Source organism: Cryobacterium sp. TMN-39-2, from assembly GCF_004402745.1.
GTDB lineage: Bacteria > Actinomycetota > Actinomycetes > Actinomycetales > Microbacteriaceae > Cryobacterium > Cryobacterium zongtaii.
The window spans coordinates 1-194,107 of sequence record NZ_SOFX01000034.1 but is presented as its reverse complement, the minus strand read 5'-3'; the positions used below and the strand labels follow the sequence as shown (position 1 = coordinate 194,107).

The window sequence follows — 194,107 nt, the reverse complement described above, 5'->3', positions numbered from 1 at the left end:
GGCGCTGAGCGGGCCGGTGCGGCGCGGAGCAGGCCGGGCGCGCTCTGGGCGCGAGGTGCGCACGAGGTGCGCACGAGGTGCGCGCGAGGTGCGCGCGAGGTGCGCGCGAGGTGGGCGCGAGGTGGGCGACTCGAGGTATGCGGGTAAGGCGCCGTTATGCGGGTGGCATGCCACCCGCATAACGGCGCGGCACCCGCATAACGGCGCGGCACCCGCATAACGGCGCGGCACCCGCATGACGGCGCACGCGCCGAGCTCAGGCCGCGGACTTCTCCAGGGCCATCGCGGTGCGAAGCGCCGAGCGGGCGCGGCGGCGGTCGCCCGACGCGTCGTAGGCCAGGCCGAGGCGGAACCAGGCCCGCCAGTCCTGCGGCGCGGCATCCACGGCCTCTTGATACTGCGGGAACTGAGCGTCCGCCGCCTCGCGGTATGGCCGGCCGCTCGGGCGGCTGGGTAGGTCGTTGACCGGCAGGGCGCCCTCGGCGTCGAGCTGCTTGACCAGGCGTTCGCACCGGATGCCGAAGCTGATCTCGCGCACCAGCGCCCACGCGCCGATCAGCGGCAGCACGATGAGCGCAACGCCGATGAGGATGCCGACAGGGTCACCGCTCTGCACGAAGAGCACCGCGCGCCAGCCGACGAGCACCAGGTAGAACACGAGCAGGAGTGCCATCACGACGACGGCGATGCGGCCCTTCATTCGCCGGGCTCCATTTCGGCATCCTCGGGGCCCGGCGGTGGCCCAGCAGTCGGCTCGTCCGGCGACCCGGCAGACGCCGCGGCGGGCTCGAGCACGTCACCGGTGAGCCCCAGGTCGATCAGTTGGTCGAGTCCGACGGTCACCCCGACGCAGTCGCGGGCGGCGGCCAGGGCCACCAGGATGCCGCGCTCGTAGGCCTCGGCGGAGAGCGTGTTGTGCGTGATCGTGAGGGTCTCCCCCGAGCCGCCGAAGATCACGTCCTGGCGGGCCAGCACGCCGGCCAAGCGCAGGCTGTGCACCGGCACCGTGGCGACCTGCTGGCCGCGGGCACGCTGGTCGACGTGCGGCGCGGAGACCGGGCCGAGGCCGGCGCGGGCGGCGGCCATCAGCTCGGCGGTGCGCACGGCGGTTCCCGACGGGGAGTCGACCTTGCCGGCCTGGTGCGCCTCGACGATCTCGATGGAGTCGAAGAATCGGGCGGCGAGGGCCGCGAAGGCCGTGCCGAGCACCGAGCCGAGTGAGAAGTTGGGGATGATCACGGCGCCGACATCCGTGCGGCCCTTGAGTTTGTGGCCGAGCGCGTCGATACGGGGCTGGGACCAGCCCGAGGTGCCGACAAGCACCCGGATGCCGTTGTCGATGGCGAAGTCGACCACGCCCTGGCTGACCGCCGGAACGGTGAGGTCGATCGCCACATCCGCGCCGAGCATCTCGGACAGGGCACTGGTGGAATCAAGCCGGGCGACCACGTCGTACCCCGGCGTACTCTCGACCAGGCCGCCGACCAGGCGGCCCATCTTGCCCGTTGCGCCGACGATGGCCACCCGTGTTGTCATGCTGCCAATCTACCAACCGGGGCGGTTGCCCCCGGCACCGAGGCACGTACCCTAGGGGCATGCCTGAATTCACCGCGGTCTCCGTCACGGATGCGGGGTCCATCACCCTGCTCACCCAGTACTTCAGCGATCGCGCGTCCACGTTCCCCTCCGCCGGCGGCTATCGCACCACGTTCCCGGCTCCCGAACAGTTCGTCCCGCCGCGCGGCCAGTTCCTGCTCGTGAGCGAGACCCAGGGGTCGCGCACCTTCGTGGGCTGCGGCGGCATCCGTCGAATCGATGACGGCGCGGATGGTGCGGTGCGGTTCGAGGCGAAACACCTCTGGTTGCAACCGGAGGTGCGCGGCCGCGGCTGGGGCACCCTGCTGCTCGCCGAACTCGAAACCCGGGCCAGGGCGTTCGGGGCCACGGAGCTGGTGCTCGACACTAACTCGAGCCTCGAGGCGGCCGGGGCGCTGTACCAGCGCTCCGGCTATCAGGATGTGCCGCCATACAACGACAACCCGAACGCCACGAACTGGTACCGAAAGGTGCTCGCCCCGACCCCCTGACCCGTCAGTGCTGGCTACTCTCACAGCAGGCGGCGCGGATGCGCGGCAGGAGGAGGTCGGTCGAGATGACGGTCACACGCGACACGCTGACGGGGTTCCTGGCGGGGTTCAACAACCACGACCTGAACGCGAGCATGGGCTATTTCGCCGAAGATTGCGTCTTCTACCCGCCCAGGGGTGCGAAGCCTCGGGGCGATCGTTTCGTGGGCAGGGCCGAGGTCCGGGCGGGGCTCTCCAGCCGATTCGAGGGCATCCCGGACGTGCACTATGGCGACGACCGGCACTGGGTGTGCGGCGATGATCTCGGAGTCTCCGAGTGGACGCTGAACGGCACGTCAGTGTCCGGCCAGCGACTCGAAGTGTGCGGCGTCGACCTGCTCGAATTCGATGCCGCCGGGAAGATCCGCCGCAAGGATTCCTTTTGGAAGATCCTCGACTGAGGCGGTTACCGCCTCGCCCCTAGAACAACAGCGGGTCCGGCAGGCCGGTTCGCAGCTCTACAGGCAGGTGGCCGAGGTCGTTGTGGGTGACCAGCGACCACGGCCGGCCGGGCTTCTGCTGCAGCACGGTGAGGCCGCAGTTGGCCTGGTTGATGCTGATCCAGCGCCAGTCGGGGGCGCCGAGCACCTCGCGGACGAACCAGGCGATCACGAAGTTGTGGGTGATCAGCAGGTCGTGTCGGGGACCCCGGTGCGGATGCAGGAATTCCGCGACTGCGTCCTCCATCTGAGCGCGGCCGGCCTCGATCTGGTCGTCGCTGACCGAGTTGAAGAACGGCGCGTATGCTTTCGGCATCTCCGGCGCCCGGCCGGAGGGAACGCAGTCGAACAACAGCGGCGACGGCTCCGAGGTGAGCGACGGCAGCCGGTCGGCGATGATGGCCGCCGTCTCCGCGGCACGTTGCAGCGGCGAATGCCAGGCGCCGGTGAACGGCACCCCGCCCAGGCGTTCGGCGATGAGGTGCGCCTGACGCTTGCCCCGCGGTGACAGCGGGCCGTCCGGCAGGCCGTATTCGGCATCCTGCTGTTCACCGTGTCGCACGAGGTAGAGGTACTGGGGCATCATCGCCCTTTCGGTTGATGTCGTAAGAAGTCGAACGGGGCTCGCCGTGAACAGTTCAGTTCGGCGGGAGGGGCGCCGCCCGGCGGGACAGCACGGCGTCGAAGGCGTCCTCCTCGAGGGCGCCGACGGCGGCCACGGAGAACGGCCGGGAGACCATGTCGACCGCCAGCTGCTGCACATCGTCCGCGGTGACCAGCGCGAGGCGCCGCAGGGCCTCGTCGAGGTCGACGAACTCGCCCAGCGTGATCTCGGAGCGGCCGAGCCTGGACATCCGGGTGTCGGAGTCTTCGAGGGCCAGGGCGGATGCGCCGGAGAGCTGACCGGAGGCCCGCTTCATCTCGTCGGCGGTCACACCGTGCTCGGCGAGACGGTGCAGCTCGTCGAGCATGATCTCGGTGACCTGACCGGCCTTGGCCGGGGTGCAGCCGGCGTACATGCCGAAGATGCCGGCGTCAGAGTAGCCGGGCGCGAACGAGTAGACGGAGTAGGCCAGGCCGCGCTTTTCGCGCACCTCCTGGAACAGGCGCGACGACATGCCGCCGCCGAAGATGGAGGTGAGCACATTCATCGCCACGCGGCGGTCGTCGGCGGCCACGAGGCCCGGCACGCCGATCAGCAGGTTGGCCTGCTCGAGCGGACGGTGCACCACGCTGATGGGCTGGCCCTGGCTGATCACGGCGGCGGCGCCGGAGCGGCGTCCCACCGGTGCGGCGTACTCGCCCAGGTCCCAACCGGCCTGCAGCAGCGACCGGGTGACGGCGGCCACGAGCACGTCGTGGTCGACGGCGCCGGCAACGGTCACGACGAGGTCTTGCGGGCGGTAGTTGGCCCGGTAGTGCTCCCAGACGGCGTCTCGGGTCGCGGCGCGGATGGTGTCCGGGCTGCCGCCGATGGGTCGGCCCAGCGGATGCGCGCCCATGACGGCCTGGAAGAAGCGTTCGTTGGCGACGTCGGCCGGGTCGTCGTCGGCCATCGCGAGTTCCTCGAGGATGACGCCGCGCTCGGTTTCGAACTCCGCGGGGTCCAGCAGCGACGAGGTGATCATGTCGGTGAGCACCTCCACGGCCATGTGGAGGTCGCGATCCTGCACCTTGGCGTAGTAGCAGGTGTATTCCTTGGCCGTCATGGCGTTGTGTTCGCCACCGACGGCGTCGAACGCGATGGCGATGTCCAGCGCCGAACGCTCTGCGGTTCCCTTGAACAGCAGGTGCTCGAGGAAATGCGTGGAGCCGAAGTGACCGGGCTGTTCGTCGCGGGACCCCACGGCCACCCAGTAGCCGATGGTGAGGCTGCGGCTGCCCGGCACCTGTTCGGTGACGATGCGCACCCCGCTGGGGAGGACGGTGCGCCTGACGAGGGACTCACCAGCGGCCCGAAACGAGAGTTCGGTCAGGTCAAGGGGAAATTCAACGGCACCGTTCATATCCCCTCAACCTTACGACACCGGCGGGACCGGGCCCCGCTGGACGCGGCGGGCCTGGGCGCCGGTCAGGCCGACACCTTGTCGAGGTCGACCATGTCGGCACGGCCCAGCCGCACGGCGGCCGCGGCGACCAGGGCATCCACCTGTTCCGGCCGGCTCGCGCTGGCGACCGGGGCCACGACACCGTCCTTGGCCAGCAGCCAGGCCAGCGCGATCGTCGACGGTGCCACCCCGTGGTCCTCCGCGATGCGTTCGAGCACGCCCAGCACCTTGAGGCCGGCCCGGTTGAGGTAGGCCGATGCGCGGCCGGCCCTGATGGTGTCGGTGAGGTCGGCTTTGGAGTGGTACTTGCCGGTGAGGAAGCCGTGCGCGAGGGCGAAGTACGGCATCACCGCGACACCCTGCGCCCGGCTGACCAGGGCCAGCGACGATTCGAACGAGACCCGGTTCATCAGGTTGTACGGGGTCTCCAGGGCCACGAACCTGGGCAGGCCGTTGGCGGCGAGTACCCGGGCCTCCATCAGGCGCTCCGCTGTGAAGTTGGACGCCGCGAGGTGCCGCACGGTGCCGTTGGCGATGAGCATCTCCATGGCGCCGAGGCTCTCCTCCAGCGGCACGTCGAGGTCGTCGTAGTGGAAGTGCAGAAGGTCGATGTGGTCGGTGCCGAGCCGCTCGAGGGAGGCGTGCACCGCACCGACGATGCTGCGCGGCGAGAGGCCGGGGTTGTCGCGGTTGCGGCCGATCTTGGTGGAGACGATGGTGTCGTCGCGCAGACCGCGGGTGCGCATCCACGACCCGATCAGCACCTCGCTGCGTCCGGCGGCGTAGCTGTCAGCGGTGTCGAGGAAGTTGCCACCGAGTTCCCAGTGCCGGTCGAGGATCGCCATGGCGGTGTCGCCGTCGGTGGTCCAGCCGAAGACGCTGCAGCCCAGCGCCAGCGGGTGCACGGTGAGGTCGGTGTCGCCGATGGTGCGCCGGATGTCCGGGGCGGCTGGGCGGTCGTGGTCGGGCAGCTGAACCGGAGCGGTGTGCTGGACCTCCACCGGGCGGGTTTGCAGGATGAGATCGGCTGTCGTCAGGCTGTCTGGTGTCACCCGCTCCGTTGCTACATGCTCCGTTGCCACATGCCCCGTTGACACACGCCCCGTCGCCACGCTGCCTCTCATGCCTTCACCGCCCCTCGGACGGACCAGCGCGGCTGCCGCGCGGACCCGTGTAAAGCCGAGAATAACCCGATCCGGCCAATCCGCCGGGGGCGCGCGGCAAGCGTTACACAAATGTGCGGCTTTACCCCCCGTTTAGCCGAAAATAGGTCTTCGGTGAGCTCTCTCGAAGGGTCGGGGAGTAGTGTTTCCGGCATGTCCGACTCACCGCTGTACGGCGTCCCGCTCACCCTCATCGACGGCACCCCGACCACGTTCGGCCGGTTCGCCGGCAAGACCGTACTCGTGGTCAACGTGGCATCGAAGTGCGGCTTCACGCCCCAGTATGCCGGCCTGGAGGCGCTCTACCGCCGTTTCGCTGACGACGGCCTGGTGGTGCTCGGGTTGCCGTGCAACCAGTTCATGGGCGAGGAACCCGGCAGCGAAGAGGACATCCAGCAGTTCTGCGAGCTCAACTTCGGGGTCACCTTCCCGCTCACCGCCAAGGTGGATGTGCGCGGCAAGAATCAGCATCCGCTGTACAGTCAGCTCACCGCGTTCCGGAAGGGCATGCTGCCGGGGCTGATCAAGTGGAACTTCGAGAAGTTCCTGGTGAACGGCGACGGCGTGATCGTCGACAGGTTCGCGTCGACGGTGGAACCTGAATCGGCACAGCTCGTCGCCGCGATCGAGAAGGCCCTGGCGCGCGAAGCGGCCTGAGCCACGCCGGTCAGGCGTCCCAGCTGCACACGCAGAGCTCGTTGCCCTCTGGGTCGGCGAGCACCCACCAGTCCGGGGCGTGTTCGTCGGTGAGCAGCACTCCCCCGACGTCGATGATGTCCTGCACCCGGTCCTCACAGTCGGCGACGGGCACGTACACGTCGAGGTGGATGCGGTTGCGCTCGGTGCGTTGGATCTCCATGTGCTGGAACCACACCTTGGGGCCACCGCCGCGAGGATCACGCAGTTCGATGTCGTCCGCGGGACCGGACTCCACATAACCCAGCCCCACCCGCCAGAATGGGCGCACGGCCTCGGCGTCGGTGCAGTCGATGGCCACGTCGGCGCGGCTGGGCACCAGACGGGTGGCGTGCGCCTCCTGCTCGGCGGCGAGTTCCTGGATGCGCTGGGCGAGCCGCAGATCCCGTTGGGTGATGCCACCCACATCGTGGCTCGTGAGCTCGAACTCCACGGACCCGTAACCCAGTTTCACGTCTGGGTGATGATTCTGGGCGTCGGCGTCGGCAGCGACGGCATCCACCAGGTGCACGGCCGCGGCGAAATCGGCCGTGCGGTAGGTGGCATACAGCGTTCCCTCCAGATGCAGGAAATCACCCCCGGAGAGCACCGATCGGGTTTGAGCGGGAGTCAGGGTCTGGCGGGTGTCGTCCATCCGACCACTCTTCCGTGCGGCGTCGGCCCGGTCAACCCTGGGCGAATCGTCGCCTTGCCGCACCCTGACCGGTGTGGACTTCCCGCCCGCGCAGCGAATGTGGGTCACGGTGTGCACTGTGCCCTGTTCAGGGGCCAGCGCGCATGCTACGGTCAGGCAGTATGCACCACTTGGACAGAGTCGATCTCGAGTTGCTCCGTGCGCTGTGCGCCACCCCCGACAGCACCTATGTGGGGCTCGCCAACACGCTCGGGCTCTCCCGCAACACCGTGCAGGCCCGGATGAGCCGGCTCGAGGAGTCCCGGGTGTTTCTCGACTTCGATCGCCGGGTCAGTCCGGCCGTGCTCGGCTATCCGCTGACCGCGTTCATCGAGGTCCACATCGTGCAAAAGCGCGCCGCCGACATCATCGCCGAGCTCAGCCGCATCCCCGAGATCGTGCAGGCGCACGGCATGAGCGGCGCAGCGGATCTGCTGGTGCGGGTGGCCTGCGCCGACTCCGAAGACCTGTTCAGGATCGACCGCACGATCCTCGCCTGCGAGGGCGTCGAACGCACCGAGACCTCCCTCGCGATGGGCGAGCTCATCCCGTATCGCATCGTTCCCCTGCTGGAGCGGGGCGTGCAGCCCAGGTCGGGCTAGCTGCATTCCGCAGACGCGAAAAGGCCCGCCCTGCCGAAGCAGGACGGGCCTTCCGTCTGACCGGCACACCTGGCGAGAGGTGGCCGGCAGAACTAGTGACTAACCTTCGGCCGGAGCTTCGGGTCCCTCGGATGCAGCGTCACGACCGTGCGTGTCGGCTTCATCGGCGAGGACCGGGGCGAGCGAAAGCTTGCCGCGGTCGTCAATCTTGGTGATCTCGACGAGGACCTTCTGGCCCACGCCGAGGACGTCTTCGACGTTCTCCACGCGCTTGCCGCCGGCGAGCTTGCGCACCTCAGAGATGTGCAGCAGGCCGTCCTTGCCCGGGAGGAGCGAGACGAAGGCGCCGAAAGCGGCGATCTTCACGACAGTTCCGAGGAACTGCTCGCCAACCTCGGGGTTGGTGGGGTTCGCGACGGAGTTGACCATGATGCGAGCGGCCTCGGCCGACGGACCATCGACGGCGCCGATGTACACGGTGCCGTCTTCCTCGATCGAGATGTCGGCTCCGGTCTCGTCCTGGATCGAGTTGATCATCTTGCCCTTCGGGCCGATGAGCTCGCCGATCTTGTCGACGGGGATCTGCACGCTGATCACGCGGGGCGCGGTCGGTGCCATCTCGTCGGGCTTGTCGATCGCGGCGTTCAGCACGGCGAGGATCGTCGTGCGAGCATCCTTCGCCTGCGTCAGCGCGCCGGCCAGGACCGACGCGGGGATGCCGTCGAGCTTGGTGTCGAGCTGGATCGCGGTGACGAACTCAGCCGTGCCGGCAACCTTGAAGTCCATGTCGCCGAGGGCGTCTTCGGCACCGAGGATGTCGGTCAGAGCCGCGTAGCGGGTCTTGCCGTCGACGGTGTCGGAGATGAGGCCCATCGCGATGCCGGCGACCGGGGCGCGCAGCGGCACTCCGGCGTTCAGCATGGACAGGGTGGAGGCGCAGACGGAACCCATCGAGGTGGATCCGTTGGAGCTGAGCGCCTCGGAGACCTGACGGATGGCGTAGGGGAATTCCTCACGGCTGGGCAGCACGGGAACCAGGGCACGCTCAGCGAGCGCTCCGTGGCCGATCTCGCGACGCTTCGGCGTACCGACCCGACCGGTTTCACCGGTGGAGTAGGGCGGGAAGTTGTAGTTGTGCATGTAACGCTTCTTGGTGACCGGGCTCAGGGAGTCGATGGTCTGCTCGAGCTTGAGCATGTTCAGCGTGGTGACACCCAGGATCTGGGTCTCGCCGCGCTGGAAGATAGCGGAACCGTGCACGCGCGGGATGACCGCAACCTCGGCGTCGAGCGGGCGGATGTCGGCCAGGCCGCGTCCGTCCATGCGAACACCCTCGTTGAGCACGCGTGAGCGCACCACGAGCTTGGTGACGGACTTGTACGCCGCGCCGACCTGGTTGTTGGCGGTTGCGGGCAGCTCGCCGGCTTCGACCTTGGCCGCGATGGCGGTCTTGACGGATGCCTTGAGCACGTCGTCGGCATCCTGACGCGCGATCTTGTCGGCGATGACGTAGACGTCCTTGAGTCCCTCGTAGGCCAGGGCTGCGACGGCGTCGTAGGTCTCCGGGGTGTACGGCGGGAACAGCGGGTAGTTGCCGGTGGGCTTGGAGGCCGCGGCGGCCACCTGCTGCTGGGCGACGATGAGCTGCTTGATGAACGGCTTGGACGCCTCGATGCCCTCGGCGATGACCTCTTCGTTCGGCTTGATGGCGCCGCCCTGGATCAAGGTCCAGGCGTTGTCGGTCGCTTCGGCCTCGATCATCATGATCGCGACGTCTTCGCTGCCATCGGCATCCGTCACAACGCGGCCGGCGACGACCATACTGAACACGGCCTCTTCAACCTGCGAGTGCTTCGGGAAGGCGACCCACTGGCCGGAGCCGTTGTCGTCGGGGATGAGGGCGACGCGGACGCCACCGATCGGGCCGGAGAACGGCAGGCCGGCGATCTGGGTCGACATGGACGCGGCGTTGATGGCCAGGACGTCGTAGTACTCGTCGGGCGCGATGGCCAGAACGGTGACGACAACCTGGATCTCGTTGCGCAGTCCGTCGACGAACGACGGGCGCAGCGGCCGGTCGATCAGACGGCAGGTGAGGATCGCTTCGGTCGACGGGCGACCTTCGCGGCGGAAGAAGCTGCCCGGGATGCGGCCGGCGGCGTACATGCGCTCTTCGACATCGATGGTCAGCGGGAAGAAGTCGAAGTTGTCCTTCGGCTGCTTGCTGGCGCTCGTGGCGGAGAGAAGCATGGTCTCTTCGTCGATGTAGGCAGCGGCTGAGCCCTGTGCCTGCTGGGCGAGACGCCCGGTTTCGAAACGGATGGTGCGCTTGCCGTACTTGCCGTTGTCAATAACGGTTTCGGCGAACGTGATTTCTGGACCCTCCATATGGGGGTTCTCTCCTTTGTTTAGACTCGTTTGCCCGTGTGGCGCGCGAGTGGGACATCGGAGCAGGAACAGGCAGGACAAGCTGCCGAACATGTGTTGGGCGCTGACCTTGCTGGCCACCAGTAGAAATTCACCAACACGCTCTGTCTCGAGCTGAGCGTTGGGAAACCACCACCGAGGACCAGCGTCCTGCCAGTCTGCTCCGGGTATAACCGATGGATCCGAAGATCCACCTGAACAAGCGTAGCAGAGCGGGGGTTAAACGACAGGGATGCGGGCGTCGAAGACCGGCCCGTCGGCGCAGACCAGCGGCCCCTCGACGCTCGGGTCGGTGCGTACCGGGGCGGCACAGCCGTGGCAGTAGCCGAGCCCGCACGCCATGTGGGCCTCGAGCGAGGCCTGCACGGGTACCCCCCAGTGCGCGCCGAGTTCCGCGGCGAGCCTGGCGAGGACGCCGGCGCCGCAGACCATGATCACGTCGGGCGCGGTGCGCTTGGGGGTGGCACCGTCGAAGTGTGCGCGGAGGCTGTTCTGCAGTGTGAGCAGGTCGCTGGAGCCGTCGTCGTCGGTGGCCTCGATGATGCGGACGCCCAGCTCGGCGCAGTCGGCGCGGCCGAGCAGCTGCTCGGCGCTGCGTCCGCTGAGCACCATGGTGGTGCGGATGCCCGTTGTGCGGGCGTCCTCCGCGGCGCCCATCACGCCGCAGATGCCCACGCCCCGGCCGATCAGCAAGGCGGAGCGGGTGCCGCTGTCGAATTCGAAGCCGCGACCGAGCGGACCGGTGATCTGCAGGGTCCCGCCGACGGGAACGGCGGCCAGAGCGCGGGTGCCGCGGCCCACGACGCCGTAGATCATTTCCACGGTGCCGGGCCGGTCGGCGGTCGCCGGTCGGCGGCGATGGATGGCCATGGGGCGGGGCAGCAGAATCGTGTCGCCGGCGTGCGGCGGCACCGTGATCATGAGGAACTGTCCGGCCAGCGCGGTGTGGGCGATGGTGCTGCTGGCCACGACAAGGCGGCGATAGCGCTCCCCCACCGGCTCGTGCACGAGCACCTCGGCGTCGTCCCAGACCGGTTGTGGGCGCGGCACGGTCTGGCGCGGCCGCACCGACACCAGGCCGTCGAGCGCCTCGGCATCCGCCTCGGCGAACGCCCGCGCCCGTGCTGCCGCCTCGCGGCTCTGGCGGTACGCCTCCCGCCGGTCGAGCTCGTCGACGCCGTGCTGAGCCTGTCGAAGTAGACCTGGCGACGGGGCGCCTTCCAAGGCCAGGCTCGCGTCAGCGCTCATCAGGACACCTCCAACTCGAGCAACTCGCGAATACTGCCGACCCCGGCGTCCTGACACCGCTGCCGCAACCCCCGCGCCACCTCCACCGCCGCGAACGGCCGGGCGAAGCTGGCGGTGCCCACCTGCACGGCGCTGGCTCCCACCGAGAAGTAGTCCAGGGCGTCGTCAACGGTCTGCACTCCACCGCAGGCGATCACCGGGATCTGCACCGCCCGGGAGGCCAGCCAGACCAGCCGCAGCACGATCGGTTTGATCGACGGCCCGGACAATCCGCCGATGACGTTGCCGAGAATCGGACGGCGGGTGAGGGCATCCAGCGGCATCGCCGGAATGGAGTTGGCCACGCAGACGGCGTCGGCGCCGGCCTCCTCGGCGGCGCGGGCACAGTCGGCGATCGAGGCCACCAGCACCGGCAGCTTCACGATGATCGGCTTGACGGTGACGAGGCGCACGGCGGCGACCACCTCGCGGATGGCCGCCGGATCCGAGCCGATGTCGGTGCCGTCCCGGTCGAGGTTGGGGCACGACACATTCAGTTCGAAGGCGGCGCCGTTCTCGCCCAGGGCCGCGACGACCGGGGCGTACTCGCTCGGCCGGTGGCCTCCGACGCTGATGATGGTGGGCACGTCGAGGGCCGCGTAGCGCGGATGAAGTGAGGCCAGGTAGCCGGCCGGGCCATGGCTGGGGATGCCGACACTGTTGACCATGCCCGCGGGAATCTCGGTGAGCCTGTGCACGGGGTTGCCGCCGCGGGCCGAGCCGAAGACGGTCTTGGTGACGGTGGCGCCGAGTTCGGTGACCGGGATGAGCGCGCCCAGTTCCGGGCCGAAGCAGCCGGAGGCCGGCATCACCGGGGTGCGCAGCGTGAGGCTGCCGATCCGAACGGAGAGGTCCACGGCCGGGGCTCCCGGCATGGCTGCTTCAGCGGGAAGGGCGTTCGCGGTCGTCGCATATGCGGGTGCGGCGGCGAAGAACACGGCGCGGGCATCCGGGAACATGGCGCGGGCATCCGGGACTATGGCGCGGGCAGCCGGGAACATGGCGCGGGCATCCGGGGACGCGGCGCGGGCATCCGGGGACGCGGTGTCTGCACGTACGGCGACCATGGGACGACCTGTCTGCGCGGTTGTCACGGCTTCCGTCTCGCGGAAGCACTCTCTCCGGCGCACCGTGTTCCAGTCTGACCCCCTCGGCACAGGCCTTGTCAGAGCAGAAGGTCCCGGCGCTCTCGCCGCGCACTGTCGCGCTTGCGGCGCAGGTTACTTCTCGCGGCGGCCCGCCTTTGCCGCCGCGGCCCGCCTTCGCCCCGGCGGCCAGGGTTCCTACACTGGCCGTGAAGCAGTACACGTGCCGCGAAGCAGAGCATGTGCCGTCCGGACGGACGGACGACACGCCGCAGCGGCCCCGGGGCCGCCTCGAGTGAGACGACCGCGGGACCGCGGGTGGTGGCGAAAACTGCTAGCGCGGAGGGAACATCCCGGCGGGGTTGAAGTCCGCGGGCAACTCGAAGGGGTCGCGCACCCGGCTGGACCGGTCGGATCGGGCGACGAGAGCCGACAGCTCCCCCGCCGCGCGTTCGATCCGGGCCGGCAGGGTCTGCACCCGACTGTCGACGCGGCCGCCGTCACCGCTGCCCCAGTCCTCCGACGCGGCGAACACCGAGGTGGGCACCACCACGGAGTGCAGGTAGGTGAACATCGGCCGCAGCGCGTAGTCGAGCGCCAGCGAATGCCGCGGCGTTCCCGCGGTCGCGCCGATCAGCACCGGCTGGTCGGTGAGGGAGCGGTTGTCGATCACGTCGAAGAAACTCTTGAACAGTCCGCTGTAGCTGGTGGTGAAGATCGGGGTGACGGCGATCAGGCCGTCGGCCGCAGTGACGGCCTCGATCATCTCTTCCAGGCGCGGGTTGGCGAACCCGGTGAGCATGTTGTTCATGATGTCCTGCGCGTAGTCACGCAGTTCGTAGGTCAGCACCGTGGTGCTCACGCCCTCGTCGGCCAGCCGCGTCACGGTGGCCGTGGCGAGCTTGTCGGCGAGCAGCCGGGTGGACGACGGCTGGCTGAGCCCGGCGGAGATGACCGCCAGGGTGCGCTCGGTCATCGCTGCGCTCCCGTCGTGCCGGCGCCGGCCAAGCCGAAGGCGGCACCGGTCGCCCGGCGGTGCGGAGCGATGGCGGCGGAGGTGTCGAGGTCATTGCGCCCGGCGGATGCTGCGGCAACCGGCGCCCGGGAGGCGGCGAACACCAGGGATTCGTGGGTGGGGCCATCCGGCACGTCGGCCGGGCGGTTCTTGGCGAACTCCTTGCGGAGCACGGGCACAACCTCCTCGCCGAGCAGGTCGAGCTGCTCGAGCACGGTCTTCAGCGGCAGGCCGGCGTGGTCCATCAGCCAGAGCTGGCGCTGGTAGTCGCCGACGTAGTCGCGGAAACCGAGGGTGCGGTCGATGACCTCCTGTGGGCTGCCGACGGTGAGCGGGGTCTGCGAGGTGAACTCCTCCATGCTCGGGCCGTTGCCGTAGACCGGGGCGTTGTCGAAGTACGGCCGGAACTGACGCTTGGCATCCTGTGAGTTCTTGCTCATGAACACCTGGCCGCCGAGCCCAACCATTGCCTGCGCGGCGGTGCCGTGGCCGTAGTGCTCGAACCGGTTGCGGTAGTACTTGACCATCTTCGCGGTGTGCGAGGCCGGCCAGAAGATGTGGTTCGAGAAGAAACCGTCGCCGTAGTACGCGGCCTGCTCGGCGATCTCGGGGCTGCGGATGCTGCCGTGCCAGACGAACGGCGCCACACCGTCGAGCGGGCGCGGGGTGGACTGGAAGCCCTGCAGCGGGGTGCGGAACTGTCCCTCCCAGTCGACGAAATCCTCACGCCAGAGCCGGCGCAGCAGAGCGTAGTTCTCCAGCGCCAGCGGGATGCCCTGGCGGATGTCCTGGCCGAACCAGGGGTAGACCGGGCCGGTGTTGCCGCGGCCCAGGGTGAGGTCCACCCGGCCGTCGGCGATGTGCTGGAGCATCGCGAAGTCCTCGGCGATTTTCACCGGGTCACTGGTGGTGATCAGTGTGGTGGCGGTGGAGAGGATGATGCGCTCGGTTTTGGCCGCGATGTAGCCGAGCATCGTGGTCGGCGACGAGGGTACGAACGGCGGGTTGTGGTGCTCGCCGGTGGCGAAGACGTCCAGCCCCACCTCTTCGACCTTCTGCGCGATGGTGAGCATGGCCTTGATGCGGGCGTGCTCCGTCGGCGTCTGACCCGTGGTGGGATCGGTGGTCAGGTCCCCGACCGTGAAGATTCCGAACTGCATTTCCAGCCTCCAAAACTCAATGCGTCTGCATGTATATAGGTGTCAACGGCGGATGGCCCGATCCTATTCCCGACCCGGCGTCGCGCGTGGAGGAAGGGCTGTCCTGACGGCCCGTCGGGTCAGTCCGCCACGGCGAACCTGGTCAGGGTGTGCTGGATCGCGACGGCCGCCGCTCCCCTGGCCCAGGAGGACGTGCCGCTGTCGTCGACGGTGATCTGCAGCGGCGTCGCCTCGGCATCGCGGTCCCCGTGGGCCGCCGCCACGATCTCGTCCGCCACCACCTTGCACAGTCCGATGCCCTCGCCGGAGAGCACGACGGTGTCGACCATCGCGATGTTGGCGATCAGGGCCACCAGGCGGCCGAGGGCGCGTCCCGAGGCCTGGACGACGGACAGTGCGACGGGCACTCCCGCCGCGGCCAGCGCGAGCGCCTCGTCGTACTCCACCGCCCGGCCCAGGGTGTCGCTCACCTGCGCCCGGATGCTGCCCTGGGTGAGCATGGCGTCCGAGCAGCCCCGGTGTCCGCTGCCGCAGAGCGGCCCGTTCGCATCCAACGGCACGTGTCCGCCGAGGCCGAGGCCGGAGTCCCGGGTGGTGATCACCCGGTCGTCGACCACGAGCCCGTAACCCACGCCGACGCCGATCGTGAGCACGGCGAAGCTGGCGGTGCCCCGGCCCGCACCGAACCACTGTTCGGCGGCGGCCAGCCCCACCACGTCATTCTCGACCAGCACCGGGACGCCGAGGCCGGCTTCCAGCGCGGAGGCCAGGTCCACGTCACGCCAGGCCAGGAACGGCGCCCGGGCGACGACCCGGGAGCCGATGACCTGGCCGCCGACAGTCACCCCGAGTGCCGTGATCGGCGCACCGTTGGCGAGTTCGAGCACCAGAGAGCGCAGCTGCCGCACCACCCCGGCCACGTCAGTGCCGTCGAGCCGGCGGTGGGCCGAGGAGAGCTCGTTCACGCGCAGGTCGGTGAGCACGCCGAAGGCGCTGTCGCCGGTGAGCTTGACCCCGACGTAGCGGCGACCCTCCAGGCGCACATCCAGCGGCTTGGTGGGGCGGCCGACCCCGCTGATCAGGGTGTCGCTGACCTCCACAAGCAGGCCGCTGTCGAACAACGGCTTGCTCAGCCGGGTGAGACTCGCCGGGGACAGTCCGAGGCGGCGCCCCAGGTCGCTGCGCGAGATCGGGCCGTGCATGAGAACGGCACGCGCGAGGCCCATCGAGGAGTCACCGATCGATGGCGCGGCCCCGGTACTGCCGTACATCGCGGTCGCCCTTTCCTGGCCCCCGAATCGGGTTGGCTCTCATCTTGACATAGCCGCCCCGCCGGCGCACCGACTGGCGCACCACCCCACGGCACCCCCGCAGTGGTGCCGCCCGAACACCGGACGCTACATTGGACGGACGACTTTTTTCTGCAGCTAAACCAATTCGCGTGACACCGGATCGCCCGCGCTCGCCCGCGCCGGCCCCGGCCAGGGAGGACCCCGTGACCAATCTGCACAGCCGCACCGCCGGCACTGACCCCGCCGACACCCAGGACGGCCCGCACACCGCGGCGCCGTGGTGGACCACGGCCGTGGTGTACCAGGTCTATCCGCGCAGCTTCGCGGACTCCAACGGCGACGGCGTCGGCGACCTCGGCGGGGTGCGCGGCAAGCTCGGTTACCTCGCCGAGCTCGGCGTGGACGCGATCTGGCTCTCGCCGGTCTACCCGTCCCCGCAGCACGACAACGGCTACGACATCCGCGACTACCAGGACATCGACCCGGTGTTCGGCAGTCTGGCCGAGTTCGACCTGCTGCTGGCCGAGGCCCATGAGCTCGGCATCAAGATCGTGATGGACCTGGTGGTCAACCACACCAGCGACGAGCATCCGTGGTTCGTCGAATCGCGGTCGTCGATCGACAACCCCAAGCGCGACTGGTACTGGTGGCGCCAGCCCGGCGCGGCCGGCGCCGAGCCGAACGGCTGGGGCAGCGCTTTCAGCGGCCCGGCCTGGACCCTGGATGAGACCACCGGTGAGTACTACCTGCACCTGTTCGCCACGCAGCAGCCCGACCTCAACTGGGAGAACCCCGAGGTGCGCCAGGCGGTCTACTCGATGATGAACTGGTGGCTGGACCGCGGCGTGGACGGGTTCCGGATGGACGTGATCAACTTCATCGCCAAGCAGGTGGAGCTGGTGAGCGGGCCGGCCGCGGCGACCGGGGGTGGTTCGCCGATGGGCGCGCAGATCCACGAGTACCTGCAGGAGATGCACCGGGCGGTGTTCGCCGGCCGCACCGGAGAGCACCTGACCGTGGGCGAGATGCCCGGTGTGAGCATTCAGGATGCCGTGCTGTTCACGGATGCGGCCCGCGCCGAGGTCGACATGATCTTCCAGTTCGAGCATGTCTCGCTCGACCAGGGCACGCACAAGTTCGACCCGCTGCCGCGCAGCCTGGTGCCGCTGAAGCAGAGCCTGGCCCGCTGGCAGGTCGGCCTGGCGGAGACCGGCTGGAACAGCCTCTACCTGAACAACCACGACCAGCCGCGGCTGGTGTCGCGATTCGGCAACGACACCGAGTTCCGGTACGAGTCGGCCACCCTGTGGGCGCTGGTGCTGCACCTGCACCGCGGCACGCCCTACATCTACCAGGGCGAAGAGATCGGCATGACGAACGTGACGTTCGACACCATCGACCACTACCGGGACATCGAGTCACTCAACCACTACCGGGAGGCCGTGGAGCAGTTCGACCAGTCGCCGGCGAGTGTGCTGGCCGGGGTGCACGCCATGGGGCGGGACAACGCGCGCACACCGATGCAGTGGGACGACTCGGCCCACGCCGGGTTCAGCACCGAAACGCCGTGGCTCGCGGCCAACCCGAATTTTCCGCGCATCAACGTGGCGACCGACCGGGCAGCCGCGCGCAGCGTGTTCGCGTTCTACCAGCGGCTGATCCAGCTGCGGCACACCGATCCGGTGGTGGCGCTCGGAGCGTTCGAGCTGATCGAACCCGACCACGAGCAGCTGTACGCGTTCACCCGCATCCTGAACGGCGTGACGTTGCTGGTGCTGGCGAACGTGTCGGATGCGCCGCTGACGGTGCAGGGCGAATGGCTGCCGGATGACATCTCCGGTGCCGAGCTGCTGCTGGGCAACTATCCCGGTGACGGTTCTGCGGCGCTCCGGCCGTGGGAGGCCCGCCTGTATCGGCTCTAGCGGCATCCGCTCGCTTCTAGTGCCGAAGGGGACTTCTGCGTCCGGCGTACCGGACGCAGAAGTCCCCTTGGTGAACAGTTGCGCGGCTACTTGCCCTTGAGCGAGCGCTCCTCGCGTTCGATCTCCTCGCGGCGGGTCGCGTCGACGATGAGCTTGGCGTTGATGCCCACCAGGGAGTGGCGGCGACCGTAGGCGAAGTAGACGACGAAGCCGAGGGCCAGCCAGACCGCGAAACGCGCCCAGGTGAGGGTGGTGAGGTTCAGCATCAGCCAGAAGCAGAGCACTGCCGAGAGGATCGGCAGGAACGGCGACAACGGCACCTTGAACGAGCGCTTGAGGTCGGGCCGCTTCTTGCGCAGCACCACGACGGCGATGCTCACGAGCACGAACGCCGACAGGGTGCCGATGTTGATCATCTCTTCGAGCACACCCACGTCGGTGAGTCCGGCGATCAGCGCGACCGCCGCGCCGGTGATGATCTGGATGCGCACCGGCGTGCGGCGCTTTTCCGAGGTGACGCTGAGCCAACGCGGCAGCAGGCCGTCGCGGCTCATGGCGAACAGCACCCGCGAGAGCCCGAGCAGCAGCACCATGATCACCGTGGTGAGGCCGGCCAGGATGCCGATGGAGATGACCTGGGCGGCCCAGCCGGCGCCCACGGCGATGAAGGCGGTGGCCAGCGACGCGTTGGGGTCATCGGCGAGCACGGTGTACGGCACCATGCCGGTGAGTACGAGGCTGACACCGACATAGAGCACGGTGACGATGGCCAGGCCGGCGAAGATGCCGCGCGGCAGGGTCTTCTGCGGGTTCTTGACCTCTTCGGCGCTGGTGGCAACCACGTCAAAGCCGATGAAGGCGAAGAACACCAGGGAGGCGCCGGCGAGCAGGCCGAAGATGCCGTACTGCGCCGGGGCGGCGCCGGTCATGAACGAGAACAGCGACTGGGTCCAGACGTCGCTGCCGACGCCATCCGTGGTGGGCACCGACTCGGGGATGAACGGCGAGTAGTTGGCCGGGTTGATGAAGAACGCGCCGACGACGATGACGAAGAGCACGATCGCCACCTTGATGATGGTGAACACGCTGGCGACGCGGGCGGAGAGCTGGGTGCCCAGCACCAACAGCGTGGTGAAGACGGCAACGATCACGAACGCGCCCCAGCTCACGTCGAGCCCGATCACGTTGATGGTGGCGGGGATGTCCCAGTTCCAGAGGGCGAAGACGTTACTGAGGTAGATGCCCCAGTACTTGGCGATCACTGCCGCGGCGGTGAGCATCTCCAGGATCAGGTCCCAGCCGATGATCCAGGCCAACAACTCGCCCAGGGTGGCGTAGGTGAAGGTGTACGCGGAGCCGGCCACGGGCACGGCGGAGGCGAACTCGGCATAACACATGATCGCGAGGGCGCAGGTGACGGCGGCGAGCACGAAGGCGAGCGTCACGGATGGTCCGGCGTAGCTGCCGGCGGCCTTGGCACCGACCGAGAAGATACCGGCGCCGACGGCGACCGCGACTCCCATGATCATCAGGTCCCAGGTGCCGAGGGTGCGTTTAAGGCTGTGCCCCTTTTCCAGGGAATCCTCGATCGATGACTCGATGCTCTTCGTGCGCCAGAGACTCATGGGGGTGTCCATTCCGTGTAAAGCTCAAGTTTAGGGCGACACGTCCACCAGTGGCAGACCAAAAGTCCCAACCCGGCGCTGCAAAGCCCTGCCGGCCGGGCCGGGCCCGGCAAGCGATACCGATTCGGGTGCCGGTGCAACCTCAATGTTTCGTGAGTTTCCCTGCAGGCGCGCCGGCTCGTGGCTACCGTGGAATGGTCGTCCGGTTCACCCGGCCGGCGAACACGATCGTGAACACCGATGACAGGGAGAGAACCATGACGACCACCGAGCTTTCCGGCAAGCGCATCGCTTTTCTACTCACCGATGGCTACGAAGACAGCGAACTGTCCAGCCCCTGGCAGGCCGTGACGGATGCCGGCGCCACCGCCGTGCTGGTATCCCCCGCCACCGAAAGCGTCACGGGCAAGAAGGGCCACTCGCAGTACGTCGACCTGGCCGTCGCCGAGGCCAAAGCCGACGACTTCGACGCTCTCGTGCTGCCCGGCGGCGTCGTCAATGCCGATCACCTGCGCATGGACGAGGACGCGGTCTCCTTCACCCGGGACTTCTTCGCCGCGCACAAGCCGGTGTCGGCGATCTGCCACGCCGCCTGGATCCTGATCGAGGCCGGCGTGGTGGAGGGGCGCACGCTCACCTCGTATCCGAGCCTGAAGACCGACCTGCAGAACGCCGGGGCCACCTGGGTCGATGAGGCAGTGGTGGTGGACCAGGGCCTGGTCTCCAGCCGCACCCCCGCCGACCTGCCGGCGTTCAACGCCAAGGTGATCGAAGAGGCGCGCGAAGGCACCCACGCGGGGCAGACGCTGTAGCCCTCACCCCGGCCGGTCACTCCGCGGGCGGGCGGGCGGCGGGTAGCTCGAGCACGGCTTCGGCGGCCTGCTCGAGTGCCCGGCCGTACGCCGCGCCGTGTCCGGCCGCGTGCACGGCCAGCGGATGCAGCTGGTGCAGCGGCGTACGCGCCCGCCAGCCCGGCACCAGCCGCGATGCCGACTCGTAGCCCGCGGTGATCTCCTCGAGGTACGGGCAGCCGAACAGGGCGAGCATCGCCAGGTCGGTTTCGCGGTGGCCGCCGTGCGCGGCCGGGTCGATCAGCACGACCCCGTCGGCGGACCACAACACGTTGCCGGTCCACAGGTCGCCGTGTATCCGGGCCGGCGGGGCGCCGTCATCGAAGTCGCCGGCCTCGATGCGCGCGCAGGCCGCGTGCACGGCCTCGGCCTGCCGGGCCGTAATCCCGCCCACGTCGACGGCGATATCCAGGTACGGCAGCACCCGGTAGCGGGCGTAGAACACTCCCCAGTCGCTCTCGTAAGCGCTGGGGAGGCTCCGATTACCGATGAACAACGGGCCGCTCCAGTTGTCGGGTGGGGCACCGAACGCCGCGGCGCCGGCCGAGTGGGTCACCGACAGCTCCGCGCCGAACGCTCGCGCGGCCGACCGGCTGGGTGGCACCTCGTCGATGGTCTCCAGCACGATGTGCCCGGGCTCGAGGTCGAGCACCTGGGCGGTGCGCACTCCCCCGGGTATCGCCAGCCAAGCCAGGCCGGCGGCCTCGGCCTCGAAGAAGCCGGAGGGGGCACCGTGGTGCCGCTTGTCGAAGCCCCGCGGGTCGCCGCCGGGTGAGCTGACGAAGTCATTCATCCCTCCACTCTTACCGCTTGCCCCGTCCGGCGCTACGGGGAGACCGGTGCGTCAAGGAATGCTTGACAGAACTTCGCTGTCAATGCATCCTTGACACATGAACACAAAGAGTTCCCTTTCCCGCCCGCGCTGGTATGCCGCGGCCGTGGTCGGCGGAGTGGTGGCGATCGTCGCACTCTCCACCGCGGCCATCCTCGTCGACCACGACCCGGCCGACTCCGTCTTGGGCTTCCTCACCGGAATGCTCAGCGTTCTGCTGGTCACCGTCATCCTGTGGACCGAGATCGGCCGCCAGAGGGTGGCCAGGCTGCGCGACACCGTGGCACTCGACAACCTGGAACCGCTGCGCGACGCGACCGACGCCGACAGAGCGGGACAGCGGCTTGCCCAACGTCGTGACCAGTGGACGGACGAGCGATGACGGCGCCGACACCCGAACATTCACCGACGTCGCTGACGGCCGCAGAGGCCGCCGCGGTGCGCGACGCGGTCGCCGAAGCGGTGCTCGGCAGCCCGACCGGTCTCCGCGCCGACCTCGAGAGCGACCCGGATGCGTACCTCCGTCTGGTCGGTGCCAGCCGCACCGCCGCGGAGGAAACCAGCCGATTGCTGCGGGACTCGATCAACGGCGCGCGGGCCGCCGGGCACAGCTGGGACGCCCTGGGCCGGGTGCTCGGGGTAAGCCGGCAGGCCGCCCAGCAGCGATTCTCCTCGGCGAGCCAAACAGGCTCCGCCGGCCCGGCCGCGGCCGCACACGACGGCGAGCCCGGGCATCCGCGCCGCAAGGTGCTCAGCCCGGTCACCGCGTTCGACGAGATGGCCATACTGGCGATCGAGGGCCGCCGCGGCTGGCACGTCGTGGATTACGGCACGCTCTACCACGTGCTGGAGGCCTCGGACCGGCAGTGGGAGCACCGCCGGCTGCTGTGGACACCGGGAAACGCGGCTAGACGACACCTCGAGGCCGAGGGCTGGCGTCTGGTGGGCGAGACGACGTTCCCGTGGGGTTATTACACCCGGGCACTGGACTCGGCGGCCGAGCCGGCCTGACAGCGGCGGCCTGACGGCATCCGGGGTACACAAAACGGGCCGCCACCTCAAGGGTGACGGCCCGTTTCGAAGAAGATCGCGTTATCAGCGAACCATTCGGCTACTACCTAGCGGCGCAGGCCGAGACGCTCGATGAGCGAGCGGTAGCGGCTGATGTCCACGTCGGACAGGTAGCCGAGCAGACGGCGACGCTGACCAACCAGGAGGAGCAGGCCACGACGCGAGTGGTGGTCGTGCTTGTGCTCTTTGAGGTGTTCCGTGAGGTCAAGAATGCGCTGCGTGAGCATTGCAATCTGGACTTCGGGGGAACCCGTGTCGCCCGGGTGGGTAGCGTACTTTTCGATGATCGCCTTCTTAGCATTAGCTTCGAGTGCCATAGATGGGATCCCCTTTCTCTCACTGCGCGGTGCTCGGGGCAGAATGCCTGAGCTCTCTTTATCCGCGGCCGTTGAACGGCAACCTCAAGATCTTAGCAGAGTTCGGCCACCCCGTTCGGATCGGGTTCCCCTCCCCGGCGGGAGCGCGGGCGTGACACCGGACACACCGGTTCGTTCGGGCACGGGGTGCACCACGTCGGGCTCACACTCGCCGATGATTGAATGGTCCCCCGCACGGGGGCCGAGTAACACCAGCACCAACCCGCACGACACGAGGAGCACCCATGGATTCGACCGGCCCGGACTCGACCACCCTGGACTCAGCTGCACCAGACTCGACCGCACTGGACTCGACCGCACTGAATACGGGCCGCCCGGCCACGAACGGCGACATCACCATCTCGCTCACCGCGACGCCGGTGCTCAGCTATGCCCTGGCGCACAATCGCATCAACGTGGTCGGCCGGGTGGGCGTCGACAACCGCGGGCCCGCCGTGCGGGAGGCCGTGCTGCGGCTCGAGGTGTTCAGCGCCGGCGACACCCTCGGCACCGCCCGTGATCTGCTCGTGGACCTCGCCGCTGAGCGCACCTTGACCTTTACGGATGTCTCCCTGACCGTCGACCCCGCCGCGATGCTGCTCATCGAGGAGCAGCGCCCGGCCGAGATCCGGGCCAGCCTGCTCGTGGCCGGCGTCGTCGTCGCCGAGGCGGGCGAGCCCATCCAGCTGCTCGCCGCCCAGCAGTGGATCGCCCAGCCGGTGGACCTGGCGCTGGAGATGCTCTCGGCGCACGTGCTGCCCAACCACCCCGAGATAGCCACCCTGCTCGCCGAGGCCGCTGCCGCGCTCGAGGCCCGCACCGGGTCGGCGGCCATGCCCGGCTACCAGTCGGGCCCGGACAGGGTCGACCAGGTGGTCGAGGCGGTGTTCGTGGCCATGCGGGCCCGCACCATCCGCTACGCCACCCCGCCGGCCAGCTGGTCGGACGACGGCCAGAAGGTGCGCACGCCCGGCGAGGTGCTGGGCACCACGACCGGCGAGGGCACGTCGGGTGGCGTCGGCACCTGCCTCGACACCGTCGTGGTGATGGCCGCCGCCCTCGAGCAGGCCGGGTTGCATCCGCTGCTCTGGGTGGTCGCCGGGCACGCATTCCTCGGCTACTGGCGCGAAGAGGAGACCCTCGGCGCGCCCGCGCTCACCGACGTGGCCGAGGTGATCAACCTCATCGATCTCGACCTGATCCGGCTCGTGGAGACCACCCAGGTCACCGACCGTGACACCGGCACTCCGGTCACCTTCGCCCAGGCCCAGCGCTCGCCGTATCTGGACTGGCTCGCGGACCTGGCCACCGTGATCGGAGTGGTCGACGTGGTGCAGTCGCGGCGCACCCACATCCTGCCGCTGCCGGCGCGCACCGTGACCGGCGACGGCACCGTGGTCGTCACCGAATACCGGCCGGCCGGGGCCTCGCCCGGCGGGCCCGTCGCCGTCAATGAAACGGATGCGGCCGCGAAAGATGCGGCCGACGCGGCCACCGCAGGCGCCCCGTCCGGCCACTCCTCGAGCACGCCGCCGCGTATCTCGCAGTGGAAGAACGCCCTGCTCGACCTGAGCTTGCGCAACCGGCTGATCAACTTCACCGAACGCGGCGCCCTGGCCCTGACGGTGCCCGACCAGCACCTGGCCGGCGTCGAAGACCTCGTCACCGATGGTGCCGGGCTGACCCTGCTGCCCGCCGACCGGATGACGACGACCGACCGGGAGCGCGGCATCCGATTCGGCCGGGATCTGCCCGCCGACCAGCTCGCGGCCCTGCTCGCCGACAAGAAGGCCGTGTACGCCGACGTCACCGACGCCGCCTACGCCACCAAGCTGCGGGCACTGGCCTACAAGGCCCGCACCGTGGTGCAGGAGACCGGCGCCAACAATCTCTACCTGGCCTTCGGCTCGCTGGTCTGGACCGCGAACGACCGGGAGCTCCGCAGCCCCCTGGTGCTCGTTCCGGTGGTGCTCGAACCGGCCGGCCGCGGCGGCGACTACCGGGTCCGGCTCGACGAGGCCGGGGCGTCCACGCCCAACTACTGCCTGCTCGAGAAGCTTCGGCAGCTGCACGGCCTCACGATCGACGTCCTGGCGACCCCGGCCGCCGACGCGACCGGAATCGACCTGGCCGCCGCGTTCCGCGCCACCCGCGAGGCGTTGCTGGCGGCCGGTTTGCCCTACCGGGTCGAGGAGACCCTCGACCTGTCGATCCTGCAGTTCGCCAAGTTCCGCCTCTGGAAGGACCTCGACGAGAACTGGCAGACCCTGGCCGAGAACTCCCTGGTGAGCCACCTCGTGCATACCCCCACCCAGCCGTTCGTCGACCCGGTGGCCCTGCCTGCGCCCGCCGACCTCGATGCTCTCGGCGCCGAGTGCCCGGTGCCCGGCGACTCGTCGCAGCTGGCCGCCGTGGCCGAGGCCATCGCCGAGCGCACCTTCGTGCTCGAGGGCCCACCCGGCACCGGCAAGTCGCAGACCATCACCAACCTCCTCACCCGCGCGGTCTATGAGGGAAAGAAGGTGCTGTTCGTCGCGGAAAAACGCGCGGCCCTGCAGGTGGTGCAGGCCCGGCTGAACGAGGTGGGCATGGGCCCGTTCGCGCTCGACCTGCACGACAAGGCCAGCAAGCCCGCCACGGTGCGAGCCCAAATCCGGCAGGCTCTCGAACACGAGGTGACGGTGGACGGCCAGGGGCTGAAGAACGACCTCGACGTGCTCGGCACCGCCCGGCGCAGCTTGGCCAGGTACACCGATAGGTTGCACGAACAGAACGGCGCCGGCCTGTCCTTCTACTCCGCCCGCACCGCACAGCTCACCGCCGACGTCGACGTGCGGGCCCTGCCCGTGCCGGCCGACCTGCCTGCGCGCATCACGGCCGACGAGCTCGACGAGCTGCGGCGGATGCTGCGGGATCTGCCCGATGTGACCGATCCGGCCCGGCCGCGGCCGCAGCATCCGTGGGCGTTCATCACCACGCCTCCCGCCGGCCCCCTCGACCTGGCGACCGTTGCCCGCGCCGCGCTGGAGCTCGACGAAGCCCTGGCCGCGCTCCCCCGCGCCGACGAGACGGCCGGCTCTGGCGCCGCGGCGAGCGTCGTGGCCGCCGCGGCGAGCCCTACCGAATTCGTCACGTTGAGCAGTCTCGCCGCCGCCGACCGGGTGCCGCTGGTCACCCTGGACGGCACCCGCTCCCCGGATTGGGCCACGGCCGCGGCCGCCGCCGAACAGGCCACCGGCACCTTTGTGCAGGCCGAACACCCGGCACTGACCGTGCTCGAACCCGGCGCACTGCGGCTGGACGCCGCGGCCCTGCACCGGGACGCGCAGGCGGCGGATGCCTCGAGCTTCTTCGGCCGTCGCGGCCGACGGAAGGCCGTGCTCGCGCGGCTGGCCGCGGAGATGCGGCCAGGGGCAAAGCTGCCCCTCGGCTCCCTCACCACCGTCACCGGCCAGCTCGCCGACAGCCAGGCCCGGCTGCACGCCCTGCGCGGCCTGGTGCTGGCCGTGGATGGCGTGAGCATCGCGGATGATTGGAACCCCCTGGTCGGCTCCGCGCCGGTTGCTCCGGCGCAGACCGGGCAGACCGGGCAGACTACGCAGACCGGCCCGACCGGCCGCGACGAGCTCGCCGCCCGCCTGGCCTGGCTGCGCTGGGCCGGTGGTGTCGTCGCATCCGAGCACCGCGACCTCAGCGTTGACTTCGTGGCCGCCCTGCGCGGTTACCTCGATGCCAGCACCGAACCGGATGCCGCACTCGCCACCGCACTGAACCGTGCGCTTCTCGCCCTGCAGGCCGTGATGACGGCCACCGGCGCCGGACCGGCCGCCATGGCAGGCTGGGCCGCGGACGGCGGCCTCGTCGCCGTCTGGTCCCGCGGCCGCGAGGAACGGGACGCCCAGGCACCGGGACTGCCCACCCTCACCCGGTGGATCGCCCTGCTCGAGCACCTCGAACCGCTGGCCCGGCTCGGGCTCCCGGCCGCGCACACCGCTGTGCTCCGCGGCGAGGTCGACGCCGACGACGCCGGTCTGGCGTTCGAGAAGGGGCTCGCCACGGCATCCGTCGCCGAACGCGGCTCGGCCACCACCCTGGACCAGTTCGACGCCGCCGCCCAGAACCGTTCGATCACCCGCTTCACCACGTCATCCGGTGCGGTGCGCCGGCACCTGCCCACCTTCATCCCGTACAGCGTCTTGCGGCGGCGCACCATCGGCGCGACCCCGGACGCCGCCGGCGACTCCGGGAACCCGGGCACCGAGACGGCGGCCCGGCTCGGCCTGCTCAAACGGCAGCTGGACCGGCAGCGCGGCGGCATGGGAGTGCGTGAGCTCATGCACGAGTTCGGCGACCTGATCACCGACATCCTGCCGTGCATGCTGATGAGCCCGGAGTCGGTGGCCAGGTTCTTCCCCGCCCAGGCCGGCCTGTTCGACATCGTGGTCTTCGACGAGGCTTCCCAGGTGCGGGTGTCCGACGCCGTCGGCGCCATGGGGAGGGCCCGGTCGGTGGTCGTCGTGGGTGACAGCAAGCAGATGCCGCCCACCTCGTTCGCGGAGTCGACCATCGGCTCCGGCGAGGAGGACGGCGACACCCTCGAGTTCGTGCGCGACGAGGAGTCGATCCTGTCGGAGTGCGTGCAGGCGCAGGTACCCAGCAAGTGGCTGTCCTGGCACTATCGCAGCCAGGACGAGTCGCTGATCGCCTTCAGTAACCGCGCGTACTACCGTGACCGGTTGTCCTCGTTCCCGGCTCCGCACCACGGTGCGGGCACGGATGCCGGCTCCGGCTCCGCGGGCTACGGTGTGAGCCTCCGCCGGGTCGACGGTCAGTTCCTCCGCAGCGGTAAGGGCAAGTCGCTGCGCACCAACCCGGTCGAGGCCCAGGCCATCGTCGCCGAGATCCTGGCCAGGTTCGCCGCCGAGCCCGAAGAGACCCCGTCCATCGGCGTGATCACCTTCAACGTTCAGCAGCGGGCCCTCATCGAGGGCAGCCTCCGCGACAGCGGCGATGAGCGCATCGTGCACGCCCTCGACACCGACACCGACGGCCTGTTCGTCAAGAACCTGGAGAACGTGCAGGGTGACGAGCGCGACACCATCCTGTTCTCCACGGCGTTCAGCGCGGATGCCTCGGGCCGGCTGCCGCTGAACTTCGGTCCGCTCAACCTGCCCGGCGGCGAACGGCGCCTGAACGTGGCGATCACCCGGGCCCGGCGCCAGGTGATCGTGTTCAGCAGCTTCGCGCCCGCCGACCTGCGCGCCGAGGAGACCATCTCGGCCGGGGTGAAAGACCTGCGGGCCTACCTGGACCTGGCCGCCGGCGGCGCCGACGGGCTCGCCACTCCGCTGCGCCAGTCCGGGGCGTTGGACCGGCACCGGGAGGAGATCGCCGAGGCCCTGCGCGAGCGCGGCTTCGCGGTGCAGGCGGACGTGGGGCTGTCCGACTTCCGGGTGGACCTCAGTGTGGCCACGACCGGGGCGCCCGGGCATCCGGTGATGGCCGTGCTGCTCGACGGCCCCACCTGGGCCGCCCGCCGCACGGTCTCGGACCGGGACGGCCTGCCCGTCGAGGTGCTCTCCAGGCTGATGGGCTGGCCGGCCGTGGAGCGGGTGTGGTTGCCCGAGTGGCTGGGCGACCGCGACGCGGTGCTGGATCGTCTCGCCGAGAAACTCGACGCTCTCGACGCCGCCCGCCAGGCGCACGAGGCCGCCGCCCTGGCGTAGCCGAGCCCTGCCCTCCCCCGCGGCACGTCTAAGCTCTCGCGGCACGTCTTTGTGCCGCCGGCACCCGTTCTAACGCGGGCCGCCGAGCACAACACGGGCCGCGGGGAGCAACACGGGCCGCGACAATAGTGCGCTCAGAGCACGGAGAACCCGGCGGGCAGCGGGGCACGGCCGGTGGCGGCGCGCAACAGGGGTGCGGACAGGCCCTTGTGGGCGGCCAGGTCGGCGAGCACGTGCAGGGTCGCGGCGGCGGCGGGCTCGGGCACGGTCTGGTCGGCGGCGGGTACTCCCTGGCTCTGCAGCAGGTCGCTCGTGTGCACGGTGAGTTCCAGGGTGCGCGACGGCAGGTACTCGGCGATGCGGATGCGCCCAGCCGGCGTATCCGCCGGCTCGGAGCCGTCAAGGGTGGCCACCCGGGCCAGCACCCTGGCGGCGAGCTCCGCGACCGCGACCGCGGGCTGGGCGCCGAGGGTGGCGGCGGTCTCCCGACCGCGTTGCGCGATCAGCTCGGGTGTTCCCGCGGCGAGCGCGCGCTCGAAGTAGGCCGCCGGCGTGGTCACCTCGATCGGGGCGGCGACGCCGACGGCATCCTCCTCTGCCGCGAGGTCGAGGTAGGCCTCAATGGTGGACAGGGCCCGGCTGGTGTGCCCGACGAGGTCGCGCACACTCCACTCGCCCAGGCCCAACTCCCCCCAGACCTCGTCATCCCCGGCGGCGCGCTCGGCTATGCCTGCGGTGACCGCCACGAACCACCTCGCGGCCGAATCGAAAGCGAAAACCGTGTCTGACCAGTCCCTGGGAGTCTCACTCATGCCCACAGAGTAGCCGCACCGTGCCCGCTCGTGCAGAACGCGCCGGGCTAGAACACTCGCGCCGCGATCTCGGCCGGCGCCGCCAGCAGCGCCTCGATCTCGTCGTCGAGCCGCACCAGGGTCAGTGACGCCCCAGCCATGTCGAGGGAGGTGCAGTATTCACCCACGTAGCTGCGTCCCACCGTGATGCCCAGCTCGGTGAGCCGCTCGTGCGCCCGCCCGAACAGGATGTAGAGCTCGCTGATCGGGGTTCCACCGAGCCCGTTGATCATCAGGGCCACCCTGTCGCCGGCCACATAGGGCAGGTCCTTCACGACGGCATCCAGCATCTCGTCGGTCATCTCGTTGGCCGTGGTGAGCTTGGCCCGCCGCCGGCCGGGTTCACCGTGAATGCCCACACCCACCTCGATCTCATCGTCGCCGAGCTCGAACAGCGGTGATCCCTTCGCCGGCGGGGTGCAGGAGGTGAGGGCGATCCCCATGGTGCGGGTGACGCTGTCGACCTTCTCCCCGATCCGGACCAGCTCGTCCAGGTCCGCGCCCTGCTCGGCGGCGGCGCCGACGGCTTTCATCACGAAGAAGTTGCCCGCCACCCCGCGCCGGCCCACGGTGTAGGTGGAGTCCTGCACGGCGACGTCATCGTCGATGAACAGGGTCTTCACGTTGACACCGTCGGCGGCGCTGAGCTCCTGCGCCATTTCGAAGGCCATCCGGTCGCCCGTGTAGTTGTTCACCAGCAACAGCACACCCTTAGGAGAGGCCAGCAGCTTGGTGGTCTCGTACACGTAGTCCATCGGCGGTGCAGAGAACACGTCGCCGGGGCAGGCCGCGTCGAGCATGCCCTTGCCGACCGTCATCACGTGCGCCGGTTCGTGCCCGGAGCCCGAGCCCTGGATGATCGACACCCTGTCGGGGTTCGGGCTGTCGGCTCGCATGATCAGGTTGTACGCGGGCACATACTTCAGTGTGTCGGGGTTGGCCAGCGCGATGCCCTTGAGCATCTCCGGAACGTACTGCTTCGGATCATTGACGAATTTCTTCATGGCTCCCTCTCTGGGCGGTGCTCGGTCGGTGCGTGTGCCTTGCGGATACGGGTGCGTGTGCGTGTGCGGTGCGACGCTCAGTCGGTGTGACTGGATGGCAGTTCCGCGTCGTTCGGGGTGCCGGCGGATGAACCCACCCGGGCATCCCACTCGGCGCTCAGCCGCTCGAGGATCACGGCCACCGCCACCGCGCCGGGGTCCGGCGAGCCGATGCTCCGCTCCCCCGTGTAGCTGGCCCGGCCCCGACGGGCCTGCATCATGGCGGTCTGGTCGGAGGCTTGCCGGGCGACCGCGGCCATGCGGTGCAGGGTGGCGGGCGCGTCGGTGCCGGCCGTGACCTCCTCCTCGAGGGCATCCGTCATCGGCACGAGAGCGTCGAGCAGGGTCTTGTCGCCCACGTCGGAATTGCCGCGCGACTTGATGCCGGCGATTGCGCTGCGCAGCATCGCGACGGCGTCGCCGCCGCGCACCTCGTCCCTGCCCTTCACAGCGAGGGACGCCCGCAGGAACGCGGTGCCCCAGAGCGGCCCGGAGGTCCCGCCGATCCGCCCGGAGATGACCATGCCCACCTTCTGCAGGAACGCGCTCGGGCTGCTGCGGTCGTACTCGTCCCAGTCGGCGAGGACGATTTCGAAGCCCCTAGCGAGCGAATAGCCGAAGTCACCGTCGCCGACGACGGCGTCGAGGTCGCCGAACTCCTTCTCGTTGTCGACCGCCGTCTGGGCGATGCTGTGCACGACGAATTCGGTGTCGGCCAGGCTGGTCATGGGGTCTCGCTTCCTGTTCTTGAGGTGCCGGGCAGGGTGAGGATCGTGACGAGGTCCGCCAGCCGCAGATACGGGCCGGGGTGGATGCCGGCCGGGTCGGCCAGGATCTCGGCGGCGGGCCCGGCGGGGTCACCGAGGGACGAGACCACGAGGGCGGCGCCGTCGAAGTCCTCGTCGGCCGTGTAGCTGCTCACGGTCACAACGGTCGCAAGCCCGGCGGCGAGCGCGGCCCGCAGCCCGTTCTCGCTGTCCTCGATCACCAGCGTTTCGCTCGGGTCGACGCCCAGCGCACGCAGGGCATACAGGTAGATGTCGGGCGCGGGCTTTTTTGCCGGAACGATGTCACCCGCGAAGACGTGGAACCCCGCAGCGAGGTCGGGCCCCACCGCGTGGGTGAGCACCGCCCGCACCGACGCCTCGGCCGAGGTCGAGGCCACGGCGAGGGTCCAGCCCGCCGCGGCGGCTTCCTCGGTGAGGCGACGGATGCCGGGCCGGGCCGGCAGCACCCCCGCGGCCACGCGTTCGGTGTAGATCGCGGTCTTGCGATGGTGCCAGGCCAGGATGGTCTCGTCCCAGGCCGCCGGGTCCTCTGGCAGACCCAGCTGCCGGGCGACGTCCGGGGTGAGGATGCTCCGCATCCGTTCCTTTCCCCCGCCGATCCTCACCTTCTCGGCGTAGTCGGCGTCACTCCAGTGCACGGGCACCCCGAACTCGTCGAAGGTCTGGTTGAACGCCGGCAGGTGGCCGTCCCGTTCGGTGTCGGCGAGCACCCCGTCGCAGTCGAAGATCAGTGCCGGCATCTCAGGCCTTCCCCGCGCTGCCGAACTGTTCGGCCAGTCCCCTGGTGAGGTTGACGATGTCGGTGCGCACCTTCGCGAACAGCGACGGTGGGTCCCACTTGTCGCGCGCCTGGGCATCCGTGAGGAAGGAGAGGTTGGATTTCATGTAGGTGATCTTCAGTGCCGTGGAGATATTCACCTTGGCGCAGCCCCGAGCGATGAGGTCGGTGAATTGGGCGTCGGTCATGCCGCTGCCGCCGTGCAGGGCGATCGGGATCGGGTGGGCGGCGACGAGGTCGCTCACCCGCTGGAAGTCGAGCACCGGTTCCCGCTTGTACACCCCGTGCGCGTTGCCGATCGCCGGCGCGAACACGTCCACGCCGGTGGCCTCGAGGAACCTGAGCGACACCGCGAGGCTCTGCCTGGCCGCTTCGGTGTCACTGCCCACACCGTCTTCGACGCCCGTGATGGACTCGATCTCGCCCTCCACGTGAGCGCCGAACGTGCGGGCCTGCCGCACCACCTCGATGGTCTGGCGCTGGTTCTCCTCCACCGGCAGGGTGGAGGCGTCGAACAACACCGAGTTCCAGCCGCGTTCGAGGCACTCGGTGATCACATCCCGGTCCGGGCAGTGGTCCAGGTGCAGCGCGACGGGCACGTCGATGCCGGCGGTCATCGCCGACCACATGGCGAAGAGCACGTCGGATCCGATGGACTTGACGGTCTTCACCGAGGTTTGCACGATCACCGGCGAGCGGGCTTCGACGGCCCCGGCCAGCACCGCCTCCATCGTGAGGTCGTTCACCACGTTGATCGCGGGAACGCCATATTTCTCGGCGAACGCACGATCGACGATCTCCTTGAGAGTGCTCACGGCCATGTGCGCCTCGCTTCCTCGCGTGTTTGCTGGGGATCGTAGGCGTCAACACACCAACGGGCAATGGCGGACGTGACTGGATGCTGCAGCACCCCCTCGCCGCACAGCCCTCCCGCGGCGGCGCGGCGCTCGCGCATAATTGTCGCTATGGACCCCGTCAGCACTATTGTCTGGATCGTCGTGTTCGTCCTGGTCACCGTCACGGTGACCGGCTTCTCCCGGCGGATCGGCTGGTCGGCGCCGTTCGTCCTGGTGGTCGTCGGCGCGGCCGCGTCGTTCCTGCCGTCGGTGCCACGCATCGAGCTCGAGCCGGAGTTGGTGCTCTACGGGCTGCTGCCCCCGCTGCTGTTCGCGGCGGCCATCCGCACGTCGATCGTGGACGTGCGGGCCCGGCGGGACGGCATCCTGCTGCTGTCGGTGGGCCTGGTGGCCTTCACCGTCGTGACGGTGGGGCTGACCGCGTGGCTGGTGGTGCCGGCGATTTCGCTCGCTGCCGCGTTCGCGTTCGGCGCTGTCGTGGCACCGACGGATGCCGTGGCGATCACGGCCATCGCCGGGCGGCTGGGCCTGCCGCGGCGGGTGGTCACGGTGCTCGAGGGTGAGAGCCTGCTCAACGACGCGACCGCGCTGGTGGCCCTCAACGCGGCGATCGCGGCCATCCTGAGCACGGTGAGCCCGCTCTCGGTGACCGGCGACTTCGTCGTCGCTGTCGTCGGCGGTGTGGGCGTCGGGCTCGCCGTCGGGTACGTGCTGGCCGTGATCCGTCGGCAGTTGCACGCGCCGGTGCTGGACACCAGCCTGTCGCTGGTGACGCCGTACCTGGCGTTCATCCTCGGCGAGCTGGTGCACGGTTCTGGGGTACTGGCGGTGGTGATCGCAGGCCTGTTCCTGGGCTACCGCGCGCCGGTGATCCAGTCGGCGGAGGCCCGCATCGCCGAGTCGATCAACTGGCGCACCATCCAGTTCCTGCTGGAGAACGCCGTGTTCCTGTTCATCGGCCTCAACCTGGCGTCGATTCTTGAGGGGGTGCGGCTCACCGGCACGGGGTTCTGGACCACGGTGTGGATCGCTCTGGTGATCCTCGCCGCCTTGCTCGTGTCGCGTTTCGTGTGGATGGCCATCACCACGTCGATCTATCGGTACGGACCGCGGCGGTTGCGGGAGCGCGGCTGGAGCTGGCGCACCGGGGTGGCCGTGTCGTTCGCGGGGATGCGCGGGGTGGTCACTCTCGCGGCGGTCTTCCTACTCCCCCCGGAGACACCCCAGCGCGAACTTCTGCAGCTGCTGGCCTTCGTGGTGGTGGTCGGCACCCTCCTGCAGGGGCTGGCGCTGCCGTGGATCATCCGCCGGTTGCGCCTGCCGCCGCCGGACCGGACCCAGGAGCGGATCGAGGCGCAGATGCTCCTGGCCGAGGCGCAGACCGCCGGGCTGGCCCGGCTCGACACCGAGGTGACCGACGCCGACGAGGACCGGGTGATCGGCCGGTTGCGCACCAACGCCGTGTTCCTCGCGGATGCGCTCGACAACCCGGCGCCGGATGAGGCGGAGCCGCTGCCGGCCGCGTACAACCGGCTGCGGCGGGCCATGATCGAGGCCGAGCGGGAGGCCGTGCTGGCCGCCCGGGCGGACGGCCGCTACCAGGAGCCGGCCATCCGCTCTGCGTTGGCCTTCATCGATGTGGAGGAGTCAGCGCTCAAAGCCGGGTCGCCCAAGCACCAGGAATGAGGTGGCGGCGCGCGGAGCACCATCGTGCTCGCGGCCAAACGGCCCGGGCGAGCGGCTAGGCCAGCTTGGCCTGCCCGGTGAGCGCCGGCGGCTCGTTCCAGGTCTTGACGATGGCCCAGCCGACGGCGGCGATGGGCACGGCGAGGACGGCACCGATGATGCCGGCCACGATGGTGCCGGCGGTCAAGGCGACGAGGATCACCAGCGGGTGCAGCTTGAGGGACTGTGCCATCACCACGGGCTGCAGGAAGTTGCCCTCGAGCTGGTTGACGACGATCACGATGCCCACCACGATCAACGCGATGACCCAGTCGGTGGCAACGAGCGCCACGAGAGCGGCCAGGATACCGGCCACTGTCGCACCGATCAGCGGGATGAAGGCCGTGAGGAACACGATGACCGCCAGCGGCAGTGCCAACGGCACCCCGAGCACGGCGAGGCCGATGCCGATTGCGGCGGCATCGACGAAGGCGATGATCGCCGTGCCGCGCACGTACCCGCCGAGCACCCGCACCGAGGTGGTGCCGATGCGGCGACCGCGCTGCAGGCGCTCGCCGCGGAACGGGCGCAGGAAGAACTTCCAGATGACGTCGCCGTCCTTGAGGAAGAAGAACAGGATCACGACGACGAGCACGGCGCCGGTGATGATCTCGGTCGCCACAGACACCCCGGCGAGGGCCCCGGAGCCGAACTGGCTGCTGGTGAGGAAGTCGATGCCCTGGTCGCGGAAGTCCTCGAGCTGGGCGGAGTCGAGGGCCAACGGCCCCTCGGTGAGGTAGGTGAACAGCTGGTCGATGCCGTCAGAGGCGCTCGTCACCAGCTCGCTCCACTGGTTCTCGACGGCGACGACGATCAGGGTCACGATTCCGCCGAACACGACGATGGCGGTCAGCAGGGTGACCCAGGTGGCCAGGATCGGCGACAACCCCCGGCGGCGCAGCCATCCGATGACCGGGCTCAGAGCGGATGCCAGGATGATCGCGATAAGCAGCGGGATCACCACGAGCTTCACCTGCACGAGGATGAAGATCACCACGGCGACGAGCGCCAGAGCGAGCAGGATCTGCCCGCTGCGGAGGCCCAGCCAGCCCAGCTTGTCGGTCAGCAAGGTGCGCAACGTCGTCGGACCGTCGGTTCGGGGCTCGGCCCTGCGGGCGCCGGTGTTGTCGGGAATTCGCATGTGACCACCCTAAACAAGGTTCCCCGACATAGCCCGGTAAAACGCGCGAGTTTGTGCACAGCCTCAGGCGGATTTTGGGATTCGACACCCACACGATACACACGTTTTGCTCCACCGACACCCTTGAAATTCCCAGTGTGGTGGAGTGCCATGGAGGGTGTTCCGGCGCCCTGTGTTGCTGAGAGCGAACCACCGAGGAACACCACTGAGGATGCCGCGCCACAAGCGCGAACCGACCGGTTCAGGTGTCACGACAGGTATCAAGGAGGATACAAATAATGGCAGGAAACAGAGCAGTTGCTTACGAAGGTCCGGGCAAGGTCGACGTTATCGACATCGACTACCCCACCTTCGAGCTGAAGGACGGACCCGGCGTCAACCCGGCGAACATCGGCCGCCAGGTTCAGCACGGTGTCATCCTGAGAACCATCACCACCAACATCTGTGGCTCCGACCAGCACATGGTGCGCGGACGCACCACGGCTCCGATGGGTCTGGTCCTCGGCCACGAGATCACGGGCGAGGTAGTCGAAGTCGGCCGGGACGTCGAGTTCATCAAGGTCGGCGACATCGTGTCGGTCCCGTTCAATATCTCCTGCGGTCGCTGTCGCAACTGCAAGGAACGCAAGACCGGTGTCTGCCTGAACGTGAACCCGGACCGTCCGGGTAGTGCGTACGGGTATGTCGACATGGGTGGCTGGGTCGGCGGGCAGTCGCAGTACGTGCTGGTCCCGTACGCGGACTGGAACCTGTTGAAGTTCCCCGACCGGGAGCAGGCGCTGGAGAAGATCCTCGACCTCACCATGCTGTCGGACATCTTCCCGACCGGGTTCCACGGTGCCTTCACCGCCGGCATCGGCGTGGGCTCAACGGCCTACATCGCCGGCGCTGGACCGGTAGGACTCGCCGCGGCAGTCTCGGCGCAGCTGCTGGGTGCCGCCGTGGTGATCGTGGGTGACCTCAACCCCGAGCGCCTCGCACAGGCCCGCAGCTTCGGCTGTGAGACCGTTGACCTCACCAAGGGTGAGCCGCAGGATCAGATCGAACAGATCCTGGGGGTGCCGGAGGTGGATGCGGCTGTCGACGCCGTCGGATTCGAAGCACACGGACACGGCAAGGATGCCGGAACTGAGAAGCCGGCAACCGTGCTGAACTCGCTGATGAGCATCACTGCGGCCGGCGGTGCGCTCGGTATTCCGGGGCTTTACGTCACGGGCGACCCGGGAGCTGCGACGGAAGCAGCCAAGGTAGGTTCGTTGTCGCTGAGCCTGGGTACCGGCTGGGCCAAGTCGCTGTCGTTCACCACCGGGCAGTGCCCGGTGATGAAGTACAACCGGCAGCTGATGATGGCGATCCTGCACGACCGCGTTCAGATCGCCAAGGCCGTGCACGCACAGCCGATCAGCCTCGAGGATGCCCCGCGCGGGTATGCCGAGTTCGATGCGGGTGCGGCGACGAAGTACGTGCTCAACCCGAACGGCTATCTCAAGGACTGAGATCTCAGACCTGACTGGCCTGTAGGCAGCATCCGGGACCGGGCCGCAGCACGCGGCCCGGTCCCGGTGTGTTGAGCCAAGCGCGGGTAGCCTGATCGGGTCGCGTACCTGCGGCTCCGAGCGCAAGGACCGCCCCGATGCCCCGCCATGACACCCCCACCACGCCCTCCGAGGCTGAGCGGACGGACGGCTCCGGCCTGGGTTGGGACGCGATCATCGTCGCCGGCGGCAGGGCCAGGCGGCTGGGCGGCATCGACAAGACCGCCCTGGTCTGGCGAGGCCGCAGCCTGCTCGACGGAGTGTTGGCCGCGACCACCGGCTGTCGGCGCACCTGCGTGGTCGGATCAGACGCTGACCTCCCCGCCGATGTGCTGCGCGCCGTCGAGCAGCCGCGCTGGGGCGGTCCGGCCGCCGCGATGGTGGCAGGCCTCGAGGCGCTGGCCCGCGACTCCGGCGGCGCCTCCGCGGGCACCGGTTTTGCGGAGTGGATTGTGGTGCTCGCCGGCGACCTCGTGCACGCTGACGACGCCGTGCCGTACCTGCTGGCCGAACTCGACAGGCTCTTGACCGCCCCGCCGGCCCACGCCGCGCAGACCGACGCCGTGGCGCACCGATCCATCGACGGCCTGATCAGCGTCGATGTCGGCGGCCGGCGCCAACCGCTGCTCGCCGTCTACCGGCGTGCGGCCCTGGCCTCCTCCGCGCTGCTGCGTCCGGCCGACAACCTCTCGGTGATGGGCCTGATCGGCCCACTCAACCTGGTGGAACTGCGCCTTCCCGACGCCCTGTCCGACGACGTCGACACCCCGGCCGACGCAGCCAGGCTCGGCATCGTCCTTCCTGATACTGGCTAGCCTTGACTCAGGCGACACTGTCGTCGACCATCCTCGAGGAGCCCGTCATGCCCATGATCAACACCGGCCGATCGGTCCGACTCGGTTCACGCGACACCGACAACCTGGCCCGCGGCGTGGTCCTCTGATGGAGTGGCTGGAGGCTAGGGCCGCCGTGCACAGGGCCGGCGCGGAGATGCCCCGCGCCACCGAGATGGTGGCGCTCCCGGACGCCGTCGGGCGCACCCTTGCCGGCGCGGTGCACTCGCTGACCGCCCTGCCGAGCTTCGCGTCCTCGGCCATGGACGGCTGGGCCGTCAGCGGCGACGAACCGTGGATTCTGGGCGAACCGATCCTGGCGGGTGACCCTCCGCCGACGACGGTCCTCGCGGCCGGGACCGCGCGGCCCATCGCCACCGGCGCCTGCGTGCCCGCCGGCACCCACGGCATCCTGCGCACGGAAAACGGTGAGCTGGTGCCGGGGTCTGCGGCCGGCGCCGTGCCCACGCTCATCCGCTCGGCGCACACCGGTGCACACGAGCCGGCACGCGGCGAGCATGTGCGCGCCCGCGGTGAGGAATGCGGACTCGACGAACGGATGCTCGAGCCCGGCTGCCTGCTCACGGTTCCCAGGGTCGCTCTCGCGGCGGTGACGGGCCACGACACCCTCACCGTGACCACAGAGCCGACGGTGGAGCTGCTGCTGCTCGGCACCGAGGTGATCGAGTCCGGCATCCCCGGTCCCGGGCAGGTGCGAGACGCGTACTCCCCGGAGTTTCCGGCCCTGCTCAGCGGACTGGGTGTGCGGCTGAGTGCACTGCGGCGGCTGCCCGACGACCTCGAGCTGACCATTGACGCCATCCGGTCGAGCACCGCGGCACTGGTGATCAGCACCGGAGGCAGCGCCCGCGGCCCGGCCGACCACCTGCGCGCGGCACTCAGCGCACTCGGGGCCACAGTGCTCATCGACGGCGTGCGGATGCGCCCCGGCCACCCCGTGATGCTCGCCCGCCTCGCCGACGGCCGCCTGATGCTCTGCCTGCCCGGCAATCCGCTGGCCGCGATGCTCGTGCTGGCCAGCCTGGGCGTACCGCTGATCGACGGGATGCTCGGCCGCCCGCTGGTGCCGCTGGGCCGAGTGACCCTCGCGCACGACATCGCCAACCTCAGCGGGTCGACCCGGCTGGTGGCGTACCGGCTCACGGACGACGGCGCGGTGCCGACGGCGCGTCAGGGTTCCGGCATGTTGCGCGGACTCGCTGAGGCCGACGGTGTGGCCGTGGTGCCGGCCGGCGGTGCGTGCTCCCCCGAGCCCGTCGCCACGATTCCGCTGCCCTGGTAGCCGGAGTGCTGACCCTGTCGGTGACCGGGTCGGAGTGCTAAACCGGAAGGGATCGACAGATATGGAGGCCGTGGGTCCGCTGCGTGAACTTCGGATGCCCTGTCGACAGATTCGGGAAAGAAGTCAGACATGGCGACCTACACAATCGGCTACTTCGTTGGCAGCCTGAGCAGCACGTCCATCAACCGCACCCTGTCCACGGCGCTGATCGCTCTCGCCCCTGAGGAGCTTGAATTCACCGAGATCACGATCGGGAACCTGCCCCTGTACAACCCGGACTTCGACGCAGACTTCCCGCCGGCCGGCCGGACCCTCAAGGCGGCCATCGACTCGTCGGACGGGATCCTCTTCGTCTCCCCGGAATACAATCGCTCGATCCCCGGCGCTCTGAAGAACGCGATCGACTGGGGGTCCAGGCCGTGGGGCACCAATTCCTTCGCACGCAAGCCCACCGGCATCATCGGCGCGTCCCCTGGCGGCATTGGAACCGCGGTCATGCAGTCGTCGATGCGGAGCGTCTTGAGCTTCCTCGATGCGCCTCAGCTGAATTCGCCCGAGGCTTACATCAGCTTCGACGCTGCCGTCTATGGTCCCAACGGCGAGGTCACCGACGAGTCCACCCGGTCATTCCTTCGGCACTATATGGAGGAGTATTCGGCTTTTGTGCAACGGGTGCTCACCGCGAACGCGCCTGGACACATCGGTGACGAGGACCCGAACTCCAGAAAATGACGCAGACGGTCCCGAGGGCAGCCCGATCGATTGCCGCGCCGCCGCTGAGGTGCTATTCCTGAAGCGCACGTTCCGTGCCGTACCCGGCCAGAAGGAGACCACATGAATGCCCCCGAAAACGACACCGGCCGGCTGGACGACCTGAGTCAGCGGCTGACCCAGGCACTGCAGATTCTGGACCTGAAGGTCGACTACCCGCTGCTACTCGACCTGGCCGCCGAGACCACCCGCGCCGTAGGCCCTGCCGGCGGACCGATCAGCACCTTCCTGGTGGGATACGCGGCCGGCATGACGAGCACCTCGAGCAAACAGGCCACCACCGACGCCGTCGAGCGCGCCGTTGGAGTAGCCAGGCAGGCCACCCGGAAGAGCGGTGACGGCGGCATCGACGACGGGTGGGCGAACACCGCCCAGTAGCCGTCAGTCCGGTGGTCCTCAGTCCAGTAGCCGTCAGTCCAGAGCCGTCAGCACAGGCACCCGCCCCTACGTGGTCGGCACCGCCTCAACGGTGCGCGCCGGCTCCACCCGCACGATCACCGCCTTCGACACCGGCGTATTGCTGCCCTCCGCCACATGGTCGAGAGGCACGAGCACGTTCGCCTCCGGGTAGTACGCCGCCGCGCAGCCCCGTGCGGTGGGGTATGACACGGCCCGGAACCCGCGCAGCACCCTCTCGACGCCGTCGTCGTACACGCCATGGACATCCACCATCTGCTCATCGTCGAGGCCGAGTTCGACAAGGTCGTTGGGGTTGATGAACACCACGTGACGGCCCTTCTTGATGCCGCGATACCTGTCGTCGTGCCCGTAGATGGTGGTGTTGAACTGGTCATGCGATCGCAGGCTCTGCAGGATCAGGGTGCCGACGGGCCGGTCCAGGTACTCGAGGTCGTTGACGGTGAGCATGGCCTTGCCGGTGGGGGTGGGGAAGGTGCGGGAATCGCGTGGCCCGTTCGGCAGCAGGAAGCCGCCGTCCTGCCGGATCTTGGCGTTGTAGTCGTCGCAGCCGGCGACGACGTGGGAGATGTGCTCCCGGATGAGGTCGTAGTCACGCTCGAATCCCACCCAGTCCACGCCCACCTTGGTGCCCAGCACCGCCCGGGCCAGGCGGCTCACGATGGCGACCTCCGACAGCAGGTTCGGTGCGACCGGGCGCACCTTGCCCCAGGACGGATGCACGGCGCAGACGGTGTCCTCCACTGACACGAACTGGTCCCCCGTGGCCTGCCGGTCGATCTCGGTGCGCCCCTTGGTCGGCAGGATCAGCGCCTCGTCGCCGACCACGGCATGCGACCGGTTCAGTTTGGTGGAGACCTGCACCGTCATCTCGGCACCGCGCATCGCGGCCTCGGCGGCCCCGGTATCACTGATCGCGCCGACCAGGTTGCCGCCGAGAGCCATGAAGAACTTGACCCGGCCGTCCCGCAGTCCCCTGATGGTCTCGACCGAGTCCATCCCGTGCTCCCGGGGCGGATCGAAGCCGAACTCCCGTTCGACGGCGTCGAGGAACGCCGGCGGCATCTGCTCCCAGATGCCCATGGTGCGGTCGCCCTGCACATTGCTGTGCCCGCGGATCGGCGATGCACCCGCGCCGGGCTTGCCGATGTTGCCGCGCAGCAGCAGCAGGTTGATGATCTCCTTGATCGTGGCGACGCCCTTTTTGTGCTGGGTGAGCCCCATCGCCCAGGTGATGATCACCTTTTCGGCCCGAAGGTACCGGGCGGCGAGCTCGTCGATGTCGGCGGTTTGCAGGCCGGTGGCGGCCAGCACGGCCTTCTCGTCGACCTGGGCGAGGTGCGCGGTGAGTTCTTCCAGCCCCTGGCAGTGCTCGCGCAGGAACTCGTGGTCGAGCACGGTGCCCGGGTTCGCGGCCTCCGCGGCGAGCACCCGCTTGGACACCGCCTGTAACAGGGCCATGTCGCCGCCGAGCCGCACCTGCACAAATTGGTCGGCCATTTCGGTGCCGTGCCCGATGATGCCCTTCACCTTCTGCGGGTTCTTGTACCGTCTGAGCCCGGCCTCCGGCATCGGATTGACCGCGACGATCTCGGCGCCGTTCTCCTTCGCCTCCTCCAGGGCGGTCAGCATCCGGGGATGGTTGGTGCCCGGATTCTGGCCCATCACGATGATCAGGTCGGCCTTGCCGAAGTCGTCATAGGTGATGGTTGCCTTGCCGATGCCGATGGTTTGCCCCATCGCCCAGCCGGACGACTCGTGGCACATGTTGGAGCAGTCGGGCAGGTTGTTGGTGCCGAAGGCGCGCACAAAGAGTTGGTAGGCAAACGCTGCCTCGTTCGAAGTGCGGCCGCTGGTGTAGAAGGCGGCCTGATCCGGCGAGTCCAGCCCGTTGAGCTTCTCGGCGAGCAGCCTGAACGCCTCCGCCCAGCTCAGCGGCCGGTAGTGGTCGTCGCCGGCGGCCTTGTAGACCGGTTCGGTCAGCCGCCCCTGCATGCCCAGCCAGTATTCCGAGCGGTCACGCAGGTCGCTGACCGGATGCTCGGCCCAGAATTCGCTCCCGATGGTGACGGGAGTCGCCTCCCAGGTGACGGCCTTGGCGCCGTTCTCGCAGAACTCGAAGGTCTTGCGGTGGGTGGGGTCAGGCCAGGCGCAGCTCATGCAGTCGAAGCCGTCCTTTTGGTTCATCGCCAGCAGGGTCTTGCGGCTGCGGCTGACTCCCATGCCCTCCAGCGCCGGGATGGTGGAGTGCAGCACTCCGGGCACGCCCGCCGCCCAGGACTTGGGCGAACCGACCTCGAGGGTGGACTCCCCCGCCTCGTCGGCGTCGTCGAGGTGGACCGGGCTCTTCTCGCGCGCCTGGTTGGCCCCAACCGGTGGGTTCGTGGTCACTTTTTTGGGCGTCATCCTGGGCATCCCTTTCGCCGGCCGGGATCAGCCGGCACTGTCGCGCCGGAGCCCGGAAAACACTGGACTTACCCCCTCAGGGCTATCAGCATCCGGCGCTCACGGCAAGGACCCGGCAACGTTCAGGGCACACTCTGGGCGGCGAAGCGCTCGAGCCCGCAACGCTGAGTTCCGCCAAAACACTCCTTCGGGCGCATGGGGCACCCAGCCCACCCGAGTTGCCTTTCCGGCACGTCGGCGCTGCGGGCTCAGCCGACGGTCTGCGCCGCGAAGCGCTCGAGCACCTCGCCGATGCGGCCCTTGCAGCCTCCGCAGCCGGTCCCCGCGCGGGTGGCCGTGCCGATGCAGGCCACGGTGGTGTTGCCGGCCTGCGCCGAGGTGGTGATCGCCTCCACCGTGACACCGTTGCACCAACAGACCGTGGACTCCGGCGCGAAGGCGTCGCCCGCGGTGGCGGGGTCGTAGTCGGGACCGTCGAACCGCAGCAGCACAGACCGATCGGCGGGCAGCTCACTGCCGCGCTCGAACAACAGGGTGAGCTCGGCACCGGTACGGGGCATGCCCACACAGACGAAGCCGGTGAGGATGCCGCCGCGAGTGACCATTTTCACGTAGCGGCCGTGCTCGGGGTCGGCCCACTGCGCGACGGCCAGGGGTGCCGGATCGGACGAGCAGCCGTGCGTGTGCGCGGTGTCGCTGTATCCGGCGTCGTTGTACCTGGCATCGACGTCGAACGGGTCGGCCGCGGTATCACCGGCGGCGACCACGTCGATGCCCTCGGCCTTGAGCATCACGACGGATGCGCCCGGTCCGGCCCCAAGCGCCGGTGCCGGTTCAGCGGTCACGGCGGCAGCTAGCACGGCCGGCCGGCCCGCTGCGACACCCGCCCTGATCTCGGCGCTGAACCGGGCCGCGAGGCTGTCGGCCTGCCGCCAGCCCGGCCCGATCAGACCGGACGGCCCACCGGCCGGTGCCATCCTGGCGCCGTTCCACGCTGCACCGGAGTCGGCATCGGCCGGACGGCCAGCCACATGAGCACAGTCGCCGATGGCGTGGATCGCCGCGTCCGCCCAGCTTCGCAGCGACTCGTCGACCAGGATGCCGGTGGATACGGGCAGCCCGGCCAGGTGGGCTAGTTCGGTGCGGGCACCCACCCCGCAGGAAAGCAGCAGCAGGTCGCCGCTGATCTGCTTGCCGTCGGCGCAGATGAGGGCTTCGAACCGTTCCACGCCGTCGTCGTCGTGGTGAAACAACACGCTCTCGGCGCGGGCATGGTTGACCATGGTGACGCCCGCCCGGCGGGCGCTCCGGGTGAGCACCGAGCCGCCGCCGCGGTCGAGGTTGCGGTTCATCGGAATCTCGCCGTGAAAGACCACGCAGACCTCGGCGCCGGCGGCCGCGGCGGCGAGCGCGATCTCCATGCCGAGCACTCCGGCACCGAGCACCACGATGCGCTGACCGGCCTGCACGGCGGCCAGCACGGTGGCGGCGTCGGCGAGGTCGCGGAGCGCGCTGACACCGCGGGGCAGCGGCGCGCCGGCCCAATCCAGTGCAGTGGCGCCGAGGCCGCCGGCATCCGCACCGGGCTTTATCAGGCCGCGCCGCACCCGCTTGACGCCGTCCAGGGTGGGCACATTCGCGCGCGCCCCGGTGGCCAGCACCAGCCTGTCGTACGGCACTGAGCTGCCGTCGCCGAGCGTGACCGTGCGGATGGTGCGCTTCACTTCGGTCACCGTGGTGCCGGTGAGGATGCGCGCGCCGGCAGCCAGGGCCCGGCTGCCGTCGGTGAGGTCGAGGGTGTCCCGGTCGGTGCGACCCACGGCGTAATCGGCCAGGAGCACCCGGTTGTAGGCGTGCACCTCTTCGGCTCCGACGACGGTGAGCTCGGCCAGACCGGCCTCGACCAGCGGCAGGAGCTCGTCGACGAACCGGGCGCCGACCGGGCCGTAGCCCACGACGACGATGCGTTCGGGGGCGGCCGGGCCGGGGGAACCGGGCAGCTCGGCAGAAGTGTGGTCAGGCATCCGCCATCACCCTCTCATGGTCGGGAGCCGACAGGCCGGGCGCATCGATTGCCCGCACCCGCACGGCGGTGCGTTTGAACTCGGGCATGCCGGAGACCGGGTCGGTGGCGCCGGCGGTGAGCAGGTTGGCGCGCTGGTCGGCGGGAAAGTGGAACGGCAGGAACACAGTGTCAGGCCGGATGTCGGCACTCAGCTGCGCGCGGCACCGCACGATGCCACGCTCGTTGGCCAGCTCGACCCAACCGCCGTCGATCAGACCCAGGCTCGCGGCGGTGGCCGGGTGCACCTGCATCCGGGCCTCGGGCTGGGCCTCCGACAGCTCGGCCACCCGCCGGGTCTGCGCACCGGATTGGTAGTGCTCGAGCAGCCGGCCGGTGATGAGGGTGAGCGCGCCCCGCGTCTGGGCCGGTGCCGCCACGGCGCGCGGGGTCACGGCGACGATGCGCGCGCGGCCGTCGTCGTGAACGAACCGCTCGAGGAAGAGCCGCGGGGTACCGCCGGAGCCGGCCGGGTAGGGCCAGTACGCGGGCTCCCCCGTGTCGAGCAGGGCGTAGCCGAGGCCTGAGTAGTCGGCGATGCCGCCCTCGGTGGCCCGGCAGAGTTCGTCGAAGACCTCGCCGGGTTCGGCGCTGTACACGCCGGGGGCGTCCAGGCGCCGGGCGAGCTCCTGGAAGATCCACAGTTCGCTGCGCACCCCGGCCGGCGGGTCGATCGCACGTTGGCGGCGGAGAACCCGGCCCTCGAGCGAGGTCATGGTGCCCTCCTCCTCGGCCCACTGGGTGACCGGCAGCACCACGTCGGCCAGGGCGGCGGTCTCGGAGAAGAAGAAGTCGCTGACCACCAGGAAGTCGAGATCCGCCAGGCCCTGGCGCACCCTGTCGGCGTCGGGCGCGGAGACCACGACGTTGGCACCGTGCACGAGCAGGGTACGGATGCCGCCTGGTTGGCCGAGCGCGTTCAACAGTTCGACGGCGGGGATGCCCGCACCCGGGATCTGCTCGGGCGTCACACCCCAGACCCCGGCAACGTGGGCGCGGGCGGCGGGGTCGGTGATCTTGCGGTAGCCGGGCAGCTGGTCGCACTTCTGGCCGTGCTCCCGGCCGCCCTGCCCGTTGCCCTGGCCGGTGAGGGTTCCGTAGCCGGAGTGCGTCGTGCCGACGAGGCCGAGCACCAGCGCGAGGTTGATCGCGGCGGTGGCGGTGTCGGTACCGTCGACGTGCTGCTCGACGCCCCGGCCGGTGAGGATGTAGGTGCCCTTACCGGCGGCGAGCCGACGGGCGAGGCCCTGCAGCTGCCAGACCGGAACACCGGTGTGTTCCTGCACCCGCTGCGGGTACCAGCCGGCGACGCTGAAGCGCAACTGGTCGAGGCCGGTGGTTCGCCGGGCGAGGTAGTCGGTGTCGGCGAGACGTTCGGCGAGGACCAGGTGGGTGAGCCCGAGCAGCAGCACCAGGTCGGTGCCGGGGGCCGGCTGCACGTGCATGCCGGCGCCGTCGTCGGTGAGCCGGGCTGTGGCGGTGCGGCGCGGGTCCACGACGATGAGACCGCCGACCTGCCGGGCACCGTCGAGGTGGCCGATGAACGGCGGCATGGTCTGCGCCACATTGGAGCCGAGCATCAGGATGGTGTCGGCCGCGTCGAGGTCCTCCACCCGGAACGGCAGGCCCCGGTCGAGGCCGAAGGCGCGGTTGCCGGCCGCCGCGGCGCTGGACATGCAGAACCGGCCGTTGTAATCGATTCGGGAGGAACCGAGCGCCAGCCGGGTGAACTTGCCCAGCTGGTAGGCCTTCTCGTTGGTCAGGCCCCCGCCGCCGAAGACGCCCACGGAGTCGGCGCCGTGCTCGGCCCGGCTCGTGCGGAGCTTCTCGGCGACAAGGTCGAGCGCCTCGGTCCAGGAGACCGGGGCGAAGCTGCCGTCGGACGCACGGAGCATGGGCTGCCGGATGCGGTCGGCCGAGCCGAGCAGTTCGGCCGCGGTCCAGCCCTTTTTGCACAGACCGCCGCGGTTGGTGGGGAAGGCCCGGCCGGCGATGGTGACCGGCAGTCCGATCGCATCCGCGGGCCGGGCGGGGGTGCTGGCGGGCGAGGGTGTGAGCGTCATCGCGCACTGCAGTGCGCAGTACGGGCAGTGCGTGTCGACGGGGGTCACGGAGGTGCCTTTCGTGTTGGTACGGGTTCGCGAGAGCGGCCGTTCGGTTGCTTCGGCCGTGCTGAAACAACCGAACGACCGCTTTCGCGGATGCTGCGGGAGCTAGATGCGGTGTCCGGCCACGGAGGAGTTGCGGCGGAGGTAGACGAACGCGGTGACGGCCATCATCACCAGATAGGCGCCGGCGAAGGCGTAGATCGCGCTGGAGTAGTCACCCGTGGAGGTCTTCGAGAAGCCGAGCACCTGCGGGATGACGAACCCGCCATAGGCCCCGATCGCGGAGATCAGGCCGAGCGCGGCCGCGGTCTTCCGCTGCGTGCCGACATCGCCGGAGTCCTTGTGCGCATCCGCGACCCCGCTCCTGGCGGCGAAGACGCTGGGGATCATGCGGTAGGTGGAGCCGTTGCCGACCCCGGTGGCCACGAAGATCAGCAGGAAGGTGACCAGGAAGAGCCAGAAGTTACCGAGTGGCAGTACCAGGTTCACCAGCACCGCCCCGGCGGCCATCACGCCGAAGGCGAAGACGGTGACCAGGGCGCCGCCGAACCGGTCCGCGAGGCGGCCGCCGAACGGTCGGGCCAGGGAGCCGGTGAGCGCGCCGAGAAAGGCGAGCGAGAGTGACGCGGAGACGACCTGGAAGGAGGAGTAGTCGGGGAACTGGTCGGCGATCAGCTTGGGGAAGACGCTCGCGAAGCCGATGAACGAGCCGAAGGTGCCGATGTAGAGGAACGCCATGATCCACAGGTGCGGTTCCTTCACCGCGGCGATCGAGCCGGCGAAGTCGGCCTTGGCGTTGGAGAGGTTGTCCATGTACTTCCAGGCGCCGAACATGGCGAGCAGGATGAACGGCACCCAGAAGAACCCCGCCAGCGGCAGGTTGAGCGTGCCGAGGGCGCCGAGGGTGATCACGATCGGAACGACCAACTGAGCCACAGCGGCACCGAGGTTGCCGCCGGCGGCGTTGAGGCCGAGTGCGTAACCCTTCTGGCTCTGCGGGTAGAAGTAGGTGATGTTCGACATCGAGCTGGCGAAGTTGCCGCCGCCGAGCCCGGCGAGCGCTGCGATGAGAAGCATGACCGGGAACGGGGTGTCCGGGTTGCCCACAGCGAAGCCCAGGGCGATCGACGGGATGAGGAGCAGGCCCGCGGAGATGATGGTCCAGTTGCGGCCGCCGAACTTGGGCACCAGGAAGGTGTACGGAAACCGCATGGTGGCCCCCACGAGCGTGGGGATGGAGATGAGCCAGAAGATCTGGCCGGTGTCGAAGGTGAAGCCCGCGTTCGGCAGCTGCACCACCACGATGCTCCAGAGCTGCCAGATGACGAAGCCGAGGAATTCGGCGAAGATCGACCACTTGAGGTTGCGGGAGGCGATGGCCTTGCCCCCATTGGCCCACTGCTGGGGGTTCTCGGCGTTCCAGTTGTCGATCCACCGGCCCGGGCGGTGCACCAGTTCGGCGGATGCGGCGGGGGCGGTGAACGTGGCGGGCGGGGCTGTCGCGGTGCCGGTCGTCGGGGTCATCAGGTTCTCCTCGCGAGAAATGGTGCACTGTGAGTACGTGTCGCCGACGTTACGCAGGCCGTGTTTCCGGCAGCGGATGCCGCAGTTACCGTTCGATCACCGTGTACTCACACCCGCAACGGGCCGCTGATAGGCCTCCGTCACATGACCGACACAAAGCCAGGCGGGACCGCGTATCCCGGTCGGTCCCGGCCTCACATCCTCCTCCGGCGCTCGCCGGAACGCGGGCCTACTCGGAGCCGTCCGCGGCGCGGAGGGCCTGCACTCGGTGCAGCATCTGGCGCATCTCGTTGCTGGGCTGTGACGTGGCCCGATCGGCCTCCGGGAACAAGACCTGAATGTCGGGTCCCACCTCGGTTTGCACCGCAGCGGCAAGGTCGTGCCCGTCGATCAGGTAACCCAGAGTCGGCTCCGTCACCGCGATCCAGCGTTCGTTCCAGTCGGCCAGTCGGCCGACGAGCGGCCCGGACAGGCCCAGCACCGCCGGTTCAAGCCTGTCGTCGACCAGGTCGAGGAGAGGCGACCGGTTCCGCAGCGGGAGGCCGCCGTCCCGCGGCTCGAGGAGAATCCGCGTCGGTGTACGGCCGGGCGTCCACACCCACGCCGCAACATCGACGGTGCGGGTCATAGCTCTGAACTCGGCGTCGGGCATCGCCCACATCTGCTCCACGATTGACGATCGCGGGGGCGCCGGGCTGAACGTCTGACCGTCCCCGCCGACGGCGTGCCAGGCCGCGGCAGGCGGGGTGGCGGTCTGGGAAGCACGGGAGGCCTCGGGAGCACGGGAGCGCTCCGCATCCGCGTCCAGGTAGAGAACGACGACGGCTGATCCGAACTCTTGTTGGAGCTCCGCGGCAAGGAGGTGTCCGTCGACGACAAAAGCGAGGTGCTCGGCCGGCGACGGCCACTCCTGTTGGTTCTGCCCCATCAGCAGCTCGTATCGCGAGTTCCAGCCGACCAGACGGTTCTCCAGGTCGTCGGACAGGCCGAGGACGCCGCGAGGCAATGGACCGCCCCACGCGTCGGGCGACGGGGAGCGGTCCCACAAGGGGAGCCCGGCGCAGTACTCGGCCATCAGAATCACTCTGGTCGGATAGGCATCGAGGTTCATGCCTCGACCCTACTGACAGAGGCGTACTGACACCGGCGTACCGACACCGGCCTACCGGTACCGGCTCGCGTCAGTCGGTGCGGCCGCGGCTGAACGACCAGGGCAGACCGGCCAGGGCCAGCTCGAGTCGAGCGCTGGAGGAGTAGAGGTCGATGACCACGTCCACCAGCTCGCGCGGCGGTGCCTCGCCGTCCACCAGCAGCGGGCGGCTCACCACATCCGCGCCGCACCGTTCGGCCAGGCCGGCGAAGTAGCCGGGGGCCAGCAGGTAGGTGGCCACCACGACCCGCACCGGTGCTGCGGCGCGGGCGGCGAGCACGGCTGCGGCGAGGCGGGGCTGGGCGGCAGAGATGAACCCGACGGTCACCGGGCGGCCGAGCACGGCGGCGAGGCGGTCGCCCATGGCGTGGCAGTCGGCGACCGCGTCGGCATCGGTGGATCCGGCCGCGGCCAGCACCACGGTGTCGTCGGGCCGGAGGCCGACCTCGTGCAAGCGGTCGGCCAGGATGCGGGCCAGCCGCCAGTCGGGGCCGAGTGCCCCGGTGACCCGGACGGGTTGCCCGGCGTCGTCGGCGGCCTCGGCCAGGTCGACGCGCACGTGGTAGCCGGCCGAGAGCAGCAGGGGAACGATCACGACGGGGCGGTCGGCTCCATCGGCGGGGCCTGAGTCGGTAGGGCCGGTGTCGCTGGGGCAGGACTCGGCGGCGATGGCGCGGAGGCAGCTGGGCACATCCGGGCTCTGGACATCGACGTAACCGCCCCGCACGGTGAGGTGCGGCGCCGCGGCGGCCACGGCGTCGACCAGGGCCAGGACGGCCCGCTGACCGGCCGGGTCGCTAGTGCCGTGCGAGGTCGCGAGCAACACCGGGGCGGTCGTCATGCTGCGGCGAATTCCACGGTCTCGGACTGCTCGGTCTCGGCCCGCTCGCCGGCCCGGTCATGCGCGCTGCCCGGCACCTGGATCTGCACGGTGCCGTGATCGACGCGCACCGGGAAGGTGGGCAGGGCGTAGTCGGCAGAGGTGAAGCACTCCCCGGTTTCGAGGTCATAAACCTGCTTGTGCAGTGGGGAGGCCAGGGTGGGCCGGTCCCCGCGCGACCCGACGATGCCGCGGCTCATCACGCAGGAGCCCGTGGCGGGGTCCTGGTTGGATACCGCGAACAGGTGGCCGTCGGGCAGCAGCACCAGGGCCACCTGCACGCCGTCGATCAGCGCTGCCTCGGCCCACAGCGGTTCGAGTCTGTCGAGGTCGCACACGCTGGTCCAGTCCGCGGAGCTTTCGAGGTGGTGGCCAGCAGAGTCGTGGCCAGCAGCGTCGTGGCCAGCAGAGTCGTGCGGGTGGGTGGGCGTTGTGTGCACGGGGTCCTCCAGTGGTTCTGCGGGCGAATGACACGGTCTGAGTCACGGCGACGTCGGTGCGGCCTGGCATCCACGGTAGGCAGACCTCGTGTCGGTCATCGTGCGGGGCCGTGACGATCGCGTAACGAAGACCTCTCACGCTGCCCGAAACGACGTGAGGACCACGTCACACTCCGTTACCCGGGCGACACGGTCGGGAAATCGCCGAAATTTAGGCTGACGGAACAGCTCACCACTCGGAAAGGCACTCCATGGACCACGTCACCCCCGCAGCGGCCGACGCCGCCGCAGACGTCCCCGGCACGCCCCGACGCGTCGTGGTGATCGGCGGCGGCCCCGCCGCGCACCGGTTCACCGAGGCGATGGCCGCCCGCGCCACCGCATCCGGCAACACCGGGACCGTCGAGCACACCGTGACTGTATTCGGCGAGGAACCACACCTGCCCTACGACAGGGTGGCGCTGTCCCGCCGCCTGGTCGACTCCGAAGACCTCACCCTCGGCGACACCGCCCTGTGGGACGCCGCCTTGATCAGCTACCGCGGCGGCAGCAGCGTCGTCGGCCTCGACACCGCGGCAAAGGCGATCACCCTCGCCGACGGTGAACGGGTGCCGTACGACGACCTCGTCTTCGCCACCGGCTCCGCCGCCACCGTGCCGCCCATCCCCGGCGCCGAGGCCGGTCACGTGTACCGCACCATCGAAGACGTCGATTTCCTCGTCGGCGAGATCGGCCGGCTGCGCGAGCGCCTGGGGCGCCCGGCCAATGTCGTCGTCGTCGGCGGCGGACTGCTCGGCCTGGAAGCCGCCGGCGGTCTCGCCAGGCTCGGCGCCGCATCCACCCTGGTGCACTCGGGTGACTGGCTGATGTCGGCGCAACTCGACGAGGGCGCCGGCCAGGCGCTCGGCCGACTGATCGGCGCGCAGGGCATCGCCCTGGCGCTCGGCACCCGGCCCACCGAGATCCTGCGCTCCCCCACCGGCCGGGTCCTCGGTGTCTCGCTCACCAACGGCAGCCAGCTGCACGCCGACCTCGTGGTCTTCTCCATCGGCATCACCCCGCGCGACGAACTCGCCAGGGCCGCGGGTCTGGAGCTCGGCCCGCGCGGCGGCATCGTCATCGGCGACGACTGCCGCACCTCGGTAGCCGGGATCTGGGCCATCGGCGAGGTCGCCAGCATCGACGGCGTCTGCGTGGGACTGGTCGCCCCGGCCAACGCCATGGCCGAGGTCACCGCCGATCGGCTGCACGGCGGCGAAGCCGTCTTCCCCGGCATCGACGATGCCACCAAGCTCAAGCTCTCCGGGGTGGAGGTCGCCAGCTTCGGTGACGCCCTCGGCCGCACCGAACACTGTCTCGAGGTGGTCTACGCCGACCCGGCCCGCGGCCTGTACCAAAAGATCGTGGTCACCGGAGACGCCAAGACCCTGCTCGGCGGCATCTTCGTCGGCGACGCCTCGCCGTACACCTCGCTCCGCCCCCTGTTGGACCGCGAACTGCCCGCGGAGCCCGGCGCCTACCTCTCCGCCGCCGGCGCCGAACCGCCCGCGAACAGCGACCTGCCCGACGATGTGCAGCTCTGCTCCTGCAACAACGTGTCGGTCGGCGCGGTGCGCGAAGCCGTCCGCGGCGACCACGGCGAGGCCTGCACCGAACTAGGCCCGCTCAAGGCCTGCACCCGTGCCGGCACCCAGTGCGGCTCCTGCGTCCCCCTGGTCAAGAAGATCCTCGAGACCGAGCTGCGCAAGGCCGGCGTCGAGGTGTCCAAGGCCCTCTGCGAGCACATCGCGTTCAGCCGCAGCGAACTGTTCGAGAGTGTGCGCATCCTGCAGCTCACCTCGTTCGACGACATCATGGACCGCTTCGGTACCGGCCTCGGCTGCGACATTTGCAAGCCCACCATCGCGTCGATCCTGGCCACCCAGACCAACGGCTATGTGCTGGATGCCGGCCGTGGCGGCCTGCAGGACACCAACGACAGGGCCCTGGCCAACATGCAGAAGGACGGCACATACTCGGTGGTGCCGCGAATCCCGGGCGGGGAGATCACCCCGGCCAAGCTCAAGGTGATCGCCGAGGTCGCCGAGCAGTACAACCTCTATACGAAGATCACCGGCGGGCAGCGCATCGACCTGTTCGGTGCCCGTCTCGAGCAGCTGCCCGAGATCTGGACGATCCTGGTGGACGCCGGTTTCGAATCCGGTCAGGCCTACGGCAAGTCGTTGCGCACCGTGAAGAGCTGCGTGGGCAGCACCTGGTGCCGGTTCGGCGTGCAGGACTCGGTATCGATGGCCATCCAGTTGGAGCTGCGCTACCGGGGGCTGCGGTCGCCGCACAAATTCAAGCTCGGCGTCTCCGGCTGCGCCCGTGAGTGCGCCGAGGCCCGCGGTAAGGACATCGGCATCATCGCCACGGATGTGGGTTGGAACCTGTATGTGGGCGGCAACGGCGGCTTCCAGCCGGCGCACGCACAACTGCTCGCCCAGGACCTCGACGACGACACCCTGATCGCCTACATCGACAGGTACCTGATGTACTACATCCGCACCGGCGACAGGCTGCAGCGCACCGCGCGCTGGCAGGAGGAGTTGCCCGGTGGGCTCGAGCACGTGCGCGATGTTGTCGTGAACGACAGCCTGGGCCTGGCCGCCGAACTGGAACTGGCCATGGCCGCGCACGTGGGCAGCTACGAGGACGAATGGGCGGCGACCCTGAAGGATCCGGAGAGGCTCCGCCGGTTCCGCTCGTTCGTGAACGCGCCCACCACGCCGGACCCGGCGATCGTGCAGGTGCTCGAGCGCGGCCAGCCGCGCCCGGCCTGGCCCGGCGAGCGCGCGGCGCTGGCGGACGCGTCACCGACGGATGCGGCACGGGCGGATGCGGGTCAGACCAGCACTGTACAGACCGGCACGGTGCAGACCGGCGCTGACTTCTTCGGTGTCAGCGTCAACGAGCCCGACGACACCGCCCCGGCCACCGGGCCGGTGCTGCTCTCCGGCGCCCGGATCCCCCTGCGGCCGGCCGATCGGAACGACACCGGCCTGACTGCAACCGGGCGGAACGACTCCGGGCGACACACAACCGCTCACGCCGCTCCACTAGACGGAGAATAGGGCCATGCCGAATCCAACCCTCGACATCGGTCTGAACGTGACCGGTCGCCGCGTGCTCATCGTCGGCGGGAGCCGCCCCGCCCGCCGGGTCATCGCCCGGTACCGCGCTGCGGGCGCCGTGCTCTACCTCGCGGCAGACACCTACGAGGTGCCCAACCCTCTCGTGCGCGCCGTGGCCTGGCCGCATTCGCCGCGCGGCTGGCGCGACCTGGTCTCCGCCGTTGACCTCGTCGTGGCCGTCGACCTGCCCGCGCACGACGAGCCGCTGCTCGTCGCCGCCTGCGCCGAGAAATCGGTCTGGCTCACCCGGGAGGCGGCCGCCCCGGTGTCCAGGCCCGGGCACGTCACCCTCGTCGGCGGCGGTCCCGGCGACGACGACCTGCTCACCGTCGCCGCGCTCACCGCGCTCCGCAGCGCCGACATCGTCTACTACGACAGGCTCGGTCCGCACGACAGGCTCGACGAGTGGGCGCCCGGAGCCGAACTGGTGAACGTGGGCAAACATCCGGGCCACCACGCCGTACCGCAGGCCGAGATCGAGCAGTTGCTCGTGACCAGCGCCCGCGCCGGCCTCACCGTCGTGCGCCTCAAGGGCGGCGACCCTTTCGTGTTCGGCCGTGGCGGTGAAGAAATGGCCGCCTGCCGGGCCGCCGGAGTTCCGGTCACCGTGATCTCCGGGGTCACCAGCGCCATCTCCGTGCCGGCGCTGGCGGGCATCCCGGTCACCCACCGCGACGTCTCCCGCCTGTTCACGGTGCTCAGCGGTCACCTGCCGCTCAGCGAGGAGGAGCTGGCCCACCTGGTGGGCCTGGGCGGCACCATCGTGGTGCTGATGGGCGTGGGCACCCTGCCGCACCTGGCCAGCGGCCTGGCCCGGCACGGCATGCGCGCCGACATGCCCATCGCCATCATCGAGCGCGGCTTCTCCGCGCACCAGCGCACCACCGTGGCCGACATCGAAACCGTGGTGAGGGTCGCCGGCGAGGTCGGCGCCCGCTCCCCCGCCGTGCTCGTGATCGGCGAGGTCGTGCGGCTGGCCCAGTGCGACGACGCCGCGGCCGTTGAAGTGCTCGCAAACGCCGCTACACTCTCAGGCCAGAGGTAACCCTGCCTGACACGTCAGCCACCAGAACCATCGGAGACACAGTTAACGACATCGGAATAGAAGCGGGGCTGCCCGGCTTCCGACCGGACCAGCTCGAGGGCTTCCGCATCGGAGTCACGTCCGACCGCCGGAGCGAGGACCTCATCGCCGCGTTCGAACGACGCGGCGCCGATGTTCTGCATGCCCCGGCGATCCGCATCGCTGCCGCGGCCGACGACTCGCAGATCACCGCCGACACCGCGGCGATCATCGCCGGCCGGCCGGACATCCTGCTGGCGACCACGTCGTACGGCATCCGTCGCTGGCTCGAAGCAGCGGATGCGGCCGGGCTCGGCCACGACCTCACCGAGACCCTCGAGAACAGCCGCATCCTCGTGCGCGGCCCCAAGGCCCGCGGCGCCATCCGCGCCGCCAACCTTGACGACTCCGGCATGAGCGACGAGGAAACCACCAGCTCGCTCGTGGACAAGGTGCTCGGCGAGGGCGCGGCCGGGTTGACGGTGGCCGTGCAGCTGCACGGGTTCACCGACGAGTCCCAGATCCAGCGGCTGCTCGACGCCGGTGCCACGGTGCTCACCGTCGCGCCATACCGGTGGTTGCTGCCCGACGACTCCAGCCGGGTGCTCAAACTCATCGACGCGGTCTGCACCGGGTCGCTTGACGCCGTCACCTTCACCAGCGCACCCGCTGTTGAGGCGCTCTTCGGCGCGGCGGATGGCGTCGGCCGGCTCGAAGCTCTGCAGGAGGCCCTGCGCGGACCTGTCGTGGCCGCCGCGGTCGGGCATGTCACCGCCGCACCCCTGCTCGCGGCCGGCATCACCCCGATCGTGCCGGAACGGTTCCGCATGGGTGCGCTGATCAAGCTGGTCTGCGACTACCTCGCCGACGAGCGGGTTCTGCGCCTGGACAGCCGGCACGGTCCGGTAGAACTGCGCGGACGGCGGGTGTCTGTCGCCGGCGCATCCGCCCTGCTGCCGCCGACGTCGCTCACCCTTCTGCGCGCCCTGCTCGCCGCACGGGGGTCGGTGCTCTCCCGCGCCGATCTGACGGCCGCGCTGCCCGAGATCCAGGACGACCACGCCGTCGATGTGGCGATCAGCCGGCTGCGCCAGTCCCTGCCGGCGCCGGCGCTGGTCGCCACGGTGATCAAACGCGGCTACCGCATCGACGTGTAGCGGACGCTTCGCGCTCGCTCAGCAGGAGGCCAGTCGAGTTGCCAGTGGAGGCCCTTCTGCCAGGGCACCTTGCGGCGATTCGACGAGACGTGCTGCGCCGACGTGCGCCAAAGTGCCCCTTCGCCCGCCCCGAAGCGGCGTAGTGCGGCAACTCGGCGGGCCCGCCCCGCTGCGAGGGGGTGGCGAGTGGGGTATGCCAGCTGCAGCTAGGTGAGGCGGGCGGCGACCTCGTCGAGGACCGACTCCGAGCCGGCGTAGATGCCGTCGGGCCGGGGCCAGTGACTGATCACGTCGGTGAAGCCGAGCTCGCCGGCCCGGCCGACGGCGTCATCGAAGGCACCGACACTCTGCAGCGAGTACGCCCCGCCGCTGTCGAGCGAGAGGTAGCGGTCCAAAGAGCCCGGCGCCCGGTCCGCCGCGGCGAGGGTGTCTTCCAGCCGGTGGACCAGCGCCGCCACTGCGCTCCACCATTCCTCGCCCACGGCACCGTCGGCGCCCGTGGTCACCCAGCCCGCACCGTGTTCGGCGACGAGCTTGAGGCCCTTCGGCCCGTTGGCGGCGATCACGAACGGAACCCGGGGCTGCTGCGCCGGCCGGCCCACCATACGGGCGTGCACCGCGGTGAACCAGTCGCCCGCGAAGTCGAAACCGCCCGCTCCCGGCTTCTCGTGGCGCAGCAGCAGGTCGAGGTCGGTGACGAACTCGGCGAACCTCTCGTGCCGCTGACGCGGGGTGTATGTCGGTTGCCCGAGCACGAAGGCGTCGAAGCCCGTTCCGCCCGATCCCAGCCCGAGCAGCATCCGCCCGCCGGAGATGTCGTCGACCGTGGCGACCTCCTTGGCGAACGGCACCGGATGCCGAAAGTTCGGTGAGGCGACGAAGGTGCCCAACCGGATCCGGTCGGTGACCGCCGCCGCGGCCGCCAGGGTGGGGATGGTGGCCTGCCACGGCTGATCGGCGAGGCTACGCCAGGACAGGTGGTCGTAGGTCCAGGCGTGATCGAAACCGTACTGCTCGGCGCCCTGCCATTTCCGGCGGGCCTTGGGCCAGTCGAACTGGGGCAGGATGACGATTCCGTGGCGCATACCGGCAGTCTACAAACCGACCGGGCAGCCGGGCGGCCGGAGTCCCCGCATCCGCCTGCCCCGCGCCGGGGCGACCAGACGGTGCTATGACTGGTGCGTCGGCGCCGCGCCGCACTCGAGGAAGATCTGCAAAGGAGCACCCCGATGGACCCGATTGTGACCCCGGGCCGGTTCGCCGGCCAGACCGCCATCGTCACCGGAGCCGGCTCCGGGATCGGAAAAGCGACAGCCGTGCGACTGGCCAGGGAGGGCGCCAGGGTGATTGCCGGCGACGTGGTTCCCGCCCGTCTGCAGGAGCTCCTCGACCAGTTCGGCGACCTCGACATCGTGACCGTCGACGGCGACATCAGCCACCAGGACACCACCACACGGCTGGTCGCCGCGGCGAACGGCCGCATCGACGTCGTCGCCAACGTCGCCGGTGTCATGGACGGCTTCCTCCCGATCGCCGAGGTCGACGACGCCACCTGGGAGCGGGTCTTCGGCATCAACGTGACCGGCATGATGCGCCTGATCCGCGGGGCGCTGCCGATCATGGTGGCCGGCGGCGGCGGGTCGATCGTCAACGTCACGTCCGAGGCCGGCCTCCGCGGCGGCGCGGCCGGGGTCGCCTACACGGCGTCCAAACACGCCGTGATCGGTCTGACCCGCAACACCTCCGTGATGTACTCGGCCCAGGGCATCCGCTGCAACGCGGTCGCGCCAGGCGGGGTGCAGACGAACATCGAGGCTCCGATGCGGTCTCCCCTGGCCGGGTCGGTGCTCGGCCCGGTGTTCCAGCACGTGTTGCCTCCGGTGGCCACCTCGGAGCAACTCGCCGCCACCATCACCTGGCTCGCCAGCCCGGACTCGGCCAACGTGACCGGCATCGTCCTGGCGTCGGACGGCGGCTGGTCGGCAATATGAGAACCGGTCTCCCTGTCGTCGCATGAGAGGGGTGCGGATGTCGGACGGTGCTGCCAGACTCACCGCATGACAGGCACAGACCAGACTCAGAGCCCCGTCCCGTTCCCCGGCCGTCCGCACGGCCATGGCCGATCCGCCCCGCCGTTTCGGTGCGGCGTCGTGCCGCCCTACCTCCTCGAGCACCTGGCCGCGGTCGAGGACCCGCGCTTCGAGGCCGCAGCCGAGGCCGCCCGGCGATCGTTGCGCGTCGACGACCCCATCCGCAGCCTGCGCTTCGAGCGCCGCACCAGCGCGCTGCCCGCGCTACCCGTCGAGGCCGTACCGGGCGTCAGCACCCGCACCATCAGCGACGCCGGCCAGCTGCAGCGGCTGCCCGGCCGCACCGTGCGCACCGAAGGTCAGCCCCCGGTCGCCGACGTGGCGGTCAACGAGGCATACACCGGCCTCGGCGACACTCATGGCCTCTATTGGAGCCAGTACCAGCGCGACTCCATCGACGGGCGCGGCCTTCCGCTTGACGCCACGGTGCACTACGGACGGGACTATGACAACGCCTTCTGGGACGGCGAACGGATGGTGTTCGGCGATGGCGACGGCGAGGTCTTCAACAGGTTCACGATCTCGTTGAGCGTGATCGCGCACGAGCTCACCCACGGTGTCACCCAGTACAGCGCCAACCTCGCCTACCAGGGCCAGTCCGGTGCGCTCAACGAATCGGTGTCGGATGTCTTCGGCGCCCTCGTGGAGCAGTTCGCAGCCGGCCAGGACACCCGGTCGGCGAGCTGGTTGATCGGCGCAGGGCTCTTCACCGAGCAGGTGCAGGGCCAGGCGCTGCGTTCGATGAAGGCGCCGGGCACCGCCTATGACGACGATGTTCTCGGCACCGATCCGCAGCCGGCCTCGATGGACGGCTACATCGACACCGAAGAAGATTACGGCGGAGTGCACCTCAATTCGGGCATCCCGAACCGGGCGTTCTATCTGGTCGCCGAGGCCCTCGGCGGCAACGCGTGGGAGGCGCCGGGGCAGATCTGGTACGACACGCTCACCGGCCCCACCCTCACCGTGAACGCCGACTTCGCCGCTTTCGCGACGGCGACGGCGACGGCCGCGATCACCCGCTATGGCGCGGGCTCCGCCGAGCACGACGCGGTTCTGGCGGGATGGACCGGAGTGGGTGTGGTCGTCGATCCGCTGCGAGCGGCCTCCTGACGCGGCAGCGACGGTTCAGCGTTCGCTGGCAAGCCGCCTTCGATCATGCCGACATCCCCGATCGTGGCCCCGGCCGGACGTACCATGGGGCCATGAAGGTCGTCGTCTCACGCAGCGGAGGCATCGCTGGGCTCCGGGTCACCTGGGACGTGCAGGTTGACGAGCAACCGGATGCTGCCGCGTGGATGCGTTTCCTCGAGGAACTGCCCTGGGACGAGGCCGAGGACAGCGCACCGATGCCGGACCGTTATGTGTACCGCATCCGGTGTGCCCCGCACGAGGTGGTGCTCGCCGAACCGCAGGTGCACGGCGCCTGGAAAGACCTGATCGACAGGGTGCGCGCGGCGAGCGAACGCTGACGCAGACCACCGAACATCGTGTCGTTAGCACCCTGTGATAACGCACGCCCGGCGATACTGATAACGTGACTCGAAAGGGGGTCACGGGGCCCCATCAAGGGGGGCCATCATGGCAACGGCACATTCGTCTGCATCATCACTTCCTGACGTCGGCGGCACCGCCGATGCACGGACGGCCGCTGGACGACCTGGCGCCCTCCTGCGGCGTGGCCTCGCCGTCACGTTCGGCCTGGTGGTTGCCACCGCCGCGATCCTCGGAACCACGCAGGCACCCGCCTCCGCGGCTCCGGTGCCCGGCACGGTCAACCAGTGCAACTACATCCAGGACGGCGGCGGCAACGAGATCGCCTGTGACGTCACCATCACGAACTACCTCGACCTCGACACGGGCCTGTCCCGATCGGACATCACCGTGCGCACTTGTGAAGGCGCGGTCGGCGAACTGGTGTGCACCACCATCCCAGTGAGCTTCCCCACGGCCACCACCGTCGTCGACCAGTGCAACAACTCCGCCAACGGCGGCGGGTCGATCGCCACCTGCAACGTGTCGGTGGAGAACGTCATCGTCGGCGATGCCACAACCTCTCCCGCGACCGTGAATCAGTGCAACGGTTCAGGAGCCGAAGGACCCGAACCCACGCTCAACTGCACTCCGGTGTCCTCCACCACCTCGGCCGCCATCACCCAGTGCAATGCGTCCGTCAACGGCGGCGGGGCCGCCCGCCGCGTCACCTGCACGGTCGATTCGTCGACGGTCAGCGCTGCGCTGCCGGTGACCATCCGTCAGTGCAACGATTCAGTGAACGGCGGCGGCTCCACGCTGACCTGCACCGCCTCCCTCACACACCGGATCCTGCCTGCCGGAACCGTCACACCCACCCCGTCTCCCACCCCCTCAGCAACCCCGCCGGCGGTCACCCCCTCGGCTACCCCGCCGGCCGTCACCCCCTCGGCAACCCCGCCGGCCGTCGAGGCAGGACAGACTCCCACACCGTCGGCGAACCCCTTGATCCCCATCGCCGGCGGTGGTGGCGGCGGCGCCGGTTATGGCACGGACCTGGCCGAGACCGGCACCGAACTGGCTGAGACCGGTACGGATGCCCTGCCGGTGTTCCTCATTGCGGCCGGAGCGCTGCTGATCGGTGGAATCCTCCTCACCGTGATGCTGGTGCGTCGCCGTTCCACCCAGCTGTAGGGCAACACGCCGCGGTCCGCTCGGCATACTCGCCGAGTGGACCGCAAAGTGGGACTATGAGGTATGGACAACAACGACCTTGATCCCGTTCGCATTCTCAGCGAGGACGAGTGCTGGGAGTTGTTGCTGTCCTCAAGCTTCGGCCGTCTCGCCGCCGCTGTCGCGGATGACATCGAGATCTTTCCACTCAACTTCGTCGTGGCCGACAAACGGCTTCTGTTCCGCACGGCCGAGGGAACCAAGCTTCTCGCCCTCACCGTGAACAACAAGGTGGCTCTTGAGACCGACGCCATCGGGCGCGGCGACGCGTGGAGCGTTGTCGTGAAGGGTCTCGCCCGAGTCCTCGACACCCAGGCCGAGATCGAAGCCGCCAACGCGCTCCCGCTCCGTCCGCTGGTGCCCACACTCAAGTACATCTGGGTTGAGATCACCCCGACCGAGCTGAGCGGGCGCCGGTTCGCCCTGGAACCGGAACCGGAGCGGTACTAGCCGTTAGTCGCTGGCCGCCGCCGGAGCGACCCGGCCCTCGCCAGAGAGCCCGATGAGCATCAGCACCGCAGTGCCGTAGGCATCCGCCGCGGTGGCCGCCTCGAACACCTCGTCGACGCCGCGCACGTGCACGCTTACCCGGTACCGGTCGTCGCTGAGCCTGTGCAGGGAGCGAAACGTGCCGCGCAGGAGCGCACGCATCTGGTCTTCCCTCGGCAGCCACAGGGCATCCTCGAGCGCGAGCGAATCCAGCGCCCACTCCGTCGTGCCGTTGAAACCGAGGATGGTGCCGGTGTCGAACTCGTGCGCCTCGATGGTCATCTCGCTGACCGTGAAGACCTCGGAGTCGAAGCCCGGTCGTTCGATGCGGAACGAGTCACCGGATACCGGATGCCAGGACAATCCGGCCTGCTGCAGGGCACGGGCACAGTCGATTGAGATCATGTCCCATTATCGGCGCGGGATACCGTCGAGCGCGAGGGCGTTTTTCGCACTCACACCAGGCCGTCAGGCACAGAAGATTGGCACGCAGGTGCGCCTGCGTGCCACATATTTCGGGGTGCCCCGGAGCGCCGTCAGCATTCTCCGGGGCCACCACTCACCCATCAGGCGGGTGCGGATCGAACGGTCTAGCTGACGCCGTTCAGGTCGATCACGAAGATCAGGGTCTTGCCGGACAGCCGGTGACCGGATCCGGCCGGGCCGTAGGCCAGGTGCGGCGGCACGGTGAGCTTGCGACGGCCGCCCACCTTCATTCCGGGGATACCCTGCTGCCAGCCGGCGATGAGGGAGCCCAGCGGGAAGTTGATCGACTGGCCGCGGTTCCAGGACGAGTCGAATTCTTCGCCGGTGTCGTATTCGACGCCGAGGTAGTGCACGTCGACGGTGGCGCCGGCGGTGGCCTCGGCCCCGTCACCTACCACGATGTCGACGATGTCGAGCTGTTCGGGCGCGGGGCCCTCCGGGAAGTCGAGTTCGGGCTTGGAGTTCAAATCAGTCATGAGACCATCCAATCGGATTCCGGCTCCGGACGCACACCTGGAAATTCCCCCTTGCGCGAACGCCGTGGCCAGGTGCAGTCTTAGTGCATAGAAACTCGCCGCACCGGGAGAGTTGTCGGCAGTGCCACACCACCGGGCGGCGAGTTTTCTCGTGGGCCCGTGTAACCGGGCGGCACGTCAGCCGATGACCTGGGCTCGGTCGTCCATCAGCAGGCCCAGCAGCCGGGCCTCCTCGACCTGGTCGGGGGTACTTCCCGGCCGTGCCGCTGCGCCGCTGCGACGGGAGGGGCGCAGCTGGGCGCTGACCAGTCGTTGCCGCACCGATGCCAGCCGGGTGGCATCCGTGATGAAGCGGTTCATCGCGAGGCGACGCGCCTGCGGCTGGCCGTGTGCCCATGCCCGTGCCTGGCGTCGGCCGCGGGGAGTCGCCAGCATCGCCACCTCGGCCGGGGTGAACCAGCCCACGGCGGCATAGTCGCTGAGCCGTTGCACCGTCAGCGCCTCCTCCTTGCGCCGCAGCATGACCACGACCAGGATCGCGCCGAGGAACATCGGCACCTGTACGAGGAAGTAGTAGCCCACCAGGGATGCGTCGTCGGTGAGTAGAAAGAACGCCCCGTTCCACACCGCGTGCAGCAGAACCGCAGCGGCCAGGCCGATGAACACGGCGCCGAGGTAACTTGAACCGCTCGCACGCCGGGCGGCGAAGCCGATGGCCAGGCCGGTGCAGGCCGTGAACAGCACGTGCGCGAACGGGGAGATCACCCCGCGCAACAGGAAGGTCACGCCGAGGTCGGCGATCCCGCCGTCGAGCATCGCCACACCGAAGTACTGGATGTTCTCCGAGAACGCGAAGCCGGCGGCGATCATGGCCGCGTAGACGACTCCGTCGATCGGACCGTTGAACTGGCCGCGGATCACCCAGAACAGCAGCAGGATGCCGAATCCCTTCGCCGACTCCTCCACGAGCGGCGCCTGAATGACGGCGGCCGTGAAGTCGCCCGCCGGTCGGGCCACGCCGCTGGTCGCGACGACGATCTGCACACCGAGGTCGAACACCAGCGCCGTCACGATAGAGACGCCGGCGCCCCAGAGGAAGGCAAACCAGAGCGCCGGCCGGGGTTCCGGCTCCCACCGGTCGATCCAACGCACCGCCAGCACCACCAGGGTGAGCGGCACCAGCGCCAGCAGCAGACAGACCAGCACCGCGCCCGGACCGAGGAAGGTCGAGAGGTAGACCAGGACCAGCAACAGCGCGAGCGCGGCGACCACGATGCCGATGCTCGCCCATACGACAGTGCTCAGGTTTGTGCGCCGCACCGGCGAACTCCACACCGGCGTCTGGATGGGGGTGTCCTGCTGGGGCACGGCGAGCGGTCGGCCGGTCGGGTCGAGGGTCATGCCCGCCAGTTTACGGGGACCGGACCGGTTCGAACCGGGCAGATTCCGCCCGAGCGATGGCCCTGAACGGCGATGTCTGATTCCCGCTACCGGTCGTGCGGTGCGCGTGTCAGTCTTGGGGGGTGACACCAGCGCCCAGCTCCCCCGACGACCCGGTCTTCGCCGAACGATACCGGGCCATGTCCTCCCGCGACGCCCGCTTCGACGGCCAGTTCATCACCGGCGTGCACTCCACGGGCATCTACTGCCGACCGAGCTGCCCGGCCGTGACCCCCAAGCCCGGCAATGTGTCGTTCTACCTCACTGCTGCTGCGGCTCATGAGGCGGGACTGCGGGCGTGCAAACGCTGCCTGCCCGATGCCGTGCCGGGGTCGCCGGCGTGGAACATCCGTGACGACCTGGCCGCCAGGGCGATGCGGCTGATCGGCGACGGCACCGTTGAACGAGAGGGCGTGCCCGGACTGGCAAACCGGCTCGGCTACACCCCGCGACACCTCACCAGGGTGCTGGTCGCCGAGGTCGGCGCCGGCCCTCTGGCGCTGGCTCGCGCCCACCGCGCGCAGACCGCTCGCGTGCTGCTCATGAGCACCGACCTGCCGGTCACCGACATCGCATTCGCCGCCGGTTTCGGCAGCGTGCGGCAGTTCAACGACACCATCGCCGCGGTGTACGAGCGCACACCGTCGGCCCTGCGGGCCGGCGCCCGGGTGCGGGCCGGCAGCCGCGACCGGGACACCGAAACCGGCACCGGCACCGGCACCGGCACGAGGATCAGCCTGCTGCTGCCCGCCCGTGCACCGTTCGACGGCACGGGCCTGCTCGGCTTCCTGGGTGTGCGGGCCATCGACGGTGTCGAACGGTCCACCTCCGCCGGGTACGAACGCACCCTACGGCTCCCGCACGGCTGGGCCACCCTGCAGCTGGCCGTCGCGGGCACCCTCGACGCGCCCGCGATCGCCTGCACCGCCCGGCTGAGCAGCCTCGCCGACCTCGCTCCTCTCGTGAGCCGGGTACGCCGCCTGTGCGACCTCGACGCGGATGCTCAGGCCATCGATCGCGCCCTGGCCGACGACCCGGCCCTGGCCGGCTCCGTGCACGGCACCCCCGGCATCCGGGTGCCGGGCAGCCTCGACCCCGAGGAGACCCTGTTCCGGGCCCTGCTGGGCCAGCAGGTGTCTGTGGCCGCCGCCCGCACCGCCCTCGGCCGGCTCAGTGCGGCCCTCGGCGAGCCGGTGCCCGGCGCCACCGCCCCAGACACAGACACAGACACCACCACCGCCACCCCACAGCTGCTCTTCCCCACAGCCGCCCGCATCGCCGAACATGGCCGCGAGGTGCTGCGCGGCCCTGCGGCCCGCATCGACACGATCATCCGCGTCGCCGCGGCGTTGGCCGCCGGCGACCTCGTGCTCGACGTCGGGGAAACCCGCGACGATCTGCAGGCCCGGCTGACCGCCCTGCCCGGCATCGGACCGTGGACTGCCGGGTACGTGGCCATGCGGGTTCTCGGCAGCCCCGACATCCTGCTCACCAGCGACCTCGCCCTGCGCCAGGGCGCCGATCGGCTCGGCCTGCCCGCAACGGCCAGAGACCTCGCCGCCCACGGCAGCGTCTGGGCGCCATGGCGCAGTTACGCCGGCATGCACCTCTGGCGGGCGGCGGGAGCCCCACGACCGGCCGGGCCGGCAGTTCACGGCAAGAACGGTTCTGGCCGGTTACGCTGAAGAAGTGAAGTTTGCGCATCTCAGAGTTGAAGGCCAATCCACCCCCCGTCTAGCCATCGTGGTGGACGACGCGGCACTCTTCCTCGACGAGGTGATCGATGACGCCCCGCGCGACCTCCAGGACCTCCTCGAGAAGGGCGCCCCGGAATACGACAGGGTGCGGGCGCTCACCGCGAACGCGCTGACCCACGGTGCCAGCCTCACCCCCATCGACGATCTGCGGCACTCGTCTGCGGTGTTGCGCCCCCCGCAGATCATCGCGATCGGCGCCAACTACGCGGCCCACTCCTCCGAGCTCAAGCTGCGCAGCGAGACCGCCGCGACGGTGTTCTCGTTGTGGCCGAACTCGCTCACCGGCCACGAGTCGATCATCTCTTGGCCGAGCGACCTCACCGGCCAGGTCGACTACGAGGCCGAACTCGGCGTGATCATCGGCCGGCCCGCCCGCAACGTGTCGGTTCGCGACGCCCTCGATTACGTCTTCGGGTACACCGTCGTGAACGACATCACCGCCCGCGACCTGCAGTTTTCCGAGGCGCAGTGGTCCAGGTGCAAGTCGTTCGACGGGTTCACCCCCACCGGCCCGTTGGTGGTCACCGCAGACGAGATCGCCGACCCGCAGAACCTCTGGCTGACCACCCACGTCGACGGGCGCATCCTGCAGGACGCCTCCAGCGGCGACATGGTGCGCACGGTTGCCGAGATCATCGCCTACCTGTCGCTGACGTCCACGCTGCTGCCCGGCACGCTGATCTCCACCGGCAGTCCCGGCGGCGCCGGCTACAGCCGCAAGCCGCAGGTGTTCCTCAAGGACGGCTCGACCGTCACCGTCTCCATCGACCGGATCGGGCTCCTCACGACCCACTGCCGTGAAATCTGAGCCTGGCCGGCCACCGGTCACCATCTCGGTGGTCATCCCGGTCTACAACGACGCCGACTTCCTGCGCACCTGTCTGCGCGCACTGTCTCAGCAGCGCCGGCCGGCCGATGAGATCATTGTGGTCGACAACGCCAGCACGGATGCGACGGCCGCCGTGGCCACCGCCGCCGGTGTGCGCCTGGTCCGCGAACCGCTGCGGGGAATCTGGCCGGCCACCGCGGCCGGCTACGACGCGGCCACCGGCGACGTGATCGCCCGGCTCGACTCCGACTCGGTGCCCCCGGTGGACTGGCTGGAGCGGATCGAGGCCCGATTCACGACCCATCCCGACACCGCCGTGTACACCGGTCCCGGCGACTTCTACAACTGCGGCCCCGTCACAGCCTGGTTGGGTGGCCGGATCTACATCGGCGGCTACTTCCGCTGGATGGGGTTCTGGTTGGGCCACCCGCCGCTGTTCGGATCGAATTTCGCGATGCGCCGACAGGTCTGGGCCGCCAACCGCGACAGGGTTCGCCGCACCCGCAACGATGTGCACGACGACCTCGACTTCAGCATGCACCTGGGCCCCGACGAACCGGTCACTCTCGACCGCTCCCTCAGAGTAGCGATCTCCGCCCGCCCGTTCGAGACCCCGCGCGGGCTCGGCCGCCGGGTGGCGTGGGCCGGCCGCACTCTCTTCTCGGGCTGGCCGGACTACTCGCCCTGGCGCATCCGCCGGCGCGCGGCGAGTCGCCGCAAAAGACCGCTTCGCGCGCTCTGACAGGTCGTTTTGCGGCAACTCACAACCAGGAATCCTGCCGTCAGCGACCGCTCGCGTAGAGAGCGAGCAGGTCGCGGGCCAGCTGGTGCGGGGTGGTCTCGCAGGGGCTGTGCCCGGCCGGGTAGACGCGCAGGTCCGCGCCGATCCGGTGGGCGAAGCGCCGGTGCTGCGCCACCTTCCACAGGTCGCGGTCGCCCACGGCGATGAGCTTGGGCACCCGGCTGCGGGCCAGTTCCCTGCGCACATCGGGGGTGTGCTTCATCAGAGCCATGATCTGGTCGAGGCTGGCGCGCCGGGTGTAACCGAACCGCCTGCGCGCCAGGTCGAGACGGCCGGGCCGGGTGTGGTTGCGGTTGGTGACGATGCCCCAGATCATCAGGGACGCGATGGTGTGCGCGGGCACCAGGCCGCTGATCGAGCCGAGCCAGCGCACGCCGCGAAAGGTCTGGCCGGGCCCCGGCGGCGTGGTCAGCAACACCAGCGAGGCGAACAGCTCCGGCCGCCGCGCCAGGGTCAGCTCGGCGACGAGGCCGGCGAACGAGTAGCCGAGCACGTGCACCGGCCTCTCCCCCGATTCCAGCACCGCGACCAGGTCGGCAACGAAGAGGTCGTAATCGAAACGCCGGCCCTGCACCGGCCCGGCCGCGGCGGACTCGTACTGGCCGGCGAGGTCGAAGCTCTCCACCCTGTAGCCGGCGTCGGCGATCAGCGGCGCCAGAAGCACGAAGTCCTCCTTCGACCCGGTGGCCCCCGGCACGAGAAGTACCCGCGGGTCGCCCCGCCGGCCGAGCCCGATGGCGGCCAGCCGGCCGCTGGGCGCGTGGAACCTGAACCGCTCGGTGCCCGGCGGCAGGATCGTCCAGTCGAGGTCGGGCAGGGCGGCGTCGAGCATCGCGAGTCGATCGGGCCGGATCGGCTCGTTCCTGTGGAGCGGTTGCCTCACACGCAGGGACACGGCACCAGAGTAGCGCCGCCCGCCTTTCCTCGGCGGGCCTACTCGATGATGGGGATCGAGGAAGTTCCGGTGTCGGGCCGCATCCCGGACAACCGGGCCGGTTCGAGCTCGCGCATCACGTCTTCCCTGGTCATCAGGTTGGCCTCGACCACCAGGTCGGACACGTTGCGCCCGGTGAGCAGCGCCGTCTGAGCGAGCGCCGCGGCGGCCGCGTAGCCGATGTGCGGGATGAGCGCGGTGATCACGCCGACACTCGAGCCGACCATAACGGCGAGCCGGTCCTCGTTGGCGGTGATGCCGTCGATGCAGTTCACCCGCAGGGTCCACATCGCCTGGGTCATCCAGGTGAGGCTCTGGAACAGGTAGTGCGCGATGACGGGTTCGAAAGCGTTGAGCTGCAGCTGCCCGCCCTCTGCGGCCATCGTCACCGTCACATCCGCCCCGGCGACGGCGAAGGCCACCTGGTTGACGACCTCGGGGATGACCGGGTTGACCTTGCCGGGCATGATGCTCGAACCGGCCTGGCGGGGCGGCAGGTTGATCTCGCCGAACCCGGCCTGCGGGCCGGAGGAGAGCAGGCGCAGGTCATTGCAGATCTTGGAGAGCTTGATGGCGCTGCGCTTGAGGTTGCCGCTGAACGACATGAAGCTGCCGGCATCGCTGGTCGACTCGATCAGGTCCGGCGCCGCCTCCAGCTTGAGCCCGGTGATCAGATTGAGGTGGCGGATGGCCGCGGCCGCGTACCCGGGATCGGCCGTGATGCCGGTGCCGATCGCGGTGGCGCCCAGGTTGACCTCGGCGAGAAGCCAGATCGTCTCGGTGAGCCTGTCGTAGTCCTCGCCGAGGGTGGTGGCGAAGCCGTGGAACTCCTGGCCGAGGGTCATCGGCACCGCGTCCTGCATCTGGGTGCGCCCCACCTTGAGGATCTGCTCGAACTCGTCGGCCTTGACCGAGAAGGAGCCCTGCAGCGCTTTCAATTCGCGGAGCAGGTGCTTGAGGAAGAACGCCAGGGCGATCTTGATCGCGGTGGGATAGGTGTCGTTGGTGGACTGGCTGCGGTTGACGTGGTCGATCGGGCTGAGAATGTCGTAGCGGCCGCGCCCGTAGCCCGCGTTTTCCAGCGCGAGGTTGCAGATGACCTCGTTGGCGTTCATGTTGGTGGAGGTGCCGGCGCCGCCCTGCATGACTCCCACCACGAACTGGTCGTGGTGCTTGCCCTCGATGATCTCCTGGCACGCGGCGTCGATCCAGTCGGCCCGCTTTTGGGAGAGCGCACCCACCTCGGCGTTCGCGCGGGCGCAGGCCTGCTTCACCGAGGCGAGGGCCACGACGAAGTCGGGGTAGACCGAGATCGGACGCTTGGCGATGGGAAAGTTCTCCAGCGCCCGCTTGGTGTGCACACCCCAGTAGGCGTCCGCGGGGACCTCGACGCGGCCGAGCGAGTCGCGCTCGATGCGGAAGCCGGGGGTGACGGCGGGGATGTCGGCGCTGAGATCCTGTGGGCTGGTCGTGTCTTCTATGGTCAATTCGGCGTTCGTCGTTTCGGTTCTTGCGCACATGCTGCTGGTGGGGTGCACGTGGGCTCCATTGCCGTCGGTGAAGAGCTTGTGGCTCATGACCGACCCACTCTATCGCGAGGCCCCGGCCCGGCACCGGAGCCGCACGTTTCGCCTGCGTTACGCAGGGAACCGTCGTCTCCGGGCAGGGTCTGTGCAAGAAAACGCAGGTGCGACCCCACAAGTTACGCGGCGGCGGGCTCCTCGGGAAAGACGTCGTGTTCCATGGCGTCGTAGCCTTCAGCGGAGCTACGCGGCTTACTGGAGTAGCGCACCCTCGCACGGCGCACGCACCAGAAGCCAGTTGAGGCCCCCTGGAACGCATCCAGGAGGCCTCAACTGTCATGTCACAGCCGGCCAGTCGCGGTGGCGGGCGGCGCGCATCCGTTAGACGCCGAACAGGACCTCGACGGGACCGCGCACGAAGAAGACCAGGAAGCCGACCGCGACGACCCAGAGCAGCGGGCTGATCTCACGCGCCTTGCCGGAGAGCGAGCGCACGATGACCCAGCTGATGAAGCCGGCGCCGATGCCGTTGGCGATCGAGTAACTCAGCGGCATCACGATGATGGTGAGGAACACCGGCAGCACGATGGAGAAGTCGCTGAAGTCGATAAACCGGATCTGCGACACCATCATGGCGCCCACGATCACGAGGGCCGCTGCGGCCACCTCGAGCGGAACGATCTGGGTGAGCGGGGTGAAGAACATTGCGGCCAGGAACAAGAGCCCGGTGACGACGTTCGCGAAGCCCGTTCGGGCGCCCTCACCGATTCCGGCGCCGGACTCGATGAAGACAGTGTTCGACGAGGATGAGGTGGCGCCACCGACGACGGCACCGACGCCCTCGACGATCAGCGCCGACTTGAGCCGGGGGAAGTTGCCGTCCTTGTCGGCGACACCGGCCTCGTTGGAGAGCCCGGTCATGGTGCCCATGGCGTCGAAGAAGTTCGTGAAGACCAGCGTGAAGACCAACATCACTGCCGCAAGAACACCGATGCGCTCGAACGCGCCGAAGCTCACCTCGCCCACGAGGGACAGATCGGGCAGTGCGACGAAGCTGGTCGGCAGCACCGGGGCGTTGAGGTTCCAACCGGCCGGGTTGGTACCGAGCGAAGGACCGACCTTGAAGATGGCCTCCAGGATCACGGCGAGCACCGTGGTGCCGACGATACCGATGAGCAAGGCCCCCTTGACCTTGCGGGCCACGAGCACACCGATCAGCAAAAGCCCGATCACGAACACCGCGGTGGGCAGGCTGGCGACCGAACCGGACTCGCCCAGCTGCACGGGCGGGGAAGCGACGCCGCTGGAGCGCACAAAACCGGAGTCGACCAGGCCGATGAACGCGATGAAGAGGCCGATCCCCACGGTGATGGCGATCTTGAGCTGACGGGGCACGGCGGTGAAGATCATTTCGCGCAGGCCCGTGGATGCCAGCAGCACGATGATGAGGCCGTTGATGACGACCAGGCCCATGGCCTCCGGCCAGGTGACCTGGCCCACGACGCTCACGGCCAGGAACGAGTTGATACCGAGCCCGGCGGCGAAACCGAACGGCAGTCGGGCGATGACACCGAACAGGATGGTCATCACCCCGGCCGTCAGCGCGGTCACCGCGGCGACCTGGCCGTTGGGCAGCCAGTTGCCGGCGACATCCACCGCGGCCTGGTCGGCACTGAAGCCGCCGAGGATCAGCGGGTTGAGGATGACGATGTAGGCCATCGTGACGAAGGTGACCAGGCCGCCACGCACCTCGCGGCTCCAGGTGGAGCCGCGGCGAGTGATCTCGAAATACCGGTCGAGCACGGACTTGGTACCGCGCCCCGTGGGCTCGGATGGACCGGACGCCAATGGGGTTCCGGTCGAGGTGCCTGTCGTGGCGGTTGGGGCTGCTGCGGTGGACTCGTGCTCTGATGCGGAAATGATGCTCTCCCGGTCGGTGTGCGGCGGCGTGCCAAACGCCTTATTCTACGACGCGTCCCGCGGCCGTGATAATCGGCCCAACCTGGCTGGCTAAACGTGCGGCACGAATTTGCCCCAGGCGACCCGCCGTTCGGCCTGCGGATCGGCCTCGATCCGGTCGCGGCTGTCGATGACCAGCGTCAACCTGTCCGCCTCGGTATATGGCGGCCAGGCGGCATCCGGAACGCCCGTGCCGGCAAAACCCAGCCACCAACCCTGCATGCGCGCGCCGATGGCCTTGAACTCCCGCCGGCCGCCGAGCACCGTCATGCCCCGGCCGAACCAGCCGTCCAGCCTGTCGAAGAGCGGGAACAGTTCGAGGCCGTGCGTGGCATCCAGGCCCATCCGACGCAGCAGCCGGGGCGCGGCGTCGAACCTGTAAAAGTACACCGGGGCGTATCTGGAGTGCCGCTCGCCCACCTTCACACTCGGATACCAGAACGAGTAGTCGCCGCCGAAGTCGAGCGCGGCCCGCGCCGCGGGGATGCCCGGGTACTGCGCTTTGAGGGCCTTCTTGGCCTTCTTCTTGGTGTTGGCGAAGACCGCCCGCATGCGCGGCGGCGTTGACGCGAGAATGTCGATGCGGCCGCTGAACAGCGAACCCTCGCGCTGGTTGGTGCCGATGAGCAGCGGGATGCGGTGCGCCCGGCCGTCGCGGAACGCGTCCAGCGGCCGTTCGGGCAAGAAATCACCGTCGATGACCGGGCAGAGCGGGATGGTGCCTGGGTACTGGTCGGGCGAGCGCACGGTGAGGGTGGTGGTGGCCTGGGCGAGGCGGGCGGGGTCGGCGTCCAGCAGCAGACGAACGGCCTCGGCGTCGGTCAGGCCCGAACTCACCGGCGGTTCGGACTGGTGCCCTGCGCCGGCGGTCGGCGATGCCGGGGCAGCCGGGGCCTGCTCGGCGAGGATGCGCACGAATGTCGCCGCCCACTCGGCGGTCAGCGCCGGCGGGTACACGGCGTTCGGCGGGGCGCTCTGGGCGATGGCCCGCTGGAACAGCCCCGCGGCCGCCGGCACGGTCATCAGGGTGGTCACCGCATTGCCGCCGGCCGATTCGCCGAACAGGGTCACCGCCTCCGGGTCGCCGCCGAACGCACGGATGTTGGCGCGCACCCAGGCAAGCGCCGCGACCTGGTCGCGGAGACCCAGGTTGCTCTCGAACGGCCGCTCGGGCGTGGAGTAGCGACTGAAGTCGAGGTAGCCGAGCGCGCCCAGCCTGTAGTTCATGCTCACGTACAGGATCCCGGCGCGGCGGACCAGTCCCTCACCCTGGCGGGGATTCTCGCGCGACGACCCGACGCTGTACGCGCCGCCGTGCACGAACACCATCACGGGGCGAAGCGCCCCGTCGTCGATCGGCGCATCTGGGGCGATCACGTTGAGGGCCAGGCAATCTTCGCTCTGCGGGATGCGCGGGTGCGCGCCGAGGAACTGGCCCTTATGGCTCTGGGTGGCGACCGGTCCGAACTCCGTCGCGTCGCGCACGCCCGGCCAGGGCGGAGCCGCGGCGGGGGCGCGGAAACGCAGAGGGCCCACCGGAGCAGCCGCATACGGGATGCCTCGCCACGCGCGGATTCCGCGCTCGCTGACGCCGCGCACCAGCCCGCCGGACACCCGGATCTCGAGCGGATCGAGCGCGCGCGCGCCGGTATGCGAAGTCATGGGGTGATCCTAATCCGGTCCGCTGACCCCGGGGCAAACTCGGTGGCCCGGCCGGCGGAGCACTACGCTCAGCTAGGGCCGCGCGAGGTATGCGTGCGGCCGGATCCCAGAGAAACGAGACACCAATGGCACTGCCCTGGACCCTGCACGGCGACGGCAAGACCGTCGGCCCGACCGACGTCGTGGCCCCCGGCGAACGCCTGAATTGGCCGATTACGATCGGCATCGGAGCCCAGCACGTGGTCGCGATGTTCGGCGCCACCTTCCTGGTCCCGTTGATCACCGGTTTCCCGCCGAGCACCACCATCCTCTTCTCCGGCATCGGCACGATCCTGTTCCTGCTGATCACGCGCAACAAACTGCCGTCCTACCTCGGGTCGTCGTTCGCGTTCATCGCCCCGATCACCGCCGCCGTCGCTACCGCGGGCATGGGCAGCGCGCTGTTCGGCATCCTGGCCGTCGGAGTGCTGCTGGCACTGGTCGGCGCCATCGTGCAGTTCACCGGGGCCGGCTGGATCGACGCCCTGATGCCGCCGGTCGTGTCCGGTGCGATCGTCGCGCTGATCGGCTTCAACCTGGCACCGGTGGCGAAGGCCAACTTCACCCTGGCGCCGCTCACCGCCCTGATCACCCTCGCCGCCGTCATCCTCTCCACGGTGCTGTTCCGCGGCATCCTCGGCAGGCTGTCGATCTTCCTGGGCGTCATCGTCGGTTACATCGCCGCGGTCATCCAGGGCGAGGTCGACTTCAGCGCCGTCGGTGACGCCGCCTGGGTCGGCCTGCCGCCGCTGACCCTGCCGACGAACCCGTTCGAGAACCCCGCGGTGTGGGCGATCCTGCCGGCGTTCCTGCCCGTGGTGCTGGTGCTGATCGCCGAGAACGTGGGCCACATCCGCGGTGTCGCGCAGATGACCGACAGCTCGGTCAACAAGCTCACCGGCCGTGCGCTGCTCGCCGACGGCCTCGCCACGGTTCTGGCCGGTTTCGGCGGCGGCTCCGGCACCACCACCTACGGCGAGAACATCGGCGTGATGGCCGCCACCCGGATCTACTCGACGGCCGCGTACTGGGTGGCCGGCATCACCGCGGTGCTGCTGGGCCTCTCCCCCAAGATCGGCGCCGTCATCAGCACCATCCCGGCGGGCGTGCTCGGCGGCGTCACGACGGCCTTGTACGGGCTCATCGGCATCATCGGCGTGAAGATCTGGCTCGACAACAAGGTGGACTTCAGCAAGCCGGTCAACCAGTTCACCGCCGCCACCGCCCTGATCATCGGCATCGCCGACTACACCTTCAGCGCCGGCACCCTCACGTTCAACGGCATCGCGTTGGGCACCGTGGCCGCCATCGTGATCTACCACCTGATGACCTGGGTGGCCCGGGTGCGCCGCACCGCCTAGCCCCCGCCGGCCCGCGAACTGTGAGCTAAGCACCTTCCCGAGCGGTTTTCCGGGGCTTTTCTCGCGGTTCGCGGGGCTGGTCGCTACTGGTGCAGCGCGGGGACGATCAGGTAGACGCCGTAGAGCACGATCAGGCCGCACAATGCGAAGCAGAGGTAGCCGCCGTACTGGGCGACCGACTTCTGGATGTCGGTCAGCGGGTTGGCCTTGAGGGCCTTACGGGCGCGTTTGGCGTCCTTAGCGGCCCGCGCCGGGCTGAGCACGGTGATCGCGCCGGTGAACTCGGCGGGTTCCACCGTCGGGATGCGCCCGGCCGTGGTGAGCAGGCGCAGGCCCAGCGAGTAGAGCGAGACGACGACGGCCGAGGACACCAGCGCGGCTGCCGCGACAACGAGGAAAGCGGCCCAGTCGATCACAGTGCAACCTTCTGTCGGTCCTTGCGGGACGGTTTGCGGGGCGTTTTCTTGATCTTCACGACGTGGCCCGCGTCATCGATGTCGTGCAGGTTGTCGTGTGAGATCCGGTCGCGCTTGGACCATTGGAAGAGCACGTAGACCACGGCCGTGCCGATGACGACGTCGAGCACGATGCCGATCGGGCCGAGCAGGGCCAGACCGGCGGCGAACGCGCCCATGATGGCGGAAGCCGGCAGGGTGAGCAGCCAGCCCAGCGCGATCTGGCCGGCCATACCCCAGCGCACCGTGGAGCCGCGTCGGCCCAGGCCGGAGCCGATGACCGACCCGGAGGCGACCTGGGTGGTGGAGAGAGCGAAGCCGAGGTGGCTGGACGCGAGGATGGTCGCGGCGGTGCTGGTCTCGGCAGCGAAGCCCTGGGCGGGCTTGATCTCGGTGAGCCCACGGCCCATGGTGAGGATGATGCGCCAGCCGCCGGTGTAGGTACCGATCGCGATCGCGAGGGCGCAGCACGCCACCACCCAGAACTGCGGCCCCGAACCCACGGCCTGGTAACCGCCGGCGATGAGGGTCAGGGTGATGACGCCCATGGTCTTCTGCGCGTCGTTGGTGCCGTGCGAGAGTGCTACCAGCGACGAGGAGAAGATCTGCGCGTAGCGGAAGCCGCCGCGGCCATCAGGCTTGCCGGCGTCGCGGCGGGTGATGGCGTAGGCGAGGCGGGTGGCGAGGTAAGCGACGATGCCGACGGTGATCGGAGCGATCAGCGCGGGCAGGATCACCTTGGCCAGGACGACGTCGAAGGCCACGGCCTGCGCCCCCACACCGATGATGGTGGCGCCGATGAGGCCGCCGAACAGGGCGTGACTTGAACTGGACGGCAGGCCGCGCAGCCAGGTGATCAGGTTCCAGACGATCGCGCCGATCAGTCCGGCGAAGATCATTTCCGGGCTGATCTGGATCCCTCCGTCACCCTCCTTGATGATGCCGCCGGACACCGTCTTAGCGACCTCGGTGGACAGGAACGCTCCGACGAGGTTGAGAACTGCCGCGACACCGACCGCGACCTTGGGCTTCATGGCCCCGGTAGCGATCGGGGTGGCCATGGCGTTGGCCGTGTCGTGGAATCCGTTGGTGAAGTCGAAGATGAGTGCCAGTGCGATGACCAGCGCGACGATAAGGGTGAAATCCACCGGCGTCTTTCCTTGTATTACCCGAACCGTGGTCGGGTACATACATAACCGGCACGCAAGAGAGATGGCTGGCTCGAAACCGGGCCTCGTTGATCCTGACAGCCGGAGGCGGGCAGGTCAATTCAGGGTGCGTTCATTCGCCGTTCACCCGGAGTTCAGGTGGCAGGGCGTCAGTCGCGGGCCACGACGGTGGCGAGGTCCGCACCGAAGGTGAACGTGGCCTCGACCCGCTGTCCGGCCAACACACCGGGCAGCCAGTGCTTGGCGTCGTCCCACATCTCGTCGACGGGCAACTGGGCGATCGTGAACCATTCAGGGTTCAGCTCGTCCGATTCGCGCGGAATGCCGCTGAACCGGTCGGTGACGAAGACGTTCGACCGCTGGCTCCAGGCGGGTTTGTGCGGGAACAGGTAGGTGAGCACCCCCATCGGGGTGAGCGCGTCGGCTCCCACGGTCAGGCCCGACTCCTCCCCGATCTCCCGCACCGCGGCATCCAGGGCGGATTCACCGGGTTCGAGCTTGCCGCCGAGCCCGACGATGTTGCCCAGACCCAGGCCCTTCTTCTTGCGGCCGAGCAGAACCTGGGGCTCGCCGGTCTCGGAGAGGCGGGTGAGGTAGCACACGCACACCTGGGGCAGTTCGGTCATGGTGTCATAGTAGCGAGCGCCCCGCGGGGCCCCAGAATCCTCGGTTACGCTGTACCCATGGATTTTGTGCCTGAGACCGGAACTATCACGATGTTCACCACCACCTGGTGCGGCTACTGCTCGCGCCTGAAGAGCCAGCTCGACAAGGTCGGCATCGGCTACACCGAGGTGAACGTCGAAGAGGTCGACGGCACGTCAGAGCTCGTCATGAGCCTCAACGGCGGCAACCGCACCGTGCCGACAGTGCTGTTCCCGGATGGCTCGGCCGCGACGAACCCGTCGCTCGCGCAGGTGCAGGCCAAGCTCGCACCCGCCGCCTGACTTTTCGTCAGACAGAAACTGCCCGGCCGACCTGAGTCGTCCGGGCAGTTCTGTCATGAGTACGGGTTTAGCCGAAGAGCACGGCCGCTTCGTCGTAACGCTCCTGGGTGACCCGGTTGAGGTCCATGGTGGCGTCGGCGATGCTGACGTTACGGATGTCGGTGCCCTTGAGGGAAACCATCGAACCCCACTTGCCCTCGATGACGGCGTCGACCGCTGACATGCCGAGGCGGGTGGCCAGCACCCGGTCGTAGGCCGACGGGGCGCCACCACGCTGGGTGTGGCCGAGTACGGTCGCCCGTGCTTCGATGCCGGTGCGCTCTTCGATCATCGGGGCGATGAGCTCGCTGATGCCGCCGAGGCGCGGACGGTTGAACGCGTCCAGGCCCTTGTGCGAGTGCGCCTCGCCCATTTCGGCGAGCAGGAATCCTTCGGAAACCACGAGGACCGGCGCGCGCCCGCGGTCGCGAACGCTCTCGACCCACTCGCAGATCTGCTCGATGGTCTGCGGCTGCTCGGGGATGAGGATGGCGTGCGCTCCGCCGGCCATGCCGGAGTGCAGGGCGATCCAGCCCACGTGGCGGCCCATGACCTCGACGACCATGCAGCGGCCGTGGGAGTCAGCGGTGGTGCGGAGACGGTCGATGGCTTCGGTGGCGATCTCGACAGCGGTGTTGAAGCCGAAGGAGTAGTCGGTGGCGGCGAGGTCGTTGTCGATGGTCTTGGGCACGCCGACGATCTTGATACCGGCATCCGTGAGGCGGCGGGCCGCCGTGAGGGTGCCCTCTCCGCCGATGGCGATGATGGCGTCGATACCCTCGGCGTCCATAGTCTTCTGGATGTTCTCCGGACCCGCGTTCTCGCCCTCGTAAGGGTTGGTGCGCGAGCTACCCAGGATGGTGCCGCCCTGGCGGGACAGGCCACGAACGCTGTGCCGGTCGAGCTTCATGAACTCGCCCTGTACCAGCCCGCGCCAGCCGTTGCGGATGCCCACGAACTCTGAGTCGTATGCGCGTCCTCCCTTGAGGACGGCACCCCGAATCACTGCGTTGAGGCCCGGGCAGTCTCCGCCGCTGGTGAGGATACCGATCTTCATTTCTTGGCTACTCCTTATTACATGCATGTGTGTTTCGGCGGATCGCCCGTCCACCATCATGGCGGCGAGCATTGGCCTGGATCAAGTCAACACCGGCGGCGCTGCTCTGAGGTAGGGACTTCCGGCCCGGTGTTACAGCTCACCGTCCAGCGCCTGCGTGAGTACGTATACCAACGCGCTGGCCTGCACTGAATCTGCCGCGGAGACGTCTTCGTCTGCCCCGTCGAGCGCGCGGGCCGCGCGGCCCTGCTTGCTGCCGATGAGTTCGGCGATGCGCGCGTCAATAGTGTGTGCGGCGATGATCCGCCAGGCCGTGACAGGCTCGGCCTGGCCGATCCGGTGCACCCGGTCGATGGCCTGGGTCTGCTCGGCCGCCGTCCAGCTCAGTTCCGCGAGCACCACGTTGGATGCGGCCTGCAGGTTCACGCCGACTCCGGCCGCGGTCAGCGAGCACACCACGACGGCGACCTCGGGGTCGGTGTTGAACGAGTCGATCGCGGCCTGGCGGGCCAGGGCACTCTGATCGCCCCGCAGCGACACCGTGCGCAGGCCGCGTTTGGCGAAGATCTCCTCCGCGGCATCCATCACGTCGATGTGCTTGGCGAAGAAGACGACCTTGCCCACCGAGTGGGCCAGCTGGGCCGCGTAGTCCGCGGCGAGCCCGGCCTTGGCCTGACCGATCTTGCGCACCATGGTGAACACGTTCTCACCGGTGCTGGTGCCCTTGGATTCCTCGAGATCGGCGTGGGCGACGGCGCGGATGTACGCGGCGCGCTGCTCGTCGTCGATCTCCGGGTTGCGCACGCCGGGGTGGCGCGCGGCGACGAGGGCCTTGTACCGCTGCACCAGGCGGGCGCCGAGCTCACGTTCGGCCTTCTGGATGGAACGGCCCAGTTCGCTGTCGAGCTCCACCGGAAGGTCGGCGATGCGCTTGGCGGGCAGGTCGGCGGCGACGTCGACCTTGCGGCGGCGCACGATGCCCATGTCGATGACCGCGGCGCGGGCCGCGGTGTAGAAGCCGGCATCGGCGGGGGTGAGCCCGGTTTCCTCCAGGCGTGCCATGAGCTTGGCGGTCGGCTTGTCGCCGTCGATCCAGCCGAGGAATTGCCAGATGGCGCGGAAGTCGTCGACGTCGTTGATCAGCGGGGTTCCGGTCAGCGCCATCAGCAGCGGGTTGTTGCCCGGGGTGCGGCGGCGGATCTGCTCGGCGAGGCTGAGCACGTGCTTGGACCGCTGCGACTGCAGGTTCTTGATGAAGTGGGCCTCGTCGACGACCATGCCCTTGAAGCCCAGGGTGCCGAGCCAGGCCAGGTGCCGGTCGAGAACGTCGTAGTTGACCACGACGACATCGGCGAAGGCGTCGAGGGTGTCGCCGTCACCGTGGATGACCGTGGCGCGACGGTGCGGCGTCCACAGTTCGACCTCGCGCACCCAGTTCATCTTCACGACGTTGGGCACGATCGCCAGCAGCGGGTAGGCACCGGCGACGGAGGCGGCGAGCAGGCTCTGCGCGGTCTTGCCGAGGCCGGGCTCGTCGGCGAGCAGGTAGCTGCGGTGGCCGAGGCGGGCGCTTTCCACGAACCGTGCCTGGTGGCGCATAAGCTCCATGCCGCGCGGAGAGAACCTGTCGACGTTGGGCGCTTCGGGCAGGTCCATACTGGCGGCCTGGCCGCCGGAACCGAACTCGAAGGCCTTGAACAGCGGGCCGAGCAGCTCCCAGTTGGCCAGGCGACGGGCGGCAGAGACCGGCGCGGCCTTCACGGCGCTGAAGTCGGGGGCCAGGAACGGATTGGCCATCTGGCGGGCACGCACGGACTGCGGGATGACCTGGTTCTGAGGCACCTCGGGCTTGGCCTCGGGTTCGCGGGTGATGATGAGTTCGTCCGGGCTGAGTTCCGCGCCCGATTCCAACAGCCAGTCGCGGCGGAACCGCTGCGCGACGGTGGAGACGCCGGCATCCGGTTCGAGCAGGGTGATCAGACTGGTGTCGCGGGCGGCGGTCTTCGCGAGGATCTGGGCGATACCGTCGAGGCGTTTGAGAAGTTCGGCGCGGTTCGCGTCGGTCAGTTCGGGGTCGGTCTTCACGCGGGCGCGTTCTTCGCGCATCAGCAGCGCGATGACCTGGTACTTGGTGCGGTTGGTGGGGCCGAGCTTGGTGCCGCTCTGAGCCTTGGCTTCGACCTCGCGCACCTTGCGGGCGAGGATCGGGATGATCGGGGCGTCGTCGTCGCGCGAGCGCGGTCGTTGACGTGTTCGACCGCTGCCGGCTCCAGCGCGGCCCGCTCCGTTGGGGCGGGTGTGTGCCATTTTTCTCCACTTCACACCAGCGCATCACTCAATGCGCGCTGGTCGTGTTGCGCATCCGCAGGATGCCTGTGCGATCGATACGCCGAACCCCATGATCGAGCAGCGGGACGCCGCAGCTTTCAGTCACTTGTGCACTGATGGCCGCGGGGCCACGGTCGAGCCCGGCTCCAGACGCATCCTTAGTCTATGCCCGCCCCCGGATTTAGCGGTGCACAGCGGTCGGGACCTTGGTCCGGATTCCGACGATGATGAAGACCAGAGCGGCGATGAACTGAGCGGACACCCAGCCCTGCCCGTGCAGTTCGATCACGACGATCGGATTCCACAGCACCGCGATCGGCACCAGCCCGATGAGCCACCACCATGCCTTGGCCTGAATGACGAAGACGCAGATGATGAGGGCCAGGATGCTGACGATGTACCGGATGATCACAAAGCTGTCGACATCGAGCAGGGCCAGTCCGGCCAGCAGCGCGATCGCGCCGAGCAGGCCGGGTGCCAGGGCCGAGCGGGTATAGGTAGGTTCTGCCGGGGTGCCCATCAGACGCCCCCTCCCCCGCCGCCGCCTCCGCCGCCGCCGACGGAGCCACCACCGCTCGAACCGGAACCGGCCGAGCTGGCTGCGATACCCGTCGATGCTGACGTGGCGAACGCTGAGACGCCGGTGGCGAAGTACGCGGCGCTGAACGGCGCGGTACCGACGTACCAGTCCGGCTGCTGGTGGGCACCGGCATAGTAGTCGCCCAGCACCGTGGACCACTCCTTCTCCTGACCGGTCAGCACGGCGAACGGCAGCAGTCGCTCGTAGAGCTTGAGCACCTGCACGGGGTCGGTCGCCACCGCACCGGGAGTCTCATCCGGCCGGGACGGCGTGCGCAGGGCGCCGGCGGGGCTCTGCAGCACCCGAAGTCGGTCCGCTTCGGCCAGTGAGATGTACACGGAAACGCCCTTCAGGTAGTCGCGCAGTTCGGCGCCGCGGGCCGTGAGCGGGCGCACGTCGGCCGTCACGGAAATCGTAACTATCGCGGCGACCAGGCCAACGACCAGGAGCAGCGCGGGCCACGCGCCGGCGACCTCGGTGGCGAACGACACTATGCTCGCGATCATCGCGACGAGGCCGGCGACGATGGCCACACCGAACAGCCAACCGCTGAGGGCGCCGCCCTTCTTCTCTCGGAGCCCGTCGGTGAGCAACTGCTTGCGGGCGTCACTCTTGGCGGCGGTCAGGGCGGTGCCCAGTTTCGCATCCGTCTTCTTGAAGTCCCGAATGGTGCCGATGGGCCGGTGGGCGGGGAACAGGGCGTCGAGGACGGCACGCTCGGTGGGGTCAATGCCCGCCCGGCTGCGCAACTCGAGGAGGTAGTGGTTCTTGCCGTCGCCCTCGAGGACCCGCACGTTGCCGTTCACGGCGAACTGCAGGAACTGGGCGGTGAGGGACTTGCCGCTGGCCTTGGCGCCGAGAACACCGCCGGCCTGCAGCAGGTTCACGCCCGTCGGCGGCAGGTATTCGGCGATGATGGTGGGCCGGCCGGGCCGGTTGCGCCAGCGGGAGTTGCGCAGGGCGACGCCGATCACGGCCGTGGTCAGCGCGGCCAGAGCCGCGAGCAACGCGATCGTCGGAAACACGTTCGCGGTGAACGAATCGTCCCTGGGGACGAAAGTACCCTCGTCGAAGCCCACAGCGAGGGCGAGGCCCTCGTGCGGGCCCAAGTCGCGTGCGGTGGCCTCAATGACCCATTCGTCGCCGTCGGCGGCGCTGTCGAGCGTGTCGCAGGTCGCGCCGGATGTCGACACGCCCTGGTAGCAGGCGGTCCGACCGGTGAGGGCGGGAACCAGGTCGGCTGCCACGTGCACCGTGGCGGAGACGGTGCCGAACGGCTGGGCCCATCCGGTGCCGTTCACCTCCCAGAAGAACTCCTCATCCGTCGTGTCGTCGGGGAAGTGGGCGACGTTCTTCTGGGTATAGCTGATGACGTAGGTCTGTTCGCCGTGGACGAAGTCGTCGTCGGCGATGGTGATGATGAGGAACTCGTCATCGGAGTCGTCGCTGTCGGTGTCGGTTTCGTAGTCCCGCTCGGTGCCGTTCTCGTCGGTGACCCTGACGTTGGTCGGGTTGGTGGGCTCACCCCGGTAGTGGGTGGGGATCTGCCGCCGGATGCCCTTGTTCTGGTCGGTCTCGGGGAACTGGGCGACGAGGGTCTCGGTGGTGGCCAGGGTGGAATGGCCCTCCTCGTCACGGTCGAGCCTGTAGTCGGCGTGCAGGGACGCGAAACTGAAATCGTCGACGCCGGCCGAAACCGACTGGGGCGCGAATGTCCCGCCGGCAGCGCCGGCCGGGGCGGCCAGAGCCGACGCAGGGCTCGCGCCGAGGAGGGTGAGCCCGGCGAGAATCGTCGCGGCCAACGACAGTCGGAGGCGGAAACTGACGGGTCGGTGCATGCTCTCATGGTAGCGAGGGAGGTCAGACACCGGTCACCGGCGTTCCTCTCCGGTGCCGCGACGGGTGCGTCAGGCGGGGTGCCGGCTGACGGACAGCGTTTCCGGCGGGTGTTCAAGCAGGTCGACGAGTGCGGGCCGAAGCTCGGTGAACCAGACGACGTAGCCGGCTTCGATGAGGTGCAGGTGATCGGCCGACCATTCGGCGCTGAGAGTGCCGTCCTCGGCGGCCAACACCGGCCAGAGATCCAGGTAGCGAGCCTTGACGGTCGGCGCGAACTGGCGCAGGTGTCGGTTGACGGACCGGATCACGTGCACGAATTCCTTCTCCCTCGGGGGCACGGACTGGATGAGCAGCCGGGTGCCGGGCAGCTGCTTGCGCAGGGTGCACAGGATGGTCTCAATGTTGCGCACGATGTACTCGTCCGAACGGTTCCAGCCCACATCGTTGGTACCCACCTGCAGGACGACGGCATCAGGGTCGGCATCAACAACCTGATCGAGCCGACCCAGGACCTCATCTGTCGTGTCCCCGTTCACGCCGAGGTTCTGCACCTCAAGGTCGGGGAACCGTTCCTCCCATCGAGCGCCCGCGCTGAGACCATCGCCGACGAACACCACCGCACCGGACATCTGGACTCCTCACCGCTTGCTTCCATGATGCGCTCCGCGGTGCACGGTGGCTAGGGTCGAAACTGGCAAGGTCCCGTCAGCCGGCTCTCCGTCGAGCTCGCCGGACGGATGAGCGGTCAGCGGGGGGGGGGCGGGTCAGGAGCCGACGGCGGCCTCCGCGGTCGTGGCCGCCGGCGGGGCACCGACCGGGGTCCCCGGCTGGGTGTCGAGGGTGGCGCCTTCGGTTTCGGCAGCTTCGGTTTCGGCGGCGGCGGTGATGCGGTTGGCCATGCCGCTGAAGATCACGCCGTGGAACGGCAGGATCGAGAACCAGTACAGCCGGCCGCCGAGTCCGCGCGGGAAGAACACCGCACGCTGGCGGTAAATCGAGCCACCGTCATCCGTGGGCTCGGCACGCATCTCGAGCCAGGCCCGGCCGGGCACCCGCATCTCGGCGCGCAACCGCAGAAAGCTGCCTCGATCGATGCGTTCGACGCGCCAGAAGTCGAGCACGTCGCCGGTCTGCAGCCGGTCGGGATGCCGGCGGCCGCGGCGCAGGCCCACTCCCCCGACGACCTTGTCCATCCAACCGCGCACCGCCCAGGCCAGCGGGAACGAGTACCAACCGTTCTCCCCGCCGATGCTCTCGATGACCCGCCACAGGTCCGCCGGCTTGGCGGAGGTGCGCTTCTCCTGGAGGTCGGTGTACACGAGGTGACCGGCCCAGTCGGGGTCGCTGGGCAGCGGGTTGCTCGATGCCCCTTCCGTCGCGGCGTTCTGCCAGCTGGTTTCCACGTCGCCGTCGCGCACCCGGCCCAGGGCCAGGCGCACGGCCCGGCGATAAGTGGTGAGGCCGCCGGCCGGCGGTGGGATCACTGCGTCGATGTCGTGTTCGTGCATGACGCAGTCGTATTGCAGCGACGCGATTATCGGCACGGCCAGGCTGCGCGGGATGGGCGTGACGAGGTTGACCCACTGCGACGCGAGCCACGGGGTGAGCACCGGCAGTGGCGCGATCGGGCGCTGGTGCAGGCCCGCTTCGACGGCGTAGCCGTTCATCATCTGGCCGTACCGCAGCACGTCCGGACCGCCGATGTCGAAGGTGCGGTTGACGTCCGCGGGCACATCGGCGGCGGCGACCAGGTAGTGCAAAACGTCGCGCACCGCGATGGGCTGGATGAAGTTGCGCACCCACCGTGGCGCCGGCATGTACGGCAGCACATCGGTCAGGTGCCGGATCATCTCGAACGACGTCGACCCGGAGCCGATGACGACCCCGGCCTGGAAGGCGACAGTGGGCACGCCGGAGTCCAGCAGGATGCGGCCGACCTCGGCGCGAGAACGCAGGTGCGGCGAGAGGGTCGGGCTGTCGGGGTGCAGGCCGCCGAGATAGACGATGCGCGAAACCTTCGCCTCGGCCGCAGCGCCGGCCACGTTCCGGGCCGCGGTGCGTTCGGTCTGCTCGAAGTCGCCCCTGGCTCCCATCGAGTGCACCAGGTAGTAGAGCACGTCGATGCCGGCGCTGGCGCTGGCCACCGAGGCCCGGTCGCCGAGGTCGCCCTCGACGATCTCGACGTCGTCGGCCCACGGCACGTCGGTCAGTTTCTGGGGCGAGCGCACGAGCACCCGCACGGTATGACCGGCCTCGAGGAGCTTGGGAACCAGTCGGCCCCCGATGTAGCCGGTGGCTCCGGTGACCAGTACGCGGCGTGCGGTCTTCTCAATCATTGCGTCAGCCTAGGGGTGGAGTCTGGGCTGGACCTGCATATTCCCAGGCGGCAATCCGGGCCTGTGGATGGATCCGACGGCGCCGGCCGGTCTGAGGGAAGATCGCCGGATGATCCTTCGACTCGACCCGCGGTATCCGCTCGTCTGGCGCACGCCGGACACCATCCAGCTGGGCATCGACCGGCCGTTGGCGATCGTACCGGGGGTGACGGCTCCGCTGGAGAGCGTCATCGCCGCGCTCCGGGTGGGGATTCCCCGGTCGGGTGCGCTGATGCTCGGGCGACAGTCCGGTGCGACGGATGCGGCGACCGTCGCCCTGCTCTCCGCCCTGGCCCCCGCGCTGGTCGGCCTCGACACTCCACCGGCGGAGCCCGGTGCCGACACCGCCCCGCTCACAGCCACCTGGTTCGGCAGCAGGAGGGCCGCCCCGGTGCACCGCGGCGACCGTCCGGTGGTCTGCGTGGACGGCACCGGGGCCACTGCCGACCGCATCCGGCACCTGCTGGTCGACCTGGGCATCACCGTTGCGACGCCAGGGCAGCTCCCTGACCTGGCCGTGATCGTGGACCATTTCGTGCTCGCCCCGGAGCGGCACGGTCACTGGTTGCGGCGGGATGTGCCGCACCTGCCGGTGCTGTTCAGCGACGCCGAGGTGCGGGTCGGCCCGCTCGTGGAACCCGGGGCCGGCCCGTGCCTGACCTGCCTGGACCTCGAGCACGTCGACCTCGACCCGGCCTGGCCCGCGATCGCCAGCCAGTTGCTGCACCGCACGGCAACCACCGAAACGACCCGGCTGGGCATCGAGGTGGCCTCGACGGCGGCCGGCATCGTGCACGAGCGGGTGTTCGCGTCCTCGAACGAATTCGCGGCCGCGTCACTGGCGATCGACGCTGAATCGCTGACGGTCAGACGCCGCGCGCACCGGCCGCACGAGCGGTGCGGATGCCGATTTCTGCCAGAAAGCGTGATCGTTCTCGCGGGGAACGCTGCTGGCTTCCGGCCGCGGACCAGCTGAGCGAGAGGCGTTTCCGCGCCCGGGTGACACCCACGTAGAGCAACCGGCGTTCCTCGTCGACCTGCTCGAAGGTGCCGGCGTAGCTGATCGGCACCAGACCCTCGGAGAGCCCCACCACGAACACGGCGTCCCATTCCAGGCCCTTGGCCGAGTGCAGGGTGGCCAGGGTCACCGCGGCGACGGTCGGTTCGTGCTGGCCGGCCTGGCGTTCCATCAGCTCGTCGGTGAACTGACGGAAGGTAGTGCCGGGGGCGGCCTGGTCGACGAGCCCCATGATCGCGTTCAACGCCTCCCAGCGGTCGCGCACCGCGCCGCGGGTTTCCGGCGCGGTCTGGCTCCAGCCCAGGCCCCGCAGCACGTCGCTGACCGATTTGAACAGCGGTTCGCCCATGATCGACACGGATGCCGCGCGCAGCGACATCACCGCCTGCTTCACCTCGGGCAGGTCGAAGAACCGCTTCGATCCGCGGATCTGGAAGCTCACGCCGACATCACCGAGCGCGGTCTCGAGCAGCGCGGCCTGCACGTTGACCCTGTACAACACCGCGATGTTCTCCGGTGGCACCCCGGCTTCGACGAGTTCGAAGATGCTTTGGGCCACCCCGCGGGCCTCGGCCATGTCGTTGGGGTATTCCCGTACGGCGGGCTCCACCCCGGTCTCGGCGACGGCGGCGTGCAGCGACAGCGCGCCGGGCCGGCCGCGCATCAGCTGGTTGGCGGTAGCGACGATGGCGGCCGTTGACCGGTAGTTCTGTTCCAGGCGCACCACTGTGGCGTCCTCGTAGTGCTTGGGAAAGTCGAGCAGGTAGTCGCTCCGGGCCCCGGCGAAGGAGTAGATGGTCTGACTGGCATCGCCGACCACGCACAGGTCCCGCCGGTCGCCGAGCCACAGTTTGAGCAGGTCGTACTGCAGCGGGGAGACGTCCTGGAACTCGTCGACGACGAAGAACCGGTACTGCTCACGCACCTGCAGCGCCACGGAGGGTTCGGCTTCGATCATGCCGGCCATGGCCAGCAGCACGTCCTCGAAGTCGATCTGCTTGCGGTCGTCCTTGAGCCGTTCGTAGCCGGCCTGCATGTCCAGGGTCTGGTCGATGTCGAGCCGGCCGGGCAGGGCACGGCCGGCGGTGGCGTACTGGTCCAGGCTGAGGCCGCTGGTTTTGCGCCACTCGATCTCGCCGGCCAGGTCGCGCAGGGTGGCGGTGTCCAGCTTGAGTTTGAGGACCTCGGCGGCGTGACCGAGCAGCCGGCCCTTGCCCTCGAGGATGCGGGGCGCTTGGCCGCCGACGACGTGCGGCCAGAAGTAGTTCAGCTGGCTCAGCGCGGCCGCGTGGAAGGTGCGCGCGGCGACGCCGCCGGCGCCGAGCTGGCGGAGCCGGCCGCGGAGCTCCGCGGCGGAGCGGGCGGTGAAGGTGAGCGCCATCACCCGGTTCGGCGAGTAGGCGCCGCTCATCACGCCGTAGGCGATGCGGTGGGTGATGGCGCGGGTCTTGCCGGTGCCGGCGCCGGCGAGCATGCAGACCGGTCCGATCAGGGCTTCGGCGGCGATGCGCTGTTGCTCGTCGAGTCCGGTGAGCAAGGACTCGGCGGTGGGGGTCAACCGGTCAGACACCGGGCTGCTCCGGCTGAGCCAGCCAGTCGTCGAGGAGCGCGCGGGCGATCGACGATGGGCCGGGCAGCATGATGCCGTTTTCGGGGTCGGCGAGCTCGGCGCGGCTGAACCAGCGCAGATCCAGGATCTCGGTGCCGTCGGGCACCAGAGAGCCGGCCTGCTGGTCATCGGCCAGGCGGGCGGTGAAGCCGACCATGATCGACGCCGGAAACGGCCACGGCTGCGACCCGCGGTAGACCGGGTCGGTGACCCGCATGCCGGATTCCTCGAACACCTCACGCACCACGGCGGACTCGAACGATTCGCCGGGTTCGACGAAGCCGGCCAGCAGCGAATACCGGTTCGCCTCCCACATGGCGTTGGAGCCCAGCAGCACCCTGTCGCGGTCGTCGGTGATCAGCACGATCACGGCCGCGTCGGTGCGGGGGAAAATCTGGCTGCCGTCCTCGGGGCAGTGTCGCACCCAACCGGCTGTGGTCACGTCGGTCGCCGCGCCGCAGCGCGGGCAGTGCGGGTGCGAATCGTGCCAGTGCAGGATGCCGAGGGATTCGGTGAGGATGCCGGTGTCCCGGTCCGAGAGGAGGGTGGCGTAGTCGCGCAGGCCCACCCACCTCGACGCGTCGGGTTCCAGCGCGGCGGCCTGGTCATCGTTCAGCGGCACGGCCACGAGCGGGGTGCCGACGGGTTCGGCGGCGTCGGCGTCCAGCGACAGGCCGAGGTAGACCCGCAGGGCGGCCGCCGGGTCGATGGTGAGATCGGCCGGCTCGAGCAACAACAACCGGGGCCGGTCGTTCCCGGCGGCGGCGGCGAGCAGCACGGTACCGCGCCAGAGCGGCAGAACCCGGGTGCCGGCATCCGCCCAGAGCCGCTCGAACAAATCGGGTTGGGCGCGGGCGTCGTTGTCGCGATCAACGGCGTGCCTGGACAGTGGCAGCGTGGCCGTGAACCTGAACGACATGAGACCCCTCAAAAATCGGGCAACACGTGCCGAAGTTGTCTGCAGGCGTGGCGAATGGCCTCACCGGGAGGAACTCGACCTAACCTAGTAGGCATGGCCAGATCCCACCTCACTCTAGCCGCGTTGGCCACCAATGCAGTGCCGGAGCTCGACGTCGCCCACGCCCGAAACCACAGTCTCGGCGGCGGCGGGTTGTTCGACTCTGCCTTGCTGATCACCCGCGATGAGAAGGAACTGATCATCAGGGTTCCCACGTCGCAGGCGGCCGAAACCGAGCAGTCAGCCGACCTCGTGGCGTTGCGCGCCCTGACGACGGGCAACCGCAGCAGGCTGCCGTTCGACGTGCCGGTGTTCGTGGGCCAGGCGCCGTTCGAAGGCACCAGGGCCGTGGTCTACGAGCGTCTGCCCGGCGCCTCGTACGATGCGGATGCGCTCACCGGGCATGAGGGGGTGTCCGGGTCGATCGGCCGCGCGATCGCCGCCATCCACGGGCTGCCGTCGGCATTCATCGGCGACGCCGGCCTCGTGCAGCAGAGCGCCCAGGATTGCCGCACCGCCACCATCGACCTGATCGACCGGGCCGCGAACACCGGCAAGCTGCCCGCAGCGCTGCTGCGGCGCTGGGAACTCGCCACCGACGACAACGCTCTCTGGCAGTTCGCGCCGACGGTGATCCACGGGTCACTCACCGCGGAGTCCTTCCTGATCAGCGACGACGCCGTGTGTGGGGTGCTCGGCTGGTCTGGACTCTGTGTCGGCGACCCGGCCCGCGACCTCAACTGGTTGCTCGCCGCGCGCGGTGACGCCGCCGAGACGGCCGTGGCCACCTACACCGCGGCGCGGCAGGGCAACGACCCACTGATCACCCAGCGGGCGATGCTCTACGCCGAGCTGGAACTGGCCCGCTGGCTGCTGCACGGCGTCGACACCCACGACGAGGCCATCGTCGACGACGCGGTGTCGATGCTGGACGGTCTGGTCGACAACGTGCACAGCCACACCATGAACTCGCTCTCCCCCGATACCGGACCCATCCTCAGCGTCTCCGACGTCGAGTCGATGCTCAAGGACACCCCGCGCACCCAGGCCACCGGGTCCGCCGGTCGCAACAGCGACGACAACTCCGAGTACGGCACCAGCGAGTTCGCGGACACCGGGTCGTTCAGCAGGGTGACCAGCTTCGACGGCACCGGTTTCGACGGTGCCGGGTTCGATACCGGTTACGGCGACGACTCGACGGGGCCGATCCCCACGGGCGACGGCACGGCAGACGGCCGCGCGGACGACCCGGCCACCGACGACCACGCCGCCAGAAGGTCCTCCTCCGAGTAGAGCCGCTCGGGGGCGACGATGCGGTCGTCCGCGACGAAGTAGAAGACAGCGTCGACGCTGGCCGGGTCGATGCCCTTCCAGCGGGCGTAAGCGAGCCGGTACAGGGCCAGCTGGGTCTGCTTGAGTTCGAGGTCGGCGGCGTCCTTGGGCGCCTTGCCGGTCTTCCAGTCCACCACCTGATAGCCGGTGGGGGTCTTGTAGACGGCGTCGAGTTTGCAGATGAAGACCTGATCGCCCAGCACGTGGTGGATCTCGATCTCCACCTCCTCGGGTGCCAACGTCGCCCAGGGTGACCTCTCGAAGGTGGCCTTGAACCGGTCCAGCTGTTCCAGCTCGAGCGGCATCCCGTCACCGGTGTCGATGTCGGCGTCGGGGTCCACGTCGAGTTCGTCCGGCCCGACGTCGATGAGGTCGCCGGCCGACGCCCCGGTGGAGCGCTGTTCGACCCAGGAATGGAACAGGGTGCCCAGGCGGGTGGCCCGGTATGGGCGCTCCGGCATCGGCCGGCGCAGCCTGGCGAGCACCGCGGCGGGGTCGTCGACGTAGTCCTTGAACCTGGAGGCCGGGATGCGGGTGGGCACGCCGAGGACGCCGGGTCCGGCCAGGCGTTGGGCGCGTTCGGCCAGCAGCAGGGTCACCTCCCTTGACCAGGGCGTTTCGATGCGGGCGCCGTCGTCTTCGGCATCCGTGCCCGTGTCATCGTGCGCGCGCACCAGGGCAGCGGCGGCCTCGACGACGGGGCGGCGGGTGCCGAGCGGGTCGAACGGCCACACCTCGGTGGCGTCTTGGTCCGTCTGCGGCTTCTCGTCGAACTCGCTGCCCTCCGGCAGGGAGTCGATGAGACCCGCCTCGGCCAGTTCGAGCAGGTACCGGCTGGCCTTCCGCACGGTCGTGCCGCCGCCCCAGAACGCCCCGGTGAGCAGCAACTGCTGCTGGGCGCGGGTGGTGGCCACGTAGATCAGCCGGCGTTCCTCGGCGTCGTGCCGGTCGGCGAGCTGCTCTTTGTACAGCTCGAAATCGATGTCGAACGACATCTGGGTCTCATGGCCGAGGCGTTTGAGTTCCGGCAGCTCCGCCCGGTCGCCCCGGCAGTGGTAGGGCAGCTCACCGAAGCGCAACCAGCCGGAGACCTCGCGGGACGGGGCGGGCAGGTTCTTCTCGGTGAGGCCGGGGATGGCCACATAGTCCCACTCCAGTCCCTTGGAGCCGTGGATGGTGAGGAGCTGCACCGTGCCCGGTTCGGCGGCCTCGCCGCGCGGGCCGAGGTCGTCCTGGCGTTCGGCGCGGGCCAGCCAGCGCAGGAAGCTGGCCAGGGTGCCCTGCTCGTCGCTGTCCAGGAACGCCGAAACGGCATCGTGGAAGGCATACAGGTTGGCCAGGGCCCGGCCGTGGCTCTCGTTGGCGACCAGTTCCAGGTCGAGCAGGGTTTCCTGTTCGATCAAACGCACGAAGTCGAGCAGGCCCAGGCCCGAACGGCTGCGGAGCCAGGCCAGCTGCCGGCCGGCCTGGCGCAGGCGCTGCCGGCCGTCGTCGCTGAAGGCGGCCAGCTGGCCGTGCGATTCGGGTGCGGAGGCCACAAAATCCAGCGCGTCCACGAGCGACCGGCTCTCCTCGGTGGCCACGGAGGCGCGCAGCTTGGCCTTGAGTTCGTCGGTCACGGCCTTCTGCGCCCAGTCGTGCGTGGCCAGCCAGCCCGCCACACCGGAGAGGGCCTGCAGGTCGCGCACGCCGATCCGCCAGCGGCCGCCGGTGAGCAGCCGGATCAGGTCGCTGCCGGCGGACGGGTCGTGCACCACGCGTAGCACGGCGAGTACGTCGGCCACTTCCGGGGTCGACAGCAGGCCGCCGAGGCCGAGCACGTGCGCGGGCACACCGTGTTCGCGCAGCACCTCGGCGTAGAACTCCATGTCGCGGCGGGCGCGGAACAGCATCGCGCCGGACTCGGGCTCAGCATCCACGCCGGCCGGCGCCGTGCCGAGCCTGGCGGCGAACCAGCGGGCGATCGCGGCGGCCTCGTCGGCGATGCTCTCGTACATTGCCGCGTCTACCCGGCCGGCGGCCTTGCCCGGCGGCACCTTGAGGGTCTCCACCTGGATGCCGTTGGGCCGGGCGCGCAGCTGCGCGCTCAGGGGCGCGACCAGGGCGTTGGCGGTCTCGAGCACGGTGACCGGGTTGCGCCAGGTGAACGAGAGCGACATCGACGGCGCCTCGGTGTTGGCCAGAGCAGCGAAGTCGGTGGAGAAGCCGAGCAGGTTCGCGGAGCTCGCGCCCCGCCAACCGTAGATGGACTGGTGCGGGTCGCCGACGGCCATCACCGGGTGGTGGGCGAACAGGGTGCGCAACAGCTCGGTCTGCAGCACCGAGGTGTCCTGGTACTCGTCGAGCAACACGATGCGGTACTGCTCGCGGTAGCGGGCCACCACGGCCGGCACCTTGCGGCAGACCTGCAGGGCCAGGGCCACCTGATCGGAGAATTCGATCAGGCCCTGGCGGCGTTTCTCGGCCCCGTAGGCATCCGCCAGCTCGGCCAGCACCGGCAACGGAGCGACGGCGCTGATGGCCTCCAGCACCGAGTCGTAGGCCTTCTTCTTACGCGGGTTGCCGTAGGGCAGGTCGGCGAGGTAGCCGAAGCTGTTCGCCAGGCGCGCGAGGTCGTGCGGCACCGGCTCCTCGCCGGGCACGAACGGGGGCGGGTTCTCGGCCAGGGCGCGGCTGAGCGAGAGCACAGCGTCGGTGACGGCGTCGACGCCCTTGCCGTACTGCACGAGCCGGCCGTCGCCGTTGGCCACGACCACCCGGCGGGCGAGCAGCCAGGCGCTGGTTTCGCTGAGCAGCACCGATTCGGGTTCGCGGCCGAGCAGCAGCGCGTTGTCGGTGAACAGCCGGCTGGCGAACGAATTGTAGGTGGAGACCGCGGGGGCGTTGAACAGGTCGGCGGAGTCGAGGCTATGCATGGAGCCGGGTGCCGGCGGTGCGGTATCCGCATCGGCGCTCGTGGGCATCAGCCCGGCCTCGCTGAGCTGGCGGATGCGATCGTTGATGCGTTCAGCGAGCTCGCCGGCGGCCTTGCGGGTGAAGGTGAGCCCGAGGATCTGGTCCGGCCTGGCATGCCCGTTGGCCAGCAGCCAGAGCACCCGGTTGGCCATGGTCTCGGTCTTGCCGCTGCCGGCACCGGCCACCACCAGGGTGGGCGTGAGGGGTGCCTCGATCACGGCCTGCTGCTCGCTTGTGGGCGGGAACATCTTCAGCGCCGCGGCGATGTCGAGGGCGGAGACCGCCCTGTTCTGAGAAGACGGGGTACTCATGAGCTGACCTGCTTGATGACGTGGATCCGGCACGAGCCGTAGGAGCGGGGGTTGAGGCAGTGGTCGGCGATCTCGGCCACGAAGGTGGCGCCGCCCATGCCGGCGGCGTCGTCGGTGACCCTCGTGGTGAAGGCCGCGAGTTCGTCCGGACTGAAGGCCGGCTGGGTGGGATTGCGGTAGTTCTGCTTCTGGGTGCCGGAGGACACGATCACCAGGCGCGCGCCGGCCAGCTCCATGCCGGGTTCGAGGCCGTCGATGACACCGGCCGAGAAGGCCAACTGGTAGGCACCGAGCTGCGGGTGCTCGGCCACCCCGGTATCGCTGGTCGGGTCGCCCTTGCCGGTCTTGAGGTCCACGATCACGGCGCGGCCGTCCGGCAGCCTCTCCACCCTGTCGATGGTGCCGGAGAGCACGGCGCCGTCCAGCTCAAGGGCGAACCGGCCCTCGGCACTGAGCAGTCGGGTGCCGTCGCGGGCACCGTCGCCGAGGTACGCGGCGAGCCTGTCGGTGAGTTCGCGGGCCTGGGTCTTCTGCACCCTGGACTGCCAGTCGGCGTCGAAGACGAGTTCGTCCCAGCGGGCCTCGACGCCGGCCCAGAGCGCGTCGGCGGTGATCCCTGCCGGGTCCGGCGTGCGGGCCGGGTCGGTGGCGTCCTCCATCACCTTGTGGATGATGGTGCCGAGGTTGGCCGCGGTGCTGGAGTCGCCGCCGCCGATCTGGCCGATCAGCCAGTGCAGCGGGCAGGTTTCAAACGCGCTCATCCGCGACGGCGACACGCGCACGGGTCCGTCGCCGGCCTCGGGATCGTTGAGCGGCCGGACCGTGCTGGCCGGGCGGAGGCCGTACCAGTCGTCGGGTGACGCGCCGGGCACCTTCTCGCCGGCCAGGCGGGCGAGCGTGGCGGCGGCATCCGTGGCCCTGGCCGGCAACACGGCGGGCAGCGCGGCGACGGGGTCGGCCTCGGACCCGACGGCGGGCTGCAGCCTGGGTCGCAGGGTCTGGGTGAGGTCCCGGCGGAGGCGCCCGACCAACCCGCGCAGCGACAGCGGGTACCGGGCCAGCGGGGCGGGGTCGGGCTGCGGCAGCAGACGCAGGAACGCGGAGGGTTGGTTCTCGTCGTTGTCGACGGCGGTCACCAGCAGCTCGGTGGTGCTGCGGGAGGCGCCCTGGGCGAACATCCGCAGCTCGTCGTGCAGCACACTCGTGCGGGCGCCGGCCGGGTCGGGGTTCTGCCCCGCTGCCAGCAGGGCCAGGTCGCCGGCGCCGAGCAGCGAACCGCGGATGCGCAGGTCGGGCCAGACGTTCTCCTGCACTCCGGCGAGCACGACCAGGTCGAAGTCGCGGCCGATGGTGCCACTGGGGGTGGACACGAGCACGGACTCGGCCAGGGCGCGGGGGGCGAGGGTGTCTTCGGGCACATCGGTGTCGACGAGGTGTTCGACGAAGAGCACGGGCGGGGCCGCCGGGGTGCGTTCGACGAAGCGCTGCGCGGCGGAGAACAGGGCCACGACGGCGTCGAGGTTGTGGTTGGCCTCGTCGGCGTCGATGCCGGTGCCGGTGGACTGCTCGGCCCAGGCCGGGGCGAGGCCGCTGCGCTGCCAGAGGCCCCAGAGCAGTTCCTCGATGGTGGCGCCGGCGGCGTAGGCGGTGCGGGTCTGCCGGAGGTTCTTGGCGCAGGATGCGGCGCGCCGGGCGGTGCGGTTGTCGATGCGCTCGAGCAGGGCCGGGCTGTGGAAGACCTCCACGAGCAGGTCGTCCGCGCTGCGGGCGCCGTCGGCGGTGAGTTCCTCGTGGCTGAGTTCCTGTTGGCGCAGCGCCGCGCGCAGCCGTCGCAGGGTGATCGGGTCGAGGCCACCGAGCGGGCCGCGGAGCAGGTCCACCGCCGCGTCGGCGTCGAGCGGGCGGCGGCCCAGGGTGATGTCGAGTGCGAGGACGAAGGCGCGCACGGCCGGTTCGTCGCGGAGGGCGGTCTGCGCGGCGGCCACCTGGGTGGGCACCTCGAGCGCGGCCAGCCCCTTGGACAGCACCGGCACGAGCGCGCCGGTGCGCACGATCACGGCCATCCGCCCCCAGGGCAGGCCGTCGAGCACGTGGCGTTCGCGCAGGCGCCGGGCGATCACGGCGAGCTGGTCGGCGGGGCTGGCGGTGACGACAGTCTGCACGGCGGTCGGCGCTGCGGCGGTTTCCGCAGTGGTCGGCGCTAGCCCGGCGCTGCCGGCCGCGCGCTGGGTGCCGGCGGCGGCGGCGCCGATCCGCCCGGTGAACTCGCGGATGACCGCGCGCAGCTCGGTGCCGTGCCGGTACACGGTGTCGAGGGTGAGGGTGGCCACGTCGGGCAGCCGCAGGTAGTGGCCGAGTCGGCCGAGGGCATCCGGGTGGGCGCCGCGGAACGACCCTGTGCTCAGGTCGGGGTCGCCGAACGCCACGATCGTGACGCCACGGGCGGCGAACTGGGCCAGCAGCGCCAGCGTGGACTCGGTGGCCTCCTGGGCGTCGTCGAGCACGATGAGTTTGAGCGCACCGAGCGGGCCGAGCGGGTTGTTCGGCGTCACTGCGGCCAGGGTCGTGGGTCCGGCCGTGCCCGCCAGCCTGGCGGGCAGGCGCGGGGCATCCTGCACGATCGCCGCGGCGAACTGCACGAGCTCGGTGGAGTCGAACTGGCCGGGCCGGCTCTGGTCCTTGATGTCCTGGTAGTCGTCGATGAACGCGGCCGCCGCGGCCCACTCCGGGCGGTCGTTGCCGGCGGCGAGGGCGGCCAGCCGGGCGGGGGTGACGCCGTACTCCACGGCGCGCATCATCAGGTCGCGCAGTTCGGTGCGGAAGCCGCGCAGGCTGCGCACCTCGGCGTCGAGCGGGCTCGGCCAGGACGGTCCGGTGCCGGAGGCGATGTCGCCGGCCAGAATCTCCGCGATGATCTGGTCCTGCTCGCCGCCGGTGAGCAGGGTCGGGCTGGTGCGGCCGGCCGCCACCTCGGCGTCCCGCACGATCTGGAAGGCCACGGAGTTCATGGTGCGAGCCAGCGGGCCGTTGGTGGGCACCCTGAGGCGCAGGGCCAGCCTGTCTCGAAGCACGGTGGCGCCGGTGCGGGTGGGCACCAGCACCAGCACTTCGCTGGGCGAGATTCCGTGGGTCAGCACCCTGTCGGCGACGAACTCGACGAGGGTGTGGGTCTTGCCAGAGCCCGGGGCGCCGATCACGGCGGCCGACCTGTCCAGGCCCAGGCGCAGGACGGCCTCCTGGGAGGCATCCAGGCCGAGGGTACGGCCTGGCACATCCGGTTCGGCCGACCACGCCGGTGTCTCAGCAGCGTCGGAGACGGCGGGATCGTCGAGCAGTTCGGACACCGGGTTCATCACGGTCCAACGGTAACGGGTTGCGCCGACAGTGAACGTGGCGGGCCGAGCATGGGGCATGTCGTAATCTGAGCGGGTAGGCAACCGAAAGGCGCATCCGTGGACATTCGCATTGGCATTTTCAACTCCCCCCGGGAGATCAGCTTCGAGACGGCGCAGCCCGCCAACGAGATCGAGGAGACCGTCGCGGCCGCCCTCGCGGGGCAGACCGGGTACCTCAAGCTCAGTGACAAGAAGGGGCACGTGTACATCGTCCCCACCATCGGCCTCGCCTACGTCGAGCTGGGCTCTGAGTCCTCCCGCCGCGTCGGCTTCGTAGCCTAAACCTGCGATGGAGCTCCTGTTCGTCGCCCTCGGCGGCGCGCTGCTCGGGCTGGCGGCTCGGTACGCCCTGCCCCGTCGCCTCACGCACGGTTCCGTGTTGGTGCCGGCGGTGGGTACCGGTGTCGCGTCGCTGGTCTGGGTCGTGCTGACCTGGCTCGGCTGGGCGTGGGACGGCGGCTGGATCTGGTGGGTGTCCTTCGTGGTCGCTGCCATCGCCGCCGTCGTGGTGGATGTGGTTCTGGGCCGTCGCCGCGAGGCCGCGGACCTGGCGATGCTGCACAGGATCAGCAGGACCGGGCTGCCGGCGTAACGTCAGCTGACGAAAAGACCCTCATCGATCTCGATGAGGGTCTTTTCGCATGGCCGCGAGCGGATGTCACGCGGTGAGGCCGAGGCCGTCCATCCGGCGGGTATGCGCGGCGATCAGCTCGGTGAAGACAGGTTCGATGCGGGAGTCCTGCGTCACCGCCATGGCCGATCGTGCCACGAGCAGGGTGTCGCCGACCAGGCGTCGACCCCACAGTGCCAGGCGGGATTCGAGCGCCGGCTGCGCGGCGATGGCCGCGGCCAGCTCGTGCACCAGGACGTCGGCACCGCCGTGCTCGCCGAGCAAGTGGGCGATGCGCGGGCCGACATCGCCGGGCAACGCGTCGGAGAGCCTGATGAAGAAGTCGTCGAGCAGGCCACCGGTCAGGTAGCAGCTGAGCAGCAGCTCCTGCCAGTCCTCGCCCGCGGTGATCGCGCGAAAGTTATCCAGTGCGGGAACGAACGGGCCCATCACACTGGCCGGTTCACCATCACGACGGCGGATCTCCTCGATGAGTCCGTGGTGCTTCGACAGCGCACGCCCGGCGGCCAGGCTCAGGCCCTCCTTGGCGGCGAGGGTGGGCGCCGTGATGACCGCCGTCGACAGGCTCTCGAACATGCCCAGTTCGAAATAGGCGGCCTGCCCGAGGTAGGTGAGCAGGTCCGGCACCAGTTCGGTGATGTCCACCTTCGTGGTGGCGCGCCGGTCGCCCCGGGCCGACAGCCGCGGCGTCTCTGCCCGTTTCGGGCGTTCACCTAACCAGGAGATCACTTGCCAAGCATAGGTCCACGTCCCCGGCTTCGTTGCGAATAACGTGCCTGGTGCGGTGCGCCCACGGGCTGTTGCCCAGGGCCGCACTATAGTCTGGTGTCATTCACCGGCGCAGGATCGGTGGACTTGCGCCTGAGGCAAAGACGGGCGCATCCCGCTTCGAGCTAGACAGGCAACCATAACGTGACCTTTTCCGAACTCAATATCGACCAGGACATGGTCGAGGCTCTCGCCGCCAAGGGCATCCTCGAACCGTTCCCCATCCAGACCCAGACGATCCCCCTCGCCCTCAGCGGCCAGGACATCATCGGCCAGGCCAAGACCGGCACCGGCAAGACCCTGGGCTTCGGTCTGCCGCTGATCCAGCGTCTCGGCCTCAACCCCGAGCCCGGTGTGCAGGCGCTCGTCGTCGTGCCCACCCGCGAGCTGTGCGTCCAGGTCAGTGAAGACCTCGAACTCGCCGCGAGCAACCGTGGCACCACCATCGTCTCCATTTACGGCGGCAAGGCCTACGAGGGCCAGATCGAGCAGCTCAAGGCCGGAGCGCAGATCGTCGTCGGCACCCCCGGGCGTCTGCTCGACCTCGCCAGCCAGCGCCTGCTCAGTCTCGCCAACGTGCGCGAGATGGTGCTCGACGAGGCCGACAAGATGCTCGACCTCGGCTTCCTCGCCGACATCGAGAAGCTGTTCTCGCAGACGCCGTCCACCCGCCACACGATGCTGTTCTCGGCCACCATGCCGGGCCCGATCGTGGCGCTGGCCCGCCGGTTCATGACCAAGCCCATCCACATCCGCGCGAGCGACCCCGACGAGGGCCTCATGCAGGCCAACATCGAGCACCTCGTGTACCGCGCGCACAACATGGACAAGGACGAGGTCATCGGCCGCATCCTGATGGCAGAGGGCCGCGGCAAGACCGTGATCTTCACCCGCACCAAGCGTGCCGCCGCCAAGCTCGTCGAAGAACTCGGCGACCGTGGCTTCAACGCCACCGCCGTGCACGGCGACCTCAACCAGGAGCAGCGCGAGCGCGCCATGGCGTCGTTCAAGGCCGGCAAGAAAGACATCCTGATCGCCACGGATGTCGCCGCGCGCGGCATCGACGTCGACGATGTCACCCACGTGATCAACCACACGATCCCCGAGGACGAGAAGGCCTACCTGCACCGCGTGGGTCGCACCGGCCGCGCCGGCAAGACCGGCATCGCCGTCACCTTCGTGGACTGGGACGACATGCCCAAGTGGACCCTGATCAACAAGGCCCTCGACTTCGGCACCCCGGAGCCGCAGGAAACCTACTCCTCGTCGCCGCACCTCTACACCGACCTGAAGATCCCCGCCGGGTCGAAGGGCCGCCTGCGTGCGACCCCGATCAAGGAGGCCGTCGCCGGCGCACCCGCCGGACGCGACTCCGGTCGTGGCGGCCGCAGCGACAGCCGTTCCGGTGGTCGCTCTGACGGTCGCTCCGCCGATCGCTCCGGTTCGGGTCGCTCCGCGGACCAGGCTCCCCGCACCCGCGTGCGCGTGAGCTCGACCACCAACCCGGATGCCCCCGCCGCCACCCCGGCGGCCGGCACCCACGACGGTGGCGGCTCAGAGCACCACGACGGCAACAGTGCGCCGCGTCGCCGCAGCCGCACCCGCCGCCGCTCCCCGCAGGCGCCCACCGCATAGCGGGCTCTGCACACCGACTTGCCGCTAACGGCCCCTTGACATCCCGTCAAGGGGCCGTTTGCTTCATCTCGGCGACGGATGCGGTGCCGACTGGCCAGTTGAGGCCTCCTGGGCGTCGCGGACGGGGCGCGAACTGGCATGTCACCAGATCGCCGACGTGATGGGCCGGGCGGGCGAGGTCAGGCGGGGAACACCGGCTCGGAGCCGCGGCCCTCGGCGATGAGGCGCTCGAGCACCTCGGGAGTGGTGGTGTTCTCGCCGAGCCGGTTGGGCTTGCCCTCACCGTGGTAATCGCTGGAGCCGGTGACGGCCAGGCCGTACTTCACGGCGAGCATGGTCAGCCGGGCGGTGGCCTCCGGCTTGTTCTCGCGGTGCCGAAGCTCCAGACCGAACAGGCCGGCATCCACCAGGGCCGCCAGCCGGCTCTCTGCCATCACGTCGGCGACGCCGCGGGTGGCCGGATGCGCGATCACGGGCACTCCCCCGGCCGCACGCACCAGGGCCACCGCACGCAACGGATCCGGGGCGTAGTGCGGCTGGAAGTAGCCCGCCTCCCAGTGCAGGATCCCGGCGAACGCCTCACTGCGGGTGAGAGCGAGCCCGTTGGCGACCAGGGCGTCGGCGATGTGCGGACGGCCAACGGTGCCGCCCGTGGTGGTCTGGGCGAGAACGTCGTCCCAGGTCAGCTCGTAGTCGGCGCCGATGCGGGCCACCATCTGCTCGGCACGGGTGAGCCGGGCCTTACGGATGTGCGCCGTCTCGGCGACGATCCCGGCATCGGACGGGTCGAAGAGATAGGCCAGCAGGTGGATGCTGGTGTGGCCGACGCGGGTGCTGAACTCCATCCCGGGGATCAGGGTGATGCCTGCGGTCCGAGCGGCGATCGAGGCCTCCGACCAACCCGCCGTGGAGTCGTGGTCGGTGATCGCCACGGTGCCCAGGCCCGCGGCCGCGGCGGCGCGCACGAGCTGTGAAGGCGTCTCGGTGCCGTCGGAGACGCTGGAGTGGGTATGTAGGTCGATCGGACCCGTGGAACGCCGTTCGACTGCCATTCCCCCATGCTAGTTGGCGCGGGAATACAGCTTGGTCGCCTACAGTGACTCATCTATGCTCTCCACGCTCATTCGCACCATCGTCGTGCTCGCAACCCTGGCCTTCCTCACCGTGCTGGCCTGGCCCGCGATCGCCGGGCTGCAGAACTCCTGGGTCATCGCGCACGCCGTGTCCTTCCGCGGCCTCGCCGTGGCGGTGGCCATCGCCCTGCTGGCACTGCTGGCAATCCTGCTGCTCCTTGTACGGCCGCTGCGCGCCACCACGGCTCTGTTGATGGTGCTGCTGGTAACTTTCGGCGCCGTCAACTCCGGCATCCTGCTGCACCGCGGTCTGGGCTCGGATGCGGCGGCGGCCGTTGCGGCGGAGCCCGCCGACGCCGCGGTCACGGTGCTGAGCTGGAACACCCTCGGCGACGCCCCCGGCGCCGCGGCCATCGCCGACCTCGCCCTCGCCGAGGAGGCCGACGTGCTCACCCTCCCCGAGACGACCGAGGAAACCGGTGTGCTCATCGCCGAGGCCATGCGTGCCGCCGGCCGGCCGATGTGGGTGCACACCGTCTCCTTCGACCTCATTTCCAAGGCACGGTCGACGACCCTGCTGATCAGCCCGGACCTCGGCGACTACACGGTCACCTCGGCCGCGGGCTCCGGCCCGCCCGGCAACACCAACGTGCTTCCCACCGTCATCGCGGAGCCCGTGGACGGCGCCGGCCCGACGATCATCGCCGTGCACGCCGTCGCCCCGATCCGTTGGGAAATGGCCAACTGGAGATCCGACCTGGACTGGTTGGCCGAGCAGTGCAGCGGCGGGTCCTCCGGCGACGACGGCGTGATCATGGCCGGCGACTTCAACGCCACGATCGACCACTTCGCCGGGCGGGCCACCTCCGACGGCGCCGTTCTCGGCGACTGCCGGGATGCCGCAGCAGCCACCGGTTCCGGCGGGGTGGGCACCTGGCCGGCCTGGGCGCCCGCCCTGCTCGGGGCCCCCATCGACCACGTCCTGGCCACGCCAGACTGGCAGGTCGAGCGGATGCGCGTGATCGGTACCGAGGACACCGCCGGCAGCGACCACCGTCCCGTCGTGGCCACGCTGTCCCCCGCCACCGAATAGGCAACCGGCGGGCTCCAAGCCGACGAGTGGGACAATGGAGGAATGGCTGACTCCACCGACACCGCACCCGCACCCACCCCGGCCGCTCCTGCCGCCCGCTCGAACGAGAACCGCTCGACCACCCCGGGCTCCGCGGGGTTCAAGGAGTACATCTCCAGCGGCTGGGCAGACCGCGCCGAAACCGTGCCGCCCGCCCGCGAGCAGGCCCCCTTCGCGGCCGCCCGGCGGGAACGCATCTCCCAGCAGTACCGCGGACACCGCCTGATCGTGCCCGCCGGGCGCCTCAAGCAGCGCGCCAACGACACCGACTACCCGTTCCGCGCGCACTCAGCGTTCGCGCACCTCACCGGTTGGGGCAGCGACTCCGAGCCCGGCGCCGTGCTCGTGTTCGAACCGACCGCCACCGGCCATGACACCACCGTGTACTTCCGGGAGCGCGCCGGCCGCGACTCCGATGAGTTCTACGCCAACTCCGAGATCGGCGAGTTCTGGATCGGCCCGCGGCCCTCCATCGCCCAGGTCGCCGGCGACCTCGGCATCACCGTTCGCGGCATCGACGGCTTCGCCGACGTGCTCCGCCGCGTCGACAGCGAAACCCTGCTCGTACGCGAGGCCGACCCGTTCCTCACCGGCCAGGTCGACGACGCACGCCTGCGCAACGCCGCCGAGAAAATGATCACCGGAAACGGCTCTGACGCCCCGTTCAGCATCGAGATCAACCACGAACACGACGCGGATGCCGGTCTCGCCCGCGACCTGTCCGAGCTGCGGCTCGTGAAGGACGCCTACGAAATCGGCCAGATGCGCCTGGCCGTGGCGGCCACCGCCCGCGGTTTTGAGGACGTCATCCGCGACCTGCCCCGCTCCAGCACGCACCAGCGTGGTGAGCGTCTGGTCGAGGGTGTCTTCAACACCCGCGCCAGGGCCGACGGCAACACCGTCGGCTACGACACCATCGCGGCTTCCGGCCCGCACGCCTGCATCCTGCACTGGACCCGCAACGACGGCCCGGTTCTGGCCGGCGACGTCATGCTGCTGGATGCCGGTGTCGAGGTGGACAGCTACTACACCGCCGACATCACCCGCACCCTGCCGATCGATGGTTCCTTCACCGATGTGCAACGCCGGGTGTACGACGCCGTCCGCGAGGCCGCCGATGCCGCGTTCCTCGTGGCCCGTCCCGGCGCGATCTTCCGGGAGGTGCACGCGGCCGCGATGGCCGTGATCGCCCGGCACACCGCCGACTGGGGCATGCTGCCCGTCACCGCCGAGGAGGCGCTGCAGCCGGAGAACGGCCAGCACCGCCGCTACATGGTGCACGGCACCAGCCACCACCTCGGCCTCGACGTGCACGACTGCGCGCAGGCCCGCCGCGACATGTACATGGACGGCGTGATCGAGGCCGGCATGGTCTTCACGATCGAGCCCGGCCTGTACTTCCAGCCCGACGACCTCACCGTGCCCGCCGAGTACCGGGGCATCGGCGTGCGCATCGAAGACGACATCCTGATCACCGAGACCGGCGCCGAGAACCTCTCCGCCGGCATCCCCCGCGACTCCGCTGCGGTCGAAGCCTGGATGGCGGAGCTGCAGGCCTAGCCGGAGATCGGCGGCTGCGGGTCCGACGGCCCGGCCGCGGGCGGCGCCGATACCGGCGGGGCCGGCTGACCGTACGCGGGCGGCGCCGTCGGCTGGTCGCCCGCGGGGTCACGTGGTGCGTCCACCGGCGGCAGGGGCGCGGACCTCGGCGGGTCGGACGGGTGCGGAGCGGCAGCACCGTCGGGCTCCACGTGTCCGGCCAGCAGGTTGCGGGCCTTGTTCAGCAGCTCCACGTTCACGATCACCTGGTAGTTGCCGGCGATCACCTGCATTGTCGAGGTGAAGTCTTTGCGCCGACGGTTGACGGCGTAGCTGACCAGGCCGAAGAGCATGCCGAAGCCGGCACCCATCAGCACGGCGGCGAACACGAACGGCAGGCCGGCCGCGTCAGGGGAGAAGATGAAGAAGAGCAGGCCGAAGAAGACCCCGAGCCAGGCCCCCGATGCCGCGCCGGCCAGCGCCACCCGGCCCCAGGTGAGCTTGCCGGTGACACGCTCAACGGTCTTGAGGTCGTTGCCCAGGATCGAGAGCTGCTTCACCGGGAAGTCGGCCTTGGCGAGGACGTCCACGGCCAGCTGGGCCTCGTTGTAGGTCTCGTACGTCGCCACGACCTCGCCCTTGGGCAGAACGGGGTACAGCGCGGCGGCGGCACGACCGCCGAAGGGGCTCTGATTGGTCATGCAGCTATTCTTCCACGCCCACCGGGAATCCCCGATGAGCTGGCTGTGCATCCGTTGGGAGAATGGCTCGATGATCAGCCAAACGGTTGCGCCGCCCGCCCGGGCCCGCACCGTACCGGAGGTGCTGCTCCGCGCATCCGGCACGGCGGTTGTGGAGCCTGCACAAGCTAAGTTATAGGTGTGGCAAACACCAGAGTCTTCGTCGCCCGCCTGGCCGGGTGCAACGTCTTCGACCCCGCGGGCGACCGTGTGGGCAAGGTTCGCGATGTGCTCGTGGTCTACCGAAAAGACGACCCGCCCCGCGTGGTCGGCCTCATCGTCGAAATTCCCGGCAAGCGCCGGGTGTTCGTCTCCATCGGCAGGGTCACCAGCATCGGCAGCGGCCAGATCATCACCACCGGGCTGATCAATGTGCGCCGGTTCGAGCAGCGCGGCGGCGAGGTGCGCGTGATCGCCGAGATGCTCGGCCGCCGGGTCGCGTTCAACGACGGTTCAGGCGAAGCCTCCATCGAGGACGTGGCCATCGAGGAGTCCGCCCAGGGCGACTGGGCCATCAGCCAGCTCTTCGTGCGCCGCCCCAAGACCAGTTCATCGCCCTTCACCAAGGGGGCCACGGCGTTCGCCAACTGGGCCGAGGTCTACGAGAAGGTCACGGCCGGTGAGGCCCAGTCCGCCGAGCAGCTCATCGCGACCTACTCGGACATGAAGCCCGCCGACCTCGCGAACACCCTGCTCGACCTGCCGCGCCAGCGCATGTTCGAGGTGGCAGAGGAACTGCCCGACGGCCGTCTGGCGGACGTGCTCGAGGAGATGCCCGAAAGCGAGCAGGTGGGCATCCTCACCCGGCTCGGCGACTCACGCGCCGCAGAGGTGCTCGACCACATGCAGCCAGACGACGCGGCCGACCTCATCGCACAGCTGCCAGAGGAGCGCGGCGAGCACCTGCTCGACCTGATGGAGCCCGAAGAAGCCGACGACGTCAGGTTCCTGCTCTCCTACGCTCCAGACACCGCCGGTGGCCTGATGACCACCGAGCCGATCATCGTCTCCGCCGACGCCACCGTCGCCGAGGGGCTGGCCCTCATCCGCCGGCACGACCTCGCGCCGGCGCTCGGTGCGGCGATCTGCGTCACCCTGCCGCCCTACGAACCGCCCACCGGCCGGTTCCTGGGCATGGTGCACTTCCAGCGGATGCTGCGCTACCCGCCGCACGAGCGCCTCGGCACGCTGCTGGACCTCGGTCTGGACCCGGTCACCGCGGACACCTCGGCGGCCGAAGTCAGCCGCATCCTCGCCAGCTACGACCTGGTCTCCGTTCCCGTGGTCGACGAAAACCACCGACTCGTCGGGGTGGTGACGATTGATGACGTGCTCGACTACCTGCTGCCGGACGACTGGCGAAGTCACGACGACGGCGACGAGGTACGCAAACGTGCCACGGCCAGAACCCAGCTGGTAACAGGAAGCATCCCGCTGCCGGGAGTACGGAGGCACGGCAATGGCACGCGCTAACAAGAGCGAACTACGCCTCGACACGCCCAAGGGCCTGCGCACCACTAACCTCGTCGGTCGTAAGCGCAACGGGCGCAGCAACGACAGGTTCGGCCGGTTCACCGAGGCGATCGCCCGCGGCATGGGCACGCCCTGGTTCCTGCTGGGGCTGAGCGCCCTCGTGGTCTTCTGGGTCGGCTGGAACACTCTCTCCCCCGAGGGCCTCCGTTTCGACTCCATCGAGCTGGGCTTCATCGCGCTCACCCTGGTGCTGTCGCTGCAGGCGTCCTACGCGGCACCGCTGATCCTGCTCGCACAGAACCGGCAGGATGACCGTGACCGGGTGCAGTTCGAACAGGACCGTCAGCGCGCCGAACGCAACCTCGCCGACACCGAGTACCTCGCCCGTGAGGTCGTGGCGCTGCGCTTGGGCATGAAGGACCTCGCCTCGAAGGACTTCCTGCGCGCCGAACTGCGCGCCCTGCTCGACAACCTCGACCAGCGCGACGAACAGGAACGCCGCGAACGCGAGGCCGCCAGGGACCGGGACAGCCGGGAGCTGGAAAGCCGGGAACGTGAGGCCAGTCCCCGCGACAGCCGCGGCACCATCGAGCGATCCGCCCCGCACGAGGCGCACCCGTTTGACTGACCACCACTCGGCCGACGACAGGGTGCGCGCCGCTCTGACCCGCGTCATCGACCCGGAGATCCGCAAACCCATCACCGAACTCGACATGGTCTCCGACGTCACGATCGACGCCGACGGCGGCGCGACGGTGAGCATCCGCCTCACCATCGCCGGCTGCCCCGCGGCGACCCGGATCGAAACGGATGTGCGCGAAGCCACCGAGTCGGTCGTCGGCGCGGGCCTGGCCCGGGTGCTGGTCTCGGTGATGACGCCGGAGCAGCGCCGGACCATGACCGAGAAGCTGCGCGGCGGTCAGGGCGCGCGCAGCCTGCAGTTCTCCCCTGACTCGCTCACCCAGATCTACGCCATCACCAGCGGCAAGGGCGGCGTGGGCAAGTCCACCGTCACCGCCAACCTCGCGGTGGCCCTCGCCGCGCGGGGCCTGCGGGTGGGTATCGTCGACGCCGATGTGTACGGCTTCTCGATCCCCGGGCTGCTCGGCTTGGTCACCCCGCCGGCGACCCCCGGCGGTCAGCCCGGCATGGTCAAGCCCACCCAGGTCGGTGACATGATCCTGCCGCCGATCGGCTTCGACGTGAAGGTCATCTCCATCGGCATGTTCGTCGACGACACCTCGGTGGCCGTCGCCTGGCGCGGACCGATGCTGCACCGAACCATCACCCAGTTCCTCACCGAGGTGTACTTCGGCGATCTCGACATCCTGTTGCTCGACCTGCCGCCGGGCACCGGCGACATCGCCATCTCGGTGGGCCAGCTGCTTCCGCACGCCGAGGTCATCGTGGTCACCACGCCGCAACCGGCCGCGTCCGACATCTCCGAACGAAGCGGCGCCGTCGCCAGGCAGACCGGCCAGAAGATCTACGGAGTGATCGAGAATATGTCGGGGCTGATGCAGCCGGACGGCACCCTGCTGGAAATCTTCGGCGCCGGCGGCGGCGCCGACGTGGCCGCCCGGCTCTCGGCGGGCCAGGACAGCCCGGTGCCGCTGCTCGGCCAGGTGCCGCTCAGCGTGGCCCTCCGTAGCGGCGGCGACACCGGACTGCCCGTGGTACTCGGTGACCCCGCCGACCCGGCCGCCGAGGCCATCCAGGCCATCGCCGCCACGCTGGCCACCAGGGGCCGCGGCCTGGCCGGGCTGAGCCTGGGCATCAGCCCGCGCTGAGCGCCCCCCGCCGCTTGTCGGTAAGCCTGTCTAAACTGGCCAGCATGACTGCGCCAACGCTGACCGCAACCGCCCCGGTACTCCCGTTCACCGTCGAATTGGCCCGCGACATCTGCTCGACCACGGGTGAGACCGTGGGCGTCATCGGCCCGTTCACCGGCACAGAGCTGCACACCCTGCCGGTGAGCAGCACCGTAGATGTGGCGGATGCGTACGCTCGCGCCCGCCTCGCCCAGATCGGTTGGGCCCGCGCGGGTTTCGCGCACCGCCGGGCGGTGCTCCTGCGCGCCCACGACCTGCTGCTCGCCCGCCGGGAGAGCCTCCTGGACACCCTGCAGACCGAGACCGGCAAGACCAGGGGGCAGGCGTTCGAGGAGGTCTTCCAGGCCGCCGGCGTCACCCGGTACAACGCCCTGGCCGCCCGCCGGGTGTTGGGCGGGGAAACGCGCCGCTCCGGCCTGCCGGTCCTGGTCACCACCCGGGTGCGCTACCGACCCAAGGGCGTCGCCGGGGTCATCACGCCGTGGAACTTTCCGCTGAGCCTGGCCGCGATGGACGTGGTGCCCGCGCTGGCCGCCGGCTGCGGGGTCGTGCAGAAGGCCGACAACCAGGGGGCGCTGAGCATCCTGCTGCTGCGCCGCGCGTTCATCGACGCGGGCGTGCCCGCCGACCTGTGGGCCGTGGTGACCGGCGACGGCGCCGAGATCGGCGGGGCCGTCACGGCCGGCGCTGACTACGTCTGCTTCACCGGGTCGACCGCCACCGGGCTTCGGGTAGGCGCCCAGGCGGCGAGCACCCTCACCGGGGCGTCGCTGGAACTGGGCGGCAAGAACCCGATGATCGTGCTCGACGACGTCGACCCGCACCGCGCCGCCGCGCAGGCCGCCTACGCCTGTTTCTCCTCGATGGGTCAGCTGTGCGTGTCGATCGAGCGCATCTACGTGCAGCGCGCGGTGTCCGATCAGTTCCTGCGCGAGTTCGTCACGGTCACCCGCGCCCTGATCCTCGGTTCGGCGCTGGATTACAGCACGGATGTGGGGTCGCTCACCTCGCAGGCGCAGCTCGAGCGGGTCACCGAACACGTCGCCGACGCTCTCGCCCACGGCGCCACCGTGCAGGCCGGCGGACGGGCCCGGCCCGACCTCGGCCCGTATTTCTACGAACCGACCATCCTCACCGGGGTCACCCCCGGCATGCTCTGCCACGCCGGCGAGACTTTCGGCCCGGTGGTGGCGGTGTCGGTCGTCGACTCGGAGCAGGAGGCCATCCTGGCCGCCAACGACAGCGACTACGGGCTCAACGCGTCGGTGCTCAGCGGCTCGGCCCGGCGTGGTCTGCGGGTCGCCGAGGCGCTGGAGGCCGGCAGTGTGAACGTCAACGAGGGCTACCGAGGGTCGTTCTCCGCCGTGGACGCCCCAATGGGCGGGGTGAAGGACTCCGGTCTGGGCCGTCGCAATGGACCGGAAGGCTTGCTGCGCTTCGTGAACCCGGTCACCATCTCCCGGGCCACGGGCGCGCTCACCCTGCCCGTCAACGGGCAGCAGTTCGGCCGCATGGTCGGCCCGATGCTCCTCCTGGCGCGCACCCTCAAAGCGGCGAGGCGTCGCTAGCCGCCGCCTCCGCGGTGAGTTGCGTACGAGGGTGCTAGTTGTTGCCGTCGTTGCCGGTGACGTGCACGGCATTGCCCCAGCAGCCGGCATCCGCCCAGTGGTAGTAGTCGCCGGCACCCGTGTCGCCGTACAGGGCCAGGGTGAACCCGGCCTGCGATCCGGGTTCGACGTCTCCGAGCGAGGTCATGTCCACACCCGCGAACTCACTGTCGATACCCAGCCAGACGCCGTGCCAGTCGAACCCGGCCTCCGCCATGCACTCCGTGATCAATCCGTAGAAGTGCTCGTACTCCGCGGGCGTATCGGGAACAGCATCCGGGTTGGGCGTGCGCACCTCGACGACGTTGCCGTCGCCCTCGACACCGGAGGGGTCCTCGCCGCTCGGGCCGTCGCCGTTCTCGCTGTCGGTATTCGTGGTGTCGTCTGCCACGACAACCTCGTCGGGCGCATCGCTGTCAGCCGGCGCGACAGCGGTCGGTGTCTCAATCACCGGTGCGGGGACGGTCGACGGCGTGGCCAATGGTGTTGCCCTGGCCGTCGGAACCGATTCCGCCGCCACCACGTTGGACGCGGGCCGCGAATCCTGCCCTGCCGCGAAGGCCGTCGCACCCACCGACAGAACGGCGACCCCCGCGACGACTCCCACCATCATGAGGCGGCTACGTGTGTTGCGCATGATGCGACCTTCCCCCCGGGGCCTACAGCGTCACAGCGCCAGCCCACTCTCTCTGGCAAGGCTACGCCCGGTCCACGCCGGCGAGCGTTCCACGGTTCCCCCCTTCCGGGGCGACCTCGCGCTGCAACTCGCCGGTTAGGTGGCCTCGGAGTCGAACGGCGCGGGCCCGATCAAGGCGCCTTCCCTGGCACGCTTCCGCTGCAGGTAGGCACTGTCGGGGTTCGGCCCGGTGCGGCCGACCACGGCGGACTTGCCCTTCACGGGCTCGTCCTCGATGAGGGCTTCACGGATGATCCGGCGCGGGTCATACTGCCTGGGGTCGAGTTTCTTCCAGTCGACGTCGTCGAATTCCGGACCCATCTCGTCTTTCATCCGGTCCTTGGCGCCATTGGCCATGTCGCGAAGCTGGCGCACCAGCCGGCCGAGTTGGGCCGCATAGTGCGGCAACTTCTCGGGTCCGAGCAGGAAGACGGCGATGATCCCGATGAGCAGGAGTTTCTCGAACGTCAGACCGAACATGCCCTCAGAATATCCCCCCGGCGAGGCATCCCCGAACCACGGGCCGCACAGCCGTAGTCTTGACCTAATCATCTACTGGAGTTGCGGAATGTCTGACAAAGATCTGAATTGGAAATTCGCCGACGACTCGGTGGTGGAGAGCGACGCCCTGGCACGAGCCCGGCAGCAGTCCCTCGAGCTCGGCATCGACGCCATCGCGCCCTCGGTGGGCGCGCAGTCGGCCGTCATCGCCGCGGCCACCGGAGCCCGCAGCATCCTCGAGGTCGGCACGGGTGCCGGCGTGTCGGGCATCTGGCTGCTCACCGGTGCTCCCGGTGCCACCCTCACCTCGATCGACATCGAGGTTGATCACCTGCAGCACGCCAAGGCCAATTTCCACGAGGCCGGCATCCCCACCAACCGGGTACGACTCATCACCGGACGCGCCGCCGAGGTCCTGCCGCGCATGAACGAGAACTCCTACGACATCGTGTTCGTGGATGCCGACCCGCAGTCGGTCATCGAGTACGTCGAGCACGGCCTGCGCCTGGCCCGGCCGGGCGGCACCGTCCTGGTGGCGCACGCGCTCTGGCGTGGCCGGGTGGCCGACCCTGTGCAGCGCGACGACGTCGCCACGGGCTTCCGCACCCTGCTCAACGAGATCGCCTCGTCCAAGGCCGTGATCAGCGCGCTCTCCCCCGTCGGCGACGGCCTGCTCCAGATCACGAAGCTGCGCGCGTAGCCTCGCTACGGATACAGCAATCGGCTGTGCGGAGAACCGCACAGCCGATCAGCTGAAAACCTGTCTTACAGAATTACTACACGGCCGGGGCAACTACGCCCGCGAGCGCATCGTGAAGCTCCTTGGCTTCTGCGTCGTTCACAGAGACGACGAGCCGACCCCCACCTTCGAGCGGTACACGCACGATGATCAGGCGCCCCTCCTTTACAGCCTCCATTGGTCCGTCTCCGGTCCGTGGCTTCATGGCCGCCATGAACTCCCCTTCCATTCGTAGTCTGTACTCCTATTATCGACCATTCGGCCGTCAGACAGTAATTAGGGCGGGGTCCAATCCGCACCGTCCACGCCCCAACAGAGCAAAAGCCAGCCCCACTGGGCGCAGATCAACGCCAGTGTGACCACAACGCGGTACACGGCGTTTCGCGGCGTGGCGAGCGCTCCGAGCAGCGGGAACATCGGCATCAGCAGCCTGAACACACTCGATTGCGGAAAGAACACCGCGAGCAGGTAGAGCGCGTACGAGGCTACCCAGAGCCGCAGGTCCACACCCAGGCTCTTCACCGCCGGCGAGAACATCACCAGTGTGAAGGCGACGATCAGCGCGACAACGGCGATGATGCCCAGAGGTGCCCCCAGCCACCACACCCCGCTCTGGAACCAGGCCGCAAACGGCACCAGCTCCTGGTAGCCGATGTACGCCGACCGCCAGGCCAGTTCAGTGTCGGTGTACGCGGTGACGGACCCCGTCACCAGCCAGGCGATCCCCGGCCAGGCCAGGCCCATCACCCCACTGAAAACGGCCACGAATGAGGCGGTGACAGCCTCCTGCACCGGGAACGGATCGCGGGCGCGGCTGTACCAGCGGTAGCCGACGTGCAGGGCCAGGAACAGGGCGAAAGCCAGCCCGCTGGGCCGGGTCAGGGCCATCACGGCGATCACGGGCACCAGCACCAGGTAACGCCGCTCCAGCAGGAGCAGCAGGGCCAGGGTGAGCAGCAGCAGGTGCATCGACTCGGCGTAGCCGAACTGCAGCAGCGGCGAGAGCGGGGCGACGCAGAAAAGCAGGACCGAGAACAGCGCCGTTGACGGCGTCTGCACCCGCCGCATCAGCCTGTAGAACAGCAGCGCGGTGCCGAGGCTGCAGACCACCGACACGAACACCGCCACCGGCGCCCACGGGGCCCCGGTGACCAGCATCAGCACCCGCACCACCGCCGGGTAGCCCGGCATGAACGCCCAGGCGTTCTCGCCGACGTGACCGTCCGCGGTAACCGGCAGCACCGTCGGGTAACCGCCGACACCGACGATGTTGTACCAAAGGCCGTCCCACATGGTGGCGAACGCCGTATAGCCGGGCCTGGCTGTCGTCCAGGCGTTCTGCCCCTGCACACTCGCCAGCACAAGCACCAGCGATGTCGTAACCACCCGGGAGGCCAGCCAGATCGCCAGAACCTTTTGCCACCAGGGCACCAGCCGGTACCGGGCCCGCCACCGGGCCGGGAGGGCGCCGGGAAGACCCCGGCGGACCGGGCGGACCGGCGAACGGGTCGGGGTCACGGTCAGCCGATGGGCGCGGTCAGCCAGGCGCGCAGGGCGTCCTCGCAGTCGGTGATCTGGGTCAGCGCCACCCGCTCGTCATCGGCGTGCGCCTTGAGCGGGTCACCGGGGCCGTAGTTGACGGCCGGGATGCCCAGGGCGGAGAACCTGGCGACATCGGTCCAGCCGTACTTGGGGCGCGGCTCCGCGCCGACGGCCTCGAGGAACTTCAGCGCGAGCGGGGCGTCCAGGCCGGGGCGGGCGCCCTCGGCGAGGTCGACCACGGTGATGTCGAAGCCGGCGAAGAGGTCTTCCAGGTGCGCCACGGCCTCCGCGGCCGTGCGGCTGGGCGCGAACCTGTAGTTCACGTGCACCATGCACTCGTCGGGGATGACGTTGCCGGCGATGCCGCCGCTGATCCCCACGGCGTTCAGGCCCTCCCGGTAGACCAGGCCCTCCACCTCCACCTCACGCGGGGTGTAGCCGGCGAGGATGTCCAGGATCGGGGCGGCCTTGTGGATGGCGTTCTCGCCCACCCAGGCACGGGCGGAGTGCGCCCGCTTGCCGAAGGTGCGCACCTCGATCCGCACGTTGCCGTTGCAGCCGCCCTCGACCTGGCTGTTGCTCGGTTCGCCGAGGATCGCGAAGTCGCCCTCGAACAGGTCGGGACGGTTGGCGGCCAGCCGGCCGAGCCCGTTGAGATCGGCGTTGACCTCCTCGTGGTCGTACCACATCCAGGTCACGTCGACGCTGGTGTCGGCGAGCTCGGCGGCGAGCTTGAGTTGCACGGCAACGCCGGCCTTCATGTCCACGGTGCCGCGACCCCAGAGGTAGTCGACGTCGCCGTCGGTCTCGAACCGGGTGGGCAGGTTCTCGTTCAGCGGCACGGTGTCGATGTGCCCGGCGATCACCACGCGCTGAGCACGGCCCAGATTGGTGCGGGCCACGATGGTGTCGCCGTCGCGGATCACTTCCAGGTGCGCGGAGCCGGCCAGGGCGGCCTCGATCGCGTCGGCGAGCGGCGTTTCGTTGCCGGACACCGACTCCACATCGCAGAGGGCGCGGGTCAGCTCGATCGACGAGGCAGACAGGTCGAGGGCGGGAACGGACGGGTCTATCGTTCGGTCGGAAGGCACTGTACCAATCTACGGCTACTAATCTAGAGCCATGGTCACCGCCCCTCCCCCCGCAGAACAGACAGCCGCCACTCACGCCTGGGGGTATGGCCTGGCCACGATCGCCGGTGACGGCACCGTGCTGGACACCTGGTTCCCGGCGCCGAAGCTGGGTGCGCTGCCCGCCGACCGCGACCGGTGGATCGTGCCCACAGAGCTGGAAGAGGCCGCCGGCCCCGACGCCCGCCGCAACGTGCGTCTCGAGGCCGTCACCGTCGAGATCGACCTGCAGTCGCCCCCCGCGAGCACATCGGATGCCTACCTCCGCCTGCACCTGCTCTCACACCTGCTGGTCAAGCCGAACACTCTCAACCTCGACGGCATCTTCGGCCACCTGCCCAACGTCGTCTGGACCAACGCCGGCCCGGTACTGCCCGCCGACTTCGATCGCCTGCGGCCGTCGCTCATGCGCCACGGCATCGCCGCCACGGGCCTGGACAAGTTCCCGCCGCTGCTCAACTACGTCTCCCCGGACCGGGTGCGCATCGCCGACGCCTCCAGGGTGCGCCTGGGTGCCTACCTGTCCCCCGGCACCACCGTCATGCACGAGGGCTTCGTGAACTTCAACGCCGGCACCCTGGGCGTCTCGATGGTCGAGGGCCGCGTGTCCCAGGGTGTCGTGGTCGGTGACGGCGCCGACATCGGCGGCGGCGCATCCATCATGGGCACGCTCTCCGGCGGTGGCACCCAGCGGGTCACCATCGGGGAGCGCGCGCTGCTCGGCGCCAACTCGGGCATCGGCATCTCGATCGGTGATGACTCCGTGGTGGAGGCGGGCCTGTACGTCACCGCCGGCACCAAGGTGGTGCTGCTGGATGCCGCGCGCACGGCCGATGGCGCCCCGCGCACGGCCAAGGCCAAGGACCTCTCCGGTGTGCCGAACCTGCTCTTCCGCCGCAACTCCCTCACCGGCGCGGTCGAGGTGCTCCCCCGCTCGGCCGGCATCGTGCTGAACGCCGCCCTGCACGCCTAACGACCTGCCCAAGAAAAAGCCCCTTCCCGATGGGAAGGGGCTTTTTCGCATCCGCCGGCTTAGCGCTGCGGGTAGTCGCGGGCGACCGAACCCGTGTACAGCTGCTGCGGGCGGCCGATCTTGGTGGTCGTGTCCAGGTTCATCTCGCGCCAGTGCGCGATCCAGCCGGGCAGCCGGCCGATCGCGAACAGCACCGTGAACATGCGCGGCGGGAAGCCCATCGCCTTATAGATCACGCCGGTGTAGAAGTCGACGTTGGGGTAGAGCTTGCGCTCCTTGAAGTAGTCGTCGTTCAGTGCGATGAACTCGAGCTCCTTGGCGATGTCGAGCAGGTCGTCCTTGACGCCGAGGGCCTCGAGTACCGCGTCGGCGCTCTCCTTGACCAGCTTGGCGCGCGGGTCGTAGTTCTTGTAGACCCGGTGGCCGAAGCCCATCAGACGCACGCCGGCTTCCTTGTTCTTGACCCGCTCGACGTACTTCTGCACGCCTTCGCCGGAGGCCTTGATCTCGTGGAGCATGGTCAGCACGGCCTCGTTGGCGCCGCCGTGCAGCGGGCCGGAGAGAGCGTTGATGCCGCCGGAGACCGACGCGAACAGGTTGGCCTCGGTGGAACCGACCAGGCGCACGGCCGAGGTGGACGCGTTCTGCTCGTGGTCTTCGTGCAGCATCAGCAGACGTTCGAGCGCCTTGCTCACGACGGGGTTCACCACGTACGGCTCGGCGAGGGTGCCGAAGTTGAGCTTGATGAAGTTGTCCACGAAGCTCAGCGAGTTGTCCGGGTACAGGAACGCGTGGCCGATGCTCTTTTTGTGCGCGTATGCGGCCATCACGGGCAGCTTGGCGAGCAGCCGGATCATCGACAGTTCGACCTGTTCGGGATCCTTGGGGTCCAGGGAGTCCTGGTAGTAGGTCGACAGCGCGGAGACGCCGGCCGAGAGCACCGACATCGGGTGCGCGTTGTGCGGCAGGGCGTCGTAGAAGCGGCGCAGGTCTTCGTGCAGCAGGGTGTGCCGACGGATGCGGGTGTCGAACGCGCTCAGTTCGCTTGCGCTGGGCAGTTCGCCGTAGATCAGGAGCCACGCGGTCTCGAGAAAGCTGGAATTCTGGGCGATCTGTTCGATCGGGTAGCCGCGGTATCGCAGGATCCCGTGTTCGCCGTCGATGTAGGTGATGGCTGACTTCGTTGCCGCCGTGTTCACGAATCCGGAGTCGAACGTGGTGTAGCCGGTCTGCTTGGTCAGCGTCGCGATGTCGATGCTGGACGGGCCGTCGGTGCTGCCCAGGATCGGGAACTGCGCCGTGCCCCCCGGGTAGGTCAGAGTGGCCACCTGCGGACCCGGTACGGGCCGATCGATGAACTGCGGCTCATTGGATGGTGTTCGCTGCGCGACGTCGCTCACGGCGCCTCCCTGGATTTCAAAGCCTTGCGGCTGTTGGTCTGTGGTGGTCCGCCGCAGCACGCTCGTGGTGCTTGGCAACGATAACCCGCTTACAGCCTATTCCGCCGAGGGGCATACTGTTGCATCCGCCAAGATCGACCAGAGTCCATTGGCCCTAGGTCACAGCCGATTTCTGACGGGCGCGCCGAGCTTTCCGGCCCGCAGCCGCCCGCCGACCAGACCTCGTGGCTCAGCGGGTCGGGCGGGTCAGGCCGAAGTGATAGGCCTCGTCGAGCACCTCGATCCAGGCGCCCACCCCGGCCTCGGCCGGCAACCGCACCCATTCGCGCATGGTGCGCCGTCCCATCACAACAGGCCGCCCGGTGTGCTGGGAGACCAGCTGGCGCACCCGGGATTCCGGAACCTTGGCGACGAGGTCGCCGTTGCGGCCGATGAACGCGAACACCTTCTCCTGCACCTTCACACCGTCGCCGTTGAAGATCTTTCCCCGCGTCACGGGCGGATGCGCCGGCAGCTCGGACACGAGCGCGTACAGCGCCCCGACGCTCACGCCGTAGCTGTCCTGGGGAGCGCTGTCGTCGACCGGATGCGCGGTGTCAGCCATGCCCTCAGCCTAGGCAGGCCGCCGCTGGTGTCCAGCCCCGGCAATGGAGCCGGGTCAGGACGTGACGAAAGCCCGCAGCCGGGCGGCGGCGGCGTTGATGCGCTCGTCGTCGGCGGTGAGCGAGAACCGTACGTGCCGGGGATAGAAGTCGCCGTAGAACGGGCCGGGACCGGCCAGGATACCGAGCTCGGCGAGCTGCCGGATCGAGTCCCAGGCGTCGACACCGGCGGTCGCCCAGAGGTACAGGCCGGCCTCGCTGTTCTCGATGCGGAATCCCGCGGCGACCAGCGCCGGCAGCAGCACCTCGCGGCGGGCACGGTAGCGCTCGCGCTGCACCCTCACGTGCTCGTCGTCGCCCAGCGCGGCGACCATGGCGGCCTGCAACGGGGCGGGCAGCATCAGGCCGGCGTGCTTGCGCACGGTGAGCAGACGGCCGAGCACATCGCTGCTGCCGGCGGCGAAGGCGCCCCGGTAGCCGGCCATGTTGGACTGCTTGCTCAGCGAGTAGATCGCCACGATGTTACGCGTGTCCCCGTCGGTGACGCGGGGGTCGAGGATGCTCGGGATCGGCTCCGCGTCCCACGGGGCGGCCCAGCCGAGTTCGGCGTAGCACTCGTCATTGACGATCACGGCGCCGAGTTCGCGGGCGCGGGCCACGGCGGCGCGAAGCACCTCGACGGGGAGCACCCGCCCGTCCGGGTTGCCCGGGCTGTTCAGCCAGATCAGCCGCGTCGTCTCCGGCCACTCGGCGGGATCATCGGAGGGGAACGCATCCGCCCCGGCCATGGCCGCGCCGATCGCGTAGGTGGGGTAGGCGGCGCGCGGGTGCACGACGGTGTCGCCCTCGCCGACGCCGATCATGAACGGCAGAAGCGCCACCAGTTCCTTCGAGCCGATGGTGGGCAGCACGTTCTCCTCCGCCAGCCCGGTCACACCGCGGCGACGGGCGTACCAGTCGATGATGGCGTGCTGGAGCGCCGGGGTGCCGGTGGTCTGCGGGTAGGCGTGCGCATCCGTCGCGGAGGCCAGGGCGGCCTGCACGACGGGCGGGGTGGGGTCGACCGGAGACCCGATGGAGAGATCGACGATGCCGTCGGCGTGGGCCCTGGCCAGCTGCGCGAACGGCAGCATCGCATCCCACGGGTACTCGGGAAGTGGTTTGAGCACCTTTAGTGCTGGACCTGGGGCGGGAGCACCGAGATCACCGGGTGGTCCTTGGCGATGACGCCGACCTTGGCGGCGCCGCCGGGCGAGCCGATGTCGTCGAAGAACTCGACGTTGGCCTTGTAGTAGTCGGCCCACTGTTCGGGCAGGTCGTCTTCGTAGTAGATGGCCTCGACCGGGCAGACCGGTTCGCAGGCTCCACAGTCGACACACTCGTCGGGGTGGATATAGAGGGAGCGTTCACCCTCGTAGATGCAGTCGACGGGGCATTCGTCGACGCAGGCGCGATCCTTGACGTCCACGCAGGGCAAGGCGATGACATACGTCACAGTGGCAGGATTCCCTTCACGAACAGAGTGATCAGTCTACGCCGTCGGCCGACGGGCGGGAATTCGGGGCCACGCGATGACGAGGGCGGCGAACAGCGCGGGCGCCATCGACCAGACCGTGCCTGGCACCCCGGCTGGCACCAGCACCGAGCCGCCGGTGCTGCGCAGCGACAGCAGGAACACCGTGGCGACCAGGCCGATCGCCGCGGCGAGGACCACGAGCCTGTCGTGCACAACCAGGCGTAACCCGAGCAGGAGGGTGCCGCTGGCCAGTAGTGCCAGGGTCAGGCCGACAGGGATCGTCAGGGAGCCCAGTTCGATCGTGGTCTGGTGCGCCACGGTGCCGAGAACACCGAAGAGCGCGCCGGCGAAGAGAGCCATCAGGACGGCCAGCAGCCTGGATCCGACCGTTGGCGCCTCGAGCTCGGCCGGCTGGGCTGGGCCGCTACCGCTGGCATAGGTTTCGGTGCCGGTGACGAGGGCCTCGGTGCCGTCGAAAAGACGCACCACCCGGCCGTCCAGCCGCCACCGGCCGGGATACGCGGCCAGGGCCGCCAGTTTCTTGTCAATGTGGTCGCTGACGTCGATCGCGGTGAGCCGCACGCCGGGCACCGCCGAGACCCGGCTGCTGAGGAACACCGGCACACCCTGCTCGCCTGCCGCGTCGACGGCGGCCTGGCGCAGGGCCGGGTCCACGGCGGCGGCCACGACGGCGGTGGCGTGCGCTTGGGCGAAGGCCTCGCCCAGCACCGCACGGCGCTGCGCACCCTGCGGCTCGCCGGCCAGGACCCGCCACTGGGCAGGGTCGGTCTCACCGAGTGCCGCCCGGGCGGCTGCCACATCCGCTGCACCGGCGGATGCGGTCGTCGGTGCGGATGCGTCGCTGTCGTACGGCGCCGCCGACCCGAAGAGCACGGTGACGTCGGCGCCGTCATCCAGGAGCCGGGCGATGGTGCCGCCGGTGTGCAACGATTCATCGCCGGGTGCGTCGAGCACGAAGACCACCCGTTCGCCGTTCCCGGACATAAGCATGGGTGACTCCTGAACAACGTGGACGAGCGCGGTTGGCAAGACGTGCTGCGGCACCGGGGCCGCTGACAAATCTTAGCTGGACACATCCGGCGTTCCTACGTAGAGTGGGTGGGTAAGGTAAGCCTTACCAATTGTTGGCCCCATCACCCCACCCACAACAACCGGGAAGCACTGTGCTCGCAAACTACCTGATCGGCCTGCGCGAAGGACTCGAAGCCGCGCTGATCGTGACGATCCTGATCGCCTATGTGGTCAAGATCGGCCGCCGCGACGTTCTCCCCCGGATCTGGGCGGGCGTCGGCCTCGCCGTGCTTCTCGCCCTCCTGTTGGGCGCCATCCTCACCTTCGGCACCTACGGCCTGAGCTTCGCCGCGCAGGAGACCATCGGCGGGCTGCTCTCCATCATCGCGACGGGGCTGGTGACCTGGATGGTGTTCTGGATGCTGCGCACCGCCCGCGACCTCAAGGGGCACCTGCACGGCAACATCGACAAGCACCTCACCGGCACCGGAATGGGCCTGGTTCTCGTCGCGTTCCTCGCCGTCGGCCGCGAGGGCATCGAAACGGCCCTGTTCATCTGGGCGGCCGTGCAGGCCACCGGAGCGACCACGCTTCCGCTGGTCGGGGCGAGCCTGGGCATCCTCACCGCAGTCGGCCTGGGCTGGCTGATCTACTCCGGCATGCTCAAGATCAACCTGAGCCGGTTCTTCACCTGGACCGGTGCCATCCTCATCATCGTCGCCGCCGGAGTGCTTTCCTACGGGGTGCACGACCTGCAGGAGGCCGGCATCCTGCCCGGACTCAACGCCCTCGCGTTCAACGTCTCCGCCGTGATCCCCCCGGACAGCTGGTACGGCACCCTGCTCAAGGGCACCCTCAACTTCTCGCCGGCCACCACCTGGCTGGAGATGTTCGCCTGGATCGCCTACGTGGTGCCCACCCTGACCCTCTTCATTGTGAAGAGCCGGCAAGCGAAGCCGACGCCGACACCGTCCGCCGTACTCCCCCAGACCGCACCCGCGGTTGTCACCCACTGACCCCACGCCCCGCACCGCCTCCCTTCTAAGGACCCCCATGCGAGCCCGCCTCCTCCCCCTCGTAGCCGCCTCAGCCGTCGGCCTGCTTGCCCTCACCGGTTGCGTCGCCAACGCCACCGGCAGCGACTCGGCCCAGGCCGCCCTCACCGTCGACAGCAGCGCGGATGCCTGCACGGTGTCGGCCGCCGAGGCGCCGTCCGGCAACCTCAGCTTCACGGTCACCAACTCGGGCGACCAGGTCACCGAGTTCTACCTGCTCGCCGAAGACGGCCTGCGCATCGTCGGCGAGGTCGAGAACATCGGCCCCGGCCTCAGCCGCGACCTGGTCGTGCAGCTCATGCCCGGCCGCTACGTGACCACCTGCAAGCCCGGCATGATCGGTGCGGGCATCGACCAGAAGGCCTTCACCGTCACCGACTCCGGCACTGACGTCACGGTGGATGCCGACCTGGACGCCCGCATCGAGGTCGCCAACGCCAACTACGCCGCCTACGTGCGCGATCAGGTAGCTCAGCTCCTCACCGGCACCCAGGCCTTCGCCGACGCCTACCTGGCCGGCGACGATGACACCGCCCGCGCCCTATACGCCCCCACCCGCGCCCACTGGGAACGCGTGGAGACCGTGGCGGAATCTTTCGGCGACCTCGACCCGCAGCTGGACCTCCGTGAGGCCGACCTCGAGGAAGGCCAGGACTGGACCGGCTGGCACGCGATCGAGAAGGACCTCTGGCCCGCCGACGCGGAGGCCGGCTTCGCCGCGTACACGCCTGAACAGCGCCAGAACCTGGCTACCTTGCTCGTAGCCGACACCACGACGCTGAACGAGAAGGTGCAGGATCTGGACTTCACCCTGTCCCAGCAGACCAACGGCGCGATCGGTCTGCTCGACGAGGTCGCCACGGGCAAGGTCACCGGCGAGGAAGAGTTCTGGTCGCACACCGACCTGTGGGACTTCCAGGCCAACATCGACGGTGCCAAGGTGCTCTACGCCGGGGTGCGCGACATCCTGCTCGAGGAAGACGCCGACCTGGCCGCCGACCTCGACAGCGAGTTCGCCGAGCTGCAGGAGCTGCTCGATGCCCAGCGTGTCGGCGAGGACTTCACCCTCTACACCGACCTCACGCCCGCCGAGATCAAGGCCTTCGCCGACCAGGTGAACGCCCTCGGCGAGCCGCTGAACCAGCTGACCGCAACGCTCGTGCTCTAACATGACCGACGCCACCAGCTCCGACTCCCCCACCGCAGACGGCCCAGACACCGGCGCGGGTCCGCAGGCACCCCGCGGCCTGTCCAGGCGCGGTTTATTCGGCCTGGCCGGCGTCGGGGTGGCCGGCCTCGGGCTGGGCGTCGCCGGCGACAGGGCCGCGCTGGCCGTCGCGGCGTCCTCAGCACAGAGCAACGCCAGCACCGTCTACCCGTTCTATCAGGAGCACCAGGCCGGTATCGTCACGCCTGCCCAGGACCGGCTGCACTTTGCCGCGTTCGACGTGGCCGACGGCACCACCCGCGCCGACCTCATCGAACTGCTGCAGGACTGGAGCGTCGCGGCCGCCGCGATGACCGCTGGCCGTGATGTCGGCGACTACGGTTCGGTCAGCGGCCCGTACGACGCCCCACCGGAAGACACCGGCGAGGCCCTCGGCCTGCCGCCGGCCGGCCTGACCATCACGTTCGGGTTCGGGCCCACCCTCTTCCAGACCGCGGCCGGCGTGGATCGCTTCGGCCTGGCCGCCCGTCGACCGGCCGAGCTGGTCGATGTACCGCACTTCCCCGGCGACATGCTCGAGGAGACCAGGAGCGGCGGAGACCTCTGCATCCAGGCCTGCGCTGACGACCCCCAGGTCGCCGTGCACGCCATCCGCAACCTGTCCCGCATCGCGTTCGGGCGTGCGGCGATCCGCTGGTCCCAGCTCGGCTTCGGCCGCACCTCTTCCACGAGCACCAGCCAGGCCACCCCGCGCAACCTGTTCGGGTTCAAGGACGGCACCGCCAACATCAAGGCCGAGGAGCCGGCCGCGGTGACTGAACACCTCTGGGTGGGAGCCTCCGACGGGCCCGCGTGGCTGGCGGGCGGGTCCTATCTCGTGGCGCGGCGCATCCGGATGACCATCGAAACCTGGGACCGCACCAGCCTGCGCGAGCAGGAGACCGTGATCGGCCGCAACAAGGGCGAGGGTGCGCCGCTATCCGGCGGCACCGAGTTCACCGAACCTGATTTTGAGCTCGCCGGGCGCGCCGACCAGCCGTTGATCGACACCGCGGCGCACGTGCGGCTGGCTCATCCCAGCCAGAACGACGGCATCCGGATGCTGCGCCGCGGCTACAATTTCGTGGACGGCAACGACGACCTCGGCCGCCTTGACGCCGGGCTGTTTTTCATCAGTTTCCAGCGCACCCCCGCCAGCTTCACGGCCGTGCAGCTGAATTTGGCCCGCCACGACGCCCTCAACGAGTACATCCGCCACGTCGGCTCCGCACTCTTCGCCGTCCCGCCCGGAGCAGCCAAGGGCTCCTACGTGGGCGCGCCCCTCTTCGCCTGACACCTCCGTCGGTCGAGCCTGTCGACGCCGTGCTGAGCCTGTCGAAGTGGACCCGTAGACCGAGCGGCCGGGTCTCGACAAGCTCGACCAACGACGGAGCGCGTTATCAGGCCGGGGCGACCGTGTAGAGCACGCCGTCGGGAGTGCCGGCGATGGTCACGATGTGGGTGGCGTTTTTCAAGGCGACCACGCCGACGTCGCCCACGTTGGCCGAGGCGCTGGTGTCCGGTACGAAGCCGGCATCGACGAGCTTCTGCTCGGCGTCGGCCAGCGGGTCCGCTTCGCCGGAGGCGACCGTGACGACCCAGCCCTGGTCGCCGTTGGTGGTGTTGCCGGCGCCGAACTTGATCTCGCCGTCGATCACGGGGATCTCCGCCGGCCAGCCGTCGGGCAGCGCGCCGCCGAGGCTCACGTCGCCGTCGGTGGCTCCCTGCACGGCGCCGTTCACGGCATCCTGCACCTGCGCGTCGGAGCAGCCGGCCAGCGCCGGCGCTACGGCCAGCACCGCCGCCAGGGCCAGGCCCATCCGCAGCGGCGACATCTTCGTCTTCAATCCAGGGGTCATGGGGTCCTCACGGTGCGGGGCTCCCGCTTGAGCGGGAACGATTGACAAAAAACCGCAGGCACCCCGCGCCGGAAAACCGGAACAGGATGCCTGCGGTCAGATCAAGCTGCGAACTAGTTCGCGTCCTGCTTCTTCAGACGCGACACGTTGCGCTGACGAGCGGATGCGGCGAGCTCCACCTTGCGGATACGAACGACGGCGGGGGTGACCTCGACGCACTCGTCTTCGCGGGCGAATTCCAGGCACTGCTCGAGGGTGAGCTGCTTGGACGGCGTCATCGACTCGAAGGTGTCTGACGTGGACTGACGCATGTTGGTCAGTTTCTTTTCCTTGGTGATGTTGACGTCCATGTCGTCGCCGCGCGAGTTCTCGCCGATGACCATGCCCTCGTAGACCTCTTCGGTCGGGTTGACGAAGAACTGCATGCGCTCCTGCAGTGCGATGATGGCGAACGGCGTCACAACACCGGCACGGTCGGCGACGATCGAGCCGTTGGTGCGGGTGTTGATGGTGCCGGCCCAGGCCTCGTAGCCGTGGAAGATCGCGTTGGCGATACCGGTACCGCGGGTGTCCGTCAGGAACTCGGTGCGGAAACCGATCAGGCCGCGCGACGGAACGATGAATTCCATGCGGACCCAGCCGGTGCCGTGGTTCGCCATGTTCTCCATGCGACCCTTACGGGCGGCGAGGAGCTGGGTGATCGCACCGAGGTACTCTTCGGGCGAGTCGATGGTGAGGTGCTCGTACGGCTCGTGGATCTTGCCGTCGACGCGCTTGACGACCACCTGCGGCTTGCCGACGGTGAGCTCAAAGCCTTCACGACGCATCTGCTCGACCAGGATGGCGAGAGCGAGCTCGCCACGGCCCTGGACTTCCCAGGCGTCCGGACGGCCGATGTCGAGAACTCGGAGCGAGACGTTACCGACGAGCTCCTTGTCGAGACGGTCCTTGACCATGCGGGCGGTGAGCTTGTGGCCCTTGACCTTGCCGATGAGCGGCGACGTGTTGGTGCCGATGGTCATCGAGATGGCGGGGTCGTCGACCGTGATGGTCGGCAGCGGGCGCACGTCATCGGGGTCGGCGAGGGTCTCACCGATGGTGATGTCGGGGAAACCGGCGACGGCGACGATGTCACCGGGGCCGGCGCTCTCGGCCGGGTACCGGTCAAGTGCCTTGGTGATCATGAGCTCGGTCACGCGCACGTTGGAAACGGTGCCGTCGTGCTTGACCCAGGCCACGGTCTGGCCCTTCTTGATGGTGCCCTGGAAAACGCGCAGCAGCGCGAGGCGGCCGAGGAACGGCGAGGAGTCGAGGTTGGTGACCCAGGCCTGCAGCGGGTGCTCGTCGTCGTAGACGGGAGCGGGGATGTGCTGGAGGATCGCTTCGAAGAGCGGCTCGAGGTCGTCGTTGTCGGGCAGTGAGCCGTTCTCCGGCTTGGTGAGGCTGGCGGCACCGGCACGGCCGGACGCGTAGACGACGGGAACGTTGAGGACCAGGTCGAGGTCCAGGTCGGGCACGTCGTCGGCCATGTCGGAAGCGAGGCCGAGGAGCAGGTCCTGGCTCTCTTCGACGACCTCATCGATACGGGCGTCGGGACGGTCGGTCTTGTTGACCAGGAGGATCACGGGCAGGTGCGCCTCAAGTGCCTTCCGGAGCACGAAGCGGGTCTGCGGCAGCGGGCCCTCGGAAGCGTCGACGAGGAGCACAACACCGTCGACCATGGACAGGCCGCGCTCGACCTCTCCACCGAAGTCGGCGTGGCCGGGGGTGTCGATGACGTTGATGGTGATGGGGCCGTCAGTGGCGTGGATGCCCTTGTACGAGATCGCCGTGTTCTTGGCGAGGATGGTGATGCCCTTTTCGCGCTCGAGCTCGTTGGAGTCCATCGCACGCTCTTCGGTGTGCGAGTGCTCGGCGAACGAGTTCGTCTGCTGCAGCATCGCGTCGACCAGCGTCGTCTTGCCGTGGTCAACGTGGGCAACGATTGCAACATTCCGGAGGTTATTGCGGGTAGCAATCGCCATAAAAATAGATCCTTACGAAGAATGGATGCCGCGTAAAATCACGTGCGGCGCAGAGTGGATGAGTGGGATCTCTATGGACCCAAGGGTCTATCCTACCGTATTCGGCCCGTCTCGCGTCGGGCGAGTATCGATCGCTCCTATATACAGTGCGTTCCCGGCACCTGAACAGCCGGCAAACGCTCCCCGCCCCCAGACGACGACTGCCCCCCGGCGCAGGCCGGGGGGCAGTCATTTCACACGCGGACCTAGCGGCCGAACTGGAAGTTACCGCCGGGAATGGCGGCCAAAAGCTCCTGCGTGTATGCCTGCTGCGGGTTGTCGAACACGTCGTCAGTCGACGCGGCCTCCACGATCCGGCCCTTCTGCATCACGCACACGTTGTCGGCGACGAGGCGCACCACGGCGAGGTCGTGGGTGATGAACAGGTAGGTCAGGCCCAACTCGGTCTGCAGCTCGGTGAGCAGGTTCAGCACCTGCCCCTGCACGAGAACGTCGAGTGCCGACACGGCCTCGTCGAGCACGAGCACGTCGGGCTTGAGCGCGAGCGCTCGCGCAATGGCGATTCGCTGGCGCTGACCGCCGGAGAGTTCACTCGGGTACCGGAATCGCGACGACCACGGCAGCGAGACCTGGTCGAGGAGTTCCTTGACCCGCTCCTGTCGTTCCTTCGCAGTCCCGACGCCGTGCGCTAGCAGCGGCTCCGCGATGGTGTTGCCCACGCTGTACTGCGGGTCGAGGGAACCGTACGGGTCCTGGAAGACCGGCTGCACGCGGCGGCGGAACTTGAGCAGTTCCTTGCCCTTGAGCCCGGCGACGTCCTGACCGTCGAACTCGATCGAGCCGCTGGTGATGCTCTCCAGCTGCAGCACGAGCTTGGCGACTGTGGACTTGCCCGAGCCGGACTCGCCGACGAGGGCCGTGGTGGTGCCCTTCTGAATGCCGAAGGTGACGCCGTCGACGGCCTTGAGTTCCTCGCTGCGCAGACCCTTCTTGCGGATCCGGTACACCTTGGAGATGTTGTCGATCGAGATCAGGTCCTTCACGGGAGCGAGGCTCTCGCGCTCGGCAGCCCTGGCGACCAGGGTGTCGTCCAGGGAACCGCCGCCGTAGATCCCGGAGTCGCCGACGGACGCGTGCTTGGCCGACTGGATACGCCGAGAAGCCAGGCTCGGTGCCGCAGACACGAGCCGCTGCGTGTACGGGTGCTGCGGGTTCGCCAGGATCTCCTGCGAGGGACCGGACTCGACGATCTTTCCCTTGTACATCACCACGAGCTGTTCGGCGCGCTCCGCGGCCAGGCCCAGGTCGTGCGTGATGAACAACACGCTGGTGCCGTAGTCGCGGGTCAGAGTTCCCAGGTGGTCCAGGATCTGACGCTGCACGGTGACGTCGAGCGCCGAGGTGGGCTCGTCGGCGATGAGCAGCTTCGGCCGGGCGGACAGGCCGATGCCGATCAACACGCGCTGGCGCATGCCGCCGGAGAACTGATGCGGGTACTGCTTGAGTCGGTCCGCAGCGTCGCTGAGTCCGGCTTCCTGCAGCACCTGGATGGTGCGGGCGCGCGCTTCCTTGCCCTGAGCGAGTCCGTTGGCCTTGATGGCCTCCTCAACCTGGAAACCGATGTTCCAGACCGGGTTGAGGTTGGACATCGGGTCCTGGGGCACGTAACCGATCAGGTTTCCGCGCACCGCCTGGATGTCTTTGGGGCTGAGCTTGGTGAGGTCACGGCCCTCGAAGAGCACCTGGCCGCCGGTGATCTTGCCCGCGCCGGGGAGCAGGTCGATGATCGCCTGCGCCGTGGTGGTCTTGCCGGAGCCCGACTCCCCGACGATGGCGAGCGTCTGGCCGGAGTACAGGGTGATGTCCACGCCGCGCACGGCAGGAACGAGGCCGCGCTGGGTCTGGAAACCAACCTCGAGGTTGCGAATCTGCAGCAGGGGCTGCTCGTCGCTCTCGACGCCCCCTGGGTTGGTGTCTGTCAGTGTCTGGCTCATCGAAGCGCCCTCGCCTTCGGGTCAAGCGCGTCGCGCAGAATGTCGCCGAGCATCAGGAACGCGAGCACCGTGATGGACAGGGCGGCCGCGGGGTACAGGAGCACCTGCGGGTTGGTAACAAGGGATGTCTGGGCCTGGCTGATGTCATTACCCCAAGACATAACGCTGGTCGGCAGGCCGATGCCCAGGAACGACAGGGTGGATTCGGCGACGATGAACGTGCCGAGTGACACCGTGGCGATCACGATGACCGGGGCGATCGAGTTGGGGATCACGTGGCGCAGCAGAATCCGGAACTTCGACACACCGAGAGCTGTCGAGGCCATCACGTAGTCGGAGTTCGTGGCCGACAGCACCGCACCGCGCATGATGCGGGCGATCTGGGGCCAGGCGAAGATCGACAGCACGAAGGCCACCGAGGTGGGCGTCGCGGCCGGAAGCACCGACATCAGCACGATGGCGCCGAGGATGGTGGGGATGGCGAAGAAGATGTCGCCGACGCGGGAGACGATTGCGTCGAGCCAGCCGCCGTAGTATCCCGCGAGGGAGCCGAGGATGACTCCCATGAGGGTGACGAGTCCGGTGGCCAGGAGGCCGACGGTGACCGAGGCCCGGGTGCCGAAGATGGTGCGCGCGTACACGTCGCAGCCTTGCCGGGTGAACCCGAACGGGTGACCGGCTTCTGGTCCGCCGTTGCTGTTCGCCAGCTGGCAGTCGAGGTTTGGCGACACCGAGGTGAACAGTCCGGGGAACAGTGCGACAAGGGCGATGATCAGGATCAGCACTGAGGAGATCCAGAACATCGGCCGGCGGCGCATCGAGTCCCAGGCATCCGCCCAGGTGCTGCGAGCCTTCTGCGACTCGTCGAGACGGTCAATCGGGGCTACCGGGGTGTCTTCCAGCTCCGCGACGAAGTGGGCCTGGCCACTCTTATTTGGCATAACGAATCCTTGGGTCCAGAGCTGCGTACAGCAGGTCGACGAGCAGGTTGGCGAGCACGAAGATGACCACCATGACGGCGATGAACGACACCACTGTGGTGCTCTCGCCGAGGACGATCGCCTTGTACACGGTGCCACCGACGCCGTTGATGTTGAAGATTCCCTCGGTGATGATCGCGCCGACCATGAGCGAACCGAGGTCGACACCCAGGAACGTCACGACGGGAACGAGGGAGTTGCGCAGCACGTGCACCGTGACCACGCGGCGCCTGGAGAGGCCCTTCGCGGTGGCGGTGCGAACGAAGTCGGCGTTGAGGTTGTCGGCGACGCTGGCGCGGGTGAGGCGCACGATATAGGCGAAGGACACACTGGCCAGAACCAGGGCGGGGAGGATGAGTTCGCCCCACGGAGCCTCACTGCTCACTGTGGTTCTGAACCAACCTAATTGCACGCCGAAAATGAGCCTGAACAGGAAGCCGAGTACGAAGGTCGGCACGCTGATCAGGAGCAGGCTCACCACGAGGGCGCTGGCGTCGAACCACTTGCCCTTGCGCAGGCCCGCGACGAGTCCGACGAGGATCCCGGCGAAGGCTTCGAAGACGAGGGCCAACATGGCCAGGCGGAAGGTGATCGGGAATGCCCCGGCCATCACATCGCTGACCGGTCGCCCGGAGTAGGTGGTGCCCAGGTCGCCCTGGAAGAAGTTGCCGATGTAGATCAGGTACTGCTGCAGCAGCGGCTTGTCCAGGTTGTACTGGGCCCGGATCTGTTCGATCACGCCGGGTGCCGGCGGACGGTCGCCGTACAGCGCAGCGATCGGGTCACCCGGTAGGGAGAAGACCATGAAATAGATCAAGAATGTCGCCCCGAAGAAGACGGGGATCATTTGGAGGACGCGCCTGCCTGTGTACCACAGCATCAGGTGAGCTCCGAGAATCTTTTATGCATGAGGATCGCAATCACTGAATGAGTCTAGTCAGTGCAATGTCCGGGGCTTGACGCCCCGGACATTGCACTGCGGGTGGAACTAGGAATTAACCCTTGGTGATCTGGTAGTAAAGCGGGACGGAATCCCAGCCGAACACCACGTCGCTGACGGTGTCAGCCCAAACGCCGTTGACGTTGGAGTACCACAGCGGGATGGACGGCAGGTCCTTCAGCAGAACCTCCTGTGCAGCCTGGTACTTGGCGGTGGCGTCCTCGACGGTTTCTGCCGCGGCGCCTTCCTTGAGGAGACCGTCGAACTCTTCGCTCGAGTAGTCCTCGTAGTTCGAGCCGGCACCGGTCTGGTACAGCGGAGCGAGGAAGTTGTACATCGACGGGTAGTCGCCCTGCCAGCCGGCACGGGTTCCACCGGTCAGTGCGTCGTTCGAGCGGTCTTCGAGTGCTGCGGCGAACGTCGGGTACGGCTTGCCGGTCGCGGAGATCCCCAGCGTGTTGACGACGCTGTTGATCACGGCGTCGACCCAGGCCTGGTGGCCACCGTCAGAGTTGTACGCGATGTCGAACGTGGAGTCGCCGAACGGTGCGATGGCGTCAGCCTTGGCCCACAGCTTGACGGCCTCTTCCGGGTTGTATTCGAGAACTTCGGCGCCTTCGAGCTGGTCGGAGTAGCCGTCGATGACGGGAGAGGTGAAGTCGGTTGCCGGGGTACGGGTGCCCTGGAAGATGACGTCGGTGATTTCCTCGCGGTTGATCGACATCGAGATCGCTGCACGACGCAGCTTGCCCTCTTCGCCGCTCCAGTGCTCGAGGTAGTACGGCATGTTGAAGCCCTGGAAGATGGCTGCAGCCTGGTTCACCGAACGCTCGCCGAATTCGGCCTCGTAGGTTTCGAACGCGGAGTCCGGAACAGCGTCCAGCACGTCGAGGTTGCCGCCCTGTACGTCCGCGTACGCGGCGTCCTGGGTGGAGTAGAACTTGATCTCGAGTCCACCGTTGACGGGCTTGCGCACGCCTTCGTAACCGGGGTTGGTCACGAGGCTGATCTTCTCCTCGTGAACCCAGGCACCCTCGCCATCGAGCATGTACGGGCCGTTGCCGATCGGGTTTTCACCGAAGGCGGCCATGTCGTCGTACGCGGCGGACGGCAGCGGCATGAAGGCCGTGTAGCCGAGGCGCAGCGGCCAGTCGGCCTCGGGCGAAGCGAGCTCAACCGTGAAGGTCGTGTCGTCGACGACCTTCAGGCCGGTCAGTTCGGAGTCAACCTCGTAGTCGAAGCCCACGATGTCGTCGAAGAAGTAGGAGGCGCTCTGGGCGTTGCTGAAGAGCGCGCCGTAGTTCCAGGCATCCACGAAGGACGAAGCCGTGACGGGTTCGTCGTTGGTGAAGGTCCAGCCCTCTTCCAGCGTGACGGTCCAGTTGGTAGCGTCGTCAGACTCGATCGACTTGGCGACCTCGTTCTCGATCTCGCCGTCAGCGTTGTACGAGACCAGGCCCGCGAAGATCGACGTGGCGATCTTGCCGCCGCCGGTCTCGGTGGTGTTGGTCGGGATCAACGGGTTCTGCGGCTCGCTGCCATTGGTGCTGACAACTGCGGACGCGTCGCCGGCCGAAGTGGCCTCTTCGTCGTTGGATGTCGCGCAACCCGAAAGCGCCAGAGCGCTCACCGAAATGAGCGCGAGGGCGCTGAGGCCCATGCGGGATCTCTTCAAAATTCCTCCTGTGCAAAGGTGAAGGCGCCGCCGTGGCCGAAGCCCGTAGCAGCGCGCTAGTTATCAAAACCCTAGGTACGTCAGGCGCCGGGAGCAAAACCTCACGGTAAACGTTACACAGCAGTAATGAAAGACGCACGATTCTTGCGCTTCACGCCGATTTCGCGGTTTTTTCTGCGAATCCCGCGAGGATCTCTCACGAAGCTTGGGACCAAGGTCCCCCCGACGCATGCAAGCGTTTTCAAATCCCACCGCGTAAGGATCAATTGGCCCGAAAACACGCGCGCGAGCACCGAGGGCGCAAAATAGAGGAATGCCGACCACCCCGCCCGAACAGCCCGCCACGCTCATCTTCGACGGCGACTGTGGGTTCTGCACCACCGCGGTGCTGTGGCTCCAGCGCACGCTGCCCCGGGTGCCGGCCACCGCGCCGTTCCAGTGGACCGACCTCGCTGCCTTCGGTCTCACCGAGCAGCAGGCCAGGAGCCGAGTGTGGTTCGTCGCGGGGGGCCGGCACTACGGCGGCGCTGCCGCGGTGGCAGCGTTGTTGCGTGGCCAGCCGGTTGCCGCACTGCGGGTGCTCGGTTGGCTCGCCACGGTGCCGCCGTGGTCGTGGGCGGCCGCGGCCGGTTACAGCCTCGTGGCCCGCTACCGCTATCGGTTGCCGGGAGGCACCCCGGCGTGCCGGATGCCGAGCGCGACATGAGCGACTACCCCTCCGACCCGGCTGATCCCCCGGCCCCCTCCGCGCAAACCCGCTCCCCCTCGGCGGCCGCCGATACTCCGGCGTTATCGAGGGTGCAGCTGAAGTGGGAGATCGCGATCGTGCTCGGGCTCTCGCTCGGTGCCTCCGCCGTGTACTCGATAGTGTCGATCATTTCCCGGCTCACGGCCGAGGTCGCGCTCAGCGATCAGTCGGCGACCATCAACGGGTCGCAGTCGACGCGCGAGTGGCTGGACTTCACCTACCAATTCCTCGGCATCGTCTTCACGTTGTTCCCGGTGGCCCTGGTGCTCTACCTGCTCTGGCGGCCCGGGCAGAGTGGGTTCCGTCGGCTCGGGGTGGATTTCACCGAGCCGCGCCGGGATCTGCTCCGCGGCGGCGGCCTTCTGCTGCTGATCGGCATCCCGGGACTCGGGCTCTACCTGGCCGGCCGCGCGCTGGGTTTCACGGTGGCCGTGGTGCCCTCACCGCTGGACACCTTCTGGTGGACGATCCCGATCCTGATCTTCTCGGCGATACGGAGCGCACTGAGCGAAGAGCTCATTGTGGTGGGCTACCTATTCACCCGGCTGCGCGAGCTGGGTTGGAGCGCCTGGACCATCATCATGTCGGCAGCTCTGCTGCGCGGCAGCTACCACCTCTATCAGGGCATCGGGCCGTTCGTTGGCAATGCCCTGATGGGAGTGGTATTCGGTTGGTGCTACCTGCGCTGGGGCCGGGTGATGCCCCTGGTGATCGCGCACTGGGTGCTCGACATCGTCTCCTTCGTCGGCTACCCACTCGCCCTGCTCTGGTGGCCTGCGCTCCTCGCCCCCACCTCCTAGTCCCGCGGCCGGGGTTACTCGAACGCCTCGGGCGGCGGGCAGGCGCAGACCAGGTTGCGGTCGCCGTAAGCGTTGTCGATGCGACGCACCGGCGCCCAGTACTTGTTGCGGATCAGGGTGCGCACCGGGTAGACCGCGGTTTCGCGGTCGTACGGATGCGTCCACTCCCCTTCGATCACCGACTGGGCGGTGTGCGGGGCGTTCCGCAGCGGGTTGTCGTCGGCCGGCCAGGTGCCGGCGGCGACGGCATCCGCCTCGGCCTTGATGCCGATCATGGCCTCGATGAACCTGTCGATCTCGCCGAGGTCCTCGCTCTCGGTGGGCTCCACCATCAGGGTGCCCGCGACCGGGAAGCTCATCGTGGGCGCGTGGAAACCGTAGTCGACGAGGCGCTTGGCCACGTCGTCGACGGTGACCCCGGTGGCCGCGGTGAGCGGGCGGAGGTCCAGGATGCACTCGTGCGCGACCAAACCGTTGTCGCCGGCGTAGAGCACCGGGTAGTGGCCGCTGAGCTGCTTGGCCACGTAATTCGCGGCGAGCACCGCGGCACCGGTGGCCTGCTTGAGCCCGTCGGCGCCCATCATCCGCACGTAGGCCCACGAGATGGGCAGGATGCTCGGGCTGCCGTAGGGCGCGGCCGAGACGGGTCCGCCACCGTGGACGACGGTTTCGGTACCGGTGCTGCCGAGCAGGTAGTGCTCATCGTCCTGCGCGAGCGGGTGCCCGGGCAGGAACGGGGCCAGGTGCGCCTTGGCCGCGACAGGTCCGACGCCGGGTCCTCCCCCGCCGTGCGGGATGCAAAAGGTCTTGTGCAGGTTCAGGTGCGACACATCGCCGCCGAAGTCGCCGAAGCGAGCGAAGCCGAGCAGCGCGTTGAGGTTGGCGCCGTCCACATAGACCTGGCCGCCGGCGGCGTGCACGGCGGCGCAGATCGTGCCGACCTCGTGCTCGTACACGCCGTGAGTGGAGGGGTAGGTGATCATCAGCGCGGCGAGGGTCTCGGCGTGCAGGGCGATCTTGGCATTCAGGTCGTCGAGGTCCACGTTGCCAAGCTCGTCGCAGGCCACGACGACGACGCGCATGCCGGCGAGGACCGCGGAGGCGGCGTTGGTGCCGTGGGCACTGGACGGGATCAAGCAGACCGTGCGGTCCACGTCGCCGTTGGCGAGGTGAAAACCGCGGATGGCGAGGAGTCCTGCGAGTTCGCCCTGGCTGCCGGCGTTCGGCTGCAGCGACACGGTGTCGTAGCCGGTGACGTCGGTGAGCCAGGTTTCGAGCTGGCGGATGAGTTCGAGGTAGCCCTCGACGTCGGCGCGCGGAGCGAACGGGTGCAGTCCGCCGAACTCGGGCCAGGTGACGGCCTCCATCTCGGTGGCGGCGTTGAGCTTCATAGTGCAGGAGCCCAGCGGGATCATGCCGCGGTCCAGTGCGTAGTCGTAGTCGGCGAGGCGCTTGAGGTAACGCATCATGCTCGTCTCCGAGCGGTGCGTGTTGAACACGGCGTGGGTGAGGTAGTCGCTGGTGCGGGCCAGGTCGTCGCGCAGCCGGCTGTTGGAGTTCGCGACGAAGGCGAAGTTGCGCGATTCCGGGCCCCCGAAGGCCTGGGCGACCCGGTGGATGTCGGTGTGTGTGGTGGTCTCGTCGACGGAGACGCCGACGGTGTCCTGGTCCACCAGCCACAGGTTGACGCCGAGGTCCCGCGCGTTGTCCACCACGGCCTGGGCCCAGCCGGGCACGCGGGCCTGCAGGGTGTCGAAGAAGTCGGCGTGAACCAGCTCGATGTCGAGGTCCTCGAGGTAGCCGGCGAGCCGGTCCGCGTGCCAGGCCACGGCGCCTGCGATCTTTTTGAGGCCATCCGGCCCGTGGTACACCGCGTACATACCGGCCATGACGGCCAGCAGCACCTGAGCGGTGCAGATGTTCGAGGTGGCCTTGTCACGACGGATGTGCTGCTCGCGCACCTGCAGCGACAGCCTGTAAGCGGGGTGGCCGGCGGCGTCGACGCTCACGCCCACGAGGCGACCGGGCATCTGGCGCTCCAGGCCCTTGCGCACGGCGAGGTAGCCGGCGTGCGGTCCGCCGAAGCCCATCGGCACGCCGAAGCGCTGGCTGGTGCCCACGGCCACGTCGGCGCCGAGTTCGCCGGGTGAAACGATCAGAGCGAGCGCGAGCAGGTCGGCGGCGACAATGGCCAGGGCCTTGTTCTCGTGCGCGAGTGCGATCACGCCGGCGGGGTTCCAGACGCGGCCGGAGGCTCCCGGGTACTGCACGAAGATGCCGAAGTAGTCGCCGAGGTCCTCGGCGGTGGTGTTCTCGTCCAGGGGTAGCACGGTCAGTTCGATGCCGAGCGCGTGCGCGCGGTTGCCGAGCAGCGCGTGGGTCTGGGGCAGCGCATCCGCGTCGACGATGAACCGGTTCGACGGCGACTTGGAGGCGCGGCGGGCCAGCAGCATGCCCTCGACCACGGCGGTGGATTCGTCGAGCATCGACCCGTTGGCGGTGGCCATGCCGGTGAGATCGGCGACCATGGTCTGGAAGTTGATGATGGCCTCTAGGCGGCCCTGGCTGATTTCCGGCTGGTATGGCGTGTACGCGGTGTACCAGCTCGGGTTCTCCAGCACGTTGCGCTTGATCACGGCGGGCGTGATCGTGTCGTAATAGCCAAGCCCGATCATCGAGCGCTTCACGGTGTTCTTGTCGGCCAAGCCGCGCAGCTCCTGGATGGCCTCTCGCTCGGTCGCAGCCGGCGGCAGGGTGCTGTCGCCGCGGGTGCGGAACTGCTCGACCTGGATGGAGGCCGGAACGGCCGCGTTGACGAGCGATTCGACGCTGTCGTGGCCGAGGACGGCCAGCATGCGGGACTGCGCGTCGGCATCCGTGCCGATGTGACGCTGGGTGAAGGGCTGCGACATGTGGGGAAGGCTCTTTCCGGGGTCTGGTTCGGTGGTGCCTATTCGCCGGTGATGGCGGTGTATTCGGCGTAGCTGAGCAGCGCCGGGAGGGTCTCGAAGGTGATCTTGATGAGCCAGCCCTCGCCGAGCGGGTCGCTGTTGACGAGTTCGGGGCTGTCGACGACGGCGTCGTTGATCTCGGCGACGGTGCCGTCGATGGGGGCGAAGAGTTCACCCACCGACTTGGTCGACTCGATCTCGCCGACGACGGTGCCCGCGGCGAGGGCGCTGCCCACCTCGGGGAGTTCCACGAAGACCACGTCACCGAGCTTGTCGGCGGCGTAGGCGGTGATGCCGACGGTGGCGGTGTCGCCGTCGACGAGCACCCACTCGTGCTCGGCGGTGTACTGCAGTTCGGTCTTGTCTGCCATGGGGTTCCTCTCAAGGGGATGATCACGGGGTTGATCAGTACGGGGTTGATCAGTGCGGGGCGATGCGCGCTGTGGCGACATCGGGTGAGCGGATGCCCGAAGCCGGGCCATCCGCGTGGAGTGCGCTACTTGCGGCGCTTGTAGAACGGCAGAGCGATGACCGTGGCCGGCGCGCGGGTGCCGCGGACGTCGATGAACACCTCGGTGTCTAGTCGGGCCAGCGTCGGCGGCAGGTAGGCCATGGCGATCGGGTAGCCGAGCGTGGGCGACAGCGCGCCACTCGTGATGACACCCTCCGCTTCGGTGGCGTCGGTGCTGCGGAAGATCCGGTAGCCGGCGCGGCCGGCACGCTTGCCGGCCGAGACCAGGCCGACGAGTACGGGCGCATCGCCGGACGGACCCTCTTCGCTGGCGGTGCGACCCACGAAGTCGGTCGGCTTGGCGAGGTTGACGACCCGGCCCAGGCCCGCCTGGGCGGGGTACGTCGAAGTGGTCAGCTCGTGGCCGTAGAGCGGCATGCCGGCTTCGAGGCGCAGGGTGTCGCGGCTGGCGAGCCCGGCCGGAACCAGGTCGTGCGGCACGCCGGCGACGACGATGGCGTCCCAGAGGGCGAGGGCGGCGACGCCCGGCAGGTAGATCTCGAAGCCGTCCTCGCCGGTGTAGCCGGTGCGGGCGATGAGCACCGGCGTGCCCGCGAACGTGGCCGTGAGGGCGCGATAGTAGCGGAGGCCCGTGAGGTCGCCGTCGATGGTGAGCCCGGCGGTGGACTGCACGATGGCGAGGGCGTTGGGGCCCTGCACGGCGATGAGGGCGGTGTCGTCGCTCTCATCCGTGACGGCGACGTCAAAACGCGCGGCACGCGCGGTGAGTGCGTCCAAGGCCTGGTCGTGGTTGCCGGCGTTGGCGACCACGAGGAAGTCGGTCTCGCCGGTGCGGTAGAGGACGAGGTCGTCGATGATACCGCCGCGTGAGTTGAGGAGCAGGCTGTATTTGGCCTGCATAAGGTCGATGACCGAGAGCTGACCGGCCAGGGCGTGGTCGAGGAACTCGCCGGCCTGCGGGCCGCTGACCCGGATCTCGGCCATGTGCGACAGGTCGAAGAGTCCGGCGGTCTTGCGTACTGCGTGGTGCTCGGCGAGGTCGCTGGAGTAGCGCACGGGCATCTGCCAGCCGGCGAAGTCGGTGAAGCTGGCGCCGGCGGCGACGTGGGCGGCGTGCAGTGGCGAGAAGCGTTCGGTCGCGGCGGCGGCGTTCGAGGAGGGCTCGTTCGAGGAGGAGGTGGGGTCAGGGCTGGCCGAGGTCATGAGTTCTCCGGTTCGTCGCCGGGCAGATGCCGGACGAGTTGCTCCGGGGCTCGTTCGAACCCCGTTGGGAACTCCCCCTCTGTCGTCTGGCCTGAGAGCTTCACCGGCGCGTGCGCCGGCTTTCACCGTGGGCGGGACTTGGCAGTTCTGACCGGATCCCGCTGACGCGAGGCCCGGACGCGCTGTGCTCGTCCGCTTTTCAGAGTGGCCCGTTCGATGCGGTACGAGTACCTGAGAGATTGTCGGGGAGGATTGCTCCTTCGGTGTTCGCTCGTCTCTACGACGTCGAACTCTCCCGCATCGACCGTGTGGCCCGATTTTCAGTTGATTGTCCTGCGGATGAAGTCTATCCGACCAGCGCGCCCCGCGAACTGTGAGCTTTGCCCCAGAATTCGGCGGAGTCTGGGGCTTTTCTCACGGTTCGCGGAGCCCGTCGGCCGGGTGCGTGGCGCACTCGGTGCGGTGTCGGTGGTAGGTGAGACGATCTCAGTATGAGTATCGCTGACGAGGTACTACCGCCCGCTCCGGACGATGACGACTACTCTCCGGAGCCCACCCTGGACGACCGTGTCCAGGCCGATCTGGTCCGGCACACCGAACGGATCGCGGCCGATGACCGCGTCATCGCCCGGGCCCAGGCCCGCCGGATCGAGCACCTGCTGGACCTGCAGGACTGGAGCGAATAACCCCAGGTCGCCTCCCGGTTGCACGGCAACCCGGCGAACATCCGCCTCGCCGACGACAATGCGACCCGCCTGACCGAGGACCAGGCCCGCGCCGCCGCGTACAACCGGTGGGACGACCGGGAGGTCGCCCGGCGCACCATCGTGAGCGAGACGGCGTGCCTGACCCGGGTGGCCGAGCGCACCATCGACCGGCAACTGGACGAAGCCCGGTTCCTCAGCTCCTACGCACCGGCGACGTTCGCGACGTTCTCGAGAGGGGAGATCAGCTACCGACACGCCACCACCCTGCTCGGCCAGCTGCTCACCCTGCCCGACGGGGGCCAGGCGGCGTTCGAAGAGAAGGTGCTGCCCGAGGCGAAACGCCTGCCGGTGGGCCGGTTCCGTGACAAGGCGCGCCGATTGCGGGAGCGACTGCACCCGGAATCGATCGTGACCCGGCACCGGAACGCGCTGGCCGACCGGCGTTCGTACTGGGAGGCCGCCCCGGACGGGATGGCCTGGTTGCACTGGTACGGCACCGCCCACGACACCAAGGCCGCCTACGACCGCATCAACGGCATGGCCGTGCAACTCACGCACCTCGGCGACCCGACCCCGTCCGACCAGACCGATGGCGCCAGCAGCAGCGGCGGCAGCGCAGTAACGGGTCACAGCGGCGCAGCCTTCGGCCGCGCACAGGACACGGCCGAGGACTCCCCGACTCGCACCCTCGACCAGCTCCGCGCCGATATCACCGCCGCCCTGCTGCTGGACGGCATCACGCCCGACGGGATGGGCGCCGGCATCCGCGGCACGGTCATGGTCACCGTGCCCGTGCTCACCCTGCTGGGCTTGGACGAGGAACCCGGCACCCTCGAAGGGTACGGGCCCATCTCCCCCGAGGTCGCAAGGGAGATCGCCGGGCACGCACCGAGCTTCACCCGGCTGCTGACCCACCCGGAAACCGGGGTGGTGCTCTCACTGGGCAAAACCCAGCACAAGAACACCAAGGCCATGAAAAAGTACCTGCGGGTCCGCGACGAAACCTGCCGGTTCCCGGGCTGCTCCCGCCCCGCGGTGACCAGCGACGTCGACCACACCGCCCCCTGGGCCGGCGGCGGCAACACCGACTGCGACAACCTCGCCCACCTCTGCGAACCCCACCACCGACTCAAACACCTCAGCCAGTGGCGAGTCACCCAGGAACCCGGCGGGATCCTGCACTGGACTTCCCCCGGGAAACGCAGCTACCGCACCGACCCGGCCAACCCGATCGGCCCACCCCGACCACAGCCGCCGGTCGTGGGGCCCGAAACCCGGAAGCGGCCCGCCGACGACACCTACCTGATGCCCCGGCAGCGGCCGAGTCGGAAGCCGACCCCGCCGGTGCCCGAGAACCCGCCGTTCTAGAAGCTGGAGGAGCAGCCAACGAGGCTACAGGAGCAGCTTGAAACCCACGTGGGAGGAGGCGAAGCCGAGGCGCTCGTAGAAGCGGTGAGCGTCGAGACGGGAGGCGTCGGAGGTGAGCTGTACCAGCCGACATCCGCGTCCGCGCCCGTACTCAACCGCCCAGGTCAGCATCTCGCTGCCGAGGCCGTTGCCGCGCAGGGCGGCGCTCACGCGCACCGCCTCGATCTGCAACCGAGTCGCCCCGGACCGGGCGAGCCCGGGCAGCACCGTGAGCTGTTGAGTGGCCACCACCTTCCCGGCGGGATCGTCGACGACAACGAGCAGTTGGTCTGCCGCTTCGTCGATCGCGGTGAAGGCAGCCAGGTAGGGCGCCAGATCCTGCGCCGCGGTGGATTCCTCAGCGGATCGCAGGTGGTCGTCGGCGAGCAGGCCGATGATCGCGGGCACGTCCTCAGCGAGCGCCCGTCGCAGGGTGAATGGTCCGCCGGGTAGGTCGAAAACTGCCTCAGTCATCCATCCAGCATGCCAGTGCACGTTTGTCTGCGCGGGCCCGAAATGCCGCACGCCCGGACCGCCGCCGCCCACGACAGGTGGGCGGTGGCGATCCGGGCGTGTGTGCCGATGCCTTGGCCGGTTAGTAGCTGTTCGAGAAGACCGGAGCGCCGTCGACCATCTTCACGGTCCCATTGACCGAGAAATTCATGGTTGCCGTTTCCGGCGACGCCTGGCCCCGATAGTCAGTGTTCGTGTAGGTCACGGTCGCCGAGCCGCGATCTTCCGTGGCGAGGTACCACTCGTTCTTGTACGAGCTGCCCAACGACGTCACGGCCGGCTCGTCGATGGTCCAGACGACATCGGTGATAGTGCCGTAATCGAACACATAAATCGGGCAGTCGTCGGCATTCAGCACCTTCTGCGCCACGCAGCCGGCGAGATATTCCGCCACCTGCTCATCAATGGACGAGGTAAACTTCGCCGTCGGTTCGAGCTTCAACTGCGCACTACCTGATGAAACAACCATTCCGACCTGGACCGTCTGCGGCTCGGCTGCAAGCCACTCGGCGTCCCCTGCGCTGCCGATGACATAATCTCCGGCGAAAGCGAGAACCTCCAGATAACCGGACTCCTGGACTTCACTGGTCAGCTCGATGACGGTGCCGTTGACATCGACCGATTCGATACCCGGCGCGACGGAGACCGACACCGTCGGCAGCCAGACCGGGTCCAGGGTCCAGTTATCGAAGAACAGGGCCGTCTTCCCGGACTTCGTCAACGTGTAGCTCGCATCCTCCTTGACCCCGTCCAGATCGACGTCGGCAGTCACCGTGGCGGTATCGCCTGTGGTGCTGACATCGGTGATCGTGAATCCGCTGATCCGGCCCTCGGTCGCCTTGAGCACCTTGTCGGTGAGCAGCACCCCCTGCTCCCCGGAGCCGTCGACATCACCGATCGCCACGGCAGCCGATGCGTCACCGGCCACGAGCGCGTCGAGGTAGCTTTCCACCTGGTTCTGCGGGCTGTAGACCATCTGATTGACGATCGAAACGGCGATGGATGCGCCGAGCACGACGACGACACCGGCCCCGACGGCGCCGAGCACAATCCGCACCCGACGCTTCTTCTCCGGGGTCATCGGCACGGTCGCGGCAACACCATCATGCTGGGGCAGGACCACGGCGGGCTCCCCAGAGCCGACGGGCTCTCCGGTTGCGCCGGGAGCGGCGCTGGCGACGGGAACCTTGGTCGGCTCCGGCAGCACATACGTACCGGGCACCGCGAACGGCACGCCGACCAGTCCGGTGATCCTGGCCGACCGGGTGAGGACGGTGGCGGGGAGGAGCTGCACCAGGGTCGGGGCCGCGAAGACCGCGACGACCTCGACGAGGGCACCCAGCGCGGCGAAGACGATGAATGTCCACGCGGCCAGCCCGACGACGCCGGAGGCAGCAGCAGCCCCTTCGATCAGGGAACCGGCACCCGCGAGAAGGCCGTCGAGGCTCTCGCCTGCGCTGGCCGTGTCGACGCTCGTCCAGCCGGCGATGGCACCCACAATCGAGATGACGATGCCCGCGACAGCGAACGACACCACCGTGGTCACCCACGACATGGCCGCAGACAACCTCAGCTGCCCGCGACGAAGACGCAGCACGGTACCCGTGACCAGGATGAGCAGAAGGTTGGCCACCAGGATCAGCACAGTGGCCCAGGCGGGCAGCTCAGCGGGCATCCAGAAGCTGTTCGACGAACCGGTCAGCCCACCCAGGGCGGCCAAAGAACCACCGAACGTGAGCGGTGCTAAGTTCACGAAGCCGAGGCCGTCGACCACAGCGGTCGGAAGCCAGAAGAACGCCGTCAGGAGAGCGTTGACGCCGCCGTTGACCACGGACCAGACCAGCAGTCCTGCGGTGACCAGAACGGCGAGCACACCGAGGTGCAGCCCGACGACCGGCAGCGTCGACCGCACGGATGCGAACACGGTGGTGGCGGCCGGTGCCACGATGGCAGGCGTGATGCCGGCGGCCCCGCGGGCCACCCGGGCCCGGGCGACATACGAGGCGAGGGTGCCCAGAACCACAGCGCCCAGGAATGCCGTGAATGACGCCGACGTCGCGGTCCCGGTTGCGGTCGTGAATCCCAAGTAGCTTTCGGAACCGTCACCGAGCACATAGGTCAGCGGTGTGACGGCCGCGACGATGACGACAAGAATCGCCAGCACCACACCGCTGAGCGCCGACAGCAACCAGCGGATGCCGCGCGTCCGGCTCGGCGCGATCCGTTCGTCCCTGCGGGCCACGAATGCGGTGGCGATGATCAGGAAGGCGGTGACCAGCAGCGGAAGCCAGAGCACGGAGACGGCGGCCGAGATCCCCATCACCGTGGCGCCGATGGTGAGCGTGCCGGCAACGGCCAGGCCAACGATCTGAGCGGGCGCCTGGAAGGCCAGTCCCCAATCGAGGGATGCGTCAGCGGCGGCGACGAACACCAGCAGGGTGAACACCAGCGCCAACAGCCAGGTGGCGGCGTAGACGACTACCGGGGCGATCGCGGCGGCGATGAACCGTTCGGCCGGGATGCCCCGCACCATCGAGGCGACGCGGGTGCCGACGGTCGGTCCGGTCGGCGCCGGTATGGTCGGCAGCGTGGCACCCGGAGTACCGTACGGAGCCGCGACCGGCTCAGCCGGCGCGGGCGGCGCAGCGGCCGGATCTGCAGTCGGTTCTGCTGCCGGTTCTGCAGTCGGTTCTGCTGCCGGTTCTGCTGCCGGTTCTGCTGCAGCGGCCGGCTCAGTTGCCACCGCGCTTTGGTCTGTATTGTCTGTGCCCGTTCCGGAATCGTCTCCGGAATCGGGATTCCCACCCAATTGTGAATTATTCATGCTTCCCCCAGTTATCGTTTCGAAGCGTATCGCAAACAAACAGCTGGCCAGCGGCCAAGTCCGTTCCCCGTGTAACGATCGGAACACCACTCGGCACCGGCACAATGGACCAATGCACATCACGGACGTCACCCCCGCCGATCTCGAGGCCGTGACCACCCTCTGGGAGGAAGCCGGCCTCACCCGCCCGTGGAATCCGCCCGCCACCGACCTCCATCGCGCGCTGGACGGATCGACATCGACTGTGCTCGGTGCCTTTCGCGACGGCAGACTGGTCGGCACCGTGATGGTCGGCCACAATGGCCACCGCGGCTGGGTCTACTACCTGGCCGTCGCCGTGCCCGAGCGCGGCATGGGCCTCGGTCGCCGGCTGATGCAGGCCGCCGAAGCCTGGCTGGTGGAACGCGGCGCCGTCAAGCTGCAGCTCATGGTGCGAGAGAGCAACACCGCCGTCACCGGTTTCTACGACCGGCTCGGCTATGCGGATGCCCACGTGCGCGTTGTCGCGAAACGGCTCGACTGATCTCACTCCCCGGCAGCCGGGGTGCTTGGTTTTCCACCGGGAGCGTGATTCGCTGGGGTCATGTCGAATCAGGGGAGCTCACCCGACGAGCCCGTCGGCGCCACCGGCCTGCCGATGTTCCCGCTCGGTTCGGTGCTCTTCCCCTACATGCCGTTGCAGTTGAGGGTGTTCGAGGAGCGCTACCTCATGATGCTGGCGAGCATCCTCGAATCGGAGCCCGCGGAGTTCGGTGTGGTCCTCATCGAACGCGGCCAGGAAGTGGGCGGTGGCGAGCACCCGTTCAGTACCGGGACAGTGGCGCAGGTGCTCGAGCTGGTGGCGCCGGAGGGGTTCGTCGGCCTCGTCGCGCAGGGAGACCGGCGCATCGAGGTGATCGAGTGGCGCCAGGACGCCCCCTACCCGCAGGCCGTGGTGCGGGAGCTGCCCGCCCTGGTCTGGGACGACGCCCTCACCCCGCTGCGGGTGCTCGCCGAGCAGACCGTGCGTCGTACCCTGTCGCTGGCCAGCGAGTTCACCGACGATGCTTGGTCGGCCAACGTCGCCCTGTCCGAGGACCCCGTCGAGGCCGCCTGGCAGCTGGCCGGCATCGCCCCGGTGGGTCCGCTCGACCAGGTCGCCATGTTGCGGTCCACCAGCATGGCCGGCCTGCTTCGGGCGATTTTCGACCACACCGAAGCGGCCGCCGACGCGTACAGGGTGCCCGGCCCCGGTGAGCTGGACGCGGATGACTTGAACACGGATGACCTGGACCCTGACGACCCGAACGCCTGACCCTCGCGAGCGACCGCGGCCGGCTCGTCATCAGTGCGGGCGGTGTACCGTCGCGCGCCGTTGAGCGCTGGAGCATTCCGGGGCAGCATGGGGGCATGCCCTCTCAATCGTCCTCCCCCTCGTTCTCACGGTCCGTCGGCTTCCCGATCCCCCGCCACGACCGCTTCCCCGATGGGTCGGTCAAGGCCAGCGGCTTTGAACTCGACGGCAAACTCCACGGACACTGGGAGTGGTTCCGTCTCGACGGTTCGCTGATGCGTTCCGGGGAGTTCGACCTGGGTCACCAGGTGGGCTTGTGGCGCACCTGGGACCGCACCGGGCGCCTCGTGAAGGAGACCTCGTTCGACCGGTCGACCCCGGGCACCAGCCCCGCGGACCCTGCCACCCGGTGATGACATGGCCGGAAACCGGATCGGCACCGGCACCGGCACCGGCACAATATTCGACGCCGATGTCCTGATCGTGGGCGCCGGGCCCACCGGGCTCGTCCTCGCCCGAGAGCTGCACACCCACGGGGTCACCGCGATGATCGTCGACAGGGCAGCGGATGCAGCGCACGAGTCCCGCGCGCTGGCTATCCAGGCACGCACCCTCGAGGTCCTCGCCCGCAACGGCCTCGCGGACGACCTCGTTAGCGCCGGCAACCCGACCGGGACGCTCCTGCTGCACGGGCGCGGACGCCGCCGCCGCCGCGGCAGCCCGAGCGCTGCGCCCGCTCACGCCGTGTCCCTGTTCGACGAGGCCCTGTGCGACGAGGCACTCGGTGACACGCGCTTCCCGTTCCTGCTGTTCCTCTCTCAGGCCGGCACCGAACGAGTGCTCGTCGACCGCCTGGCCAGCGCGGGCGTCGGCATCCGCCGGGGTCTCACCCTGACGGGCCTGAGCCAGGACGATCACGGGGTCACCTGCACCCTCGACTCCCCCGGCGTGCCGCCTAGGACGGTACGCACCCGCTATGTGGTGGGCTGTGACGGCGCGCACAGCGCGACCCGGCACCTGGCCGGCATCGGTTTCTCCGGTCGAGCCTTCCCGCAGCGCTTCCTCCTCGCCGATCTGGAGGCCGACGGTCTGGAACCCGGCCGGGTGCACGTCTACCTGTCCGGAGCCGGTCCGCTGTTCCTGTTTCCTCTCGGCTCGCCGGCCGGCTGGCGGCTGCTGGTGATGCTACCGCCGGGCAGCCGCACCGGCCCCGTCACCCTGGCCCTCGCGCAGGCGGCCGTCACCCGGTACACCCGGGACACCATCGTGCTGCACCACCCGGTTTGGCTCACCGAATTCACCATCAGCAGTCGGCTCGCCGATACGTTCGCGCGCGGCAGGGTGTTCCTGGCCGGCGATGCGGCTCACATCCACAGCCCGGCCGGCGCCCAGGGCATGAACACCGGCATCCAGGATGCCGTGAACCTCGGCTGGAAACTCGCCCTGGTCTGCCGGGGCGCCGCCGACCCGGCGCTGCTCGGGAGCTACGAGCAGGAACGACTGCCGGTGGCCCGCTCGGTGCTGGCCGGCACCAACCGTGCCTTCACGGTGGCGACCAGCCAGCACCCCGTGCTGCGTGGCCTGCGGGCCGGCCCGGCCGTGCCGGTGGCCGCATTGCTGCTGCGCAGCCGGATGGCACGCCGCACCGGCTTTCGGCTGATCTCCGAACTGGGCATCCACTACCGGCGCAGCTCGCTATCGGTGGACGGGGTCCCCAGCCTCGACCGGGGGCCGCGGCCGGGCGAGAGATTCCCCCAGCCCGGGATGGGCGCGGTGCCGGTGACTTCCGTCAGGACCGCAGCCGCCGGTCACGGCGCGGCACCGGGCCCGCCGGTGTTCCGGATGCTGCTCTGCGGGCCGGCCACTGAGTGGCCCGATGCAAGGGTGCGGGAGTTTCAGGCCCGCTGGGCGCACCTGCTCACCGTGGAACTGACCCCGTCCGCACCGCGATCCCGCTGGTCGGCCGCTCCACGCGCCGCCGCCGTCTCGCGCCGACGATCCGGCCTGGCCCAGTATCTGGTGCGTTGGGACGGCTACGTCGGCTACCGCGCTGACGGCTCCGACCTTGACGGCGCCGAGGCCTACCTCCTGGGGTTCGGTGCTCGACCGCTCCCGCCCTGACCGGGGGCGGGCTCGGCGGGGTCTGCTCCTCGACCGATGAACCAGTAGTAGCCATCGGCGTCCCGCCGCACCAGGTCGCCCGTGAGGTACCAGCCTCCGACGAAGCGTCGCCGGTACCGGGCGTCATCCCGCAGGTAGCCGCGGAACATCGAAGGCCAGTCGGCGCGAAAGGCGAGCTCGCCGATGGCACCCGGTTCGGTGACCAACACCACCCCGCCGTCGTCCCCGCGCACGAACCGCCCGTCGGCGTCGGTGAGCAGCACGGCGGCCTGCACCCCGGGTAGCGGCCGGCCGAGCGCGCCGGGCCGAATCGGACTGCCCGGGAAATTCGCGAGCATGATGCCACCGGTCTCGGTCTGCCGCCAGGTATCGTGCACCGGCCGCCCGAACGTCTCCTGGGCCCAGGCGAAGACCTCGGCATCGAGCGGTTCACCACCGCTGGCCACGTGGCGCAACGCCCTGAGATCATGGGCGGCCGCGAGCGCGGGGCCGGCCGCCATGAGCATCCGGAGCACTGACGGTGTGGTGTACCAGACCGTCACCCGCTGGTCGGCGAGCACACTGTAGGTGCGCTCGGCGTCGGGCTCTCCCTCCACGATCAAGACTGTCGCCCCGTGGACCAACGGCGTGATCACGCCATGCGAATTGCCGCTGACCCAGCCGGGGTCCGCAGTGCTCCAATAGACGTCCTTCGGGTGCAGGCCGAGGGCGTAGAGCCCGGCGACATAGAGCGAGGCGACGGCATCATGCACGTGCACCACACCTTTGGGCGGACCCGTCGTGCCGCTGGTGAAGTGGAGCATGGCCATGTCCTCCGACTGCATCGCCATGATGTCGCCGTACGGCGGGGCATCGCGCATCAGCGCGACCAGGTCGACGGTGCCGGGGTCCGGTTCTCCGTCGGCATCGATGAGGAGGACCTGCACCAGCTCGGGCAGTTCTGCCCGCACCGGCGCGACGGTTTCTCGGTACAGCTCGCGGGTGGTCACGAGCGCCCGCCCAGAGCCGCGCTTGAGTCGTTGCCGCCCCTGCTCGGGGTCGAAGCCGGAGAACATCGGGCAGAACACGCTGCCGTTCTTGAGGGTGCCCAAAGCGGCCACGAAGAGTTCGGGTATGCGTCCGCAGAGGGAGAAGACCCTGTCCGCCCGCTCGATTCCCAACCGCTGCAGCACACTGGCGAAGCGTCCGGTTTGTTCGGCGAGCTCGGCGTAGCTGAGCGGGTGAGTGGTGCCGTCGGTGCGCACGAACCGCAGCGCATCGTGTCCGGCGAGCGCTCCGGCAGCGTGGCGGTCCACGGCTTCGTGGGCGATGTTGACACCCCGGCCGTCCGGCAGCCCCGACAGCACCTGTCGCACCCGGTCCCAGCTGAACTCCGCATAGACCTGCCCGTAGTCGACCAGAGTCGACCGCACCACGAAGGACGCGGAGTCTGTGTCAAGCGGGGGCCGCGCCGGCGCGGGGTCTGAGGCGTTTGATCCTGCCGTCATGCCCCCATAGAACTCCTGCTCGGTCGCCCGGCATAGGGGCCGGCCACAGCAACAGGGCGGTCACAGAACCAGGGCGGTCAGCGCAGCAGGGCGAGGACGATCCGCAGCGCCACGACAGCGAGCGTCGCTCCGGCCAGCGCCAGCGCCGCCACGGTGAGGCCCCGACCTCTGGCTCCCGCGGGAATGACCCTGTAGGCCTGCATGGTGAAGTAGAGGCCGACGGCGCCGATGACCAAGGCCGGGACCGGGTACACCACGGCGACGACGAGCCCGAGCAGGGCAACCCAGAAGCCGGGTACCCGGCCGGGCGCCTTCGTCCAGTCCGCCTGGGGGGCGCCCATGGCGAGGAGGCGGTTGCCGTCCATCTTGGCGCGGGGATCGTTCACTGTGGAGCTCCTTCGAGGGTCCGTTGGACCGGTTCGGCCGCGACCACTCATCGCTCCCATTCTCGTGCATCCGATGCGCCGGTGGGCGACAATCAGCCGCGGCGTCGTCCGGCGGCCGCCTCCAGCTCCAGGGGGGTGGCACTCGCCAGCGGAATGTTGAGAAAATCAACCAGGGGCGCCAGCACCCTGAACCGTTCGACGACGGTATCGACGAAGCCGTCCGTGAGGGCAGACTCCCCGGGCAGCTGTGCGAACAGTGCCCAGCTGCGCACGCGAAGCAGGTCGGCGGCCGGATGCTCGGCGGGAAAACCCTTGGGGCCGCGAATGAGCGGCCGGCCGGCCAACGGCTCCGCCAGCCTGGCCAGCGACGCGTCGGCGAGCAGGCTGCGCATCTGGTCATGGTGGTCGAGCAGGTACTCGCGGATCGCGTGCAACTGGGGCGAGCCCGGAGAGTAGGCGCCGGCGGCCACCATCACGCCGTGCACCCCCACCTGCAGGAAGAATCCGGCGCCGCCGGCCTTCTCCAGGCCCTGCCGGGGCCAGTTCGCCGCCAGATGGGTCTTGTACGGGGTCTTGTCGTTTGAGAACCGCACATCGCGGTAGATCCGCAGCATCGCCTTCGGCGCCGGCCGCAGATAGTCGGGCGCGAACCCCGCCAACTGCAGGTTGATCGCCTCGATCACCTCGAGCATCCGGGCCTTCAGCTCAAACTCGTAAACGCCCTTGTGCTCCTCGAACCACTCACGGTTGTTGCGGTGTTCGAGCTCCTCGAGAAAGTCGAACGCCTGCTCGCTGAAATGGGGACCCACCTGCACGCTCCTTCGATCACGTCAGTCCATTGTCTCGCGGCCATCTCCGAGCCCGTTCTTGCGCGGGCCGCCTTGAACGCCCCGGCACACCGGACTAGATTCACTCCATCTACGCCATCTGGCACCTCCGGCCCCACCTCAATCGGCTCCCGAAGGGACAATCATGACCAGCGAACCGGCATCCCCCGACACCATCGTGCTCATCCACGGGCTCTGGATGACGCCCCGAAGCTGGGAACTCTGGGTTCCTTACTACGAGGCCAAGGGCTATCGGGTGATCACCCCCACCTATCCGGGCTTCGAGATCGAGGTCGAGGCCCTGCGCGAGAACCCCGAGATCATCGCGGACCTGACCGTGCCCGAGACCGTCGATCACCTCGCTGCAGTCATCGGCGCGCTCGAGACTCCCCCGATACTCATGGGCCACTCCTTTGGTGGCACCCTCACCCAGCTCCTCACCGCCCGGGGGTTGGGCGCGGCATCCGTCGCCATCAACTCGGCGCCGACGGAGGGAGTGCGGGTCACCCCGCCGTCGCAGATCCGGTCGTTCTTCCCGATCCTCAACAACCCGGCCAACTACCACCGGGCTGTCGGGTACACGGCAGAGCAGTTCCACTACGTCTTCGCCAACACGCTGAGCCGAGAAGACTCCGACGCCGTGTACGAGCGTTACCACATCCCCGCACCGGGCAACTGGGTGTGGGCATATGGGTTGATCGCCAACTTCAAGCCGGGCAAGCAAGAAACCTGGGTGGATTACGCGTTCGACGACCGGGCCCCGCTGCTGTTCATCGCCGGCGGCGCGGACCACATCATGCCCGCGTCGGTGAACAAGTCCAACGCCGACCACTACCGCAAGTCCGCGGCGCTGACCCAGTTCCACGAGTTTCCCGGTCGGTCGCACTGGACCTGCGGGGAACCCGGCTGGGAGGTCGTCGCCGACTACGCGCTGGACTGGGCGGTGACGCACGCCAGCACCGCACACATCCGTCGTGCGGAGCTGGCCTGACGGCTGGCCCTGTTACCTGCCCGCGGATTCCTTCGCGGCGGCCTTCGCGGCCCGTTTGCTCTCGCGCACCCTGGCGAGCGATTCCGGGTCGACGATGTCGGCCACCGACCGCAGCGAGCCGTCCTCGCCGTACGGGGCGGATGCTTCGCGCCAGCCGGCTGCGGTGACGCCGAGCCGTTTGCCGAGCAGCGCCAGGAAAATCTTGGCCTTCTGCTCACCGAAGCCGGGCAGTGCCTTGAGGCGGCGCAGCACCTCGGTGCCGTCGGGGGCGGCCCCGTCGGAACCGGGGGCGGTCCAGATGGCGGCGGCGTCACCGTTCCAGTCTTGGGCGACGACCTCCGCTATCGTCTGCACCCGGGTGGCCATGGAGCCCGGGAAACGGTGCACGGCCGGGGTCTGCTTGAAGATCGCGGCGAATTCATCGGGGTTGTATCCGGCGATCACCGACGGGTCGAGGGTGCCGATCCGGTCCCGGATCTTCGCCGGTCCCGCAAAGGCTGCCTCCATGGCGATCTGCTGATCGAGCAACATGCCGAGCAGGAGCGCGAACGGGTCGTCACTGAGTAGGGCGTCTGCGGCGGTATCGCCGGTGATGTGCAGCGTCATCAGAGCATTCTCGCACCGTCGACACAGATTCGCTGGACGGCCGACTCGGGTTGGCAGCGGCAGATCGCGCTGCCAGCATGGCGAGAGCCGGCGCGAATCCGGCGGACAGGAGCCGTCATGTTCGATATCCCCGCTGGCAGCGTGATGCGCAGTTGGACCGGGTGGATCAGACCGTCCGACCGCGCCTCATACACGGCCTACATGGAACGCACCGGGCTCGCCGATTACAGGTCCACCCGGGGCAATCTCGGCGCCGCGATGGTGTTCCGCGACCTGCGCGACGGTCGGTGCGAGGTGCGCACGATCTCGTTCTGGCGCGCTTACGCCGATATCGTCGCCTTCGCCGGCGAGGACATCGAGCTGGCGGTCTTCTATCCGCAGGACGACTCCTTCCTCATCGATCGCGAACTCACGGTGGCCCACTTCGACGTGGTCTGACTCCGGTTTCGTCGCCGGGCGGGCTCCCGTTTCTGCCGGTTCGGGCCGATCATGGCTGCATGGATGCCGTGGATGCCCTCAGCGAGATCGCCTTCTGGCTGGAACGAGGCCTCGCCCCGACCTTCAAGGTGCAGGCATTCCGACGAGCCGCCTCGCTCATCAGCGACCTCGACCCGGTGGAGCTCGCCGATCGGGTGCACGACGGCCGGCTGCGGGCGATGAAGGGTATCGGCGGCCGCACGGCCGAGGTGATCTCCCAGTCGCTGTACGGCCTGCCCGACTACCTGGACAACCTGCGACGGAGCGGCACAGACCCTGTGGCCACCGGCGGCCGCGAGCTGCTCGCGGTGGTTCGCGGCGACCTGCACACGCACAGTGACTGGTCGGACGGCACCACGTCCATCGAACTCATGGTAATCACGGCGCGGATGCTGGGCCGGGAGTACCTGACGCTGACCGACCATTCGCCGAGCCTCACGGTCGCGCACGGCCTGACCGCGGACCGGCTGATGCAGCAGCTCGGTGTGGTCGCCGACATCAACGCAGACGCGGGATCCTCGCCCGACCCGGTCAGGCTGCTCAGCGGCATCGAGGTCGACATCCTCGAGAACGGCGAGCTCGACCAGGACCCGGCGCTGCTGGCCCGGCTGGATGTCGTCGTCGCCAGCGTGCACTCCAAGCTGCGCGCCGACTCGCTGAGCATGACCCCGCGGATGCTCGCCGGCATCCGCAACCCGCACACCACCGTGCTCGGCCACTGCACCGGTCGTCTCGTGACAGGGTCGCGCGGCACCCGGCCGCCGTCGAGCTTCGACGCCGAGCGGGTGTTCGCCGCGTGCGCCGAGAACGCCGTGGCGGTCGAGATCAACTCCCGGCCGGAACGCCAGGACCCGCCGGACGACCTCATGGCTCAGGCCCTCGCGGCCGGCTGTCTGTTCAGCATCGACAGCGACGCCCATGCCCCCGGGCACCTGGACTTCCTGGCCTACGGCGCCGAACGCGCCGCGGCGAACGGGGTGCCCGCCGAGCGGATCGTCAACACCTGGCCGGTCGAGAAACTGCTGGACTGGTCGCGAGCCACCCGCTGAGCGACCCGCCGGCCAGCGCCCGGTCAGGATGCTTCGCTAGGTTGGAGGTCTGCCACATCGGCTGCCCCGGCAACTCACGAGGAGCTCCATGCCCATCACCGTTCAAGGCGCGATCGCCCGTTCGAAGGGGGCTCCCGTGGAGCTCACCGACATCGTCATCCCCGACCCCGGACCCGGTGAGGTCGTCGTCGACATCGATACCTGCGGAGTCTGTCACACCGACTTCCACTACAAGGAGGGCGGCATCAGCGACGACTTCCCGTTCCTGCTCGGCCACGAGGCCGCCGGCCGGGTGAGCATCATCGGCGCCGGCGTCACCCACGTGGCCGTCGGCGACTTCGTGGTGCTCAACTGGCGGGCCGTCTGCGGCGACTGCCGGGCCTGCAAGCGCGCCGAACCCTGGTACTGCTTCAACACCTTCAACGCCAGCCAGAAGATGACCCTGATCGATGGCACCGAGCTCAGCCCGGCACTGGGTATCGGCGCGTTCGCCGAGAAGACCCTCGTGCACGAACGTCAGTGCACCAAGGTCAACCCGGAGGCCGACCCCGCCGCGGTCGGGCTGCTGGGCTGCGGCATCATGGCCGGCATCGGCGCCGCCATGAACACCGGCAACGTCGCCGCCGGCGATTCCGTGGCCGTGATCGGTTGCGGTGGTGTCGGCGACGCCGCTGTGGTCGGCGCGAAGCTGGCCGGCGCGAGCACCATCATCGCGATCGACCGTGACACCAAGAAGCTGGCCAAGGCCACCGAGTTCGGCGCCACCCACACCATCGACTCCGCCGGGCTCGACGAAGACGGCGTGGTCGCAGCCGTGCAGGCGCTCACCGGCGGCTTCGGCGCCGATGTCGTCATCGACGCCGTCGGTCGCCCGGAGACCTGGCGGCAGGCGTTCTACGCCCGCGACCTTGCCGGCACCGTGGTGTTGGTCGGCGTGCCGACACCGGAGATGATGCTCGAGATCCCCCTTGCCGATGTGTTCGGCCGCGGTGGCTCGCTGAAGTCCTCCTGGTACGGCGATTGCCTGCCGGAGCGGGACTTCCCGATGCTCACCGAGCTCTACCTGCAGGGACGTCTGCCGCTGGCGGAGTTCGTCAGCGAACGCATCCGCATCGATCAGATCGAGGCGGCGTTCGCCAAGATGGCGTCCGGCGACGTGCTGCGTTCGGTGGTGGTGCTCTGATGGGCGCGCGCATCGAGCACCTCGTCACCGAGGGCACCTTCGACCTGGACGGCGGCAGCTGGGCGTTGGAGAACAACGTCTGGATCGTCGGCGATGACACCGAGTGTGTCGTCATCGACGCCGCCCATGACGCCGAGGCGATCCTCGCGGCGGTCGGCGAGCGCCGACTGCTCGGCATCCTGTGCACCCACGCGCACAACGACCACATCGGCGCGGCCGGTGCAGTGGCTGCAGCCACGGACGCACCGGTCTACCTGAATCCGGACGACCGCATGCTCTGGGACGTCGTCTACCCGGATGCCGCGCCGCAGCGAGACCTCGCCGACGGCGACAGCGTGAGCGTGGCCGGCATCGAGCTGCAGGTCATCCACACGCCGGGTCACTCCCCCGGCTCGGTGTGCTTCTACGCGCCCGCGTTCGACACGCTGTTCAGCGGGGACACCCTCTTCCACGGCGGGCCGGGCGCGACCGGACGGTCGTACAGCGACTTCCCGACCATCATCGAGTCGATCACGACGAAGCTGCTGACCCTGCCCGCCCAGACCGTCGTGAACACCGGCCACGGCGAGTCGACCTCGATCGGCGCCGAGGCCCCCGACCTGCCCGACTGGATCGCGCGCGGCCACTGACGGCCCGCGAGTTGCCGCGAAATGCCCCTTGGATGCCTCCTCAGGGGCATTTTTCGGCATCTCGCGGCGAGCAAGCTACTCCGGCCGGTGGGGGTCGGCGCGGCCGCCCTCCGACTCCCGAGCCCGGTGCCCGAAGTACTCGCCTGCGGTCACCGCGCGATACGACGTCGTGACCATCTGCTCGAGCACGTCCAGGTCGACCTTGTCGAGGTTGGTGACATACAGGCAGCTCAGTGCGGCCTTGTGCGGTCCGAGCCGAGCGAGCTCGTCGGTGTAGGCGCCCAGTCCGTCGGGAAAGTAGATCGACATCGACGCCTTGCGTGGTGAGAAGCCCGCCGCGCCCGCGTCGCCCTCCCGCCCGCTCTCGTACTTGTAGTGGTACTGACCGAAGCCGATGATCGACGAGTACCACAGCCGTGCCGGCTCCCCCGTGATGCGCCCGAACATCGTCAGGAGGATCTCGGCATCCCGCCGCCGGGTGGCGCCGGGGACGGCGTCGACGAAGGCGCGCACCTCGTCGTCGGCGGCCTGGTGGTCGGTGCGGTCGGCGGGGGTTCCTGTTGCCATGCCCCTACGGTAGCGCCGGGCCACCGACAGGGACAGGTGCCAGGGAGCAGCCTGCAAAGCTGTCTACGCGGGTTCGATTCCCGCCACCGCGTCGCCTGCGCCGGGGCCTCTGGAGCGACCCCGGCGGGCGCCGCGACGCGCGAGTCAGGCGTGCTGCTCGGTCTTGGCCAGCTGCCGGGCGAGGTCGTCCGGCGACAGGTTGGCGTCGCGGAACGCGTCCGTCAGCGGCAGCTGCAGGCGCAGGTCGGTGCCCAGGCAGAGCGCCGCGCTGCCGCTCTTGAGCTTGAAGTCGAGCACGTGGCCACCGCCGGTGCGGTCGTCGGTGATGAAATGGGTGTGGCAGCCGGGCACGCCGATGCCCTGCTCGTAGAGCGGGGTGCGGAAGCCGACCAGGGAGCCGGACACGTTGTGCAGCTCGACGATGGCATCTTCGTCGGTCGCCTCCACCATCGGCCGGTACGGCTTCTGCTGCTTCACGACGGTGCGCATCCGGATCCACTCGAAGTCGCCGTCGATACGCAGCGCGTACATGTAGTTCTCGGATGCCGTCATGTGGTCGATGAACGCGGATGCCTCGGCGCGCACGATATTGTCGGGCAGCCGGCTCTCGATGTGCGGCACGAAGTTCGTCACCACGGCGTACGGGGTGTACGCGCCCAGGTCGGGCTTGGTCACCCCGCCGTCGGCGCGCAGCTGATAGCACTTGCCGTCGACGATGAGCATCTCCCCGTCGAGGCCGTTGAACGTGCCGATGCCGAAGCTGCCGTGGCCGAGCAGGTCGCGCACCGTCATCTCACCCTCGTAGACACCGTCGAGCAGCGCGCTCATCAGGCTGGTCTGGAAGATCTCGTGCCTGGACACGGTGATGTTGGTCACAGCAGCACGTCACTTTCCAGGTCGGCCATCAGTTCATCGCGATTGTTGCGGTAGTCCACCCGCACGTCGATGATGCTCGGGCCGTCGTCGTTCATGGCCTGCTCGAGCACCGCGGCGAAGTCGTCGAGGTGGGTGACCCGGTAACCGTGGGCGCCGAACGACTCGGCGTACTTCACGGCGTCGTAGTCGCCGAGCTGCACGCCGGAGGTGCGGCCGTACTTGCCCTGCTGCTGGAAGGCGACCATGTCGTAGGTGCCGTCGTTGAAGATGATGTGGGTGAATTTGGAGCCGAGCCGCACCGCGGTCTCCAGCTCCATGGCGGAGTAGAGGAACCCGCCGTCACCGGACACCGAGACCACCGGGGTGCCGGGGCGCACCAGCGTCGCGGCGATCGCCCAGGGCAGTGCCACACCAAGAGTTTGCTGGCCGTTCGAGAACAGCAGGGTGCGCGGGTGGTAGGTGCGGAAGTGCCGGGCCATGTAGATGTAGTGCGAACCCACATCGCAGAGCACCGTGGTGTCGTCGGGCAGCAGGGCCCGCATCGCCAGGGTCAGCTCGGCGGGGTGCACGCCCTCCGACTCGTCGTCACGATGGACGGGCTGGTCGGCCTCGGCCAGGCGGGCGCGCTCGGTGGCGACGACCGCCGAGGCGGATGCCGACAGGGTGAGGCCATCGATCTGGCTGGCGAGCGCATCCATCGTCTCGGCCACGTCACCGCGCAGTTCGACGGTGGGCCGGTAATAGTCGTCAAGGTCGGCCGACAGCTCGTCCAGGTGGATGATGCGGCGCAGGTGATCCTTGTTCCACTTGGCGGGTTCGTATTCGACGAAGTCGTAGCCGATGGCCAGGATCAGGTCGGCCTTGTGCAGCAGAACGTCCCCGGGCTGGTTGCGGAACAGGCCGACCCGGCCGAGGTAGTGCTCCTCCAGGTCGTGGGAGATCACGCCGGCGGCCTGGAAGGTCTCCACGACGGGCAGCGCGGCAGCGCCGAGCAGGCGGTGCAGCGCGGCGACGGCCCGGTCGGAGCCGGCGCGGGCACCGGCGAGGATCACCGGGAACTGGGCGTCCTTGAGCAGCTGGGCGGCCTGGCTGATGCTGGCGGCCGGGGCCGCGCCGAGCTGAGGGACCCAGTGCGGGGTGGTCATCGACACAGTGGTGGAGTCGGTGAGAACGTCGTAGGGCAACACCACGGCCGCGGCGCCCTTGGGCTCCTGGGTGGCTTGGCGGAACGCGTTGGCGATGGCCTCCGGCACGTTGTCGGCGACGCTCACCTCGCCGGCGGACTTGGTGACGGCGGAAAGCATGCCGACGGCATCCATCGACTGGTGGGTGCGCTTGAGCCTGTCTCCGCGGGAAACCGCGCCGCAGATCGCGACCAGGGGGTCACCCTCGGTGGTGGCGGTGAGCAGGCCCGTGGCGAGGTTGGCGGTGCCGGGTCCGCTGGTGACCAGCACGACGCCGGGTTCGCCGGTGAGCCGGCCGACGGCGGCGGCCATGAAGGCGGCGTTCTGTTCGTGGCGCACCACGATCAGCTGCGGACCGCTGTCGAGGAGGGCGTCGTAGACGGGGTCGATCTTCGCGCCGGGGACGCCGAAGATCCACTTGACGCCGTAGGCCTCGAGGCATTCGACGACGCGGTCGCCGGCCCGGCGGGGCGAGCCGAGTGCTGCGGAGCCGAAGGCGGTGCCGTCGACCGACTCGTCCGGGACCGTTGAATTCTGAGCCATGCCGTGCCTCCTGTAGTGCGGGTGACGCCGTGGTGTGAACCGGCGTCTCGTTCTAGCCTGCCCGATCGACCGATATAGAACAACGCCGATACCGGATGCCAATCATCTGCTTCTCAGATGAGACGTGGGAGGATGGGTGGCATGGATCTCAGGCAGCTTGAATTCTTCAGCGCCGTCGCCGGCGAGCTCAACTTCACCCGGGCGGCCGAGCGGCTCACCATCGCGCAGTCCGCGGTGTCGGCCGGGGTGCGTTCGCTCGAGAGCGAGCTCGGCGTGGAACTGTTCGACCGCAGCCGCCGGCAGATCCGGCTCACCTCTACCGGTGAACTGCTGCTGCCCAAGGTGCGCGGCGCCCTCGACGCCGTCAACGAGGTGCGGGATGTCGCCCAGCAGTCCACCCAGGCCATCACCGGCTCCATCGTGATCGGCCTGATGACGTCGGTGACGCTCGTGAACGTGCCCCGGCTGCTCGGGCTCTTCCGCACCGGGCACCCGGGTGTGGGGGTGCGGCTGCGCGCGGCGCGGCGCGGCTCGGCCGATCTCGTCGACGAGCTGGCCAGCGGCGAGCTGGACCTGGCCTTCCTGGCGCTCAGCGGAGCGGTGCCAGCGACGCTGTCGGCGGTGCCGATCGCGTCCTCCCCGATGGTCCTCGTGGTGCCCGCGGGGCATCCGCTGGCCGGAGCCGCCGGCGTGGACCTGGCCGACGTCGGCGACGAGGAGTTCATCGATCTGCCGCCGGGTTACGCGAGCCGGCAGATCGTGGACGATGCCTTTGTCGCCGCCGGGGTGGAGCGGCGGGTGATGATCGAGGTCTCCGACATCGGCACCGCCGCCGAGTACGTGACCAACGGCCTCGGTGTGGCGCTGCTGCCCGAGTTCGCCGCACACGATGCGCTCAATGTGCGCCGCATCCCAGTGGCGCACGTGCCCGACTTCACCGTCTACCTCGCTGCCTCCCGCAAGCGCCGGGCCTCCGCGGCCGTGCGCGCGTTCGTCAACCTGGCCCTCTCCGGCGAGTAGCCCCGCCGATGCCCGCCCGGCCCACCCCGCCCGCTTCCGCCCACCGATGCCCGCCCCACCCGGCCCACCAACTGTTCCCGAAGCGGACATCTGCGCCCGGCGCACCGGGCGCAGATGTCCGCACGGGCAACAGTTGCGCCGCGCTCGCCCACTCGTGGTGACCTGTGTGATGCGGTGTGCCCGTGGACTGGCACGACCTGCCGGCCGGCTGACCGCCCCTGCCGCGCACCCTCGCTAGACTTCGCGTAAGGGGGAACAACGATGAAAACTTTTCGCCATCTGACCGGGGACAACGCGTACCAGCAGAATTCCGATGTGCTGAGGGTGGGCGCCCCTCGCGCTCAGTACCGAGCGGCCGCGGGCGCGCTCCTCGTCTCGGCGGTCCTGGTCCTCACCGGCTGCGCCGGTTCGGCGCCCGCCGCGGAGGCTCCGTCCAGTGCCGCCCCGGCCCCCGCCACACCGGTACCCACCGCCGTCGGCGCCTGCCCGGAGTCCGACGGACAGGGGCCCTGGGGCGACGTCATCGCTAAGGAACAGGTCACGGACGCCGCCGGCAGCTACTGCCACACGACACTCGACCCGGCGTCAGTCGGCGCCCAGTTCGACCCCGCGGTCGTCGATCTCGACTCGCTGGCGACGTACGGCTTCACCATTGAAGACGCCGAGACCGCACAGCGAGCGGCGCTCATCTACGTGACCGAAGCAGGGCTGGACTCTGCCCTCCTGGACGACTCCGCGACCGCCGACGCAGCCTGGTTCGAGAGCGCCTCGCCGTGGTTCACGCCTGCGGGTCACACCGCCCTGACACCCCAGGTGGCAAGCTTTGGGCTCAGTGAGGCCGGGGTCATCGTTTCCCAGAGTCTGCCGTCGCCGCTCACCAGGGACGGCGGTCCGCGTGCCACCAACACGGCCGTCGGCGTCGACAAGATCTTCGGCACCCTGAGCGTGGACCAACAGACTCCCCTGCTCCTGGTCCGCACGACCGTCACCGTCGACTATGCCGCCACCGATGCGGCCATCGTGGAAGCGGCCATCCGTGACGAGCGCGGGACCACGAGCCTGAGCGAGGACAGCCTGCGGGCGAGCGCACCCACCCTGTTCGACGGTTCAGACGACGAAGGACTCGTGCTAGTCGGCGGCTTCAACGTGGGCTTCGCCTCCGGCGACCTGACGGCGATAGAGTACATCAGCGCCGCATGGACCCTGTCCACCGGCGACGGAGCACTGCAGATCGACGCCATCGAGCCCGAGCTGGACCCGAGCCTGCGCTAGAGCTGAGTCCGCCCGGAGTCGCCACGCGGTGGGCGCCCGCCCGTTCCGCCCCTAATTGCCGCCGGTGCGGACAAATGCGCCCGGCACACCGGGACCAGTTGTCCGCAGCGGCAACAGTTGCCGCCCCTCGCACGCTCTTCCCGGCCGCCGTGGCCGGTGCCACGATGAGTCCACGCTGAGCCTCCACATTGAGCATCAAACGAGGAGCGAGGAACGAGGGGACGATGACGATCGACGTGAGCCCGGCCCACGACTTCGACGAGATGGCGACCATGTTCGCGCCGAAGAAGCCCGAATCCTCGGTCTGCTGGTGCCTCTCCTGGCGGCTGGACTCGAAGCAGAACCGCGCGCTCACTGGCGCCGCCAGAGCAGACAAGGTGCGGGAGCTCTGCGCGCGGAAGCTCGCCCCCGGTGTGCTCGCCCACCTCGACGGTGAGGTAGCCGGCTGGGCCGGCATCGCCCCGCGATCCGAGCTGCACCCGTTCGCCACCTCACGCAAGATCCCGCACCTGGACGACCTGCCGGTGTGGTCGCTGAGGTGCCTCCGAGTGCGCCCGGGGTACCGCAAACAGGGCGTCACGCCGGCGCTGATCACCGGCGCCGTCGACTACGCACGAGCATCCGGCGCACCCTGCGTCGAGAGTTACCCCGTAGACAACGACGGACAGCGGATGGACCTCACCATGGCCTACGTCGGCACCAGAACCATGTTCGAGCGCGCCGGCTTCACAAAGGCGGCCGACACCGACTCCATAGCCGGCGGGTTCCCCCGCATCCTCATGCGGCTGATGCTCGACTGACGCCCCGGCGACCTGCTCCGGCTAGCCGCAGTACTCGCTGTCCATTTGAGCAGTGTCGCGCACGACGATAGTGTCCACCAGCCCGGCGGAGCTCAACCCGAAGTTGATCCAGTGTCCGCTGCCGTCGGGCAGGGAGTAATACGGGGCGTACGTGCCGTCGTTTTGCTCGATATCAGGGTAGGCGGCCGTGACCTGGTCCAGGGTGGCACCGATTCCGATTCCCGCGCTGGTCTGCGGCGAATTGGCGGCGACCGTGGCCTCAGACCCCCAGGCCTGCAGCACGATCTGGTCCGTGACACCGGTGCCCGCAGGGTCGGGGAGCCAGATGCTCGGGAAGTCGGTCTTGTCGAGGGCGGTCACCCACGGGCAGCCATCCTGGATCGTGGTGGTGAACGCGGTCGTCGAGGCGGCCTGGTCGGCCAGCTGCCCATGCAGGGTCAGCGGTCCGATGGCTGTGTAGTCGATGAGCCATGAGCTCGGATCATCCAGGTTCGGCTCGGCCGGCGCCGGCGTGGCAGACGGCACCGGCGTCTCGGTGGGAGCGGTGAATGCCGCCCCGGCTGCCGGCTTCTCGCCGCCTGGTTGTTCGCCGGCGGACTCGCCGGCACATCCCGCTACGAGCAGCACGCCAACGGCGAGTGCCGCAATCGTGCCATGCCTGTGGAGCGCCGATGCTCTGCTATTCATGTCTATCCCCCCGGATGTCGATGCCCCGTAGCGTACTCCCAGGACCCTATGAAATACCAGATCGCAGGGAACTTCTCCGCGCCCTCATTCCGAAGCTGTGACGGCATAGCGCTCAGCGAGGTGGCCGAAGGCGGCGGAAAGCTCGGGCGGGCCCACGACCTCGATGGTGGTGTCGAACCGGCCCAACGATGCGGCCAGCGCCACCCACGACCAGGAGCCGACCTCGTAGCGGCAGCGGTCGGGTCCGAGGTCTTTGACGATGCCGTCGCCGGCGAACGGCAGCACCGCGGTGGCGGGCAGCCCCAGGATCACAGTGCCCCGGCAGGGCCAACTGTTCGCCCGTTCCGATCCCGTGAATCGGGCCGAAACGTAGTCGCGCACGTTTCTCCCGGGAACCTCACGCGGGGTGAACCGGGGCCCGGTGGGTGTGCGCGGCGCAACCCGGTCGGCGCGGAAGATCCGCCAGTCTCCCCGGTCGAGGTCCCAGGCGACGAGATACCAGCGCCCGCGGGAGGTGACGAGGTGATGGGGTTCGACCCGGCGCGGCGGCGTCGGCGTCGGCCCTGTGTCTCCGGGTTGCCGGCTCGCGTAGTCGAAACGGAGCGCCTCACGGGCGCGGATGGCGGTGGACAGTGCGATGAGCACAGCCGGGGAGACCGGGTCGGTGACGGCGTCCCCGGCGCGGGTCGGGATGGTCGTGAAGGTGAGGGCGTCCAGACGGTGACGCAGGCGGGCGGGCATCACCTGCCGCATGGTGGTCAGCGCTCGCACGGCGGCCTCTTCGATGCCGGCCCCGGTCACGGTGGCGGCCTGCAGCGCCACGGTCAGGGCGATGACCTGGTCGTCGTCGAACAGGAGCGGTGGCAGGTCGGTGCCGGCGTCCAGCCTGTAGCCGCCGTCCGGTCCCTTCATGGCGTGGATGCTGTAGCCCATCTCGCGCAGGCGGTCGACGTCCCGGCGCACCGTGCGGTGGCTGACCTCGAGCCGATCGGCGAGGAGGGCACCAGGCCAGTCCCGCCGGGTTTGGAGAAGCGAGAGCAACAGCAGCAGCCGTGAAGTAGTCGACGTCATGTTTTTCACTCTAGGCGCAGTAGAGGACCGAATCTGTCCTCTACTGGTGTGACCATGACAGGTATCCGGGACGAGCCCGGCGAACCCCCTCGAATCTAGGAGCAGGCATGACCATTCACACGACTACTCACCTCAACTTTCGCGGCGACGCCCGAGCCGCTCTGGAGTTCTACCAGAGTGTCTTCGGAGGCCGGCTGGTCGCCATCAGTCACGCGGATGCCCACCGGGCGACAGACCCCGCCGAGGCCGACCAGATCCTCTTCGGCTCGGTCACCTCCCACGACGGCTTCCGCATCATGGCGTACGACGTGCCGTCCGCCAAGGCCTACGCGCCGGGCACGATCCCCGTGTTCGTCTCCGTTCGCGGCACGGATGCGGCGGCGATCACCGGCTACTGGGAGAAGCTGGCCGAAGGCGCCACCGTCGTCGAGCCCCTCGCGACGTCACCGTGGTCACCGCTGTACGGGATGCTCACCGATCGCTTCGGGGTCACCTGGGTGCTGGATGTGGAGGTGGCGTGGGACGCGGCCTGATCTGACCGACCGGTGGGGCGGGTGGATGCGCTCGCCTCGCCCCTACCGGGACGTCCCTCCGACGATCGCCTTCAGCAACGCCGTGTTGTGCTCGAGGCCCAGCAGCGCCTGAGCGCGGCGCCGATGGCTGTCCCAGGTGCCCGGGTCCATGTTGCCCAGCAGGGAGACGACCATTCGCGTGCGCGGGTTCGCTGCAAAGACCTCGCGATGGTCGTCGATGAACGTCCAGTACAACCCGTCCCAATCGGCCATCCACTCGCCGGCGGGCAGGTCTGACATTTTTCGCAGGTAGTTGCTGCCCGACACATAGGGCTTGGTGGTGATCTCGTCGCCCGCGGCGAATTGGCTCATCGCGTAGACGTTGGGCACCATCACCCAGTCGTAGGCGTCGATGAACATCTCCATGAACCATTCGTAGACCGCATCGGGGTGGATGCGCAGCAGCGACATCGCGTTGCCGAGCACCATCAGCCGCTCGATGTGGTGGGCATACCCGGTGTCGAGCACCCGCGAGATGACCAGATCCACGGGAGCGAGACCGGTGGTCGCATCCCACCACCCGTCGCCAAGGGCCCTCCGGTGGTCGAGCCGGTTCGAGGTCCGCATTTCGCGACCGCGGGTTCGGTAGGTGGCGCGCATGTACTCCCGCCAGCCGATCACTTGCCGCACGAACCCCTCCAGGGACGCGAGCGGAGTGCCGTGATCGGCGCCCTCGAGCACCGCGTCAACGACGTCTCGCGGGTCCAGCAGCCCGACATTCAACGCGCCGGTCAGCAGGCCGTGATTGATGAACGGATGCGTTGCGGAGATCGCGTCCTCGTACGGGCCGAAGTCGTTCAGGCGGTCACGGACGAACTCCTGCAGGTGCTCCCGGGCTTCGTCTGCGCTGGTCGGCCAGGCGAACAGGTGCGGGTCACCCGGGGCATCCGGGAATTCGGCGCGGACCCAGGCGATCGCTGCGTCGACCTCGGCCGGCACCTCGTCCTTGTCCGGGTCGTCCACCAACGCGTCGAAGTCGAAGGCGCCCTCCCGCCGAAGCACGGGATGGCCGGCGAAACGGCCGACAGGGTGGGGCGTGTACCCGCGCGGCAGCTTCTTGCGGTTGTCGACGTCGAAGGACCACTTCCCGCCGACCGGCTTGCCGTTGTCGAGCAGGATGTCCAGTCGGCGGCGTTGCCACACGTAGAAGTCCTGCATGCGAGTGCCGTTGTGGGAGAACCAGTCATCGATCTGCACCCGATCGGTGAGGAAGTTCGGCGTCTCCAGCACGTCGCCCTGGCGCATGCGGTAGCCGCCGTCGGCGAGGCCGGCGAACAGATCCTGCTCGAGCCAGTCATCGACAACGTCGAACCAGGTCACCTGCGCCGGCTCGCGCGTCCGAATGAACTCCGCGAGTTGGTCGTGGGAGCTCCGATCGGCAGCGCTTGGAAGAACGACAACTTCGTACCCGTGCTCGCGCAGTCGGGCTGCGAAGCGGGCCAGCGACGCACGATGCAGGACCAGCTTGTGGGAATGGAACCGGTACTGGCGAAAGAGTAGGTCATGCTCGATGAGCACGAACAGGGTCCCTCCGGCCGCCTCGAAGTGCTGGTCGAAGAGCTGGTGCGGCAGGACGAGGCGCACAGGCGGGCCGGAACTCATATCCCAACGATAGAGCGGCGGGCGGCAGGATTTAGTGCTAGCCACGGAATCCTGGGATTCCTCAACGCTGGACGTCGACGAAGTTTGGCCAGAGGCTTCTGCGGTCGCCCATAGAATTGGTACGTGACCTGAGGAGTCCCCCCACCCCGATGGTCACGGTGCGTCCCGCCGCGTCCCCCCACGCGGCGGGACGTTTTCGGATGGAAGGTGATCCACCTCAAACCCGTCACAAGCGCGCCGGCCCCCCAAAACCCCGTCCCCTGGCTCCCGGCGTACCTCTGCCCTTGTCCCCCCTTGGACATGTCTAACCCTACCTCTATCGGAGCGGTGCTGGTGCTACTCGGCTGTCAGGTCAGAGCCGCCGGACAACCCGTCCTCAAGAAGCTTCGTTATCTCGCGAAGTGCTTCTGGTGACGTGTCCCCGAGGGTTCGGGCCGCGAAGTTGATTACTCGCTTGACTCGGATCATGCGGACCAACTCCAACTGAGAGTCGATACGCTCCGGCAGGTCATCGTCGGACCCGAGCAGGTACTCGGGTGCAATCCCGAAGAAATTTGCGATCTCGGTGAGAAGCAGGACGTCACTGACCAGTGGGCCTTCCCCCCTGACCATGTACTGCCATCGGGCCCTCGAGAGGGAAACCTTATTGGCTTTGAGACCCGCGGCGATCTCGCGGTAGGTATACGGGGTGTTTCCTTCGGCCACCACTACGTCGAGCAGCAGGTTCAGCTTGCGTGCAAGCTCCAGTTGTGGAGTGGGCAGTGGGGTCCCTGTCCCACCCGCTTCACTAGGCGTTTTGGTACTCATCGGTCCTCGAGTCGTTTGTGGTCCCGCGAGATGCATCTGACGCCTGCCGAATATGCTGTTCGATCCTCTGGATGAGTTTGACTTCGCGAGCTGAGAGTGACTGGTCGGGGTGGAGAAGGAGACAGTCCCGAACCTCGACGTAGCGGCGGTGGAGGTGCAAGGCGTGGCTCCCCCGAAAACAGAGCGCTAGCCGTGACGTCGGTGCTTCGATGCTGAGCTCAGGTCGGTCAGCCAGCAGCCGCTCCCACAGCGGGGTGACCTTCCACAGCAGCCGACGGCTTCTGCCTGCGTCGCTCAGGCTCCTGGAAACTCCGACCAGGAGACGGAGACCGAGACCGACCGAGAGCAGAACGGGCGCAAGGAGCGGGCAAGCCACCGATATGGAATCAACTATCACGCTGACGTGGGTGCCACCTGACGCCCTGTTGATCGCCACACCCATCTGTATGACGACGTAGAGCGATACGACCGCGCACCCGGCAAAGATGATCACCAGTGCCGTCTTGAGCGTTGTGTCCGACTGGCGTTTGTAGTCCGTGGAGCACGCGACCATTGTCGAAATCGCAAGAACGATCAGCGCAATCCAGGTCGTGAAGCTGTAGACCAGCTGACTCCAGTTGCCAGGGCCGATGAATTGGATGTTGTCAATCTCCCAGCCGCTGGTGAAGAAGAGGGCAGCCTGAATGAGGATGAGGCCGGTCACTCCCCACAACGCAAAGCGCTTTCGGGTTGAGGTGAGTCCGTCCTTTGAGACAGCTGTCTGGATGAGGCAGTCGAACAGGGCCACACAGATGATCGCAGTCGCGTGGAAGATGAAATAGGTCAGGTCGACTCCGCCCAAGAGTCCGTCGACGAATGCATACGGGCCGTCGGTGATCAGCGACATGGTGACGGCGAAGGCCACCATGAACCAGAAAAGCAGACGCCGTTTGCCGCGGAGCGCGCTCGGCACGAGGAGCAGGGTCGTGCCCCAGAGTGCCGCGAGCACCGCGTATTCGATCAGAGCGAACATCAGAGAACCTGCCCGAATCCGGTCTCGGCTCCGCGCCTGCTTTGTGAGGCGTCCTTCCGAAGGATCATCGCAAGCTCGTCCCCGATAGCCTCCGCCATTGCCTCTTCCTCATCGGTGAAGCTGTTTCGGGACAGCGCCGCGACAATGGCGTTCATCGGGATGAGGGGTGCGAGAAGCGCGACCCTGTCGGCCGGCATGATCATCTTCTTGTGGTTGAGGATCATGTGACCGAATTCATGATTCACGAACTGCTGCCGGTGGACGGCCGAGTCTGTTGGCGCGCAGTAGATCCGCTCGAATTCTTCACCGGCCACCTCGAGCCAGAGCGCGCAGATTCCACTGTCAAGCATTCCCTGAGGCGCCTGCACGACGACGATCTTCTTCGTGCGGATCTGCTCCATATGGTGGTGCAGGATTTCCGAATTCAGGGGGCGTGGGAGGTCTATCTCCTGCACCAGTTGTTGAGCGCGTAGTTGCCGTGCTGCGTAGTTCACTATGGATCCGATTCTCGTGTCGATCCGCTGCGTCTCCCCTAGCCGGATCCAGCGCATCTGAGACATGGATGACTGCCGTCAGCATGGGATTACTCAAGGTCTCCATGATAGCCACGAGCCAGCGCCAGTGGCTCCCGCAGGACTCAGGCGGGTCACCCGATCAGCCGATAATCCCGCGCCGACTGAATTCCGTTCTTGAAGAACGTGCGGCTGAACCAGCCGATGTCGAACTCATAGGTCGCCCCGGGTATGAAGCTGGCTGCGATCTCGTCCTGATTATCGCTGGTCACGCCCCAGTGAATTGCCAGCGGACCGCAGTCCTGTGTCTTCACCAGAACGGACACGGTCGTCACTGACCCTCTCGATCCGCTTGAGGTCGTTCTCGGCTCGGCGGACATCACCTCGCACCGAATGGACTGGACAACCCTCGTGTCCAACCACGGACTGGCAAAGATGACGGCCGCGACGACGAACATGAGAAGGAACAGCACAACCGACAATCGGCTCATTATGGTCGGTTTCTTGGGCGGCGGAGGCGTCCACGGAGTGGGGGGCGGAACCGGGCGGAGCCCGAGTTTGCGTAGACGGGCATTAAGCATCCGCGTGTGCTCCACACCCGACCGGCGAGCGTCATCGGCCCTGCACTGCGCCGTCGTCCAACCGGCCTCCCGGTGTGCTGCCCACCGCCGACGGGCAGGCGCCGAGCGCACGTAGAGGGTTACAGCCACGGCGAAGGCAATTACCTGGCCCAGGGCTCCGAACGTGAAGCCGGTGACGGCCATGTCGACGACCATGGCCTGATCGGTATATGCGGGGTTGCCGGCGCCTCCCACAATCCCCCAGTACGTTCCCCAGCCACCGATCAGAACGACAAAAAGCAGAGAATACCGCCACAGGTAGGACCAAAACAGCCAGTGGGACGGAGGCCCGCCGGCCACGACCGGAAGGGTACTTCCCGCCACGGTCCCCGCAGCGGCCCCGCCAGTCTCGGAATCTTGGTGCTGCTGACCCTCCTCTGTGGGCTGGGGGGTCGAGTCGCGGGTCATAGCTTCGCCTCGGCGACGGCGAGAGGAACGACGCTCTGGACGTCACGGCTCATCAACGTCTCTTGCTTCTTGATCCCGTGTCCGAAGGGTTGTGCAGCGCAATGCAGTCTCATTCGGACCACCCCCAATCCCACGCACGCCGGACGGCCCGAGCAACCCCAATGCTAGCTTGCCGTCACCTCACCTGATGTCGCCCTGAACAGGCGTTATTGTGACCAAGCGGTGGCCACAAAAGCGCACAGCCGCCAAGAACACGTGTTCTAAGCGGCTATCGCCTTGGGCAGGCAGGTCGACGCTGCAGACCGTGGAATCTGGCCCGTAGGAGATCGGCTTAACCGTGCGCTACGTGCGCACGCTTGCGCGCATAGGCGCGGGCTGCGCGCACTCGGTCACCGCACCTTGTTGAGCACCATTGCCGTCGCGCATGCGTGCGGAGGAAGAACCGCCAGCACCCATCCGCTTCGCAGGACGCGAGCATCGACGCGTCCTCGCTGGCGAGCAACGTGGCCGCGTCCTCGGCGATGAGGGCCATGACGTGCTCGACCACCTGGGTCGTCGGGTGATCGGCGCTTCGGGTATACCCCTTCGTCGGCTCGAACCGCAAGAGCAGGGCCCCTGGGGCACTGGTCAGTGTGCGATTGAGGGCCTCAATCGCATCTGGCGGAGGGACCTCTCCCGCGGTGTGCGCAGCGAAGACGCCGCGCAGGCTTTCGCGCAGCGCCACTATCCTTCCCCGGCAGTACTCGTGCAGCAGGGCCTCCGGGACGATCAGGTCGCGGGCGAGCAGCCAAGCCCGCACAGCCTCAGGGTCGGCCAAATCGTCATGGCGCTTGCCTCTGGGAAGGATGCTCACACTGTTGACCAGAGCGAGACAAGGGTGCTCGTCGGCACCCGGCACGGCAATCTGCGTTGTCTCCTTCACATTACTCATGGTATCAGCCACATTCTCCCGTGAGGTCTCTGTTAGGCTTCGATCACGTCAAAAAATATACTTTCCCATGAGAATTGAGGTAATTGCATGCAGCTCGGGCCCCCATCAGGCACCGCACCATTTGCACTGTCTGTGCTCGCCAGCGGCGGAACCGGCGTCGGGACGACCGCCGAGGAAGGGCTCACGGGGACTATCGCACTGGCCCGTACGGCGGACCGGCGGGGGTTTCATCGGTTCTGGATGTCGGAGCATCATGCCATGGGAGCGCCGTCTGTGTCCTCGCCGCCGCTGATGATCGCCCGGCTTATCGCCGAGACGGCACGCATACGCCTCGGCGCGGGAGGGGTGATGCTCCCGAACCATGCACCGTTGTTGATCGCGGAGCAGTTCGGGATGCTCGACGCGATGGCCCCGGGCCGGATCGATCTCGGACTGGGGCGTGCTCCCGGCACCGACGGGGCTACAGCTGAAGCGCTGCGCCGGGGCGCGGACGGCAACGACCGCTTCCCACAGCAGGTGCTCGAGCTGCTCGGATTCCTCGGCGACGAGTTCCCGCCCGGGCATCAGTATCGGGCGGTCCACGCAGTGCCTGGACCGTGGCAGGCAGCTCAGAACCGGGTGCCCGCACCCTCGACCAGGCCGGAGGTCTGGGTGCTGGGCTCCTCGCCGTACTCCGCGCGTCTGGCCGCGCAGCTCGGCCGACCCTATGCGTTCGCGCTGCAGTTCGGCGATGCCGACATCGACACGGCCTTGCGTCTCTACCGCGACGAGTTCCAGCCCTCCGACCTGCTCGCCGAGCCTCGCACCCTCGTGAGCGTTCCCGTCGCGATCAGCGACGACGCTGCCGAGGCGAAGCGCCAGGCCGCGACGTCAGCGATGGCGATGCTGCGCATGTTCAAACGCGAAGGATACCTGTTGCTGCCGCCGGACGAAGTCGAGGCGTACCCGGCCACGACGCAGGAGCGGCAGGTCCTCGACGCCTACACCAACCGCAGCTTCCACGGCACCCCCACCAGGGTGGCCGACCGGCTCGAAGCTCTGCAGGAGCGCACCGGCGTCGACGAGGTCACGCTCGTCGTCAGCGGCCACTCGGCCGAACTGGATCGGCGCGGGCTTGAACTCATCGCCGATCACTACGACCTTTCACGCGTTTAGATCTAATCACCCCCTCATCCCCACCCTATGAAACGGAGAATGACATGACAGCACTACGCCGCGCCCTGATCGTCATCGACACCCAGAAGGAGTACTTCGAAGGACTCCTCCCTATCCAGTACCCCGACCGTACTGAGTCCATCGCGCGCATCCGCGCGGCGATGGAGGCGGCCGAGCAGGCCGGCACTCCGGTCGTACTCGTCCAGCACGAGCTCCCCACGGAGGCTCCGGTCTTCGCCGCCGGATCGGCGACCTTCCAGAACCACCCCGAGGTGGCAGCCTTTGAGGACCGGGCTTCCAAGCACATCAGCAAGCAGTTCTCCAGCGTCTTCGCGGGCACCGATCTCGAAGCATGGCTGCGTGACCAGGGCATCGACACGATCACCCTCGTCGGATACATGTCTAACAACTGCGTCCTTGCCTCCGCAGCGGCCGCTGAACCGCTTGGCTTCGTCGTCGAAGTCCTCTCGGATGCGACCGGCGCGATCGGTCTCGGGAATGAGGCGGGCAACGCGCCCGCCCGACAGGTTCACGAGACGCTGATGACGCTGCTTCAATCGAACTGGGCGGCCGTCGCCGACACCGACGCTTGGACTGCTGCACTGCGGGCCGGCAAGCCTTTGGAAAAGAGTGACCTGGTCACCTCGGCGGCACGGGGCCGTTAGGCACCCTGAGGAACGTTACAAAGCCATCCGAGCGCAATGCCGGGCCGCGACCCAACGGTCTCGGGCCGGCAAGCCCTGACGTCGTCTGAAGACACTAAAAGCTGACATCCACTAGACGTTGAAGCGGAACTCCACGACGTCGCCATCCTGCATGACGTATTCCTTGCCCTCGATGCGGGCCTTGCCCTTGGCGCGGGCTTCCACCACGGAGCCGGCGTCGATCAGGTCCTGGAACGCGAAGACCTCAGCCTTGATGAAGCCCTTCTGGAAGTCGGTGTGGATGACACCAGCGGCCTGCGGGGCGGTCCAGCCCTTGTGGATGGTCCAGGCCCGCGTTTCCTTGGGGCCGGCGGTGAGGTAGGTCTGCAGGCCCAGAGTGTCGAAGCCGATGCGGGCGAGCTGGTTGAGCCCGCTCTCCTCCTGTCCGGTGGAGGCCAGCATCTCGGCGGCATCCTCTTCGTCGAGTTCGGCGAGCTCGGATTCGAGCTTGGCGTCGAGGAACACGGCGTTGGCCGGAGCGACGAGGGCGGCCAGCGTGGCCAGCTTCTCGGCATCCTGCAACACGGCCTCGTCGACGTTGAAGACGTAGATGAACGGCTTGGTGGTGAGCAGGCCGAGTTCGCGGATGGGCTCAACGTCGATCTTCGACGCCGACAGCGGCTTGCCGGTGTCGAGGAAGGTCTGCGCCTCGAGCGCGGTCTTGAGAACGCTCGGGTCGAGCTTGCGACCCTTGGTCTCCTTCTCGTACCGGACGATCGCCTTTTCGAGGGTCTGCAGGTCGGCGAGAACGAGCTCGGTGTTGATGGTCTCCATGTCACCGGCCGGGTTGACCGCACCATCGACGTGCACCACGTCGGGGTCGGCGAAGCCACGGATGACCTGCGCGATGGCGTCGGCTTCGCGGATGTTGGCGAGGAATTTGTTGCCCAGCCCCTCACCCTCGCTCGCGCCGCGCACGATGCCGGCGATGTCGACGAACGACACCGGGGCCGGCAGCAGACGCTCGCTGCCGAACACCTTGGCCAGCTTCGCCAGGCGGTGGTCGGGCAGGTTGACGATGCCAACGTTGGGCTCGATGGTGGCGAACGGGTAGTTCGCCGCGAGCACGTTGTTCTTGGTCAACGCGTTGAAGAGGGTGGACTTGCCGACATTGGGCAGTCCGACGATTGCAATAGTAAGAGCCACGAGAGTCCATGGTACCGGCTCAGCCTGTTCGGACGCGCCCCTCCACACCAAGCCCCGGCCGGCGGATGCCCGCGGCACGGCAGCGTCGGTGGCGCGTGAGACCATGAGGCGTGCCCGTCAACTTCACCGCCATCGATTTCGAAACCGCCAACTCCTCGGCCGCCTCGGCCTGCTCGGTGGGGTTGGTGAAGGTGCGCGCCGGCGTCGTCGTCGACAAGATCGGCTGGTTCATCAAGCCCCCGCTGGGCCACGACCTGTTCCAGGAGTGGAACATCAAAATCCATGGCATCCGGCCCGAGCACGTGGCCGCGGCGCTGAGCTGGTCGCAGCAGCTGCCCAACCTCGTCGACTTCGCCGACGGCGACGTGCTCGTGGCACACAACGCCGGCTTCGACCTGGGTGTCATCAAGACCGCATCCGCGATCACGGGCATGACGGTGCCCGATTTCCGCTACGTGTGCAGCCTGCAGGTGGCCCGCAAGACCTACCATCTCGACTCCTACCGGCTGCCGGTCGCGGCGATGGCCGCCGGCTTCGAGGACTTCTCGCACCACAACGCCCTCGCCGACTCCGAGGCCTGCGCCGCGATCATGATCCACGCCGCCGACCGGCACGGCGTCGACACCATCGAAGACCTGGCCCGCATCTGCGGCGTCAACGTCGGCGTGATCGGCCCGGTCGCCACCCTGGAACACCGCGCCACGCACGGCCCGATGGCTCTGAACTAGCCGGCACCGAGCCAGCCGGCACCGAGCTAGCCGGCACCGACTGCTCTGGGCAGCTCCGGCCGTACGACGCGCGTCCCGGCTCCCGGCGGTGTCGGTGGCCGCTGTCAGACTGGCCGCATGGATCTCCTCGCGCTTCTCCTCGGCCTGCTTCTCGGTGTGCTGCTCGGTGCCCTCGTGAGCGCCGTGTTCCTCCAGCGTCGCCGGTCGCCCGGCCCTGCACTCGATGATCCGGCCGTGCTCGAGGCCCGGCATCAGGTGGTGCTCGCCGACACCCGCGCCAGGGAGGCCGGTGTGCAGTCGCTACTGCGGGAGGAGCTCGCCTCGATGCAGGCCACCGCCGACGGCCTACGCGACCAGATCGCCGACCAGCGACGGCAGTACCGCGAGATCGTTGACCGGCAGCGCGACGACCAGGCTGCACGCACCGAACGGGACCGACAGGAGAGCCAGGTGCTGCAGGCCCTGGCCCCCGTGAAAGACAGCCTGGCGAACATGCAGCAGAAGGTAGCCGAGCTCGAGCAGCAGCGCAGCCTGCAGCACGGCGAGCTCACCGAACAGCTGCGCTCGGCCACCGAGTCCGAGGAGCGCCTGCGCAGCACCGCCGAATCCCTGGCCTCGGCCCTGCGCGCCAACAACACCCGTGGAGTCTGGGGCGAGACCCAACTGCGCAGCGTGGTCGAGGCCGCCGGGCTCATCGAACGGGTCGACTTCGACGTGCAGTCCAGCATCACGTCGGATGCCGGCGCCGGCCGGCCCGACATGGTCGTGCACCTGCCCGGCGGCAAGAACATCGCCGTGGACGCCAAGGTGCCCTTCACCGCGTTCCTCGAGGCCAGCCAGATTCCGGCGACGGCGACCGGTGCGGATGGCGCCCAACGCGCCATGTTCATGAAGGCGCACGTGAAGGCCGTGCGCGACCACGTCACCGCGCTGGGCAGCAAGGCCTACTGGCAGGGCCTGGCGGCCTCCCCCGAGCTCGTGATCGCGTTCATCCCCAGCGAATCGCTGGTTTCGTCGGCGCTGGAGGCCGACCCGTCCCTGATGGAGTTCGCGTTCAGCAAGCGCGTCGCACTGGCCTCCCCCGTCACCCTGTGGTCGGTGCTGAAGACGGTGGCGTTCAGCTGGCAGCAGGATGTGCTCACCCACGATGCCCAGGTGCTCTTCGACCTCAGCCGTGAGCTGTATTCCCGGCTGGCCACCACCGCCACCCACATCGAGAAGCTCGGCAGGGCGATCGAGCGCACCGTGAAGGACTACAACGGCTTCGTCGGCTCGATGGAGCGCCAGGTGTTGCCCACCGCCCGCAAGCTCAACGCCCTCGACGAGTCGAAGGTGTTGGCCCCGCTGATGGGCATCGAAGAGACCCCCCGCGAGCTGGTGGCCTACGAGTTCGTGGCCGCGCTCGAGACCGATGCCCTGGAAGCGATCCCCACCCGCGACTGAGCTCGCAGACACGTTCAGAGTGCGCGAAGGGCACATTTGCGGCTCGTCGGCGGGGGTGTCGCTTCGAAAAGGCGTGCGCGGATGGCGCCGACGGCACCGCTACGGGATGGCGCGGGCGGTGCGCTCGAGGTCGGACACCGGCTGTTCGCGCTGGGTGGCGATCGCCGCGCCGGCCGCGGCGCAGACTACGACGATGGCGACCTGCTGCTGCAGAAGCAGGGTCTCTCCGAGCACCAGCACGCCGAAGACCGCCGCGACGACCGGACCGAAGCTCGTGATGATCGCGTAAAGCCGCGGGGTGATCCGGCGCAGGATGAAGGTGTCGAGCGTGTACGGGAACGCCGAGGACAGCACGCCCACGGCGACGAGAAGGCCGATCACGCACCAGTTCAGCTTCGAGTAATCCACGGTGACCAGCGCCAGCGGAACGAGCAGCACCAGGCTGACCAGGCTGGCGATGGTGATGCCCTCCAGGCCAGGCAGCTGGGTGGCCACCCGGCGGGTGAGCAGAATGTAGGCGGCCCAGGCGGCCGCGGCGGTGAGCGCCAAGGCGATGCCGAACGGGTCGAGTGTGCCATCCGACCAGGTGAGCAGGAACACCCCGCCGGCGGCAGCGGCCGCGCAGACGAAGTCGAGTGCTCGGCGGGACGCGGCCAGCGCCACGGCGAACGGGCCGAGGAACTCGATGGTCGCGGCCACGCCCAGGCCGAGCCGGTCGACCGACTCGTAGAAGGTGAGGTTCATCACCGCGAGCACAACGCCCAGCATCAGTGCCGGCCACAGCCTTGCCCAGGTGAAGGTGACGAACTTGGGCCGGTAGAACGGCAGCACAGTGATCGCCATCACGAGCTGGCGCACCGCCACGACGACGGGCGAACCGACCACGGGGATGAGCAGCCCGGCCAACGACGAGCCGTAGTTGATCGTCACCTCGGTGACGAGTTGGGCTCCGGCGCCGGTGAGGCGGTCACGCTTGGCTGTCACTGTTCTCCCCCGCCGACCGGATGCGGCACTCCGACGACACTACCGGCCAGCCACCGCAGCATGGCCACGCGGTGCGCCGGGTCAGCTGCGCCGGTAGCCCAACCGGCCAACGGCGGCCGGGTCGTCCTCGATCTCGGCGACCCCGTCGAAGACCGCATCGGCCGGGTAGACCAACAGCGGCACGCCCGCCACCACCTGGATGGTGACGTCAACCGTCTGACCGGGGTCGGTGGTGTAGCAGCGCATCTCGAAGAACTCCCCCAACGGCTTGCCCGAGGTCACGGCGTCGTTGAGGTAGCTCACGAGAGCGTCAGCGAAGCGGTCCGAGACGGTAAAGCTTCTGCCGTAGTAGTCAATGCGTTTCATGTCTGGAACTCTACCGAGCCTCGCTGCCAACGGTGAAGGCCGCCCCGACAGGAGCGGCCGTCACCGGCATTTCAGGCAGCCGGCCCGAACGGTCTACGGCTGGAGGAGGCCGTTACGGCGGCGACGAACCGCCAGGAGCACCCCGCCCGCAGCCAGCAGCAGCGCGGCTGCGCCCACCAGCGGGCCGACCTGTGCGCCGGTGGCTGCGAGGACGCCGCCGATGGCCGAGGCGACGCCTGCCGCCACAGGTGTTTTCGTGGGGCCCGCGCCTGAGACCGCTCCGGCCGGCGGATCAACAGTCGGCGCCGGGGTCACACCGGCCGCGGCGACGGTGAGCGTGGCCGACACCGAGACGCCGGTCTGGGCACCGGTGAGGGTGACGGTGTACCGGCCCGGGGCGGTCGGCGCAGTGCCGGTGAACACGGCTTGACCATCGATCACGTCGGCGACGCCCAGCGGGTCAACCGAAGCGGCGGTGCTCACCTCGCTGGTGGCGCGCCAGTCGGCGGCCAGCCCCGCGCCCGTCGCGGTGAAGTCCGCGCCGGGGGTCACCGTGGCCTTGTCGAGAGTGAGCGTGGCGGCGGCGCTGAGGGACCTGAGGTCAGTGTTCAGGGCGAGAGCGCTGGACGAGGTGAAGAACAGGTCGGTCTGGTCGGTGAGCCCGAGCACGTTGGCCGCGCCGGGGCCGTAACCGGCGATACGCACCTGGGATCCGGTGTGCTGCTGTGACTCGCCGGCTTCGGCGGTGCCGTAGCTCACGAGCATGGGCGAGCCCTCCTCGGTGGTCAGCGCGACGCTGAGCCCGGGCGGGGTGGATCCGACGATCTGGCTGGTGTGGGCGTGGTCGGCGGTCACCACGACGAGGGTGTTGCCGTCGGCTTTGGCGAAGGCGAGTGCAGACTGCACGGCCTCATCGAGGTCGATGGTCTCGCCGATCTGGCCGCAGGCATCTGCGGCGTGGTCGCGCTTGTCGATGCTGGCACCCTCGACCTGCAGGAAGAAGCCCTGCTTGCTGTCTGCGGACAACAAGTCGATGGCCTTGTCGGTCAGAGAGGCCAGGGACAGGCCGGTGTCCAGGCGCGCAGGGTTCGCTGTGCAGGAGACCGGGGCGAGGTCGGCACCGCCGACGGTGGCGTCCGGGCCGATCCAGCGGGTGGGGAAGTTGCCCGGGGTGAAGAGTCCGAGCACCGGGGCGCTCTGGTCGGCCGCGGCGACCGAGGCCAGGCCCGCTGCGTCGTTCACCAGCTGGTAGCCGCGGTCGGTGGCCTGCTCGAAGAGAGTCTGCCCGGCCCAGTCGCCGGCGACGGCCCTCTCGTTGAAGGTGGCCGAACCGCCGCCGAGCACCACATCGGGGCGCAGGGTGAGCAGTTGCTCGGAGATGGAGCCCAACCCACCGTTCTCGAGAGCCTCCGAGGCGCAGTTCGCCGTGGTCTTCACCGGTCCGTAGCAGCCGCGAGCGGAGATGTGGGCGATCTGCGCGCCCGGGGTGGCATCCTGGATTTCGGCAGTCGACACGTTGCCGGTGCGCAGCCCGTTGGCCTTGGCCAGTTCAAGCAGCGTCGACTGGGGGGTGCCTGCGATGTCGACCGAGAGCGCACCGTTGTTGGTCTTGGTGCCGGTTGACCAGCCGCTGGCGGTGGAGGCTGACTCCGACGCGTAGTTCGGGGTGCCGTCCTTGTTGAGCGCGTAGGTCGTGTACTGGCCGGTCAGCGGCAGCGCATCGATTCCGGCGAACGCGCCGGCGGCGCCCTCAGCGTAGTTGCGGGCCACCGTGATCTCGCTGTCGCCCATGCCGTCACCGATAAGGAGAATGACGTTCTTGGCCGGCCCGTCGACGATCGATTCGCGGATGGCAGCGGTCTTGTCGCCGGTGTTGCGGGCAGCCCCGCCGTGGTCGTCGGTGGCAGCGTATGCGCCGAGCGGAGCGAGGATGCTGGCGCCGGCGATGAGGCCGGTCGCTGCGACCATGAGCGCGCTGCGCCCTGGCCGTCGAATGGATGACTTGGACGCACGGTACACGGTGTTCCCCCTGGAATTGGTGTGTGGGTTGGCCCTGGACCCGGACCGACGCGACGAGGCTAACCGGGCAGCGCAGAGCGGTGGTGAACCTCCGGTGAACTGCAGGGGACCCGTGGCACCGGTCAGTGGAACACCGACCGGGCCACCGCCGTGACCTCCACGGGCAGGCCATCGGGCACGAACAGGGTGAACACGGGCGGACGCCACCAGGCCTGCAGGGTGATCGTGGCGCTCTGGCCGTCCGCCGTGTCGGCGCGGGCCAGCACCAAGTTGTCGATCCCCGGCTGTTCCGCGGCGGCCAGGTAAGCCGTCGCCGCGGCACGGATCTCGCCGGTCGTCAGGGCCGCATGCAGTTCACCGGCCTCTATCGCGACCGAGTCGAGGGTGAACGATTCCGCCGCGGCGAGCGCCGCCCCATCCGCCAGCGTGAACAGCTTTTTGCGCTCGAGGTAGAGGCTCGTAGCGGCGACCACGATCAGCACCACCAGCAGCGCCAGAAAGCCGTAGAAGACGGTGATCAGCAGGGTTGAACCGTCCTCGCCCCGGGTGCTGCGGCCGGTGCCGACGCCGGCCCTGTGCGCCATCGGGGTCACCCCTCGTGCCAGAATCTGGACACCGTCTGGGTGGCCGACGCTTGCAGCGGGATGCTGCCGCCGTGCGACTGGGTGATGACGGCGGGCACAAAGGGCAGATCAACGAGCACCCGCACCGTCACCGTCACCACGCTGCGACGTGACAGACACACGGCGGACCCCGGGCAGGTGATGCTCACCTCGGCGGCGGCCGCGTCGATGCCGTAGTCGGCCAGCCCCACCAGCACGGCACGCTCGGCGCGGGCCTCAGCGGCGCCGGCGGTGGGCGCCTGAACGTACACCCGGGCCGCCTGCCGGGCCGCACCCTCCACCGCGAACGCACCGCCCTGCACCACGGACATCGTCAGGACCAGGTAGACCAGCGGCACCAGCAAAATCAGCCCGGCGGTGATGAACTCGAGCGAGGCTGACCCGCGCTCGCCGGTCGGCAGCCACCATCGGTCACTCGGTTTCCAACCCCTCCACGGCCGCATGTCCCCTCACCTCCAGGCCACGGTCCACACCCAACAGACCGAACATCGGCAGCGGGGCCACCACCCGCACCTGCACGCCGGTCTGCCCGGCGACATCGGCGTACCTGGCCGTGACATCGGCGGCGTAGACCGGTCCGAGCGCCGCCGTGATCAGGTCGCGGCTGCGTTCGGCGCCCTGCTCGAGGCCACTGTCGGCCAGCGCGGCGTATCGGGCGCCTTCCGCTGCCGCATCCAGCACGGTGTTGCGGATGTGCAGGGCGAGCGCGAGCTGCAGGACCGCCAACGTGAGAGCGGTGAGCAGCGCCGACACCATGACGAATTCGGCCACCGCCGTGCCACGCTCGGCGTCGCCGTGCGCACACCGCCACCTGCGGATCATGTCGGTATCAGGGCATCCGCTAGATGCCGCTGACCCGCTCGATGGCCTGCTCGAAGATGCCGCTGAGCGCGGGCCCGGCCAGACCCCAGATGATCATGACCAGCCCGGCTGTCATCAGGGTGATCAACACCCAGCCCGGTACGTCACCCCTCTCGTCGTGCAGCCCAATGCGGATACGGTTCTGAAACTGGGTGGTGAGGCTCACGGTGTCCTGCTTTCTCTCGGTGGTGCACGGATGGAGCGGGGCGATGCAGCTGGAACGGTGTCGGTCGGAGACGTCTAGAAACCGGCCTGCAGCACGAACAAGCCGGGAAAAATCGCAAAAAGTATGGTCATCGGCAGGATCAGGAACACCAGCGGCACCATCATCGCCACCTCTTTTTTGCCCGCCGCCTCGAGCAGATGCCGTTTGGATTCCTCCCGGCCGTCCTGAGCCTGGGCCCGCAGCACGTCGGCGAGCGGAGAGCCGCGGTCGATCGCTCCGACGACCTGGTCCACGAACCGGGTCAGTGACATGAGACGCATCCGGGTGGACAGCTCGGTCAGCGCCGTGCTGAGCGAAACTCCGGCGTGAACGTCACCGATCACCCCGGCGAACTCGCGGGACAACTCCCCCGAGGTACTGCGGGAAACGCGGCGCAGAGCATCGAGGATGCCCTCACCGGCCGCGAGGGACAGGGTGAGGAACTCCAAGATGGTGGGCAGCTCGCTGTCGATCCGGGCCAGGCGTGCCGTCGCCGCCCGTTTCAACAGGGTGTCCCGCAGCAGCACCCCCGCTCCGGCCGCGACGACGGGCGCCGCGACCTGCACGATCAGCGGCCAGCTGCGGCCCGGCGGCGTGCCGAGTGCGAACAGCAGTGCGCCGGCGGCGCCGATCAGCGCCCACGCCAGTTGCTCGGACCGGAAGGCGTCGACGGTTCGGGAGGAGCCCGACTGCGCAAGACGACGCTCGATGATGTCGGCGCCGCCGAGCGCATTGGCAAGGGCCTGCGCGAGGGTCTCGAACACCGGCGAGAACAGGGTGCCCAGCACCGGGATCGGGTCGACAGAGCGGCGGCCCACGAAGACCCGTGCCTCGGCCGACACGTCGAGCAGGTAGGGCGCCAACCGGTTCGCGAGCCGGGGCCGGCTCAGCCGCGGGGTGAGGCTCACCAGCGACCAGAGTCCGATACCGAGCACCGACCCGAAGAAGGCACCCCAGGCGAGCGCCGTCATTGGAACCACCGGCGTTCTTCGGGCAGCCGCCCCACGATGAGCATCACCCGGTAGGCCAGCACCGAGACGGTGAGACCGCCCAGGATGACGACGGTTCCGGCCGGGGTGTTGAAGGCCTGGGCCGCCTCCGGTCGGCTGCTGATCAGCACTAGAACAATCCACGGTGCGGCCACGCCCAGCCGGGCGGCGTTCACCACCCAGGATTGTTTGGCCTCGACCTCGGCGCGCACCGCGGCATCCTGCCGCAACCAGCTCGACAGGCTCCGAAGCACCACGGTGAGGTCGCTGCCGCCCACGTCCCGTGCCATCCGCAACGTCTCGATTAATCGGTCGGCGAACGGGTCGGCGAGGGAGGCCTTGAGGGTGTCGGCGCTGTAGCCGAAGTTGCCGGTGGCCCGGTACTCCCGCTCGAACTCGGCGAACGCCGTGCGGGTGACCACCGGCCCGGCCTGCGCCAGGCTGCTCACGGCATCGGGTAGGGCCAGCCCCGACCGCACGGCAGAGACCAGGTGGTCGACCACATCGGGCCAGACCGTGCGGTTCAGCCGCCGCCTGGCCCTGGCCCGCCACAGCACGATGAGGGAGGGCAACACCAGCCAGACCACACCGACGACCAGGGTGAGCGCTCGCACACCAAGCACCGCCTCGGCGAGCGCGGCGGAAGCCACCGCGAGCACCGCAGACAGCGCGGCGAACACCGGCACCGGCACCGACCCGAAGCCGGCCTGCGCGAGCCGGGCCCGCCAGCCCGACACCAGCCGGCCGCTGCGGGACGCACCATCGGTGGCCGGCCAGAGCAGCGGTGAGCTCAGCAGAAGCAGCCCGGCCCCGAGCAGGCTGCCCAGAACCAGGGTCATGCCGCTCCCCTCCGCAGCACCTCGGCCGGGTCGAGACCGGCGGCCCGGAACTTGGCGAGCTTGGTGGGGAATCCGCCGGTGTGTTCCAGCACCCCGTTCTTCATGAGGAACAGCGGGCTTGCTTCGATGGCCGAGCCGGTCAGCTGACCGCTCGGTGCGATGATCTCGGTTACCCGGCGGCGCCCGTGCCGGTCCATCTCACAGTGCAGCACGATGTCGATACAGCCTGCCACGGTGGGCAGCACAAACGAGGAGTCGATGTTGCGCCCGGCCAGCAATGGCAGGGTCGACAGCTTCGCGAGGGCGTCCCTGGCGCTGTTGGCGTGGATCGAGCACATGCCGGGTAACCCGCTGTTCAGCGCGATGAGCAGGTCCAGGCTCTCCGCCTCACGCACCTCACCCACAACGAGCCTGTCCGGCCGCATCCGCAGTGATTCCTTGATCAGCCGGCGCAGGGTGATCTCGCCCGCGCCCTCCAGACTGGGCTGCCGGCACTGCATGGCCACGACATCACGCGCGCCGACGCTCAGTTCAAAGGTCTCCTCCACCGTGATGATGCGTTCGGTGCGACGCGTGGCCGACAGAAGCGCGTTGAGCATGGTGGTCTTTCCGGTCTGGGTGGCCCCGGAGACGAGGATGTTCTGCCCGCCACGCACGCACACCCGCATGAACTCCGCGGCCGGCTGGGTGAGCGCGCCCAGCGCCACGAGCTGGGTGAGGTCCCGGATGCGCCGGGTGAACTTGCGGATGTTGACCGACCAGTATCGCTGGGTGATGTCAGGGATCACCACGTGCAGTCTGGAGCCGTCGGGCAAGGACGCATCCACGAACGGCGAGGACAGGTCGACCCGTCGGCCGGACGCCTGCAACATCCGCTCGACCAGGTCGCGCACCTCCCGCTCGGTGAGCACCATCGGGGTCAGCTCTGGCACACCGTCACGGGCGACGAAAACCCGGCTGGGCGAGTTGATCCAGATCTCTTCGATGTCGGGGTCGTCGAGGAACGGTTGCAGGGCACCGAACCCGGTGAGCGCGGCGACCACCTCTCTGCTGGCCTGGAACTCATCGGTGAGCAAAGGCAGTGATCCGCCGAGGGCCCGTTCGCTGTACCGGCGCACCTCGTCGCGCACGTATTGGTCGGCGAGGGCGTCGTCGGCGGCCAGGTCGACGCCGTCGCGGCGCACGCGCAGCCGCACCTGCTCGGTGATGATGCGCACGGCCTCGGTCATGAAGGAATCCTGCTTTACAACCGGGCACGCGCGTGCGAGTTATCCACAGCCTGACCGGACGGGTGACCGTTCCACCACTCCGGCGCAGAACCAGGGCACTCTAGACTGGAGCCTCACTCGCGGGAGTGGTGAAATTGGTATACACGCAGGTTTTAGGTACCTGTGCTTTCGAGCGTGAGGGTTCAAGTCCCTTCTCCCGCACCGACGGGCTCCGGCTGTCGGCACTCAGATGCCGTCCGGCTCCGCTGTAACCGAGAATTCTCTTCGATGCTGGCCACCCTGAATTCGCTGTGGTTAGGATTGCCTTACTCGTCTCCCAGCAGATCGGTTCTCATGACCGCGACCCCCAGCTCTCCACAGCGCCCCCAGGACCAGCAGCAGAATCTGGCCGACTACCTTCGCGCCAGCTCGAGCACTCAGCACCGCGATACCGAAACGCGGTCCTTCATCACCGAACTGATGAGCGGTGCGCTCTCGCTCGCGGACTACACCCGGTACCTCGGGCAGTACGCCTGGGTCTATGAGGCTCTCGAGCAGCTCGTCGACCGGGTGTCCCAGGTCGACCGCATCGACGTCTTCGACCCCGCCCTCGACCGGCTGCCCGCCATCGAAAGCGACCTCGCCGCGCTGGGCGTCGACGACTGGCGCCGCGAGCATCCGCCGCTGCCGGCGACGACCGAGTACATCGCCCACTTGCAGTCCCTCACCAGTGCCGACAGGGTGCGCTGCCTGGCCCACCATTACACCCGCTACCTCGGTGACCTGTCGGGCGGCCAGGCCATCGCGGCTCTGGTGGCCCGGTACTACGGTGCCGCGCCCGAACAGCTGGGCTTCTACAGGTTCGATGCGATCAACAACATCGTGCAATACAAGCGTGCCTACCGCGATCGGCTGAATGCCATGTCGCTTGCACCGGCCGAGGTGAACGCCCTCGTCGCGGAGGTCGATGCCGCGTTCACCTACAACGGCGCCGTTTTCGACGGGTTGGCGCGCTAGCCGATGGTCCGCGCCGCGGCCCTGGACGGCCAGCTCAGCGACTTCCTCTCCAGCGCGGGAGTCGTGGTGTTCTACCTGCTCGTCTGGGCCCTCGTGTTCGCTGGCACTGCCCTGTTCCTGGGGGTGTTCATCCCGTTCGTCACCGGTGACTCGCTCCTGTTCGGCGCCGGCCTGGTGGCAGCGTCCACGACCAACCTGAACATCGTGGTGCTCGCCGTCGGCGTCGGGATCGCCGCGTTCCTCGGCGACCAGGTGGGCTTCCTGCTCGGTCGACGATACGGTCGCGGCTACCTCGACAAACGCGGTGGCCGGCGCACCCAATTGGCAATTGTGAAGACCGAGTCCTTCTACCTCAAGTACGGCTGGTGGGCGGTGGTCGTGGCCCGTTTCATGCCGTGGGCACGGGTTTTCGTTCCCGTCGTTGCCGGAGTCGGCCGCATGAACTACTACAAATTCCTCTCCAGCAACATCGTCGGAGCCCTGGCTTGGGGTGTGGGCATCACCCTGACGGGCTATTACGCCGCAGCGATCCCCGGAGTGAAGAGCGCGGCCTACATCATCGCGGGCTTCTTCATCACGGCGTCGATAGTTTTCGGCCTGCGCACCTGGTTCGCCGATCGTGCCCAGATGCGCCTCGACGCCCGCACGAGCACCGGATCTCACAACACATTGGGGGGTTAGCCCACCCCTTCATCAGGCCTTCAGATGCCAGAACGCGCTAACCTGTAGCGACGCAAGCGATCACCGCCGACTGGCCGATCTAGCCGCCGACGACTGGAGTTTTCTTCGTGATTAACACAGCACTCATCCCCTGGCTCGACCCCGAGATCCTCATCAACGGATTCGGACCCTGGGCGCTGCTTGGTGTGTGCGCGATCGTCTTCGCCGAGACCGGCCTGCTGATCGGGTTCCTGCTCCCCGGTGACACCCTGCTCGTTATCACCGGCCTGTTCGTCTTCTTCGACATCATCACCATCGACATCTGGTGGGTGGCCCTGGCCATCGGTGCTGCCGCCTTCGTCGGCGGCGAGGTGGGCTACCTGATCGGCCACAGGCTCGGCCCGCGGGTGTTCGAGCGCAAGGAATCGGGCCTGTTCAGCGTCAAGAACGTGCAACGCACGAACGCCTTCTTCGTGCGCTTCGGCGGTTTCGCCGTGATCGCCGCCCGCTTCGTGCCGATCGTGCGCACCTTCGCCCCGGTCGCCGCGGGCGTCGGACACATGGACTACCGCAAGTACAGCCTGTACAACTTCATCGGCGCCATGATCTGGGGCGCCGGCCTCACCTTCTTCGGCTATTTCCTGGGCTACATCCCGCCGCTGGCCGACTTCGTGCGCAACTACATCGACCTGATCCTGCTGGGCGCCGTTGTGCTCACCCTGCTCCCCACGATCTACCACTACGTGCAGTCCACCGTGAAAGCCCGCCGCGAGGCCCGCTCCGGCGTGACCGTTGACCCGAAGAACCTGGTGCTCGATCCCGAGACCTTCAAGACCGACAACGACGGCAAGCACGAGGCCTGACCCCCTCCTCAGCGCGTGACGCTCAGAACGTCAGCGGTGCGAGTGGTGCTCGTGTTCGGCATCCGCCGCATGATCGGCCGGCTCGAGCTGAAACGTGGAGTGCTCGACGTCGAAGTGGTCGGACAGGCATCCGGACAGCTCGCGAAGCAGCGCGCCAGACCGTCCGGCCGCGAGCAGCTCGGGTTCGACGACGATGTGGGCGCTGAACACGTGTGACCCCGACGTGATCGCCCACACGTGCACGTCGTGCACGGCCACGACGCCGGCGGTGCCCTCGAGATGCTCCCGGATCGCCCGCACATCGGTATCCGCCGGCACCGACTCGCTGAACACCCGCACCACGTCGCGCAGCAGACCGAAGGCCCGCGGAATGATCATCGCGGCGATCACCAGTGAGGCGATGGCGTCCGCCTGCGCGAAACCGGTCAGCAGGATGACGACGGCCGCCGCGATCACGGCTACCGATCCCAGCGCATCGCCGAGCACCTCGAGGTAGGCGCCGCGCATGTTGATCGACCCGGCCGCGGCCGGACGCAACAGCAGGATCCCGACGATGTTGGCCAGCAGGCCGACCACGGCCACCACGAGCATCGGGCCGGCCAGAACCTCGGCGGTGGCGCCGGAGGTCAGCCGGTTGATGGCACCGACGACCACGAAGCCCGCCACCACGATCAGGATCAGGCCGTTGAGCAGCGCACCGAACACCTCGGCCCGCTGGTAGCCGAAGGTCTGCCGATCGGTGGCGGGGCGGGCCGCGACGACGGTAGCGGTGAGAGCGATGATCAGACCGGCCAGGTCGGAGAACATGTGGCCGGCATCGGCGAGCAACGCCAGCGAGCCGGTGAACCAGGCGCCGACGATTTCGACGACGAGGACCGCAGCGACCAGGCCGATCACGATCGACAGGCGTGAACGATTGCTCGTCGAAGCGGATGCGTGATCGTGGCCCATGCGTCAACGCTACGAGCCCGCCCGAGCGAAAGCCAGCCCGGCGGCTAGTTGGGAATGAGTGCCGTTCTCAGCTGGCCAGAAGCTCGGTGAGTACCGGCCCGAGGGCCGCGAAGGCGACTGCCCGGTGGCTCTCGGCGTTCTTCGCGTCGGCGGGCAGTTCGGCGGCCGATACGTCGTGTCCGTCCGGCTGGAAGATCGGGTCGTAGCCGAAGCCGCCGGCACCGGCCGGCTCCCGCAAGATACGACCCGGCCACTCCCCCGAGACAGCCCGTTCCACGCCGTTCGGCAGCGCCAGCGCGGCCACGCAGGTGAAGTGACCGGCCCGGTGTTCGTCGGTCATGTCGCTGAGCTGCCAGAGCAGCAGACGCAGATTCTCCTCGGAGTCCCGCGCCGGCCCGCCCCAGCGGGCAGAGAAGATGCCGGGTGCGCCGCCCAGCACATCGACGCAGATGCCGGAGTCATCCGCGATGGCGGGCAGGCCGGTGTGCGCGGCGGCGGCACGCGCCTTGATCAGCGCGTTCTCGGTGAACGTCGCGCCGTTCTCGACAGGCTCCGGCCCGTCGTAGGCCAGCACCTCCAGGTCCGGCAGCATGGGCGCGAGGATGCGGCGCAGCTCCTCGACCTTGTGGGCGTTGTGGGTGGCGAGAACGACGCGCATGTCAGCGGCCCAGCGTGGTCTTCTGCAGCTCGGTGAGCGTGATCGCCCCGCCGAGGGCCAGGTCGAGCAGGGAGTCGAGCTCGCTGCGGTCGAAGGGGGCGCCCTCGGCCGTGCCCTGCACCTCGATGAACTTGCCGCGACCGGTGACGACGACGTTCATGTCGGTCTCGGCGCGCACGTCCTCGGTGTAGGCGAGGTCGAGCATCGGCACGCCGGCGATGATGCCCACCGAGACGGCCGCGACACTGTCGGTGAGCGGCTGGGCCTTCTGGGCGATGAACTTCTTCTCACGGCCCCATTCAAGGGCGTCGGCCAGCGCCACGTAGGCGCCTGTGATGGCGGCGGTGCGGGTGCCGCCGTCGGCCTGCAGCACGTCACAGTCGATGACGATGGTGTTCTCGCCCAGCGCCTTCATGTCGACGACGGCGCGCAGGCTCCGACCGATCAGCCGGCTGATCTCGTGGGTGCGGCCACCGATACGGCCCTTGACCGACTCGCGGTCCATGCGGGAGTTCGTCGAGCGCGGCAGCATCGAGTATTCGGCGGTGACCCAGCCCTTGCCCTTGCCGGCCATCCAACGCGGCACGCCGTTGGTGAACGACGCGGTGGCGAGCACCTTGGTTCGACCGAAGGAGATCAGCGCGGATCCCTCGGCCTGGTCGCTCCAGCCGCGCTCGATGGTGACGGGGCGCAGCTGGTCGTTGGTGCGGCCATCGGCGCGCAGGATGTCGGTCACGGGTTCTCCTTGGAATGACGGGGGGTGAAGAGGCGGGATGGAGCGGTCGAGGCGGCCAGTCTGGTCACCTCGCTGAGACTGATGGTGCCGGTCGCGACGAGGTCCACGTGGGAGATCTCCGGGCCGAGTAGGCGGTGGGCGAGACGGAGGAAGTCGTCGGCGCTATCGCCGGTGGCCTCGTAGCGGTAGCTGGGCGGGGCGGCATCCACCCGTTCGAGGCCTTGGCCCACCAGCACCCTGTAAACGTCGTTGGCCGTCTCAGTGTGGCTGGAGACCAGCGTCACCGCGTCACCCATGACGTAGGAGATGACCCCGCGCAGGAACGGGTAGTGGGTGCAGCCGAGCACGAGCGTGTCCACGTCGGCGGCCTTGAGCGGTGCGAGGTATTCCTCGGCGACGCGCAACACTTCCGCGCCGGTGGTGACTCCGGATTCGACGAACTCCACGAAGCGCGGGCAGGCCTGCGAGAACAGCTGGATGTCGGTGGCCGCGGCGAACGCGTCGTTGTAGGCCCGAGAGTTCACGGTGCCCGCCGTACCGACCACGCCGACCCTCTTGTTGCGGGTGGTGCCCACCGCACGGCGCACCGCGGGCTGGATCACCTCGATCACCGGGACGCTGTAACGTTCCCTGGCATCCCGCAACACGGCCGCAGAAGCGGTGTTGCAGGCAATTACCAGCAACTTCACATCTTGGGACACCAGGTCGTCGAGAACCTCGAGTGCGTACTCGCGGACATCGGCGATCTTCTTCGGCCCGTAGGGCGAATGCGCGGTGTCGCCGATATACAGGATCGACTCGTTGGGCAGTTGGTCCTTGATGGCCCGGGCGACGGTAAGCCCGCCGACCCCGGAGTCGAAAATCCCAATCGGTGCATCAGTCACGTCGATCAAGCCTAGCCGGGTTCGGCCTTCGGCCACGCGGGACACCGCTATATGCCCAGAACCGCCCAACGTACGTGGGCCGGAATATAGCCGTAACTACACTCGGCATATGGGCCAGGCCAACCAGGCAGAGCCCGCACCGGAGACGTCCCTCGCGCCGTCTGAGGAGATGATCGTCATGAATGATCGAGTCGTAATCACCGGACTGGGCGCACTGACGCCCCTCGGTAATTCGTGGACCGAAACCTGGGACGGCCTGACCAACGGCCGCAGCGGTGTCGCCCGCATCACGCAGTTCGACGCCACCGACCTGCCCACCCAGATCGCCGGTGAGGTGAAGGACTTCGACCCGGCCACGCGGATGTCGATCAAGCAGGTCAAGCGGGCCTCGCGCGCCTCCCAGCTGGCGATCGCCGCGGCCCGCGAGGCAGTCGCGGACGCCGGCTTCGGGCCGTCGATGGAGGGTATCCACACCGGCGTCATCGTCAATAGCGCCGTGTCCGGCTACGCCGAGATCCAGGATGCCACCGAGCACGTCAACGCCGGTAGTGCCCGCCGCATCTCGCCCCGCTTCGTTCCGCAGTCGCTGATGAACATGGCCGCCTGCGAGATCGCCATCGACCTGGGCGTGCACGGCCCGGTGAACGCCAGCGCCCTGGCCTGCGCGAGTGGTGCCTATGCCCTCCTCGAGGCGCGCACCATGCTCGTCACCGGCGACGCCGACGTCGTGATCGCCGGCGGTGTCGAGGCCGCCATCACCCCGGTGATGTTCGCCGGGCTGAACGCCATGCACGCCGCATCCACCCACAACGACGAACCCACCGAGGCCAGCCGCCCGTTCGACGCCAACCGCAACGGCCTGGTCTTCGGCGAGGGCGCCGTGGTGTTCGTCATGGAGCTGCTCTCCCACGCCCGCGCCCGGGGTGCCCGCGTCTACGCCGAGGTGCTCGGTGGGGCGCTCACCAGCGACGGCTTCAGCATCGTGGCCCCCGACCCGTCGGGCACGTACGCCAGCCAGGCGATCACCCGCGCCCTGGACAAGAGCCGGCTCAACCCGGCCGACATCGACATGATCGTGGCCCACGGCACCTCCACCCAGGCCAACGACAAGGCGGAGACCCTCGCGATCCGAAATTCACTGCGCCACTTCGCGGACAAGATCTCGATCACCGCGCCGAAGTCGATGACCGGGCACATGATCGGCGCTGCCGGAGCCCTGTCCGCCCTGGTCGGCGCCCTGTCGATCAAGAACGGCATCGTTCCGCCCACGATCAACCTGCGCACCCCCGACCCGGACTGCACCCTGGATTACACGCCGCTCACCGCGCGCATCCAGCCCATCAAACACGCCCTCGTGAACGCGTTCGGCTTCGGCGGCCAGAACTGCATCGTCGCCTTCGGCGCCCTGTAGGCCCCAGCCGGGATCCGCGAGTTGCCGCAGACGGCCCCTTCAGTGCATCTGACGGGGCCGTTTGACGTATCTCGGCGAACGGGCGGCGGGAGGGTGTGCACCGGGCGTCCAGTCCGGGCAGTGCGGTGACGGCTAGGCTTCTCGCGTGACCGAGACTTCTGCCTTTCGAACCGACCGCTACGAACTCACCATGGTGGATGCCGCGATCCAGAGCGGCACCGCGAACCGGGAGTGCATGTTCGAGGCCTTCGCCCGGCGGCTGCCCGCGGGCCGACGCTACGGGATCGTGGCCGGCACCGGCCGTCTGCTCGACCTGATCCGTGATTTCAGGTTCGACGACGCTGAACTCGACTGGCTGCGCGCCAACAACGTGGTGCGCCCGCCCACCCTCGACTGGCTGGCGGACTACTCCTTCAGCGGCAACATCTGGGGATACCGCGAAGGCGACGCGTACTTCCCGGGCTCGCCACAGATACAGGTCGACGGCACCTTCGCCGAGTGCGTCGTGCTCGAGACCCTGATCCTCAGCGTGCTCAACTACGACAGCGCCGTGGCCAGCGCCGCCGCCCGCATGGTGTCGGTGAGCCTGGGCCGGCCGCTGGCCGAGATGGGATCCCGCCGCACGGGCGAACACTCCGCCGTGGCCGCGGCCCGCGCCGCGTACATCGCCGGGTTCGCCTCCACCAGCAACCTCGAAGCCGGCCGGAGCTGGGGCATCCCCACCATGGGCACCGCCGCGCATTCCTTCACCCTGCTGCACGACACCGAAGAGGACGCCTTTCGCGCCCAAGTGGATGCGTTCGGCGCGTCGACCACGCTGCTGGTTGACACCTACAACATCGAGCGCGGCATCGAACTGGCCGTCTCCGTGGCCGGCACCGGGCTGGGTTCGATCCGCATCGACTCCGGCGACCTTCCCACCGTCGCCGCCGCCGCGCGCGCCCAGCTGGACTCGCTCGGCGCCGTGAACACCCAGATCACCGTCACCAGCGATCTGGACGAGTACTCGATCGCGGCGCTGTCCGCGTCGCCGGTGGATGCGTTCGGGGTGGGTACCTCACTCGTGACAGGGTCCGGCGCACCGGCCGCCGGCATGGTCTACAAGCTGGTGGCACACAGGAACACCGCAGACGAGTGGGTTTCGGTGGCGAAAACCTCGGCCTCGAAGGCCTCGGTCGGCGGGCGCAAGAGCGCCGTACGACTCCTTGACGCGACAGGCACGGCGCGCGAAGAGGTCGTCATGGTGGCGGCGAATGGCCCGAAGGACGCACCGGTTGACGCCCACGAACCCCGCGCCGCCGGAGCCACGGAGCGGTCGTTGCTGGTGCCGCTCATGGAGGCCGGGGTTGTCGACGAACGCTACGTGGGCGCAGCCGGCACCCGGCTGGCCCGCGAGCAGAACGCCGCGGCCATGCGTGAGCTGCCGATCGATGCGTTCAGGCTCGGCCGCGGCGACGTCGTCATCCCGACGGTGTTCCGCTAGCGGGGTGTCGACAAGCTCTACCAACTAGCGGGTCAGTCCTGCTTCATCTTTTCGTAGATTGACTTGCAGGTCGGGCAGACCGGGAACTTCTCCGGGTCGCGGCCCGGCAGCCACTTCTTGCCACACAGCGCCTTGACCGGCTTGCCGGTCATCGCCGACTCGAGGATCTTGTCCTTCGGCACATAGTGCGAAAAGCGTTCGTGGTCACCGGGCTCGATCTGCTCCTGGTTGAGCAGTTCCTCGAGTTCACGATCGAGGGTGGATGTTCCGCCACCAATATCTGGGCCGCGGCCAGGCTCTGCGATGCTCGCGCGAATGTCGTGTGTCATGGAATCAAGTGTATGCAGCTACGCGCGCAATGCGGAGGAGAGCATTTCGGGACCACGGCGTTCGAAGGTCCGCGAACCCAGCCAGACCCCGCCGATCAGCATGACGAAGCCGATGCCGAGCCCCCAGTAGAGCGCCGGCAGGTTCCACAGCGGATCCACGAAGACACCCAGAACGGCGCACACGATGGCCGGCAGGGCCACCACGATGGACCCGACGAAGGTGAACGACTGGATGATCGCGGCGGCGGTATCCGACGATTGCGGCTGCGCGAACGGGCTGTCCCCCGGCTTGGTCGCCGGGTAGGGGAACCGGGCCGACGTGAAGCTGGAAAAGCCCAGCCCGGCGAGCAGGATGCAGGTGCTCACGCCGAGCAGACCGGGCAGCACCGCCCAGTCCCCGTGCACGCTGACGCTGACGGCCGAGCCCAGCCCGATCAACGGGATGCCCACGAAGAGCGCCGGAACGAGCCGGCCGACGCGGTCGGCCACTCCGCGCGGTCCGGAGACCACGTGCAGCCAGATGGCGGTGTGGTCATACGCGACGTCGTTGTGCAGCGTCCAGCCGAGGAAGACGCACATCAGAGGCACCGGAACGAGGACGAGGTATTCGAAGGGCATCCCCGCAAAGACGAGAGGCAGGATCACCAGGACCGGGACGATGGGGATCATGATCAGCGAGACCCAGTAGCGCGGGTCGCGGCCCCAGTAGGTGATGCTGCGCGCGGCGATCGCACCGATCGGGTTGTGCGGCATCCGGTCGAACCAGCCCAGGCCGACGTAGGCCTTGGCCTGAGCCTCGCGACCCGGCGTGATGAGCATCCGGGCCACCAGACCCTGCCAGGCGAGCCAGAGCAGGTACACGGTCGCGGCGGCGATGAGGAGCTTGAGGAAGGCGATCCCCCAGTCGCCGACAGCGGCGTCTCCCGGCACGGCCCACGCTGCGCCCAGCGGCGTCCAGCCGAGGATGCTCGCGAAACCGCCGAGCACGTCGAGCCCGTATTTGCTCCAGTCCACATTGACCAGCAGGACCACCACGGGGGTGATCATGACGATCAGCAGGATGCCGATGATGCCGGTGAACTCGCGGGCGCGGCGGGTGGACAGCAGGAATGCCGAGATGGACGTGCTCACCCGGGAGGCGAGCATGCAGGTCGCCAGAAGCAGCGCGGCCGCCAGGATGGCGAACAGGGTCTCCCCCACACCCCTGGACCAGGTCACGATGGTGCCCAGCAGCACCAGCGCGAGGGTGGTCGCCGGTACGCCGACGAGTGCGGATACGGCGAGGCCGAACGACAGCTGCTTGTTCGGGATGCCCAGGGTGGAGAATTTGCGCGGGTCCATGCTGTCGTCCACGCCGAAGACGAGCGGCACGAGGAAGAAGCCGAGCACCACCAGCGAGCCGGCCACGATGAGGCCCTCCCGAATGGCGCCGACGTCGTCGACGAACCGGAACGTGATGAGCATGGCCACCAGGGCCGCGGCGACGAGCAGCCCGTAGAGCAGGCCGAGCACCACTCCCACGACCTGCCAGGGGCTACGCCGGAACAGATTGGCGAGCAGCCTCAGTTTCAGTCCGAGAAATTGTGCAACCACTCCAGGCCCTCCGCAACCTTTCGTCCGCCGGCGAGGTCGACGAAGCGTTCTTCGAGTGACACGTTGCCGCGCACCTCGTCGATCGTTCCCGCGGCCAGCACCGAACCCTGCACAATGATCGCCACGTGGTCGCAGACCCTCTGGATGAGGTCCATACCGTGGCTGGAGAGAATCACCGTTCCGCCGGCAGCGACGTAGCGCTGCAGAATCTCGGTGACGTTCACGGCCGACACCGGGTCGACCGATTCGAACGGTTCGTCGAGCACCAGCACGCGCGGCGAGTGGATCATCGCGCAGGCCAGGGCGATCTTCTTGGTCATGCCCGCCGAGTAGTCGGCGACCAGACGGTTGAGAGCATCCTCAAGGCCGAACGCCGCGGCCAGGTCGGCGGACCGGGCCCGCACGGTTTCGCTCTCGAGGCCCCGCAGCACGCCGGAATAGTAGAGAAGCTGTGCACCGGTGAGCCTGTCGAACAGCCGCAGCCGGTCCGGGAGGACTCCAATGGTGCGCTTGGCGGCGATCGGGTCGGCCCACACGTCCACGCCGTGTACCTGGATCGAACCGGAGTCCGGCCGCAGCAGCCCGGTGATCATCGACAGCGTGGTGGTCTTACCCGCGCCGTTAGGGCCGACGATGCCGTAGAACGACCCGGCCCGAACTTCGAGGTTGACGTCGGCGACGGCCACGTTCTGGCCAAAGCTCTTGTTCAGCCCGCTGACCGCGATCTCCACGCGAGGGGACGCCCCGATGACGGCGGATGCGCCGGTGCGCGGGGCCATCGGCTTGCGCACTACCGGCGGGATGCGCTGCGCCGTGGCACCGACAACGGGTTCGGGGACCGCGGTGGCCTGGCCGGTGCGATCCGCGGCCGAGACGACGGGCACCGTAGTCCGAGCGGGTGCAACAGGGGCTTCGGGGCTCGCTGGTACCCCGGCTGCCACGGCATCCGTGCGCTCGGCAGCGCCGAGGTCGGTCGGAGACACGGCCTCGGTCTGCTTCGGAGCAAACCTGGGCAGCCGCCAGAACGGCCGCTTCGCGGGCTGGGCCGGCTCGGAGGCAGGGGCGCTCGTCGCAGGGATCACGGTGAGCACAACGGTGTCGTCGGACTCCGGGGAGGCCGGCATCGTCAAGACGACGGTCTCGTCGTCGGCGGAGAGCGCGGGGGCGACCGGCACGACCGGCAGCACCATGGTGGCGTCGGGCTCGGGTGCAGCGGGCGCGGCCGTGTCGGGCACTGAGGCGACGGGCGCTTTCGTTACGGGCTCTATAGTGACGGATTCCGCAGCGGCTGGTGCGTCCTCAACGGCAGCCGATCGTGCCGCAGCGGCGGCGGCAGCCGCGGTGGCGGCACGTGCAGACGCTGTGGCGGCGGTCCTGGCGGCGGCAGACTTCGCCGCGGCGGACTTGGTCGCTGCGGCGCGGGCCGCGCCGGCCTTGGTGGCCGATTCGGTCTTGGCGGCAGCGGCCTTGGCGGCAGCGGCCTTCGAAGCCGCGGTCCGGGCGCTGCTCGAGCGGGC

177 protein-coding genes, 1 tRNA gene and 1 riboswitch are annotated in these 194,107 nt (G+C 68.7%); of the genes, 72 read left to right on the top strand and 106 right to left on the bottom strand.

Annotation, left to right across the window (positions count from 1 at the left end; genetic code table 11):
- Positions 1 to 256: 256 nt before the first annotated feature.
- Together E3O57_RS13280 and dapB are read right to left on the bottom strand one after the other, a co-directional pair.
- Positions 257 to 700, bottom strand: a complete 444-nt coding sequence (locus tag E3O57_RS13280) for a tetratricopeptide repeat protein (RefSeq protein WP_088455710.1) — start codon at positions 698 to 700, stop codon at positions 257 to 259.
- Positions 697 to 1,536, bottom strand: coding sequence for a 4-hydroxy-tetrahydrodipicolinate reductase (gene dapB, locus E3O57_RS13275; RefSeq protein ID WP_103480094.1), 840 nt, complete (start codon positions 1,534 to 1,536; stop codon positions 697 to 699). The genes E3O57_RS13280 and dapB overlap by 4 nt, the downstream gene beginning before the upstream one ends.
- 59 nt (positions 1,537 to 1,595) lie before the next feature.
- Here dapB and E3O57_RS13270 point away from each other — a divergent pair, with 59 nt between their 5' ends.
- On the top strand, positions 1,596 to 2,087 hold the full coding sequence (locus E3O57_RS13270) for a GNAT family N-acetyltransferase (protein WP_103459440.1): 492 nt from the start codon (positions 1,596 to 1,598) through the stop codon (positions 2,085 to 2,087).
- Between the two features lie 65 nt (positions 2,088 to 2,152).
- A complete protein-coding gene (locus E3O57_RS13265) occupies positions 2,153 to 2,527 on the top strand; it encodes a nuclear transport factor 2 family protein (RefSeq protein ID WP_103480095.1) in 375 nt (124 codons plus the stop codon).
- Positions 2,528 to 2,546: 19 nt separating this feature from the next.
- On the opposite strand, the gene E3O57_RS13260 is transcribed toward E3O57_RS13265, so the two are convergent.
- The 3 genes from E3O57_RS13260 to E3O57_RS13250 form a co-directional block, all read right to left on the bottom strand.
- Positions 2,547 to 3,149, bottom strand: coding sequence for a histidine phosphatase family protein (locus tag E3O57_RS13260; RefSeq protein WP_088457927.1), 603 nt, complete (start codon positions 3,147 to 3,149; stop codon positions 2,547 to 2,549).
- 55 nt (positions 3,150 to 3,204) lie between these two features.
- Entirely contained in the window at positions 3,205 to 4,572 is a 1,368-nt protein-coding gene (locus E3O57_RS13255; protein ID WP_103459442.1) for a pitrilysin family protein, read from the bottom strand.
- A 65-nt stretch (positions 4,573 to 4,637) separates the two neighbouring features.
- Positions 4,638 to 5,666, bottom strand: a complete 1,029-nt coding sequence (locus tag E3O57_RS13250; protein WP_241983673.1) for an aldo/keto reductase — start codon at positions 5,664 to 5,666, stop codon at positions 4,638 to 4,640.
- A gap of 264 nt (positions 5,667 to 5,930) precedes the next feature.
- Here E3O57_RS13250 and E3O57_RS13245 point away from each other — a divergent pair, with 264 nt between their 5' ends.
- Positions 5,931 to 6,434 carry a glutathione peroxidase gene (locus E3O57_RS13245; protein WP_088455704.1) on the top strand — a complete coding sequence of 168 codons (504 nt, stop codon included), beginning with the start codon at positions 5,931 to 5,933 and terminating at the stop codon, positions 6,432 to 6,434.
- A gap of 10 nt (positions 6,435 to 6,444) precedes the next feature.
- On the opposite strand, the gene E3O57_RS13240 is transcribed toward E3O57_RS13245, so the two are convergent.
- Positions 6,445 to 7,107 carry a VOC family protein gene (locus E3O57_RS13240; protein ID WP_103459444.1) on the bottom strand — a complete coding sequence of 221 codons (663 nt, stop codon included), beginning with the start codon at positions 7,105 to 7,107 and terminating at the stop codon, positions 6,445 to 6,447.
- A gap of 161 nt (positions 7,108 to 7,268) precedes the next feature.
- Here E3O57_RS13240 and E3O57_RS13235 point away from each other — a divergent pair, with 161 nt between their 5' ends.
- Positions 7,269 to 7,748, top strand: coding sequence for an Lrp/AsnC family transcriptional regulator (locus E3O57_RS13235; protein WP_088455702.1), 480 nt, complete (start codon positions 7,269 to 7,271; stop codon positions 7,746 to 7,748).
- Between the two features lie 99 nt (positions 7,749 to 7,847).
- Here the strand turns inward: E3O57_RS13235 and E3O57_RS13230 are convergent, their stop codons facing one another.
- The 6 genes from E3O57_RS13230 to E3O57_RS13205 all read right to left on the bottom strand — a co-directional run bounded on the left by E3O57_RS13230 (position 7,848) and on the right by E3O57_RS13205 (position 15,993).
- Positions 7,848 to 10,136 (bottom strand): polyribonucleotide nucleotidyltransferase, encoded by a 2,289-nt coding sequence (locus tag E3O57_RS13230; RefSeq protein ID WP_088455701.1) that lies wholly within the window; start codon positions 10,134 to 10,136, stop codon positions 7,848 to 7,850.
- Between the two features lie 258 nt (positions 10,137 to 10,394).
- Entirely contained in the window at positions 10,395 to 11,423 is a 1,029-nt protein-coding gene (locus tag E3O57_RS13225) for a dihydroorotate oxidase electron transfer subunit (RefSeq protein WP_103480096.1), read from the bottom strand.
- On the bottom strand, positions 11,423 to 12,529 hold the full coding sequence (locus E3O57_RS13220; RefSeq protein ID WP_198416833.1) for a dihydroorotate dehydrogenase: 1,107 nt from the start codon (positions 12,527 to 12,529) through the stop codon (positions 11,423 to 11,425). Before E3O57_RS13220 ends, E3O57_RS13225 begins: the two co-directional genes overlap by 1 nt.
- A 352-nt stretch (positions 12,530 to 12,881) precedes the next feature.
- Complete coding sequence (locus tag E3O57_RS13215; protein WP_088455698.1) at positions 12,882 to 13,523, bottom strand: FMN reductase; 642 nt, start codon at positions 13,521 to 13,523, stop codon at positions 12,882 to 12,884.
- Positions 13,520 to 14,722, bottom strand: a complete 1,203-nt coding sequence (locus E3O57_RS13210) for an LLM class flavin-dependent oxidoreductase (protein WP_103459447.1) — start codon at positions 14,720 to 14,722, stop codon at positions 13,520 to 13,522. Before E3O57_RS13210 ends, E3O57_RS13215 begins: the two co-directional genes overlap by 4 nt.
- A 119-nt stretch (positions 14,723 to 14,841) precedes the next feature.
- The gene (locus E3O57_RS13205) at positions 14,842 to 15,993 is read right to left on the bottom strand and encodes an ROK family transcriptional regulator (protein ID WP_103480097.1); all 1,152 of its coding nucleotides are present in this window, start codon (positions 15,991 to 15,993) and stop codon (positions 14,842 to 14,844) included.
- A 233-nt stretch (positions 15,994 to 16,226) separates the two neighbouring features.
- On the opposite strand from E3O57_RS13205, the gene E3O57_RS13200 reads away from it, so the two are divergent.
- The gene (locus E3O57_RS13200; protein ID WP_103480190.1) at positions 16,227 to 17,936 is read left to right on the top strand and encodes an alpha-glucosidase; all 1,710 of its coding nucleotides are present in this window, start codon (positions 16,227 to 16,229) and stop codon (positions 17,934 to 17,936) included.
- A gap of 86 nt (positions 17,937 to 18,022) precedes the next feature.
- Here E3O57_RS13200 and E3O57_RS13195 read toward each other — a convergent pair whose 3' ends face one another.
- Positions 18,023 to 19,561: an amino acid permease gene (locus tag E3O57_RS13195; protein WP_088455695.1), complete on the bottom strand. Its 1,539-nt coding sequence runs from the start codon at positions 19,559 to 19,561 to the stop codon at positions 18,023 to 18,025.
- Between the two features lie 257 nt (positions 19,562 to 19,818).
- Between E3O57_RS13195 and E3O57_RS13190 the strand changes: the two genes are divergently transcribed.
- Positions 19,819 to 20,373 carry a type 1 glutamine amidotransferase domain-containing protein gene (locus tag E3O57_RS13190; RefSeq protein WP_103480191.1) on the top strand — a complete coding sequence of 185 codons (555 nt, stop codon included), beginning with the start codon at positions 19,819 to 19,821 and terminating at the stop codon, positions 20,371 to 20,373.
- Positions 20,374 to 20,389: 16 nt separating this feature from the next.
- Here E3O57_RS13190 and E3O57_RS13185 read toward each other — a convergent pair whose 3' ends face one another.
- Entirely contained in the window at positions 20,390 to 21,205 is an 816-nt protein-coding gene (locus E3O57_RS13185; RefSeq protein ID WP_103480098.1) for a fructosamine kinase family protein, read from the bottom strand.
- Between the two features lie 97 nt (positions 21,206 to 21,302).
- Between E3O57_RS13185 and E3O57_RS13180 the strand changes: the two genes are divergently transcribed.
- Both E3O57_RS13180 and E3O57_RS13175 read left to right on the top strand, forming a co-directional pair.
- Complete coding sequence (locus tag E3O57_RS13180) at positions 21,303 to 21,626, top strand: hypothetical protein (RefSeq protein WP_103480099.1); 324 nt, start codon at positions 21,303 to 21,305, stop codon at positions 21,624 to 21,626.
- Entirely contained in the window at positions 21,623 to 22,255 is a 633-nt protein-coding gene (locus E3O57_RS13175; protein WP_088455692.1) for a hypothetical protein, read from the top strand. Before E3O57_RS13180 ends, E3O57_RS13175 begins: the two co-directional genes overlap by 4 nt.
- Positions 22,256 to 22,362: 107 nt before the next feature.
- On the opposite strand, the gene rpsO is transcribed toward E3O57_RS13175, so the two are convergent.
- Positions 22,363 to 22,632 (bottom strand): 30S ribosomal protein S15, encoded by a 270-nt coding sequence (gene rpsO, locus E3O57_RS13170; protein ID WP_088455691.1) that lies wholly within the window; start codon positions 22,630 to 22,632, stop codon positions 22,363 to 22,365.
- Between the two features lie 284 nt (positions 22,633 to 22,916).
- Between rpsO and E3O57_RS13165 the strand changes: the two genes are divergently transcribed.
- The gene (locus E3O57_RS13165) at positions 22,917 to 28,397 is read left to right on the top strand and encodes a DUF4011 domain-containing protein (protein WP_103480100.1); all 5,481 of its coding nucleotides are present in this window, start codon (positions 22,917 to 22,919) and stop codon (positions 28,395 to 28,397) included.
- Between the two features lie 134 nt (positions 28,398 to 28,531).
- Here E3O57_RS13165 and E3O57_RS13160 read toward each other — a convergent pair whose 3' ends face one another.
- The 5 genes from E3O57_RS13160 to E3O57_RS13140 all read right to left on the bottom strand — a co-directional run bounded on the left by E3O57_RS13160 (position 28,532) and on the right by E3O57_RS13140 (position 32,678).
- On the bottom strand, positions 28,532 to 29,209 hold the full coding sequence (locus E3O57_RS13160; protein ID WP_103480101.1) for a maleylpyruvate isomerase N-terminal domain-containing protein: 678 nt from the start codon (positions 29,207 to 29,209) through the stop codon (positions 28,532 to 28,534).
- Between the two features lie 47 nt (positions 29,210 to 29,256).
- On the bottom strand, positions 29,257 to 30,252 hold the full coding sequence (gene dhaK / locus E3O57_RS13155; protein WP_088455688.1) for a dihydroxyacetone kinase subunit DhaK: 996 nt from the start codon (positions 30,250 to 30,252) through the stop codon (positions 29,257 to 29,259).
- A gap of 77 nt (positions 30,253 to 30,329) precedes the next feature.
- Positions 30,330 to 31,019: a dihydroxyacetone kinase subunit DhaL gene (gene dhaL / locus E3O57_RS13150; protein ID WP_103480102.1), complete on the bottom strand. Its 690-nt coding sequence runs from the start codon at positions 31,017 to 31,019 to the stop codon at positions 30,330 to 30,332.
- The gene (locus E3O57_RS13145) at positions 31,016 to 31,819 is read right to left on the bottom strand and encodes an HAD-IA family hydrolase (protein WP_103459454.1); all 804 of its coding nucleotides are present in this window, start codon (positions 31,817 to 31,819) and stop codon (positions 31,016 to 31,018) included. Before E3O57_RS13145 ends, dhaL begins: the two co-directional genes overlap by 4 nt.
- Position 31,820: 1 nt before the next feature.
- Positions 31,821 to 32,678, bottom strand: coding sequence for a class II fructose-bisphosphate aldolase (locus E3O57_RS13140; protein ID WP_088455685.1), 858 nt, complete (start codon positions 32,676 to 32,678; stop codon positions 31,821 to 31,823).
- A 144-nt stretch (positions 32,679 to 32,822) separates the two neighbouring features.
- On the opposite strand from E3O57_RS13140, the gene E3O57_RS13135 reads away from it, so the two are divergent.
- Positions 32,823 to 34,400, top strand: coding sequence for a Na+/H+ antiporter (locus tag E3O57_RS13135; protein ID WP_241990413.1), 1,578 nt, complete (start codon positions 32,823 to 32,825; stop codon positions 34,398 to 34,400).
- A gap of 55 nt (positions 34,401 to 34,455) precedes the next feature.
- On the opposite strand, the gene E3O57_RS13130 is transcribed toward E3O57_RS13135, so the two are convergent.
- The gene (locus tag E3O57_RS13130) at positions 34,456 to 35,580 is read right to left on the bottom strand and encodes an AI-2E family transporter (protein WP_088455684.1); all 1,125 of its coding nucleotides are present in this window, start codon (positions 35,578 to 35,580) and stop codon (positions 34,456 to 34,458) included.
- A gap of 278 nt (positions 35,581 to 35,858) precedes the next feature.
- Between E3O57_RS13130 and fdhA the strand changes: the two genes are divergently transcribed.
- From fdhA to E3O57_RS13105, 6 genes are all read left to right on the top strand, one after another.
- On the top strand, positions 35,859 to 37,076 hold the full coding sequence (gene fdhA, locus E3O57_RS13125) for a formaldehyde dehydrogenase, glutathione-independent (protein WP_088455683.1): 1,218 nt from the start codon (positions 35,859 to 35,861) through the stop codon (positions 37,074 to 37,076).
- 137 nt (positions 37,077 to 37,213) lie between these two features.
- Complete coding sequence (locus E3O57_RS13120) at positions 37,214 to 37,930, top strand: molybdenum cofactor guanylyltransferase (protein ID WP_103459455.1); 717 nt, start codon at positions 37,214 to 37,216, stop codon at positions 37,928 to 37,930.
- Positions 37,931 to 37,932: 2 nt separating this feature from the next.
- Complete coding sequence (locus E3O57_RS19160; protein ID WP_255455751.1) at positions 37,933 to 38,058, top strand: hypothetical protein; 126 nt, start codon at positions 37,933 to 37,935, stop codon at positions 38,056 to 38,058.
- Positions 38,058 to 39,251: a molybdopterin molybdotransferase MoeA gene (locus E3O57_RS13115; protein ID WP_103480103.1), complete on the top strand. Its 1,194-nt coding sequence runs from the start codon at positions 38,058 to 38,060 to the stop codon at positions 39,249 to 39,251. The genes E3O57_RS19160 and E3O57_RS13115 overlap by 1 nt, the downstream gene beginning before the upstream one ends.
- Before the next feature lie 129 nt (positions 39,252 to 39,380).
- Positions 39,381 to 39,983, top strand: coding sequence for an NADPH-dependent FMN reductase (locus E3O57_RS13110; protein WP_088455680.1), 603 nt, complete (start codon positions 39,381 to 39,383; stop codon positions 39,981 to 39,983).
- A gap of 102 nt (positions 39,984 to 40,085) precedes the next feature.
- Positions 40,086 to 40,400 carry a DUF6457 domain-containing protein gene (locus E3O57_RS13105; protein ID WP_088455679.1) on the top strand — a complete coding sequence of 105 codons (315 nt, stop codon included), beginning with the start codon at positions 40,086 to 40,088 and terminating at the stop codon, positions 40,398 to 40,400.
- 66 nt (positions 40,401 to 40,466) lie between these two features.
- Here the strand turns inward: E3O57_RS13105 and E3O57_RS13100 are convergent, their stop codons facing one another.
- The 7 genes from E3O57_RS13100 to nirD all read right to left on the bottom strand — a co-directional run bounded on the left by E3O57_RS13100 (position 40,467) and on the right by nirD (position 51,009).
- The gene (locus tag E3O57_RS13100; protein ID WP_103480104.1) at positions 40,467 to 42,845 is read right to left on the bottom strand and encodes an FdhF/YdeP family oxidoreductase; all 2,379 of its coding nucleotides are present in this window, start codon (positions 42,843 to 42,845) and stop codon (positions 40,467 to 40,469) included.
- Between the two features lie 248 nt (positions 42,846 to 43,093).
- A complete protein-coding gene (locus tag E3O57_RS13095) occupies positions 43,094 to 44,869 on the bottom strand; it encodes an FAD-dependent oxidoreductase (RefSeq protein ID WP_103480105.1) in 1,776 nt (591 codons plus the stop codon).
- The gene (locus tag E3O57_RS13090) at positions 44,862 to 47,018 is read right to left on the bottom strand and encodes a molybdopterin oxidoreductase family protein (RefSeq protein ID WP_103480106.1); all 2,157 of its coding nucleotides are present in this window, start codon (positions 47,016 to 47,018) and stop codon (positions 44,862 to 44,864) included. The genes E3O57_RS13095 and E3O57_RS13090 overlap by 8 nt, the downstream gene beginning before the upstream one ends.
- Positions 47,019 to 47,120: 102 nt before the next feature.
- Positions 47,121 to 48,539 (bottom strand): MFS transporter, encoded by a 1,419-nt coding sequence (locus tag E3O57_RS13085; protein ID WP_103480107.1) that lies wholly within the window; start codon positions 48,537 to 48,539, stop codon positions 47,121 to 47,123.
- A 229-nt stretch (positions 48,540 to 48,768) separates the two neighbouring features.
- Positions 48,769 to 49,650: a hypothetical protein gene (locus tag E3O57_RS13080; RefSeq protein WP_103480108.1), complete on the bottom strand. Its 882-nt coding sequence runs from the start codon at positions 49,648 to 49,650 to the stop codon at positions 48,769 to 48,771.
- Between the two features lie 70 nt (positions 49,651 to 49,720).
- On the bottom strand, positions 49,721 to 50,530 hold the full coding sequence (locus E3O57_RS13075) for a sirohydrochlorin chelatase (protein WP_103480109.1): 810 nt from the start codon (positions 50,528 to 50,530) through the stop codon (positions 49,721 to 49,723).
- Positions 50,527 to 51,009, bottom strand: coding sequence for a nitrite reductase small subunit NirD (gene nirD, locus E3O57_RS13070; RefSeq protein ID WP_103480110.1), 483 nt, complete (start codon positions 51,007 to 51,009; stop codon positions 50,527 to 50,529). Before nirD ends, E3O57_RS13075 begins: the two co-directional genes overlap by 4 nt.
- 251 nt (positions 51,010 to 51,260) lie before the next feature.
- Here nirD and nirB point away from each other — a divergent pair, with 251 nt between their 5' ends.
- The 3 genes from nirB to E3O57_RS13055 are packed head-to-tail and all read left to right on the top strand — an operon-like array spanning position 51,261 to position 56,402.
- A complete protein-coding gene (gene nirB, locus E3O57_RS13065; protein WP_103480111.1) occupies positions 51,261 to 54,122 on the top strand; it encodes a nitrite reductase large subunit NirB in 2,862 nt (953 codons plus the stop codon).
- A 4-nt stretch (positions 54,123 to 54,126) separates the two neighbouring features.
- Complete coding sequence (gene cobA / locus E3O57_RS13060) at positions 54,127 to 55,227, top strand: uroporphyrinogen-III C-methyltransferase (RefSeq protein WP_103480112.1); 1,101 nt, start codon at positions 54,127 to 54,129, stop codon at positions 55,225 to 55,227.
- A 2-nt stretch (positions 55,228 to 55,229) separates the two neighbouring features.
- A complete protein-coding gene (locus E3O57_RS13055; protein ID WP_370290085.1) occupies positions 55,230 to 56,402 on the top strand; it encodes a uroporphyrinogen-III synthase in 1,173 nt (390 codons plus the stop codon).
- 206 nt (positions 56,403 to 56,608) lie between these two features.
- Here the strand turns inward: E3O57_RS13055 and E3O57_RS13050 are convergent, their stop codons facing one another.
- Positions 56,609 to 57,487 carry an LLM class flavin-dependent oxidoreductase gene (locus tag E3O57_RS13050; protein ID WP_103480113.1) on the bottom strand — a complete coding sequence of 293 codons (879 nt, stop codon included), beginning with the start codon at positions 57,485 to 57,487 and terminating at the stop codon, positions 56,609 to 56,611.
- A 144-nt stretch (positions 57,488 to 57,631) separates the two neighbouring features.
- Between E3O57_RS13050 and E3O57_RS13045 the strand changes: the two genes are divergently transcribed.
- The 5 genes from E3O57_RS13045 (at position 57,632) to E3O57_RS13025 (ending at position 61,648) form a co-directional block, all read left to right on the top strand.
- Positions 57,632 to 58,393 carry an SDR family NAD(P)-dependent oxidoreductase gene (locus E3O57_RS13045; protein ID WP_103431243.1) on the top strand — a complete coding sequence of 254 codons (762 nt, stop codon included), beginning with the start codon at positions 57,632 to 57,634 and terminating at the stop codon, positions 58,391 to 58,393.
- A 66-nt stretch (positions 58,394 to 58,459) separates the two neighbouring features.
- On the top strand, positions 58,460 to 59,605 hold the full coding sequence (locus E3O57_RS13040; RefSeq protein ID WP_103459468.1) for a M4 family metallopeptidase: 1,146 nt from the start codon (positions 58,460 to 58,462) through the stop codon (positions 59,603 to 59,605).
- Between the two features lie 92 nt (positions 59,606 to 59,697).
- A complete protein-coding gene (locus tag E3O57_RS13035; protein ID WP_103459469.1) occupies positions 59,698 to 59,964 on the top strand; it encodes a protealysin inhibitor emfourin in 267 nt (88 codons plus the stop codon).
- Between the two features lie 109 nt (positions 59,965 to 60,073).
- A complete protein-coding gene (locus E3O57_RS13030) occupies positions 60,074 to 61,159 on the top strand; it encodes a hypothetical protein (protein WP_133159852.1) in 1,086 nt (361 codons plus the stop codon).
- A 63-nt stretch (positions 61,160 to 61,222) separates the two neighbouring features.
- The gene (locus E3O57_RS13025; protein ID WP_103459471.1) at positions 61,223 to 61,648 is read left to right on the top strand and encodes a pyridoxamine 5'-phosphate oxidase family protein; all 426 of its coding nucleotides are present in this window, start codon (positions 61,223 to 61,225) and stop codon (positions 61,646 to 61,648) included.
- A 3-nt stretch (positions 61,649 to 61,651) separates the two neighbouring features.
- Here the strand turns inward: E3O57_RS13025 and E3O57_RS13020 are convergent, their stop codons facing one another.
- From E3O57_RS13020 to E3O57_RS13010, 3 genes are all read right to left on the bottom strand, one after another.
- Positions 61,652 to 62,092, bottom strand: coding sequence for a hypothetical protein (locus E3O57_RS13020; protein WP_088455662.1), 441 nt, complete (start codon positions 62,090 to 62,092; stop codon positions 61,652 to 61,654).
- Between the two features lie 185 nt (positions 62,093 to 62,277).
- Positions 62,278 to 62,649 carry an FKBP-type peptidyl-prolyl cis-trans isomerase gene (locus E3O57_RS13015; protein WP_103431237.1) on the bottom strand — a complete coding sequence of 124 codons (372 nt, stop codon included), beginning with the start codon at positions 62,647 to 62,649 and terminating at the stop codon, positions 62,278 to 62,280.
- A 177-nt stretch (positions 62,650 to 62,826) separates the two neighbouring features.
- The gene (locus tag E3O57_RS13010) at positions 62,827 to 64,050 is read right to left on the bottom strand and encodes a PrsW family intramembrane metalloprotease (RefSeq protein ID WP_103480115.1); all 1,224 of its coding nucleotides are present in this window, start codon (positions 64,048 to 64,050) and stop codon (positions 62,827 to 62,829) included.
- A gap of 122 nt (positions 64,051 to 64,172) precedes the next feature.
- On the opposite strand from E3O57_RS13010, the gene E3O57_RS13005 reads away from it, so the two are divergent.
- Genes E3O57_RS13005 through E3O57_RS12995 form a run of 3 tightly spaced genes read left to right on the top strand, consistent with a single transcriptional unit; the run spans position 64,173 to position 67,417 of the window.
- Positions 64,173 to 65,774 (top strand): DNA-3-methyladenine glycosylase 2 family protein, encoded by a 1,602-nt coding sequence (locus E3O57_RS13005; RefSeq protein ID WP_255455750.1) that lies wholly within the window; start codon positions 64,173 to 64,175, stop codon positions 65,772 to 65,774.
- Between the two features lie 4 nt (positions 65,775 to 65,778).
- Complete coding sequence (locus E3O57_RS13000; protein WP_088455658.1) at positions 65,779 to 66,654, top strand: fumarylacetoacetate hydrolase family protein; 876 nt, start codon at positions 65,779 to 65,781, stop codon at positions 66,652 to 66,654.
- Positions 66,644 to 67,417 (top strand): glycosyltransferase family 2 protein, encoded by a 774-nt coding sequence (locus E3O57_RS12995; protein ID WP_103480117.1) that lies wholly within the window; start codon positions 66,644 to 66,646, stop codon positions 67,415 to 67,417. The genes E3O57_RS13000 and E3O57_RS12995 overlap by 11 nt, the downstream gene beginning before the upstream one ends.
- Before the next feature lie 40 nt (positions 67,418 to 67,457).
- Here the strand turns inward: E3O57_RS12995 and E3O57_RS12990 are convergent, their stop codons facing one another.
- The 4 genes from E3O57_RS12990 to E3O57_RS12975 form a co-directional block, all read right to left on the bottom strand.
- Positions 67,458 to 68,309 (bottom strand): alpha/beta fold hydrolase, encoded by an 852-nt coding sequence (locus E3O57_RS12990; protein ID WP_103480118.1) that lies wholly within the window; start codon positions 68,307 to 68,309, stop codon positions 67,458 to 67,460.
- A gap of 101 nt (positions 68,310 to 68,410) precedes the next feature.
- Positions 68,411 to 69,931: an aspartate ammonia-lyase gene (locus E3O57_RS12985; RefSeq protein ID WP_103480193.1), complete on the bottom strand. Its 1,521-nt coding sequence runs from the start codon at positions 69,929 to 69,931 to the stop codon at positions 68,411 to 68,413.
- A gap of 384 nt (positions 69,932 to 70,315) precedes the next feature.
- Positions 70,316 to 71,782, bottom strand: coding sequence for an NCS2 family permease (locus E3O57_RS12980; protein ID WP_241990411.1), 1,467 nt, complete (start codon positions 71,780 to 71,782; stop codon positions 70,316 to 70,318).
- 162 nt (positions 71,783 to 71,944) lie between these two features.
- Positions 71,945 to 73,555 (bottom strand): carboxylesterase/lipase family protein, encoded by a 1,611-nt coding sequence (locus tag E3O57_RS12975; RefSeq protein ID WP_103480120.1) that lies wholly within the window; start codon positions 73,553 to 73,555, stop codon positions 71,945 to 71,947.
- 125 nt (positions 73,556 to 73,680) lie between these two features.
- Here E3O57_RS12975 and E3O57_RS12970 point away from each other — a divergent pair, with 125 nt between their 5' ends.
- The gene (locus E3O57_RS12970) at positions 73,681 to 74,955 is read left to right on the top strand and encodes a uracil-xanthine permease family protein (RefSeq protein ID WP_088455653.1); all 1,275 of its coding nucleotides are present in this window, start codon (positions 73,681 to 73,683) and stop codon (positions 74,953 to 74,955) included.
- Between the two features lie 83 nt (positions 74,956 to 75,038).
- Here E3O57_RS12970 and E3O57_RS12965 read toward each other — a convergent pair whose 3' ends face one another.
- The 3 genes from E3O57_RS12965 to E3O57_RS12955 form a co-directional block, all read right to left on the bottom strand.
- Entirely contained in the window at positions 75,039 to 75,371 is a 333-nt protein-coding gene (locus E3O57_RS12965) for a peptidase (protein WP_103459478.1), read from the bottom strand.
- Positions 75,368 to 76,558, bottom strand: coding sequence for an inorganic phosphate transporter (locus E3O57_RS12960; protein ID WP_103431228.1), 1,191 nt, complete (start codon positions 76,556 to 76,558; stop codon positions 75,368 to 75,370). The genes E3O57_RS12965 and E3O57_RS12960 overlap by 4 nt, the downstream gene beginning before the upstream one ends.
- A 170-nt stretch (positions 76,559 to 76,728) precedes the next feature.
- A complete protein-coding gene (locus E3O57_RS12955; RefSeq protein ID WP_103480121.1) occupies positions 76,729 to 77,205 on the bottom strand; it encodes an 8-oxo-dGTP diphosphatase in 477 nt (158 codons plus the stop codon).
- A 57-nt stretch (positions 77,206 to 77,262) separates the two neighbouring features.
- On the opposite strand from E3O57_RS12955, the gene E3O57_RS12950 reads away from it, so the two are divergent.
- Positions 77,263 to 77,526 (top strand): mycoredoxin, encoded by a 264-nt coding sequence (locus E3O57_RS12950; protein ID WP_088455649.1) that lies wholly within the window; start codon positions 77,263 to 77,265, stop codon positions 77,524 to 77,526.
- A 67-nt stretch (positions 77,527 to 77,593) separates the two neighbouring features.
- Here E3O57_RS12950 and E3O57_RS12945 read toward each other — a convergent pair whose 3' ends face one another.
- From E3O57_RS12945 to E3O57_RS12920, 6 genes are all read right to left on the bottom strand, one after another.
- Complete coding sequence (locus tag E3O57_RS12945; RefSeq protein WP_088455648.1) at positions 77,594 to 78,622, bottom strand: 6-phosphofructokinase; 1,029 nt, start codon at positions 78,620 to 78,622, stop codon at positions 77,594 to 77,596.
- A gap of 132 nt (positions 78,623 to 78,754) precedes the next feature.
- Entirely contained in the window at positions 78,755 to 80,929 is a 2,175-nt protein-coding gene (locus E3O57_RS12940; protein ID WP_103480122.1) for a DEAD/DEAH box helicase, read from the bottom strand.
- A gap of 202 nt (positions 80,930 to 81,131) precedes the next feature.
- A complete protein-coding gene (locus E3O57_RS12935; RefSeq protein WP_241990410.1) occupies positions 81,132 to 81,470 on the bottom strand; it encodes a DUF6804 family protein in 339 nt (112 codons plus the stop codon).
- Positions 81,470 to 83,368, bottom strand: a complete 1,899-nt coding sequence (locus E3O57_RS12930) for a DUF2207 domain-containing protein (RefSeq protein ID WP_103480123.1) — start codon at positions 83,366 to 83,368, stop codon at positions 81,470 to 81,472. The genes E3O57_RS12935 and E3O57_RS12930 overlap by 1 nt, the downstream gene beginning before the upstream one ends.
- A gap of 69 nt (positions 83,369 to 83,437) precedes the next feature.
- On the bottom strand, positions 83,438 to 83,998 hold the full coding sequence (locus E3O57_RS12925; protein ID WP_103459481.1) for a GDSL-type esterase/lipase family protein: 561 nt from the start codon (positions 83,996 to 83,998) through the stop codon (positions 83,438 to 83,440).
- Positions 83,999 to 84,133: 135 nt separating this feature from the next.
- Positions 84,134 to 85,705 carry an SDR family oxidoreductase gene (locus E3O57_RS12920; protein WP_103480124.1) on the bottom strand — a complete coding sequence of 524 codons (1,572 nt, stop codon included), beginning with the start codon at positions 85,703 to 85,705 and terminating at the stop codon, positions 84,134 to 84,136.
- A 109-nt stretch (positions 85,706 to 85,814) separates the two neighbouring features.
- Between E3O57_RS12920 and E3O57_RS12915 the strand changes: the two genes are divergently transcribed.
- Positions 85,815 to 86,720: a TOMM precursor leader peptide-binding protein gene (locus tag E3O57_RS12915; RefSeq protein WP_103480125.1), complete on the top strand. Its 906-nt coding sequence runs from the start codon at positions 85,815 to 85,817 to the stop codon at positions 86,718 to 86,720.
- Here E3O57_RS12915 and E3O57_RS12910 read toward each other — a convergent pair.
- Both E3O57_RS12910 and nudC read right to left on the bottom strand, forming a co-directional pair.
- On the bottom strand, positions 86,611 to 88,332 hold the full coding sequence (locus E3O57_RS12910; protein WP_241980347.1) for an ATP-dependent helicase: 1,722 nt from the start codon (positions 88,330 to 88,332) through the stop codon (positions 86,611 to 86,613). The two genes, E3O57_RS12915 and E3O57_RS12910, sit on opposite strands and share 110 nt — an antisense overlap.
- Positions 88,325 to 89,290, bottom strand: coding sequence for an NAD(+) diphosphatase (gene nudC / locus E3O57_RS12905; protein WP_103480126.1), 966 nt, complete (start codon positions 89,288 to 89,290; stop codon positions 88,325 to 88,327). The genes E3O57_RS12910 and nudC overlap by 8 nt, the downstream gene beginning before the upstream one ends.
- 93 nt (positions 89,291 to 89,383) lie before the next feature.
- Here nudC and E3O57_RS12900 point away from each other — a divergent pair, with 93 nt between their 5' ends.
- Positions 89,384 to 90,622 carry a phosphotransferase gene (locus E3O57_RS12900; protein WP_103459485.1) on the top strand — a complete coding sequence of 413 codons (1,239 nt, stop codon included), beginning with the start codon at positions 89,384 to 89,386 and terminating at the stop codon, positions 90,620 to 90,622.
- On the opposite strand, the gene E3O57_RS12895 is transcribed toward E3O57_RS12900, so the two are convergent.
- Together E3O57_RS12895 and E3O57_RS12890 are read right to left on the bottom strand one after the other, a co-directional pair.
- Positions 90,511 to 93,927, bottom strand: coding sequence for an ATP-dependent DNA helicase (locus E3O57_RS12895; protein WP_103480127.1), 3,417 nt, complete (start codon positions 93,925 to 93,927; stop codon positions 90,511 to 90,513). The genes E3O57_RS12900 and E3O57_RS12895 overlap by 112 nt on opposite strands.
- Entirely contained in the window at positions 93,924 to 97,340 is a 3,417-nt protein-coding gene (locus E3O57_RS12890) for an ATP-dependent DNA helicase (protein WP_241990409.1), read from the bottom strand. Before E3O57_RS12890 ends, E3O57_RS12895 begins: the two co-directional genes overlap by 4 nt.
- Positions 97,341 to 97,379: 39 nt before the next feature.
- Here E3O57_RS12890 and E3O57_RS12885 point away from each other — a divergent pair, with 39 nt between their 5' ends.
- Both E3O57_RS12885 and E3O57_RS12880 read left to right on the top strand, forming a co-directional pair.
- The gene (locus E3O57_RS12885) at positions 97,380 to 97,604 is read left to right on the top strand and encodes a DUF3107 domain-containing protein (RefSeq protein ID WP_088455638.1); all 225 of its coding nucleotides are present in this window, start codon (positions 97,380 to 97,382) and stop codon (positions 97,602 to 97,604) included.
- Positions 97,605 to 97,611: 7 nt separating this feature from the next.
- Positions 97,612 to 97,914 (top strand): hypothetical protein, encoded by a 303-nt coding sequence (locus tag E3O57_RS12880; protein ID WP_088455637.1) that lies wholly within the window; start codon positions 97,612 to 97,614, stop codon positions 97,912 to 97,914.
- Positions 97,915 to 97,980: 66 nt separating this feature from the next.
- Here E3O57_RS12880 and E3O57_RS12875 read toward each other — a convergent pair whose 3' ends face one another.
- Positions 97,981 to 98,682, bottom strand: a complete 702-nt coding sequence (locus tag E3O57_RS12875; protein ID WP_240632414.1) for a ferritin-like fold-containing protein — start codon at positions 98,680 to 98,682, stop codon at positions 97,981 to 97,983.
- Positions 98,683 to 98,865: 183 nt separating this feature from the next.
- Here E3O57_RS12875 and E3O57_RS12870 point away from each other — a divergent pair, with 183 nt between their 5' ends.
- Positions 98,866 to 100,356, top strand: coding sequence for a DEAD/DEAH box helicase (locus E3O57_RS12870; RefSeq protein ID WP_088455636.1), 1,491 nt, complete (start codon positions 98,866 to 98,868; stop codon positions 100,354 to 100,356).
- A gap of 179 nt (positions 100,357 to 100,535) precedes the next feature.
- Here E3O57_RS12870 and E3O57_RS12865 read toward each other — a convergent pair whose 3' ends face one another.
- Positions 100,536 to 101,408: a PHP domain-containing protein gene (locus tag E3O57_RS12865; protein WP_103459487.1), complete on the bottom strand. Its 873-nt coding sequence runs from the start codon at positions 101,406 to 101,408 to the stop codon at positions 100,536 to 100,538.
- A 55-nt stretch (positions 101,409 to 101,463) separates the two neighbouring features.
- Between E3O57_RS12865 and E3O57_RS12860 the strand changes: the two genes are divergently transcribed.
- A complete protein-coding gene (locus E3O57_RS12860; RefSeq protein WP_103480128.1) occupies positions 101,464 to 102,522 on the top strand; it encodes an endonuclease/exonuclease/phosphatase family protein in 1,059 nt (352 codons plus the stop codon).
- 42 nt (positions 102,523 to 102,564) lie between these two features.
- Positions 102,565 to 104,121 carry an aminopeptidase P family protein gene (locus E3O57_RS12855; protein ID WP_103480129.1) on the top strand — a complete coding sequence of 519 codons (1,557 nt, stop codon included), beginning with the start codon at positions 102,565 to 102,567 and terminating at the stop codon, positions 104,119 to 104,121.
- On the opposite strand, the gene E3O57_RS12850 is transcribed toward E3O57_RS12855, so the two are convergent.
- A complete protein-coding gene (locus tag E3O57_RS12850; RefSeq protein ID WP_241990408.1) occupies positions 104,118 to 104,801 on the bottom strand; it encodes a general stress protein in 684 nt (227 codons plus the stop codon). The genes E3O57_RS12855 and E3O57_RS12850 overlap by 4 nt on opposite strands.
- Before the next feature lie 180 nt (positions 104,802 to 104,981).
- Between E3O57_RS12850 and E3O57_RS12845 the strand changes: the two genes are divergently transcribed.
- Genes E3O57_RS12845 through E3O57_RS12830 form a run of 4 tightly spaced genes read left to right on the top strand, consistent with a single transcriptional unit; the run spans position 104,982 to position 109,713 of the window.
- Complete coding sequence (locus E3O57_RS12845; RefSeq protein WP_088455632.1) at positions 104,982 to 106,313, top strand: magnesium transporter MgtE N-terminal domain-containing protein; 1,332 nt, start codon at positions 104,982 to 104,984, stop codon at positions 106,311 to 106,313.
- The gene (locus E3O57_RS12840; RefSeq protein WP_088455631.1) at positions 106,300 to 106,941 is read left to right on the top strand and encodes a DUF1003 domain-containing protein; all 642 of its coding nucleotides are present in this window, start codon (positions 106,300 to 106,302) and stop codon (positions 106,939 to 106,941) included. The genes E3O57_RS12845 and E3O57_RS12840 overlap by 14 nt, the downstream gene beginning before the upstream one ends.
- Positions 106,934 to 108,103 carry a P-loop NTPase gene (locus tag E3O57_RS12835; RefSeq protein WP_241990407.1) on the top strand — a complete coding sequence of 390 codons (1,170 nt, stop codon included), beginning with the start codon at positions 106,934 to 106,936 and terminating at the stop codon, positions 108,101 to 108,103. The genes E3O57_RS12840 and E3O57_RS12835 overlap by 8 nt, the downstream gene beginning before the upstream one ends.
- A gap of 44 nt (positions 108,104 to 108,147) precedes the next feature.
- Positions 108,148 to 109,713 (top strand): succinic semialdehyde dehydrogenase, encoded by a 1,566-nt coding sequence (locus E3O57_RS12830; protein ID WP_103480131.1) that lies wholly within the window; start codon positions 108,148 to 108,150, stop codon positions 109,711 to 109,713.
- Positions 109,714 to 109,747: 34 nt separating this feature from the next.
- Here E3O57_RS12830 and E3O57_RS12825 read toward each other — a convergent pair whose 3' ends face one another.
- Together E3O57_RS12825 and E3O57_RS12820 are read right to left on the bottom strand one after the other, a co-directional pair.
- On the bottom strand, positions 109,748 to 110,389 hold the full coding sequence (locus E3O57_RS12825; RefSeq protein ID WP_133159853.1) for a hypothetical protein: 642 nt from the start codon (positions 110,387 to 110,389) through the stop codon (positions 109,748 to 109,750).
- A gap of 135 nt (positions 110,390 to 110,524) precedes the next feature.
- A complete protein-coding gene (locus E3O57_RS12820; RefSeq protein ID WP_103459492.1) occupies positions 110,525 to 110,908 on the bottom strand; it encodes a twin-arginine translocase TatA/TatE family subunit in 384 nt (127 codons plus the stop codon).
- 88 nt (positions 110,909 to 110,996) lie between these two features.
- Between E3O57_RS12820 and E3O57_RS12815 the strand changes: the two genes are divergently transcribed.
- Positions 110,997 to 111,629: an O-methyltransferase gene (locus E3O57_RS12815; protein ID WP_088455626.1), complete on the top strand. Its 633-nt coding sequence runs from the start codon at positions 110,997 to 110,999 to the stop codon at positions 111,627 to 111,629.
- Between the two features lie 76 nt (positions 111,630 to 111,705).
- Here E3O57_RS12815 and E3O57_RS12810 read toward each other — a convergent pair whose 3' ends face one another.
- The 3 genes from E3O57_RS12810 to dapE all read right to left on the bottom strand — a co-directional run bounded on the left by E3O57_RS12810 (position 111,706) and on the right by dapE (position 114,301).
- The gene (locus tag E3O57_RS12810; RefSeq protein ID WP_088457918.1) at positions 111,706 to 111,882 is read right to left on the bottom strand and encodes a DUF3117 domain-containing protein; all 177 of its coding nucleotides are present in this window, start codon (positions 111,880 to 111,882) and stop codon (positions 111,706 to 111,708) included.
- A 62-nt stretch (positions 111,883 to 111,944) separates the two neighbouring features.
- A complete protein-coding gene (locus tag E3O57_RS12805; protein ID WP_241990406.1) occupies positions 111,945 to 113,186 on the bottom strand; it encodes a hypothetical protein in 1,242 nt (413 codons plus the stop codon).
- 2 nt (positions 113,187 to 113,188) lie between these two features.
- Positions 113,189 to 114,301, bottom strand: coding sequence for a succinyl-diaminopimelate desuccinylase (dapE, locus tag E3O57_RS12800; RefSeq protein ID WP_103459493.1), 1,113 nt, complete (start codon positions 114,299 to 114,301; stop codon positions 113,189 to 113,191).
- A gap of 31 nt (positions 114,302 to 114,332) precedes the next feature.
- On the opposite strand from dapE, the gene dapD reads away from it, so the two are divergent.
- Positions 114,333 to 115,313: a 2,3,4,5-tetrahydropyridine-2,6-dicarboxylate N-succinyltransferase gene (gene dapD, locus E3O57_RS12795; RefSeq protein WP_103480132.1), complete on the top strand. Its 981-nt coding sequence runs from the start codon at positions 114,333 to 114,335 to the stop codon at positions 115,311 to 115,313.
- 59 nt (positions 115,314 to 115,372) lie between these two features.
- On the opposite strand, the gene E3O57_RS12790 is transcribed toward dapD, so the two are convergent.
- The 5 genes from E3O57_RS12790 to E3O57_RS12770 all read right to left on the bottom strand — a co-directional run bounded on the left by E3O57_RS12790 (position 115,373) and on the right by E3O57_RS12770 (position 119,842).
- Positions 115,373 to 116,668, bottom strand: coding sequence for a citrate synthase (locus tag E3O57_RS12790; protein WP_198416834.1), 1,296 nt, complete (start codon positions 116,666 to 116,668; stop codon positions 115,373 to 115,375).
- Positions 116,669 to 116,942: 274 nt separating this feature from the next.
- Entirely contained in the window at positions 116,943 to 117,317 is a 375-nt protein-coding gene (locus E3O57_RS12785; RefSeq protein ID WP_088455623.1) for a hypothetical protein, read from the bottom strand.
- Positions 117,318 to 117,371: 54 nt separating this feature from the next.
- Positions 117,372 to 118,484, bottom strand: coding sequence for a succinyldiaminopimelate transaminase (gene dapC, locus E3O57_RS12780; protein WP_088455622.1), 1,113 nt, complete (start codon positions 118,482 to 118,484; stop codon positions 117,372 to 117,374).
- A 2-nt stretch (positions 118,485 to 118,486) separates the two neighbouring features.
- Entirely contained in the window at positions 118,487 to 118,810 is a 324-nt protein-coding gene (fdxA, locus tag E3O57_RS18925) for a ferredoxin (RefSeq protein ID WP_066594116.1), read from the bottom strand.
- Positions 118,811 to 118,846: 36 nt separating this feature from the next.
- Positions 118,847 to 119,842, bottom strand: coding sequence for a hypothetical protein (locus tag E3O57_RS12770; protein WP_133159854.1), 996 nt, complete (start codon positions 119,840 to 119,842; stop codon positions 118,847 to 118,849).
- A gap of 173 nt (positions 119,843 to 120,015) precedes the next feature.
- On the opposite strand from E3O57_RS12770, the gene efeU reads away from it, so the two are divergent.
- The 3 genes from efeU to efeB are packed head-to-tail and all read left to right on the top strand — an operon-like array spanning position 120,016 to position 123,419.
- Positions 120,016 to 120,879, top strand: coding sequence for an iron uptake transporter permease EfeU (gene efeU / locus E3O57_RS12765; protein ID WP_103459497.1), 864 nt, complete (start codon positions 120,016 to 120,018; stop codon positions 120,877 to 120,879).
- A 37-nt stretch (positions 120,880 to 120,916) separates the two neighbouring features.
- A complete protein-coding gene (gene efeO / locus E3O57_RS12760; protein ID WP_103459498.1) occupies positions 120,917 to 122,086 on the top strand; it encodes an iron uptake system protein EfeO in 1,170 nt (389 codons plus the stop codon).
- A 1-nt stretch (position 122,087) separates the two neighbouring features.
- On the top strand, positions 122,088 to 123,419 hold the full coding sequence (gene efeB / locus E3O57_RS12755) for an iron uptake transporter deferrochelatase/peroxidase subunit (RefSeq protein ID WP_103480134.1): 1,332 nt from the start codon (positions 122,088 to 122,090) through the stop codon (positions 123,417 to 123,419).
- A 106-nt stretch (positions 123,420 to 123,525) separates the two neighbouring features.
- Here efeB and E3O57_RS12750 read toward each other — a convergent pair whose 3' ends face one another.
- From E3O57_RS12750 to E3O57_RS12725, 6 genes are all read right to left on the bottom strand, one after another.
- Complete coding sequence (locus tag E3O57_RS12750; protein ID WP_133159855.1) at positions 123,526 to 123,984, bottom strand: hypothetical protein; 459 nt, start codon at positions 123,982 to 123,984, stop codon at positions 123,526 to 123,528.
- A gap of 113 nt (positions 123,985 to 124,097) precedes the next feature.
- Positions 124,098 to 126,008 (bottom strand): translational GTPase TypA, encoded by a 1,911-nt coding sequence (typA, locus tag E3O57_RS12745; RefSeq protein WP_088455616.1) that lies wholly within the window; start codon positions 126,006 to 126,008, stop codon positions 124,098 to 124,100.
- Between the two features lie 245 nt (positions 126,009 to 126,253).
- The gene (locus E3O57_RS12740; protein ID WP_088455615.1) at positions 126,254 to 128,002 is read right to left on the bottom strand and encodes an ABC transporter ATP-binding protein; all 1,749 of its coding nucleotides are present in this window, start codon (positions 128,000 to 128,002) and stop codon (positions 126,254 to 126,256) included.
- Positions 127,999 to 128,943: an ABC transporter permease gene (locus tag E3O57_RS12735; RefSeq protein ID WP_088455614.1), complete on the bottom strand. Its 945-nt coding sequence runs from the start codon at positions 128,941 to 128,943 to the stop codon at positions 127,999 to 128,001. Before E3O57_RS12735 ends, E3O57_RS12740 begins: the two co-directional genes overlap by 4 nt.
- Positions 128,933 to 129,862 (bottom strand): ABC transporter permease, encoded by a 930-nt coding sequence (locus E3O57_RS12730; protein WP_088455613.1) that lies wholly within the window; start codon positions 129,860 to 129,862, stop codon positions 128,933 to 128,935. Before E3O57_RS12730 ends, E3O57_RS12735 begins: the two co-directional genes overlap by 11 nt.
- Positions 129,863 to 129,977: 115 nt before the next feature.
- On the bottom strand, positions 129,978 to 131,597 hold the full coding sequence (locus E3O57_RS12725; RefSeq protein WP_103459500.1) for an ABC transporter substrate-binding protein: 1,620 nt from the start codon (positions 131,595 to 131,597) through the stop codon (positions 129,978 to 129,980).
- Positions 131,598 to 131,910: 313 nt separating this feature from the next.
- Here E3O57_RS12725 and E3O57_RS12720 point away from each other — a divergent pair, with 313 nt between their 5' ends.
- Complete coding sequence (locus tag E3O57_RS12720) at positions 131,911 to 132,303, top strand: thiol-disulfide oxidoreductase DCC family protein (protein ID WP_103459501.1); 393 nt, start codon at positions 131,911 to 131,913, stop codon at positions 132,301 to 132,303.
- Positions 132,300 to 133,145: a CPBP family intramembrane glutamic endopeptidase gene (locus E3O57_RS12715; protein WP_103480136.1), complete on the top strand. Its 846-nt coding sequence runs from the start codon at positions 132,300 to 132,302 to the stop codon at positions 133,143 to 133,145. The genes E3O57_RS12720 and E3O57_RS12715 overlap by 4 nt, the downstream gene beginning before the upstream one ends.
- A gap of 14 nt (positions 133,146 to 133,159) precedes the next feature.
- On the opposite strand, the gene gcvP is transcribed toward E3O57_RS12715, so the two are convergent.
- From gcvP to gcvT, 3 genes are all read right to left on the bottom strand, one after another.
- Positions 133,160 to 136,057, bottom strand: a complete 2,898-nt coding sequence (gene gcvP / locus E3O57_RS12710; RefSeq protein WP_103480137.1) for an aminomethyl-transferring glycine dehydrogenase — start codon at positions 136,055 to 136,057, stop codon at positions 133,160 to 133,162.
- A gap of 38 nt (positions 136,058 to 136,095) precedes the next feature.
- Positions 136,096 to 136,467 carry a glycine cleavage system protein GcvH gene (gene gcvH, locus E3O57_RS12705; RefSeq protein WP_088455608.1) on the bottom strand — a complete coding sequence of 124 codons (372 nt, stop codon included), beginning with the start codon at positions 136,465 to 136,467 and terminating at the stop codon, positions 136,096 to 136,098.
- Positions 136,468 to 136,592: 125 nt separating this feature from the next.
- Positions 136,593 to 137,771: a glycine cleavage system aminomethyltransferase GcvT gene (gene gcvT, locus E3O57_RS12700; RefSeq protein WP_103480138.1), complete on the bottom strand. Its 1,179-nt coding sequence runs from the start codon at positions 137,769 to 137,771 to the stop codon at positions 136,593 to 136,595.
- Between the two features lie 209 nt (positions 137,772 to 137,980).
- Positions 137,981 to 138,079: riboswitch (glycine riboswitch) on the bottom strand.
- A gap of 183 nt (positions 138,080 to 138,262) precedes the next feature.
- Between gcvT and E3O57_RS12695 the strand changes: the two genes are divergently transcribed.
- Together E3O57_RS12695 and E3O57_RS12690 are read left to right on the top strand one after the other, a co-directional pair.
- Positions 138,263 to 138,457 carry a hypothetical protein gene (locus E3O57_RS12695; protein WP_103480139.1) on the top strand — a complete coding sequence of 65 codons (195 nt, stop codon included), beginning with the start codon at positions 138,263 to 138,265 and terminating at the stop codon, positions 138,455 to 138,457.
- A gap of 18 nt (positions 138,458 to 138,475) precedes the next feature.
- Positions 138,476 to 139,846: an HNH endonuclease signature motif containing protein gene (locus tag E3O57_RS12690; RefSeq protein WP_103480140.1), complete on the top strand. Its 1,371-nt coding sequence runs from the start codon at positions 138,476 to 138,478 to the stop codon at positions 139,844 to 139,846.
- A gap of 24 nt (positions 139,847 to 139,870) precedes the next feature.
- Here E3O57_RS12690 and E3O57_RS12685 read toward each other — a convergent pair whose 3' ends face one another.
- Positions 139,871 to 140,359, bottom strand: a complete 489-nt coding sequence (locus E3O57_RS12685; protein ID WP_103480141.1) for a GNAT family N-acetyltransferase — start codon at positions 140,357 to 140,359, stop codon at positions 139,871 to 139,873.
- 121 nt (positions 140,360 to 140,480) lie between these two features.
- Complete coding sequence (locus E3O57_RS12680; RefSeq protein WP_133159856.1) at positions 140,481 to 143,141, bottom strand: hypothetical protein; 2,661 nt, start codon at positions 143,139 to 143,141, stop codon at positions 140,481 to 140,483.
- Between the two features lie 193 nt (positions 143,142 to 143,334).
- Between E3O57_RS12680 and E3O57_RS12675 the strand changes: the two genes are divergently transcribed.
- From E3O57_RS12675 to E3O57_RS12660, 4 genes are all read left to right on the top strand, one after another.
- Complete coding sequence (locus E3O57_RS12675) at positions 143,335 to 143,745, top strand: GNAT family acetyltransferase (RefSeq protein WP_103480143.1); 411 nt, start codon at positions 143,335 to 143,337, stop codon at positions 143,743 to 143,745.
- 60 nt (positions 143,746 to 143,805) lie between these two features.
- Positions 143,806 to 144,516 carry an LON peptidase substrate-binding domain-containing protein gene (locus tag E3O57_RS12670; protein WP_240632407.1) on the top strand — a complete coding sequence of 237 codons (711 nt, stop codon included), beginning with the start codon at positions 143,806 to 143,808 and terminating at the stop codon, positions 144,514 to 144,516.
- 95 nt (positions 144,517 to 144,611) lie between these two features.
- A complete protein-coding gene (locus E3O57_RS12665) occupies positions 144,612 to 144,908 on the top strand; it encodes a toxin-antitoxin system YwqK family antitoxin (RefSeq protein ID WP_103459510.1) in 297 nt (98 codons plus the stop codon).
- A 4-nt stretch (positions 144,909 to 144,912) separates the two neighbouring features.
- On the top strand, positions 144,913 to 146,616 hold the full coding sequence (locus tag E3O57_RS12660; RefSeq protein WP_103480144.1) for an FAD-dependent monooxygenase: 1,704 nt from the start codon (positions 144,913 to 144,915) through the stop codon (positions 146,614 to 146,616).
- Here the strand turns inward: E3O57_RS12660 and E3O57_RS12655 are convergent.
- From E3O57_RS12655 to E3O57_RS12645, 3 genes are all read right to left on the bottom strand, one after another.
- A complete protein-coding gene (locus tag E3O57_RS12655) occupies positions 146,577 to 148,103 on the bottom strand; it encodes an AMP-binding protein (protein WP_103459512.1) in 1,527 nt (508 codons plus the stop codon). The two genes, E3O57_RS12660 and E3O57_RS12655, sit on opposite strands and share 40 nt — an antisense overlap.
- A 77-nt stretch (positions 148,104 to 148,180) precedes the next feature.
- Positions 148,181 to 148,489, bottom strand: coding sequence for a hypothetical protein (locus tag E3O57_RS12650; protein WP_088455599.1), 309 nt, complete (start codon positions 148,487 to 148,489; stop codon positions 148,181 to 148,183).
- A 92-nt stretch (positions 148,490 to 148,581) separates the two neighbouring features.
- Positions 148,582 to 149,298 (bottom strand): DUF2461 domain-containing protein, encoded by a 717-nt coding sequence (locus E3O57_RS12645; protein WP_088455598.1) that lies wholly within the window; start codon positions 149,296 to 149,298, stop codon positions 148,582 to 148,584.
- A 163-nt stretch (positions 149,299 to 149,461) separates the two neighbouring features.
- Here E3O57_RS12645 and E3O57_RS12640 point away from each other — a divergent pair, with 163 nt between their 5' ends.
- Positions 149,462 to 150,307 carry an alpha/beta hydrolase gene (locus tag E3O57_RS12640; protein WP_103480145.1) on the top strand — a complete coding sequence of 282 codons (846 nt, stop codon included), beginning with the start codon at positions 149,462 to 149,464 and terminating at the stop codon, positions 150,305 to 150,307.
- Between the two features lie 12 nt (positions 150,308 to 150,319).
- Here E3O57_RS12640 and E3O57_RS12635 read toward each other — a convergent pair whose 3' ends face one another.
- The gene (locus E3O57_RS12635) at positions 150,320 to 150,913 is read right to left on the bottom strand and encodes an HhH-GPD-type base excision DNA repair protein (protein ID WP_088455596.1); all 594 of its coding nucleotides are present in this window, start codon (positions 150,911 to 150,913) and stop codon (positions 150,320 to 150,322) included.
- A 117-nt stretch (positions 150,914 to 151,030) separates the two neighbouring features.
- On the opposite strand from E3O57_RS12635, the gene E3O57_RS12630 reads away from it, so the two are divergent.
- The 4 genes from E3O57_RS12630 to E3O57_RS12615 all read left to right on the top strand — a co-directional run bounded on the left by E3O57_RS12630 (position 151,031) and on the right by E3O57_RS12615 (position 154,251).
- Positions 151,031 to 151,351, top strand: a complete 321-nt coding sequence (locus E3O57_RS12630) for a hypothetical protein (RefSeq protein ID WP_240632406.1) — start codon at positions 151,031 to 151,033, stop codon at positions 151,349 to 151,351.
- A 59-nt stretch (positions 151,352 to 151,410) separates the two neighbouring features.
- Positions 151,411 to 152,439: a PHP domain-containing protein gene (locus E3O57_RS12625; protein WP_103480146.1), complete on the top strand. Its 1,029-nt coding sequence runs from the start codon at positions 151,411 to 151,413 to the stop codon at positions 152,437 to 152,439.
- An 88-nt stretch (positions 152,440 to 152,527) separates the two neighbouring features.
- Positions 152,528 to 153,622, top strand: coding sequence for an S-(hydroxymethyl)mycothiol dehydrogenase (locus E3O57_RS12620; RefSeq protein WP_103480147.1), 1,095 nt, complete (start codon positions 152,528 to 152,530; stop codon positions 153,620 to 153,622).
- Positions 153,622 to 154,251: an MBL fold metallo-hydrolase gene (locus E3O57_RS12615; RefSeq protein WP_174776343.1), complete on the top strand. Its 630-nt coding sequence runs from the start codon at positions 153,622 to 153,624 to the stop codon at positions 154,249 to 154,251. Before E3O57_RS12620 ends, E3O57_RS12615 begins: the two co-directional genes overlap by 1 nt.
- Positions 154,252 to 154,326: 75 nt before the next feature.
- On the opposite strand, the gene E3O57_RS12610 is transcribed toward E3O57_RS12615, so the two are convergent.
- The 3 genes from E3O57_RS12610 to alsS form a co-directional block, all read right to left on the bottom strand.
- Positions 154,327 to 154,818 (bottom strand): DUF1801 domain-containing protein, encoded by a 492-nt coding sequence (locus E3O57_RS12610; RefSeq protein WP_103480148.1) that lies wholly within the window; start codon positions 154,816 to 154,818, stop codon positions 154,327 to 154,329.
- Between the two features lie 144 nt (positions 154,819 to 154,962).
- A complete protein-coding gene (gene budA, locus E3O57_RS12605; protein ID WP_240632405.1) occupies positions 154,963 to 155,694 on the bottom strand; it encodes an acetolactate decarboxylase in 732 nt (243 codons plus the stop codon).
- Positions 155,691 to 157,421, bottom strand: a complete 1,731-nt coding sequence (alsS, locus tag E3O57_RS12600) for an acetolactate synthase AlsS (RefSeq protein ID WP_103480149.1) — start codon at positions 157,419 to 157,421, stop codon at positions 155,691 to 155,693. The genes budA and alsS overlap by 4 nt, the downstream gene beginning before the upstream one ends.
- Before the next feature lie 141 nt (positions 157,422 to 157,562).
- Here alsS and E3O57_RS12595 point away from each other — a divergent pair, with 141 nt between their 5' ends.
- From E3O57_RS12595 to E3O57_RS12585, 3 genes are all read left to right on the top strand, one after another.
- The gene (locus tag E3O57_RS12595) at positions 157,563 to 158,441 is read left to right on the top strand and encodes a LysR family transcriptional regulator (protein ID WP_088455591.1); all 879 of its coding nucleotides are present in this window, start codon (positions 157,563 to 157,565) and stop codon (positions 158,439 to 158,441) included.
- 261 nt (positions 158,442 to 158,702) lie between these two features.
- The gene (locus E3O57_RS12590; RefSeq protein WP_133159857.1) at positions 158,703 to 159,713 is read left to right on the top strand and encodes a hypothetical protein; all 1,011 of its coding nucleotides are present in this window, start codon (positions 158,703 to 158,705) and stop codon (positions 159,711 to 159,713) included.
- Positions 159,714 to 159,937: 224 nt separating this feature from the next.
- Complete coding sequence (locus E3O57_RS12585; protein WP_103480151.1) at positions 159,938 to 160,513, top strand: GNAT family N-acetyltransferase; 576 nt, start codon at positions 159,938 to 159,940, stop codon at positions 160,511 to 160,513.
- A gap of 21 nt (positions 160,514 to 160,534) precedes the next feature.
- On the opposite strand, the gene E3O57_RS12580 is transcribed toward E3O57_RS12585, so the two are convergent.
- Together E3O57_RS12580 and E3O57_RS12575 are read right to left on the bottom strand one after the other, a co-directional pair.
- Positions 160,535 to 161,200, bottom strand: coding sequence for a hypothetical protein (locus tag E3O57_RS12580; protein ID WP_133159858.1), 666 nt, complete (start codon positions 161,198 to 161,200; stop codon positions 160,535 to 160,537).
- A gap of 84 nt (positions 161,201 to 161,284) precedes the next feature.
- Complete coding sequence (locus E3O57_RS12575; protein ID WP_103480153.1) at positions 161,285 to 162,271, bottom strand: YafY family protein; 987 nt, start codon at positions 162,269 to 162,271, stop codon at positions 161,285 to 161,287.
- Positions 162,272 to 162,378: 107 nt separating this feature from the next.
- On the opposite strand from E3O57_RS12575, the gene E3O57_RS12570 reads away from it, so the two are divergent.
- Entirely contained in the window at positions 162,379 to 162,804 is a 426-nt protein-coding gene (locus tag E3O57_RS12570) for a VOC family protein (RefSeq protein WP_103480154.1), read from the top strand.
- Positions 162,805 to 162,846: 42 nt separating this feature from the next.
- On the opposite strand, the gene E3O57_RS12565 is transcribed toward E3O57_RS12570, so the two are convergent.
- The 6 genes from E3O57_RS12565 to E3O57_RS12540 form a co-directional block, all read right to left on the bottom strand.
- The gene (locus E3O57_RS12565; protein WP_103480155.1) at positions 162,847 to 164,445 is read right to left on the bottom strand and encodes a cryptochrome/photolyase family protein; all 1,599 of its coding nucleotides are present in this window, start codon (positions 164,443 to 164,445) and stop codon (positions 162,847 to 162,849) included.
- Positions 164,446 to 164,781: 336 nt separating this feature from the next.
- On the bottom strand, positions 164,782 to 165,252 hold the full coding sequence (locus tag E3O57_RS12560) for a hypothetical protein (protein ID WP_103480156.1): 471 nt from the start codon (positions 165,250 to 165,252) through the stop codon (positions 164,782 to 164,784).
- Positions 165,233 to 166,264 (bottom strand): DUF6545 domain-containing protein, encoded by a 1,032-nt coding sequence (locus tag E3O57_RS12555; protein ID WP_103480157.1) that lies wholly within the window; start codon positions 166,262 to 166,264, stop codon positions 165,233 to 165,235. The genes E3O57_RS12560 and E3O57_RS12555 overlap by 20 nt, the downstream gene beginning before the upstream one ends.
- Positions 166,264 to 166,758: a hypothetical protein gene (locus tag E3O57_RS12550; RefSeq protein ID WP_133159859.1), complete on the bottom strand. Its 495-nt coding sequence runs from the start codon at positions 166,756 to 166,758 to the stop codon at positions 166,264 to 166,266. The genes E3O57_RS12555 and E3O57_RS12550 overlap by 1 nt, the downstream gene beginning before the upstream one ends.
- A 152-nt stretch (positions 166,759 to 166,910) precedes the next feature.
- Complete coding sequence (locus tag E3O57_RS12545; RefSeq protein WP_241990405.1) at positions 166,911 to 167,552, bottom strand: hypothetical protein; 642 nt, start codon at positions 167,550 to 167,552, stop codon at positions 166,911 to 166,913.
- Between the two features lie 583 nt (positions 167,553 to 168,135).
- On the bottom strand, positions 168,136 to 168,726 hold the full coding sequence (locus E3O57_RS12540; RefSeq protein ID WP_241990404.1) for an ABATE domain-containing protein: 591 nt from the start codon (positions 168,724 to 168,726) through the stop codon (positions 168,136 to 168,138).
- A gap of 96 nt (positions 168,727 to 168,822) precedes the next feature.
- Between E3O57_RS12540 and E3O57_RS12535 the strand changes: the two genes are divergently transcribed.
- Both E3O57_RS12535 and E3O57_RS12530 read left to right on the top strand, forming a co-directional pair.
- Positions 168,823 to 169,890, top strand: coding sequence for an LLM class flavin-dependent oxidoreductase (locus E3O57_RS12535; RefSeq protein ID WP_103480158.1), 1,068 nt, complete (start codon positions 168,823 to 168,825; stop codon positions 169,888 to 169,890).
- Positions 169,891 to 169,934: 44 nt separating this feature from the next.
- A complete protein-coding gene (locus E3O57_RS12530) occupies positions 169,935 to 170,555 on the top strand; it encodes an isochorismatase family protein (protein ID WP_103480159.1) in 621 nt (206 codons plus the stop codon).
- Positions 170,556 to 170,666: 111 nt separating this feature from the next.
- Here E3O57_RS12530 and ychF read toward each other — a convergent pair whose 3' ends face one another.
- Positions 170,667 to 171,740, bottom strand: coding sequence for a redox-regulated ATPase YchF (ychF, locus tag E3O57_RS12525; RefSeq protein WP_088455577.1), 1,074 nt, complete (start codon positions 171,738 to 171,740; stop codon positions 170,667 to 170,669).
- Positions 171,741 to 171,850: 110 nt separating this feature from the next.
- Here ychF and E3O57_RS12520 point away from each other — a divergent pair, with 110 nt between their 5' ends.
- Positions 171,851 to 172,468: an exonuclease domain-containing protein gene (locus E3O57_RS12520; RefSeq protein ID WP_103480160.1), complete on the top strand. Its 618-nt coding sequence runs from the start codon at positions 171,851 to 171,853 to the stop codon at positions 172,466 to 172,468.
- 117 nt (positions 172,469 to 172,585) lie between these two features.
- Positions 172,586 to 173,911: a DNA recombination protein RmuC gene (rmuC, locus tag E3O57_RS12515; RefSeq protein WP_103480161.1), complete on the top strand. Its 1,326-nt coding sequence runs from the start codon at positions 172,586 to 172,588 to the stop codon at positions 173,909 to 173,911.
- 99 nt (positions 173,912 to 174,010) lie between these two features.
- On the opposite strand, the gene E3O57_RS12510 is transcribed toward rmuC, so the two are convergent.
- The 10 genes from E3O57_RS12510 to E3O57_RS12465 form a co-directional block, all read right to left on the bottom strand.
- Positions 174,011 to 174,895, bottom strand: a complete 885-nt coding sequence (locus E3O57_RS12510; protein WP_103480162.1) for a DMT family transporter — start codon at positions 174,893 to 174,895, stop codon at positions 174,011 to 174,013.
- An 81-nt stretch (positions 174,896 to 174,976) separates the two neighbouring features.
- Positions 174,977 to 175,261: a hypothetical protein gene (locus E3O57_RS12505; RefSeq protein WP_103480163.1), complete on the bottom strand. Its 285-nt coding sequence runs from the start codon at positions 175,259 to 175,261 to the stop codon at positions 174,977 to 174,979.
- A gap of 93 nt (positions 175,262 to 175,354) precedes the next feature.
- Positions 175,355 to 177,229 carry an alkaline phosphatase gene (gene phoA / locus E3O57_RS12500; protein ID WP_103480164.1) on the bottom strand — a complete coding sequence of 625 codons (1,875 nt, stop codon included), beginning with the start codon at positions 177,227 to 177,229 and terminating at the stop codon, positions 175,355 to 175,357.
- Positions 177,230 to 177,402: 173 nt separating this feature from the next.
- A complete protein-coding gene (locus E3O57_RS12495) occupies positions 177,403 to 177,864 on the bottom strand; it encodes a pilus assembly protein TadG-related protein (RefSeq protein WP_103480165.1) in 462 nt (153 codons plus the stop codon).
- Positions 177,865 to 177,869: 5 nt separating this feature from the next.
- On the bottom strand, positions 177,870 to 178,346 hold the full coding sequence (locus E3O57_RS12490; protein WP_103480166.1) for a hypothetical protein: 477 nt from the start codon (positions 178,344 to 178,346) through the stop codon (positions 177,870 to 177,872).
- Positions 178,315 to 178,674, bottom strand: coding sequence for a TadE/TadG family type IV pilus assembly protein (locus E3O57_RS12485; protein ID WP_370028230.1), 360 nt, complete (start codon positions 178,672 to 178,674; stop codon positions 178,315 to 178,317). The genes E3O57_RS12490 and E3O57_RS12485 overlap by 32 nt, the downstream gene beginning before the upstream one ends.
- Positions 178,675 to 178,744: 70 nt before the next feature.
- A complete protein-coding gene (locus tag E3O57_RS12480) occupies positions 178,745 to 178,930 on the bottom strand; it encodes a hypothetical protein (protein WP_088455569.1) in 186 nt (61 codons plus the stop codon).
- A 74-nt stretch (positions 178,931 to 179,004) separates the two neighbouring features.
- Positions 179,005 to 179,940 (bottom strand): type II secretion system F family protein, encoded by a 936-nt coding sequence (locus E3O57_RS12475; protein WP_103480168.1) that lies wholly within the window; start codon positions 179,938 to 179,940, stop codon positions 179,005 to 179,007.
- Positions 179,937 to 180,797, bottom strand: coding sequence for a type II secretion system F family protein (locus E3O57_RS12470; protein ID WP_088455567.1), 861 nt, complete (start codon positions 180,795 to 180,797; stop codon positions 179,937 to 179,939). Before E3O57_RS12470 ends, E3O57_RS12475 begins: the two co-directional genes overlap by 4 nt.
- Positions 180,794 to 182,026, bottom strand: a complete 1,233-nt coding sequence (locus tag E3O57_RS12465) for a CpaF family protein (RefSeq protein WP_103480169.1) — start codon at positions 182,024 to 182,026, stop codon at positions 180,794 to 180,796. The genes E3O57_RS12470 and E3O57_RS12465 overlap by 4 nt, the downstream gene beginning before the upstream one ends.
- 119 nt (positions 182,027 to 182,145) lie before the next feature.
- Between E3O57_RS12465 and E3O57_RS12460 the strand changes: the two genes are divergently transcribed.
- The 4 genes from E3O57_RS12460 to E3O57_RS12445 all read left to right on the top strand — a co-directional run bounded on the left by E3O57_RS12460 (position 182,146) and on the right by E3O57_RS12445 (position 184,545).
- Positions 182,146 to 182,227 (top strand) — tRNA-Leu (locus E3O57_RS12460).
- Positions 182,228 to 182,359: 132 nt separating this feature from the next.
- Complete coding sequence (locus E3O57_RS12455; protein ID WP_165788009.1) at positions 182,360 to 183,022, top strand: heme oxygenase (biliverdin-producing); 663 nt, start codon at positions 182,360 to 182,362, stop codon at positions 183,020 to 183,022.
- Between the two features lie 3 nt (positions 183,023 to 183,025).
- On the top strand, positions 183,026 to 183,703 hold the full coding sequence (locus E3O57_RS12450) for a DedA family protein (protein ID WP_174776258.1): 678 nt from the start codon (positions 183,026 to 183,028) through the stop codon (positions 183,701 to 183,703).
- 107 nt (positions 183,704 to 183,810) lie between these two features.
- Entirely contained in the window at positions 183,811 to 184,545 is a 735-nt protein-coding gene (locus E3O57_RS12445; RefSeq protein WP_088455550.1) for a DedA family protein, read from the top strand.
- Positions 184,546 to 184,575: 30 nt separating this feature from the next.
- On the opposite strand, the gene E3O57_RS12440 is transcribed toward E3O57_RS12445, so the two are convergent.
- From E3O57_RS12440 to murI, 4 genes are all read right to left on the bottom strand, one after another.
- Positions 184,576 to 185,496 (bottom strand): cation diffusion facilitator family transporter, encoded by a 921-nt coding sequence (locus E3O57_RS12440; RefSeq protein WP_103459567.1) that lies wholly within the window; start codon positions 185,494 to 185,496, stop codon positions 184,576 to 184,578.
- Between the two features lie 67 nt (positions 185,497 to 185,563).
- Entirely contained in the window at positions 185,564 to 186,154 is a 591-nt protein-coding gene (gene rdgB / locus E3O57_RS12435) for an RdgB/HAM1 family non-canonical purine NTP pyrophosphatase (protein ID WP_103459568.1), read from the bottom strand.
- Between the two features lies 1 nt (position 186,155).
- Positions 186,156 to 186,890, bottom strand: a complete 735-nt coding sequence (gene rph / locus E3O57_RS12430) for a ribonuclease PH (protein ID WP_088455547.1) — start codon at positions 186,888 to 186,890, stop codon at positions 186,156 to 186,158.
- Complete coding sequence (murI, locus tag E3O57_RS12425; RefSeq protein ID WP_103432628.1) at positions 186,887 to 187,774, bottom strand: glutamate racemase; 888 nt, start codon at positions 187,772 to 187,774, stop codon at positions 186,887 to 186,889. Before murI ends, rph begins: the two co-directional genes overlap by 4 nt.
- Before the next feature lie 109 nt (positions 187,775 to 187,883).
- On the opposite strand from murI, the gene E3O57_RS12420 reads away from it, so the two are divergent.
- Both E3O57_RS12420 and E3O57_RS12415 read left to right on the top strand, forming a co-directional pair.
- Positions 187,884 to 189,185 carry a beta-ketoacyl synthase gene (locus tag E3O57_RS12420; protein ID WP_198414981.1) on the top strand — a complete coding sequence of 434 codons (1,302 nt, stop codon included), beginning with the start codon at positions 187,884 to 187,886 and terminating at the stop codon, positions 189,183 to 189,185.
- 145 nt (positions 189,186 to 189,330) lie between these two features.
- Positions 189,331 to 190,668: a nicotinate phosphoribosyltransferase gene (locus E3O57_RS12415; RefSeq protein WP_103480171.1), complete on the top strand. Its 1,338-nt coding sequence runs from the start codon at positions 189,331 to 189,333 to the stop codon at positions 190,666 to 190,668.
- A gap of 32 nt (positions 190,669 to 190,700) precedes the next feature.
- Here the strand turns inward: E3O57_RS12415 and E3O57_RS12410 are convergent, their stop codons facing one another.
- The 3 genes from E3O57_RS12410 to E3O57_RS12400 are packed head-to-tail and all read right to left on the bottom strand — an operon-like array spanning position 190,701 to position 193,369.
- On the bottom strand, positions 190,701 to 190,997 hold the full coding sequence (locus E3O57_RS12410; protein ID WP_088455545.1) for a DUF3039 domain-containing protein: 297 nt from the start codon (positions 190,995 to 190,997) through the stop codon (positions 190,701 to 190,703).
- Between the two features lie 18 nt (positions 190,998 to 191,015).
- The gene (locus E3O57_RS12405; RefSeq protein WP_174776342.1) at positions 191,016 to 192,590 is read right to left on the bottom strand and encodes a hypothetical protein; all 1,575 of its coding nucleotides are present in this window, start codon (positions 192,588 to 192,590) and stop codon (positions 191,016 to 191,018) included.
- Entirely contained in the window at positions 192,566 to 193,369 is an 804-nt protein-coding gene (locus E3O57_RS12400) for an ABC transporter ATP-binding protein (protein ID WP_134480754.1), read from the bottom strand. The genes E3O57_RS12405 and E3O57_RS12400 overlap by 25 nt, the downstream gene beginning before the upstream one ends.
- Positions 193,370 to 194,107 lie beyond the last annotated feature (738 nt).

Excerpts from the sequence above, each read along its gene's own strand:
- E3O57_RS13280 (WP_088455710.1), bottom strand. The coding sequence starts at position 700 with ATGAAGGGCCGCATCGCCGTCGTCGTGATGGCACTCCTGCTCGTGTTC.
- dapB (WP_103480094.1), bottom strand. The coding sequence starts at position 1,536 with ATGACAACACGGGTGGCCATCGTCGGCGCAACGGGCAAGATGGGCCGC.
- E3O57_RS13270 (WP_103459440.1), top strand. The coding sequence starts at position 1,596 with ATGCCTGAATTCACCGCGGTCTCCGTCACGGATGCGGGGTCCATCACC.
- E3O57_RS13265 (WP_103480095.1), top strand. The coding sequence starts at position 2,153 with ATGACGGTCACACGCGACACGCTGACGGGGTTCCTGGCGGGGTTCAAC.
- E3O57_RS13260 (WP_088457927.1), bottom strand. The coding sequence starts at position 3,149 with ATGCCCCAGTACCTCTACCTCGTGCGACACGGTGAACAGCAGGATGCC.
- E3O57_RS13255 (WP_103459442.1), bottom strand. The coding sequence starts at position 4,572 with ATGAACGGTGCCGTTGAATTTCCCCTTGACCTGACCGAACTCTCGTTT.
- E3O57_RS13245 (WP_088455704.1), top strand. The coding sequence starts at position 5,931 with ATGTCCGACTCACCGCTGTACGGCGTCCCGCTCACCCTCATCGACGGC.
- E3O57_RS13240 (WP_103459444.1), bottom strand. The coding sequence starts at position 7,107 with ATGGACGACACCCGCCAGACCCTGACTCCCGCTCAAACCCGATCGGTG.
- E3O57_RS13235 (WP_088455702.1), top strand. The coding sequence starts at position 7,269 with ATGCACCACTTGGACAGAGTCGATCTCGAGTTGCTCCGTGCGCTGTGC.
- E3O57_RS13230 (WP_088455701.1), bottom strand. The coding sequence starts at position 10,136 with ATGGAGGGTCCAGAAATCACGTTCGCCGAAACCGTTATTGACAACGGC.
- E3O57_RS13225 (WP_103480096.1), bottom strand. The coding sequence starts at position 11,423 with ATGAGCGCTGACGCGAGCCTGGCCTTGGAAGGCGCCCCGTCGCCAGGT.
- E3O57_RS13220 (WP_198416833.1), bottom strand. The coding sequence starts at position 12,529 with ATGGTCGCCGTACGTGCAGACACCGCGTCCCCGGATGCCCGCGCCGCG.
- E3O57_RS13215 (WP_088455698.1), bottom strand. The coding sequence starts at position 13,523 with ATGACCGAGCGCACCCTGGCGGTCATCTCCGCCGGGCTCAGCCAGCCG.
- E3O57_RS13210 (WP_103459447.1), bottom strand. The coding sequence starts at position 14,722 with ATGCAGTTCGGAATCTTCACGGTCGGGGACCTGACCACCGATCCCACC.
- E3O57_RS13205 (WP_103480097.1), bottom strand. The coding sequence starts at position 15,993 with ATGTACGGCAGTACCGGGGCCGCGCCATCGATCGGTGACTCCTCGATG.
- E3O57_RS13195 (WP_088455695.1), bottom strand. The coding sequence starts at position 19,561 with ATGAGTCTCTGGCGCACGAAGAGCATCGAGTCATCGATCGAGGATTCC.
- E3O57_RS13190 (WP_103480191.1), top strand. The coding sequence starts at position 19,819 with ATGACGACCACCGAGCTTTCCGGCAAGCGCATCGCTTTTCTACTCACC.
- E3O57_RS13185 (WP_103480098.1), bottom strand. The coding sequence starts at position 21,205 with ATGAATGACTTCGTCAGCTCACCCGGCGGCGACCCGCGGGGCTTCGAC.
- E3O57_RS13180 (WP_103480099.1), top strand. The coding sequence starts at position 21,303 with ATGAACACAAAGAGTTCCCTTTCCCGCCCGCGCTGGTATGCCGCGGCC.
- E3O57_RS13175 (WP_088455692.1), top strand. The coding sequence starts at position 21,623 with ATGACGGCGCCGACACCCGAACATTCACCGACGTCGCTGACGGCCGCA.
- rpsO (WP_088455691.1), bottom strand. The coding sequence starts at position 22,632 with ATGGCACTCGAAGCTAATGCTAAGAAGGCGATCATCGAAAAGTACGCT.
- E3O57_RS13165 (WP_103480100.1), top strand. The coding sequence starts at position 22,917 with ATGGATTCGACCGGCCCGGACTCGACCACCCTGGACTCAGCTGCACCA.
- E3O57_RS13160 (WP_103480101.1), bottom strand. The coding sequence starts at position 29,209 with ATGAGTGAGACTCCCAGGGACTGGTCAGACACGGTTTTCGCTTTCGAT.
- dhaK (WP_088455688.1), bottom strand. The coding sequence starts at position 30,252 with ATGAAGAAATTCGTCAATGATCCGAAGCAGTACGTTCCGGAGATGCTC.
- dhaL (WP_103480102.1), bottom strand. The coding sequence starts at position 31,019 with ATGACCAGCCTGGCCGACACCGAATTCGTCGTGCACAGCATCGCCCAG.
- E3O57_RS13145 (WP_103459454.1), bottom strand. The coding sequence starts at position 31,819 with ATGCCGGCACTGATCTTCGACTGCGACGGGGTGCTCGCCGACACCGAA.
- E3O57_RS13140 (WP_088455685.1), bottom strand. The coding sequence starts at position 32,678 with ATGGCCGTGAGCACTCTCAAGGAGATCGTCGATCGTGCGTTCGCCGAG.
- E3O57_RS13135 (WP_241990413.1), top strand. The coding sequence starts at position 32,823 with ATGGACCCCGTCAGCACTATTGTCTGGATCGTCGTGTTCGTCCTGGTC.
- E3O57_RS13130 (WP_088455684.1), bottom strand. The coding sequence starts at position 35,580 with ATGCGAATTCCCGACAACACCGGCGCCCGCAGGGCCGAGCCCCGAACC.
- fdhA (WP_088455683.1), top strand. The coding sequence starts at position 35,859 with ATGGCAGGAAACAGAGCAGTTGCTTACGAAGGTCCGGGCAAGGTCGAC.
- E3O57_RS13120 (WP_103459455.1), top strand. The coding sequence starts at position 37,214 with ATGCCCCGCCATGACACCCCCACCACGCCCTCCGAGGCTGAGCGGACG.
- E3O57_RS13115 (WP_103480103.1), top strand. The coding sequence starts at position 38,058 with ATGGAGTGGCTGGAGGCTAGGGCCGCCGTGCACAGGGCCGGCGCGGAG.
- E3O57_RS13110 (WP_088455680.1), top strand. The coding sequence starts at position 39,381 with ATGGCGACCTACACAATCGGCTACTTCGTTGGCAGCCTGAGCAGCACG.
- E3O57_RS13105 (WP_088455679.1), top strand. The coding sequence starts at position 40,086 with ATGAATGCCCCCGAAAACGACACCGGCCGGCTGGACGACCTGAGTCAG.
- E3O57_RS13100 (WP_103480104.1), bottom strand. The coding sequence starts at position 42,845 with ATGACGCCCAAAAAAGTGACCACGAACCCACCGGTTGGGGCCAACCAG.
- E3O57_RS13095 (WP_103480105.1), bottom strand. The coding sequence starts at position 44,869 with ATGCCTGACCACACTTCTGCCGAGCTGCCCGGTTCCCCCGGCCCGGCC.
- E3O57_RS13085 (WP_103480107.1), bottom strand. The coding sequence starts at position 48,539 with ATGACCCCGACGACCGGCACCGCGACAGCCCCGCCCGCCACGTTCACC.
- E3O57_RS13080 (WP_103480108.1), bottom strand. The coding sequence starts at position 49,650 with ATGAACCTCGATGCCTATCCGACCAGAGTGATTCTGATGGCCGAGTAC.
- E3O57_RS13075 (WP_103480109.1), bottom strand. The coding sequence starts at position 50,530 with ATGACGACCGCCCCGGTGTTGCTCGCGACCTCGCACGGCACTAGCGAC.
- nirB (WP_103480111.1), top strand. The coding sequence starts at position 51,261 with ATGGACCACGTCACCCCCGCAGCGGCCGACGCCGCCGCAGACGTCCCC.
- cobA (WP_103480112.1), top strand. The coding sequence starts at position 54,127 with ATGCCGAATCCAACCCTCGACATCGGTCTGAACGTGACCGGTCGCCGC.
- E3O57_RS13050 (WP_103480113.1), bottom strand. The coding sequence starts at position 57,487 with ATGCGCCACGGAATCGTCATCCTGCCCCAGTTCGACTGGCCCAAGGCC.
- E3O57_RS13045 (WP_103431243.1), top strand. The coding sequence starts at position 57,632 with ATGGACCCGATTGTGACCCCGGGCCGGTTCGCCGGCCAGACCGCCATC.
- E3O57_RS13040 (WP_103459468.1), top strand. The coding sequence starts at position 58,460 with ATGACAGGCACAGACCAGACTCAGAGCCCCGTCCCGTTCCCCGGCCGT.
- E3O57_RS13035 (WP_103459469.1), top strand. The coding sequence starts at position 59,698 with ATGAAGGTCGTCGTCTCACGCAGCGGAGGCATCGCTGGGCTCCGGGTC.
- E3O57_RS13030 (WP_133159852.1), top strand. The coding sequence starts at position 60,074 with ATGGCAACGGCACATTCGTCTGCATCATCACTTCCTGACGTCGGCGGC.
- E3O57_RS13025 (WP_103459471.1), top strand. The coding sequence starts at position 61,223 with ATGGACAACAACGACCTTGATCCCGTTCGCATTCTCAGCGAGGACGAG.
- E3O57_RS13020 (WP_088455662.1), bottom strand. The coding sequence starts at position 62,092 with ATGATCTCAATCGACTGTGCCCGTGCCCTGCAGCAGGCCGGATTGTCC.
- E3O57_RS13015 (WP_103431237.1), bottom strand. The coding sequence starts at position 62,649 with ATGACTGATTTGAACTCCAAGCCCGAACTCGACTTCCCGGAGGGCCCC.
- E3O57_RS13010 (WP_103480115.1), bottom strand. The coding sequence starts at position 64,050 with ATGACCCTCGACCCGACCGGCCGACCGCTCGCCGTGCCCCAGCAGGAC.
- E3O57_RS12990 (WP_103480118.1), bottom strand. The coding sequence starts at position 68,309 with ATGCTCGACGCCGCCCTGCCCGACCTCGACTGGACGATCCTGCCGCCG.
- E3O57_RS12985 (WP_103480193.1), bottom strand. The coding sequence starts at position 69,931 with ATGTGCGCAAGAACCGAAACGACGAACGCCGAATTGACCATAGAAGAC.
- E3O57_RS12975 (WP_103480120.1), bottom strand. The coding sequence starts at position 73,555 with ATGACTTCGCATACCGGCGCGCGCGCGCTCGATCCGCTCGAGATCCGG.
- E3O57_RS12970 (WP_088455653.1), top strand. The coding sequence starts at position 73,681 with ATGGCACTGCCCTGGACCCTGCACGGCGACGGCAAGACCGTCGGCCCG.
- E3O57_RS12955 (WP_103480121.1), bottom strand. The coding sequence starts at position 77,205 with ATGACCGAACTGCCCCAGGTGTGCGTGTGCTACCTCACCCGCCTCTCC.
- E3O57_RS12950 (WP_088455649.1), top strand. The coding sequence starts at position 77,263 with ATGGATTTTGTGCCTGAGACCGGAACTATCACGATGTTCACCACCACC.
- E3O57_RS12945 (WP_088455648.1), bottom strand. The coding sequence starts at position 78,622 with ATGAAGATCGGTATCCTCACCAGCGGCGGAGACTGCCCGGGCCTCAAC.
- E3O57_RS12940 (WP_103480122.1), bottom strand. The coding sequence starts at position 80,929 with ATGGCACACACCCGCCCCAACGGAGCGGGCCGCGCTGGAGCCGGCAGC.
- E3O57_RS12935 (WP_241990410.1), bottom strand. The coding sequence starts at position 81,470 with ATGGGCACCCCGGCAGAACCTACCTATACCCGCTCGGCCCTGGCACCC.
- E3O57_RS12930 (WP_103480123.1), bottom strand. The coding sequence starts at position 83,368 with ATGCACCGACCCGTCAGTTTCCGCCTCCGACTGTCGTTGGCCGCGACG.
- E3O57_RS12925 (WP_103459481.1), bottom strand. The coding sequence starts at position 83,998 with ATGTCCGGTGCGGTGGTGTTCGTCGGCGATGGTCTCAGCGCGGGCGCT.
- E3O57_RS12920 (WP_103480124.1), bottom strand. The coding sequence starts at position 85,705 with ATGATTGAGAAGACCGCACGCCGCGTACTGGTCACCGGAGCCACCGGC.
- E3O57_RS12915 (WP_103480125.1), top strand. The coding sequence starts at position 85,815 with ATGATCCTTCGACTCGACCCGCGGTATCCGCTCGTCTGGCGCACGCCG.
- nudC (WP_103480126.1), bottom strand. The coding sequence starts at position 89,290 with ATGTCGTTCAGGTTCACGGCCACGCTGCCACTGTCCAGGCACGCCGTT.
- E3O57_RS12900 (WP_103459485.1), top strand. The coding sequence starts at position 89,384 with ATGGCCAGATCCCACCTCACTCTAGCCGCGTTGGCCACCAATGCAGTG.
- E3O57_RS12895 (WP_103480127.1), bottom strand. The coding sequence starts at position 93,927 with ATGAGTACCCCGTCTTCTCAGAACAGGGCGGTCTCCGCCCTCGACATC.
- E3O57_RS12890 (WP_241990409.1), bottom strand. The coding sequence starts at position 97,340 with ATGCCCCATGCTCGGCCCGCCACGTTCACTGTCGGCGCAACCCGTTAC.
- E3O57_RS12880 (WP_088455637.1), top strand. The coding sequence starts at position 97,612 with ATGGAGCTCCTGTTCGTCGCCCTCGGCGGCGCGCTGCTCGGGCTGGCG.
- E3O57_RS12865 (WP_103459487.1), bottom strand. The coding sequence starts at position 101,408 with ATGGCAGTCGAACGGCGTTCCACGGGTCCGATCGACCTACATACCCAC.
- E3O57_RS12860 (WP_103480128.1), top strand. The coding sequence starts at position 101,464 with ATGCTCTCCACGCTCATTCGCACCATCGTCGTGCTCGCAACCCTGGCC.
- E3O57_RS12855 (WP_103480129.1), top strand. The coding sequence starts at position 102,565 with ATGGCTGACTCCACCGACACCGCACCCGCACCCACCCCGGCCGCTCCT.
- E3O57_RS12850 (WP_241990408.1), bottom strand. The coding sequence starts at position 104,801 with ATGACCAATCAGAGCCCCTTCGGCGGTCGTGCCGCCGCCGCGCTGTAC.
- E3O57_RS12840 (WP_088455631.1), top strand. The coding sequence starts at position 106,300 with ATGGCACGCGCTAACAAGAGCGAACTACGCCTCGACACGCCCAAGGGC.
- E3O57_RS12830 (WP_103480131.1), top strand. The coding sequence starts at position 108,148 with ATGACTGCGCCAACGCTGACCGCAACCGCCCCGGTACTCCCGTTCACC.
- E3O57_RS12825 (WP_133159853.1), bottom strand. The coding sequence starts at position 110,389 with ATGCGCAACACACGTAGCCGCCTCATGATGGTGGGAGTCGTCGCGGGG.
- E3O57_RS12820 (WP_103459492.1), bottom strand. The coding sequence starts at position 110,908 with ATGTTCGGTCTGACGTTCGAGAAACTCCTGCTCATCGGGATCATCGCC.
- E3O57_RS12815 (WP_088455626.1), top strand. The coding sequence starts at position 110,997 with ATGTCTGACAAAGATCTGAATTGGAAATTCGCCGACGACTCGGTGGTG.
- E3O57_RS12810 (WP_088457918.1), bottom strand. The coding sequence starts at position 111,882 with ATGGCGGCCATGAAGCCACGGACCGGAGACGGACCAATGGAGGCTGTA.
- dapD (WP_103480132.1), top strand. The coding sequence starts at position 114,333 with ATGGTCACCGCCCCTCCCCCCGCAGAACAGACAGCCGCCACTCACGCC.
- E3O57_RS12785 (WP_088455623.1), bottom strand. The coding sequence starts at position 117,317 with ATGGCTGACACCGCGCATCCGGTCGACGACAGCGCTCCCCAGGACAGC.
- E3O57_RS12770 (WP_133159854.1), bottom strand. The coding sequence starts at position 119,842 with ATGCTTATGTCCGGGAACGGCGAACGGGTGGTCTTCGTGCTCGACGCA.
- efeO (WP_103459498.1), top strand. The coding sequence starts at position 120,917 with ATGCGAGCCCGCCTCCTCCCCCTCGTAGCCGCCTCAGCCGTCGGCCTG.
- efeB (WP_103480134.1), top strand. The coding sequence starts at position 122,088 with ATGACCGACGCCACCAGCTCCGACTCCCCCACCGCAGACGGCCCAGAC.
- E3O57_RS12750 (WP_133159855.1), bottom strand. The coding sequence starts at position 123,984 with ATGACCCCTGGATTGAAGACGAAGATGTCGCCGCTGCGGATGGGCCTG.
- typA (WP_088455616.1), bottom strand. The coding sequence starts at position 126,008 with ATGGCGATTGCTACCCGCAATAACCTCCGGAATGTTGCAATCGTTGCC.
- E3O57_RS12740 (WP_088455615.1), bottom strand. The coding sequence starts at position 128,002 with ATGAGCCAGACACTGACAGACACCAACCCAGGGGGCGTCGAGAGCGAC.
- E3O57_RS12735 (WP_088455614.1), bottom strand. The coding sequence starts at position 128,943 with ATGCCAAATAAGAGTGGCCAGGCCCACTTCGTCGCGGAGCTGGAAGAC.
- E3O57_RS12730 (WP_088455613.1), bottom strand. The coding sequence starts at position 129,862 with ATGCTGTGGTACACAGGCAGGCGCGTCCTCCAAATGATCCCCGTCTTC.
- E3O57_RS12720 (WP_103459501.1), top strand. The coding sequence starts at position 131,911 with ATGCCGACCACCCCGCCCGAACAGCCCGCCACGCTCATCTTCGACGGC.
- E3O57_RS12715 (WP_103480136.1), top strand. The coding sequence starts at position 132,300 with ATGAGCGACTACCCCTCCGACCCGGCTGATCCCCCGGCCCCCTCCGCG.
- gcvP (WP_103480137.1), bottom strand. The coding sequence starts at position 136,057 with ATGTCGCAGCCCTTCACCCAGCGTCACATCGGCACGGATGCCGACGCG.
- gcvH (WP_088455608.1), bottom strand. The coding sequence starts at position 136,467 with ATGGCAGACAAGACCGAACTGCAGTACACCGCCGAGCACGAGTGGGTG.
- gcvT (WP_103480138.1), bottom strand. The coding sequence starts at position 137,771 with ATGACCTCGGCCAGCCCTGACCCCACCTCCTCCTCGAACGAGCCCTCC.
- E3O57_RS12695 (WP_103480139.1), top strand. The coding sequence starts at position 138,263 with ATGAGTATCGCTGACGAGGTACTACCGCCCGCTCCGGACGATGACGAC.
- E3O57_RS12685 (WP_103480141.1), bottom strand. The coding sequence starts at position 140,359 with ATGACTGAGGCAGTTTTCGACCTACCCGGCGGACCATTCACCCTGCGA.
- E3O57_RS12675 (WP_103480143.1), top strand. The coding sequence starts at position 143,335 with ATGCACATCACGGACGTCACCCCCGCCGATCTCGAGGCCGTGACCACC.
- E3O57_RS12670 (WP_240632407.1), top strand. The coding sequence starts at position 143,806 with ATGTCGAATCAGGGGAGCTCACCCGACGAGCCCGTCGGCGCCACCGGC.
- E3O57_RS12665 (WP_103459510.1), top strand. The coding sequence starts at position 144,612 with ATGCCCTCTCAATCGTCCTCCCCCTCGTTCTCACGGTCCGTCGGCTTC.
- E3O57_RS12660 (WP_103480144.1), top strand. The coding sequence starts at position 144,913 with ATGGCCGGAAACCGGATCGGCACCGGCACCGGCACCGGCACAATATTC.
- E3O57_RS12655 (WP_103459512.1), bottom strand. The coding sequence starts at position 148,103 with ATGACGGCAGGATCAAACGCCTCAGACCCCGCGCCGGCGCGGCCCCCG.
- E3O57_RS12640 (WP_103480145.1), top strand. The coding sequence starts at position 149,462 with ATGACCAGCGAACCGGCATCCCCCGACACCATCGTGCTCATCCACGGG.
- E3O57_RS12635 (WP_088455596.1), bottom strand. The coding sequence starts at position 150,913 with ATGACGCTGCACATCACCGGCGATACCGCCGCAGACGCCCTACTCAGT.
- E3O57_RS12630 (WP_240632406.1), top strand. The coding sequence starts at position 151,031 with ATGTTCGATATCCCCGCTGGCAGCGTGATGCGCAGTTGGACCGGGTGG.
- E3O57_RS12625 (WP_103480146.1), top strand. The coding sequence starts at position 151,411 with ATGGATGCCGTGGATGCCCTCAGCGAGATCGCCTTCTGGCTGGAACGA.
- E3O57_RS12620 (WP_103480147.1), top strand. The coding sequence starts at position 152,528 with ATGCCCATCACCGTTCAAGGCGCGATCGCCCGTTCGAAGGGGGCTCCC.
- E3O57_RS12615 (WP_174776343.1), top strand. The coding sequence starts at position 153,622 with ATGGGCGCGCGCATCGAGCACCTCGTCACCGAGGGCACCTTCGACCTG.
- E3O57_RS12610 (WP_103480148.1), bottom strand. The coding sequence starts at position 154,818 with ATGGCAACAGGAACCCCCGCCGACCGCACCGACCACCAGGCCGCCGAC.
- alsS (WP_103480149.1), bottom strand. The coding sequence starts at position 157,421 with ATGGCTCAGAATTCAACGGTCCCGGACGAGTCGGTCGACGGCACCGCC.
- E3O57_RS12595 (WP_088455591.1), top strand. The coding sequence starts at position 157,563 with ATGGATCTCAGGCAGCTTGAATTCTTCAGCGCCGTCGCCGGCGAGCTC.
- E3O57_RS12590 (WP_133159857.1), top strand. The coding sequence starts at position 158,703 with ATGAAAACTTTTCGCCATCTGACCGGGGACAACGCGTACCAGCAGAAT.
- E3O57_RS12585 (WP_103480151.1), top strand. The coding sequence starts at position 159,938 with ATGACGATCGACGTGAGCCCGGCCCACGACTTCGACGAGATGGCGACC.
- E3O57_RS12580 (WP_133159858.1), bottom strand. The coding sequence starts at position 161,200 with ATGAATAGCAGAGCATCGGCGCTCCACAGGCATGGCACGATTGCGGCA.
- E3O57_RS12575 (WP_103480153.1), bottom strand. The coding sequence starts at position 162,271 with ATGACGTCGACTACTTCACGGCTGCTGCTGTTGCTCTCGCTTCTCCAA.
- E3O57_RS12570 (WP_103480154.1), top strand. The coding sequence starts at position 162,379 with ATGACCATTCACACGACTACTCACCTCAACTTTCGCGGCGACGCCCGA.
- E3O57_RS12565 (WP_103480155.1), bottom strand. The coding sequence starts at position 164,445 with ATGAGTTCCGGCCCGCCTGTGCGCCTCGTCCTGCCGCACCAGCTCTTC.
- E3O57_RS12560 (WP_103480156.1), bottom strand. The coding sequence starts at position 165,252 with ATGAGTACCAAAACGCCTAGTGAAGCGGGTGGGACAGGGACCCCACTG.
- E3O57_RS12555 (WP_103480157.1), bottom strand. The coding sequence starts at position 166,264 with ATGTTCGCTCTGATCGAATACGCGGTGCTCGCGGCACTCTGGGGCACG.
- E3O57_RS12545 (WP_241990405.1), bottom strand. The coding sequence starts at position 167,552 with ATGGTCGTCGACATGGCCGTCACCGGCTTCACGTTCGGAGCCCTGGGC.
- E3O57_RS12535 (WP_103480158.1), top strand. The coding sequence starts at position 168,823 with ATGCAGCTCGGGCCCCCATCAGGCACCGCACCATTTGCACTGTCTGTG.
- E3O57_RS12530 (WP_103480159.1), top strand. The coding sequence starts at position 169,935 with ATGACAGCACTACGCCGCGCCCTGATCGTCATCGACACCCAGAAGGAG.
- rmuC (WP_103480161.1), top strand. The coding sequence starts at position 172,586 with ATGGATCTCCTCGCGCTTCTCCTCGGCCTGCTTCTCGGTGTGCTGCTC.
- E3O57_RS12505 (WP_103480163.1), bottom strand. The coding sequence starts at position 175,261 with ATGAAACGCATTGACTACTACGGCAGAAGCTTTACCGTCTCGGACCGC.
- phoA (WP_103480164.1), bottom strand. The coding sequence starts at position 177,229 with ATGGTCGCAGCGACCGGCCTCATCGCCGGCGCCAGCATCCTCGCTCCG.
- E3O57_RS12495 (WP_103480165.1), bottom strand. The coding sequence starts at position 177,864 with ATGGCGCACAGGGCCGGCGTCGGCACCGGCCGCAGCACCCGGGGCGAG.
- E3O57_RS12490 (WP_103480166.1), bottom strand. The coding sequence starts at position 178,346 with ATGCGGCCGTGGAGGGGTTGGAAACCGAGTGACCGATGGTGGCTGCCG.
- E3O57_RS12475 (WP_103480168.1), bottom strand. The coding sequence starts at position 179,940 with ATGACGGCGCTCGCCTGGGGTGCCTTCTTCGGGTCGGTGCTCGGTATC.
- E3O57_RS12470 (WP_088455567.1), bottom strand. The coding sequence starts at position 180,797 with ATGACCCTGGTTCTGGGCAGCCTGCTCGGGGCCGGGCTGCTTCTGCTG.
- E3O57_RS12465 (WP_103480169.1), bottom strand. The coding sequence starts at position 182,026 with ATGACCGAGGCCGTGCGCATCATCACCGAGCAGGTGCGGCTGCGCGTG.
- E3O57_RS12455 (WP_165788009.1), top strand. The coding sequence starts at position 182,360 with ATGACCGCGACCCCCAGCTCTCCACAGCGCCCCCAGGACCAGCAGCAG.
- E3O57_RS12450 (WP_174776258.1), top strand. The coding sequence starts at position 183,026 with ATGGTCCGCGCCGCGGCCCTGGACGGCCAGCTCAGCGACTTCCTCTCC.
- E3O57_RS12440 (WP_103459567.1), bottom strand. The coding sequence starts at position 185,496 with ATGGGCCACGATCACGCATCCGCTTCGACGAGCAATCGTTCACGCCTG.
- rdgB (WP_103459568.1), bottom strand. The coding sequence starts at position 186,154 with ATGCGCGTCGTTCTCGCCACCCACAACGCCCACAAGGTCGAGGAGCTG.
- E3O57_RS12420 (WP_198414981.1), top strand. The coding sequence starts at position 187,884 with ATGGGCCAGGCCAACCAGGCAGAGCCCGCACCGGAGACGTCCCTCGCG.
- E3O57_RS12410 (WP_088455545.1), bottom strand. The coding sequence starts at position 190,997 with ATGACACACGACATTCGCGCGAGCATCGCAGAGCCTGGCCGCGGCCCA.
- E3O57_RS12400 (WP_134480754.1), bottom strand. The coding sequence starts at position 193,369 with ATGGCCCCGCGCACCGGCGCATCCGCCGTCATCGGGGCGTCCCCTCGC.